Source organism: Snodgrassella alvi, assembly GCF_040741455.2.
Classification (GTDB): domain Bacteria; phylum Pseudomonadota; class Gammaproteobacteria; order Burkholderiales; family Neisseriaceae; genus Snodgrassella; species Snodgrassella alvi_E.
In genome coordinates this window covers 1557133-1787818 of sequence record NZ_CP160328.2, presented here as the reverse complement: position 1 = coordinate 1787818, position 230686 = coordinate 1557133, and the positions used below count along the sequence as shown (strand labels likewise).

Below are 230686 nucleotides of genomic sequence, written 5' to 3'. Positions count from 1 at the left end.
TTCTTTATCGGCGTCAGCAAAAGTCTGTGTCATCAGACGGCCATACCAAGATTCTTGTTGTGCTTCCAGCAGTTTCTGCTGATAAGTACGAGTATTGAATTTCATCCGGCCGACACGAGATAGGTCATAACTGTCTTCGTTGAAGAACAAACGATTAAATAATGCTTCAACGGCATCTTCGGTTGGTGGCTCACCAGGCCGCATCATGCGGTAAATGGCAATGCGTGCAGCCTGCTGCCCATCGGTTTCATCGGTGCGCAGAGTATTGGATACATAGCCACCCTGATCCAGATCATTGATATAGAGAGTAGAAATTTCTTTAACTCCCTGAATATCAAACTGAGCCAGTAATTCTTCAGTGATTTCATCGTTGGTTTTGGCTAGCACTTCTCCAGTATCCGGCACGATGACATCTGTAGCCAGCACCTTACCTATCAGGCTTTCTGGTTCAACTTCTAACCATTTAATATCAGCGGCAACAATATCACGAATATTTTTAGCATTGATGCGTTTGCCTTTCTGCACCAACACTTTGCCATCTTTGTCGACTAAATCAAATTTAGCAGTTTCACCTTTTAGACGAGATGGAATCAGATTAGTATGCACGCCATCTTTAGACAAATGGTAGCTTTCACGATCATAGAACATGTTTAGAATCTGTTCTGGCGTGAAACCCAATGCTTTAAGCAAAATCGTTACCGGCATCTTGCGACGACGGTCGATACGGAAATACAGCAGGTCTTTTGGATCGAATTCAAAATCTAACCATGAACCACGGTAAGGAATAATTCGAGCTGAAAACAGCAACTTACCAGACGAATGTGATTTACCACGATCGTGCTCAAAGAATACCCCAGGCGAACGGTGCAACTGTGACACAATCACACGCTCAGTACCATTGATGATGAACGAACCACTCGGTGTCATCAATGGTATTTCACCCATGTAAACTTCATTTTCACGTACTTCTTTTACGACATTCGGTTTAGATGACTCTTTGTCCAAGATAACTAGACGGATACGAGCTCGTAATGGAGCAGCATAGGTAATACCGCGTAATTGACATTCAGGAATATCAAATAATGGCTCGCCTAAAACATAATGCGTGAATTCAAGACGTGCGTAACCGTTATGACTGATAATCGGAAAAATAGACTGGAATGCCGCCTGAAGACCCATGTCGGCGCGTTGGTCAAAAGGCGTTTCCATCTGCAAAAACTGTGTATAAGAATCCAACTGCGTAGCCAATAAAAACGGCACTTCCAATACATTGGCGCGTTTGGCAAAGCTTTTACGGATGCGTTTTTTTTCAGTAAAAGAGTAGGACATGAACAGTCTCCAGTAGGGAGGTTTGGCAAGTAAGGTTTTATAAATACTCAGGCAATTAGCCAAACTAACAAGGTAAAATTAAGTAAATAATGGCTATTTATGTAAATATTTATAAAATTTCACTTTAGGTAGACAAGCGAAAGCAGGCTGGTAGCCTAAGCTACCAGCCTGTAAAGCACAACTGAAATTACTTAATTTCGACAGAAGCGCCGGCTTCTTCCAGTTGTTTTTTGATATCGTCAGCTTCAGCCTGAGATACACCTTCTTTAAGGGTTTTAGGTGCGCCATCTACCAAGTCTTTAGCTTCCTTCAGACCCAAGCCAGTGATGGCACGAACCACTTTAATCACGCCAACTTTTTGTGCACCAGCAGAAGTCAATACTACATCAAATTCAGTTTTTTCTTCAGCGGCAGCAGCACCACCGGCAGCACCGCCACCAGCAACAGCCAAAGCAGCTGCAGATACACCAAATTTTTCTTCAAAAGCTTTAACCAGGTCGTTCAATTCCATTACGGTCAGGTTACCAACTGCTTCCAGGATGTCTTCTTTAGTAATAGCCATGCTATTAAACTCCAATAATTGAGAATGTAAATTTAAATATATAGAGGATGAAAATTATGCAGCTTCTTCGCCGGCTTTTTTCTCGGCCAAAGCAGCCAGTGCACGGGCAAAGCCAGAAACAGGTGCTTGCATAATACCCAGCAATTTGGCCAGCAATTCGTCGCGGCTCGGTATAGAAGCAAGCTCTGCTACCTGAGCAACGTCCAGCAAGTCACCATTATATGAACCTGCTTTCAATACGATTTTTTCATCTTTTTTTGAGAACTGGTGCAGTACTTTTGCAGCAGCTACCGGGTCTTCAGAAACCGCATAAACCAACGGACCAACCATCTGGTCAGCTAATCCGGCAAATGAAGTACCTTCAACAGCGCGACGAGCCAATGTATTTTTCAATACATGCAGATATACACCTGCTTTACGGGCATTGGCACGCAGTTCGGTCATGCTGGCAACACTGATACCACGATACTCGGCAATAACCATAGTTTGAGCGTTAGCAATGGCTGCTACGATTTCGGCTACGGCTGCTTGCTTGGTTTCAATATTGAGACTCAAGGTCTACCTCCCACTGTTTTTAAACAGAGTAATACACGTATTACTCCACCCAGCGCGGCAACCCAAAAAGACATCCGTAAGCACACTTACTTAAGATTATCTGGGACTACCGTCTGCGTAGGGTACATTTTTAAAATCTATACAATTTGCACAGATTCCCTACGGTCTTGGACATCTACTTATTTCTAAGTAGCCCGACATATAAATGCATACCATTTATATGAATTTAGATGGCAGCCTAAAATTGATTCAGACTGCCAATAATATATATTTACTGCTTAATTAGTTACAGAAGCACTGTCAACACGCAGGCCAGCACCCATAGTGCTAGAAACTGCAATTTTACGCAGATATTGACCTTTAGCTGCTGCTGGTTTAGCTTTTACAATAGCATCTAGCAATGCATTAAAGTTTTCACGCAAATCAGCAGCTTCGAAAGAAGCACGTCCAATAGTAGCATGCACAATACCTGCTTTGTCGGTACGATACTGCACCTGACCAGCTTTAGCATTTTTCACTGCTTCGGCCACATTCGGGGTAACAGTACCTACTTTAGGATTCGGCATCAGGCCACGCGGACCTAGAATGGTACCCAGCTGACCAACTACACGCATGGCATCTGGTGAAGCAATTACCACATCAAAATTCAGATTACCCGCTTTAACTTCAGCAGCCAGATCATCAAAGCCTACTACGTCAGCACCAGCTGCCTTAGCTGCTTCAGCATTAGCACCTTGAGTAAACACCGCAACACGCACGGTTTTACCGGTACCTTTAGGTAATACCACTGAACCACGGATTACCTGATCAGATTTACGTGCATCCACGCCCAGATTAAAGGATACATCAATAGATTCATCAAATTTAGCAGTAGCATTGGCTTTTACCAGATTCAATGCCTCATCAATGGCGTACAATTTGTTTGTTTCTACAGCAGCGCGGATAGCTTGCATACGTTTAGAAAGTTTAGCCATTTACACACCCTCCACATCTAAACCCATTGAACGGGCGCTACCGGCGATGGTGCGTACCGCTGCGTCCAAATCAGCAGCAGTTAAATCAGGCTCTTTAGCCTTAGCAATTTCTTCCAGCTGAGCACGAGTTACCTTACCCACTTTTTGTGTTAGTGGGTTAGAGCTGCCTTTTTGCAATCCAGCTGCTTTTTTCAGCAAAATAGATGCTGGAGGAGTTTTCATCACGAAGGTAAATGATTTATCTGCAAAAGCAGTAATCACTACCGGAACCGGCAAGCCAGGTTCTACATTCTGCGTAGCTGCATTGAATGCTTTACAGAATTCCATGATATTCAGGCCGCGCTGACCCAAAGCCGGGCCAACCGGAGGAGATGGATTGGCTTTACCTGCAGGAATCTGCAGTTTGATGTAGCCTACAATTTTTTTTGCCACTTGTTTAAACTCCAAATAAACGGGTATGACGCAGTTAATACTGCTCCCCAAAAGCAAGACCCGTGATTATAAAGAAAATTTCTTTCCCTTACAAGCACAGGTTTATTCGTGTTGTATTTTTTACAGTTAAATTTTTTCTACTTGAGAAAATTCCAATTCTACTGGTGTTTCACGACCGAATATCTGTACAGCAACGCGCAATTTATTGCGTTCGTAATTAACTTCTTCGACGACACCATTAAAGTCTTTAAATGGACCTTCATTGACGCGTACCTGCTGACCCACATCAAATAAAACTTTAGGCTTCGGTTTTTCTACACCACTTTGTACCTGATGGAGAATAGCATCAACTTCGCGAGCAGATATAGGCAAAGGTTTATTAGCGGTACCACCAATAAATCCAGTAACGCGCGGGGTATTTTTAACCAGATGCCACGAAGCATCAGTCATGTCCATTTCGACCAGAACGTAACCAGGGAAAAATTTACGCTCAGTAATACTGCGGCGCCCATTTTTTATATCTACTACCTCTTCAACCGGCACCAGTATCTGACCAAAATAATCACCCATTCCTTCACGTTCTATCCGTTCTTTCAGGGTTTTCTGAACATTTTTTTCAAAACCGGAATAAGCGTGTACTACATACCACTGTTTTGCCATGTTTAACTCCTCTTCATAAAGATGTCGAACAACAACCATGAAATCAGGCTGTCAACACCCCAAATAAATAAAGACAAGACAGCTACAAATATCAGTACAAACAGGGTCATGCGCAATGCTTCATTGCGCTCAGGCCATACTACTTTTCTGGCTTCTGACACACAATCGCGCACATAGGCAGTCAGTTCACGACCGCCCGTACTCCAGAAAAATACGATTACAATGGCCGCTACTACGCCGATTAAAGGAAACAAATAACGAATGTAAAGCGGTAATTGCGCATCCAAAGTATAGAATGCCAGAATACCTGCAGCAATCAGTATGGCTGAAAAGGTGTATTTAAGAAAATCAAAACGTTTATTACGCTTGATTTCCAGTTGCTGTTGTTGCTTAGCTTCAGCTTTTAATTGTGCTTTGGTTTTGGCTCCCACATCTTTCGATGTTTTGTTGTCCATACAACCACCTTTTTATTAATACAAAAAAGACTAACCGACCTATGGCCGATTAGTCTGTTTTTTGGCAGGCCAGGAGGGTCTCGAACCCCCAACCCTCGGTTTTGGAGACCGATACTCTACCAATTGAGCTACTGGCCTACAAAACTTTAAGCGATAACTTTAGCAACCACACCGGCACCAACTGTTCGGCCACCTTCACGAATCGCAAAGCGCAAGCCTTCTTCCATTGCGATTGGGTGAATCAACTCTACGTCGATGGTCACATTTTCACCCGGCATTACCATTTCTACACCTTCTGCCAGACTTACTGCGCCTGTTACGTCAGTGGTACGGAAGTAGAATTGCGGACGGTAGTTTGCGAAGAATGGGGTATGACGTCCACCTTCTTCTTTGCTCAATACGTATACTTCAGCTTTAAATTTGGTGTGCGGGGTGATGCTGCCCGGTTTTGCCAATACCTGACCACGTTCTACTTCTTCACGTTTGGTACCACGCAACAATACACCTACGTTATCACCAGCCTGACCTTGATCCAGCAATTTGCGGAACATTTCCACACCGGTACAAGTAGTTTTCTGGGTGTCTTTCAGACCCACGATTTCAATTTCATCGCCTACGTTGATTACACCGCGTTCAACACGACCGGTAACCACAGTACCACGACCTGAAATTGAGAATACGTCTTCAATCGGCAACAGGAATGGTTTGTCTACAGCACGTTCCGGTGTCGGAATGTAGCTGTCTAATGCATCAGCCAAAGCCATAATAGAAGCTTCACCAATATCAGACTGGTCACCTTCCAGTGCTTTCAGTGCAGAACCTTTAATCAACGGAACATCGTCGCCTGGGAATTCGTAGCTAGACAGCAGATCACGGATTTCCATTTCTACCAGTTCCAGCAATTCTTCGTCGTCTACCATGTCACATTTGTTCATGTAAACGATGATGTATGGTACACCTACCTGACGAGCCAGCAGAATGTGCTCACGGGTTTGCGGCATTGGGCCGTCAGCAGCTGAAACCACCAGAATGGCGCCGTCCATCTGTGCAGCACCGGTAATCATGTTTTTCACATAGTCAGCGTGTCCCGGGCAATCTACGTGTGCATAGTGACGCTCTGCGGTTTCGTATTCTACGTGTGATGTATTAATAGTAATACCACGGGCTTTTTCTTCTGGGGCATTGTCAATCTGATCGTATGCTTTCGCTGCACCACCAAATTTTTTGGACAGAATGGTACAGATTGCAGCGGTCAATGTGGTTTTACCATGGTCAACGTGACCGATGGTGCCAACGTTTACGTGCGGTTTACTCCGCTCGAATTTTTCTTTAGCCATGGCTACTTCCTATCTAAAGATGATTAGGTTTATCAATTTAGGTGGTGCCCATGGACAGAATTGAACTGTCGGCCTCTCCCTTACCAAGGGAGTGCTCTACCCCTGAGCTACATGGGCATTACGGTAGGTATTTACTTAATATGGAGCGGGTGAAGGGAATCGAACCCTCACCGTAAGCTTGGAAGGCTTCTGCTCTACCATTGAGCTACACCCGCATACTTACTTAAAAAACTACTCCAAGTAAGACTGGAATTTGGTGGAGGGAGAAGGATTCGAACCTTCGAAGCTTTCGCAACAGATTTACAGTCTGCCCCCTTTGGCCGCTCGGGAATCCCTCCAAAAGAGAACGGCATGATAATGTTGATTTGTATCTTCGTCAAGCTTCTTAAGCAATTTTTTTTACTTAAAAGAGTAATTAACTGTTTCAAATACACTTCAGCCTGTGTCGTTTTATTCTTTTTCTGCCATCAGCCGTTGATATTTAGCTTCCAGCTCTTCTTCGCTTTCCGGGTGTTCTTCATCAATGATGATGCAATCTACCGGACAAACCTGCTGACATTGTGGTTCATCATAATGGCCTACACATTGTGTGCACCGTTCCGGGGTGATCTCATAAATTTCATCGCCCTGATAAATAGCGCTGTTGGGGCACTCAGGCTCGCATACGTCGCAATTAATGCACTCATCTGTTATCAAGAGTGACATGTTCTTCCTTTATCGTTAAATTTTACTCAAAACCGTTGGGCGCGGATTATACCATTATTTTGTGTGTATCCTATTGAGTGTCTGTTAATCAGGGTGCTTCTGGTTTACAGTAAGTTAATAATTCAAAACGACTTATTCCTGATTTACCCTCTCGCAGTATCTGCCACCCATTTGGCAGCGTTGGTAATGTATTACTTTCAAGATAGATATGTGCTTGAGGTCTCAGATGCGGGACAAGGGCCTGCATAAGGTCTGGCCACTGCTGCCATTGGTAAGGCGGATCGAGAAATATTATGTCAAACTGCCGGCTGTTGGTTGCGAGAAAATTCTGTGCATCTGTATAAATAAGTTCTACCTGATTGAAATTCAATTGTTGAAGGTTATTTTTTATTGCCTGTGCCACCAGACGATTTTTTTCTATAAGCGTAACGGTTTTAGCCCTTCTTGAAGCTGCTTCCAATCCCATTACGCCACTACCGGCAAATAGATCCAGTACTGCCATACCTGTTAAGTCTTGCCCCAGCCAATTAAACAGACGTTCGCGCACGCTATCTGCCGTCGGACGCAGACCTTCGGCGGTCGGAAATGTTATTTTACGGCCTCGATGGGTACCGCCAATAATGCGTACCTGATTGCGATGCTGCTGAAGTATTCTGGCCATGTCAGTTTTTTCCGGTAAAAAAAGACTTTCAGGCATGCTGAAAGTCTTAAGTTTTTTTATTTATTTTGAGCAGCCTGCTCTATTCTTTGGGTGCGGGAGGTTCTATCTGTTCGGTATAGCCACACTCTTTTTGAGGACAAACTTTTTCGGTTCCGCGCCGTTTGGTGGTTTTGATGGTCAGAACCGGCCAACCGCATTGCGGACAGGGTTCGTTAATGGGCGGATTCCACACGGCATAGTCACAATCGGGATAAGTATTGCAACTGTAAAACAGTTTGCCATAGCGGCTCTTGCGTTCGATCAGGCTGCCTTGATGACACTTCGGACATTCAATTCCGGTATCTTTAGGTTTTTCCAAAGGTTCGATATATTTACATTTGGGATAATTGGCGCAACCAATGAATTTACCATAACGGCCACGCTTGTATACCAGTTGTCCTTCACATTTGGGACAGCTGCGCCCTTCAACGATGGTAGGCTCTTCTGCAGCTTTGGCAGCCTCTTCAGCAGTTTCATTCACGTTGCGGGTGTAATCGCAATCTGGATAACCGCTACAGGCAATAAAGCGCCCACGTTTGCCAAATTTAATCTGTAGCTGGTGAGCTCCACATTTCGGGCAGATTTCATCCAGATTTTCTGCTGTCAGCTCTGCGCGTGGGATGTCTTCCTTGGCTTTAACCTCTTTGTCAAAACCTTTCCAGAACTGTTGCATTACCGGCTTCCATTCTCGTTTGCCGCCGGCAATATCATCCAGCTGATTTTCCAGTCTGGCAGTGAAGTTGTAATCTACATATTGACCGAAATGCTCGGTAAGAAATTTATTGACGACTTCACCGGTATCGGTGGGCAGAAACCGTTTTTGTTCTAGTGTGACGTACTCACGTTCTTTAAGTGTGGAAATAATGCTGGCATAGGTTGAAGGACGGCCAATGCCATACTCTTCCAGTGCTTTTACCAAACTGGCTTCAGAATAACGGGGTGGTGGCTGAGTAAAATGCTGTTCGCCAAATATTTTATCTACCGGTAAATCATCTCCTTCCTGCAATGGAGGCAATTTTTTGGCATTTTCATCATCTTCGCTATCGTCGACACCTTCTTCGTAAACGCTTAAAAAACCAGCAAATGTCTGTACCTGTCCAGTTACTCGAAAAACACCTTTTCCTACAACAATATCGACACTGGTGGTATCGAAACGAGCTGGTGCCATCTGGCAGGCCACCGCACGTTGCCAAATCATCTGATACAGGCGAAACTGATCAGCAGTCAGAAAGGGTTTCACTTCTTCTGGTGTACGGTAAACCGAAGTAGGCCGAATAGCTTCATGTGCTTCCTGAGCATTTTTCGATTTGGTTTTGTAGACCTTTGCTGTAGATGGTAGGTAGTCGCTGCCAATTTTGTTATCAATATAATGGCGTATTTCAACAACGGCATCATCTGACAAGCTGACGGAGTCGGTACGCATATAGGTAATCAGCCCCACTGCACCTTGCCCTACGTCTACACCTTCATATAATTGCTGGGCTGTGCGCATGGTACGGTCGGTAGTCATACCAAGTTTACGCACTGCTTCCTGCTGCATAGTGGAGGTGGTAAATGGCGCAGCTGGATTACGGCTGCGCTTTTTCTTTTCTACCTTGGAAACATGTGCCGGCTGACCCTGCAGGGCGCTGACTATTTCCTGCTGTTGAGTTTCATCTGGTATATCAAATTGCTCGAGTTTCTGTCCTTGCCAGTGTGTGAGTTTGGCGGTGAATTTGGTACGCGCTTTGTGGCTGTCCAAATGAACTGTCCAATATTCCTGTGCCGTGAAATCACGGATTTCTTGTTCGCGTTCGCAAATCATGCGTAATGCTGGGCTTTGTACGCGGCCAGCAGATAGACCTCGGCGAATTTTTTTCCATAATAAAGGTGACAGATTAAAACCAACCAGATAATCCAGAGCTCGCCGTGTCTGCTGTGCATCCACCAATGTTTGTGACAACTCACGCGGATGAGCAACCGCATCCAATACGGCTTTTTTGGTTACTTCATGGAATACTACCCGCTTTGGGTGTAGGTTTTTGAGGCCACGCTTAGATTTGAGTATTTCCTGTAAATGCCAGGAAATAGCTTCACCCTCTCTATCCGGGTCGGTTGCCAAATAAAGTGCATCAGCTTCTTTTGCTGCTGACACAATCGCATCCAAATGTTTGGCATTACGGCTGACCAGCTGGTATTTCATGGCAAAGTCATTTTCCGGATCGACGGCACCACTTTTAGGTACCAGATCGCGCACGTGTCCATAGGAAGCGAGAATTTCAAAGTCGCTGCCAAGATATTTTTTCAGCGTTTTCGCTTTTGATGGAGATTCAACAATCAACAGGTTTTTTGCCATTCGCTCAGGCTCACATTCGTAATTTAAATATTTGTGATATGTTGGTAGTTTGTTTTATTCTAATAAATACAATCGGACAAAGCAAAAAGCTTTCAGACGTTCTGACTGAAAGCTTTAATGCCGTTTCGCTGTCAGTAATTTACTGCATCATGGCTTCACCATTAAGCGCAGCCATTAATTCATCACCAATGAGTACTGGCAATTCTGACCGATGTGCCCACAAGACCAGTAAGGCCAGTACTTTAGCATGATCTACAGTAATGTCGTCATACGGCAAATTCATTAAAGCATTGAGTACGAATTCACGTTGTTCAGGATTGAGTGCACCATTCTGTTCCAGAAAATGTATTAGACCACGAACATCCAACGGGAGTGCATCCAGCTCTTCTTCATTAAAAATTCGGAATCCGGTACTGCTGCGCAAGGTTTCGGCCGGAATCAGGGGTTCGAAACGCAGCTCGTCGAGACAAGTTAAGGCATCCCCTATCTCATCATCATTAAAACCCACCTCTTCCAAAAGCGCTCCTAGATCTTTACGTGGAGGAAAAGCATCAACGTCTTGAAAGTGCTCAATCAAAAACGCTATTACATCAATCATTTGCAATCCTTTCAAGATTTAATGCGTTGATAACAACCACCCGGCAGTGCGGTAATCCAGCCACCTAGCTCCAGTGCCATAAGATTAGCATACACATCTGTAGCAGGGATGCCAAGTGTTGAGACCAGTGTATCTGGATGTACGATACCATGACCTAATCCATCCAAAATTTGTTTCTCCGGCGATGTGAGTGCTGATACAGCTGTTTTGTCTAATAAGAGATCTTCAGTCTCTTCAACAAGCAGTACAGGTGTATCTGATTGAATAAATTGTGAAGATTGATGGCTATATGAATGCACTTGCGTTTTTTGCAAGAGGAAAGGGCACTCATGAAGTATATCATCTAGATTTTCAACCAGTTTGGCACCCTGTTTTATCAATGCATGACAACCTTTGCTTAATGGGTTATCAATCGAACCAGGTATTGCCATAACTTCACGACCCATTTCACCGGCCAATCGCGCAGTAATCAGGGAGCCAGATTCGGTTGCAGCCTCTATCACTAGGGTACCTTGGCTGAGTGCTGCAATCAGGCGATTGCGACGGGGAAAGTTACCGGCCAAAGAACGAGTGCCTAGTGGAAATTCTGAAATTATACAGCCATGTTCGGCAATTTCAGCAGCCAATGATTTGTTGCGTGCCGGATACACGCGATCAATTCCTGTGCCCCAGACGGCAACAGTAGTACCTTTGCCAAGTAAAGCACCTTGATGGGCTGCGGTATCTATACCATCAGCCATGCCCGATATCACAGCAATTTCTTTTTGTGCTAATGCCTTGGCAAAATCACGGGCAATACGCATTGCTTGTGGCGTTGCATGTCGGCTGCCAACAATAGCCAATGAGGGCTGTTGCAGATAATGGATGTTACCACGTATAAATAATAATGGAGGCGGTGTCAAACCTTCAGAAAGCAATGGTGGATAATCATTTTCAGCCAGCAATAATAAGCGTGCATTTTCATGCTTTTGCTCCCATTGCAGGGCGGCTTCAGCTGCTTTTCTTGCTTCCTCACTGCGCCAGTATTGACCGGCCCGAGAACGAATCAGGAAAGGTTTAATTTCAGCCACATCTGCGGCCAAAGCGATTTGTGCCGAACCAAAATGTTTTAAGATACGTAAAAATGTTTCACTGCCAATATAGGGGGTTAATGCCAGCTCAATCCAAGCATAGCGCTCGAGCTCATTCATTCACATTTTCTTTACAGTTTGTAATTTATCAATTATGACAAAGGATAATTTATATTACAATTGATTATTCAATGGCATTATTCGAATAATATTCATATAAAATAATATTGTTAAAATAAAACTTATAACATTTTAATTTTGTGTTTTATTTTATTATCCAATATTCTTGTCTGGTTTTTTAAAAACATAATTTTGTAAATTTTTAGCAAATTATTATTAATTTATATTTATTTTTGTAAATTATTACTGTATATTTAATTTTGCGAATATCACTGTAGGTTGAGACTGATTAACTTTTTGGATCGAAAGTCTTGGATAATTATATGCCTATATCACTTAAATTTAAGGATTTTCTACATCCGCGTCCAGCACCTTCAGGAATCGATGTTAACTGTAAATTAAAACATTTTGCCATTATTACTTATGCAGTTGATGCACATAGATTTGCAGGATTATTTCCCCCTCGTTTCAAACTGGATACTATTTTTATTGATGGTCAGGAAAAAGGTTTGCTTTCAGTTGTGCCATTTATGGACGAGGATTTTACATCAGCAGTTTATCCGTTTCCTGTATTCAGCATGGGACAGACCAATTACCGAATTTATATAATTGATACGACAACCGGCGAACGTTGTGTCTGGTTTTTGGGTACGATATTGGATTCGTGGACCATTATGGTACCTCGTCATATATGGAAACTACCTTGGCATCCGGGCAAAATGCGTTTTATTTGTGACTTTGACCAGCAATCAGGCTGCTATCGACATTATGAAATGCATACAAAGGCAAAGTGGGCGCCGGCTAGAGTACAATTAAAGCAGCAACCTGAACAACAATTTCATTTTCAAGGTTTTGCTGACAACGAAACGGTACTAGTCTATCTGACCCATCCATTGGCTGGTTTTTACTATCGACGTAATGGTAAATTGGGAACTTATCGGGTTTGGCATGATCGATTGGCTGTGAAACCAGCTACACTTGAATCAGCACAATTTGCTTTATTGAGCCGGATGAAACTGGTTCAAGAAGATGAACAACAACAGCCCTACAGTGTATTGCTTCAACCTATTAATGAATTTACCATTTATTTGCCACCCACTGCTTTATAAAATAATTGCAAATAGATAATAAAGATAGTTGGGCAACGATTTGGAATTTGGCAGTAGATTTAGATTATCAGCTGCTAAATTGTTTATGAATAAATCTGATTGTTTTAATTTAACGAAAACGACCGGATTTAATGGTTAATCCCTGTTGAATTTTCGAAGCCAGACTATAATTGCGTAAGGCATGGGTTAATGCTACTGCTAGGGCATCTGCAGCATCTGCCTGAGGTGTTCCAGACAGAGACAACATTTGTACCACCATATGCTGCACCTGCTCCTTAGCCGCTTTACCCTGCCCGACGACAGCCTGCTTTACCTGCAGGGCTGTGTATTCGAATACCGGTAGCTCACCTAATGTCAGTGCAGCTATGGCCGCTCCACGTGCCTGACCCAATACCAGTGTGGCCGCAGGATTAACGTTGACAAACACCTGTTCGACTGCGGTCTGGGTGGGCTGATATGTGGCGATCACTTCGCGTAAATTCTGTACTATAACTCGGATGCGCTCTGCAAGTGTTGAGCCTACAACGGTTTTTATGCAACCAGAGGCAACATAGATGTGCTGGCGACCGATTACGTCAATTACGCCAAAGCCGGTTACACGGCTGCCGGGGTCGACACCAAGAATACGGATAGTGGATTGTTCAGACTGCTGTATTTGCATGTTTATACTGCTAAATCAAAGTAAATATGCTAAAAATAAGTGACAGACAATATAGCCTGTCAATTAATTTTATCTATTTGAATGAGAATAATGTTACCGTATATAGTCATTGTTTGTGGTTCATTTGCCGTGTCTGGTTTCGAACCATTGATTGGCCTGCTGTAATCTTTCAATTGTTCCTACATCCAGCCAGAAGCCATTGTAATATTCCCCACTAACCAGATCATTTTGCATGGCTTTACGCAATAAAGGAGCCAGTTTTGCTCTGTTATGAGCCTGAATACCCTTAAACAAGGCAGGATGATATACACCTACTCCGCTAAAAGTTAATGCTGAAGTATTCGTCTGACGTTCGGTTATTTTTCCTGATGACAACAGATGGAAATCTCCTTCTGGATGATGAGATGGATTATCTACTAGCCATAAGTGAGCCAGATTACCAGACTGTTCTAATTCGTTACTGATTTCTAACGCCCCGACAAAATCAATATCAGTTAGTACATCTCCGTTTATCACCAAAAACGGTGTATTGCCGAGCATAGGTAAAGCAGTAACAATTCCACCTGCTGTCTCTAGCCCTCCTTCTTTTTCAGCAGAATAAGAAATTTCCAGACCATAAGCTTGCCCGTTTCCCAAAGAATTTTCAATTTGTTCTCCCAACCAAGCATGATTAATCACAATTTCTCGAAAACCTGCCTTCTGTAGGCGGCGCAAATGATGTTCGATTAATGGTATTCCACCTACTTTTAGTAATGGTTTTGGACAGGTATCTGTCAGTGGACGCATGCGTTCACCGCGTCCTGCGGCAAGAATCATGGCTTTCATGATGATTAAATTCCTCGATATTTTTGCAGCCTATAATACAACAGGCAAAGCGATCAGCTTTGCCTGAAAATTAGGGATAATAATTGATTAATGGAAACAGACAATCTAAATCAGATTGAGCTCAGTACCACTATTAAAGATTGCCGTTCCTTTTTCACCTTGCTCATATAAATTAATCCGCAGGCGCAAATCATTTGGTGAGTCTGATTGGCGTAAAGCTTCTTCAAAATCAATAACGCCATCAACATAAAGCTGAAACAAACACTGATCAAACGTTTGCATACCATCATTACCTGCTTTGGCCATCAGCTCTTTTATCTGCATTAGTTCGCCTTTGTAGATATAGTCCTGAACAGTGGCGGTGTTAATTAACAGGTCAATAACAGCCCGACGGCCTTTACCATCTTTTTTCACAGCCAGCCGCTGGCCGATGATGCAAACGAGATTCAGTGCCAAGTCCATCAGCACTTGCTTATGCTGTTCTTCAGGATAGAAATTCAGAATACGCTCAATTGCCTGATTAGCACTACTGGCGTGCAAAGTAAAGAAACACAAGTGACCGGTCTGCGCTAGTTTCAGTGCATAGGCCATGCTCTCATCACTGCGTACCTCCCCTACGCAAACAACATCTGGTGCTTCACGCAATGCACTTTGCATTGCATTGTCCCAGCTCAGAGTGTCCACTCCGACTTCACGGTGGGTAATAATACTTTTCTTGGGTTTATGCACGTATTCTATCGGGTCTTCAATGGTGAGAATATGGCCGGCGGAATTGGCATTACGATAATCCAGCATAGCGGCCATGGTAGTGGATTTACCGCTACCAGTAGGACCAGCAAGAATAATCAGCCCGCGTTTTTTCATCACCAGCTCATCCAGCACTGGTGGTAAAAACAGACTCTGGGTGGTGGGGATATCGGTAGTAATCCGACGCAGCACCATACCCACCCTACCTTGTTCATGATAGGCATTAACCCTGAAACGCACACCATTTTTGGCAATAATGGAATAGTTTAAATCCAGTTCTTGCATAAACCGCTGCCGCTGAACGGTTGTCATGGTAGACATGGCAATCTTAGCAGTTTCTTCTCCGGTTAAAGGTTTGGTTGGTGCGGGGGTGATTTTGCCATCGATTTTCCATGATGGTGGAAAACTAGGACTGATAAAAATATCAGCGGCATTCAGACGTACGGCTTCAACAGCCATTTTTTCCAGCACTGGATGAATATGAACTACTTCCCGTTCCAGTGTGACTGGAGCTGGGGTGCTGACGGCTGTAGCTGGAGCCGGCACTGCGGTAGAAGAATCTGTCATTGTTTTATTGTGTATAGTTGTCTGGCGTGACTCGACAGTAGATGAAACCGATGAGACCGGAATCTGTTCGTTTGCAGGTACAGATTTGGTTTCTATTGCAGCAACAGGTGTTGCCTGCATCATTGCTGTGCTTGTTTCTTTATCTGCCGACCTCGAATCTGGTGTATTTTGTATCGGTATAGCCGCTACATTTGCATCTGTTTTTACAGTATTTGCTGACGGTGCTTCTGCCACAATGGGAGAAGGTGTAGCTGTTGCTGATGCAGCGGTGGGATGTTGATAGTGGTTAACCATATCTGATAATAAATCAGACAAGCTGGACTCTTTTGAGGCGTCTTTCAGCATATCCATGGCAACACGCTTTCCTGAATATAAAACTATAAATTACTATCCTGCCAGCTGATCAGGACTGACCGCTTTAGATCGTGCTACATCTAAACTGATACGATTTTCACGCAGCAATTGTTGTAAACACTGGTCTAACGTTTGCATACCAAATTTCTGCCCCGTCTGCAAAGTAGAGTTAATCTGAGCAATTTTGTTCTCACGAATCAGGTTGCGCACTGCCGGAGTACTGATCATGATTTCATGAGCTGCAACACGGCCATTGCCATCCTTAGTTTTCAGTAAAGTCTGAGAAATTACTGCCTGAAGACTTTCAGACAACATAGAACGCACCATTTCTTTTTCACCAGCAGGAAATACGTCCACAATACGGTCTACCGTTTTTGCTGCACCAGTAGTATGCAAAGTACCGAACACAAGGTGACCGGTTTCAGCAGCTGTCAGTGCCAGACCTATTGTTTCAGGGTCTCGCATTTCCCCTACCAGAATCACGTCAGGGTCTTCGCGCAAAGCTGAACGCAGTGCATTAGCAAAGCTGAGTGTATGCTGATGAAGTTCACGCTGGTTTACCAACGATTTTTTACTCTGATGCACAAACTCAATCGGATCTTCAATGGTTAGAATATGGCCGGCATCGTGATTATTGATGTAATCAATCATTGCAGCCAAAGTGGTTGATTTACCGGAGCCGGTAGGTCCTGTTACCAGCACTAGTCCACGTGGCATTTCAGCAATTTTTTGAAAAATTGCTGGCGCTTTGAGCTCTTCCAGCGTCAGTACCTTACTGGGAATGGTACGCATAACTGCAGCTGGGCCGCGCTCGGTGTTAAAGGCATTGACACGAAACCGAGAGACATTGGGAAGTTCGAACGAAAAGTCAGTTTCCAGATTTTGCTGATAATCTTTACGTTGATAGTCGTTCATAATGGAAGCTATCATTTTACCTACTTCTTCTGCGCTCTGTTCGGGCAGATTAATACGGCGGATATCACCATTAACGCGTATCATAGGAGGAAGACCAGCACTCAGATGCAAGTCGGAAGCTTTGTTTTTAACGCCGAAGGCCAATAAATCGGTTAGCTGCATATTTACTCCGTTATGCTTGCCTGCGATGTGCAGGGACAAATTTCTGCTCTTATTTTAATCAAGTTGTCGAAGCTTTAAAATGAAAATGTTTGTGATGCTGGAAAAATTTTTTCAAAGACAGCCGAATTGAATTCAAAAAACTGAAAAAAACTATGTGATATGAAAAATTCAGATTCTCTGATTACACACTGGCGTGAGGTATTGGCTGAAATAGCCAGCATCCGCCAGCAAACTGAAGCGCCACAAAACGTTCAACTGATTGCGGTGAGCAAAACCTTTCCTGTCAGTGATATAGCCACACTGTATCAAGCTGGTCAGCGTGATTTTGGTGAAAATTACATTCAAGAGTTTAGTGATAAAACCAGCATGCTGTCCGAATACGATATTGTCTGGCATATGATCGGACACATTCAATCAAATAAAAGCCGGATTGTGGCAGAACGGGCACAATGGGTGCATACGATTGACCGTGAAAAAATTGCTCGCCGTTTAAATGAACAGCGGCCAGAGCACTTACCACCCTTGAATGTTTGTATTGAAATAAACATTGCTGCTGAAACAAATAAACATGGTATTAGAGCAAATATAACAGAATTATTGAAATTAGCTAGTTTCATCAGCACTTTACCACGTCTACAATTTCGCGGGCTGATGTGCGTGGCCAAAGCAGATAGTACTGAAACCGAATTGCGGCAGCAATTCGGTATGATGCAGACTTTATTCCAGCATCTGCATCATTCAGGATTCGCGGTTGATGTATTGTCTATGGGAATGAGTGCCGACATGCATACGGCTATTGCCAGTGGAGCTACTCATGTTCGGATAGGCAGTGCTATTTTTGGTCAACGTCACTATACACAGACAAAATATGATTAGTTAGCATTAACATTGATTACAAGACGGCCGGTAAGCTCTGCTCACCGGCCGTTTTTCTACTAAATTATTGTCAGTTGAATCAAGTACTGCTTCAAGCTATTTTTTCTGCCTTAAACCACTGTGACGGATGGGCAATTTCATCCTGAGCGGCTACAATTTGCAATTCATACTGCCGGCGTTTTAAAGTTTCCTGCATAACCGCATAGACAGCTGAAGTTGTATGTTCAAATGCTTCAAGCAAAGATTTACCGGAAAGAAAATCTGCCAGAAAAATTCCACTTGTCATATCACCCACGCCTACAGGTTGACGTTCGCCAAAATCCACCAGAGGCCGGTGAATATGCCATGCTGAATCCGGCGTAACCAACAGCATTTCAAAGCGGTCGGTTTGATACCCAGCACGACTTAAATGTTTCACTAGCACAGCACGCGGACCTTTTGTACAAAGAGCCCGAGAGGCAGCAACCGCTTCTTCCACATTATGAATGCATTGCCTGTTGTTCAACTCTTCAAGTTCAAACAGATTAGGCGCAATCATATCGCTCTGTGGCAAGGCTACATCACATAAGAATTCGGCCACACCTCCGGCAACAATACAGCCTTTTTCTGGATGGCCCATAACTGGGTCACAGAAATAAATGGCCTGCGGATTGGCCTGCTTCACTTTGCGGACAATATCAATAATGGCACTGCCTTGCTCGGCAGAACCCATATATCCACTTAATACAGCATCACAGTTTTTCAGTTCATCAATGGCCGCAATACCATCAACCACATCCAGTAAATGCTGAGCCGGCATCACTGTACCCTGCCACTGCCTGTACTGTGTGTGATTAGAAAATTGGACTGTATTTAATGGCCAAACATTAACGCCTAATCGGCGGATAGGAAATACCGTTGCGCTGTTACCCGCATGACCAAATACCACATGAGACTGAATTGAAAGTATATTTTTCATAATATTGCCATTTTACAATCTGATAATCTAAGAATTATCAAATGTGCTAAAAATCTGCTATGTAAGCAGACATATATAAATTTATGCCGATTATACGCAGATTATGCAGGCAGGAATAAATACTTACCTACCACAACACCTTAAATCACAATTTTTCTTTCTAACAACAATACATACCAATTGCCAACATAAAAATTATATTGGTTGCTTAGACCACCTTAATTTAAAGATTTAATCAGGTTTTCTGATAAATGTGCACTAGCATACATCAGCAGAAAAATACCTACTTTGCCGATTAAACATTAATTATTTAATTAAATTGTAATCGTAATTCCTGCATACTAAAATTTTTTCCTCCGCCATAGGCAGCGCATTTTGCTTTCATTACCTAATTTGTTATATGCAGCATGTATTCTTATGCCTGTGAAATGGTTTTTCTTTTTTTAAAACTAAACCAGATACAATGAAAACAAAAAACCAGCCTTTATAGCTGGTTTTTAAGCTTCAAAAAGAGATTATTCGTTGAAATCGAATTCACAAACATTGAAAAAGCTGCAAAATAGTTCCATCGATTACTAGTGTATGACAAAAATCGTTTGCTTTATTTTTCGTTATCCACTTCATTACTATTTACTTGTTTCAAGAACAGCAGCTTTTCTGACCAAGCGGACAAACTCATTGCGATAGCCTTGAGGATCGTTACCCTTGGCATTATCTGCCCAGTTAGCAATCTGCTGGTAAGAAGTCTCTGCAAGTTCTGGGTTATGGCGCAGTTTCTGTCCGAATGCTGCCACAGCCGCTAAGAAACGAGTTTCAACCCCTGCCTGCTCAAAAGAACTTCCTAACGCTTTCTTCTCTATTGGGAAAGAAACCATTTCACTTTTTTTACTGCCAGGCTCTTTCCAACGTAATTTGAGAAAAGCAATTTCTCCATTCTGAGCACCGGCAGAATCCGTTTTTTTGCGTTGATAACGCAAAGGATCAATACTTGGTTTGGCTCCGGCAAGAGTAAGCTCATACAGCACTGTAACCTTTTTACCTGCACCTATATCACCAGCATCCACCTTATCATTATTAAAATCTTCTTGTTTCAACTGCCGTTTTTCATAACCAATTTGACGGTACTCCAGTACTTGGCGAGGATTGAATTCAATCTGTGCTTTTGCATCTTTAGCCACAGTAACTAAAGTTGCACTCATTTCTTCCTGTAATACCTTTTGGGCTTCCTGCAAACTATCAATATAGCTATAGTTTCCATTTCCTGCATCCGCAATCTGCACCATCATTGCATCATTGAAATTATCATCTCCAAAACCCAGTGTTGATAAGGTTATCCCTTTATCTTTTTCAGTGCTCACGAGTGCCTTTAATTCTTCATCATTGTTTATACCAACATTAAAATCGCCATCAGTAGCCAGTAATATGCGATTTATCCCACCCTTTACCTTGGCTTGTTCAGCTATTTTATAAGCCAGCTTCAGTCCTTCACCGCCAGCTGTACTGCCACCAGCCTCAAACTTATCAATTGCAGCCAGTATTTTGGCTTTATTGCTTCCTGATGTTGGTTCCAGCGCCACCCCTGCACTACCTGCATAAGTAACAATAGAGACTCTATCCTGCGGGCGTAATCTGCTCACTAATAATTTTAATGATTTTTTTAATAAATCTAACCTATCCGGCCCTTCCATCGAGCCAGAGGTGTCAACCAAGAATACCAGATTTGATGGCGGTAACTCTTTAAATTGGACGTTTTCAGCCTTGATATTTACCCTCAGCAATACCTTGTTTGGATTCCATGGACTGGGTGTCAGTTCATAAGTTGCAGCAAACGGGGAGCCTAGGAGAGGTTTCAATACTTCATTCGAAACATCCGGAAAATAATTAATAAATTCCTCAACCCGTACAGCATCAGGATGCGGCATTCTTCCATTAGCTATAAACCGCCGACTATTTGCATAGCTGGCCGTATCCATATCCAGACTGAATGTACTTACCGGCTCTGTAATCACTTGTTTTATAGGATTATCTGAATAATTTTTATACCTTGCTGTATCTGACTGATTATGTTCGTACACAGTCTGCATAAATATGCGTGAAGTTTCAGCCCCTTTAAAGCCAATTCTGGATTCATAATTTCCTATCTTAGGCGCTGCATTGACCGCTACCGAAACATCCTGCTTCACCCTACCTTTAGCATCATTTACTGTATGGACTGAACCACAAGCGCTCAATAACCCTACAACCCATGCCACGAGTAGACAACGTCCGGTTTTACTTAGCTGTGAATTTATTATCAACATAAATACCTTTATTTATCATTATTTATCAGATTAGATAATATATTTAACATATAGCTTAAATAAATTCCAACTTATGTAGTAATTTTAAATAGTATTTAGCTTTGAAATTATCAAATAAAATTATATTGTTGGCAAAACTACGCACAACTTTAAGACTGATTATTCAGTCCACAACTCTCTTTAATCATTTACCGGTATCAAGAAATCTTGAATATAATATTGAATTACATATTCAATATTCATTCGCTTCAAGCCTGGAATATTGTTGAATTCAAATTGTTAATATTTATAAATAAAAAGAGGAAATGAAATGAGTATTTATTTTCTGGGTGGCGGTAATATGGCAACAGCCATCGTTGCAGGAATGAGCAAACAAGGCGGCTATGATATCGAAGTGATTGACCGTAATCTGGAAAAACGCCAACATTTGAGCAGCTGTTATCAGGTTAGGTGTAGTGAAAAATTACCTAGCCTGAATGCTGATGACGTACTTGTACTGGCAGTTAAACCACAGGATATGCAGCAGTCAACTGCCGGTATTGAGTTAAACGGTGCTTTAGTGCTGAGTATCGCTGCCGGATTAACCATCAACACATTGAGCCAGTTTCTTCAAAATCACCACCGCATCATCCGCATTATGCCTAATACACCCTGTCAGATTGGCCTAGGTATTTCCGGTTTGTACGCACCATCTAATATTGATACAGCAGATAAAAATCTGGCCGAAAACATTATGCATACCACTGGAGAAGTGGTTTGGCTGGACGAAGAAAGCGCCATTAACCGTATTGCTGGCATAAGTGGCAGTGGCCCAGCATATGTATTCTATTTTCTTAATGCTTTACAACAGGCTGCCATACAACAAGGATTCAGCACAAAAGAAGCTCATCAATTAAGTCTGGGCACATTCAAAGGTGCAGTTTCACTGGCAGAACAGTCTGGTACTGAATTTGTGCAGTTACAGAAAAATGTCACCTCCAAAGGGGGAACCACTTTTGCCGCCACATCAGTATTCGACCAGCATCAGCTATCAAAAGTTGTGGCTGATGGCGTGGCAGCCAGTGTTGCCCGTGCAGAAGAAATGCAACAACAACTAGCTCCTTAAGGTAACTTGTGATCAGTAAAACTATTTTTCTGTTAGCCAGTGCCCTAGCCATCATGTGCTGGGCACGGCTTTTGCTACAGTGGGGAAATTTGCCTTTTTTACATCCGCTGGCGCAATTCAGTGTACGAACAACCAATTGGCTAATACGTCCTTTACGCAGAATCGTGCCACCTCTAGGGAGATGGGATATCGCCTGCGTTGTGGCTACCCTAATTATTTATTTTCTGGCTTCCGTTATTAATCTCATTACCACTTTCGGCTGGACACAGCCAGATATGCGTAGCATAGCAGCCAGTTTATTTTCCAGTGTTCTGTTTTCACTCAGAGCCATGTGTTACGCGTTGTTCATCGGTCTGGTATTACGAATGTTTTTAAGCCTGTGCAAGCCATATTCAGTGCTTTTATTGACCCTACAGCGCATTTTCACCCCTCTTACCCGCCCTTTTGCTGTACTGCGCTTAGGTAAATATGATTTTTCTGCGACAGTGATTCTAATTGTATTATGGCTATGTCTAGATTGGTGGTTACCGCTGGCAGCAAATAAAATTTCATACTGGCTGATTAGTGGATAGTGTTGTCTAATGCAAATTTACGAATAGATTATAAAAACATGCTATCATGCCCGAACTTTTTTAACAGCCTGACAACTGGATTATGTCGTTCAAAAACAGAGCTAGTTGTCAATTCCTGAGCTAATTGCTTAAATGAGCTACGCAAAAGAAAGACTGTATAATGGCTAAACTCACTGAACAAGACATCCAAGCCTGGAACGGCCCTGAAGAAGAGTACATGAATGAAGAACATCAAGCCTTCTTCCGTGATTTGCTGCTGAAACTTCAGGATGAGCTGATTCACAATGCCAATAATACTGCCGGTCATTTGCAGGAACAATCTACCACTCCAGATCCGGCAGACCGTGCGACACTGGAAGAAGAATATGCTCTGGAGCTGCGTACCCGTGACCGCGAACGCAAACTACTTAGCAAAATTCAAGCCTCTTTACGTCAACTGGATGAAGGGGATTATGGCTTCTGTCAAGATACCGGTGAACCTATCGGCCTGAAACGCTTACTGGCTCGACCGACTGCAACTCTGTCTGTCGAAGCACAGGAAAGGCGTGAGCGAATTAAAAAACAGTTTGTGGACTGATACTGAATTGATTAGCACCAAAAAACGTTTTCTGAAATAGAAAGCGTTTTTTTATTTGCCGCCAGAAATATTGTTTCAACTATTCCGCTTATCAAGCTTGCAATTATAGGCAGTGTCTCAGACTTTTTTTGCCACCAGTAATTCCCATATCACCAGACAAAATCAAACCTAAAAAAATTAGATTTCTACAAAGCATTTACCCTGTAGCAGTAAAGCTTTTACAGGTGCAAAATCCTGACGATGCTGGGGTAATACCCCAAATTGCCGGAGAGCAGCCAAATGTGCGGCCGTACCATAGCCCTTGTGCCGGTCAAAACCATATTGAGGGTATTGCTGGTGCAACGCATACATTTCTGCATCCCGTGCCGTTTTAGCCAGAATCGAAGCTGCCGACACAGCAGCTATTTTCAAATCCCCTTTTACTACAGCTTCTGCCGGCAAGGTTAAATCAGTAGGTATGCGATTGCCATCTATCCAGACTTTGCTAGGAACAGTATGCAAATTCATCACCGCACGAGCCATCGCGCGCATAGTGGCAAACAGAATATTATACTGATGAATTTCACTGACATCGGCTGCGGCTACAGACCATGCAGTTGCCTGTTGTTTAATCTGTATCGCCAGCTCATCACGTTTTTTTTCAGATAATTTTTTGGAATCAGTGAGACCGGGTAAATCATAATTTGCCGGCAGAATCACGGCTGCGGCATAAACACTGCCCACTAAAGGGCCACGTCCAGCTTCGTCCACACCGGCATGAGCGGGTAATATACCTAAATCGAAGCTCATACCTGCCCCATAGCGTGCTGGAGCACAGCCTGTGCAGCTAGTTCGTCAGTGTTCAAACGCAACTGCTGATGCAGTGCCAAAAAATCTGTTCGCAAGCTTTCAATTTCCTTTGGCGATTCATACCAATGGATCACCGCCTGAGCCAGCTTCTGCGGAGTAGCATTTCCCTGTAAGAGCTCCGGCACCACGCCTCTGTCTAACAAAATATTAGGCAACCCAACATAAGGCACTTTAATTTTATGTTTTACATAAGCATAGGTTAATGGCGATATCTTATAACTGATTACCATTGGACACTGACACAAGGCTACTTCTAGCGTAGCCGTACCACTGGTTACCAGAGTCACATCAGCAGCCTGACATGCCATTTCCGCATGTGCAGACATCAAACGTACTGGCAGTTTTTGCCATGCCGGCTGCGCCAGCAAAGTTTGCATCCGCTGCCGCGTTGCCGCAGTAGCCAATGGCATTAAAAACTCAGCCTGCGGATAGCGCTGGCGGATGATTTCGGCTGCCTGTAAAAACAATGGCGCCATAAAATCAATTTCACTCACCCGACTACCCGGCATTAATACAAATACCGGAGCCTGCTCAGGTAGTTTCAATTGCTGGCGTCTGGCCTGACGATCAACCTGCAACGGCAATGTCTGCGCCAATGGATGACCTACAAAACGCGCTCGCCCGCCTGCTTGTCGATATAATTCCGGTTCCATCGGAAACAAACACAGCACTTCATCAACTTGTCTGACGATTTTTTTTACACGCTTGCGCCGCCAGGCCCACACAGACGGGCTAACATAATGCACAGTGGCAATACCGGCATGTTTTAAACTTTCTGCCACACCCAGATTAAAATCCGGTGCATCTATTCCTACAAACACCTGCGGTCGAATCGTTTTCAGTGCATGAATTAGGCCTCGGCGAATGGCCAGAATTTCCGGAAGTTTTTTTACAACTTCTACAAAACCACGTACCGCCAGCTTTTCCTGATCATATAAACTGCGAATACCTGCAGCAAGCATACGCGGCCCACCGATACCCACAAACTGCACATTTGGATAACGGGCACGTATGGCATTCATCAGATGGGCGCCAAGCAAGTCACCGGACGCCTCCCCAGCACACAAGGCTATGGTTAACGAGGGCAGTTCAGTTGCAGTTTTATTCATAGCGGGATAGCATAGTGATAAACAGCTCTCAGAGTCAGGCTTTAAAGATTACCAGTTTAACAGGCGATATCTACCTGTAAAAGGATAAGGCTATAAAAGCTAAAAGCCCAAGCAAAGGGCTTGGGCTTTTAATCTGGGGTGGCTGATGGGGCTCGAACCCACGACAACTGGAATCACAATCCAGGGCTCTACCAACTGAGCTACAGCCACCATTAAAACTTTTCAAACTTGGTGCGCCCGACAGGAATCGAACCTGTAACCCCCGGCTTAGAAGGCCGGTGCTCTATCCGGTTGAGCTACGGGCGCGTACTCTCAAATCTATCCGGATAAGGATTCAGTCGATGTGGTCGGGGTGGTGGGATTCGAACTCACGACCCTCTGCTCCCAAAGCAGATGCGCTAACCAGGCTGCGCTACACCCCGACGAGAGAGGCGAACTATACAGCTCTGAAAAACCATCGTCAAGAGGTAAACCTAATTTTTTTGCCATATTTTTGAAATATTGCCGATTTATGGTTGCACACAATCAATAAAAGCAGATGAAAGCAAGGCTAAAAAATGCGACAATGCCATTTTTCTGAGTTTCAGCTGCTGGTTGCCCGCCAACAGCCTCTTTATTCATCTTTCTGTCTGGAATTAGCTAATGACCGCTCAACTCATTGATGGCAAAAAAATTTCCGAACAAATTCTGCAAAAACTCGCGGGTCGTGTGCAGCAGCGGCTGGATAATCAGTTACGCCGTCCTTGCCTAGCGGTCGTACTGGTAGGCGAGGATCCAGCCAGTGCTGTATATGTGCGCAATAAAAAACGTGCCTGCGAAACCATCGGCTTTGAATCACGCAGTTATGAACTACCTACTCAGACCAGTGAATCAGAATTGCTGGCACTCATTGATGAAATGAATGCCGACAAGGGCGTAGATGGTATTCTGGTACAGCTACCTTTACCAAAACATATAAATGGTCAGCTTGTACTGGAGCGGATTGTGCCGCATAAAGATGTCGACGGATTCCATCCGTATAATGTAGGCCGTCTGGCAGTAAAGATGCCGCTAATGCGTCCGTGCACACCGAAAGGTGTAATGTCCTTACTGGAAGCTTATCAAATTGATGTAGCCGGTAAAAAAGCTGTAGTAGTAGGTGCATCAAATATCGTTGGCAGACCGCAGGCTTTAGAGCTTCTGCTGGCTCGAGCCACGGTTACAGTTTGTCACAGCGCGACGCAGAATCTGGCACAGGAAGTCGCGGCAGCCGATATTGTTGTAGTGGGTGTAGGCCAGCCGAATTTTGTCAAAGGTGAATGGATTAAACCTGGCGCAATCGTCATAGATGTAGGAATAAACCGGTTGGAAAACGGCCAGTTATGCGGTGATGTAGCATTCGCCAACGCTAGAGAGCGTGCAGCAATGATAACTCCAGTGCCAGGTGGCGTCGGCCCCATGACAATCGCCTCTTTGATGGAAAATACGCTGCAAGCTGCTGAACTACACGATACTCAACTAAACTGAATTTCCTTCAGGTCTGATTCGGAAATCAAATGAGCAGCAAACCTGTACAGACAGCAATCAATTTTGCAAAACTGATCTGAAAACTCAGGTTAGCATTAACATTTTACCAATCAGTCCATTAGCCAACATATCTTCGTATAAACAACAGAATAAAACCAAACGGCGTAAAAAACGCCATCATAACCGGAAAACTCTGCCAAATAGCATGCGAATCCAGACAATGCTGGCACGATTAATGAAATGGCTGTTATGGTTTATTCAACAACATAAAGTGATATTGATTCAATGTATCAGTTTTTCATCGACACTTGGGCTGCACTGCGTATGCAGTTTTACCCTAAAACGCATTATCGTTATTCGCCGTTTATCTTTATTGCCGTACTCTTGGCATTAGGCCTAATGAGTATTGCGAACATGTCACCCTTTCTCGGACATCAACCGGGTATCAGTGCTTTTATTATGGTATTAACTGTATTGCGCTGGGCGGTTCTGAGTTTTTCCATGCAATCTATTCTTAGCTACTACAACCGGCAGCCCGGACAATGGTATGGTTACATACTGGTCACGGAAGCACTAACTCTGCCCATGGTAGCTATACTGTACTTTCCACACGCATTAGCCATGCCCGGAATGGCGTGGATGATCTGGACCATAGTGGTTCAAGTAGGTGGTTTTGTCCGCATTAGCCAGCAGAATGTATTTAAAGTAGCCTTGGCTTATATTGTCTATTGTTTCATCACTTGTCTAGCCGGCAGTGTAATTCTATTAATTTTCAGCGGCATGGGTTGGTTAGATTTAAACACTATGGCACAGTCTTTCCAGCAAATGGTCACACTGCCTGCTGCCGAAAACGGCTTACGCTGAACAGATGAGGAATTAAGCTGGTTCCGCTATAATAATACATGGTGTTTTTAATGCGAATCAGATAATTGAATTAACCAATTTTGCATTCCAAACTTGAAATTTACCTAATCAGTTTTGTTGATTTGAAAAGGAATAAGCATGACGTTAAAAGTTGCCATTAATGGTTATGGCCGCATCGGCCGCCAGATATTGCGTGCCATCTATGACTATAACCTGCGCAACCAGTTTGAAATTGTCGCGATAAATGCCAGTGGCACATTGGAAACCAGTGCCCATCTGACAAAATTCGATACCGTTCATGGCCGTTTCACCGCAGATGTTTCATTTGATGATGATGCTTTAATTATCAACGGCGACCGCATCCGCTTTTTCGCTACTCGCAATCCGGCAGAACTGCCCTGGGGTGAATTAGGTATTGATCTGGTACTGGAATGTACTGGTGCATTTACCAGCAAAGAAAAAGCTAGCGTCCATATACAGAGCGGTGCTAAGAAAGTTTTGATATCCGCTCCCGGTGGTTCTGATGTAGATGCCACTGTAGTATACGGCGTGAATCATCAGGTACTCACACCAGAAATGACTGTAGTATCCAATGGTTCCTGCACAACCAACTGTCTGGCTCCGGTAGCCAAAGCTATTAATGACGGACTGGGCATGGTGAAAGGTTTGATGACAACCATTCATGCATTTACCAACGATCAGGTTCTGACCGATGTACGGCATAAAGATTTACGTCGTGCCCGTAGTGCAGTGGAAAACCTGATTCCAACCAAAACCGGTGCCGCCAAAGCTTTAGGACTGGTACTGCCGGAATTACAGGGCAAATTCGACGGCTTCTCTGTGCGTGTACCAACTATTAATGTTTCACTGGTAGATTTAACTTTTGAGGCAGCTCGCGACACCAGCATTGAAGAAGTGAATGCCATCGTTAAAGCGGCCAGTGAAGGCAGTATGCAGCATATTCTGGGCTATAATAGCCTACCATTGGTTTCAAGTGATTTCAATCACTTACCTCAGGCATCTGTATTTGACAGTACCCTCACCAAAGTTACCAACGGCAATATGGTAAAAGTACTGGCATGGTACGATAATGAATGGGGCTTTAGCTGCCAGATGCTGAATACAGCCCGCGCTATGTTCAACATGGAAGTGACACCGTTCGCCTGAGCTACGCTCAGCATAATGGCAGGCTGTCTGAAACCATGTAGTTTTCAGGCAGCCTGAATACATTTATGTATGTCCTAACGCATAAACAAAATCACAAATCTTAGCGTATCACTATCCACGTAATATTAAGATCTGGTCGCTAAACCTGACACTTTTATTAATTTAAATTCCAAGCAAACAAATCGCTGATTCTCCATTTTGCTTCCTTGAGGCACAGATTATGCTTAACTATCATTTGCAACCCCACTCACTGACCCAGCATTTGTGGCATGTTCGTCTCAGTTTCACTCAGCTCGATAATCAGAATTTCACCTTAAGCCTACCCAACTGGTTGCCCGGTAGCTATATGATTCGTGACTTTGCCCGCCATATCGTTACTTTAACGGCCAGTTGCAACAACTCCCCCGCAACAGCAGAGCAGATAAACAAAAATACATGGTCTTGTAAAGGACTGGCAGGTAAATGGGAAATCAGCTATCTGGTTTATGCTTTTGACAGTTCTGTACGTGGATCATTTTTAAATACCGAGCGTGGCTTCTTCGATGGTGCATGCCTGTTTTTACGCCACAATCAACGCCAGCAGGAAGCTTGCCAGTTAATTATCAGCGGTCTGCCGGAAAACTGGGATATTGCTACCACTATGCCCGCGGCTTCATTGCCACGGGTTTATCAGACTGGCAACTATCGTGCATTGATAGACTATCCGGTTGAAATGGGCTATCTGTTGCGTCTGCCCTTCACTGCGCAAGGCATCGAACATGAGATTGTCATTAGCGGACATTTTTCTCAGTTTGACCAGCAACGTCTCGTCCAAGATGTTGCTAGAATATGCGCCTGTGAAATAGCTATGTTTGACGCACCGCCACCTTTTGAGCGTTACAGCTTTCTATTGCACGTCGGCAATGGCATTTACGGCGGGTTAGAACATAGATCATCATCTGCACTGATGGCCGCCCGGCATGATCTGCCGCAGACAAATGGCAAAAACAGCGAAGCTTACATTACTTTATTGGGATTATTCAGCCACGAATATTTCCATGCATGGAATGTAAAATCCATCATTCCAGCTGCATTTGCCAATAATGAATTGAACACCGAAGCCTATACCCATCTCTTATGGGCTTTCGAGGGCATCACTTCCTACTACGATGATTTGTTTCTGGTGCGCAGCGGCGTCATTACACCAGCTCAATATCTGCATTTACTAGCCAAAACTATTACACGAGTGCAGCAGGGAGCGGGACGACTTAAGCAAACTCTGGCTGAATCCAGCCTTACCGCGTGGACCAAATACTACAAACAGAATGAGAACAGCGCCAATGCCATTGTCAGCTATTACCAGAAAGGGGCTTTGGCTGCCATGTGCCTGGATCACCATATTCGCCAGCACACCAACCAGCAGAAAAATCTAGACGACGTGATGCGCGCACTGTATCAAGACTGGCGGCAGCGAGGATTAGGTCTGGCTGAAAATGAGTGGCTCAAAATCGCGCGCGACACAACCGGTATTGATTTAACACAAGTTTATCAGCAGTACATTATGACCACATCTGATTTACCTATGGCTGAAAAATTACATCAGACTGGTGTATCACTGCATTGGGCTGCTCTGCCACTCCAGCATGGGGGCGCTTACATAGAGGAGCCTACAGCCAGCGAACAGACTTGTGCCGATTTAGGTGCACGGTTTAAGCCTGCAACACTCGGAATCACCCTGCAACAAGTATTCAATCAGGGTAGTGCAGAAAATGCTGGCCTGAGTGCCGGTGATCAGCTCATCGCACTCAATGATGAAATCATTACGGACTTTAGCACGCAGTGGGCACGTATCCATATCGGCGAAACGGTACGGATTCACTTTATCCGAGATGGCCTGCTGCGACAATCCAGCTTATTGGCTCAACCGGCAATAAACGATACAGCCCTGCTGAGTATTGACAATACTCAGCTGTTACAACAATGGTTGCAGCCACAACGCCGAAAATAACCGCCAGACTGAAACAATAATTTTATTTTTACAAATATCCTAGATTTAATGCAAGCTGATTTACATCTGACTCTTGTCCTGCCCGGTTTACTGTGGCCGCATCAGGATATTATCGTGCCGGTAGTACCATTACCGGCATTGGATAAGTTACGCCGTTGGGGTCAATTTTCCGCAAAAACCTCTAGTAGAAGCCAGCTTTTCCGTCAGTACCTGTGGCAAGGTTCATGGGTACAACAGGTATGTGGGCAGTATAACCTTGATTCGAGTGGTGACAGCCTAATTGCCACACCCATCAGCCAGATAGCCGGAATGCATCAACTGCAATATATTGATGGAAAATCTCTTTCTTTATCCATAGAAGATGCAAGCGCTTTCTGTAGTGTATTGAATAAATGGTTACAGGCAGAAAATTGGCAGTTTCATCCGGTAAAAGCCAATTTGTGGCTGTTGACCTCCTCACAAAGAATGGCATTTAGCGTGCCATCGATACTGGATCTCGGTGGCAGCATTAACTCAGAAGTAAAACCAACTGGTACCGATGCACCCTTAATTTTACAACGACAGACCGAACTGCAAATGCTGCTGTATCAGCACCCGATCAATCAGCAACGCAGTGCCCGCGGCCTGCCTACCATCAACAGCTTATGGTTTGAGCCAGACAGCGCAGGCACAGCAGACAACAAAATTCCGTTGTATACCAATAGCTCTTGGGCAGTTAATACACATGAGCTACCCGCTAATTATGCTGCATTAGCAGATACCGTGTTTGGCAAAGATAAAAATAAAATTGTGTTGTTTAATGATGTATTATGCACAGCCGTCAATCAGGGCGATGTATACCTTTATACCCAGATACTGCAACAATGGGAGCAGGACTGGTGGCAACCCTTGTTAAACGCACTGCAAAACAAGCAACTTCGGCAGCTAAATATTCATTGCGAAAACGGCCTGCTTCAAATACGTAAACCCTGGCTAAACTTTTTCCGGCATAAAGCCAAACCATTTAACGGATTAAGTCTATGAAGCCCGCCTGCATTGTTACCCGTCCGGTAGATACCCATGCCGAACAAACCCTACTAGCACAGGGCGTTGAACCCTTACTGGCAAGATTGTATGCCACACGCGCCATTAAAAATAAACTTGAAACGGAATCCAGCCTGTCTGCCCTGCTGCCATTTCATAATCTAAAGAATATTCATGCTGCCAGTGAACGCTTGGCACAAGCAATCACACGACAAGAAAAAATTCTGATTGTGGCTGATTATGATGCCGATGGCGCTACTGCCTGTGCTCTGGCTATGCGAGGCTTACAGGCCATGGGCGCCATAACTGACTTTTTCGTACCAAATCGTTTTGAGCATGGATACGGACTGACAGCAGAAATTGCTGAGCTTGCTGCTCAGGCCGGCGCCGATTTGCTGCTAACAGTGGACAATGGTATAGCCAGTGTAGATGGTGTACAGCGTGCACACCAACTGGGTATGGATGTATTGATTACCGACCATCACTTACCCGCCGAGCAATTGCCTGAATGCATTATTGTTAATCCTAACCAGCCCGGTGATGAATTTCCCAGCAAAGCACTGGCCGGTGTCGGCGTGATGTTTTACGTACTGATGGCCTTGCGTCACCATTTGCGTCAGCACAACCAGTTCAGCCAAGTTCCCGAACCAAATCTGGCACAATGGCTTGATCTAGTTGCATTAGGTACCGTTGCCGATGTCGTCCCCCTTGATCAGAATAACCGTATTCTGGTCGCACAGGGGCTCAAGCGCATGCGTGCCGATAAAATGCAACCCGGTATACGCGCCCTATTTCAGGTAGCCAAACGTAAAATACATCAGGCTCAGGCATTCGATCTGGGCTTTGCCATTGGTCCGCGGCTAAATGCTGCCGGCCGGCTGGATGATATGAGTTTAGGCATAGCCTGCCTTTTATCAGATGATATACACAACGCAGCAAACTTAGCGGAACAACTGAACGATTTAAACCAGGAGCGCCGGCAAATACAACGCAGCATGCAAGATGAGGCCAATTTGCAGCTAGCAGACATTAATACCGAAAGTAGTTTCAGTATTGTCGCCTATCACAACAGCTGGCATCAGGGCGTCACCGGCATTGTTGCCGGCCGTTTGCGCGAAACCTTTCATCGACCGAGCATTGTGTTTGCACAAGCTGAAAACGGCATACTGCGCGGATCTGGTCGCTCCATCTCTGGTCTGCATTTGCGTGATGCTTTAGATATGGTCAGCAAAAGACAACCGGAAATCATCCAGAAATTCGGCGGCCATGCCATGGCTGCTGGATTAAGCATTGCCGAAACACAATTACCCGCTTTCCGGCGTGAATTTGAAACAGTATGCCGGCAACTTATCCAGCCAGCCGATCTGAATCAAACATACCAGACCGATGGTTCATTAGAACCCCAGCATCTGAATTTAGCCACAGCCCAGCAACTGGCAGCGTTGGTGTGGGGGCAAAGCTTTCCCCCACCCTCTTTCTGCGACGAATTCAACGTTGTCAGCCAGCAAATCGTTGGCACTGGTCACGTAAAGGCAGTGTTACGCAAGAGCAACTGCGAATGTGAAGCCATGTTTTTTCGGTGCAACGTCACTTTGCCTGAACGTATTCGCGTGGTTTATCGGCTTATTGCCAATGAATGGCGCCAGCAACTTGAATTACAGCTATATGCAGATTACTGGGAAAATTGTACCTGAAGAGATATTCAGGCTGTTTAAATACATAAATTCACTTATAATTAGCACAATCAAACATTAACATGGCTTTTTTTCCGCTGCTGTATCTGTAATTGGCCATTACGCCACAAACAGATAGGCTAAAAGGAGGGGCAGCCAGATGAATGCACCATTAACTAAGTGTAAACTTAAAAAGAGATAAAGACAGGAATTAACTGGTATGAGTGTAGGATTGATTCGAGTTTTATATAAGCACCAGATTATCGATGCAGAAAAAGCTGAAAAACTGCGTCAGGAGCTTGAGCAGAAACGTCCAGTTATACCGATGCTGTTGCAGTCTGGTGTCATCGATGCTGACAAACTGGCCAGCTTCCTGTCCAAGGTATTCAGTATTCCTTACCTCAATCTGGAACTATATAACCAAAGCCTTGTACCGCAGGACTTAATCAATCTGAAAATCATGCAGCAATATATCTGCGTGCCCATTTTCAAACGTGGAAATCGTCTGTTTCTGGCTGTATCTGACCCCACTTCCATTCAGCATTATCAGAAAATTGCCACAGATGCCGGCTGCATCCTGAATTTGGTTATTGTACGCGATGATCAGTTGCGTCAGATACTAGAAAATCTCGGACAGGAATCCACCAGCCTACTAGAAGGAATGGATACAGTTGGTGATGCTGAAGCAACAGGCAATAATGCCATGTCTGCCGATGATGAGGAGGGCGAAAACGGCCCTGTGGCCAGATTTGTATTCAAAGTTTTAAATGATGCACTCAACAGCGGCGCCTCAGATATTCACTTTGAATTTTACGAAGAAATGGCACGAGTACGTTTTCGTATTGACGGGCAGCTACGGGAAGTAGTGCGTATGCCACTGAATATTAGAAACCAGATTGCCTCCCGTATTAAAGTGATGGCTAAACTGGACATTTCAGAAAAACGTATACCTCAGGATGGCCGAATTCAGATTCAATTCCGCAAAGGCGCCAAACCGATTGATTTTCGTGTCAGCACCCTTCCGACCCTGTTTGGTGAAAAAATTGTGATGCGTATTCTGAATTCGGATGCCGCTACCCTGAATATCGAACAGCTCGGCTTCGAACCATTTCAGAAAGAATTACTGCTGGAAGCCATTCACCGGCCGTATGGTATGGTACTGGTTACCGGTCCAACCGGTTCCGGTAAAACTGTATCCCTTTACACCTGCCTGAATATTCTGAATACCGACAGTGTGAACATTTCTACTGCAGAAGATCCTGCGGAAATTAATTTACCCGGTATCAATCAGGTCAATGTAAATGATAAACAGGGACTGACATTTGCCGCAGCTCTAAAATCTTTCCTACGTCAGGATCCAGACATCATCATGGTGGGGGAAATCCGGGATTTAGAAACGGCCGATATTGCCATCAAAGCAGCACAAACCGGTCATATGGTATTTTCTACCCTGCACACCAATAATGCGCCTGCCACCTTATCACGTATGCTGAATATGGGGGTTGCTCCATTCAACATAGCAAGTTCAGTGAATCTGATTATGGCACAGCGTTTGGTTCGACGTTTATGTACCTGCAAAGCGCCAGCCGAACGGCCACCAGAATTCGCACTCAAAAAAGCCGGTTTCTCTGATGAAGATCTAGCTAAAGAATGGACATTTTATCGGCCGGTAGGTTGTGAGCGCTGTAAAGGCAAAGGTTACAAGGGGCGCGCTGGTGTTTATGAAGTAATGCCTATTAGTGATGAAATGCAGCGAATCATCATGAACAATGGTAATGAAGTCGATATCAGTCAGCAGGCGCATAAAGAAGGACTGGTCGATTTGCGTCATGCTGGTCTGCTTAAAGTTATGGAAGGCATCACTTCGCTTGACGAAATTCTTGCCACCACCAACGATTAAATCCATCGCCCATTTATCCAATTAATACAATACTGTGAGAAAAACCATGAACAAACCAGTAGCAGTATCCAAAGCTAAATCTACCGGCATCAGCTACAGCTTTGAAGGAAAAAACATCAAAACTGAGCAGATTGTACGCGGCGAAGTAGTAGCAAAAGATGAGGCAGAAGCCCGTGCCAAACTTAACCGAAGACAGATTCGTGTCATTCAGATTAACAAAGTCAAAAAACAGCGTCAGAAAAAAATCAGTCCGGCGGATATAACAGTCTTTACTCGACAATTATCAACCATGATGAAATCCGGTTTACCGATGATGCAGGCTTTTGATATCGCAGCCAAAGGCCACTCAAACCCTGCTATGACCCAAATGCTGATGCAAATCCGTTCTGATGTTGAGCAGGGTACATCATTAGCTGATTCTTTTGCCAAATATCCAAAGTATTTTGATCGATTTTATTGCAATCTGGTACGTGCAGGCGAAACAGGCGGTGTATTGGAAGCCATATTAGATAAACTGGCCGTATACAAAGAAAAAACTCAAGGAATTAAGAAAAAGGTTAAAAGTGCTTTGACCTATCCGGTAGTAGTGGTAGTTGTCGCAATTGCTCTGGTAATCGTCATGATGATGTTCGTTTTACCATCATTCGGTAAAGTTTACGAAGGCATGGGCGTTCCTCTGCCAGGGCTTACACAATTCATGATGAATATTTCTAATTTCTTTGTCCACTTTGGTGTATTTATTATCATTGCACTCATTGCAGGTGTAATTGGACTAATAAAATGGTATCAGAACTCAGATGATTTGAAAAAACGTTTTGATTATATGTTATTGAAGATGCCCATTTTTGGACAGATCGTACGTAAAGCCACAATTGCCCGCTGGGCGCGCACAACAGCAACCTTGTTTGCTGCCGGCGTACCCTTAGTAGAAGTACTTGACTCAGTTGCCGGAGCAGCGGGCAATATCAAATATGAAGAAGCGACACAGGAAATTCGGGCCAAGGTTAATCAGGGTATCTCCCTCACCTCTGCCATGCAGGCTACTGAATTATTTCCCAATATGGTGATGCAAATGGCCTCTATTGGCGAAGAATCCGGATCACTTGATGATATGTTAAATAAATCAGCCGAATTTTATGAAGAAGACGTAGATACTGCTGTTTCACAGCTATCCTCTTTGATGGAACCCATTATCATGGTAGTACTCGGTTTGATCGTCGGTGTTATTCTGGTTGCTATGTATTTACCACTCTTCAACATCGGTAATGCAGTAGGTTAAGATCAGATGTTATCAGATACACTGTTTTTCTCCATCATCGCATTAATAACAGGTTTAGCTGTAGGCAGCTTTCTAAACGTAGTCATCTACCGTCTGCCGATCATGATGGAACGCAGCTGGCAGGCTGAAGCACGAATGGCATTGCAATTACCGGCAGAAAACTTTGCCCGTTTCAATCTTTGCGTACCCCCGTCAGCCTGCCCTCATTGCCAGCATAAAATTCGCTGGTGGCAAAATATACCATTGATAAGCTATCTTATCTTACATGGTCGTTGTGCTGCTTGTGCAAAACCGATTAGCCCTCGCTATTTCTGTGTTGAACTGCTTACCGGACTAGCGTTTGCCGCAGTAGTATGGCGCTATGATGTAACACCAGTTGCCGCCGGTGGTCTGGTTTTGACAGCTGCGTTGATAACATTAACATTTATCGATGCTGATACTCAGCTCTTGCCAGATCAGATTACTTTACCATTACTGTGGCTGGGATTACTGTTTAATTGGTATAGTGAATTTGTATCCTTATCTGCAGCTATATGGGGAGCAGTAGCAGGCTATATGAGCTTGTGGTCACTGTTTTGGCTATTCAAGCTCATAACCGGAAAAGATGGCATGGGTTATGGTGATTTTAAACTGCTGGCTGCTCTAGGCGCATGGATGGGTGCTGCTGCATTGCCATTAATTGTATTTATAGCTGCTATTGTTGGCATCATTGCCTCTTTGATACTCAAAGTTGCCCGCAGTCAGCCAATGGCTTTTGGCCCGGCTCTAGCCATCTCCGGCTGGATTGTTTGGATGGCCAACAGCCAAATTAGCCAGCTCATTCACTGGTGGTTGCAACTTTCTGGATTCGATGCATGACAATCTGGGTTGGACTAAGCGGTGGAATTGGTAGCGGTAAAACCACTGTAGCCAGTTGTTTTGCTAGCTTAGGTATACCAGTAATAAATGCCGATGAAATAGCCCATCAGCTTACTGCACCACATGGTTTGGCATTACCTGAAATCAAAAAACAATGTGGCAGCCAGCTATTTCTGGCAGACGGCAGTCTGGATCGGAACCAACTGCGTAACTGGGTATTTGCTGATTCAACTCATCGCCAACGACTGGAAAACATTCTTCATCCGCTCATCTGGCAAGGGTTGCAACAGGCCAAACAGCAAATTTCTCCAGACAAACAATATGGCATTATTGAAATACCACTACTGGCGGAAAAACCCGAATTTCAAAAACTGGTGCAGCGTATACTTATCATCGAAGCTCCTGTTAATCTTTGTATACAAAGAGTTCAGCTACGCAGTGGTCTAGACGAATCCGCAATACGTGCTATTATGGCGCAACAGGCTGACAGCAAGAGCAGAAAAGTTATTGCTGATGACACAATTACTAATGATGGCAACCGGCCACAACTTGAGCAGGAAGTCCTGAAGCTCCATCACTTCTATCAGGCTTTACCACCATCCACGTTATGACAGATATAATCCATTTCGAACATCCCTTGTCCGAGCGCGTGCGGAATTTTTTACGTATCGCCTACTTGTTCAGGCACTTTCATGAAGTCGTAGTACGCAAGGAAGTCTGGGCACATCACTGTGCATTGTTTTCACTGTTTGAAATCATGGAAGCTGCCGCGCGTGCCGAGCTCAAATTGGATATTCTACAGGAGCTGGAACGTCAAAAAGGTCTGGCACGACAACGGGGTGAAGATGGTAAGGATGCACTGGAAACCATTCAGACGGCAATATCTAATCTACAGAATGTTCAACAGAAATTTGGACAACATCTGCGCGAAAATGAATGGCTGATGGCCATCAAACAAAGAATATTTGTACCTGGCGGTACCAGCCCATATGATTTACCCTCATATTATTACTGGCAGCAGAAAAATCCAGAAGAACGCGAAAGCCAGCTACGACAATGGATTCAAAGCCTGCTCCCAACTTATGAAGCCATCAGCCTACTACTGGAAATCCTGCGTCACAATAGTCTGTCGGTAGAGTGTGTAGCAAATGCAGGCAGCTATCAGCACAACAGTTTGGGGCAGAATATCCACTTGCTTGGTATTAATGTTGCCCAGCATGAAACAGCTTTGCCAGAAGTTTCTGCTAATAAATATTTCACCCATATTCGCTTTTTACAAGCATCACAACAACAGGCACGCGGATTAGTACTGACCACCGACATTCCGTTCACGCTCGTAATGTGTAGCTTCGATGCAGTAATCAAATAATGACTGAAAAAATCATCACCGTTACTTGTCCTACTTGTGGCCAAAACGTCGCCTGGATTACAGCAAACCGTTTCCGGCCGTTCTGTTGCGAACGCTGTAAAATGATTGATTTGGGAGCATGGGCCAGTGAAGGCTATAACTTGCCGGCAGATGAAGATCAACCTCTGAGCGAAGAACTCAAACCATCAAAGCATTAACCTATATTGATTACATTATCCCAAACACTTACAAATATTCATTCAACCTATGACATCCCCCGCTCTTAGCATTCATCAGGCAGTCAAAACCTACTCCAACGGTTTTACCGCCCTGAAAGGCGTCAGTTTCAGCGTTCAATCAGGTGAGTTTTTTGGCCTTCTTGGCCCTAATGGTGCCGGCAAAACCACCCTTATCTCTGCAATGGCAGGACTCAGCCGTCTGACTTCCGGTCACATCAGCATTTGCGGCCACGATGTACAACGTGAACCCAATACCACCCGTAAACTTCTTGGTGTTGTACCTCAGGAGCTGGTTTTTGATCCATTTTTCAGCGTGCGCGAAGCATTACTGTTTCAATCCGGTTATTTCGGCTTACATAAAAATGATGAATGGATTGATGAAATCATTACCAATCTTGGCTTGGCAGATAAAGCCAACACCAATACCCGTAACCTTTCCGGTGGCATGAAACGCCGTGTTATGGTGGCACTGGCTCTGGTACACCGCCCACCCGTTATTGTACTGGATGAACCCACCGCTGGCGTCGACGTAGAATTACGCCAAAACCTGTGGCAATTCATTACCAGACTAAACAAAGCCGGCCATACCATCATTCTAACCACACATTATCTTGAAGAAGCACAATCATTGTGTAATCGGATCGCCATGCTGAAACATGGTGAAATTGTGGCATTAGATAGTACCCAGAATCTGCTGCACGCAGAAACCGATAAACAACTGGCCTTAACACTTGATCAAAAATTACCAGAAAATCTGCGTCAGCAAATCATCAAAGAAGATGGCTACAACTACCTTCTGAAACTAGCAGACTACAGCCAATTGGCCACTATGCTACAAAGCCTGCAAAACCAAAATATAAATGTCAGAAACCTACAAATCCTGGAGAATGATCTTGAAAATGTTTTCCTGCGCCTCACCAGCGACCACATGAAAGATGAAAAATGAATATCACTGGTTGCTACACATTATTAAAAAAAGAAGTCTTGCGCTTCTGGAAAGTAGGGTTTCAAACCCTATCTGCACCTATTTTGACCGCTTTACTTTATCAGCTGATATTTGCACAAGTCATGAAAGGACGCCCAGATATCCTGCCTGGAGTTAGCTATACGGCCTTTCTGATACCGGGTTTGGCTATGATGTCCATGCTACAGAATGCCTTCGCCAACTCCTCCTCCAGCCTAATTCAGTCACGTATTACCGGTAATCTTATATTTATCCTATTACCACCTCTGGGTACAGCAGCATTCTTCTGCGCTTATGTTGGCGCCTCAATTTTGCGCGGATTAATGGTTGGCATCGGAGTAATTGCTGTCACTGCCTTTTTCGGTTTACCCATTCCACACCATCTTGGTTGGATAATCATCTTCGCCTTATTGGGCTGCGCCATCATGGGCATGTTTGGTCTGTTAGCAGGCATAGTCGCAGAAAAATTTGACCAATTAGCTGCTTTCCAAAACTTCCTGATTATGCCTTTAACATTCCTTTCAGGTGTATTTTATTCCATTAATAGCCTACCCTCATTCTGGCGAACCCTCAGCCATTTCAATCCGGTTTTTTACATGATTGATGGCTTCAGATATGGCTTTTTTGGCCAGAGTGACTCCTCACCATGGCTAGCACTTACCGTAGTGAGCAGCTTTGCCATTATTCTGTGTATTCTTGTCTGTGCCATCCTAAAATCTGGCTGGAAATTACGCAATTAGACAAACTAAAACGCTATAATAGCCGCCATTTATCACTAGCTTTTCTGGAGCCCGTCATGTTAACACCTGAAGAGGTAAAAGCCATGATTGCCAATCTGTTACCGTGCGAATATCTCGAAGTAGAAGGAGATGGACACCATTTCTTTGCTCGGATTGTGTCTGGTGCCTTTACCGGAAAAAACCGTCTGGCCCGTCATCGCATGATAAAAGATGGTCTCGCACAACAAATTGCCAGTAATGAATTACATGCACTTTCCATCACCACAGCTGCAACACCGTCTGAATGGGCAGAAAAACAGCAATAAACAATATAGAAAAACCTATTTCTGCCAAATCTAGAGAATTAATATGGAAAAATTAAAAATCCGCGCTAATGGCGCATTAAACGGCGAAATCTTTATCTCCGGCGCCAAAAATGCAGCACTTCCCCTGCTGTGCGCGTCTTTACTGACAAGCGAAACACTGCATCTGACCAATGTACCAATGTTGCGCGATGTTAAAACTACCCAAAAGCTATTACAAGGTATGGGGGCACGTGTACTGACCGACAATATAGAGGAATTTGAAATCAACTGTAGCGGTATAAATAATACCTGTGCACCCTACGAATTGGTCAAAACCATGCGCGCCTCCATTTTGGTGCTTGGACCAACACTGGCACACTTTGGTGAAGCTCAAGTCAGCTTGCCGGGCGGATGCGCCATTGGTTCAAGACCAGTAGATCAGCATTTAAAAGGGCTCGAAGCCATGGGTGCCGAAATTACTATTGAACACGGATACGTCAAAGCACGTGCCCAGAGATTAAAAGGTGCTCATATCGTCATGGATATGGTGACCGTCACTGGTACTGAAAACCTGCTGATGGCAGCCACCCTTGCAGAGGGTACTACCATTCTAGAAAATGCAGCTATGGAGCCTGAAGTCACCGACCTTGCCGATTGTCTCGTAAAAATGGGCGCCAACATTCAAGGCATCGGTACACCTACTCTGACCATTACCGGAGTGGAAAAACTGCATGGTTGCACACACCGCGTTGTGCCTGACCGCATTGAAGCCGGAACATTTTTATGTGCCGTAGCCATGACCGGCGGTAAAGTCGTACTACGAAACGCTGCCCCTAAAACCATGCAGGCGATTCTGGAAAAACTGGGTGAAGCTGGAGCCATTATTGAAGCCGGTGATGATTGGATCAGCATTGATATGCAACAGCCCCCCCGCGCCGTTGATATCCGTACCCTTCCTTATCCCGCATTTCCCACCGATATGCAGGCACAGTTTATGGTTATGAATACCATAGCCAACGGTAACAGCAAAGTGGTGGAAACCATTTTTGAAAACCGATTCATGCACGTACCCGAACTCAATCGCATGGGTGCCAGAATATCCGCTGAAGGCAACACAGCCATTGTAGAAGGTGTTGAGCAGCTATCCGGCACCACCGTTATGGCTACCGACCTGCGCGCATCAGCCAGTCTGGTATTGGCCGGACTGGTGGCCAGTGGTGAAACCATTGTAGAGCGTATTTACCATCTGGATCGCGGTTATGAAAATATCGAACAAAAACTGGGTGGAGTAGGCGCGATTATTGAGCGCGTCAGCGATTAAAAATTCACGAATATTAAAAGGGTGTACGGAAATTTTCGCACACCCTTTTTGTTTTTATTTGAATCGTTCAATAGCTCAATTACACCACATTAATATTAATACTCTATAAAAATTTATAGAGTAAGCTTTTCTTCAGATATTACAGAATCTAATTATCTGTACTCATAGCATGTTAAGAGAATTATAAAATATTCAGTTTGAGACTTCTAATCAATGCTAAATAAGAAATAAATCATACTGATACAGAAAAATATCTTATTAGCATAAAATTTCCAGCAGTGATACACTCAATACTTGTCTTAAATCAAATAAGTAAAATGAACACGATTTATCAGCCAACACAATAAAATTAGGAATGGAGGAAATCATATTTTAATCACTGCACATTTGAATCAACGGTTATAAGTTTTATCCCGCTACCTGTGCAGGATACTTCTGGTTATATCATGGTTGATTTGAGTGTCGTGCAAGCTTTAAATCATAAAATCCACCATTTCTGGCAGCCTAAACATGGTCAAGCGTAGCGGTTTAAACCAGACTATCTGTTCTGGTTGCAAATTCAGTGTACGGAATTCAGCCGGAGAAAGCCACACTTGAACTCGCTGTTTATTATTATAACGGCACAGCCATAATCTTATTTGTGCACCAATAATATGTATTTCTTCCACTATAGCTGAATCTATGACATTACTTTGGTTTTCCGTTAATATTTGTAGTTCTTGCGGACGCACATAGACAGTTACATTTTGGCGTGTCCGCTCACCAGTGGTGACAGGTTCACGATAGTGCCCTAGACACAATTGCCCCTGTTCAATACAAGCATCTTCAAATACATTTACTTCACCTAAAAACTCCGTCACAAAAACATTTTCAGGATGATCATACAAAGAAGCTGCTGCACCGCTTTGCTCGATTTTGCCCTGATTCATCACCACAATCTGATCAGCCATTTCCAGAGCCTCTTCCTGATCATGAGTGACCAGCACACTGGTAATACCCAATTGATGATGTATTTCTACCAGCCACTGGCGCAATTCCTTACGTACCTTAGCATCCAGTGCACCAAAAGGTTCATCTAGCAACAGCAATTTTGGTTTGGTAGCCAGAGCACGTGCCAGTGCAATACGTTGACGTTGGCCGCCGGATAATTGCTGCGGGTACACTTTGGCTAACCATTCCAGCTGTACCAGCTTTAATAACTCTTCCACTCGTGCTGCTATTTCATCTTTATCGGGGCGTATACGTCGGGGTATTACTTTCAATCCGAAAGCAACATTTTCAAACACGGTCATATGGCGAAACAGCGCATAGTGCTGAAACATAAAGCCCACCCGCCGTTCTCGTATATGCAGATTGCTGACCTCCTCATCTCCAAAAAAAAGTTCACCGGAATCTGCATATTCCAACCCCGCAATGATACGCAGCAACGTGGTTTTGCCACAACCTGAAGGTCCCAGTAAAGCGGTTAATGAACCATTAGGCACCTGTAGATTGATATCCTGCAAGGCAGGATATTCGCCATAAGATTTATTCAAATGCTGGATACGGATACTCATAATCGCTACTCAATGCTATGTACCTGACTGTTTAATTGGTTACTGCTATACGTGCACGTTGTGCATCCCTATACATACGTGTCTGGCGCCAGTCGAGATACTTTTGCAACAGTAGTGTACATAAGGCCAGTAAGGCCAAAAGGCTGGATACAGCAAACGCACCTACCATGTTGTATTCGTTGTACATCATCTCTACCAGCAACGGCATAGTATTGGTTTCGCCACGAATATGTCCGGAAACCATACTTACTGCGCCAAACTCTCCCATTGCACGAGCATTTGTCAGGATAATGCCGTATACCAGCGCCCATTTCAGATTCGGTAAGGTAACACGCCAAAACATCTGCCAACCACTGGCACCGAGTATCAGTGCCGCCTGCTCTTCACTACTACCCTGAGCCTGCATTAATGGAATTAATTCCCGCGCCACAAAGGGAAAAGTAACGAACAAAGTAGCCAATATCATGCCGGGAATAGCAAAGATAACTTGCACACCATGCGCTTCCATCCAGCTTCCAAGCCAGCTATTGCTGCCAAACAACAATACAAACATCAGACCAGCCACAACTGGAGAAACAGCGAATGGTAGATCCAGTAATGTTGTCCACAACTGCTTACCCCGAAATGTAAAATGGGTTAACAGCCATGCCATAGCCACACCCAATACCACATTAATCGGTACCACAATCAGGGTAATCAACAGTGACAGACGCATGGCAGCCAGAGCTTCATCATCCAGCAAAGCAGCCATATATAGTTCCCAGCCCTTTGCCAGCGCATAACTAAATACGGATAATAAGGGTAGAAGCAGCAATACACTCAGACACAATAAAGTTATGCCAATAAGTAAATAACGCAACCATTTTGGCTCAGTGAGCAATGCATTGGTCTTCACGATACTCATCAGTAGCGCCCCTGTGTACGACTGCTTAAGCGCCATTGCCATAAATTCAGTGTTAATAAAATAACAAAAGATATTATCAACATAAATAGCGCCACAGCCGCTGCAGCCGGTAAATCAAAAAGCTCAAATTTACTAACTATTATGAGCGGCAGAATTTCTGATTTAAAAGGTACATTACCTGCAATAAAAATGACAGAACCATATTCCCCCGTTGCCCTTGCAAATGCCATTCCTGCCCCCATCACCAGTGCTGGCAATACTTCCGGCAATAATACCCGAAACACTATAGTGAATCTGGATGCGCCTAGAATTGCTGCGGCCTCTTCATATTCGCCCGATAATTCAGCCAGCACAGGTTGTACTGCTCGTACCACAAACGGCAAGCTAACCAGCAATAAAGCCAGCCAAATACCTGTGGGGGTAAAAGCTACCTGTAAGCCCATATTGGTAAATATTCTGCCTATCCAGCCTGTAGGAGCATATAAAGTAGCCAGCGCCACCCCCGTTACTGCTGTTGGTAAAGCAAAAGGCAAATCGACTAATGCATTAACCATATCCTTGCCCCAGAACTGATAGCGTACCAGTACCCAAGCAACTAAAGTTCCTAGCAGCACACTGGCTAGCATAGCCAGTAATGACATTTTCAGAGTGAGCCACACAGCTGCAAGTGTGCGTGGCTCAGAAATCACTCGTATAAAGCCAGACCAGCCCAAATCAGTCACAGTCCACACCAGCATGGCAAAAGGCAATAACACCAGTAATGACAGCGATAGTACACTTACACCCAGACTAAGAGAGAATCCGGGCAATACAGATGGCTGTTTCATTAACAGCATAATTTTTCTCCCATATGCCCGACTGCTATAAACATTACCGGCAACATTAAAGAAAAATATACCGGTAAATTGAAATCAGTCCTATTTAGGCTAAATACCTACAATAACGTGGCTAAAAATGACAAACAGAACAAAACAACAAAGACTACCGCATTCTGCTCTGCAATAGGCAGCCAACAATATAAAAGGCCGTACAGACAAATGAGAAAGAATATATTTTTGTAACTTAATAAGTCACAGTTATAACCCATTATCAGAAAAGCAGTATTGCTGACACCTGCACCACGTAATATCATGCAGACAGTTATTCAACATAAACATATCAATCTACAATAGCGAGAACACAATGCCAGCTTCTCTTCTGGATGAACAAAAAGATGCACCCTTGTCGGCTGACATCAGCTTTCTGATCCAAGCATTATTGAATATGCTGGCTCACGAAACCACCGTAGCCGTACAAACAGTATTAAGCCAGCTTATCGATGGCAAAGAACCGCAGATAACCATCCAGCAAGCTCTGCCATCGCTTGACTTACGGCAGCAGCAAGATCTCATCCGCGCATGTAGTCTGTTTGCACAGGTATTGAATATTGCAGAAGATGTACATCATGAACGGCGGCGTCAAACATATGAACAAAACAGTCAACATTCCGGACGTACCAGCTTTAATCATGTTGTACAGCAGATTCGCCAGCAACAAATACCTACCACAGAATTGGAAACATCCTTACAACAGACCAGCATCAGTGCTGTACTAACTGCCCACCCTACCGAAGTACAACGACAATGTATTTTGTGCTTTCACCGCCATATCCGCAGCATTCTCAATGAACGCAACCATCAGCAACATCCCAACAGCGAACAACTGCAACAGCAGGCTGAAGCCATTATGCTGGCTCTTTGGCAAACCGACGAAACCCGTCATTTTCAGATCAGCGTAAGCGATGAAATTTACAACAGTATCAACTATTTTCCATTAAGTTTTTTTAAAGCCGTACCCGCACTTTACCGTAAACTACAATGCCAGCTTACCAGTATCTATCCGGATGTCAGCCTTCCTAATGTAATCACCATTGGTGGCTGGGTAGGAGGTGATCGCGATGGCAATCCATATGTCAATGCAGATACATTACAGGAAGCATTTTCCTTTCAGGCCAAAGCTTTATTTCAACATTACCACCAGTGTCTGGATGAACTCCATCAGCTATTGCCACTATCTTCCCGCCGTGTTCAGGTAAATAGCAGCGTACTACACATGGCAGAACTGTCACCAGATACCGCAACCGCCCACAAGGAAGAGCCGTATCGTCGCGCCATCGCTTACATACAGACTCGCCTTAGTGCTACCGGGCAACAACTTGGTTTACAACCGTACAATCAGCATTACTGCTTACCATTCTATCGACAGTCAGAGGAATTTCTGCAAGAGCTTAATCATCTCGCCAGATCCTTACAGGAAAATGGCAGTGCCCTGCTCAGTGAGGGCAAACTGGCAGATCTGATTCGTTCAGTTTCTTTATTTGGCTTTCATTTGATGTCTGTAGACCTGCGTCAGCATGCGGCCAAACACACAGAGGTAGTGACTGAATTATTTGCTCATGCTGATTTGGAAGATTTTAAAACACTGAGTGAAGCAGCCAAACAACGAGTATTACTACGCGAACTGAGCACTCAACGCCCGCTGTACAGTCCTTACATTCAGTACAGCAACGATGCCATGCGTGAACTGACTGTTTTTCAAACGGCTGCCCGCATCAAAAATGATTACGGTGAAACGGCCATTAATCAATGCATCATTTCGAATGCGGAAAGTGTCAGCGACATACTCGTAGTTGCCTTACTGCTGAAAGAAACTGGTCTGCTGAGCATCAACAATGAAAAACCCAGCAGCCGCATCAACATCGTTCCCTTATTTGAAACCATTGATGCCTTGCAGAAAAGCGTAGATATTATGGACAAACTGTTTAGCCTGCCCTGGTATCGCGCATTTCTACACAGCCGCAACAATTTGCAGGAAATCATGCTCGGATATTCCGACAGCAACAAAGATGGCGGTTACGTGACCAGTCAGTGGTCCCTGTATCTGGCGGAGTCCCAGCTAGTCAAACTGTTTGCTCACCATCATATCCGCCTACGTCTATTTCATGGTCGCGGTGGCAGCGTAGGTCGTGGCGGCGGCCCTTCTTTCGACGCCATCATGGCTCAGCCTGCAGGCAGCGTAGCCGGACAAATACGCATTACCGAGCAAGGAGAGGTGATTACCGCCAAATATGCTGATCCCACCAATGCCGAACGCAATCTGGAAGCGCTGGTTGCCGCCACACTTGAAGCCACCCTACTGCCCCCTCAGAACAGCGAGCCGGATAACCAAATCATGGATACCTTATCGGCCAGTGCATTCAGACACTATCGCAAACTAATTACCTGCCCCGGTTTCATAGAATATTTTTTACAAACAAGCCCAATACAAGAAATTGCCAGCCTCAATATCGGCAGCCGTCCTGCCAGCCGTAAAACACTGGCAAGAATTCAGGATTTACGCGCCATTCCATGGGTATTCTCATGGACACAGAATCGCCTCATGCTACCAGCATGGTATGGATTCGGCAGCGCGGTCACCGAACTAATTAATCAGGACAGCGCCAATCTGCAACGATTGCAACAGCAAGCACAACACAGCCCTTTTTTCCAGACCATGCTTTCCAACATGGATCAAGTAATGGCCAAAGCCGACCTCACCATTGCCCGGGCTTATGTTAATCTGGCTAGCAATCAAGAAGCTGCCCACACTATTTACAGCATGCTGGCTGATGAATTTGAGCGTAGCAAACAAGCACTACTTAGCATTCTGCAACGCCAGCGTTACTTAAGTGACAACCGAACACTCGCACGCTCACTTGCCTTGCGTATCCCCTACCTAAACGCCCTAAATTGGCTTCAGATACATCTGTTGCAACAACTACGTCATCAACCAGATAACAGCGAGCTACTCCAGCTCATCCACCTAACCATTAACGGCATTGCTCAGGGATTACGGAATACAGGCTGAAGCAAAAACCAGCGCAAACAATACACCTTTGTCTTAATTACTGTTCAGCTTTATAAATATTCATCATCAGTATTTCCTTAGTTTGCATTTCTGAGCTTAATAAGGTATTTAAATAAAAAACTGAAAAAACAAAAGGCAATATAGATTACAAAACAGCAATATAGCCAACTCAGAGCAAAATCCGTCATAAACTAGTACTACTGGCTTGAAATAGCAGTATCACGACCCAATTTAATTAAATAATTCACCTTTTTGCAGAGGAAAAAAATATGCAACCGGAAAACAACACCGAAAACGAAACTCAGGTAAACGAGCCCGAAAACACCGAACCAATTATTGCGCCAGAGGCCACCATTGAAGATTTGCAAGAACGCATCAACGAGCTAGAAGGCCAGCTTAAAGATGAACAACTGCGTTCATTGGCCACTGAGCAGAATCTGCGCCGGCGCCATCAGGAAGAATTGGAAAGTGCCCATAAATTTGCCGGTCAGAAATTTGCCACTGCAATGCTGCCTGTTAAAGACTATCTGGAAATGGCTCTGCAAGATCAAAGCGGCAACTTTGATGCTCTTAAAATGGGTGTACAAATGACCCTTACCGAACTGCAAAAAGCTTTTGATCAATCCAATGTCAAAGAAATCGATCCCAAAGCTGGCGATAAACTTGACCCGCATCGTCATCAGGCTTTACAAAGCGTTGAAAGTGAACAGGAACCCAATACTGTAGTTTCTGTAATGAAAAAAGGATATACCCTATCTGACCGCGTATTGCGTCCAGCTATGGTAACAGTAGCCAAAGCCGCCGACTCAGAATAAATCACCCGAATAAAAACCGTCTGACAGAAATTAATCAGACGGTTTTTTATTGAAAAAATATCTGATATTATCTAGTTTTTTCTTATCATCTCCCTTTATTCTTTTCTCACTAATAAAAATTAAATAGATTCATTCATTATTGCTACAATTTGATTTTGCCAAATAAGCTATGAATATAATATAAACAAATCCTCTTAAATATATTCATTATTTTAGAAAGAGGAAAAACATGCGTTTAAAATGTTTTACAAGTCTGGTCATTCTAGCCATCACCAAAACTGCTCTAGCTCAAGAAATTCAATTACCGCTTACTTTCATCAAAGATATTAATATTCCCGAAGTTGTATTAAAAATCAACGGCAAAGCAGAAAAATTTATTCTTGATACAGGCTCTCAGACGGCACTGCATTTACCACTCAACACTTTAAAACAGCTTCCAGAAACAATCCAAATACCAACTACAAACAAAAGCTTGGATTTAAGCGGAAAAATTAAAGAATCAGATCAATTTCTGATCAAACATCTGAATATTAACGGACTCGAATTCCAAAACATTGAAGCGATGGAATTAAAGCCTTGGGGTTGGAATTATTCCAGCAATCCAGAACAGAAAAAACCGCCTGTGCCAGATGAAAGCATACCTGTAGTCGGGTTAACACTTTTTCAAGATCACATCCTGACACTGGATATAGCTCACAGAAAAATAATTATTGATGATAGAAACAACCCAAACCGATTAAGCCACCAATGGACATTTTTTCCTTATAAAATACATCCGAAAGAAGGCATGGTTATCAAATTTACCGACCAGAAAAAGACATATAACCTGATTCTTGATACCGGAGCATCAATGTCTTTTCTTAAAGGCACATCAAGGTCGGAAAAACTCAGTAATAGCAAAAAAATAACCACTGACAATACGGAAAAAACAACTCTGCGTTTGAATAAACGTGGTTATCCCATGACAGTTAAAATCTACCCGGACAACCCAACCATCCGAAAAATTCCTGTTCGTGCCGCCATTATGGATGGCATGCCGGCAGAATTCGAATCCGACGGCTTGCTCGGCGTAGATTTTCTGCAAAAATACAGTGTCCGAATAGATCAAAAAAATCATCAGTTATGGATCAAACCTGCTTTTTGATTTTATGCATGAAAACAAATAATCAAGCAGATAATTTAAACTAAAGAGATGTTAGATACACTCGCAAAAATTTAACACCTCTCATACACACCAGATTTAACGCGTAATTATTTCAACATCGAGCTTAAAAACGCCTGTGTCCTTGCATGTTGGGGATTAGCGAAAAAACTGCTGGCTTCACCAGACTCTACAATTACACCTTTGTCCATAAACAGCACTTGGTTAGCTACTTCACGCGCAAAACCCATTTCATGGGTGACCACCACCATAGTCATTTTGTCTTCAGCCAGCTGCTGCATGGTTTTTAAAACTTCACCGGTTAATTCAGGATCAAGCGCAGAGGTTGGCTCATCAAACAGCATAATTTGTGGCTGCATCGCCAGTGCACGGGCAATGGCCACACGCTGTTTTTGCCCACCCGATAACTGTGACGGATAACAATCCTGTTTGTTTTCTAAACCTACTTTACGTAACAGTTCTTGTGCCAATGGCACAATTTCGTCACGTTTCAATTTTTTCACCGTAACCGGTGCTTCAATCACGTTCTGTAACACCGTCATGTGTGGAAAAAGATTAAACTGCTGAAACACCATTCCCATACGGGCACAGATATTTTTTATTGTACGTTCAGGCGCATAATGAGCACGGTTGTGAATATTATTCTGTACCAGAAAATCATTTTCAATAGCAATGCTACCAGCATCTATTTTTTCCAGATAATTCAGACATCTAAGCAAAGTAGATTTACCCGAACCAGAAGAACCGATGATAGCCACCACTTCTGAACGTGCCACCTGTATATCCACACCTTTAAGCACTTCTACATTTCCAAAGGCTTTATAGATGCCTCGCGCGTCTATCATCAAATCAGTCATCGTAGCGTGCATAGCGTTTCTCCGCTTTCTGGAATCCCCAGGTCAGAATCAGGGTCATAATCAGATAGAATGCAGCCGCTACAAAAAACGGCATCAGATTAAATTCACGCTGTACCAGCTGATAAGTAACCCGCATTACATCCTGTAATGCCAACACATACACCAGCGAAGTATCCTTAACCAACGTAATGGTTTCATTACTCAGTGGCGGTAAGATTTTTTTCCACATCTGAGGCAACACAATGCGGCGCATGGTCTGGCCATAACTCATACCCAATGTTTTTGCCGCCTCATACTGCCCTTTACCTACACCCTGAATACCGGCACGGAAAATCTCGGCAAAATAGGCTGCATAGTTCAGCACAAATGCAACAATCGCAGTGGTGTAGGCAGGCAGTAAAATATTGACAGCCGGCAGAGCAAAATAAATAAAGAAGATTTGCAACATCAACGGCGTGCCACGCATCACCCAGATGTAAAAATTAACAAGGTAATCCAGCACCTTGACACCGGATAAGCGCAATAGCGCCAATACCAGCCCCAATGGAATAGACAGCAACAGGGTAATAGCAAACAGACTCAGGGTAATTTTTGCCCCAGTCCATAATTCAGGCAACATATTGAACACATAGTTCATGTGTATTCCTTAAAACAACAATAACGCTGCCTGAACAAACTCTATTCAGGCAGCGTTGATTCCAAGGCAAAGACAACATTTATTTGACGATGTCTTTACCGAACCATTTAGTTGCAATTTTAGCAGATGTACCATCGACTTTCATACTATCCAAGGCACTCTGAATTTTCTGTTCCAATGCCTGATCATTTTTTCGGAAAGCCACTGCGTATTGCTCTGTGCCAAAGTTATCACTCAGCACTTTGTATTCATTAGGCTTTTTGGATACATAATAACGGCCAACCACTTCATCCACCACCAAAGCATCTACTCTTTTGGCTGAAACATCCATTAAAGCTGTCACATTATCCGCATATTTTTTCAATTCTTTGAATGATTTGGCCACATTCGGTTCTGCTTCCACAGCGTCAACCGCACTGCTGCCGTCCTGTACGCCAACAATTTTGCCGGCCAGATCAGCTTTGGTATTAATACCACCATCAGGACGAACCACAATAATCTGATGATTATCCATATACGGCTTAGACAATAATAACTGCTGCTGCCGCTGTGGAGTAATAGTCAACCCATTCCATAACATATCTACACGCTTACTATTGAGCTCAGATTCTTTGGCACTCCAGTCAATCGGTTTCAGCTCTACAGTCAGACCGGCACGTTTGGCTGCTTCACGTGCCATATCAATGTCAAAACCCACCAGCTCATTTTTTTCGTTACGAAAACCCATAGGCGGAAAGCTATCATCCAGTCCCATAACCACTGTTTTACCATTGTGCTCAGTTGAGTCAGAAGCTGTACCGGAAGCGGATTCTCCGCCACAGGCAGCAAGCGCCACCGCAACCACAGAGCCCAGTAAAAATTTACGCATGGCGTTGTGCATATAATATTCCTGATTCAATATAAATAGATATTCGTGTCATACACTATACCGGAATTTCTTTACACTTTCATCAGTACGTGATAAATGTATTATCTACGGCAAAACCACCTTAGGTTAATACACCAACCTTAAAAATTAATCAAATGAATAATATATATAATTTTTTAAATTATAGCTATTTCAAAACTCTTTTAATCCAAATCAAATAAATTTTTTCACTCAAAAGATTCAAGCAGTTAGACAAACAGCATTTATATTTAATATGCTTTTTTAGAAAATCATTTCAAAATCATATTGATTGTATTCATCCTAGCTGAAGCTGTTCATAACCTTCTATGGATTTTTCCATATCAATATCTATCCCTTTTCTTAAACAGAAGTTATAAAACACATCTTTTTTAATGATATGAAATAAGCGTAAGCTTTGCCTGGAAAAAATTTATCAAACATATGATTTAAAAAATTTTTTCCAAACCAAAAGCAACCTTTATGTAATCAAGCAGTTCAGAGCATGATTTAATTTTCTGTTTCTAAAAGAGTAAAAATAAGATTTATTGTTCTCAGGCAGCGGCTGATTGCACCGGATGATGTGCCATACGGAAAAACATTTTCCCTTCTTCTTCGATGCGGCGGATAGGCCATTGATACACCTCACTGAGTATATCGGACTGCATCACATTTTCAGGTGTACCTGAAACCACTATCTGGCCTTCATTCATCAGCACAATATAGTCTGAATGATTTGCAGCCATCGTCAGATCGTGCAACACCATTACCACCGAAAAATCGGCATGATGCTCGCGCAGATAATGCATTAAACGGTGCTGATGACGAATATCCAGATGATTACACGGTTCATCTAGTAATAATACAGGTGCATTTTGTAGTAATGCTCGTACCACATTGGCACGCTGCTGTTCACCGCCAGACAAGCTGCCAATCCGTTGCTGTGCCAGTGCCCGCAAATCGAATACCTCTAGCAAATGATGTAATTTTTCAACCGGTGCCTGAGCTTTTTTAAACCAGCCACTGTGTGGATAACAACCAAGCTGAACATATTCTGTAACCGTCAGCGGTAAACTATATTGTCCATGCTGACCTACCCATGCAATCTGGCCACGTTTTAAATAACTGCTTACGGATTCACCGTGTACAGTTACTCCTGCTCCATGCAAACCTAACAATGCGCGCAGCAATGTAGATTTACCTGCACCATTTGGCCCAATAATGCTGGTATGTCGATTTGCCGGAATATCCAGATGTGGCACTGATAAAATGCAGCGGCCGCGTGGCTGCACCTGCACATTACGCACAGTAAACAAATTTTCCATATTTTGTTCCTAACGCCGTAACGGCTGTAAAAACAGCCACAGGAAAAACGGTCCGCCCAGTAAAGCAATCACAATACCTACTGGTAAATCCACCGGATAACTTAGCCATCGAGCGACACTGTCTACCAATAATAAAAATATGGCACCCAACCAGGCTGACAACACCATAATCCGACGCCTACTGCCACCGCGGCTGCGGGCCACTACATTTGGCACCATCATACCCAGAAAACCAATAATACCAGCCAGTGAGACTGCGGCACCTGTTAGTAGTGCAGCGCCGACCACAGTCCACATACGGGTACTGCCTACCGCCACACCCATACTAATAGCAGTTTCTTCGCCCAGCATTAAAATATCCAGCCGGCGCCCGACCACCACCAGTAAGCCCAAACCCAGCACCATCACTGCCAGCGCATACCAAGGTGAAGTAAATCCTGATTCAGCCAAACTGCCGGCCAGCCAGTTAGTAGCACTACGTAGCACCATATCATCCGACATAAACAAAATTAGGCTCACCAGTGCGCCACAAAAAGCACTGATTACAAAACCCATTACCAGCAAACCCAGCATACCGCCACCTAGCAGACGATGTACCGTCAGTATCAGCAAGCATACCAAAAGTGCACCGATAAAAGCCGCTAAAGGTACCGTTACCGCACCCCAACCAAAAGCCAACACGGCTATTACCCCGAGTGCGGCACCGCCTGAAGTACCAATCAGACTTGGATCTGCCAGCGGATTATCAAATAAGGCCTGTAATGCTGCGCCGGAAGCAGACAATGCGGCACCTACAATCAGCGCCACCAGAACCCGCGGCAGCCGGATACCAAGGGTGGTTTCATCCAGAGACTGTGGCCATTGCCAGCCGCCCATGCCTAGCCCGAGGCAAAACCAGCTCAGTAGCAGGCTGAATGTCACAGCAGTGATAAACCAAACTAATTTAGGCCAGAACACATCCCTGACAATCATTGATTCAGGTGTGCTGGCCGTTTGCTGCACTTGCATCATAATTATTGTGCCAGTTGATAAAGTTTAGGAATCACTTGCGGCGTATTCAGACCGTAACGAAAAAGATCATTAGAGGGCAGGAAAAAGATTTTCTGCTTTTTAGCTGCGGGAGAAGCTGCAATTTCCGGCCGTTTGGTCAATCCCTGTACTCCACCAACCAGTTTCTGATTACGGTCTGCAATCAAAATAATATCCGGTTTTGCTGCTAGCCAAGCCTCTCTCGACATCGGCTTCATACCTTCAATCGCCGCTGCTGCATTCACTCCGCCAGCTCTTTTAATCAGCTCATCTGCTGCGGTATTACGTCCGGATACAAAGCGTCCGTCGTAGCTTATCAGATAGCGTTTACCGGTTTTTGGCATCTGCTTTACCTGACTCAGCCAGCGGTCAGCCAAAGCGTTAGCTTCTTTGTTTTTTCCAATCAGTTGGCCAATCTGCCGAATACCAGCAGCATAGCCGTTTAAATCATCTTTGGGCGCAACATTGATTGCTTTAACCCCTACTCGATTTAAATTGGCATAAATACTGGCGGGCTGTGCCATCCATGAACCCAGAACGAGTGTAGGTTTTTTAGCCGCAATTGGCTCCACGCTCAACCCGTGAAACAAACCGATACTAGGTACATTTTTTAAGACCGGATTAGTTGAGGCCATTTCTCTGCCAACTATTTCCTTAGCTCCGCCCAATTCAACCACAACATCGGCTACGTCCGGGGTCAATGTCACTATACGGGCAGCAAATGCAAACGGAAAAGCAGCGCACATTGCCGCTGCCAACAGTAATTTTTTCATGATTTACCCTTCTGATTACAAGCAGTACATGGGCAGGTAAACTTATTTCTGTATATGGATTGATTCATACTCATATTTAATGTCTGCCTGCCCGAGCAATTTATTAGCCAGCTAGCAAACTATCCATAAGCTGATGCCAAGATTGCATTTCATCATTACCCTCTTCGCGGCGGCCGAAAATCTGTACCACTGTCTGACGATTTTTATCGAAACCTTCAATGCAGGTTACATAACCTTCACTAATCGGGCGACGCACTACCCATGTTTCCACAATATCTGTATCACGCAGATGTAAATCAAAACCTTCTTCCGGTACTTTAGCATCCAGTACATTCAGATACCCATGTGAACGCACCACATTATGCAATTTACCGGTCTGAATTTGTACCAGTCCACGGTTACCAACAAAAATCATAATTTCCTGTTTACTGGCCTGCACATGATTCAGAACCTGTTCCCAGACACTGCGATCAACCAGTTTAGTACATCCGGCTGGCGCATGACGATAAGACTGTTGCCGGTCTATTTTGAATGTTTCCAGTAAACCGCCAAAATGATGGACATCTTTCAGTTCATTCCAGCGCTCCTGAAAAGCCTGCTCCCGTTCTGGAGATAACGGTTCAGGTACGGTAACATTCACTTCTGGTGCAGGTAAAAATTCGGGCTTACCACTGGTTTTAAATTCATCAATCAAAGCCTGCCATGCGGCCAATCTAGTATCATCCCGCATAAATACCTTTTCGATATTCATGCCATATTCATCATAAAACTGAATAGAGCGCATGGTTTTGTCACCGATAGTCACAGTAGTGGCTAGGGCATGATGCCAGTTGTGCAGGAAAAAACGCAAATCCAGACCACCCACATTCAAAGCCAGCCCGCTACGCGCCGTGAGCGTAACATGCTCATATACGCCGATTTTTTCATGTACAGCAGCATCGTTACGCACCACGCTCAATACTTCGCCTAAAGTTTCCAGCTTCAGTACCAGTTCACGAATCTGGTTACCCAGATAAATTGAATCAGGCGCATCCGCCATTAAAGCACCTTCACTTACACCCAAATCAGCAGCAGCCTGACGCGGGAAATACATGCCTCCCTCGATGGTTGCTTTCTTATCCTGATATTGTTGCCATAAGCTCATGTTCGTTCCTTTACAAAGTTTTTATTGGTAGTAATGATTTAAAACGTGTAGCGCAATCCAACATTAAATGTCCGTCCTGGAGCTGAATAGAAATCTGCATTATCTTTGGTCAATTTGCTGGCATTACCATCACTCTGACCGGAAGTACCAGACTGGCTGTTGACATTTGGCATCATGTAGGCGATATCTGCCCAGTTCCAGTATTTCTTATTAAAGACATTGTTTATACCGGCATGGAAACTCAAGTGCTTAGTAGGTTTCCAGAAGCCGCCCAGATCAACCAATGCATAATTTCTGGATGGGTTGTAATAGCTTGTTCCTTTGGGTACGTCTTGTATATCGCTATTGTCTTTTTTGGCTACATAAGTGAAATCCACATTAGCACCCCAGATTTCCTTATCATAGGCCAGACCCAGCTTCAGCTTAACCGGCATTACCGAATTCAGTGGTTGATCCACACCTTCCTGCCGGATAGACCCACGCGAATACGCCAATGATCCATTTACCTTCCAGTCTGGAGCAAATTTCCAACGTGCATAAGCCTCACCACCATAAATATGCGCTTTACTAAAGTTCTGCGCCTGCAATACTAGCATCTGCGTACTGCCAGGGCGGCTCCATACTGCATCAGCTGGGATTTTTACCTGTCCAGAGATATTCACGTAATCAATGAAGTTTTTATAGTGATTATCAAATCCCGCAATGCCATATTCAAACACATCATTTTTACCGCGCAACCCCAGCTCAAAATTATTAGCGGTTTCAGCCTTTAGATTCGGATTACCCCATGAGCTATAGCTGCCTGGGTTCCATGAAGAAGCCAGTTGCTGTGAAGAAGGAGCGTTAAAGCCACGAGCATACTGGAAATAGGGTACCAATAGTGGATCAAAGCGGTAAGCAATGCCCAGACGCGGAGTCAGCGCACTTTGATGTTTTTTTCGTAATTCACCAATTTCATTGTTGATACCGGTAACAAATCCCTTTGAATCGGGTTTCATATGATAGTAAGACGCAGATAATCCCGGGCTAACAATCAGGTTACCCCATTGCAGATCTCCGTCTACATAAATACTGGCTCGTATGGTTTTGTTATCTGCATTAGGTTTTGAACGAGCATAATAGCCTTGCCAGTCGCTGGTCAGTTCATGATGAGCCACATTCAAACCATAGCGCCAGTCCTGCATCAGCTGAGCGCCATCAAAATGTGATGACCAGTCACTTGTCAGCCCCCATACTTTATCTTTATTGGTAAAGTCGAATACACAGCGATTATTCTGGTCAGGAATCATGCTGGTACAGCCTTTAACATAATCTCGATGCGTAGTGGAGTCGGTTTTAGTCTGCTGCCAGTAAATCTGCGTTTTACCTGAATGAATCAGCCCGTTATCACTGTGATATTCATGCCCGAGTGAAAATCGAGTTTTCTTATTATCATCTACGCCCCGTACATCTGTATAGGAGCTATTCGCCTGTGATAAAGAATCAGTCCACTGATTGCGGTTTAGGTACTCTGCCGTAAAACTCAAGGTGTTTTTATCATTGATATCAAATTCATGCTTAGTCAAGAAATAGCGGCTATTGTGATCAACTGGGTCAGATTTGGTACGTAATGCGCCACGGCCACCGACATTACCACGGTTATCCACCTCATCACCTTTGCGATAAGTGCCCAACACCATGCCGCGCCAGTTGCCACTTCTCAGCGCACCGGCTCCTGTCACTGCCGTAGATTTATCGACACTGTTATACTGAGTATCAATATAGCCGCCCTTATCCTCACCCTGTAAAATTTCGCCCGGTGTCAGAGTATGCATGGCTACAGCACCTCCTAAACCAAATCCGCGGGCATTTTTACTGATATCCACACTACTGAGTGCAGAAACATCCATAAAATTACCCCGCCCGAAAATAGCATATTGTCCTGTATGCTTCATTTCATTCGCTTCAGGCAAATCAATACCGTCAATCGTCATACTGATCCGGTTGCCACTTAGCCCGCGAATATTCACACTGTCATTTCCTTGCCGCGTACCCTGCGTATCTAGTACCTCCACTCCGGGTATGTCTTTCAGTGCCGTTTTTAAATCTACCGCTCCATGTTTTTCAATGGTTTCAGCCTTAACGGTCGTATCCTTAAACACACTGGGAGTAGCCCGTTTAGCCTCAACATTAATCGTGGGCAAATGAGCCTCGCCCTCCGCATAAACAGCTGCAGGGAAGCCGATACAGGTTACAGCTAGCGCAATTATCTTGGGTGAGCGACACATATAAAGTTAACCCCTTTTGACAAAAATTAATGCAAAGATGGCGCATTGTAATCAATAATGATTCTTTTATACAAGTGGAAATGGGAATTATTCTTATTAATTTACAGTCATATTAAGTAAGCTACTATCAACTCACAGATCAAAACCATTATCAAATAGCCAAAAGCCAACTACAATATTATTTATTTATCATTATTTAAGCAGGTAAATCGTTTAATTTTCGGTTCATTCAGACCAGACCGATACAAACCATGCCTAGCTGATTTATGCTTATCTTTATTACGCTGAACGAATTAGTTAAAACATTTGAACACTACTATTTTATTGGCGACATTTTTTATTTTTATTCATTAACTATTCTCAAAAAGCATTACGCAGGCCAGCATTAATTATATGTGTGACCAGTAGTCTATTAAAAAACCACGTTATTGCAGGTTAAACGCGTCACTCTGCCTCCATTTTGAGTTGAAAAAGGTGCGCCTGACTATTCTCATCTGGTACCATATAAGCCATATCAGTTCAATTCCAGCATTTCTGATTAAACAGGTTATTTACATCCACACACAAATTTAACCGTTTACTCTGTATCCAGTGCACGCCCAAACCAATCAGTGCATTACATCTCGATAGATTGTAAAATTGGAAGAACATGCTAAAGATTGATTTTTCACCATTAGGTAACAATCTAATTTCTTGACAATCCAAAACCACCTTTTTCCGATTTACAAAGTGTAGTAATTTTTTAACTATGCAAAATACTAATTGTAGTGTGCCTGTATTTTTTTATTCATATTACGGACAAGATCACGATGAATTCAAGCCCCACACAATGGGAAATGATTCCAGCCTTTTTTAACATGTTTAGGGTTTAATTACCTCTTTCAAGCCCACATGGGTATAAAACCAATTTACAAAGAAAATTGAATGAATAAAATAACAGCAACTCAGCAACACTACTTGATTTTGGCATTACCAAATTAAGGGACAACGCCGCCTATCTTACTATTGTTCATGAAAGCGGTCTGAACAATCAAAAAGGGCAATATGCTCAGTTCTGAGAAAATCAGCAGCATAATCAATAACTGTGAATTCACCCGCAATACTATCAACCGGCTTTCGACAACCCTAAGCCAATTGCTGCTAGCGCCAGCAACTGGTTAACCACAATGAAATGCTTAGATATGCCGGCCTGATGCAGCATCTTATCAGTAGTCTAAATCAATGTATTGACCGTATTCACACCCAGAGTTTGAGTATTCAGCAAGCCCGCTGATAATACTGTTTAACAATCCGCGCGCTTAGGTATTTCGATACGCTAAGCGTTCTGATTGTAGATGAAAATTACTATTAAATTAAGCTATTACATTTTATTATGAATAATTTCAAATAAATTGGAGTTAATATACTTGCTGAATCTCTTTCTTCACAAGAAAATTGAGTAAACTAACTTCTTTGTTCCAGTTTACAAACCAATAACACTTACTAACTTCATCTAGAATTTTGTCTATATTTTTTGTACCAAAACTAATTTTCTCTAGTAATTTTTTGATTATACTTTTTCGAACTTGCTTCGAAATATGAGGACAGCTGACAGTATCCAACAGTAAATGAATTTTTTCACTGCTTGATTTTAAATCGTTTAAATCAGCCAATTTTATTTCAATAATTTTAACTAGTTCATCTTTTAAACTAAGATACTCACCTTTATCTTTGATATAAAATAACAAGGAAATTATAGAAAAATAATTTGTTTTCTCTGACTGAAAAAATAATTCTTTTATCAAATATTCTGGCAACTTATATTGGTCCTCTAGCACTGATACGGCTATCATAATATTGATTAGCTCTAAATTAACTACTTCATTTTGTGCCAGTTCTTGTTTTTGCGATTTTGCTGTAAATAGCTGGCAAGTAAGATTGAATAACTGATTGGCTATTTCCTCTTTAAATGAAGGCATATTTTTTACTACAAAATTATTTATGCGAATAATAATTGAACTTAATTTATACGAGGAATTTACTGTAGGAGCTACGCTGTATAAAAAAAACGCAATTTCAATAATAATATTGAAAATTTTATAACAGCGAATTTCAATTTCTTCTTGATTAATTTGTTCTGTATTTTGACTATTATTAGAACCTGAATTATTGTTTAGTTCTTGCATATTCTTTTGTAATTTGACAAGATCTTTCACCCACCGTGCCTGTACTGAAATAATATATGAAGCTATATCATCATATTTCATTTCATATTGAGCACAAAGATTTTTTATTGAATCAATGAAAGCTCTTTTAAATTTAGCTACAGAATTTATTTTGGCTAAAATTAAATTATCACCTTTTGTTTTTGTAACCATTTTATTAAAATAACTATTAACAACCTCACTGGCTTGATGAATTAATCGTGTTTTTTTACTCACAAAAGGCCGATGGCTTATTATAGTTTTGGCCGTATTTGCATGTAAATTGAAATTCCATAATACATTTACATATTCATTATATATTTTTTTAACATCATCTTCCGTAGATGCAAAAATAAACACGTCATCCACATATCGCCGGATAGCATAATTTTGGTCGAAGTAAAATCCTTTTTTATTAAGAGTGTCAATGACCGTTTTATCAACTTTCTGGAAAATGATTTCTGCAAAAATTCTGCTTACTTCCGGACCAATAACTATTCCATTTGTCTCATTATCATTACCAGAACGTAATACAGTATCAAATTTATCACCAAAAGATGAATTTGACAGATGATTTTTGGCAAATTCTTTATTTTTGGTAGCCCAACCAATGGAGTGGGTATAAATGCTATCAAAACATTTTGATACATCGAGTGTCATTTGCACAGCAAATTTCTTTTCAAGTAAAAGATAATCTTCTGAAACGAAAAATTTATATAATCGAATATAACCGTTATAAGCAAAATAAGAAAGCATATGTTTAATATTAATATCTTGGTCAGCTAAGGTTATATTCTGTCCTTGCTCTTCAAATTTATCTTTCTGTGAATTATCTAAATAAAAGCTCCCAGCAACAGATTTAGGGCTTCTTATTGAAGCAGGACTTTGGTTACAGAAATAAACAATTAAACTATCGTATTTTTGATAAAACTCTTTAATCTCAATTTGGCTATTAGGGTGTAGCAGTGCCAAACGTCTATATTCAAGCTCGTTTTTTTTTATTTTGAAAAAAAAAGGTTTGGTTTTTGTCGCTTTTTCATTCAAAATTAATTTTTCTAATAATTCTTTTTTAAACCCATCGCCTTTATTTTTTATTTGCATATATAAACCCGCATTCGAAAAAATAATAGGGGTTTCGTAAGGCAATGTTTCAGTTAGTATTACTCTATCGTAATCGGTTTTTTTAATAAAGTTTTTATTTTTTGACATTTTAATTCAGTTTTCCCAACATTTTTTTATGAAAGTAATACGTAATTTAGGTATGATAATAATTTTATTTTTATAGCCTCGAACAAATGAGTATTTAAGAAGTTTTTTCTTATTTTCCCCCTTTTCACTTTGATTTAAAATAGGATATATCAACTGTGTGAATCTATCATTTTCAAATTTTTTAAGTAGTAAAGCCCTTAACAGCTTATCCAATTTTTTCAGATTACCGTTTAAAAATTTATCTTCAGTAATCTCAGTATAATTATAATAGATTCCGCTAAATTTTTTTCTGCTTCCTAATTTTTCAATTTCGAAATTAGATGTCAGAAATTTTATTCTTTCTTCCAATAAAGTCCAATCTTTATTTTTTTTGAAATCATAAAATGTTCTAAATAGTTTAAATTTATATTTTTTATACTTGTTATCGGCTAGATCAATTGAAATTTTTCTAAATTGTTTGTTTTTGTTAACCAGATTATCTATTATAAATTTATATCCTAGAAAATCAAATGATTTTGATTCATCTTTATTACCTTGCGAATCATTTGAAAGTGTTATTGTTTGAAATTTTTTTTTATTAAACTCCAAACCAGATGGTAGAAATTTTGCTAGTTCTTTTAGGAATTCTTGATTATTTTTTTCTTCATTTTCTGCTTCGGATATTGTTGTAATAATTATAATATCATCAACGTAGCGTGCATAAAAAAAACAATTCGGTTGATTTTTAATATTAATGTCAAAATTTTTCATTAATATCTCTGCTATTACTGAACTAATAGCTAATCCTCGAGGACATCCTTCACCGTCTTGAAATTTATGAATATCCAATAAAATTCTTAAAATTTTTTTTGTTTGCGGACTTAAATTAATATTATTAAAAATTGTGTTCTCTATATCCTTTTGCTGAAAAGATTCAAAAAAATTTTTAACATCTAGTCGATATACTTTATAGGGAACTGTTTCACAAAGTATAAGTTTTAATTTTTGCACAATTGAATTTCTGCTATCAGTATGTATATTAAATACTTGTCTAAGGTTAAGAACAATTTTTCGTTCAATTATTTTAGATTTTTCATCCTGTAAACAAAATACTTGAATATTTTTTTTATTAAAAGAGCACATTGATAGTTCTTCAAATTCTGAACGTTCAATCATTTGCAAAGCTGATTGGACTATAGTGCTGGCATCAGACTCATTTAATTGTATATTTTTTTTAATACGATAGTGTTTCAGAATTTGATTTAAAGACTTTTCAGTGAAAGCTTGACGCTCCATACAATTCTCGCTTAATTAATAATATATATCTATTTTTAAATAAATTTTAGCATATAAATTTTCTTAACTTAATGCAAAGCAAGAAATTAAATATAATATTAAATCATTACATTAAGCATAAATATAATAAACGTTAAACCTGTCAAATAAACGAAATGACTTAAATTAGACTTTTCCGATGACTCAATTACATATTATTAATTTTACTATTATAGAGATTTATCGATATGTCAAATACTGCCATTTTCAGATGTTTTTATCCAGACCCATTTGCCAAAAATCAGCCTCTAAGCGAGTTGCATTTCTGAAAATTATCGCTAACTGCTCAAATCGTTGTGGCTCAACATGAAAAAGATGTTGATTAATCCACTCTATCTCTTTTTGCACAGCTAATTGAAATTCATCACTTGTGTACATGTCTAACCAACTTTGATAAGGATTATTTTCAGACTGATACCAAGGTTGGGTCTCAATCCAACAAGCTATTCTGCCATAGCCAATCATACAAGGTGCCAGTGCAATATGAATATCCAATAAATCACCCTGCTGGCCGGCATCAAGCATATAGCGTGTATAAGCTATGTTGGCTTTCGCTTCCTGCAAGCTATTCAGTTCTTTTTCACTGATTCCCCACTTCTTGCAATACTCAACATGCAGATCAAGTTCAATCTCAACAATAGCCTTAAGACTAGCTAAAGCCTGCCTTATTTCAAAAATATCGTGGCTTTTATAAACCGCAAGTCCCCAAGCACGGGAAAACTGAATCAGAAATAAATAATCCTGTTTTAAATAGTGCTGAAAACATGATTTGTCTAAAATTCCTTTACCCAATTGCTGCACAAACTCATGTTGTGTATATTGTTTCCAGTCATCCTGACAGAACTCGATAAGCGATTGAAATGATGGCATAAAACCTCCTTTAATAATCAATATTAAGGAGTATCAAAACAGCCTTTTCAATTATAAAGCCTGTTTTAAACTCCCTTCGTCGGTATTAACCGAATCAGGTTCAACGGGTGTAATCTCAGCCAAAGGCACCCCGGATAAATTAATTTTTAAATGTTTAAGGCAAATTTAGTCTAACCGTATTTTAATATAAAATAAAATTTATATTTTGTTTTGCAACTTTTTTCGCACTGAGTTTACTTTCTATTAATATATTAGTATAAAAAAGTATTATCAATCAAATTTCCCAATGCAAATATGACTTTTAATTAATTCACCAATTTTAATTTTGTGCTTTACTATTTTATTTTTGATGATTGTATTGTTCTCTCTGCTTCTCTGTGCTTTAAAAAATTATATAAAACACTGCTTTATTAACTAACAAATAAAGACAAAATAAATTAAATATGGTAAAGTTATCATTGTAGGCTAAGGAGGTGAGTCTGCCATTTCTTTGGCACATTCTTATCATATTGCTTCTTAAATTTTCTAGAAATAGTTCTAGCTTTATTTTAATGAAGGGTTTATTCCTACACACAAAATTCATCTCCTTATTCCTACAACAATGATTTTTCATCAAATATTGTTACTTTATCACTTTTAAACCCACACGATTTAATTCAATATTATTTATTAAAATAATCAAACCAAATTAGTTAGTAATCAATTTAATAATGTGGCGGAATTTCATTGGCCGGATTGAATGGTTCGTTATTGCTGTCCGCTTTATCCGGTAAACGCTGATACAACAGGCGTAGTTGTGCCTGTTGTAAGTCAAGGGTTTGTTGCAGTCGTGCTATGGTATCGCTCAAGCTTTGAATGGTTTCTTCTTGTAGGGCGCTTTGTATTTCCAGTTCTTCGATGCGGCGCTGCCATTGCATTTGGTTGTCAGTAATGTTGTCCATAGTGCGGCTTTTTGTAGGTAATGGGTTCAGGCTTTGATTTCTTTAAATATGAAAAAAACCTGAGCAATTGGGCTGCTCAGGTTTTTCAAACCAGTATGAAACTATTATTTCAGTTTGGTTTCTTTGTACAGTACATGTTTACGCACTACTGGATCAAATTTTTTGATCTCGAATTTTCCAGACATGGTGCGTTTGTTTTTGGTAGTGGTGTAAAAATGGCCAGTACCAGCAGAGGATTCCAGTTTGATTTTGTCGCGCATTGCTCTTTCCTTAAATCACTATATGATTAAGCTTCACCGCGAGCGCGCAGGTCGGCCAATACTACATCAATACCTACCTTGTCGATGGTGCGCAAGGCAGCGTTAGAAACGCGCAGGCGTACCCAACGGTTTTCACTTTCAACCCAGAAACGACGTGATTGCAGGTTAGGCAAGAAACGGCGTTTGGTTTTGTTGTTGGCGTGTGACACGTTGTTGCCACTCATCGGGCGCTTACCGGTCACTTTACATACACGTGCCATGGTTAACTCCAAACTTCTAATAATTTTGTAAAACGCGATTTATACCATGAAAAGCAGAATCTATTCAAGGGTTAAATCATTCTGTATAGCATGTACAGGTGAAATTGTTGCGCCTGAAGCAAGGACTGGTAGCCTGAGCCTTGCCTCGAAAACAGCTGGCTGAATGCTTAAGTTACAGCCAATGGTTATATTTTCAGCATATTTCCTGTACAGCTACAGGATGGCTGAGGTAATGCAGCCATCCTGACTAAAACACCATTAATGCACGGTGGTTGTGCTTGTGGTGGTCGTAGTGGTTACGGTGGTACTGGCAGCAGGTTCTGCTATTTGTTGGTTCAGGCCACCACCCAGAGCTTTATAGATATCTGCACGGTTTTCCAGTAGGGTTTGCTGGGTACTGAGCAATGCCTGCTGTGCTGCATAGCTGTCACGCTCAGCATCCAGCTGCTCAAGCGAGCTGGCAATACCGTGTTTATAACGCAGCTGGGTTAGTTTGTAACGGTTGGTCTGAGCTTGCTCGCCACGACGTTTCGCCTCGTACTGTTTTTTCAGCGAATCACGTGCCACCAATGCATCAGCCACATCGCGGAAAGCTGCTTGTACAGTCTGCTCATATTGAGCTACGGCAATATTTTTACGAGCAGTGGCTAAATCCAGATTACCTTTGTTTTGTCCCCAGGTGAAGATGGGCAGTGTAATCTGCGGAGTAAAGCTCCATGTACGGTTCGGACCGTTGAATAGGTGGCCGATATCGTTACTACCGGAACCAATACTACCAATCAGACTAATACGCGGGAAAAAGGCTGCTCGAGCTGCGCCTATGTTGGCATTGGCTGATTTAAGAGCAAACTCTGCCGCACGCACATCAGGCCGCTGGTACAGGATGGTTGACGGCAAACCAACTGGTAATTCAGCATTCACAAACTGCTGGCTTAATGGAGCCGCGGCAGGCAGGTCATCTGGAAGAGGTTTACCAACCAGCAGGGTTAAGGCATTGTGTGCCTGATCCCGTGCCTGTTTGGCAGCTGCATAATCTGCACGCGCGGTTTCGATTTGTGCTTCAGCTACATCTACGTCTACCTGTGAAATCACGCCGGATTTGAATTGCAAATCAGTAAGACGCTTGCTTTCTTCACGTGATGTCAATACGCGGCTGGATAAGTCCATTTGAGCTTGGGCGATGCGTTCATCAAAATAAGCTTTAGCCACACTGGCGATTAGACTTATCTGGGTAGAATCGCGCACCTGCTTTTGCTGGAAGTATTGATTCAGTGCAGCATCAGAAAGGCTTTTCACTCGCCCAAACAGATCCAGCTCGAAAGCGGTTACGCCTAAACCCACGTTGTATGATTCAGCGATATAGCTGGTTTGGCGGCCACTTGCATCACGCATAGCACTTAAATCCTGTGCTACACGTGAGCGGCCGCCATTACCGGTGGCACTTAGAGCCGGCAAACGATCTGCCCGTTGGATCACGTATTGTGCGCGCACAGCTTCGACATTCAATGCAGCAACGCGTAAATCACGGTTATTGGCTAAAGCCAGACTGATTATCTGTTTCAGGCGTTCATCAGCAAAGTAATCCTGCCAACCCAGATTGGCAGCCGCTACTTCACCGGCCCGCTGATTGTTGGCTGCTGCACCAGGGAAGGTTTCTGCCATTTCAACTTTTGGCTGGTGATAGCGAGGCGCCATCGAACAGGCAGACATAACCCCGGCAGTTAATACAGCCAACAGGGTAGGTTTTACTAAGTGTTTCATGCTTTATCCTCTTTGTCTGTCTGGTTGCCGGACTGTATGCTGGCACTGCCATCACTGTTTACTGCAATTGGCAGGTTTTTGCTATTGTCAGGCGTGTTGCCATTTTGGTCGTTCTTTTTTCTGCTGAACAGACTACGTACAGTTGAATAGAACACAGGCACAAAGAATAAGGCCAGACAGGTGCCAACTAACATGCCCCACAATACACTGGTACCGATTGCACGCTGACTGGCAGAAGAAGCGCCATTGGCAAAATACAACGGTACTACACCCATGATGAAGGCAATAGAGGTCATCAGAATTGGACGGAAACGCAGATGAGCGGCAGCTAGTGCTGCTTCGAGCGGTGTTTTACCCTGCTCTTGCAGGTCTTTGGCAAATTCCACAATCAGAATGGCGTTTTTGGCACTCAGACCAATTACGGTAATTAGCCCCACTTGAAAATAAACGTCGTTTTCCATACCGCGTAGCCATGTACCCAATACAACGCCAAGCAGCCCCAGTGGTACCACTAACATTACTGATAATGGAATAGTCCAACTTTCATACAATGCAGCCAGACACAAGAAAACTGCCAGTAGTGAGAACATATAGAGGATAGTAGACTGGTTACCTGCATCTTTTTCCTCTTTAGACAATCCTGTCCACTCATAACCAAAACCATCAGGCAGTTTGCTGGCAATTTTTTCCATTTCAGCCATAGCGTCACCGGTACTGTACCCAGGTGCAGCATTACCCGTAATAGACATCGCGGTGTAACCGTTATAACGGATGGTCTGAGCCGGACCAGTAATCCAGCGGGTTTTGATAATGCCGGCCAATGGTACGAGCTGACCTTGCGCATTGTTAACGGTTAGTTTGTTCAGGTCTTCCGGAGTCATACGTGAAGCAACATCAGCCTGCACAATCACCCGCTGCATACGACCTTTATTCGGGAAATCATTTACGTAGTTGGAACCCAGTGCCGTGCTTAGTACAGTGGCAATATCGCCAAATGATACGCCTTGTGCATTGGCTGCATCACGGTCGATATCAATTTGCAATTGCGGTTCATCTTCCATGCCATCTGGCCGTACCTGAGTCAATACCTTGCTTTCACGCGCCATTCCCAGTAGCTGATTACGCGCAGCCAACAATGCTTCATGGCCTTTACCGCCACGATCCTGCAGACGGAAGCTAAAGCCAGTACTGGTACCCAGCTCAGGAATGGATGGTGGCACCAGCGCGAAGATGTAACCATCACGTACGGATGCCATCATGGCTCCGGTAATGCGGTTGGCCAGTGCATTGGCACTGTGTTGTGCCCCACTGCGTTCTGACCAGTCTTTCAACACGAGGAAGCTCAAACCTACGTTCTGTCCCTGGCCGGTCATACTGAAACCAAGTACAGATACCATGTTTTTCACTTCAGGCTGCCGGAGGGTGAAGTCCTCCATCTTTTTGAAGGTATCCAGCGTACGGTGCTGAGTAGCGCCCGGTGGCAATTGAACCAGAGCAATGGAATAGCCCTGATCTTCTTCCGGCAGGAATGAAGTAGGCAGACGCAGCATGACAAACAGTGCACAGCCGGCAATAACCACATAGATGATAAACATGCGTACGCTGCGATGCAGTACATAGGCTACTTTGGATTCATATTTTTTGGTACCGCTGGTAAATTTGCGGTTAAACCAACCAAAGAAACCTTTTTTCTCTTCTTCTTGCTCGGTAATCGGTTTGAGCAGTGTGGCACATAAAGCCGGTGTCAGCGACAAAGCAAGAAATGCGGAGAAGAAGATGGCTACAGACATCACCACAGAGAACTGCCGATAAATATTACCGGTAGACCCAGAAAAGAACGCCATCGGGATAAATACGGTAATGAGTACGACAGTAATACCCACCACAGCACCTGAAATCTGTCCCATAGCTTTTTCGGTAGCTGGCTTTGGTGGTAAATGTTCGTCTGCCATGATACGTTCGACGTTTTCTACCACCACAATGGCATCATCAACCACGATACCAATTACCAACACCATCGCAAACATGGTAAGTACGTTAATCGACAGGCCGGCAAAATACATGATGGTAAATGCACCCAGCAATGCAATCGGCACCACGATGGTCGGTATCAGGGTATAGCGAATGTTTTGCAGGAACAGCAGCATTACCAAAAATACCAGTACGATGGCTTCTACCAGAGTATGTACTACTTTTTCAATAGAAATGCTGACGAAAGTAGAACTATCATACGGTGCAGACCAGCTCATGCCTGCCGGGAAATATTTCTGTAATTCTGCCAGCTTGGCTTTAACTGCATTGGCAGTGGCCAGTGCATTACCTTTGGTAGTCAGCTGAATACCAGCACCGACTACGTCTTTACCATTCAAACGAGCTCCAGTTGAGTAATCCTGTTTACCCAGCTCTACGCGGGCAACGTCTTTCAGGCGTACCAGTGAGCCATCAGTATTGGCTTTAACAATGATATTTTCAAACTGTTCAACTGTTTTTAGCTGACCAGGAACAACAATAGTTGCAGTGGTCTGAATATTATCTGGAGAGGGTAAGGCACCTAGGCTACCGGCAGAAATCTGCTGATTCTGTGCTGCCACAGCAGCATTAACTGCAGCCGGTGTCAGATTCACACTGCGCAGTTTGTCTGAATCCAGCCAAATACGTATGGCACGTTCGGAACCGAACACCATCACGTTACCCACCCCATCAATACGTTGCAGCTCTGGCTGAATATTACGTGCCACATAGTCCGCCATATCTGCCGGTGTCAGATTGGGATTATCGCTGGTATACATGGTTACCATCAGGAAGTTACTGCGTGATTTGGCAATCTGTACACCGGTTTGTTTTACCATAGCCGGCAGACGCGGCTCAGCACGCGACAAAGCGTTTTGCACATTCATCTGCGCAATATCGTCATCGGTGCCTGGATAGAAGGTTAAGGTTAAGGTACCGGTACCATTGGACAAAGATTTAGCTTCCATGTAGTCCAAATTTTCCAGACCGTTCATCTCACGTTCGATACGTGACAACACCGTATCTTCAATAGTCTGGGCATCAGCACCTGGATAGGAAATGGTAAGGGTAATAGAAGGAGGGGCTACCGTCGGATACTGTGCAACAGGGAGCTTGGTAATACACACTATACCGGCAATGATGATGAACAAAGCCACCACCCATGCAAAAATCGGTCGGTTAATAAAAAATCGTGACATATTACTTAATCCTTACTTGGCTTGTGAGGCAGATGCCGCAGAAGCCTTAGGTGCGGAAGCGGTTGTGGCTGATGGCGCACTTGGTGCACTGGCTGCGGTCGCTTTCCATGGCTGAGTTTGTACTTTCTTGGCTCCGGTTAACTGCACCAGTGCTAGGCCATCCATTGCAACTTTATCCCCTGCGCGGAGACCACCACTGATTACCCAGTTGGTGCCTTTCTGCTGTACAACAGTTACCGGACGAACAGCCAAACTACCATCGGCATTAACTACTGTAACCGTATCACCACTGGCACCACGGGTTACTGCCTGCTGCGGCAACACGATAGCGTTCTGAATTTCAGCTTGCGGAATTTCTACCCGTACAAATTGCCCAGGCAGTAACATATCATCATCATTTGGAATTTCCGCACGCACTTTCACTTCGCCCGTGCCTTCGTCTACTGTCATATCAGTAAACAGCAGACGCCCTTTTTGAGGATATTCACTGCCATCATCCAGTTTGATAGCTACTTCCACTGCACCATTGATAGTTTTCATTTTGCCAGAAGCAATATCCTGACGGATTTTCATAGCCTGAGCTGCAGTCTGGGTCAGATCCACATATAAAGTATGTGTTTGCTGAATCAGCGCCAGCTGCGTTACATCGCCCTGTCCGACCAAAGCGCCTTCAGTCACCAAAGCTTTGCCGATACGGCCAGAAATTGGTGCGCGTACATAAGCATAACCTACATTTATCTGCGCAGTTTTTATCGCAGCCTGTGCACTTTCAATCTGTGCATGTGCCAGACGCTGCTGAGCTATGGCCTGATCAAATTCCTGTTTACTGATGGCATTGGCGGCTACCAGCGGACGATAGCGAACCACGTCTGCATCAGCTTTTACTGCATTGGCTTGTGCTGTGGCCAAACTTGCACGGGCAGACTGTAATGAAGCTAGGTAAGGTGCATTGTCAATCTGGAACAGTGGCTGCCCTTCCTTAACATAAGCGCCTTCTGTAAATAAGCGTTTCAGCAGAATACCGGCCACACGAGCACGCACTTCTGATTCGCGAATCGGCTTTAAACGGCCGGTCAACTCAGTGTCTACTGTAACCGTCTGTGGTTGTACCGTCAGCACGCTGACCATTGGCGCCTGTGGTGCTGGTCCGTTGTCTTTTTTGCCACATGCAGCTAAAGCCAGCACACTGGCCAGCACTATCGCACTGATGCGCCATTTATCTGCTCTTCGATTCGTTCCCATACTCACCTCAATATGTGCATATATAATTAAAAATTAAATGAATTTTTACTCTGCTGCGCTATAAATATGACACAAATAGCGCTGGTGACGCCATTGCGGGCTGTCAGATAAAAATATCCGACAACCTGCTTATGCGACAACAGACGATTTAATCAGGAATAACTTTACGCTGCGCATTATACATGCAACAATGTATGTATACCAGATGCAATAAATTTATAACTTAGTTATTTTAATCAAAAATACATGTGTCAATCTGGATTAAATACAGATTTGCCTAATTTAATGTACAGATAAACGGAAATTTATTATGCGCAAGACCAAAGAGGAAGCTTTGCAAACCAGAGATGACCTCATGGCCGCTGCTTTGGATATTTTTTACCGGCGCGGCGTCAGCCGTGCATCTTTACAGGAAATCGCCAGCGCGGCCGGTGTCACACGTGGTGCGCTCTATTGGCATTTTAAAAATAAGGAAGACTTGTTTGACGCGTTATTCCAACAGGTTTTCAGTAAACTGAGTGAGCAGCTGCGCCATGATATTGACACCAGCTCGCCGGATGCACTACACAACCTTATGCGGGCACTGAATCAGATGTTCCAACGTATGGCCAATGATGAGCGTTATCGAAAATTCTGCTATATCCTGCATTTAAATTGTGAGCATACTGAAGACAACCGCGCAATTGTGGCGTTGTTGCAAAAATACCAAAATCTATGGTGGCAGAATTTATGTGCTGTGTTTCAGGTATGTTGCCAACAACATATTCTGCCAGAAAACATTAATATACGGCAGGCAGCCTTGTATTTTCAGGCACTATTTATCGGATTGACCAACCTGTGGCTAACAGACCCGCACAATATCGATATCACCAGCATTGCACCAAACTTTATCAATATTGCACTCGAATCACTGCACCATAATCCAAACCTGCGCCAATAGCGGATAGTGTTTTGCCAGTATGATTAAAACATAAAATTATTGTCACCAGCTCGTTTCAGAATGGGAAACACTAGCTTGTCAGTTTTAATCATCTTCCCGTACCCGTAACAGCATCACCGGAATATCAGATTGCCGCAATACCCCTTCTGCTACCGAACCCATTAGAATATGCATGAAGCCACTGAATCCATGGGTACCCATCACTAGTAAATCAACATTATGCTCCGTGGCTTCCTGAATCAACATATCAGCCACCTTATCACCTGCACTCTCAATCACCTCAACCTCGTATTGCAGACCGGATTCCTGAAGCATTTTTTCTGCTTGCTCCAGTCCTTTCTTACCGGCGGCATTGACTGCTTTACGCACTTCTTCAGATGGCAAAGCACCAACACCTCCCCAGCTAAACTGTGCTAGATCCACCACATTGACTACTCGTAAAACAGCATTTTGGCACAATCTGGCCAGCATGATGGCTTCCTGTAAGGCTCGTTTCGCAGCCGCACTTTCATCTACCGGTACCATAATTTTGTGATACATCGTTATTCTCCCTGCTCAACAAACCATAACCTGATTTGAATTAAACTGAAAAACATCAATATAACCAGAAAACTACTGGCAAAGCTTAGCACAAATTTGCCTGAAGTAAACGCCAGTCCATCAACGTTTCTTTTAAAACCTGCTACCATCTAGCTTGCATTCATAAAGGATAACCCATGAGTCGCATTCAAATTGAAACGCCAGAAAAATGGTTGTTTCACACGCGCATCAAAGTACAGATAGGCGATATTAATTACGGCAACCATCTTTCAAACGATGCCATACTACGCCTTTGTCATGAAGCGCGTATGCGTCTACTTTCAAGTTACGGATTCAACGAAATAGATATTGGCGGTACCGGCCTGATTATGCTGGATGCCGCTCTGCAATTTCAGGGACAGGGATTTTATGGCGATGAACTGGATTTTGACTTAGGAATTACCAACCTAAGCAATACAGGTTTTACCCTGATATACAAATTGCATCGCACCCGTGATGGTGCCGCCATTGCAATGGTAAAAACCGGCATGGCTTTCTTTAATTACGAGCGCCAGCGCATTAGCCGCACACCTGAAATTTTTCGCAGCGCCATCGCTTGGGTAATTGAATGAAGCAAGCTTCTACCTCTTACTGGACATTATGGAATGAGTTTTTCCAGCATTTACAACAGCGCGGATTATCTCCCTTAACCAGCACTGCCTACGAACGTGATTTAATTCAGCTGAGTCAGCTTTTACCGGAAAATCTTAGCCCATTGAATATCACTCGTCTGCATCTGGTAGGCGCTCTAAAAAAACTCAGTGGTCTGGGAGATAAGCCTGCCTCACTGGCACGCAAACTCAGTACATGGCGGACTTACTTTAATTTTCTGCAACAACAGGGATACATTACCGCCAACCCTACCAGCAACATCAAAGCACCCAAAGCCGGTGCCCGCTTGCCTAAAGCAGTACCGGCCGAAAAACTCAATCAGGCTTTTGACCATGCTTGTGCCAGCGACCCGCTGTCCCTACGGGATCAGGCTATTTTCGAATTATTGTATGGCAGCGGATTACGTCTGAGCGAATTGGTGCAACTAGACTTACACCATCTAATGCTGAAAGAAAATTGGGTACATGTGCGAGGTAAAGGCAATAAGCAACGTCAGGTCCCTTTAGGACAAAAAAGTATCGAAGCTTTACAGAATTATCTACCGCACCGCTACGCAGTTTCTGGAGAAAATGCAGTATTTACTAGCCGGCGTGGCACCCGCCTGAGCGCACGTCAAATTCAGAATCGTCTGAATATCTGGTCCATTACTCACGGTAGCGACCGCCATTTATCCCCGCATATGCTGCGGCACAGTTTTGCCAGCCATGTATTACAAAGCGCCCACGACATCCGCGCGGTACAGGAGCTGCTCGGACACAAATCCATCAGCACAACTCAGCAATATACCAAACTCGATTTCAACCATTTGGCACAGATTTACGACAATACACATCCACGTGCCAAACGCCGTAACAAATAGCCGTTTTTATCTGAATCTGTATTATGCTTAGTCAAACCCAATCCATGATTGTCAGCATCGTGCTACTTAACCTGCTCGGCCAGCTGTCCCCTGGGCCGGATATGCTGATAATCAGCAAAACAGCTCTAAACCACTCACGACGGGCAGCATTCTTCGTTGCGCTGGGCATCACCACCGGAGTGGCTTTCTGGCTGACTTTGACCATTGAAGGCTATAGTGCCATACTGCACCAGCTACCATGGCTGCAAAACACTCTTATGCTGGCCGGCGGCTCCTACCTCATTTATTGCGGCTGGCAAATGTTACAAACCGTTATTCCTAAAAATAACGTTACTGTTCAACCCCTACAAGAAAAACATTTTTTTTGGAAAGGCCTGATTACCAACCTATCCAATCCCAAAATCGTTCTTTATCTTGGCAGCGTTATGTCTATGGCCATGGCAGATGTTCATAAGCCAACTTTAAAATATGAAATTATGATTATTTTGCTGGTACAAGTACTTCTTACCTTGTGCTTGATGTTGTGGCTGTTTTCTTTACCCGTGGTCAAACGCAACTACTTGAACTGGTGCCTGATTATCGACCGTATCGGCGGCTTTGCGTTTATTGGCTTTGGCGGCTGGCTATATTTACAGGTCTTTAGCAGCTGGCTCCACCACTAATACTAAGCAACAAGACAGATTCAAAAATCTGTCTTTTCCCCCATCTCAAAGTATTCTTCTCACACCGCACACAGCAACTCTACCGCCTGCTCCAACGTTTCCTGCCGCTTAGCAAAACATACCCGTATACATTGCTGGCTAAAACCATCATGATAAAACGCAGCCAAAGGTATTGTCGCCACTTTATATTTAGCCACTAGCTCACGCACAAACTCAGTTTCAGATGCAGTACTAATAGCACTATAATCCAAAAGCATAAAATACGTACCCTGCGGCACATAGACTTTAAAACGTGAATTGCTTAAACCCGCCAGCAGAAAATCGCGTTTTTGCTGAAAAAAGTGTCCCAGATTCTCGTAGTGTGACGCATCGGCCAGATAATCAGCAATCGCATATTGCGTAGGAGTATGCACACTAAATACATTAAACTGATGCACCTTACGAAACTCAGCCATCAAGGCCGGCGCAGCCACACAGTAGCCCACTTTCCAGCCTGTAGCATGCAACAATTTGCCAAACGAGCCCACAACAAAAGTTCTCTCCCGTAACAGCGGCTGTGTCAGCAAAGTTTGTGGTCGGGCATCATCAAACACCAGATGCTCATATACTTCATCACTTAACACAAAAATATCATTATTCAGCACTATCTCAGCCAAAGCCGTCACATCAGCTTTATTGAATACCCGACAGGCCGGATTGTTTGGATTATTCACAATAATCAACCGTGTACGCGCCGTAACCAACGATCGGACGAAATCCCAGTCTATTGAAAAATTTGGTGCAGCCAGCTGTACCGGAACCACTTTACCCCCAAACAATGAAACCGCAGGTGCATAGCAATCATAAGCTGGCTCAAAAATAATTACTTCATCATCCGGACGAATCAGCGCTGCAATAGTGGTAAAAATCGCCTGCGTTCCGCCTGCCGTAACCGTAATTTCCTGTTCCGCATCCACACTCAGCCCATGCACCCGCTGAAACTTTTCCTGGATACGCAGTCGCAAACCCACCACACCAGCCATAGGCGCATATTGATTATTTCCCGCACGCAGATAATGCTCTATCAGTTCGATTAATTGCTTATCTACCGTATAGTCAGGAAAACCCTGAGACAAATTTAGCGCATCATACTTTGCGGACAAAGCCGACATGACACTGAAAATCGTTGTTCCTACATTGGGCAGCTTAGATTGCAGATTCAGCATAATTTTCACCTACGAAAAAATCATCATATAACCATCCAACCAAATTTAACAATTAGTTTTTATTAACCAACACAAGTATTCACATCACCAACAAAGAAGACTAAACTATTCGCATAATTTACAAAAGGAAACTAAATCATGAAAAAAAGCATTTTAGGATTATGTCTCACCCTTGGACTCGCTGGCTCTGCCATGGCTCAGACTCACTGGGGTTATCAAGGTGACTATGCACCGGAAAATTGGGGAAAAATGTCGGACGCGCAAACCTGCTCCACAGGTAAAACCCAATCCCCGATAGACATCTTTGATAGCAAAACCAACCATAAACTTCCACCTCTGAAATTCGACTATCGGCATGCCGATATTAAACAGATAGTCGACAACGGCCATTCCCTTCAGTTCAATTTCGACTCAAACAGCAACCTGACCTACAACAATAAAACTTACACACTGGTTCAATTCCATGCCCACGAACCAGCCGAACACACTATCAACGGCATACGCTATCCTCTTGAGCTGCATTTTGTACATCAGGCCGCTGACCACAGCAATTTAGTTGTAGCAGTATTTGTACAAGAAGGTCAGCAAAACTCCTATTTTGAAAAATTGTCTGTATTCAAAAAACTGGCTAAAAATGGTAGCGAAAACACTGATATCTTATTTAATCCCGAACACATCTACCCGCACAATCATAGCTATTACCGCTATACCGGCTCTTTGACCACTCCACCATGCAGCGAACCCGTAACATGGATATTATTCCGCCAACCGATTACGTTATCCAAAGCAGAAATTGCAGAAATCGCACAATACCTACCTAAAAATAACAACCGCCCCGTGCAACCGCTAAACAACCGCATAATAGAAAACAACTGAGCCCATCCTCTTATGCAAGCAGTCAGGCCACAAATAGCCTGACTGTAAATTTTTTCAGTACCCCACAATCAAAAGCGCACAAACATAACGAATCCATTGCTTAGAATTTCATCTAAAGTGCCATGGCGTAATTTATCAGAAGAATCAAGTTCCATTTGTTCAAGTCTGTCAATAATTTCGCTACCCACAAATTTTAGTTGTAACAATAGTTGTGGCTCTGTTTCTGAAAAAGCCATATCATTCCTAATTGATTACATTGATATTAATTTTAAGTTACGTTTAAACTAGTTCACTTAACTTTTTCCACTTTCTGATTTTGGTTCGAAATGATTTAAACGGTGCCACAGAATTGATATGAATAAAGCGCGCTACCGTCCAAGATTCAGGGAAAGGTTTAGTCCAATTACGTGTGTCTTTAATAAATAACGTATCATCATCCAAAGATTCAATCCAATTATTCCAGATAACAAGTTTCTCGTTAAATAATGTAATCAATTCTTGTAATGAATAATCCTGATAAATCTTATAAAAGTGTTGATATAATGTACCTAACTGATTCCATTTGTAGCCTTCTGCAGGTAATGTTGGGATTTTTCCTGCAAGTTCATCATCATCCCAAGACTTAACAAGATCCAACCATCCTAACTGATAAGCAATCATTTGCGCAGGAGTACGATCTACACCATGAATTAACTCATCTTTTTGAGATTCTGTTAACGTATCAAATTCTTTAATAAACAATTTAGCGGTTTTGTTTATTTCATTCAATAACTGTTGTTTACTGGTATAAGCCATAGGGCAAACTATCCTTATTTTCTTTATTTTTAAACTGCTTTAATTCTTCATCAATAAAATAACGAACCAAATATGCATATAAGTCTTTAATAATATCGCCATTTAGTCCTAACTCATTGGCCCAAAGCTTCCGTTGTTCAAGCATAGTGTCAAAACGGGCCTTGGCTTGTACAGCACTAGCACTTTTTTAAATTCACTAGCAGCATTAACATATTCAAAGCGAGCCCAATAGCTTAATAACAGTGTGATCAATCTGATCTATCTCTAAACGAATATCTTCCATATTACAACTCCATTCCAAAATATTTTTCAATTAACAAAAAGCTTCATATTTAGCACAAAAACCAGCATTAAAACCATAATCTGAGTTTAAAATTAAAATAAATATACACCCATAACAAATTAAATTAAAATACTAGTAAGAATGATTATAATTTTAATTTATCTTAACCTTTACCAGTCAGGCTCTCATGCACCCGCCTGTCATACCCGTTTTCTCTCTACAGTTTGTACTGTTTACGCCAGCTTATTTATTATGCAGCCGGTTCTGGCCGAGGATCAAAGTAAACACAACAACATTAACAGCTACGCCCTGCCCACCATTAGTCATCGCCAGCAAACCCAACAAAGATTTAGTTAACACCAGCATCCTCAGACAGCCACAGTTAGACACCATTCAGTCCAACAATATTGCCTCATTACTCGAGTATCTGCCCGGCACCAGCATGGTAGGTTCACCTCGACCAGGTGGACAAAAAATCAATATTTGGGGATTAAGCGACCCCGAAGACGTACCTGTAACCGTAGACGGTTCCCTCAAAACTTTTGATAAATACCGGCAAGGTTTCGTCTTCATCGAACCCGAACTCATCAAAAATTACCGTCAGCAAAGGTCCGCATAACCCCACCGTCAGTAACGGAGGCTTCGGCGGTTCCATCAAACTGGATACCAAAGATGCCAGCGACTTTTTGCGCGAAGGTGAAAATATAGGCGCACTAATCAAGTATGCCCATGCCAGCAACAATATCCAGAACAATTGGTCAGGTGCCTTATTCGCCCAAAGTGATAACCGTATGTTCGATATATTGGCCTATTACACCAATCGAGATGCTCATAACATCAAACGGCCAGATGGCAGCAAATTTTTTTATTCAGCCTATCAACAGCAGAGTGGTTTAATCAAAGGCAACATCCGTCCGAATAGCGACCATAAAATAAGTTGGTCAATAATGAACAGCAATCACAGCGGCTGGGAACCATTTGCCGCCATGCGAGACGAAATGCCCTACCCCAGTGAGGCTGAAATCAAAAAATACGGACTAGATGGCGCATGGAAACGCAAACTGGTGTACCGCATAAAACGACAAAAGCGCCAATCGCACCTATGAATACACGTCCGATAGCCCACTCATTAACCTAAGTAAGTGCTTAAATTACTTAAAACCCACCAGCATGATACCCGTCCCGAAAACGCCTCCAATTTTGCCTCCAGCAATATGGGCAATGAAAGCTGGAAGGTTCTATATTTTGCAACGTTAGCTCTAACTACTTCCCAGTATGTGCGCCTAACAGCAAATATTGGCTGTCCATTCTATGCTTATTTTTTTTGCAAAAATATTTTTATCCTGATTAAAAAATTTTTTTCTGATTTATCTGTTTTACTAAAACCTGCGTTAAATAATTATTATGCATATTAACCGGCAGAGACTATGCTACAAAATTCTAAAAAATTTTTTACTTTTTATCTGATTAAAAATTTTTCAGAAAACTCAGAGAATTCTGCTATTCTGTTAGTACAACAAATTGCTTATTATGCCCAGCAACTTAATATATCTCTGCCACAGATGACAAAGGAAAATCAGATGCAAATTACCATTTTGCTTTACCCAGACTTTGAAACACTAGATGTATTCGGGCCAGTAGAAATATTTGGCAAAGTACCGGACTGGCACATACAGTATTATTCACAAAACGGTGGTCTTATCTGCAATCAGGATAACATCAGTATCTCAACTGAAAACTTTGCATCCATTCCCCAGAATATAGATACCCTTTTTATACCCGGTGGGCCCGGCACACGTATCCTGATACAGCAAACTGATTTTATCCAGCAACTAAAATCACTAGCACAAAAAAGCAAGTATGTGCTCACCGTTTGTACCGGCAGCGCCCTGCTGGCCAAAACTGAATTACTCGATGGACGTCAGGCTACATCCAACAAACGCGTCTTTGACTGGGTAAAAACCTCATCAGCAAAAACCAAATGGATAGAAAAAGCCCGCTGGATTACAGACGGCAAATACTACACCTCTTCCGGTATCAGTGCCGGAATGGACATGGCATTAGCATTTGTGCAAAACAGAACGGATAAAAATACCGCTGAAAAAATTGCCACCAGAATCGAATACCACTGGCAGCAGGACAGCCAGCAAGATGCATTTTGTTCGAACAATCAACCAAATTAGAAACAGCCTAATAATAGCTAAATCATTACACAATCAAGCACATAAAAGGTATTGCGAATTTGTGTGCAAAGTAACCTCATACTGTTTACACAGAATAACACCAGCAGGCAGTATGATATTCAGCGCAAAGTCACCCCATAAGCCCTATCAGAATCGGATTAAAAATCAACCATGCTGTTAAACGAACAACAAAAAATCGGCCTGTTTTTCGTCGTATTGTATTCAATATTTTTTATCATATTTATGCAAATACACCTGATGTCTGGCGTGATTTCCGGCCTCCTTACCTATACTCTTACCCAGAAATTGGAAGATTATCTGGCCACCAGAATGCAGCGCTGGGGTAGCAAAGCCAAAATTTTTTCAGTACTTTTGCTGTCACTGCTCATCATGATCTTACTCATAGGCGGTTTCAGCTATCTTATCAGCTGGGTAATCAGCGTAGCCAAAGACCCCCAGCAGACTCTTACTCACATACAGAATCTCTTTAACAGCATCGCCAGTGCCTTGCCAAAAGAATTAAGTAATTACCTTCCGGATGATCTCGTAGAATTACGCGCCAATGCTCTTAACTTCATTAAAGAGCATGTACTTTACTTGCAATCAGTCATTAAACAACTTTTTCACTCCCTACTTATCATTATAATTGGCATGATAATCGGTTTAATCGCCGGCTATCAGCAGAACAAGCGCAGTATCAACGAAACCTCAACCTCTCCCACCATCTACATGCAGGCACTCAAAGATGGCCTCGACCGTCTGGTGCTGGTTTTCCAATACGTTGCTTTCTCTCAGGTAGTCATTGCATTATTCAATGCTATCATGACAGCCATCTTCCTATTAATTGTTCTACCCATCTTCGGCATACACCTGCCCTTCAGTAAAAGCCTAATACTTGCCACTTTCGTACTCGGCCTCATACCCATCATCGGCAACTTAATTGTCAATACCATTATGTGTCTGGTTGGCTTCACAGTTTCCTTCTGGATAGCAGTAATTGTACTCATCTATTTAATTATCATTCACAAAGTCGAATATGTACTCAACGCCAAAATTGTCGGCAGCAAAATACATGCAGGCATCTGCGAATTATTGATTGCCATGGTATTTTCTGAAACTTTGTTTGGTGTAATTGGGCTTGTATTTGCCCCCATTTTTTACGCCTTTCTAAAACTGTCTCTCAAGCAGCTAAAAATCATTTGACTCAGTTCATCAGCAGACAACAAAAAAGGCCATCAACCATGGCCTTTAATCATTTCAGCGTTTATAGTGCTCCACATCCGGTAACAAAACCGTCAGCATGCCCAGCAACGGCAAAAAAGAGCAGAACTTAAAAATAAGCTGCAAACTGGTTTTATCGGCCACATAACCCAACACCGCAGCCGCAATACCACTCATACCGAACATCAGACCAAAAAACAGTCCAGCAATCAAACCTACCCGTCCCGGTATCAACTCCTGTGCATACACAACAATAGCCGCAAAAGCTGAAGAAATAATCAGACCAATCAAACAACTCAGCACCGCCGTACCCCAAAGATTGGCATACGGCAAAGCCAGCGTAAATGGCGCAGCCCCAAGAATAGAAAACCAGATAACATACTTGCGTCCGACACGATCACCAATCGGTCCGCCGGCAAACGTACCAATCGCCACACAGGCTAAAAACAAAAACAGAAACAGCACCGCCGTTTGCTTTGGCAAAGCAAATTTTTCTATTAAATAAAAACTATAATAATTACTCATACTGGCCATATAAAAATACTTGGAAAAAATCAGCACAGCCAGAATAAATAATGCTAAAACTGTTTTATTACGGTCATAAGGTAAAACTCTATTTACTGCCTTCTTGTGTTTGCTAGCTGCCAAATGATGAGCACTCCATGCACTTATCCGACTGAGCAAAGCAATAGCCAAAACACCAATACATACAAACCACAGAATATTAGCTTGGCGGTTATATTTCAGCACCACAAAACTCACCAGCAACGGCCCCAGTGACGAACCTAAATTACCTCCTACCTGAAACGCCGATTGTGCCAGACCATAGCGGCCAGCCGAAGCATTACGCGCCACACGCGAAGCTTCCGGATGGAAAGTAGACGAACCAACACCTAGAAAAGCGGCTGCTACCAGCAACAAATAAAATTGATTTGCCAAACCCAGCAGACACAAACCAAATGTCGTCGAAACCATTCCCAAAGGGAGCAAGTAAGGTTTCGGATGTTTATCCGTATAAAAACCAATCACTGGCTGCAAAATCGAAGCCGTAAACTGATAAACCAGACTAATACAGCCCACCTGTGCAAAAGTTAAGCGGTACTTTTCTTCCAGTAAAGGATAAGTGGCCGTGAGCATTGACTGAATCAAGTCATTACACAAATGCGCACCGGACACCATCAAAATGACTGAAAGAAATAACTGATTAAAAGATAACTGTTTATCCTGATGATTCATAACATTCAATTCACGGCGATTATTAAAATAATAACAACTAATTTATCTACAAACAGAAGTTTGCAGATAATCACTAATCTTCTTCGTTTCCCGTCCGATTTCCTCCAGACAGAAACTCAAACCACCGATTAGCGTATTCAGATTGCCTGTAAAACGTAGCATTTCTGCCGCATCGACCATAGCCATACTGCTCAGACCATCACGTTCAGCCGGCAGCTTACTCAGCGTCCGCAACATATTAGTAAAATTTAACTGCTCCGATTCACAACAATACAATAAACAAGTCAAATTTTCATGACTGAGCAAATTTGCTTTTTTAACCAGCGGCACAGAATCATCCTCTTTTACCGTAACAAATTTTGTATTCAGTAATAACACACCCGTTCGCTTTTGGCCGCGAAACCACCGGACTCTCCCAGGAGTTCGCACAGGCCAGAGCAGATCACTGCCTGCGTATCCCTCAGACTTCCCATATCCGCTCATTGAATCTATCCAACGCAGCAGCCATCGTAGTGTACGAAGCTCTACGGCAGCAGGGGTTCGCTGGTTTGTCTTAACCCGTCGCATTTTTCGCTCAGCTACAAAGCAAAGAACCCAGTAGACTATCTACTGGGTTCTTCTTAATGGGTGTCTGGCGGTGTCCTACTTTCACATGGGCATCCATACTATCATCGGCGCTAGGTCGTTTCACGGTCCTGTTCGGGATGGGAAGGCGTGGGACCAACCCGCTATGGCCGCCAGACTTTAAACTGTCAAATCAGAAAGCCTTAATCTTGGTGATGCTTGTATTCTCATCAGTAAGCTTTATCATTTACCTTGCACATCTTCTGCGTGCGAAGTCCTTCAAATGATAGAGTCAAGCCTCACGAGCAATTAGTATCGGTTAGCTCCAAGTGTTACCACTCTTCCACACCCGACCTATCAACGTCCTGGTCTCGAACGTCTCTTTAGAGGGATTAAATCCCTAGGGAAGTCTCATCTTCAGGCGAGTTTCACGCTTAGATGCTTTCAGCGTTTATCTCTTCCGAACTTAGCTACCCGGCGATGCGACTGGCGTCACAACCGGTACACCAGAGGTTCGTCCACTCCGGTCCTCTCGTACTAGGAGCAGCCCCCGTCAAACTTCCAACGCCCACTGCAGATAGGGACCAAACTGTCTCACGACGTTTTAAACCCAGCTCACGTACCACTTTAAATGGCGAACAGCCATACCCTTGGGACCGACTACAGCCCCAGGATGTGATGAGCCGACATCGAGGTGCCAAACTCCGCCGTCGATATGAACTCTTGGGCGGAATCAGCCTGTTATCCCCGGAGTACCTTTTATCCGTTGAGCGATGGCCCTTCCATTCAGAACCACCGGATCACTATGTCCTGCTTTCGCACCTGCTCGACTTGTCGGTCTCGCAGTTAAGCTACCTTGTGCCATTGTACTATCAGTCCGATTTCCGACCGGACCTAGGTAACCTTCGAACTCCTCCGTTACTCTTTGGGAGGAGACCGCCCCAGTCAAACTGCCTACCATGCACGGTCCCCGATCCAGATAATGGATCCGGGTTAGAACCTCAAAGTCACCAGGGTGGTATTTCAAGGACGGCTCCACAGAAACTAGCGTTCCTGCTTCTTAGCCTCCCACCTATCCTACACAAGTGACTTCAAAGTCCAATGCAAAGCTACAGTAAAGGTTCACGGGGTCTTTCCGTCTAGCAGCGGGGAGATTGCATCTTCACAACCATTTCAACTTCGCTGAGTCTCAGGAGGAGACAGTGTGGCCATCGTTACGCCATTCGTGCGGGTCGGAACTTACCCGACAAGGAATTTCGCTACCTTAGGACCGTTATAGTTACGGCCGCCGTTTACTGGGGCTTCGATCCGATGCTTGCACATCTTCAATTAACCTTCCAGCACCGGGCAGGCGTCACACCCTATACGTCCACTTTCGTGTTTGCAGAGTGCTGTGTTTTTATTAAACAGTCGCAGCCACCTATTCTCTGCGACCTCTAATAGCTTACAGAGTAAATCTTTCACCATCAGAGGCATACCTTCTCCCGAAGTTACGGTATCAATTTGCCGAGTTCCTTCTCCTGAGTTCTCTCAAGCGCCTTAGAATTCTCATCCTACCCACCTGTGTCGGTTTGCGGTACGGTTTCATTCAAACTGAAGCTTAGTGGCTTTTCCTGGAAGCGTGGTATCAGTCACTTCGTGTCCTTAGACACTCGTCATCACTTCTCGGCGTTAAGCACCCGGATTTGCCTAAGTGCTCCACCTACCGGCTTAAACGATCTATTCCAACAGATCGATGACCTAACCTTCTCCGTCCCCACATCGCATTTGAATCAAGTACAGGAATATTAACCTGTTTCCCATCGACTACGCATCTCTGCCTTGCCTTAGGGGCCGACTCACCCTACGCCGATGAACGTTGCGTAGGAAACCTTGGGTTTTCGGCGACAGGGCTTTTCACCCTGTTTATCGCTACTCATGTCAACATTCGCACTTCTGATACCTCCAGCATGCTTCTCAACACACCTTCTTCGGCCTACAGAACGCTCCCCTACCATGTCAGTTGCCTGACATCCGCAGCTTCGGTTACAGATTTGAGCCCCGTTACATCTTCCGCGCAGGACGACTCGACCAGTGAGCTATTACGCTTTCTTTAAATGATGGCTGCTTCTAAGCCAACATCCTGGCTGTCTCGGCCTTCCCACTTCGTTTACCACTTAATCTGTCATTTGGGACCTTAGCTGGCGGTCTGGGTTGTTTCCCTCTTGACACCGGACGTTAGCACCCGATGTCTGTCTCCCGAGGAACCACTTGATGGTATTCTTAGTTTGCCATGGGTTGGTAAGTCGCAATGACCCCCTAGCCATAACAGTGCTTTACCCCCATCAGTGTCTTGCTCGAGGCACTACCTAAATAGTTTTCGGGGAGAACCAGCTATCTCCGAGTTTGTTTAGCCTTTCACCCCTATCCACAGCTCATCCCCGCATTTTGCAACATGCGTGGGTTCGGTCCTCCAGTACCTGTTACGGCACCTTCAACCTGGCCATGGATAGATCACTCGGTTTCGGGTCTACACCCAGCAACTCGTCGCCCTATTAAGACTCGGTTTCCCTGCGCCTCCCCTAATCGGTTAAGCTCGCTACTGAATGTAAGTCGTTGACCCATTATACAAAAGGTACGCAGTCACGGATTACTCCGCTCCCACTGTTTGTATGCATCAGGTTTCAGGTTCTGTTTCACTCCCCTCCCGGGGTTCTTTTCGCCTTTCCCTCACGGTACTGGTTCACTATCGGTCGATGATGAGTATTTAGCCTTGGAGGATGGTCCCCCCATATTCAGACAGGATTTCTCGTGTCCCGCCCTACTTCTCGTATACTTAGTACCATCTCTGAAATTTCAAATACGGGGCTATCACCCTCTGTGGCCAAGCTTCCCAGCTTGTTCTTCTATCTCAGTGACTATCATATACAGGCTCTTACGCGTTCGCTCGCCACTACTTGCGCAATCTCGGTTGATTTCTTTTCCTCTGGGTACTTAGATGGTTCAGTTCTCCAGGTTCGCTTCTCTAAACCTATGTATTCAGTTTAGGATACCATGCTTTTACATGGTGGGTTTCCCCATTCGGATATCGCGGGATCACAGCTCTATTGCCAGCTCCCCCACGCTTTTCGCAGGCTTACACGTCCTTCTTCGCCTATCATCGCCAAGGCATCCACCTGATGCACTTATTCACTTGACTCTATCATTTCAAGAACCTCTTGACTTCATCACAACTACCGTTGACCTGTAATCATGACTTAAGCTCCCTACTCTCATAAAGCTTACTTCTTGGTTGTCTGAACAACGCCTTTTGTCTTCGTTGCTCAGCGATACAATCATCACCCAATTCTTTCAGCACTTCCACTTCATCCGTCTCCAGACTCTGCTTCCATGCCTCAATCTTTGTTTGTTGATTTCGGCTTTCCAATTTGTTAAAGATCGATGCGTTACTTCGCAAATTAAATTCAGCTTCCGCTTCATCTGCTTCCAGATAAACTCAATTTAATTTCCAAAGTAAAGTGTGGTGGAGGCAAACGGGATCGAACCGATGACCCCCTGCTTGCAAAGCAGGTGCTCTACCAACTGAGCTATGCCCCCTCTCTTCTTAAATAAGTGGTGGGTCTGGGAGGACTTGAACCTCCGACCCCACGCTTATCAAGCGTGTGCTCTAACCAGCTGAGCTACAAACCCAGTTTATTCAGTCTCTTCTCGCATCTTTTCAGTTTACCGATAAGTGTGAATGCGAATAACCCTCTTCTTTTCTCTAGAAAGGAGGTGATCCAGCCGCAGGTTCCCCTACGGCTACCTTGTTACGACTTCACCCCAGTCATGAAGCATACCGTGTTAAGCGACCCCCTTGCGGTTAGTCTACCCAATTCTGGTATCCCCCACTCCCATGGTGTGACGGGCGGTGTGTACAAGACCCGGGAACGTATTCACCGCAGTATGCTGACCTGCGATTACTAGCGATTCCGACTTCATGCACTCGAGTTGCAGAGTGCAATCCGGACTACGATCGGCTTTCTGAGATTGGCTTCACCTCGCGGCTTCGCTACCCTCTGTACCGACCATTGTATGACGTGTGAAGCCCTGGTCATAAGGGCCATGAGGACTTGACGTCATCCCCACCTTCCTCCGGTTTGTCACCGGCAGTCTCATTAGAGTGCCCAACTTAATGATGGCAACTAATGACAAGGGTTGCGCTCGTTGCGGGACTTAACCCAACATCTCACGACACGAGCTGACGACAGCCATGCAGCACCTGTGTTACGGTTCCCGAAGGCACTCTCCTATCTCTAAGAGATTCCGTACATGTCAAGACCAGGTAAGGTTCTTCGCGTTGCATCGAATTAATCCACATCATCCACCGCTTGTGCGGGTCCCCGTCAATTCCTTTGAGTTTTAATCTTGCGACCGTACTCCCCAGGCGGACAATTTCTCGCGTTAGCTTCGCTACTAAGACATCTAGTGCCCCAACAGCTAATTGTCATCGTTTAGGGCGTGGACTACCAGGGTATCTAATCCTGTTTGCTACCCACGCTTTCGAGCATGAACGTCAGTGTTATCCCAGGAGGCTGCCTTCGCCATCGGTATTCCTCCACATCTCTACGCATTTCACTGCTACACGTGGAATTCTACCTCCCTCTGACACACTCTAGTTAGACAGTTTCAAATGCACGTCCCAAGTTGAGCTCGGGGATTTCACATCTGACTTATCTAACCGTCTGCGCTCGCTTTACGCCCAGTAATTCCGATTAACGCTCGCACCCTACGTATTACCGCGGCTGCTGGCACGTAGTTAGCCGGTGCTTATTCTTTAGGTACCGTCAGCACCAGGTGGTATTAGCACCCGGCTTTTCTTCCCTAACAAAAGTCCTTTACAACCCGAAGGCCTTCTTCAGACACGCGGCATGGCTGGATCAGGGTTCCCCCCATTGTCCAAAATTCCCCACTGCTGCCTCCCGTAGGAGTTTGGGCCGTGTCTCAGTCCCAATGTGGCGGATCATCCTCTCAGACCCGCTATGGATCGTCGCCTTGGTAGGCCTTTACCCCACCAACTAGCTAATCCAACATCGGCCGCTCAAATAACGCGAGGTCCTAAGATCCCCCGCTTTCCCCCTCAGGGCGTATGCGGTATTAGCCATCCTTTCGGACAGTTATCCCCCATTACTCGGTACGTTCCGATGCATTACTCACCCGTTCGCCACTCGCCACCAGAGAGCAAGCTCTCCGTGCTGCCGTTCGACTTGCATGTGTAAAGCATGCCGCCAGCGTTCAATCTGAGCCAGGATCAAACTCTTATGTTTAATCTTAGCTTGTTGTAATCCTGAAGTTCCCTTCAGTATCACTGGTCTGCTTCAAAGTTATTGACAAGATTTATTACTATCCTGTCCCTCTGAATCAGTGTGAGGCTTATCCGCACTCACACTTATCGGTAATCTGTTCTGTTAAAGAGCGTTGCTTTCGACTGCGTTCTACTTTAAACTGTTTCGTTCGTTTCGGCTCGCGTCTCAGCGAAGAAGGCGAACTATACGCCCCTACATCCACCCTGTCAACTACTTCCTCCTCTTATTTTTATACAATCTACCAAACCGCTGTTCTAATAAGATTTATTTTTTCGCCATCACCCTTGGTTTGATCCTAATTTAGTTCTTCGTCTCTATTTCACCCTTTTGATGACTTTTTACTGCATTAATTTTGTTATTTAACTGAGATATCGTCTGTGTTACCCATATAAGCTTTCTTTAACTTTATCCAAATCTGTGCTGCAATTGGTTCAGTAAATGGGTCAAATTTTTTGCAATTTTAAGTAACTCTTTTGACGATAAGAAGGCTTTACTGCTTTTGTTGCACTTGCTGAGTTAGGTAATTATTGGGGGGGGGGGGCTCTTTCTTTTTTATTATTTTAATTTATTGATGATGTTTCCTTTATTACCACTTATTTTATGATTCAGATTTAATGCTTTTAAGTTTAAGGAAAAAGTGTAAATAGATCCAATAGTGCGGGATATGCATGTTTGAAAGGTATAGTTTATTTTGTTGTTTGATGTTTTTGTTATTTTTCAAGCAAAGTACCCTGAATGTGCTATTCATGAGTCATAGATTAATTATTTTTATTTGTTGTAATTTATTTTTTAATATTTTGCTATTTAGCTCTGATGAGTTCTTATTATTGTGTTTGATTCTTGTTATTGTGTGCTGGTCGATATTTGTGCTTATGATTTAAGCTTATAATTTGTTATTGTTGCTGGCGCTATTCTTTATTTATAGTGATTTTACGATTATGCCTCGTTTTTATGTTCCTGCAGAATTGTGTGAAGTAAATGCTTTTTCTTTACCTGATGCGACTGCTCGCCATGTACAAGTTTTACGCTGTCAGCCGGGAGAGCTGATTGAGTTGTTTAATGGTCAAGGTCTGGTATATGAGGCTGAGATTATGTCTATGGGCAAGAAAAATGTGGATGTAATGATTCATGACTGTAAAACCGTTAAGGTTGAGTCTACTTTGACAACCACATTGCTGCAATCAGTGTCGAGCAGTGAGCGGATGGATATGACGATTCAGAAAAGCGTAGAACTTGGGGTGTCTGTGATTCAGCCGGTATTGTCTGAACGAAGCAGTCAGCGCTTAGGTGGTGAACGGGCAACGAAAAAGCGGGAACGTTGGCAGGATATTGCCATTGCAGCATGTGAGCAATGCGGGCGAACTGTTGTGCCGGAAATTAGGCCTATTATGGATTTAGCCAGTGCATTGCAAGATGTGGCTGATGCTGATTTGAAGCTGCTAATGAGTTTGCGTAGGCCGCTGGCTTTGAATGAATTTTCTCAGCCCCATGCGGTGACGTTGTTGATTGGTCCTGAAGGTGGGTTGAGCACATCTGAGGAAGAACAAGCGACTCGGTATGGGTTTTCGGCATTCAGCTTAGGACCGCGAGTATTACGTACGGAAACGGCTTCTCTGGCGGCACTGGCTGCTATGCAGGCATTATGGGGGGATTTCCGTGGGTAAAGGGAATTAGCTTTGTGAACATGAAAAATTCAGCCAGTCTGTTTTAGCAACTGGCTGATATTATATTTAGTATTTTTCAGGTATGTAACGATAAGGATAGTTGGGTTCTTGGTAATCGCCTTTATCCTGTCGTTTAGGTAATTCGACTTTTTTGCGCGGTGTTTTTTTATACGGAATTTCGCTAAGGACGTGTTCAATGATGTTGAGCCGAGCCTTTTTTTTGTCGTTGGAGTCTACGATATACCACGGGGCCCATGAGGTATCAGTGGTCATGATCATTTCGTCGCGTGCTCGGGAATAATCGTACCAACGGCTGTAGGATTTGATGTCCATGGGTGACAATTTCCAGATTTTACGCGGATCGTTTATGCGACCAAGCATGCGTTTTTCTTGTTCTTTCATGTTTACTTCAAGCCAATATTTGAGCAGGATGATGCCGGAATTGATGATGGCTTTTTCCATAAACGGAATGATTTCTAGAAACTCTTTACTTTCCTGTTCGGTGCAGAATCCCATTACGCGCTCTACACCGGCACGGTTGTACCAGCTTCGGTCGAAAATAACGACTTCTCCGGCAGCGGGTAAATGTGGAATATAGCGCTGCATGTACATCTGGCTTTTCTGGCGCTCACTGGGCGCAGGAAGAGCTACTACCTGAAATATGCGCGGGCTGACTCTTTCGGTAAGTGCTTTGATGGCACCTCCTTTACCTGCTCCATCACGACCTTCAAAAATGATGCATACTTTTTGGCCGGATTCTTTTACCCATTCTTGTAGGGCAACCATCTCTCCCTGTAATTTTTCCAGTTCTTTGTAGTATTTCTTTTTGGTAAGTTTTTTTTGTTTGTGCTTTTTGTCAATTGGGTTGTCATTTTGAGGTTGAAGCTGATTTATATTGGGTGCATCAGTTAGTGGTTGTTGTTTGTCTATCATGATTACCCCTTTGATGTTTGTTAATGATTAAATAAATTTAACTGTTATACACAGAATATTAATATTAACAATTGTTTGCAACTTTAGTTACGCATTTTTACATTAACATCTTAATACGTTTGTTTATCTGCTTATTCTTCGTATCAAGCTTTATTAGGATCTACTTAATATCAGTTGCCATTATCATTTTTAATCGTTATGCGCTGTTCATCTCGTACGGTAATCCACCACACAATCAAGCCAATGATCGCCAGCATGACGCCAACCCATGCTGTACTGGTCCAACCCCAGCCAGCAGCTATGGTCAGTCCTCCAAGATAAGGACCTAATGCATTGGCAGCGTTAAAGGCACTGTGATTTAATGCTGCGGCCAATGTTTGGGCATCTTTGGCTACATCCATAAGGCGGATTTGCAGCAAGGTACCAACGGCACCGCTCATACCTATCAGGATAACCTGTATACATACCCAGTAGGGATAATGCACGGCAAAAGGATACAAGGCTAACATGGCTGCAGACCAAACGAGTAACCATGCAAGACCAGTCATGACGTGGCGGCCTACCAGCCGCGGTACGATGATATTGCCAATGGTCATGCCTACGCCATAGAGACACATAACTAATGGTACGTTTCGGGGTGACATGCCTGTGATGTTTTCGAGAGTTGAGGCCATATAGGCGTAGATGCCGAACATGCCGCCAAATCCTATGGCGCCTATGGCAAGAGTCAGCCATATCTGCCGGTTAGTCAGTGCACCTAGTTCGCGAACAGCACTGCTGTCTCCACCTTGCATACAGTGAGGTGGTAGGAAAACGGCTACAAGGATAACGGTGATGGCTGCCAGTATAGCTACAATTAAAAAAACGACACGCCAACCTAAGGCCTGTGCCAGCCAGCTGCTTAAGGGTACGCCAACAGTAGTGGCTATGGTTAAGCCAATCATCATTAATCCGACTGCTTGTGTACGCTTATCCGGCTGCACCATGGCTGCGGCAACCAACGCACCTACGCCAAAGTAGGCGCCATGCGGCAAGCCACTTAAAAAGCGAAACAGCATCATGCTTTTGTAATCAGGAGCAAGCATGGTACCCAGATGAGCCAGAGAGAAAAAAGCCATGAGCACCAGTAGTAGGCTTCGCCTGCTGAACCGAGCGCCAAATATGGCTATTACGGGTGCGCCTACAACGACACCAAGTGCATAGATACTGATTAGGTGACCGGCCGTGGGTTCGCTGATGTTCAGTCCGCTGGCAATGTAAGGTAATACACTCATGGTAGCAAATTCAGTGGTACCGATGGCAAAGCCGCCAACGGCAAGGGCAAACAGGAGCCAGCGGGGATGTAGAATGCGGTTGAGTTCTGTATTCATAGGTATGTGGTTCAGTATTGATCTTGCTGAATTTGTTGTATGGTTGATTTGTTTTAGTCTAACTGATTGAGAATCATAAGTAAAAATACGGATTTCTTCTGAAATTTCTTGGCATTTTTTGAATGGGTTGGTGTAATGGTTATGAGGCAGAAAATGCGATGATGTTTTTGAGTAATTTTTATGCTGTTGCAGCCATTTTGTACGCTGTTTTGTGGTGTTGGAAATATTTATTTTAATGCAAAGATAATTTAATTTGCGATTGTTATTGTTTTTTTAGGGTTAGGAGGCCATTGTTTCTTACAGTTACGTTGCTATAGCAGGATATAATAAGTTTAATCGTGTACTTTTTATATACTGTTTAATTTTATTTGATTGGAATGAATGATGAGTAAGCCCAGTGCTCAAACCCTTGAAAATCGTCTGGATGATGCGCAGTTGCTGGCTGATGAGGCTAAGTATTGCTCTTTCGGTGATACAGTTCATTATGTTAATCCACCGAAAATTTTTGATGGCTGTGAAGGCAGCTACATGTACGATAAGGATGGTAAGCCGTATTTGGATTTACAGATGTGGTATTCGGCCTGCAATTTCGGTTATGCCAATGAGCGATTAAATAAGGTACTGAAACAACAGGTAGACAGTTTGCCGCAGTGTGCTAGTCAGTATCTGCATCCTACCAAGATTGAGCTGGCTAAAACCATTGCTCTGGATATGAAACGCAAGTTTGGACATGATGGACGGGTACATTTTAACGTTGGTGGTTCTCAGTGTATTGAAGATTCACTGAAAATCATTCGTAATGCTTGTGAGGGCCGTTCGCTGATGTTTGCGTTTGAAGGTGGCTATCACGGCCGTACGCTGGGTGCATCTTCGATTACCTCCAGCTTCCGTTATCGCCGCCGCTACGGACACTTTGGTGATCGCGCGATGTTTATTCCGTTTCCCTATCCGTTTCGCCGTCCTAAAGGAATGACGGCTGAGGAATATGGTGAACATCTAGTGGCTGATTTTGCTCGCTTGTTTGAAACGGAATACCATGGTGTATGGGATCCGAAAGCAGGCCAGGCTGAATATGCGGCTTTTTATGTGGAGCCGCTGCAAGGTACGGGCGGTTATATTGTGCCACCACGAAATTATTTTAAAGGTCTGAAAAAAGTTTTGGACCAGTATGGAATTTTGCTGGTGGTGGATGAAATTCAGATGGGCTTTTACCGTACTGGTAAGTTGTGGTCAATCGAGCACTTTGATGTTAAGCCTGATATGCTGGTATTTGCTAAGGCACTCACAAATGGTATGAATCCGCTGGGTGGTTTGTGGGCGCGGGAAGAATTGATTAATCCGCAAGTATTTCCGGCTGGTTCTACACATTCAACTTTTGCCTCTAATCCTTTGGGTACGGCTGTTGGCCTTGAGGTATTCAAGATGATGGCGGAGGTTGATTATGAAAAAATGGTGATGGAAAGTGGAGCTTACTTCCTTGAAGGCCTGAAAACGCTGGAACAACGCCATAAAGAAATCGGTGAAGTAGATGGTCTGGGTTTGGCTCTACGGGCAGAAATCTGTACTGAAGATGGCTTCACCCCGAATAAGGCTTTGGTAGATAAGATGGTCGACATCGGTATGTCTGGTGATCTGGACTGGCACGGTCAGAAAATGGGTCTGGTACTGGACATCGGTGGTTATTATAAGAATGTAATTACTTTTGCACCGTCATTACATATTACCAGAGCGGAAATTGATCAGGGCATTGAGTTGCTGGATCAATTGATTACGCGGGCTAAAAAAGAGCTGAACGCTTAAGCTACGGTATACGGCAGTTCAGCAATCGGTTTAGCTGGCTGCCCTCTGAGATTATATGAAATATCTAAGTCAACTGGAACCGGACGAGCTGATGGAAACATTTCTGGCCTGTCCACCACTCAATTTCAGCGCGTGGCAACTATCAAATGGCGTGCCTGCTTTTGCGACACGCTTTGATTTGCTCACGACTGCTGATACCGATTTTCAACAGAAGATACGGCATTGGCCTTTTTTTGATTGGTGGCAGCGTTTTCTACACCCTTTTACCTGTTTTATCGGGACAACAGTATCTGAGTATGCTCTGTTTTCACCACAACAACCGGCTCATCAACTGGCAACAGAAATATTACAAAGTTATGGCAAAAAATATCCGCTGCTGATTGTGAAAGATATTCCTCAACAATCACCATTATTAAATAAAGAAGCAAATGAGTATGCAAACGAGCTGATTCTGACTTTGAAGCAACGAGGTTTTATCGAAGTGGAAGGTCAGGCGCTAGCTTGGGTGCCGATTGATTTTCAGGATATTAATGAATATCTAGGGCGCTTATCCTATCAACGACGTAAAAATTTTCGCCGTAAGCTGAAAACTCAAACTCTAGTTGAAATAAGCTGCTTGCATAGTGGAGATGTTTGCTTTCAAGATGAAGTAGTTTTAGAGCAGTATTATCAGCTGTATTTAAATGTTTACAATCAAAGTGATGTACATTTTGATTTGCTAACGCGGGATTTTTTCCGTAGGTTGCTTCAGGACGGTAATAATCAGGCCAGAATTTTCACTTATCATTATCAGCAGCAAATGGTCGGCTACAATATTTGCTTTGTGCTCAATAATATGCTGGTGGATAAATATATTGGTTTTGCTTATCCGTTGGCACGCGAACTGAATCTGTATTATCTAAGCTGGTTTTACAATCTGGAGTATGCGAGACAGCAAGGTTTGAAGTTTTATATAGCCGGCTGGACAGATCCGCAGGTTAAGGCTTCTTTAGGCGCTCAGTTTACTTTTACCAAACACATGGTGTATGTCCGCAACCCCGTTTTGCGTGCTTTGCTTAGTAAACTCAGTAGTCGTTTTGAGCAAGATAAAAACTGGCAGGAAGCGCATAAGCAGGATAATCAGGACGGCAGATAGTATGAATAAAACGGTTATTCTGGATTTTGACAACAGCACTGGCACTATACCCGATGCTGTCAGAATTGAGCTAGGGCAATGGCAGGAGGCTATTCGTTTTGGATGTTCGCACGCTCGCTTCAGCCAGCTGAAGCAAGAACTCGAGCAAAAGTTACCGGAACACTATGGCACAGTTTTGATGGGCAGCGGTGATTATCATCATGTTTCGCTGTTGCTTATAAAACGTTTACAACAATATTTTACTGCTACAAAACCGATAGAAGTGGTTATTTTTGATAACCATCCAGACAACATGCGCTATCTGTTCGGGATTCATTGTGGTTCCTGGGTGAGCTATGTGACGCAATTGCCTTTTGTCAGCCATGTGCATGTGCTAGGTATTACTTCCAAAGATATTGGCTTTGCTCATAGCTGGGAAAACCGGCTAGCTCCATTATTTCAGGGCAAACTTACCTACTGGAATATGGATGTAAAAATTGGCTGGGCCCAAAAAATCGGTTTGAGCCATGCTTTTCATAGTTTTGCATCCCCGGAAGAGCTGGTTAGTGCTTTTATTCAAGCACAGCAACGAAATAACAGACCAGTATATGTTTCTATTGATAAGGATGTGCTAGCTAAGGATGTGGTGCAGACTAACTGGGATCAGGGACGTATGCAGCTTAATCATTTATTGTCCGTAATAAATTCGCTAAATCAACGCATTATTGGTAGTGATATTACTGGCGAAGTTTCACAATGGGAATATACAAGCTGGCTTAAACGTATGCTCAGTGCTATGGACAAACAGGAACCAATTCCGGAAGCCACGCTATCTGCATGGCAGCAACAGCACCATGCTGTCAATCAGCAGTTACTCTCAGCCTTAGTTCACCACCCGCAAACCACACGCTGAATAACTGCACAAATTTGCTCAAATTGCGCATCTGTCAGCCAAGGGCTATTGGTAATGGTTAACATACGAGCCGCAAAATCTTCAGCATTGGGTGTGGATTCCTTTGGTACAATCGGCTTTAGGTAATCGTACTGCGCCAGTGTATGGATAAATAAGCGGGTTACGCCCAAGGGGCTAGTCCATAACTCTTTTAAAATAGCATCACGCTGTTGATTAGTCGGCACTAACACCATTAAAAATGGCCACACTCCCTGACCATACTGATCAACAATAACTTGTATAGCGCTGATTTTCTGTAACTGTTGAATCCGCTGTTGCGCTTGTAGTTGTAATGTTTGCAAAAATGCCGGTAATCGCTGGAAGGCATTGGTGGCAACATGCTGCCGTATATGGCCTACCCGATGCATAGGAATGTCGAAATCAAAATCATCGCCTACTGCTGCAATCCATTGCTGCTGACGCAAAGCTTTGCGCCGGCCGCGGCCATAGACAAAATGCAGACCGGCAGGATGATATAAGGCTGTATAGCCGAATAGTTGTAGTGTACGCAGAAATTCCCATTTAAAACGGTGTGGTAACAGTTTATTGGCAGTTTTCTGTAAGCTCCTGCGCAATTGAATTTCGGGAGCGGTAACTAATCCGCCCTCATACATGGTCAAACCTTTACCGGCAGCCAAACTGAAGAGAACCACATCACCGTATTGACCGACTTCTGCGCCCAGAGCCTGCGCAGCATCTTCGATTACCGCTATCTGTTGAAATTGGGCTAACTTTTTAACACTAGCTACATCAGAGACCCGACCGCCCAGATGAGTTGGAATGACCGCCAGCACTTTTTCATTCAATAAATTATTTAAATGTGCGGTTTCCAAATCAATACTGTTGGGTTTTAAATCGCAAAGCTGTATCTGCAAACCACAATGATGGATAGCTAATGCTACCAGCGGACAAGTATAAGCAGGTACGATTACGGTTTTACGCTCAGGCTGTTGATGCGCTAGCGTAGTTAACGCTATCACCAGCGCTGCCGTACCTGAACAGGTTAGTTGTAATGGTGGCAAGTTAAAGCGTGCGCTTACTTTGTCGGCCAACGATGATTTTACCGGCAGCCAGTCCCGCCATTGTAGCGGTAAGCCGGCTGTAGGCGGATTTTCATAATAGTTAAACATAAACGGCACTAAAATTTAGACCTGAAATAGTCAACAGGTTTCATCATCGTGACGATTTTCATTCTGGACAATTTCTTTTTCTGCCAACGCCAGAAAGATGATACCACCCACAATAAATACTGCACCAATAATGCGTATGACCGTAATATGTTCATGAAATAGAAAGGCCGAAACCAGCATGACTGTTACCACTTCCAGATGCGAAGCGGCAAAAGCTGGGCCGACCGGCGCCTTTTTCAGTAAGGCCATCCAAGTAAAAAAAGCACCGATATAGCCAGCAATAGCAATATAGACCCAAGGCTGGGTAAAGACCCTTAATATCCAACCCAGATTGGCTTCAAGTGGCTGTGCATGAATAGCTGTGAGTTTAAAACTGCTCTGTCCCAGAGTGTCAAATAATAATAAAAGTGCAAAGCCGATTAAATAAAATTTACGCATTATGAAGCTCCTACCAGCACTACACCAATGGTGATACAGAACATGCCAAGAAGCCGGAAACGGGTGAGCTTTTCCTGAAACAGAAGACGTCCTACCAGCATCAGCACAATAATATTAATTGAGCCAAGCAATATGCCCTGTGATAATGGTACCTGACTTAAAAACGCCAGCCATAATAAAAATTCGGCCACATAGGAACCAATACCAATCCACAGCCAATAATTACAAAATAAATCAATCCAGTAATACCAGCCATCGCGATTATTAGGTGCGATGGCTGCATATTTAAATGCTGTTTGACCAAGGGTATCAAAACAGATATTGGCAAACCACAGCACAAAAACAATCAGGGACATACAATCATTCTTTCTGCAACAGGAAAAACTTTCTAAGCTGATTGAACAATATTTTCAAAGAAAGCTACTGATTGATTAATTACTTCCCGCCGCTGCCTGTCTATAGTAATTAAATGATAGCTGTCATCAAGCACCACAAATCGCGTGGGACCACTTACATGTTTTTCCACTAGTCGCGCATTGGTGTTGATATTGGCAATATCATCATGACCTGAATGCATAATCAAACAGGGTGCTTTTACCTGTGAAAGCTGCTGACGCATCAGTTTGGCCAACGCTTGCATTTCTGCCAGAGCAGGAAACGGATTACCTGCCAAACCGGCACTAGCACTGTCACCACTGAACATGCTGGCAGCGACCGTGGCACGGATACGCTCATCCTTCAGACCGTACGGTGGCTTTTCGATAAAAGAAGTTTTTTGGAATAAATGCAGTTTTTTTAAAACAGGCAGCAGAACAAAAAGCTGTTTTGCCCATAACGGAATAGACCAGCCATCATAGCTGAACGTCACCCCATAGACGCCTACTCCTTTTACTAGCTCGGGTTGATCAGCTGCCAGCTTCAAAGCCAGCAATGCACCCATGGATAATCCCGCAACAAACAGGTTATCAACACGCTCCCGTAAAAACTGAGCGGCTTCCTGCACACTAGCATACCAGTCACGCCAGCTAGTCTGACATAAATCAGCTTCATCACCACAATGTCCCGCTAGCTGCATAGCATAGACAGTAAAACCGGCCTGATGCAATCCTTTAGCCAGAATACGCATTTCATTCGGCGTGCCGGTCAAACCATGGATGAGTAGCACACCATTGTGATTACCGGGTAAAAAATAGGAGGAATCTTGAATCATAATAACAAATCGGCGGATGATACTTTAGGCTGGAGACAGGCAATAATTTTCTACCGGCTCTTCAATCAAATTAGGCAGAATGGCTGCAACATCACCAAAATCCTGAATCGGATAGTACTGGATACCCCGCTGCTGACAGAAATCAATCAGTTTATCCTTGGCAAAAACCAAATCGACTTTATCGACCACACAAAAATCCGAAGTACCATCGCCGACATAAAAAACTTTCTGAAAACCGAACAATTTCTGACGATGTTGACATTTACAATTTCCACTGGCTTTGAGGCAGTGCTCATTAGCATAAGGAAATTCCAGCTGCCAACCCCGCTGTTGATTATGTAATAATCGGTTGGCATAAACAGGAAGAAAATCATAGCCGTAGCGATTCAGAATTGACCGAATAGCATAATCCAACCCATCACTGACGATATGCACATTCAAATGCATGTTACGAGCTAAATGAATAAACTTGCTGAAAGCCGGATCAATGCGGATTGTTGTGAGTACATTGTCCAGCTCGGACAGACTGGCGTCCATATTAGCAATCTGCTGACGCATGCATTCTCGCGAACCAATCATGCCTTCCTGCCATTGCTTCTCCAATTGGATACATGTATCGTTACCAAAATTTTCAAGCAATGTATCAGTAACATCTTTCTCACTGATGGTACCGTCAAAATCACACAATACAGCATACTGATACAAATCAGTTGCCTGAAATAAAGATTTCAGACCAGTCTTATTTTCAACAATGGGTGTAAAACAACTCATATCATTCCGTGTATAAATTACAAACGAAAACAGGCTAGTATTGTAAAAGGGATAAAGGGTGGGTTATTTAAATTGATTAAATACAATCGTGCAAAAAGCATAACCAGCACGTCCGGTTTAACATAGTCACGCTACTGCTATTTATGCAAGCAGCAACAATCCTGATTTACCAACCTGAGATTAAGGCAACTAAAATCAAAATCGACTGATTTACTTAATATTTATTTCAAATAAAGCTTCACAGCAACATTCCATTGCCCACAGAAATAATTGCAGAAATATGCTATAACTCTGACAGTAGATTGTATTTATCCACTATACATTCAGCCCAATTCCCGCACTTATCAGACACACTTCTATTCAGATTACTGAAATATTTGAGAAATATTTGGCAAATAAACTGGGTATTCTAAAACATTTCATCTAGAAATCAAACCTACGTAATTAATGTATCTATAAAATTATCATTGAAAATTGTGACTCGAAATAATATCAATTGTTATTTTTGCAATATCAAAGAACAAATAATTGATTAAATTATATTATTTTTACAAAATAAGCTATTAATGCATTGGTCAGCATAAAATCATTTTATTGAAGCGAATTGCAATATCATTTCCCATATAGGGAATTGGATTAGTATTAAAGGTCAAACAGATTTTAGAAAAATAAATAGATTTCTTGCTAATTGGCTTGTTTCACGAAATAATTCAAACAGAAAAATTTTTAAAATGTGAAAAAAAATTTGAACGGTTTGATCGACAAAGACAAATTGGCAAATAACTGATAAATTTATATTTCGTAGTATGAGAATGATTTATCAGCACGAAAAATCTATCTATCTGATTTACATATTTATTCATCTATCCGCATAAAGCAGAAAAAGTGCGAAATGGATATTCCGCACTTTTCTTTATGATCATATTTGATTATATGCAATCTTCTGAAGAATCTGCATTATATAGGTCTTTAATCGTCAGTCATTTTAGGTTCAGCATTTTGCAAACCGAATACATGTGCTGACTCAGGACGGACATCATCCATATCATGTCCAGGATTCATTACCAGATCACCTATTTGAACTGCATTAGATGCACTGATAATCAATGCAGAAGATAAATTATCACTCACACGGTAAACCATTGCCAGACCAACCTCCTCAGCAGGAATACTTAAATATTTAAATACGTTGCGTGATGATTTTGAATCTGTCGAAAATCCTGCTTTAAACTGACGACTTTTAGTATACAAACTCAATACAGTGCCTTTATCTATACCGTCATTTTTACCCAAATTAATAGTAATTGTCTGATAAGGGCCAGCTTCCTGTATGCCATCCATTACAGACACAATTTTGCCTTTAACCTGAGTATTAGGTGCATGAGGCATCATTTGAAACGGATCATGCTCATCTGTAATTTTTAACAGATAATCGCCCTTATTGATTTCAGATGCAATATTAGTCACAACCATTGGCTGTGCAGTACGTGTTGGTAATTTAATCAATGGATTCACACGTGTATAATACTCATCTTTGGGTAAGTTGGCAGCTTCATCTGGGCTTCGCTCGTTCAGGGCACTGTTTTGTCCCGCTAAAGTAGCAACTTCACCGCTAAAGCGTACTAGCTGACCAAGATATTTATGCGTATCTGGGTCGGTAACATTCTGTTCAATGCGATAAACCAGATAACGGCCTGGTTCAAGTTGGCGATCTGCATAAACTCTATCCCCTTTAGAAAACAGTATTCTGTTTTCCGGTCCCGCAGCTAATCGTGGTGCATTTCTGGTCTCCTCCTTATCAATGACCTGCGGATGCTGCATAAACATTCTGAAAAAATCAACATCTATAGTACTGATTCCATAACCAGAAGACAGATTACGAATTTTCGGCTCCAACTTAATCGTTGGAATTCCTGCACTGTTATCAAAGCCAAGACGGGGCTGACCATCTACATAGCGCAAAGACAATACCTGCCCTGGATAAATCCTTTGCGGATTATGGATTTGACTACGATTGGAGCCCCAGAGCTTGGGCCATTGCCATGGGCTATAAAGATACTTACCGGATATGCTCCACAGTGTATCGCCGTTTTTGACTACATATTGCGCTGGTGCATCTGGACGAATATTCAGTTTTGCCATCACAGGTGCGGATATGGCCATACTCAGTGTACACAGCAGAGTTATAATATGTTTATGCATGTAAAGTATCCTTAGGGAAATTACTGTTTTAAATAGTTGTTATATGACATAGTATGGATATAAGTGCCAGTTTACCTGAATCTATATCAACAATCTTTAAAAATCCAGTTTTGCCATCATGTAAACAGGTCAGATTGAACAAGGAATTAAACACATAATGGCTCTATTAAACATTTTACAATATCCTGATGAGCGTTTACATACTGTTGCGCAGTCTGTGACTCAATTTGATGACAGAATCCGCACACTAGTGCAGGATATGGCCGAGACCATGTATCAGGCCAGAGGAATCGGGTTGGCTGCCACTCAGGTAAATGTTCATGAACGTGTAGTAGTGATGGATCTCTCCGAAGAACGTAATGAACTCAGAGTCTTCATTAATCCGGTAATAACTGCCCGTGAGGGTGATACCGAATATGAAGAAGGCTGTCTTTCTGTACCCGGTATTTATGAAATGGTACACCGCTCTGAACGTATCTCGGTTGAAGCATATAATGAGCACGGTGAAAAGTTTACTCTGGAAGCAGACGGCTTGCTGGCCATCTGTATCCAGCATGAGCTTGATCACCTTGCTGGTAAAGTATTTGTCGAATATCTGTCGCCATTAAAACAGAATCGCATAAAAACCAAACTGAAAAAACGCGCCCGCGAAAAAATGTAATTTGACCTTTTGTCTGACCTGTTAACTGTATCGCCAGTAATAAATACTTGCGGTGATGTATTGTGGATTTGTTGTATGAAGCCTTCTGTAATATTTGCTGGTACTCCTGATTTTGCCGCAGCCGCACTTAATGCCATCGTTGCTGCCGGTTTTGAAGTGCCATTGGTTTTAACCCAGCCAGATCGTCCCAGTGGCCGCGGATTGAAACTACAACCAAGCGCGGTAAAAAAAGCTGCCTTGACACATGGACTTAACGTTCTTCAGCCTGCAACACTTAAGACGGCGGAAGCACAGACCATATTACAGGAACAGAATGCAGATGTGATGGTTGTAGCAGCTTACGGATTAATACTGCCGCAGGCTGTATTGGAAATACCTAAGTACGGTTGTCTAAATATTCATGCTTCTCTTTTACCACGATGGCGCGGTGCGGCGCCCATCCAGCGCGCCATCGAAGCTGGCGATAAAGAAACCGGCGTCTGTATCATGCAAATGGATGCTGGTCTGGATACCGGTGCGATAATCAGCCGCCATACTTACACTATAGGTGCTGATGATACGGCAGCTAACGTACACGATGCTTTAATGCATTTAGGTGCCACTGCGATTGTTGCTGATTTACGACAGATTGAGCGTTTACAAGCTATTCCTCAGAGTGAGACGGGTGTTACCTATGCCCAGAAATTAACCAAAGCAGAGGCACAAATCGATTGGTGTCAACCGGCTACTGAAATTGTCCGCAAAATTCGTGCCTTTAACCCCGTACCCGGAGCTTGGACTATCTGGCAAGATAAACCACTAAAAATCTGGCAGGCAAACATCACCGCACATTCTGGTGCGGCAGGTACTGTCTTGCATAGCAACGAACATGAACTGATTATTGCCTGTGGCACAGGCGCCATCAGCATTCAGGAAATTCAGAAGGCAGGCAGTAAAGCCATGTCTGTAGCTTCATTTCAGAGTGGACATACCTTACCAGAGGGTAGCAGATTGGACTCAGCGGAGATCAGTGCATGAGCATGGCACGAGCTCAACAGTTGGCAGCCTACTCCTTAGGAGAAGTATTAAGCGGTCGTAATTTAAGTGAAGTACTGACTCAGCTTATACAGCAGCATAGTGAACTGTCTCCAGCAGACAAAGGTGCATTGCAAGATTTAAGTCACGGCAGCTTGCGGTATTTAGGTTTACTGCAGCAGCTAGTACGAAAAATGACAAAATCATTTCCGCCTAATGAGATCAATCATCTGCTTATCATTGCCTTGTATCAGCTAAATTTCAGCCGTAACGCTACTCATGCCGTGGTCAATGAAGCAGTGAATAATGCACGTCAAATCTACGGTGGTCGCTATCAGAAGCTGGTTAATGCCTTACTCCGGCGTTTTCTGCGCGAGCGTGAAACGCTTATAGCCACCACCAACAAGCAGGAAGAAGCACGCTACAACCTGCCAGCATGGTGGTTAAATTACCTGAAAAAGCACTATCCTCAACATTGGCATAATATAGCTACGGCCATGCAGCAACACCCACCCATGACTCTGCGCGTAAACCGTCGTGTTACCGATGCTGAACAATATTTGAACGAACTGGTTAAAGCCGACATACCGGCAAAAATTCTGGATACGCATAGCATCATGTTGCAACAGCCTATAACTGTGCAAAAACTACCAGGCTTTGCAGATGGTCAGGTTTCCGTACAGGATTATGGAGCACAGCAGGCTATTCCATTGCTGAACCCACAGAATGGCGAACGCATTTTGGATGCCTGTGCCGCGCCGGGGGGTAAAACCGGACATATACTTGAATGGGCAGAATGTGAAGTCACAGCACTAGATATTGATTCTCAGCGTTTGCAGCGAGTAAAGGATAATCTGCAACGTCTTCAGCAACAGGCACAGCTGCATTGTGCCGACGCAAAAGAGCTGCACTCATGGTATGATAACAACACTTTTGATGCCATTTTGGCCGATGTACCCTGTACCGCTTCCGGTGTAGTAAAACGTCATCCGGATATCAAATGGCTGCGTCAGCCACAAGATGGCCAAAAAACAGCCTTACAGCAGCAGGCTTTACTGGATAATTTGTGGCTGACATTAAAATCTGGCGGACGCATGCTATTGGCCACTTGTTCGATTTTTGTCGAGGAAAATCAGCAGCAACTGGCCCGTTTTTTAACCCGACATTCCGACGCCCGAGAGCGTCTGTCACGTGTATTGTTACCGAACAGCAGACAAGATGGCTTTTTTTACGCGCTTATCGATAAAATTTAGTCTATTTTTTGCCTGTCTGCTCTGCCTGAGCATCACTCTGGCACAGGCAGAAGGCATAAGCACCACGCGTGCTCAGGCCTATATTACCCCCAATGGCCAGCTTTCCATCAATACCCGTTTTAACACCCAACTGCCCGATCAGCTCAAACAGGCATTGACGCAAGGCGTTCCCTTAAACTTCGACCTCAACTACCAGCTCACCGCTCCTACTCTTGCCTCCTACCGCAACCGGATTAACAACCTGATTGCAGGTGATAATCTTATCCAGTACAAGCTCGCATATCATCCTTTGACCAATCGCTATCGAGTCAGCATGGGGTCAACGTTCTCTACCGAATATAATAGCTTGGAAACAGCACTTAAAGCCATTGGTGCAGCAGCAAACTGGCGTGTTCTTAGTAGTGGCACACTCAGTGGCGTATCAGCCGGAGAAGTACGAGCTGATGTCCGCCTTAGTTTGAGTATCAGTCAATTACCCAAACCTTTTCAAATCAATGCCCTAACCTCTCATAACTGGCAACTAGATTCCGGCTGGCATCGTCTGGTTATCAACGCGGATTAATTAACATGAGACGGCTACTTCTGGTCATGGCAGTACTCTGTGTAGTGACTCTGTATGTTCTGGCTGTCGCCACCGGAAATACTGGTTTCCTATCACAGTATTTCTGGTTCGCATTCGGATTTGCTTCCTTACTTGTACTGACACTGGCCGTGATGGCTGCTTCTTACTGGTGGAAACTTTTACAAAGTCGGCACCGGCAGGAGTTTGGCTCCAAAATTGCTATGCGTCTGGCATTAATGTTTACATTGGTGGCTGTTCTACCTGGCCTGTTTCTGTTTGGCGTTTCTGCACAATTCATCTCTCACAGCATACATTCATGGTTTGGTAACGATACCGAAGAAGCCCTTAACCGCAGTATTAGTTTGAGTAAATCGGCTCTGGATTATGAATTAGATAACAGCGTGCGACGCGCCGTCAATATCCAAATTGCATTAATAGCAGCCAATGGATTGCAAAGCCCAGTTTTACCGATTTTACAAACTTATGGTCAGAATAAACAGTTTAGCCAACTCAATATTCGCAATCTGCATAACGGCCAACTAGTTGCCGAATACAACCCCAAGCACCTGCCCACACCAGAACTCAATCCAAATCTTTTGTCCCATCTGCATAGCACGGGTTCAATCCGCGAAATTGAAAGCATCAACAATATACTTTATGCACAGGGCTGGCTGATTTTGCCGGGGCATAACAACGATAAAGCCCTGTTTTTCCGCCAACCTATTCCAGCCAAAGTAGCGCGGGATGCTACCTTAATCGAAGCCGCACACGCCAAATACGGAGAACTGAGTTTTACCAAAAAAAGCTTGCAAACCTTTTTTCTGGCCACTCTGCTGATGGCTACCCTGCTGGCAATCGTTTTGGCTTTACTAGTAGCTTTATATTTTGCCCGTCAGTTTGTTGCTCCGATTCTTTCTCTTGCAGATGGCGCCAGAGCCGTAGCCAAAGGTGATCTGAATGTACAGCAAACCATTTACCGCAATGATGAACTAGGCAAGCTTACCGGACTCTTTAATCACATGACCGTACAGCTTCGACACTCACGTGAACAGCAAGAAGCTGCACGCCATTATTTGGAATATATTCTCAACAGTCTGACCACTGGCGTAGTCACGCTTGACGCTGATAACCATCCGATTACCTACAACCAAATGGCAGAAAATATCCTCGGACAAAATCTAGATGCCATTCTAGGCCAAAATATAGATCAACTGTCTGAGCTAAACCCGCAATCAGCTATGCTGGCCGATGTATTTCGGCAGATTTTGTCCACAAAACATCAAAACAAACCTGTACAAATCACTTATAATCACAAAGATGAAACCTTGATACTGCTGGGTAAGGCTACGCCACTGCCGGAAGACAGCGGTGGCGGCACTATTTTGGTATTTGATGATGTTACTGCACTGGTAAGCGCCCAAAAAGAAGCTGCATGGGGCGAAGTAGCACAACGGCTGGCACATGAAATTCGTAATCCACTTACGCCTATTCAGCTCTCAGCCGAGCGGCTGGCTTGGAAACTCAGTGATAAACTTAATGAATCGGATGCACAGATACTCAACCGTGCCACCAATACTATTATTAGACAAGTAGCCGCCATGAAAGACATGGTTGAAGCATTCCGCAATTATGCACATGCCCCGGCATTAAAATTCACAAACCTTGATTTAAATGAACTAATTCGCGAGGTTTTGGTACTTTATGAAGGTAGTAATTGTACATTTACGGTTAATTTGAGTAAGATAGTAATGTATGTTAACGCCGATAGCGGCGCTTTACGTCAGGTTATTCACAACCTGCTCAAAAACGCCGTAGAGGCTGCCAGCGCTGATGCTTTACCCCATATCAGCGTAACAACCGAAATAAATAACGAACATATCCTTTTCTATGTGAGCAACAATGGTAAAACATTCAGTCAGGAGATGTTATTACATGCATTCGATCCATATGTAACGGACAAACCCGGTGGTACCGGACTGGGATTGCCAGTAGTCAAAAAAATCATTGAAGAACACGGCGGACGAATCCAGATCAGTAATCAGAAAAATGGACTGGCTTGTGTCAAAATAACCTTACCATTACAGGTGAATAGAAATGCGAAGCAGTGATATTTTAATTGTTGACGATGAAATAGGTATCCGCGATTTACTATCGGAAATCCTGCAAGATGAAGGTTATACCGTCACTACGGCCGAAAACGCCGATACTGCCCGCCAATTACGCCAGCAAACCCGTCCCGCTATGGTGTTACTGGATATCTGGATGCCAGACTGTGATGGAATTACTTTACTAAAAGAATGGGCAAAATCGGGACAGCTTACCATGCCAGTAGTGATGATGAGCGGCCATGCCAGTATCGATACTGCTATAGAGGCTACCAAAATCGGTGCACTTGATTTTCTGGAAAAACCTATTTCCCTGCAAAAACTGCTTAGCTCCGTAGACCGCGCTTTAAAATACGGACAAATGCAAGCCGCTTCCAACCTATCTCTGGACAAGCTGGGACATAGCCCTGCGATTAAAGAATTAAACCAGCAACTGGAACGCATCGCAAAATTCAGCACCCCAGTGTTACTGACTGGTGAGTTGGGTTCTCCATTTGAGCTTGTTGCCCGCTCTTTTCATAAAAATGCCACGCCTTGGGTAGAACCATCCAAAGTAGAACAAATTGTTGACGCCCCGATAGAATTATTACAAAAAGCCACCGGTGGCATTCTTTATCTGGGCGATATTGCCCAGTACGGCAAAAGCACTCAGCAAAGTATCGGCTTTATCCTGACAAAAGCTGATCGCTACAATGCCCGAATCGTATGCGTGTGTAGCCGCCCCATCAAAGAAATGATTACCGATCCGTTACAGGACAACAAACTGCTCAATACCCTTTCATCTTTAATAGTGCCAATTCCACCTTTACGCCAACAGTTGGATGATATGGTATTTCTAGTTGAACAAATTACCAACGAGCTGGCGGAAAGCCAGAAAATTCCACCGGTAAAATTCACCACAGCAGCTCTGAATGAATTACGCCAGTACGACTGGCCGGGCAATTTAGAACAACTGCGCAGTGTCGTCAAAAGTCTGATGATGACCGCAGAAAATAATGAAATCGATGTAAATGCCATCAGTACCATACTGAACCAATTTAAGCATAATCACCCGCAGGAAAACATGACGGGCTTTAATTTCGATATGCCACTGCGTGAATTGCGCGAAGATCTGGAACGACGTTACTTCGAATACCATATTGCTCAGGAAGGACATAACATGAGCAAAGTTGCTCAGAAAGTCGGATTAGAGCGTACGCACCTGTATCGCAAATTGAAACAGCTCGGTATTCAGTTTTCACGGCGCCAAACAGAAAAATAAAACGGTTGAGTAACCACTTATATAACCATTACCAATAGATTATGAATTATATTCATAATAAGCATCGAATTTTTCAAAGAAAATATGTACATAAAGCATTGATTGGCCTTGCCTGAAACGTTATGGTTAGATATCTACCTATAACAACTGGAGAGGCTGTTCAATCATGAGTTTTACACCGCTGAGTTTTGAATTTTTTCCGCCGCGTACCGAAGAGGGGCGGCGGAAACTGAGTATTACCCGCAAACAACTCAGCCAATATCAACCTGAATATTTTTCATGCACTTATGGAGCTGGTGGCACCACTCGTGCCGGTACACTTCAGACCATTACCGATATCATGAACGATGGCGTGGCTGCAGCTCCGCATCTTGCCTGTATCGGAGCCAGTCGCGAAGAAATGACCAGTCTGCTTCAGACCTATAAAGATATGGGTATCCGCCATATTGTGGCTTTGCGTGGCGATGTTCCATCCGGAGTCGGATTTGGACATCAGGGGCTACGATATGCAAATGAATTGGTAGGACTTATCCGGCAAGAATTTGGCGACTGGTTTCACATAGAAATAGCAGCCTATCCAGAATTTCATCCACAATCGCGCAGTGCCGAAGACGATATCAATCATTTCGTAAAAAAATGTCAAGCTGGTGCCGATTCGGCCATCACCCAATATTTCTTTAATGCAGACAGTTATTTTTGGTTCGTAGATGAAGTTCAAAGCCGTGGGGTCAATATTCCAATTATTCCCGGCATCATGCCGATTGCCAGCTTCTCAAAACTAGCCCGTTTTTCTGAAACCTGTGGTGCCGAAATTCCTCGCTGGCTACGGTTAAAACTGCAATCCTACGCCGACGATACCGCATCAATTAAAGCCCTTGGTTTGGATGTGGTTACCGAAATGTGCGACCATTTACTACAGCAGGGTGCACCTAGTTTACATTTCTATACTTTAAATCAGGCTGGTTTAGTCTCAACAATCTGTCAGCGTTTAGGATATTAATCCTAAACCAAAGCAGAAATTAAAAACATAAACTACTTTTCCCTTCAAAAACTCTTAATATTTCAACTTTACAGTTTCAAAAAATGATGCCCCTTATCATCTTTATGAAAAGGGGCATCATAATTTTGCATTCTCAACTTTTTAGCAGCTAAAAACCATCAACAAGCAGCCAGAAAATAAATTATGCTAATGCGTTAACAACTGATTCAAAAATTGTTGCGCACGCTCATGCTGCGGATGTAGGAAAAACTCTTCAGGAGCAGCCTCCTCAACAATTTCACCATGATCAATAAATACCACTCTGTCGGCCACTTCACGGGCAAAACCCATCTCATGGGTGACTACCATCATGGTCATACCACTAAGTGCCAAATCTTTCATTACTTTAAGTACTTCACCAATCATTTCTGGATCAAGAGCAGAGGTAGGTTCATCAAATAACATCACCCTTGGCTCCATAGCCAGACCGCGTGCAATCGCTACGCGCTGCTGCTGTCCGCCGGATAACTGCTGCGGATAAGCTTCACACTTATGTGCCAGACCCACCTTAGCCAATAACTCTTGAGCTTTCGCTTCAGCCTGAGCACGGCTTTGTTTTTTCACCTTCATCGGTGACAAAATAATATTTTCTAGTACCGTCAGATGTGGATATAGATTGAAATGTTGGAATACGAATCCAACTTCTGTACGTACTCGGTTTAAATCAGCCTTAGGGTCAGCCACGTTAATTCCATCAACCCAGATTTCACCTTGCTGGATTTTTTCTAACTGATTCACAGTACGGATCAAGGTGGATTTTCCGCTTCCAGACGGACCGCAAACCACCACTACTTCACCCTGGCTGACATTAAGATTCACACCATTAATAACATGTAAGTCCTTAAACCACTTATGGACGTTTTTAAATTCAATCATGTATTCCCCACATCATGGAACAGACGGTATCAGTTATTCAAATACACGCGCCATTGTCCAACAAAATATTACTCAAAGCCACATAAAGCTCGGGTTTAATCCGCTCTGGTCGCCAACCTGGATCAATGCCTACATCTATTAATCTGGCATCATCCACCCACTCCTTCAGATTATTATGAATGGTCTTACGTCGTTGCTGGAAAGCCTGTTTGACCAAAGCCGAAAAATGCTGAAAATCCTGCGCAATTCCGATACGTCCGCGCTGTGGAATCATTCTCACTACCGCTGAATCAACTTTTGGAGCAGGGTTAAATGCCTGAGGGGGCACATCCAGTAAATTTTCCATTTCAAAAAAATACTGCAACATCACACTTAAACGCCCGTAATCATTACTACCGGCCTCCGCCACCATGCGCTCGACTACTTCCTTTTGCAGCATAAAATGCATGTCTACAATCTCATCAACATACTCACCAAAGCGAAATAACAACGGTGTTGAAATATTATAAGGTAAATTGCCTACTATTTTTTTTCGCCCAGGCACACTCGCAAAATCAAACTGCAGTACATCACCCTCATGGATTTCCAGCTTCGAAGCAAAAGGCAATGTACGTAAACGCGCTACAATATCTCGGTCAATCTCAATTACATGCAGTTTATCCACCGCTATAGCCAATGGTTCTGTAATAGCGGCCAGTCCGGGACCGATCTCAACAACTGTATCTGCCGGCTGAGGCCGTACTGCACGCACAATATCCTGAATAATACTTTTATCTTGCAGAAAATTCTGTCCGAACCGCTTACGGGCACGATGTTCTTTCATAATGCTTCCTTAATCTTTGCCCTATTATAGATTAAAATCCATTTGATCAACTTCGTGCTTAGGCCTATAAAAACACTTCTGCGCAAGCACACCAGCTAGCCGTATTGATTTATTCCGGTAAATATCGCATAGGATTCACAGCCTGACTGTTTACCCGTATTTCAAAATGCAGTTTTACACCGCTCGTTCCACTGTCACCCATCGTGGCAATGGTCTGACCTGCCTGCACTCTTTGTCCATTACGGACATTCAGAGAGTCATTATATGCATAAGCCGTCATGGTAGTATTGCTGTGTTTAATCAGTATCAGCCTGCCATACCCACGCAGCTCATCACCAGCATACTGTACAGTACCTGCAGCCGCAGCCTTAACCGGTGTTCCACGGTTACCAGCAATATCAATCCCCTTTTGCGTCTGACCGTTAAACATACTAATCACCCTCCCGCGCACCGGCCATTGCAGGCTGATATCAGGAGCGGCATTACTAACAGCAACTGGTGCTGGCTGACGCACCACATTTCCTGACGACTGTTTTTTTACTGAGTTCTTACGCGAACCCCCTACCGGTTTACGCACACGTATCAGCTGCCCTACCTCAATTGCATTTGCATTTGCCAAATTATTCCAACGCACCAGCGTATTAACATTCTGATTAAAGCGTAACCCAATTCTGTATAAGGTATCGCCACGCTGTACACGATAATAACCATTTTGAGCGCTGGCACTCATCACTGGGGCATTTACCGAACCACTACTTTTGCAACCACTCAGCGCTATCGCTAGACAATAAATCAGATATAAACCAAACCTTCTAATCATTACAGACCCTATTTCTATCTGCTTCATTACTCCATCCCAGCCGCAACATACATCCGTATAGCATAACGGTTAAAGCTAATTTGAGGTTGATATTAACATAGCTTTGCCCTCACATCGTCCAGCAAGGGTCTGCATGCCAACAATAAACAAACAGTTTTAAGATGTCCATATTGAATTCCTCCAACCCGCAACCATCTGTAAAAACTGTTATTGCTTAATTAAGGGAAACTTACATGCGATATTTGAGCTGGGCTATACTGATACTGGCAGCATTGGAAGTAATTTCCATTATTCTGGTCAGCAATCTGATTGGTGCAGGCTGGACTTTGCTGATTATCATTCTATCGATAGCATGCGGCATTTTTATGCTGCGCAATATCGGTGTATCTGGACTATTTCTTGCCATAGCAACCATCCGTACCGGCAGCAATGTTTCACTTTACCAGTTACTATGGCCGCTGCGTTATGTGCTCGCTGCCATCATGCTTATCAGCCCAGGCTTCGTATCAGACATTATCGCTATATTATTGCTCTTACCCATCAGTGGTAAGCCATTAAACAGCACAAACAACAATCCTTTTACCGGCCAGTCTCAACCAGAGCGTGGTGACATTATTGAAGGAGAATTCACCGTTGAAACAGGCAATGTAAAGCACCCACACAACAATCAGCAACTGCCCCATGAATAACCTGTAAAAAAAACAAAAGCCGCACAGCATTCAGCCGGCGGCTTTTTTCTTCCAGATTATTTACGCCAAGCGCATTTGCGGAAACAGGATTACATCCCTGATTGTCTGCGCATCAGTCAAAAGCATAATCAAACGATCCATGCCAATGCCACAACCACCCGTAGGAGGCAAACCATATTCCATCGCACGAATATAATCTGCATCAAAATGCATGGCCTCATCGTCTCCAGCATCCAACTGTGCTACCTGCTCACGGAAACGTGCTGCCTGATCTTCTGGGTCATTTAATTCTGAATATCCATTTGCCAATTCACGTCCAACCACAAACAGCTCAAAACGTTCGGTCAAACCTGGTTTGGTATCAGACGCGCGTGCCAGCGGTGACACTTCTACCGGATAATCTACAATAAATGTCGGCTGCCATAGCTGCGCTTCAGCACACTCCTCAAACAAGGCCAGCTGTAAACTGCCTACAGCCTGAGAAACCGGTAAGGCTCCACCCAGCTTTTTGATTTCAGTTTTTAGCCATTCAGCATCAGCCAGTTGCGCATCTAGATATTGCGGATTGAAATGTTTAATTGCTTCAACAATAGTCATTCGTGCAAACGGCTGGCTTAAATCCACATTCTTTCCGTTATAACTTACAACAGCGCTACCAGTAGCCTCAATAGCAGCAGCACGAATGACCTTTTCCGTCATATCCATCATGCGCTGATAATCACCATATGCTTCATAAAATTCCATCATGGTAAATTCAGGATTATGGCGCGTACTCATACCTTCATTGCGGAAATTGCGGTTGATTTCAAACACCCTCTCCAGACCACCTACAACCAGCCGTTTCAAATACAACTCAGGAGCTACCCGCAAAAACAGATCCATATCTAGGGCATTGTGGTGCGTTACAAACGGCTTCGCCGTAGCTCCACCCGGAATCGGATGCATCATCGGCGTTTCCACTTCCAAATAACGCTCACTTACCATTACATTCCGCACAGCCTGAATAATCCGGCTGCGTTTAACAAACGTATCCCGCGTCTGTTCATTCGTAATCAGATCCACATAACGCTGCCGATATTTCTGCTCTTGATCAGCCAGTCCATGGAATTTATCAGGCAATGGGCGCAATGATTTAGTCAGTAAGCGTAGGCCAGAAACTCGAACAGTCAGTTCGCCATGATTGGTTTTCATCAGCTCACCTTCAGCACCGACAATATCACCCAAATCCCAGTGCTTAAACGCATCGTGCAGTTCTTCACCAACACCCTGATTATTAATATACAGCTGAATACGCCCAGTCATATCCTGAATTGTGGCAAAACTAGCCTTACCCATATGACGTTTCAGCATAATTCGCCCAGCTACCTTTACCGGAATAGCTTTGTTCGCCAGCTCATCCTTATCAAACTGCTCAAATTGCTGGTGTAAATCACCAGCAAAAGCATCACGTTTGAAATCATTCGGAAAAGCAATCCCCTCAGCACGAATTGCCGCCAGCTTCTCACGGCGATGGGCCATAATCTGGTTTTCATCCAGTTGTTCTTCATGCGCGGCCGCCGCCGGCGCATTCTGCTGTTCGCTCATATGCATCCTCATACCATACGCAGTAATTCTTAATAAACTACTGCCCTACCTGAAACATCAAACAAGTTATAAAATTCAGGCAATAACAAATAAAAATTAACCGCCTATTCTAAGACAAAACAGCGAGTTTGACACGTAAAACCCCCTCCGAACTAACAATCAAACAAATTAATTACAAAAAAACTTTCGGTAACAGCGATAACTTAACACCATCAGCCTAAGCTTTCCGTAGCCTTAACCCCATTCACATTAAAATTTTTATTAGTCTTAAAAATATTTATGACAATATCTTGATAATCCGACAGTTGCCGTAATCAATCTCAACTCACTACAAAATCAGATATTTTAATAAATATCCATACCGTTGTTTATCACAAACAATATTGCCCTTTAACAATAATTATCCGCAAACACAACTTATTAACCAATTGAAAGTAAATAATATTTATTTGATAAAAGAAAAAGAAATTTGTAATAAAACCGAATGCATATCCATTATTATCGGAGGCAAGCATGTATCAGTTACATCTTTTTGACACCCCTACTGCAATGAATACAGCATTGGCCACAGCCATTACTGCGAACCTGCAAAATGCAATTAATCTGCGCAGTAAAGCCTCACTGGCAGTATCCGGAGGCCCGACACCTGTTGAACTCTTTCAGATTCTCAGTCAGGCACAGATAGCGTGGAATCAAGTTTACATAACCCTTGTTGATGAACGTTGGGTAGACAAACATCACGAAGACAGTAATGAGCGTCTAATTCATACCCATTTATTACAAAATAAAGCAAAAGACGCGCATTTCATTAGCCTCAAAACTATTGCTGAAAATCCCTATGATGGCGTGGATGAAATTCAGACACGTCTTCAGCAATCACTACCCTTACCTATTGATGCATTGGTTTTGGGAATGGGCGATGACGGTCATACTGCATCATTGTTTCCGCACGCAGAAAATCTGTATAAAGGAATAGACATGCAATCTGACAGACTGGTAATCGATATGAAACCTCTTACCGCCCCTCATGATCGTATTTCACTGACCTTACCGGTTATCCTAAACAGCCGCCATTTATATCTGCAATTAAACGGGAAAAAACAGCAGCAGGTATTAGAACAAGCACTTGCCGGCAAAAATATTAACGATATGCCCATACGTGCAGTTCTACACCAGCAGAAGCTACCTTTACAAATATATCTGGCTCAATAAAAAATGCGCCGGAAAACCGGCGCATTAACAAAAATATAATGGCTTACCACGAATAACGATAATTCAGATTGATACCAAATTTCTGCTCTGTATGCTGACCATTGGCGTAATCCAGTTTTAAATCTGCATGATTACTCGCATTAAAGTCCATACCCAGACCAGCTTCATACAAACCACTATTACCTGCGCCGGCAATACGCATATTACTGTCATCTACAAAAGCATGTCCCAAACTGTTCTTATCATGCAACCAGTAAGCACCTGCATATGGATGGAGCGTTATTTTATTCAGAGCTACTGAAGTTCTAACTGCCGCCCCAAGCTGGCTACGGTAAAAAGTGGTACTACTGTTGTATGCATCTCCAGACAAACGTCCGAATGTCATACCAGCTTTAGGCGTAACTACCCACTTATCTGCCAAGGAAAAATCTTTACCAAGATCTGCACTTAAACTATTACTATGCCATGTTGTGTTATCCATCTTGCTGGCACTGGCTTTCAAATGGCTGTAACGATAGGCAGCATCAGCAAACCAGCCGCTGGTATGGTTCCAGCCAGCATAAATTCCTGCTGTCAGCGCTTTCAGGTTACCATTTTTATAGTTGCCATAAAAATCCACACTGGAATGGCCTTGTCCTACCAAACCCCCTAGATATATCTGATTGTTTTCATTTCCCAGCGGCAGCAGATGATCATAACCTAATTGCAGACTATAAGATTTTTGTTTAAAGCCTGAAGTAGCCAATCCATCATTAGTACCCACACTATCGAAATGGTTATTGGCATAATTACTGTCCAGCCACAGATTATTAGCAACAGACTGATCTTTACGGCGCATAAAACGTGTATTTAACGGTTCTTGCATCTGATAAATATACTGGTTCGCTGCCTGGCGCATACTGATCAATGAATTAGCAAAATCACTGATTTCATACTGCGGTCCATAATGGCTACCACCAGATGAAGCAGCACCATTATCATTACTCAGAATCCAATTATTGCCATTCTGATGGAAGAAATAACGATACTTACCCGCATCAACATAGGGCTGCACCATAGAAAAGGAACCATCACCACCCTCAGACTCCACCAGCGTCACTTGTCCATTCGGTGTTTTGGGGCGTTTGCGACTATCAGACACACTGATTCTATGCTGGCCATGTACCTGACCGTGAATTTCTATTTTATCTGATTTGCCATCAGCCAGACTGGTATTCATATTAAACTGGCTATTATTACCAGTTAAATCGCCATTAATCTTTAGTGTTTTGAATTTCCCATCGTTGCTGAAAGAAACAGACGAATCATGAATATTCAGTTCATCCAGTACACTATTACCGTCAATCAGCCATGATGTACCATTATTTAGATTAAATGTAATCTTAGGTGCCAGAGATGGATCTTGATCGATATAAACTCGTCCTGCTAACGTTGAATTATCTGCAGTTAAGGTAAAGGGCTGAAGCGCAGCCACATCAGCATCACCTATAGCATCATCCTCCGTCGCATCTGCGGGATAATATCGGTGGTCATTGACACCAAGTAGTGCATTTTGGCCAGTCAGGCTACTATTTTTTATATTGAATATATTTTCAGAAGCGTAATCCTGAGTAGATTGTAAGGCTATACCTATTCCAGCCTGTACTTTACTATTTGCAACATCAATGATTCCCCCATTATTGAAAAAGAAAGCTTCGCTGAAGGGATTGGTAAGATTTATTTTCGTATTAGTAACATTGGCTCTAATATTCTTATTACCAATTCCTGCCAATGCAATACCACCATTTCCATAACCAGCCCCATCTATTTCTAAATTATTTATATTAGTTACCGCTTCTTTATTATCATATTCACCACCTAAATAAATTGCTGTGGAAAAATCACTATTTTTGCCAAGATTAATTACAGAATTAGAAATGTCTGCTGTACCCCATCCAATATCATAAGCATTAGAATTTGGCGCAGTAATAGAAAAATCCGCATTTGAATTTAAATAACCGCCATCTAGACTCACGCCAGTAATACCAAACTCTAATTCTTTTGGCTGACCCTGCAAACTAAAATGAACGCCCTTCGGTATCACAAATTTTGTAGTACCTTTTTCTGAATTGAAACGAACCCCTGTATATTCAATATCCTGTCTAAATGGTCCATATTCAGCATTATTCAAAAACGATGAATCAATGATAATTTCAGTGTTTGGCGAAAATTCCACCTGCTGTCCTAAAGTAGTTGATTCTGGTATATAGCCAATATTAAGCACAGTCAAATTTCGAAGATATGTATCCCCAGGAACATCATCTTCATTAAATAATTTTTTAAATTCCTCTACAGTAGGTATGCCATTCCGGTATTGACCCGCAGCAATAACTATTTTATTACTATTATTTTCAGAAGGATTAAACTCGCAGCCATCTATAGCAGGGCATATCGTTACTGCAGCCATACTATAAACTGATAAAGAACTTAGCACTCCCAGCATTAAAGCTTTAAGTTTCGATGGCGGATGAATAGATTTCATAATAAATTAACCTTTATAAACATAAGTATAATATTAACACATAATATACATATAGGGTTAATATATTTTGACATTTACATTTTAGTTAATGTTAACCTGTATACATCACATCCATCTCTCATAATTTCTAATATTTATTTAATATATAGTGAAGAAATTTGAATGCCATATATTGGAACCAACAAACCAAATACCTTAGTTACAGAATAACTCCACTTTTATTCAGCCTGATTGCGCATTCTTTTCAGAAAATACACATATAAAAAAACTGAATCCTGTTATTCACAGGATTCAGTCCTTGCAGACAAGTAAGCTTTGATACTACTTCACTTGTTCAAGACAGTTTATCAATCCAAAATATACTTATAGTTATTATTCTCAGTATATTGAATCTAAATTACAGACCTTTAGATTTCAAACGTGCAGCATGATCCAAATAAATGCTGACTGGATCTGGTGTAGTCGGATGAGCACCTGCAATTTGATTGATTGCATCTAAGTGATCCATCTGATAGTCAGAACGGATAACTTTACCCAAATGAGTACAATAACGGCCAACCAAACCATCATTCTGGTTGCGTTCTTTAGTAAATAAAGCACTTAAGGCAACCAAAATAGCATGTGATGGATCCAGAGTATTTACACCTTCATTGACCACATTTGATTTGATAATACCACTCCAAGAGTAATAGTAAACACCATTGGTTTCCAGTTCTTTACCCTGTCCACCCCAAGTTTTTGGAAGACCTTGTGGATACTTTTTATTGAACTCATTTGTACCTGCAGTAGACAAACTTTTCAGTGAACCTTCAAAATCCTGTGGCAGCAAAGGTTTGGTACTGAATAAACTGATAAATTTCATGAATGATTCAACAATCAGATCAGCAGTTTCACCTACAATCTTCCCAGCAAGAATATCCAGCATCAAATCTGCAATTTCGGAACCAAAATTCACACCATTTACAGAAGTTACAGATGCCACCAGCTCCGGATGAAGAGCAGCCACATAACGGCTGGTAGGCGCACCCTGGCTATGTCCAATCAGATTAACCTTTTTAGCACAGGTTTTTGCCAGTATCTGCTTCACTTCTGTCAGCAACTGTTCACCACGGGTTTCGGTAGTATTGGTTGCAGAAACAGCAGCAGTATAAACTTCACAACCCAGTTTTCTTAAAGATTCAGCAATATTAAAGAAATAGGGATAACCCATAATCCGATCGAAGCCAAACAAACCATGTACAAGTACAATGGGATATTTTGTTTTAACGACTTTACAAGGTTTAGTTATATTTATCATTTAATTTTCCTCACTTTATTTTCTGTTAAATTATTATGATTTAATAATTAACGATGAGATAAAGATATTTATAAAATAAATTCTTTAGTATTATCATCCTCTTCGGGAAGATTCACACCCATCTCAACCGCGAAAGAATAATATCAAAAATAATCAATTAATGCAAATTAAATTGTTATTTAAACTAATTTAAAATAAAAAATTAAAGCGTTATTTATAAAAATATGCAAAAATAATAACTAAAATTATGCATTAGATGTAAAAATCGAATACTATAACAATTATTAATATTTATACTTAGCAATATATGCAATTTAATTTAAATATTTTTTTTGATTAATAACAGCTTTCTTAATTTGAAAATAACAATGAAATATATATTATGTTAATGTTTGAGTTTCTATTAATGCCAGCCGGTAGTGCGTAACCTTCTGCATCAGTATAGACGTATACGCAGTGCCGTTCACCCGACACCGCTTCCTGAATAATTTTTAATTCATCCCATAAAAAAGGTGAGATTTTGAATTTTAACTACCGTATCTATTGGCTATTTTCGTCGGGCTAAAACATGTTATACCTATCCATATCGTACAGAATGATTCTGTTTTCGATACGAACTTCGATTAGGCAGTGTTCGGCATCGTAGTGGCAATACTCTGGGTACCACTGGCGATCTGTCTGCTGTGGGTACGTCCGTGTGCGTCGTAGGTATATTGAAGGCTGCGGGCGTATGGTGGTAATTTGTTTACTTAGTTAATTGTAGTGATGGCTGCGTGTGCCTTATGCGTTGGTTTCGCTTAGAAGCATATTCTTAGAACTGTAGCTGAAATGATGTGTTGGCTTCGGCTACGGTCAATGTAATGGTAATTTGGGAAAGGTGATAAATTAAAAGCAGATTAGCTCTTCAAAATTTATCTTGGCAACCTCGTTCTTTTCCTATTTAGTAGACTATAGTTATAACTTGTTCCATCCAAACCTTAATAAAGTTTTTGCATTCAAGTTTTTATACTAGTGCAAATAATCTTCTTTGGTTAAAGGTTTTTGGGTAGGTGCTGGCGATGTTACATCAGGGGAAAAAAAACCTTTGAGATTCATTCCAATTAATGCCATTTTCATAGAATTTTAGTAGGCGATTTTGAATTTCTTTAGAATCTCCATGCATTCCTGCATACTCTTTTGTATGAATAATTTCTAAGTGGTCTTTTACGGTTAACTGAGGAATCAAAACTTTATTATCTACGGTATCATATCTGTCATCCATTTCCACCAGACCTATTTTTTCAGCTAATGGACCTGTATAAGTGATAATTTTGGACTCCTGTGGGCGTACATTTTTTCGTACATGTTCATCTTGTATAGAAACTAATAACTCTTTAAGTCTGTGTGCAGCTACTGAATAGGTAAACAAAATATTAACCTTATTCAGGTCTACCCCATCCCATTCATCTTTATCACCAAATATATTAAAAAACTCCATCCAATGGTTTTTTCTGGATTGCGCTAATGAATACAATCCCTCTTTTATATAGACGCCGAATACTGTATTTTCTTGACTACGTTGTTTTTTTGTTAACATTTCTTTCCACCTGCTTTGGATTTGGTATTATTTTTTAAATGTTCATCCGCCACAGCTAAGTATTCTTGCCGACGTGGATTATTTAGATAAAGCGTACGAAGTTTTGGTTTTCGGTGCGGCAGTCTTGGTTGCGTCTTTTGTCGAGTAGGTCAGCTGCAGTATCAAAGACAAAATTGTATCAACTTTATTTTTTATGTTTGTAAATTTTTCTGGGATAGTCCAAAATCAACATACCCTTCTGAACTTATAACTAGACACCACTTATTTGATGAATCAAAAAAATAATGATGTTGAGGAATATTTTCAACAGCAAACGCAAGAAAATTATCAAATTGTTTATAAGTTAATTGCACTGCAAAATTTAAAGACGAATCATTTATATAATAAATTACTTTACTTTTTTTTATTTCAGCACATATCTCATTATCATATATGAATTTTTTTATTACCAATACCCAATTAGAATAGTTTCCAAAAAGTTGACTACTTTTATAGTTAATAGTTTTTTTCCAGTCAATCTTTGATCCTTTCCAATTAAAAGAATCAGATAATTTATCTGCAATATCTTCCCAATTATCTATTAGTTTTGGTGGGTCAGATAATTGAGAGATTTTTATTTTGATTTCATCATCAAATGTCATAAATTTCTCCGTGGTTTAGAGGGATGATTAAATAGATTTTGAAGTTTGGTTACTGTGGATTCAGTAGCATTAAATAAGAAATGCTCACCTTTATCTTTTCCGCTAAACACATTTATATGAGCTCCATTTCTTCCATCGTACTCTACTCTAAATCCCGTCTTTCCATCTGCAGTCATCATTCCTACAGGCCTTCCTTTTGTTGAGCCAAATTTTCCTATATTAACTTTTTCCGCTTTAAAACCTTTTTTTTCTAACCATGCTAAAGCTTTATTTTTTGCTTGTTCGTATGATTTTCTAGTTGATCCACATTTCAACCCCCAAGGATCAACCCACATCAATCCATTAGACGCATACTGATACAAATTAAACCCACCCAGCAACCCAATCGGGTCCGGCTGCGTGAATCTGCCTATATCCGGGTCATAGTACCTGAAAGTATTGTAATGTAAGCCCGTTTCTCTGTCTAAATACTGTCCCTGATACCTTAAGTTCTGTTGTATCTGGCTGTGTTCGATTTCCTGTATCGGTTTGCCCCACAGCTGATAGCTGCACGCCCATACAATATGACCAGCTTCATCTAGAAGCATATTTTTAAAACCATCGCTGAAATGAGGATGTCGGGCAGGATGGTGTTGTGGCCACGCCGGGTCTGTTTGTGTTGCAGGCGGCTGTTGCGGTCGTATCTGAATTCGGTGTTCAGTTGTCCCTGACTACGCAGGACTTCGCGATGTAGGCGGTCGCGTTCGATGTCGGTGATGGTGGTGCCGTCCAGGTTGATTTGGTGCAGATGGCCGGAACCGTAATAGAGGTTGTTGAGGGTACGACCATCGGGCAAGGTGGTGGCGATGCGGTTGCCCAGTTGGTCGTACTGACAGCATAACGTCAGAAATGGTGAGTAATTTCGGTTATGCTGCCTGCTGTAAAGTCGGCAGCGTAAACATTTTCAACGGATTAAACGTTATTTTTTCATTTGAATTCTTTAGTTTAATAAAAATGGTTGGTTGGATTAATAATAATATTTTAAGAAAAATTAAAGAGCATATTTTTCCCATTTATTATCAAATTTATCAAATACTTCTTTTTTATCAATTCGCCATTCTTTATTTTTATAAACTAATGTATAACGAAATTGATTTTTAAACTCCGTATGCTGTTTTGTAAGTATAAGTAATTTATTTTTACTTAATTCTTCAATTTTTAAAATTTCTTCATCAGGTGAGTATTCTGGAGGATATCCACAATCTAATGAAACCTGTCTACCGTATTTTCTTTTTTTATCAGTACAATATTGATTAAATATATCATTTAATTCAGATCTCATTTTATTTTGTAAAGGTTCTTCATCTTCACCGTTTTCTATTAACTCAGTAAGAGGTTCACAATAACCTTCCCATTTGTTCATAGCTAAAATAAAATTTTTTAATATTGATACTGCTTCCTCTATATTATTTTTCATTAAACCCTCTCAATTAGCAAAAACATGTTTAAATTGCAACTCACCATTTTGAATTACTTTATAGACAATACCAGTAGGCCTTGTACCACCTCCTTTATATTTAAATTCCCATTCTAAATCTACTGTTCCATTTTCTTTGATATGTTGCCTAACTCTTTTTTCAAAAGCTCGATATCTACCACGATTCACACCTTTTAGTTGAGGAAAAACATTATCTATGCCACCTGAACCTCCTAATATTTTAGCTAAGATATGTCCTGCGTCATCATCCGCATTACCTAATCTTCTAGCCCAAGCTCTTGAAGAAGGATTTGTTGCTGTCCCTGTACCTATATCAGCTTTAGATACTGTTGCTTTTGCTGAAAGAGGCTGACCATGCGATCCTCGGTCAACTTTTACCTTACAAATCCAACCCCACGGATCAATCCACATCAACCCATTAGGCGCATACTGATACAAATTAAACCCACCCAGCAACCCAATCGGGTCCGGCTGCGTGAATCTGCCTATATCCGGGTCATAGTACCTGAAAGTATTGTAATGTAAGCCCGTTTCTCTGTCTAAATACTGCCCCTGATACCTCAGGTTCTGTTGTATCTGGCTGTGTTCGATTTCCTGTATCGGTTTGCCCCACAGCTGATAACTGCATGCCCATACAATGTGACCGTCTTCATCAGTAAGTTCTTCCGGGGCACCGTTGACATCGGTGTGGTAGTACAGCACTTTCTGTTCCGTACCGGTGGTGGTCTCTACTCTGGCTAAGGGTTCATAGCCGCTTTCATCAGTGTAGATATAGACGCTTTTGCTTCTGTCAGTACGGGTTTCCTGAATCATTCTCAGCCCGTCCCACAGGAAACGGGTACGGTTGCAGGCTTTGCCCGCCCGGTCTATCTGGTGTTTTTCGATACGTCGGCCTAAGGCATCGTAGACATAGCCGTAACGTTCGGTACAGTTTAATTTTTCGATACGCACTTCGGTCAGGCGGTGTTCGGCATCGTAGTGGTAATACTGAGTACCGCTGGCGGTCTGTTTGCTGTGGGTACGGCCGTGTGCGTCGTAGGTGTATTGCAGGCCACGAAAGTGGAGTAGCTGGTTAAAGCGTATCAGGTTCTGGTTGTCGGTACTGCTGTCTTCGTTGCGTCTTTTATCCAGCAGGTTGGCAGCGGCATCGTATTGCAGGGTTTCCCAGTAGGCCTGGTTGCGGCAGCTTTCGATACGGCCGGTGCGGTCATAGTGGTAATCGGTCTGTCCTTGCCGGGTATGTTTTTTACTCACCAGCCGGTCGAGGTTGTCGTACTGGTAGCGGCGGTCGGTAAGGATGTCGGGCAGGATGGTGTTGTGGCCACGCCGGGTCTGTTTGTGTTGCAGGCGGCTGTTGCGGTCGTATCTGAATTCGGTGTTCAGTTGTCCCTGGCTACGCAGGACTTCGCGATGTAGGCGGTCGCGTTCGATGTCGGTGATGGTGGTGCCGTCGAGGTTGATTTGGTGCAGATGGCCGGAACCGTAATAGAGGTTGTTGAGGGTACGGCCATCGGGCAAGGTGGTGGCGATGCGGTTGCCCAGTTGGTCGTACTGATGGCTGAGGGTGCCTTGTGCGGTGGTTTCGCTCAGCAGGTTGCCGATGATGTCGTAGCGAAAGGTGATGATGTCTGCTTCGGCCTCGGTCGGTAAGCCGGCTTTTTTGTAGCCGACTTTGATGAGGTTGTCGGCGGGGTCGTACTGGTAGGCGGTGTTGCCATCGGGGGTGTGTTTGCCAATCAGTCGGCCGATGGCATCGCGTGTGAAGCGGTGGGTGATTTCGGCGGGGCTGCCGGCAGCAAAGTGAACGGCACTGACGTTATCCAGCTGATCGTAAGTCAGCTTTTGTTTACGTCCGCCCAGATCGGTCTGTTCGGTTAGGCGGTCGCCGGCGTCGTAGGTGAATTGGTAATGCTCGCCGTTTTCGTTGGTTAATGTAGTCAGCCGGCTATAGGTATCATAGTGAAAGCGGATGCTGCGTCCGGCGCTATCGGTGCGTCGGTGCACCAGTCCGCGCGGGTCCCGATGGTAATGGGTGGTGTGGCCGGCGGGGTCGGTATAGGTCAGTAATTGTCCTGCTGCATTGACGCTGAAGTGTTCTTGGCGGCCATCGGGCAAGGTGGCGCTGATAAGGTCGCCGGCGGCGTTGTACTGGTAGCGGCTGCTGTTGCCGATGGCGTTGGTGATGTCGGTCAGGTTGCCATGGCGGTCGTAGCCAAGCTGGGTCAGGGAGCCGGAGCAGTCGGTATGTTGGATAAGCTGGCCGTTCGGGTTCCAGCGCAGGTATTTGTGCCCACCTCTGGCATCGGTGATTCTGGTTATTTGGCCGTGCTGGTCGTATTGGTAGCGGGTGCGTTGTTTTAAGGGGTCGATGACGGTCAGCAGGTTGCCGCGTTCATCATAGTAGTAGCGCCAGGTGCTGCCGTCGGGGTCGACGCTGATGGTGGGTAAGGCCCAGTGGGGTAACCACTGGGTCTGGGTGGTGCGTCCCAGTGGGTCGGTTTCGGCGGTTTCGCGTCCTTGTTCGTCATAGCTGTAGCGCCATTGTCCACCTTGGGCGTCGGTGACGCTGATGAGTTGTTGGTTGTCGTTCCATTCAAATGCGGTGGTGTGACCAAGGGGGTCGATGTAGCGGGTGATTTGGTAGACTTCGTTCCAGTAATGCTGGCTGATGCGTCCCAGGCTGTCTTTGACGGTGGTGAGGCGTTGCTCAATATCGTAGTGAAAGTGATAGTCTTCTTGTCGCTGGCCATCTGCTTCGGTCCAGTGATGGGTGACGCGCCAGGCGGTTTCGGCGGCATCGGCAAAGTAATCCCACTGGTAGTGGCAGTGCAGGCCGGTGGGCAGGCGGTGGTAGATGAGGCGTCGGCCGGTGTCGTAGGCAAAGGTGCGGGTGTGCCGCTGTTCGGCATCGATGACGTGTTGGAGGTCGCCCTGTGCGGTGTACTGGTATTGTGCCAGTACCCGGCTGTGGCCATTGGCCAGTTGCTGTTTGATGGTGGTGACGCGTTGTGGGTGCTGGGGATGCTGATAGTGCAGGGAGAGGCGGGTGCTGCGGTCGTTGTCGGTGATTTCGATGATGCGGCTGTGGCTGTCGCGGTAAAGAAGGAGGCGGTTGTCGTTGCGATCTTGAAGTGCGGTGAGGTAGAGGCGGTGGGGTTGGTTGGGGTCGGGCTCGAAGAGGCGGTAAAGGCCGTCGTCGTCTTCGATGACCCAGCGGTTGTGCTGGCCACGGCGGATGGTGAGGTTTTCGTTGATGCCGCGCATGCCTTCGCCGGGTTGTAAGGGGTCGATTTCGAGGCGGCGGCCTTGTTCGTTGATATAGACGGCGGCACAGGAGCCATCGGGCTGGGGGGAGATTTCGATTTCGACTTCGAAGCTGACGCTCCATCCGGCGCCGAACATGTTGTGGGTACGGGTGTCGACGCTGCTGTAGAAGCGTTGCCATTGGAGGGGCAGATGGGCGGGGAGGGTGAAGTCGAGCTCTTCGGTGTCGAAGAGGAGTTTGGCACCGGTGGGGAGGTGGACGGGGTGGCCGCGGGTTATCGCTTGTACTATTTTGGTAGTAACAATACTGATACTTGCATCACCAGCCAAGCGTAGAACAAAACAGGATATACAGGAAAAGATTTTGCGGGCATGTCTTAAGGCAGAAATCACACCAATAAGCTGGGCAACGGGATGTTTGCCGCTTTTGATTTCACGCACGACGATGGGCTCACCACCGATGCGTACGTTCTTAGATACTTTCTCACCATTTTCACAATTCTCTGTGACTTTGGCTTCGCAGGTACTGCGGTCGTTACTGCGTACGGCCGGCTGGCTGTTGATGTAGACTTTACTGGAACCTTCGGCCAGATATTCGGTAAAGCTAATAGTGGCTTTGGTATCACCCATCATGGGATCAAAAGCTGCCAAACCTGGGCAGAGCTTATCTGTTTCGCTAGGTGGTTGGTTGAGTTTTTTATTTATATCAGCAAATGAAGATGGGTGTTTAAAGCAACGAATTCCATCTTCTTTTGCAGGAGCCGCCCTTGGATCTGGTGAAGCTACAGTTGGCCTAACCATTTCTTGGACGATATCCCATAATCCACCCAAGAAGTCAGCCGCAACGTCTACAAAACTTTTAGGTTGTTTTGGTTCAGCATTGTCACCCACAAGTTCTTGGTCTTGGTCAATGGTACCAGCAGCCCGAGCAGCTAATCGGTTATTAATCTGGGTATTGGGTGATCCGGTTTCGATTTCTCCATCTTCAGATGGTGGAAATAAACCGCTAACCCAATCTGCTAACTCTGAAATTTTATTGTTACCTCCAGATACTTCCATTACGACACCAAGCATAACACCTAGAGCAAAGCCAGCAAGCCCAGCAGTTGCAAATGTCCCAAAAACTGCAACACTAGCTGCTATTGTGATGGCAGTATAACAAGCCAACTCCACGGCTGCGCCTACTATATCTGCCAGTAATGAGGTATGCAGAAGTTTATCTCCCTTTCGGGCAGCCCAATATGCCTGTCCCATGGTTGCTCCTCTCTCAAATCATTATTTTTTAAATTCAAAATTTTGTTTAATTAATTCCCAATGGGCTAATTCCGCTTCGCCCAAATTGGTATTTTTTACATAACTCATCGCAAACATGGTTCGAGTACCGGGAATAAGACACACCAGCTGATATTGGTAAACTTTTTCTGCACCCTTAATAAACTGGTTACTTAACTCAAATGCCTCAATATTCTGATTTTTTCCGAAACTGATTTTGTTTTTCTGATGAAATTTCAATCCTTTTACAGAGCTTTCAAGTCGTTTTAACTGGTCATCCAGGCTGGATTCAAGCGTTTCCTCTTCTCCAAGTTCGCTGCGACTCAAAACTAATGATGTACCTAAGTTTTTGAATTTTATTATATTTAATGAAACATCTTTAATGTCAGGGTCTGGAATCTGAAATTCGGTATCATTTGTTTGGTATTGCATTAAGTTGCCCTTTATGTTTTTTTATTTTATGCTGGTGGTGAAAATATCTGATTTACTGCACTATCAATATTGCCTTTATCTCCATCAGAACCAGGTTGAGCCGCAGCACTTCCCCCGTCCATATTCAAATCCAGTAGGTTACCAAGTGTATTAATCTGGCCACTTTGTGCTGCCGTGATATTGAAATTTTCACAGGTAATATTAAATTGCCCATCGGCATGGAGCTCCAGTACAGTTTTTCCGCATGACAAGCGTATGGTTGTCCCTGCAGCAATTACAAAATCATTACTGACACTAGTCGATTTATTTTCTCCAATCAAAACCGTGTCATTGGCTTTAACAGCACGAAGACAATCATTACTGATCAAAGTTGTACGGTCGTTGCCTACACTAATGACCTCATCATTGCCAATTGATTTTGTACGATTATTTCCAACAGAATGGCTTTCATCATTATTGACTTCGATACGTTGGTCTTTTTCAGCATGCAGCCAGAGCTCCTCTTGCCCCGGTTTATCTTCAAATCGCAAAGCATTGGCATTATCAGGCCCGCCTCCGATCGAATGGCTGAACATTCCGCTTTGAGTTTTGTTGTCAGGTAAACCCCATGCTGGCATGGTATCAGCGTTGTACACTCGGCCAGTGATAATTGGTAAATCCGGATCACCATTTTTAAAATCAACAATGACTTCCTGGCCTATTCGCGGTATCTGCATACCACCGAATCCCTTACCTGCCCACGGCTGTGTAACACGTACCCAACACGAGCTGTTTTCATCCCACTGGCCGTAACGATCCCAGAGAAATTGCACTTTCACTCGGCCATATTTGTCTGTCCAGATTTCCTCTCCTGCCGGACCTGTCACAATGGCACTTTGCGGGCCATGGGTATGTGGTTTTTTTATAGTACGCTGCGGACGGAAAACTTCACTGGTTGGTAATAGTTCAAAACTTGTGTTGTATCCGAAATGTTGTCCCTGACCACTGTATTCCCCCATATCCTCAATCACAAGCGCACTTTCAACAACCAGATATTCTTGATTTGCTTCAACTGTAGGGCAGTTTTCTAAATTGAAAGTACAGCCTGTCACTAGGGTACGTATATTGCCACTGCCATATACTCGGCTGCCTAAAGATTTCTGCGCTTCCATACGTACTTTAGTCAGGAATTCGCCTTCATCTTTTTCAAAATAATCACCAGGCCATTCATAATGCTCATAATCAGGATGCCCAGTCTCACGTGGTTTAGCTACTGTACTTGTAAGTTTGGCTTTTGGTTTCTGAAAATCGAAATCATCTAATACCCATTTACCGGTACGTAGGGATTCTTTCGCTGCAATAGTATGGATAAACTCTTCATCCAGCTTTAAACCCTGCTGATGAAAACTTACAGATGCAGCTCCGGGACAAGGTTGATGAGAACCAATAGCATCGACTAACACCAGTTTATGACTACCAGCACTATGTTCAAAGAAATAATATATACCGAATTCTTGCATCAAACGTTGCAGGAAATCATAATCGGTTTCACCATACTGAACCTGAAAATTGCGCTTCGGATAAGTTTCAGTAAGTCGTTTTTCCATCTCAAATGGATATTCACTTAAAACTTCATCGATAATTTCTACTACACTTTTATTCTGAAATATCTTGTAATCACTGGTACGGGTAGCCAGCTCTAGCCATGGCTCAAGACGCAGCTCATAAACCACACCCCGTCCCTGATGCCCCACAACGCGAGCAGCCGTAACCAACCCGCTGATATAGCGTTTACTACCGTTTTCAAGCTCTATATCAACAGTCAGATCCTTGCCTACCATTGATTTTAATGGCAAATTAGAACTAGGCGCGAAGTAGCCAATATTTAGCTTATCAGGAGTCTTAAGTTGAATGGTGTAGCTAAATAACTCACTTAAAGTTTCTTGTCCGTTCATACTGGCAAAAGTAAGCATACCAGCAGGGACGGCAGCACCACTGACATTCACTGTCCGTGTACCGCCACTGCTTCCACCAGTTACAGCATCCACAATATCCTGTGCACTAACTGGTACCGAACTACCTGCTACTGCTGCCTGTGCTGCTTTCATCAGTGGAGATGCTGTCCCTATGCTCCCTATAGCCTCCATTGCGTCTGTAGCTGTATCTATGGCTTTTTTAGTTTGAGCGATAGTCGAATTAGCTTTTTCTGCCAATTTGTCCGCCACCTGTTCAACACCATTTTGCACCAGCTCTCCAATATCTGGAGATACTGTTTGGTTGCTTACAAACCCAGGTGTACGGGTAAGTGAATTCACCGGCAGAAGCTGTTCATCTGACTCTGGTTTTATACTCATGGTTTTTCCCCATCATTATTGCGCCATAGATTTAATTACATGCAATATAGGCGCATGTTTCAGTATTGATTGCTTATTCAGCGGACGGCCTTTTTTCCAACGTGATATGCAAACCCATTCTAAAGGTTTAAATTAAATAATTATTTAGAAAATGACTTTCTGAACCAGATTATTTCTTCCAGCAAGTGCCATTACTGACGTATCTTAAATAGCAAAACAAACCGGTGCATGGAAGACCACAATATTTTTATCTGAAAGTGTCTACCTTTACTTATGTACTATCTCCATCTCTCTAAATATTGACTGATTAACCCGCCTGAATACAATTAACATTAGGCTATAATTTTGGCTATTTCATATTGCAAATAAGTTTGTACTACTCTATTCAATATTCACACCGCACTTTAATCTCCCAACAATAAAACCTTTATTGAAGAAAAAAAGATGCAAAAAATGTTTAATCATTCAGCATTAATTTAGCATAAATCTTTGAAACACCTTTTAACCAAATAAAACTTTATTATATATAATATTTACACAATATAAGACATTATTTTTGAAATAAAGCGAATTTATAGATTTCTAAATTAATCTTTTACAACAACTTAACTATCTGCAAATCTGGTTGATTTAGAAAATGATAAGCACAGGCATCTATGATTTAATTTAGTTTTCAATTTACAGCAAACATAATAATAGTATTTTGACATAATTATTAATATCTAATCATAATGACAAATTCAAAATTCTGTATTTTTTACTAGTGGCAATAGCTATCAATCATATATCTTTGAATGCCAGTATATGAGGTATTCTCCAGACTTATTTTTTGGGCGACAGTTTTAATACATCATATTTTCACTTTATAGGAAAATTATCCGATTCATTACAAAACAAATTTTTATTTTGAGTATAATGGTTATTAATGTAATGCGTAATATTTTGAATTAATTATAATTATTTCTTCATAGTGCCCTGAGAGCAAACGATTACATGTCCCGCTGTAACCAACCGATAAATATTAGATATAATACAATTTTCTAAACTATTGTCATTTTAATAAAATTACTCGACCTTTTTTGGTTCTCAAAAGCGCTTTTTGCAGAACATAATAATTGCAAATTTAAAAATCATGATTAATGTATTTATTTTCTTTTAATTATATTTGTTTTTTCTGGCACTAGAATCTAACCATAATTCCACATTACCATGATTATCTTTGAATATACGAAATTCTCTTGCCCATGTTTTTTGCGTCATATTCTTTGATTCATCGTTTCCTCTAATATTTGATTCAAAATTGATTGAATAGACAATATTATTCTGGAAATGATAGTCAAAGCGTATACACTCTCCACTCACAACATAATATTTTTTTGGTAAACCAAAATTTAGCGGATCAAAATAATCTTTCATCCATAATTGCCCGACACCTTCTTGAAATACCTCTGTTGTTATTATGTCAAACTGTTTTTTACGATCAAAATTTATCAGTAGTGCCGGTATACTAATGCATGGCTGTCCATTATTTTTTAAAACAATATCGGGTTTAGAAACCATCGGGCGATGAAAATAACACCCAGTTATGTACAATAATATGAAACTAACCAACAGGTACTTATTCAATCTTAGTTTCATTTGAATAACACTTTTCTATCTATTGGATATTCCAAAGGAGCTAGACTAAATTAAAGATGCAGATAAAATAAAACTATCTGTAAAACTCTTCAATTGCAGATAAATTTTCTATTAGATATTTGATTTATATAATTTTTTTACAAGAAAAGCAAAAATTCAAAACATACTATTTGTAGATTATTTTTATTTAATTATTTTCTCTAGCTTCAAGATCTAATAAAAGTTTTGCCGAGCCATCAGTATTAGTTGTAATTCGCAAATCTCTAGCCCATATTTTTTGGTCGCCATTTTCAAACTCCTTGCTTCCACTGGCTGCAGATATAAAACCAATAGAATAAACGATATTTTTTTGAAAATGGTATTCAAAACCTATGCACTTACCTGCTTGAATTTTATAAAGTTTTGATGAGTCATAATATTTTTTTTCCCAAAGCGTGCCAACACCTACTTGAAATACGTCTGCTGTTATTAAATCAAACTGCTTGTTTTTATTTAAAAAATTAACTTCGTGCAAGGGTATACTGATACATGGCTGACCATCTTTTTTTAGAGTAATATCAGGCGTATACATCATTTTTCGATGACAACTAAATCCTGTGACTAAAGGTAATATGCTCACTACCAATATCCAGTTTTTCAATTTGCTTTTCACTCGAATAACGCCTTTTGATCTTTCGGATTTTTTAGAAATAGTGACAGCGTGTTGCTATATATTTTCATCCAAAAATCTTTTCCATATTGTTTATTTTTAAAACGGTCACCTTTATGCTTTTGTCTTGTTCGGTCATACCAAGAATCAAACCCAAATCGATCCAAAATATAATAATCAGACAAAATGCATGCCTGTTGTTCCATTCTATATCCAGACAATAAATTTCCTTTTTCTAAATCATAATTGTACTCTATCGCAAAACTAAACAAACCGCGAATTTTAACTGACATTCCCATTTGATATTGCCAAACATGTGTCATTTCATGCATAAACCAGTGAATATAATCAACTGTTTCAATTGAATAATCCTCTCTAAAATGTGTTTGTGGCCAATATAATTCTCCATTGGGTGTCATAGCTGTATTTTCGTCCTGAAATCGTAAATATTTATCGTTATGAATTCTGACAGCGCTTGTCGTGATTGCCGTTTTAAATAACGATGTCACCATAGATATTTCTCCTGTTGTCAATAACCGGGACGCCCCTTTTTTAGTTGGCATTTTTATTCCTTCCAAACACTATTGCCTAGGCTTCTTGCATCTAGAAATCCGCCCCTTCCATCTTGCTGCCAGAACCACCCTTCTGCGGACAATGACTCCCAAACCACGTGCGGCCAATTAGCCCAAGGCAAATAATGTACACCGCAAAATTCGGTATCTTCCTCTTTTATCTTACCTGTCAGTTCGCGACAGGCCGTCTGATTTCCTACTTGTGCTCTGGCAAACCAGCCACCCCATTTTGGACTATGAATTTCCCACAATTTATCTAATTGACTAGCAAGATCTTTTGTATTTTTTTGGGTTGGTTTCACATATCCTGCTACTAACTGTGCCAGCCAATATAGCCAGCCCAATGGTGTGTTCAGATATCGTTGCAGCCATGACTGATTGACTGTCTGATAAATCACCAAAGGATAAGAACGACCAATGCTGTCTGCAGAAGGACTCATCACCCCGATTACCCAGGATCGTCCTGAAAATGGCAATATTCCGGGTGCTAATACAAAACTCCATGGTAAAGCATGCAGTACGGGACTTTCCTGCCCAAAATCGGGCGTCAGGTACAGCCAATCATGTTTATCCTTAATATTATCTTTTTGAGGCTGCAGCCATTCCTGCTTATTTAACCATATCCGCCATTCATCAATTTCCTGTCCTTGTGCTCTATAGCGAACATAATCGCCCCTGTCGGGTAATTTTCCCCAAATAGCAGGTGACGAGATGCGCGGTATACCAATCATGGCGTACTACCTCCTACTGGGCAGGTAAATCCACGTAATGGGTTGTTTGCACTTTGTAGGTTAAAATCTACACTGGAAGATATTTCGAGCACTACACGGCGACCATCAAATTTAAACTCAACCAAATGGCGGCTGTCACTCATACTGCTGATGATTCGGCCTTTGTTCAGCAGCCGGAAAAGCGCCCATGGCCCGCTGGTAATAATTGTTGAACTATCCTGACGTATGCGCGGATTGGCCGTTATTTCAGCCATGGAACCGTTTCTCGGACCTGGCCAGGTAATGTGTAGTGGACGCACCGGTCCATGCATATAACGTTGTGATTGTCCGTCAATATCTATAATCAAGTCTGTAATTGTGGGATCCAGTTCAACAACTTTAATATCCATACTCCAAGACATTTTCCGAGCTCCCTGCTCCTGAAAAAATGCTTCCCGAATGCGTTTTGCCTGCTGGAACGGTGCCAAACTTGGTCCCGGTAAAGGTGTGTTGCTTCCTTCAGATTGTTTGTAACGCCATGGATTAGATGTTATGTCTACTTGTGATGCGAGCTGTTTATTGAAAAAATCGTCAAGCAGTCCGCCACTGGCAAATATACGGTTAAAATCGTCCGCACTTACTTCCTGATTACTGGCCGCAAAGGGATAACGGCCATCAATTACATTGCGACAATTTCCGCCTATCATGGCCTCCATTTGCCGGCTAAGTACCTCTCCTGATGCCAGATTCAGTTTACGGGCCCCTTGATTGGTTAGATCGAGCAAGATATTTTGTAAAGGTGCTGGCATTTTGACTGCTTCAAGCCGTAATTTTTCTGCAGCATCAATTTTGGGAGGTAAAGTGTTAGCAGCTAAAGCATTATCTGCTATCATTAATTGATTGTAATATTCATTGAGCAGACTCAGTACGTTGTCTAATTTCTGCGGCCTGCTGCCTGCATTACTGTTTTGCATATCGGCAGCGCCGGTGACAACTTCGCGTAATGCAGCAAATCGATTATCGACTAGTGTTTTTTCTAACTGCTCTTCAGGACGTACGTTTTTCAACAATTTGGCTGTCTGTACGGCTTCACGGGTATTGCCTGATAATCTTTGTTCGGCTCGTTCAGCCAGAATTTTTTGGCTGGTATTTTTGTCCATAGGTGGTACCAGCGTTGTTTGTTCTACAACTGCTTTGGAAAGCCGCATCAGTGGCGAATCGGGAGCAGCAAATGTACGCAATGTCTGTAAGTCAAAAGCCAGACTGGGACTATTGTCAGCACCGGTACTATTCACGCTGTGAATATCTTCAAGAAAAGCCTGCCAGCGCGAAGTGTATTCTGTTAAATAAAGCCGCCGCACCTCTTTGATTAAAGGGTCATCATCTCCGTTAACCTTCTGAACCAGCTGCTGGGCACGTTCAGCAGTTTTTTTTTGAGAAGCAGCAGTCTCCCTGCCCATAACCCATTCGTCATCTGCATAAGCGGCAGCAACAAATTCAGAGATGCGTTTATCAAATAAATCTCTATAACCCTGTACAGTAAAAAGACCCGGAATACCGCGATCAAGCGGTTCGCCACTGGCACGAACAAAGACCATACCGGCATCAGCGCCTACTGCACGTACAATCGTAAAGTCTTCTGGTGCCTCATCACTCATGGCAACTTTGGCTCGGTCGTAGATTCGCTCGGTACTGGTACTACCTTCCAACAACTCCCTTGCACTACGAATCAAGGCATCATTTTTGGCAAATGGAGAATGTATGACACGGCTACCATCAAAAAGTGCACCCAGATGCTCATAAATACTGGCACTTCCACCAAAAGCTGCAGCGGTATCGTTTTGTTGCCAGTCTTTCAATATCCATGCCTGAATTTCAGCAGCGTTAAACTTATCCTGATGATCTGCATCCAGATTAAGTAGCAGATAGACACGTAAGGCATCATAGGTTGCTTTGGTATCTTTCTGTGCAATAGCATTGGAAAGGGTACTTTCAACACCACGAACCACAGGTGGCAGTAGCAGCTGATCCAGTAGCTGGTCATAAGTGGAGGCGGCACTACTGATTACATGCGGTACGCTATACAAACCATATCGGAAACTGGTTGGTGGTTTATCCGGATCTAGTCCGGGGTATGCAGCCAGCTCACGGGCTGAATTCAGAATATCTGGTACAGCTGTTGTAGTAGGTTTACGTGAATAAACGCGCACTTTTTCAGCAAGCGCAGCTGCTTTAACATTAACTGCTGCAAGATAATTACTATTTTTACCATAACTGGTATACATACCCTGTACTAGCCAAAGGAATATAATCAGTACCAATAAATGACCGGTAAATCGCATTACGCGATAACGCATTTCCCATTGTAGATTGGGTTGAACTAGGTTTGGCTCTTGAAAAATAAGTTTGGTCAGCAAATCATGTAGAAAATAGCTGCGATTGCCTGTAGGCGGTACTGTATTTGCATAAAGACTGTTTTTTTCAGTATATGCTGGGTCACGCTTGATAGCCCGCCATAAACGTTGCATTAGGGATAGGCGATCAGCTGTAGCTTGAGCTGGCGCTTGAGCTGCACTAGTAAAATACACACCTCTGAGCGTATTGTGCAATTGGGTTGCATCAAATTTAGAATCAAGAAATACGCGTTCTATAATATCTAGTAATGGTTCAGCAAGCGCAGCAAATTCCTGTGGCAGAGCATAAAGATTACATCTGCGCTGTACATCGTATTCTTCCTGTAAACGATTATCTACACCCTGATCTAGTCTTTGCGTTAGTAGCTTTAGCTCACTTTCACAATTTGAACGCAGCTTATCATAATTATTTTTTTGCTGTTTCTGATCATACGGTAAAGTGAAACCCCATATTTGTGCACGCCCCTCAGTAGTTAGGGAGTTAAAGTAATCGGTGAAACCAGGCAGAAGATCCATTTTGGTTACCACCAAATATACCGGAAACTGAATACCTAATTCGGTTCGGAGCTCTCCCAGACGCGCTCTTAATGCTGCCGCAGCAGTGATACGCTCAGCTTCAGATTTACCGGCCAGATCAGCTACATTGACTGTTAAAAGTACACCATTAATTGGTGCGCGCGGACGATATTTGCGCAGAAGACCGAGAAAACCACGCCATTCCTCAGCATTGCGGGAAGTAGTATCAGCAGAACCGCCATCATCATGGCGAACATAACGTCCAGCAGTATCAATTAACACGGCTTCATTGGTAAACCACCAGTCACAATGTACTGTGCCGCCTTTGCCGGGCACAGCAAAGGCTTCCGCTGATTGTCCCATTTGCTCTGCCAGTGGAAATTGCAGGCCAGCATTCATTAAAGCTGTTGTTTTACCATCACCGGGCGCACCAATAATCATGTACCACGGCAGCTCATATAAATAGCGTTTACCTTCAAAAATACGGCGTATACCAAGTCCCGGCTTACCAATACGCAATTGCTTAAGCTGCTCAACGGCACGTGAGACAATATTGGTAACCGCACGCTGATCTTCACGAGCTTCAGAAACAACAGGTTTATCGCCACGCGGACGCAGGATTTTTTGCAATAACTGCTCATCTACACGTAAAGCCAACCATAGTCGGTACAAACCATACAGCGCATAACAAAACAAAACGATGCCAATCAACATGGCTCGAGTCCATGCTGGTGCAAATGGTTTGGTCTGACCATATGCAAGCAGAGGTGCTGCTTTCCATATCAGTACACATAAAGCTGCAACCCAGATAGCCGATAACGACCAGTTCTTAAACCATAGAAACAGAAATGCGAACAGAATCAGAATGGTGACAATGCGCGTAGATATAGATGCAAAAGGATGCAATCCACCAAACGTCAGCAAAGGTCCTACAAACCAGACTATCAGTGCTAATAAAATAATACCGATAATTACCAGCATGCGGCGGGAAAAAAGAAAATCTAAAATTTTTTGCATGTTATTTGCTTTAGCTATCTATCTAGGTGGGTTGATAATAAATTTTTACTGAGGTATATGACCTCTGCACAAATATAGTTGATACCACCTATGGGTTTATGCCCTACAACCTTTTTAAATTAATACTATTTTTTAACCTGAAGTTTCCGAGTTCTTATCTTCATACTTCGAAAATTTATCAATAATTGCTTGTGCGCGACGGCTTCCGGCGTTTTCAGTAAATAAAATCTGCAATTTACTTCCTATCCTGACTTCAGAAAATGGAACCAGAATTTTGCTGTGCTTAAAAAAACGGGTTTTGCCCAGTGATTTTATAGCTTGTGCAGCGGCTGTTTCGTCTGAATAGCTGAGTTCTAAAAATCCCAATTGTATAGGTGCAGGTGCATTATCTGATGAAATGCTTTGTAAATTAATGCCATAGACATTATGCAGTGATGTTCCAAGCCTGCTATCAAGATTATGACGAATAATATCTTTTACCTGAGCATCCGAAATTCTTGCTGCATTTACTGGTTCAGCCAACTGCTGCCTGATTTGTTCAACGATAATTGGTTCATCATTATCCAAAACAGATGCAAAAGATATAACACTAAATAAGCCTAACCAAATACTTAAAGAAAGCTTGACAATATTATTCAGTAACCGCATTTTCATACCTTTTTTAACGGCGAATGTAATTAATACAAAATTTGGTTCACTCAGTTACCAAAATATCTACACGACGATTTTTTGCACGGCCTTCTGCTGTATTGTTATCCTCTACTGGTGCACTATCACCCAAACCGACAATTTTCAATCGTGATTCCGCTATCCCTTTGTTTACTAACAAAGCGGCCACTTCTGCTGCTCTTTTTTCAGATAAAACCTGATTAGAAGGAAATTCAGCAGTATGAATAGGTTGATTGTCAGTATGTCCAGTTACAGTTACAGTACCTGATACTTTGTTTATTTCGCTGGCTACTTTATCCAGTACTGGCATTATTTTGGGATTTACTGTTTTCTTGCCCGGCACAAACATGAAATCACCAAGAAATGTTACCTGACTTTGCTGAGCATTTTCATTAACGCTGACTACACCACGTTCAATTTCATCTTTAAGTAAAGCTTTCAGCCGCAATACACCAGTCGTTGCTGGTGGTGGCACCGCTTTACCTATAGCAGCAATTCGTTGTTGTAATCTTGTATCAGTATCCACAATCTGAAATTTAAACCAGACAAAAATGGCCAATAACAGACAGCAAAAAAACACAGTACTGATCCATACAGGCAACGAACGCAGTCGACGAAACTTACCAGATGCATCTGCATACCAGTGTGGAGACAAATCACGGGCAACCGGATCTCGGCCACTGCTGATGATGGATAGCAATTGCTGACGAATCAAATCAAGCTGTTTACGCCCATCCGGACGAACACTATACCGCCCTTCAAACCCCAAACTTAAAATTCGGTAGATGACTTCTAATACGTCTCCGTATTCAATTGGATTTGGAGAAAGACGGCCAATTAATAGAAATATTTTTTCACCACCATAGCTTTCGTTATGAAAAACAATGAGCAGGCTTTTTCTAGCCCATGCTCCTCCACCTCCCCATGATGTTTTATTGGCAGCCTCATCCAGAGCTGTGCAAACACAATAACGTACCGCCAGTACGTGTTCACGCCTCAAATTTGCCCGATCACATAAAGTTTGATAAATGTGCACTTCGCGTATGAGCAGTTCACGCAGACTTTCAATGCCATTATCGTATGAATCAAGTTGAGCCGGCATATTGGCCAGTGCGAGCAACAAGGGCTGTGCTGCTTCCAGCAGAGGATTATCAGCCGCTTCAATTGCTGCTAGACGTAATTTACTGTCCGGTCCTGCATCAATATTGTCTGCCAATTTGGCTGATTGTTGTTCTCCGAACCAGGATGTATCCGCAAGACGCTCAAACTCATAACCATGCTGCGATTGTGATAAAGACTCCGTAGCTGAAGCCTCAGGTATTTGCTCTTTCTTAGCGCCTGTACCATTGAGAATGGTATCGAACTCATTCATTGATCACGCACTCCCCAAAGTTCAATTAGTAAGCCAGGAAATTCACCGGCAATGTGCATGGCCAATCCACCGTAATGAGCAATATGTTCCCATAACGGACCATCACGTAATAGCTCAAAATAAACATAGCCGGCATTAAAAGGAATCTGACGCGGAGGTACAGGTAATGCCTGCAATGCCATCCCCGGCAGATGAGAACGAATCAGCTCCGGCAAACGATCTGAAGGACCTATTTTGGTCTGTGCAGCAAATTGATGTACCAAAATATCTGGAGGGATCTGAGCCTTAACAGCCAATACCAGAGCATTAAAGCCACGGAGTTCTGTGGGTTCAACCACTGCATTCTTGACTCCGTAAGCCGCATCCTCTAGTCGAATATGCTGCGCACTACGAATCAATACTGCATTTAACAAATGCTGAACATCATCGACAACTGGTTTCAGGCAATAATAAGGTGCATCATGACGATATGGTAAATGCTCTATTGGGCGCCGAGTATGTGGTCTAACGAAGGTCGAGAGCTCACCTGCCATGCAAATCAACTGCCGATAGATAAATTCCGGTGATGTGCCGCCTACTTTCTGCACATGGTGTAGTAAAGGTTCATAACGGTTTAGAATTTGCAAAAGCAAATAGTCGGATACCTCAGCCGCCTCTGAGCCTTTACCTTGTCTGCCTGTAAGTCTATCAGCAAGTGAATCGGCTCGCAGATGTGTCAAATCATGGATCTGTGAAAGCCAGGTCTGCAGCAAGGTACTGGCGGTATAATGAGTAACAGGTGGTATGACAGTGCTGTCTATCTCAACCCCACCGTCTGCCCGTAAAGTACTGATACGGGCAATTGGCAATCCTATCCAGGCATCTGTCAGCGCTTTCTGCGGCATCAGCCTTAATCGCAAATGGCTGAGCTGAACTGTTTTTGCGCCAAGTCCGATAGAGTTTGCATCTCGCACATCGCTTTCAAATACAGCAAAACGAGCAAGCGACTCCGAATTATCTTCAAAACTGGTCTCTTCAGCATTTGGTGTGCGGATAGGCAAAGCAAGATAAATTAGTTGTTCAAGATGCTCTGGCTGAATGGTCAACGGCGGAGGCAGCAATGTGTGCCCAGGCGCTTCAAAAGGCGTACCGTCGGGAAATACACCAGCCACATCTTTTAATACCAGTTTACCTAAATTCAACGCTTCGTGATCTATATCGTAGCGACTGAAACCCCAGAAAAAAGGCGATAACGGCACACTGCGACTATGTGCAAAATGCTCCAGATAGCGTTCTTGTTGCTGGAAAATCTGTGGCAGCAGAAATTGCCCTTCACTCCAGACTACACGGTTATACCAACTCATTTAGAGAAATTCCTCTGCTTTAATCCACTTCAGTGACCACTATGGCCCTCTGTCCGATATTTATATCCAGCTTTGCTTTTTTCAGTGGCCACCATTCCCGATACCAAGTTGCATACGGAGCATCGGCCAGTCTGTAGGTTTCACGCCACTGAGAACGCGTAAGACTGCGGTAGCCAGCCAATACGCCAATAACTGTCGTTTCAGGATTGGTTCTGCGCCGGATAGTTTTGATTTCTCCCGGCCGCAGTATAAATTCATCGCTTACGAGCAGATCATTACCTAATACTGATTTATCATTATCCTGTAGTGTGTAAAAATCTGCAGATGTGAATGCGTTGTCATTTTTTAATTCGTATATGCGTACTTGAATAGGCGCAGCACGACCTTTTTCATCAGGATTAACATTTTCAGCAGCTTCAATATGCAATTCCAGACGTGTTTGTTCTTTTACATCCTGCACAGACCGGCAACCAACTACACTCAAAAACAAAATGCAGATTAAGATAAAGCGGCCAGTTCGATATAGTTCCCGATAACACTGATATATTTTATTCAAATTCCATCACCATTTATGGTAATGCCAGATAGCTATTTTCCGACCAAATTAGTCAATATCATCAGAGAATTTTTAGGCTCTCTGATGATCCTTATTGCATTGAAAAACACTTTGCCTTCAAACACATGACAGATGAGGCATTACTCAATCTTAGGCTTCTTTATTGGCCTTGATGTCGTATTGAGCAGTTACAGTACCGCCACTGCCGCCCTGCTGATTCTGTACAACATATTCCTGCTTCACTTTAGAGAAAGATAAACGCACCATTTCGCGCGGATTCTGCTCATCAGTGCTGCTACCGGAAGGCATTACACTTGATACAATCAGGTCATTCATTGTGATTTTCAGGTATTCTAAAGGTGTTCCACCTGCTTTACGCATCACTAATTTTGCTTCTGGAATATGCTTACCAGTTAAACAGTATTTCATTAGATTAGGACTGGAACGATCAATGTAATGTTCAAATTGCAGGTCATGAACCGTCGCCCGACCGGTACCCAAACCACTACCAGACTGCATAGAAGATTCCTGAGTGATTCCCCAGTTCCAGTTTAATACCTGAATTTCATTTTTATGTTGTGCATCCGGAGATTCTCCGTCAATGCCATCAATTTTCAAGAAAATGTCGTGTGCCATATTGGCTCCTTTGTTGTTTACTATTAAAGAAGTACTACATCATCCGCTTAGCGTCATACACGACTATCGCGGAAAAATTATTTATTGAAAAACTGAATTACTGACATTTTAGTTTTGCAAGTAATCCGCCCTGAGAATCTTTAGAATAAACTGCCCAGCAAACTTTCATAGTTGAATCAATGCTTCTAGTCAGTTGCACCTGATTATGGTTATATGAGCAGCTTAGCCAAGAATCTGCATCATCTAAATCAAGCTTACTGTCTACTTCCCAAGCCGGATAATGCTTTTTACCCTTTACGACAATAGGTTGTGGTTTTAACTGAGCTAAATCAACAGGTTTTCCACATTAGACTCCTGCACCATCCAGTCTTAATAATGTGTCTTTGTATTTAGATACCACCCAATTAAGAGGCACTGACTCCAACTCCGGAATACCAGCTTTTACCTTAACAGACTCTGGACAAACCAGTTCGTAAGCAGACGCTGTTTGCACAATACCAAAACCGAATACAAACAACATATTGTTCAAGATTTTGCTTTTCATTTTCATTATTACTTTTCAATAATGCTGAAAATCTTCACGACTTTGCTGGCATCCGGATATCTGGAATCAACCTGAACTCATTTAATGTGGGCTCAGAAATAAATAGCTTTTATCTTATCTGGGTATTGATCAAAATCATGCTATTCAGTCGCTGTCTGTTTCACAGATGGCAACTTAGCAACCAGACGTAAAGAACCGGTTAAGCCTTCTAGCTGAAAGTGAGGCCGCAGGAAAAATTTAGCATCGTAATAACCAGGATTTCCTTCCACTTCTTCTACCACCACTTCAGCAGCAGCCAGCGGACGACGCGCTTTGGTTTCCTGTGAAGAATTTACCGGATCGGCATCAACATAATTCATAATCCATTCATTCAGCCAGCGCTGCATATCCTCACGCTCTTTAAATGAGCCGATTTTGTCACGTACAATACATTTCAAAAAATGCGCAAAGCGTGAGCAGGCAAATAGATAGGGTAAGCGTGCGGATAGATTGGCGTTGGCTGTTGCATCAGGATCGTAGTATTCCTGAGGTTTTTGCAAAGACTGAGCACCGATGAAAGCAGCATAATCTGTGTTTTTACGGTGAATCAGAGGAATAAAACCATTTTTAGATAATTCAGCTTCACGACGGTCTGAGATAGCAATTTCAGTCGGACATTTCATATCTACGCCACCGTCATCAGTCGGAAATGTATGACAAGGCAGATTTTCCACAGCACCACCAGACTCTACGCCGCGAATCATGGTACACCAACCGAAATTTTTAAATGACCGGTTGATATTGACACCCATTGCGTAAGCTGCATTGCTCCACACATATTTACGGTGATCAGACCCGTCTGTATCTTCTTCAAAATCGAATTCATCGACTGGATTGGTGTTAATACCGTATGGTAAGCGAGCAAGAAAGCGCGGCATCGCCAGACCAAGATAACGTGAATCTTCACTGGCACGTAAAGAATTCCACGGAGCATATTCCAAATTCTGGGTAACAATTTTAGTTAAATCACGTGGATTAGCTAGTTCCTGCCATGAATCCATTTGCAGCACAGAAGGTGAAGCACCTGCAATAAACGGCATATGTGAAGCAGAAGCCACTTTGGCTACCGAACCCAATAAATCAACATCCGGTGGGGTATGATCGAAATAATAGTCTGCAATCATGCAACCATAGGGTTCCCCACCCAATTGTCCATATTCTTCTTCATAAATCTGTTTGAATAACGGACTTTGATCCCAAGCAATACCTTTAAACCGTTTCATGCTGCGCCGTAAATCATTTTTAGACAAATTCATGAAACGTATTTTCAGATGTTCATCCACTTCGGTATTAGAAACCAGATGAAACAAGCCACGCCAAGATGATTCCAGTTTCTGGAAAGCTTCATGATGCAGGATGAGATTAATTTGTTCGGAAAGCTTATGGTCGATTTCAGCGATAATAGCCTCGATACTTTTGTAGGCGTCATCACTGATGGTAACTGAGTGTGACAAAGCCTGTTCGGCTAATGTTTTAACTGCCTGTTCAACTGCTTTAGCTGCCTGATCAGTTTTTGGTTTGAATTCTTTGGTCAGTAAATTACTAAATTCGGATTGTGCAACTGGGCGCTCTGCCAGTGCAACATCTGATTGTTGTTGGGACTGCGTAGCCATGAATGCTCCTCAATCAATACGTACAAATAGACTTTGAACTTGGGTTATTATTCGGTATCAGCAGATGCTGAAGCTTGGTTATCTCCTGCTGCAGGCTGGGGTTTAGGTGCTTTGGCTAATGCCTGTAGAAGACCAGGATTCTGTAACAGCTGGTTAACCAGATTCTCTGCTCCGGATTTACCATCCATATAAGTCTGTAGGTTTGCCAGCTGAGTACGTGCATCCAGTAATTGTTTGAGTGCATCAACTTTCTGAGCCACTCTTGCCGGAGAAAAATCTTCCATACTTTCGAAAGTGATATCTACCATCAGCTGCCCTTCACCAGATAGGGTATTCGGTACAGCAAAAGCGACACGTGGTTGAATGGCTTTCATTCGCTCATCAAAATTATCAATATCAATGGTTAGGAATTTACGCTCCCCAACCGGCGGCAAGTCTTCTGCTGGTTTACCGGATAAATCAGCAAGCACTGCCATTACAAATGGCAATTCAATTTTTTTCTCAGAACCATAAATCTCTACGTCATATTCTATTTGTACCCTTGGTGCACGATTACGCTGAATAAATTTCTGGGCACTGTTGTTAAATACCGCCATTTCTGCTTCCTTTTCTTTTATCAATCACTACCGGTCTGCACCGGTCATTAAGGTTACTGCTTTACGATGTTTGACTAGACAGGTACAACCGAAAAAATAATTGGATTTTCAGTATGGCTAGGGTCAATACTTATATTGATAGATTCCACAGCTTTTTTTTCTGTTAAAGCCTGAAGCCAGTAGCGTGAAAGAGCTGGCAAAATATGCTGTTCGATATATCCGATGAGTAATCTAGCACCTGTTTCATGCATAGGGCAGTGCTGTACAATATGCTCTACCAATGCCTCGTCATAATTTAATGCAATACCGTGCTGTTCACGCATTCTTAGTACGATACGGTTGAGGTGCAGGCGAGCAATACTGCTCAGTGCTTCATCTGCTAATGGCAAATAAGGAATAATGGTTAGCCGACCAATAAATGCTGCCGGAAAATGTTTACGTAACTCCGGCATCAGCACTTCTTTCAGCGTTGACCAATCCGGGGCGAGTGCTGGGTCAGCATATAATTGAGAAACCAGATCAGAGCCTACGTTACTGGTCATCAGAATGACGGTGTTTTTAAAGTCAATATTTAAGCCCTCGCCATCCTCCATCATGCCTTTATCAAAGACTTGATAAAAAATTTCATGTACATCGCGATGGGCTTTTTCTATCTCATCCAGCAATACCACACTATATGGCCGTCGACGTACCGCTTCGGTAAGGACGCCACCTTCACCATAGCCAACATAGCCTGGAGGTGCACCTTTAAGAGTAGAGACAGTGTGTGCTTCCTGAAACTCACTCATATTGATGGTGATCAGGTTTTGCTCACCACCGTACATGGCTTCAGAGAGTGCCAGCGCCGTTTCGGTTTTACCAACACCAGAAGGGCCTACCAGCAAAAAGACGCCAACCGGCTTATTAGGATCTGTTAAACCACAGCGTGCGGTCTGGATACGTTCTCCGATCTGGTCAAGCGCATCATCCTGCCCCACTACACGCTGCGCCAGATTAACAGAAAGATTCAATACGGCTCCTATCTCATCCTTGACCATCCTACCAACAGGAATACCAGTCCAGTCAGAGACAATTGCAGCTACAACACTTTCACTAACTTCTGGAAAAACTACTGGGACATCACCTTGTAACGCTCGTAAAGCTGTTTCAATTTCTGACAGTTGCTCCAAAAGAGCCTTATCATCATTGTTCTGACAGCATGCACGTGCAGCTATTAATTTATCTACAGTTTGCAGCTCCTGTTGCCAACGTGCTTCTTCGGTTTCCAGCTCAACTGAAAGTGCTTCTATACGCAGTTCTACTTCAGTCAACTCTCCTGTAAACAAACCAATACGTTGTTGTTTACTTAATAGTTCCAGTTCAGTTTGTGCAGCATTTAGCTGCTGACGCAGGTATTGCACAGTACTGGGTGGCGTGTGCAACGACAGGCCAACCCTTGCACACGCTGTATCCAGAAGGCTAATGGCTTTGTCTGGCAATTGGCGTGATGGAATATAACGATGGGATAATTTAACTGCAGCTCTCACTGCCTCATCCATCACAATTACGCCATGATGGTTTTCAAATGTTGAAACCAGACCGCGGACCATATTAATGGCCGCAGCTTCTTCCGGTTCGGCTACTTGTAAAACCTGAAACCGGCGCGTTAGAGCTGGATCCTTTTCAATATGCCGTTTATATTCACTCCATGTAGTAGCACCAATGGTACGTAAAGTACCCCTTGCCAGAGCAGGTTTTAGCAGATTTGCTGCATCACCGGTACCAGAAGCTCCTCCTGCTCCCACCAGAGTGTGGACTTCGTCAACAAATATTATGATTGGGTTTGCTGAATGGCTAGCCTCTTCCAATACTGATTTTAAACGTGATTCAAATTCACCCTTCATACTGGCACCAGCCAGTAATGCACCCACATCTAAGGACAATAATCTTACTTCTGAAAGACTCGGTGGCACTTCCCCATAGGCAATAGCCAAAGCAAATCCTTCTACTACAGCGGTTTTGCCTACACCTGCTTCTCCCGTTAATAAAGGATTATTCTGACGACGGCGCAACAAAATATCTATCATGGTGCGTATTTCATGCTCACGACCGATAACTGGATCTATCCGACCCTGTTTTGCTTCTTCTGTCAGGTCTGTACAATATCTTGCCAGAGCAGATTTACTATCTTGACTATTATCCATTAACGACTGACTGGCCTCACCAGGAATGGCAGCTGCATAGCCAGCATCATCGTAAGGACGATCCTGAGATTCAGGGGACTGTTTAATTATTTCAGGTAATGATTCTGCTAATTCTTCCTGAGGAATTTTGGTAAATTCGCCAGAAACTCCTGTCAATACACGACGCAATTCAGGCGTCAGTACCAAAGCGGCAAATAACCAAGCTCCTCGAATTTTATAATCCTTAAACGTGAGAGTAGCGTAAACCCACGCCCGCTCAATTGCTAAATCTATATGGTGGGAAAAATCACTGATTGAACTTGCTCCAGATGGCAGCAAAAGCAGGTTACGTGAAATATCCTGCTCAATTTTGGCGATATCCGCTTCATAATGCCGCAATATTCGAATAACATCGCCATCATTTTCCTGCATGAGCTGGTGTACCCAATGCACGAGCTCAACATAAGGATTTCCACGTAATTTACAAAATGTTGTAGCCGATTCAATAGAGCGGAACAGTGTTGTATTAAGTTTACCAAATAGAGCTTGGCGGGAAATGTCCATATTTGTTTACCAGTATCCTTTATTTTGTTTTTAAAAGGAGAAAACAAACAACATACCTAAAATTTCATTAAAATTATAACATTTCTTAAACATTATGAAGTTAATTTAAAATTTAACATGTAAAACTTAAGGATGCAAGAATAATTCTTGATTTTGTTTTTATAAACAAGGATAATTCATGCATACATCCCGAATTACTGTAATATTGCTTAACACATTTATACAGAAATACAATATTATTAATAAATATTAGTGCAGAGATTACCAATAGCTTTTGTAGAAAGTTAACTCATGGTCTCAGGTCTAGCAGAGAACAAACAATTACTACCTGAAAGACGTTATGGAAAATTCACTTCTATTAAGTCTTGATTACTGCCGTGGAATTAAAGTTGGTCAGGTTTATGAAATAAAAAAATATGCATTTTTTTCCGAAACCTCGATTTATAGTCTTCAAACAGAATCACCTGCAACAGAAAATCTAGCATTAAGTATTCGTCAGTCAGCAAGCGGCTGGCAACTACTTAACCTTTCTCAAAATGTTCACTGCGCAGTAAATGGAATGCCGATTGCATCAAATAATTGGTGTCTTTTGCATGATGGCGATATTTTTGAATGGGGATTATCAATCTGGCAAATTAATCCCGCTCAACAGTTTACTTCAGAGATCGAAACTGAAACACTCAACAAAAACAATGCCGATTACAAAATTATGCCATTAGATTTAAAATGGTTTGACTCACATTTGCTTTCTCAGCAGAAAGATGAAAATCCATTCAGTCTGGTGATGCCAAGCCTGCCTTATGAACTATTGGAAAGTACTGAATATCAGACAAAAGATTCGACATTAGAAGAATCTCCTGCTGAGGCCATTTTTCTGGATTTATTACACGAATATCGTCAGGCACTTGACACACCACAGCTATCAGTAAATGAGCATTTCTGGCAGGAAAGATTACTAAAAAATGATGTCAGTAGTTCTGCATCCACTGTTAATCTAACCGATCTCTCAGGCAATTTGGACCCGTTAATGACCTTACAGGACATTGTTTCTGGGCCACTAAACATTGATGATGTCTTTAACGGCCTTGACAGCCTCAGAGAAGCTGAGCTGTTCAAAACAGAAGAAATACCCGAAATTTTGCATTTATTCGCTCCGGGCTGGCAACAGCAGAATAGTCATGCACATATGCCACCCACATTAACCAGAAAAGAGCATCATGCCGTTAGCGTAGACAGTCATTATCGCATGTCACAATTTGCTGACAGTCACCAAAAGGATTTTAAGGATGAGCAAGACACACCGAAATGATGAACATTTTTCTACGCTGCAAGCATGGATAGCCAACCGATCTCTGACTGATGTCATACAGGAAACTGAACAACAAATCAAAACTAAACCTACAGACCATGTTCAGCGTTGGTTGTTATTTCAATTACTTTGTCTGAAGGGAGACTGGCAGCGGGCGCTGAAGCAATTACAAGCATGTGCTCAGATGCAATCTGATTTTGAACAACAGGCCCAAGCTTTCCGAGGATTAATTGCATGTGAAATATATCGCAAGGAGTGTTTTTCTGGTCAAAAACGTCCGGGATTCATCCAGCAACAACCCGAATGGGTAGATTTGTTACTTGATGCAATTGCTTTAAATCAGACTGACAATGAGACAAAAGCGGATGAAATGAGAGAAGCAGCATTGGGTTCAGCTAAAGATGTTTCCGGTACTATCGACCCAGGTGGTAAATTCTCATGGATTGCAGATAGTGATACATGGCTTGGTCCAACCATTGAGCTCGTAATCGGTAGTATCTATACATGGCTTCCATTCGAACAGATCAGCTCTGTTTCTTCCACACGTCCCCACTCTATTCTGGATTTAATTTGGAAACCCGCCTTAATAACACTTACAGATGGTTCAGAACATCACGCGTTTCTGCTTGGTCGCTGCTGTGGTTCGGAATCAGAAAGTGAATCGCTGATGTTATGCCGTGAAACTATCTGGAAGGAGCATGGGGAAACCTCTGTAAGGGCTTTAGGGCAAAAAACATGGCAAACAGATCACGGAGATATCGGCATTCTTGACATCACTTCATGTGAATTTGTGACTGATAAAGGGTAATAAATGGCTGAACAATTCCCCCCTTTACGCCCGAAGGCTCATCTCTTACCTACATTGTTTGATCGCCTACGGGATGATGCACCCACTCGTAAGACTGAAACATCTGAGAATTATACAGTTTCTTCTGAACGGTTACGGGCAATAGTTCAGCGAGATCTGATGTATCTACTCAATACCACTAATCTGGAAGATGAGATTGATTTACGTTTGTATCCACAGGTAGCTGCTTCTGTAGTCAACTATGGCGTGCCTCCTATTGCTGGTCAATATATGCATGAGCACAAATGGATTGATATTGAGAAAGCTATTCGGCGTGCAATTCTGCGTTTTGAACCAAGATTGGAGGCTTCTTCATTAGGTGTTGCTCCATTAATGAAAGATGAATCCAAATTAAATTACAATGTCTTATTATTTGAAATACGCGGACGCATTCTCACTGAACCATACCCTACTTCATTTGTTGTCCAAAGTGCATTTGATCTTGAAACCAACAGAATAAGTATTATCTGATAGAAAAATCATGGATCCGTTATTACTAGACTATTACAACAAAGAACTCACTTTCATGCGTGAAATGGCCGCTGAGTTTTCGCGGCAACACCCCAAAATTGCAAAACGTCTGGGTATGCAGGGTATTGAAATAGCGGATCCCTATGTAGAAAGGATGATAGAGGCTTTCTGTTTTCTCACAGCACGCACACAATTAAAAATTGACGCTGAATTTCCGCGATTTACCCAACGTCTGCTGGAAGTCATTTATCCGAATTATGTCACACCCACCCCATCAATGGCGGTAGCACAGCTTCATCCCAGCCATTCGGAAGGTGATTTCCACCAAGGATTTAAGGTACCCAGACATTCTACTTTTCGTGCCGGTATTCCAGTAGGAGAAAACACAGTTTGTGAATTTCGCAATAGTCAGGAAGTTACATTATGGCCAATCCAGATCATTGAAGCCAGATTAACCGGGGCACCGCCTGACATGCCGATGCTCAACCGTTATCTGCCGGCTCACACTAAAGTAACCGGTGCCTTACGTCTGACCTTACGCACATTTGGTGAAATCAACTTTAATCAGATTAAAGGTTTGGATCGCTTACCTATTTATCTGTGTGGTGAAGACAGAATTGCATCTCATCTGTTTGAATTATTGCATACCAGTGCCGTTGCAACGGTAGCCGGTTATCCAGGAAGTTTCACGGGAGCATTAGACATTAATGTAAAAAATGCGGTCGTGCATGAAGGGTTGGAACCGGGAGAAGGGTTACTACCGCTTACATGGGATGTTTTCCATGGACATAATTTGTTGCATGAATATTTTAGCTGTCCAGAACGGTTTTATTTTTTTACACCGACAGGTCTATCCAATGGTCTGAGCAAAATCAATGCTAATGTAGCTGAAATTATCATTCTGCTGGATCGCATTCCGGATAGCTGGCTAATTAATCAAACCAGTACAGAACAATTTGCTTTGTTTTGTACACCACTAATTAATCTTTTCCGTAAACGTACAGACAGGATAGAACTGGATACAGCCCGCACTGAGTTACATCTGGTTGCGGACAGATCTCGGCCACTTGATTATGAAATTTATACAATTGAAACTGTCCACGGACTGAAACCACAGACTACAGAAGAACTAAATTTTCGCCCGCTTTATAACTCTCTTAATAACGACGAAGGTAATTACGGCCGATATTTCTCCCTGCGTCGTGAACAACGCAAACTATCCGACAATGCCCGAAAATATGGTACCCGTACTAGTTATATTGGGACAGAAATTTTTCTGTCTTTGGTAGACCAGAATGAAGCACCTTATCCTGAATATCTGCGTTATCTTTCGGCTACCGCATGGTTAACCAATCGTGATCTGGCAACATTGGTTCCACGCAATGGTATTGATGATCTTTCCATTGATGATTCCGTACCAGTTGAAAGTATCGGACTCATCCGTGCACCACGCCCACCGCTGGCGCCATTTGCAGAACGGGAGCTGGCATGGCGTCTTATAAGGCAACTGTCTTTCAATTATTTACCATTGTCTGATATGGCTCATCGCCCAGGGGGTCAGGCATTACGGGATATGCTAAGACTGTTTGTACCAACACATGACAGCCCACAACTGCGCCAAATACAAAGTTTGATAGGAGTCAAAACTGAACCAGTAACCCGACGTTTACCTGGTGCAGGTCCTTTGGTATACGGAAGAGGTGTCAAATGCGAGCTGACAATTGACGAAGACGGATTTTCCGGCATTAGTCCTTATCTGTTTGGATTAGTAATGGAGCACTACTTATCGCGTCATGTTGCCATCAATACGTTCACACAAACTGCTTTGCATAGTATCCAGCGTGGTCAGATTGCGCTTTGGCCAGTACGGATGGGCGGTAGGGGTGCAATCTAATGAAAGAGATGGACAGTTCGCCCAATACAGATAAAAAAAAATGGCAAGACATTCTGCATAAGGCTAGCGAGAAGCCATGGCGTTATGGGTATTTAAGTCTGATGCGTTTTTTTGGTGCTCAATATCCGCTTCAGCTACCAATAGGTGATGCTGTACGACCACAGCAAGAACCGTTTCGGCTGGGACAATCACCATCACTGATTTTTGCTCCACGCGAAATTGCTTCAACTTCTTTAACATCAGAAGGAAAATTTCGTATTCAATTATTCGGATTGGGATTGTGGGGAGCCAATGGTCCTTTGCCGATGCATTATACTGAAATTGCCCTGAGCCGACGCGACAGTAACCGTGACAGCACATTAGTAGATTTTGCTGATCTATTTCACCATCGCTACCTGACCCAATTCTATAGTGCGTGGCAAAGCGCTCAGTCTGCTGGCGGTGGACTGGATAGACAGGACGCTGAAGAATTTTCTTTTTTTATAGCCAGCCTTAGTGGTCAGAGTCTGGAAGAATTTGCTGAAAGCCCCTTGCCATCTCATCCCAGATTAGCGGCAGGAGCACATTTAGTGCGCGAAGCCCGTAATCCAGATGGAATGACATCAACACTGTCTCATTATTTTGGCGTACCCTTTACCCTTGAAGAATACGTATTACACTGGATTGCCGTTGCGCCCGAAGAACGTACCCGTCTGGGTATACCCGGACCCGCATCAGTGATAGGAGAAGGCGCATTAGTAGGACAGATGGTACCAGATCGACAGCATAAATTCCGCTTAACTATTGGCCCATTGAATTTGGATGATTACTTACATTTTTTACCTAACGGACGCGACTTACCACGCTTAATCGAATGGGTTAGGGCGTTTATCGGATATGAATATGAGTGGGAAATACAACTACAACTGAATCCGCGTTCAGCCCCTCCAGCGCAAATGAGTTCTGACCAGCGTTTAGGATGGACTACCTGGCTGGGTCAGTCTATGAATGATCTTCCAGTGGCGGGTATGACGTATGAACCAGAACAATATTCCAGCATCAGACAGTTGTGAGAAAAAGATGAGCAATAAAAATATAAAACAGAAACACCAATATGCAGACTTGCTTGCTCCCGTTTCTGCAGAACAGCCATGTGGCAGTAATCTCGAATATGACCCAGAATTTCTGCTGTTACTTTCTAAATCTACCGAACAACCTGAAGCTCAATATGGTGATTTCGTTAACAAACCGGAAGGAATTAACTGGAATGAAGTTGAACGCGATGCACTAAGATTGTTGCTACGGACTAAAGACATCCGAATTTATATTATCTTTCTGCGCAGCAGAATCCAGTTAAACGGAGCCAAAGGTCTTCTTGAAGGATTAAGTTTACTTGAAGAGGCCTGCACCACTTATTCACAGGAAATATATCCACAGATTGAATCAGATGAAAATGGTGATGAAGAGGATGCGGCACTGGTTCGCAGTAATGCGCTTGCCGGTCTGACAGACCCGCAAGGTGTTATGGCAGATATTCGCGGGATTGTCCTGTCTAGTAATGCGGCATTGCGATTACAAATTCGGGATGTAGAGCGCTCTTTATCAATTCCCCGTCCGGCTGATGCTCTGGCTCCAGACTCCGTACGGCGGCAATTGCTTGATTTGCGTCTGCGAAATACACCGGCGCTGATAGCACTAGATGAAGTGCTACCAATTGTAGAAAAATTGCAAACATGGGTCGATGAGAATTTAAAACTCAATGCACCGGATTTTAGTTCGCTAAAAAAAATATTGAGCTATTTTCAGGATAATGAGAACCGATCTGCCCCCAAAAGAGAAACACCCGAAGAAAATAACCTACCAGAACAAAACAACACCCATATTTCTAACGCACCTGAAATTATACAAGAAGATGTAGATTCTTCTCTTAATCACGAATCCCTTACAAATGATGTTTTACAAGAACTGATGCCTGTAGCTATTGCCGACCGTTATGACGCCCTTCAGCGCATTGAGGATATACGTCACTGGTTTGAAGCCAACGAGCCCAGCAGCCCTACTATCCCCCTCCTGCGTCAAGCAGAACGCATGGTGGGTAAACGCTTTTCCGAAGTAATCAATGCAATACCACTCGAGTTATTGCAAAAATGGGATGAAGAAGAAACGTAAATTTTATAATTTCTTTATCGATTGACGTTTAAAACTTCAGACTTAATTTTAATTGAACTTTATCGTATAAATCCATTAGTAACAGGATTCATACCTTCGATAATGCCGTATAGGTGTTAAAAAATTATTATCAACCTGAAATTACCAGAAATTTTGTTTAACAGTAGTATTATTCAAGCCTATATTGTTATGATACTTTATTAATTAAATTATCAAAACATCATAGAATAGAAAAAGGACTGAATCAATCTACGATTCAGTCCTACTCACTTCATATACTTAAATCAATGATCGTTACCAGTTTACCCTCAGTCCCACTGAACCATTAACCGGTGACTTCACATGTGCATCATTCCCATTAGACCAGGTATGGCCGATTTCGCCATATGCTTTTACTTTATCAGTAATTTCATAGCTTCCACCGATGGCCATTTCAGTATTTGCATGAGAAGCACCAGTACGCAATGTTGTAGAGGCAGCTTTAGTTGCAAAACTGCTGGTATCTGCACCATTAGGAGAATAGAAGAAATTTAAACGCGCATAAGGTCGCAGTACACCTTTATTCACCGGATAGTTTCCTTCCAAACGTCCACCCAAACGGAATAACCATGCATTGTCATGATCCTGCCTAACTTTGGTATTACCACTGATATCAATATCATTCAGATCTAGCCATTGATGCATAATTTGTGCCTGAGGTTCGAACTTCCAGCTACGGCTGCCAAGTGCAAATGGCTGGCCTACTTCTACAGAAGCCGTGATACCGTGGCCTTTCTGTTTACTGTTTGATGCATTATCCGGCTTGATATCAGCATTGTGGCGTGCGCCCTGTAACACTACATCCAGATAGGTTCCACTATCTCGGGTATAGTTACCATATGCGCCTAGGAAATAGGACTTGGTGCTGTTTTTACCAACTTTGCCATCTACTCCACTGGCAAAACCATCTACATCCAGATTACCGTGCAAATAGCCCAGATAGCCACCAACTCTCAGACCATTACTGGTCCAAACATCACTGCCTAGTTGTAAACCGGCGTAATTACCCTTGCTGCGAACATCAGCTACACCGCTCTGACGAATATCGCTGCGATTCGCAATCACTCGGCCCCATGCCTTGCGTTCATCTGGAGCAGGTGTCGCACCAATCCGCTTATGCATATCCGCTAGCATCAGACTATCAGCCTGACGCAGTTGAGCCCCTACAGCACTTAATAATGGTACTTCCCTACGATATGCAGTTTTGGGTTTTGTTTTGTTTCCAGTATCAGGAATTTTTTCAGATAACAAATTCCATTTATTATCTTCACTTTTTTTCAGTCGGTATTCATAAGCACCCGCATCAACATGATCACGAAGCAAGGTAAACACTTCACCATCAGCTTTGCCATCTGCTGAAACGATTTCAACCCCTTTTGTACCGGCAGTATTGGCTCCCAGCCCACTTACATCAGTGAAATCAATCGCAGTCCTACCCGTGGCATCTCCCGTAATATGTAATTTATCAGCCTGATTCTGTTTTGGCGTCACTTCCATAAGCAGCTTACTGCCTTTATTACCGTGATAGTTACCCTGAATAGTGAGGCGGTCACCCCCATTACCGTTCACCATATTAATGCTACCAGAATTTTTAACATTACCTTTTACGGCCACTTCGTGCGCTGAATCTTCCGTAGCACTATTTGAAACATTATCAAGCTTTAATTCGGATCCAGAACCAATATTGAGGTTTTGGGTATTCAGATTGCCTGTTAATGTCAGTTTAGCTGATTCTCCCAGATTAATATCTTCCCAGTTAATAATGCCTACCTCTCCATTTCGAGAAGTTTCTGAAGAACCACGCAGACTGGTATTGAGATACAGTTTATCAGTACTGCTATCTGGCCCGGTATCATTATCGTTGCCACCATCCAGTACAGTCACTCCAGAAATATCTGAGCCATTATTGATAGTGAGCGTATCGTTGCCTTTACCAAGATTAATTTGGCCAGCTACTTTAGAACCACCATTTAAAATAACATTAGCATCATTATCACCATCTATAATCGCTACCCCTGACACGGCAGAAACATCTGCACCACGGTTCAGAGTAATATTACTAATCCCTGCAGTTTTTTCGGTTGTATAAGAAACAATACCATTTGGAATATTAGTAGCAATACCTGCACCACTACCCCCCGTCACCTTACCGGCAACACCAACTGTAATATTGCCACCAGTTGCATTAACAGCAATGATACCGTCTGTACCACCAGTAATATTTCCGGCAGTTTGATCTACTTTGATATCTGTCTTAGCACCCGTGTCACTCCAGTTTATATTGTTTGCTTGAATACCAGCGCCTTTGGTTCCTGTTACATTTGCTGCAGTTGTAATTACTGTTGAACCTTTGCCTGTATTGGTTGCCAATATTCCGCTCTGGTCACCCTTAATTTCACCTGTGCTCTGGGTAATAGTGATGGCATTGGCCGTTTCACCATTGAAAGCAGAAATACCACTTCCATATTCTCCCGGTCCAGTAGCTATCACTGTTCCTATTGTAGTGATGGTGGTTGAACCTTTGCCAAAATTATTTGCACTGATGCCGCCTGCTGTGCCCAGAATTTTACTGCTTTCCGCCAACTGACTTATATTTAGGTCAGTGGTATTTTCTCCATCATTTAATGCATTAATACCTATACCAGTACCATATTCAGTTTCTGGTTTGTCAGCTTCCTGAAATTGAGTGCCTGTTGCACTCACATTGCCACTCACCTGAATATTAACCGCACCCGATTCGTAGTTGTTGGCATCTATACCACTAGCAACACCTTTGATTTCACCACTTTGCTGAACAATATTGATACCGCCTAAATATGCTTGTCCATTTTCATCACCGGCTTTTGTTGCGACTTTTTTATTTAAAGCAAATGCTGAACTTGTATCTTCACCGCTTTCATCAATATCTGAAACTGGTGCTGTACCTGATACAACCTGAATTCCGGCTCCAGTTTTACCTTCTACTTTACCGGCTGTAGTCACTGAAACTTTTCCACCAGTTTCATTAACAGCAGTAATACCATCTGTACCACCAATAATGCTTCCGGCAGTTTGATTAATAATGATATCGGTCTTCGATTTGGTTTCTGCTCTTGTTTCAGTATCAGGATAATCAAAGTTCATATTAGTAACATCGATGCCGGCGTCTTTATTACCAGTAACATTTCCTGCAGTAGTGATTTCGGTATTGCCTTGGCCGAAATTACTTGCAGATATGCCTTTTTCTTTACCTTTAATATTTCCTGAAGTCTGGTTTATATGGATTGCTTTGGCTGTTTGAGTATTGGAAGCGGCAATACCAATACCATTTTCTGCTATGCCATCAGCAATTACCGTGCCAGCAGTAGTAATCGTGGTAGAACCAACACCTGAATTGGATGCCGTAATTCCTGTTGCTCCACCTTGAATTAAACTGGCGGCTGAAGACTGAGTTATATTCAGGTCCGTAGCGTTTTTATTATTTATGGCAATAATACCACTACCAGAATTATATCGTTCACTGTCTGGATTTTCAGGATCTTCCGGAATGGTTGCATTACCAGTTGAGCTTACATTACCGGCTATATCAATATTTGTTGCTCCCTTACCCTGATTATTTACTACAATTCCGTTAACTGAACCTTCAATTTTACTGGGAGCTGACTGCGTGATAGTCACATCTTGAGTTTTTTCACCACTATCTGCGTAGACGGCTGTTGTTGCTGCTATTGTTCCTGCAATATTAATTTTGGTAGAACCAGTACCATTATTAGATGCCATAATACCGGTGTTTTTAGCTTTAATGATGCTGCTTTCTTCCTGATTGACTGTAAGATTAGTTGCTTGTTCAGAGTTAGTCATGCTAACCGCATCATCAAATAGAAAATTTTCATCTGTTGATTCAGCAGGATCCTCGGAAGAAGGAAAAAATAAATTTCCTGAAGAAATAACATCTCCTTTTATATTAACAGTGGTTTCTCCAGTTCCGTTATTCAACCCCCAAATACTACCCAAATCCCCTTTTCTCTCAAGTTCTACTCTAATATTCTGGCCATCTTTCAAATTAAAGACTTCAAAAGGGAGGGCTGGAGAGCCTATACCATTATCCGAATCAATATTGCCAATAAACACAATATCTTTTCCGTTGGCTTTATCTTTATCTGAAATTACCAAGTCTTCTGCTGCGGAAGCAACATTTGCACTTAATGCGAGTGCACCTAGCAAGGTAAGTACTTTAACTCCTACAACTTTTCCACTTTTGCGAGCCAATTCTGAAGTCACCACATAAGCATGTTCTCTGGCATTCCAGATAAGTTTATATATTTTATTCATAAATCAATCTATCTATAATTGTAAGTTGGTCTTTGTTAACACTATATAAATATAATGCAATTTATATTAACATTTAATTACATTATAAATCAAACCTATATTTTGGCTTAAAAAATACATCTATTGATACATATCAATTAAATTTTAATTGATATTTAAGTTTATTTTTAAAGTATAAGTTATTTATTAGAATTTATATTTGTGATAATTAGAGGAAAACGTTTTAATTACAACTTAGTTTAATAGATAAAAAAGATGAATTAATCCCATAAACACGATTCAATTACGCATTTAATTGAGATGATTTAGCTAGTATTTACCAACCACTCTAAATTAATAAGATATTTGAATAATAAACTACGAGAAAAGTTTATATTTAAAATAGTCTAATCTGGGTAGTAAACATCTTTATTCGTTTATATGAATAAAACTGAATTTTTTTAAATTAATCAAAGCTCAATCTATTACTGACATTTATAAATAAAAATAAAACATAAGCATATTAGTATCTAAATTTTGCATTCATTACAGACCTTAAAAATTTTTAAAAGATATACACAAGCAAGCTCGAAACGCTAGACCAGTTTTAACCTACATAAATAGCATGTAGCATATAAAAATAGTCAAACTTCAACTAATTATGTTGAATGATATCGTTTTGTTTTATACCCAAGCACTGATTCTTGCTGCTGAAGAAAGACGAGTAATTATGTAGGAATAATATTAAAAATCTTCAGGTCTTAATGGATGTCAATTATCTTTATAAATTCACTAACTGCTTCCAGAATATAACCACCTACTCTGATGCCTTGTTTTCTACACACTTTCCAGACTAGATGAAAACTTCAAATTATGCATTAATAAAATCATTAAACAACAGTATAGTCATAACTCCAAGCTTTATATCTGGCCTAATGCGCATCACTGATTAATGAATTTTATTCATAGGTGTAATAAATCCAAGTATCTAGTTTTACTCTTTATAATTCAGTATATTACAAATTATCCAGCCATCAATGCTCATCAACAAATATATGATGAGAATAGCTGAATATTAATATTATATTTGTATATTATTTTATACCTAAAAATCACGTTTTTAAAACTTAAGAACGATAAATTGGAATCTTAAAAACAAAGGATGGTTACGAATCAACCTGCATATTAAAACCCATACTTTTAAAGAGTTATTTACAACAATTAGTCACATCTTTAAATCTTAACCGGAGAAATAAATATGAATTATTCCTTTGATAATAAAGTTGCTTTAGTGACCGGTGCTGCTTCAGGTATAGGCCTCGCTACTGCTCGTGCTTTTGCAGAATCAGGTGCAACTCTCGTCCTTGCCGACATCAATGCAGAGGCAGTAAACAAAGCTGCTCAGGATCTTGTTGCGAATGGATTTCAAGCAGAGGCAGTTATCTGCAATGTAGCCAATTTGGATGATATAGAAGCAATGGTAAAGCATATTGTTTCTACCTATGGCCATCTCGATATTGCGTTTAATAATGCTGGTATACAAAATGTTTTAGCAGAAACTGCCGATGCCACAGCAGAGGATTTTGATCGTGTAATGAGTGTAAATCTGCGCGGAGTATGGGGATGTATGAAATATGAACTGATACAAATGCGCCAGCAGGGCAATGGTGTGATTGTAAATTGCTCATCCTTAGGCGGAATTCTCGGTGGGGCTGAACGTGCTAATTATCATGCTGCTAAACACGGTGTATTAGGATTAACCAAAAGTGCGGCATTAGAATACGCTACACGCAATATTCGCATCAATACTGTCTGTCCCGGATTAATTCGCACGCCTATGTCCGAAAAAATGGCAGCATCTGGACAAAAGGAAGCCTTAGATGCGATGGTTAAAACTGTACCGATGCAACGCCAAGGTCGGCCCGAAGAAATTGCCGATGCCGTGCTATGGCTAGCTAGTGACTGTTCCTCTTTTGTTACCGGACAATCCATCTCAGTCGATGGTGGCTTAACCATGCGCTAATACGATTAACAATAAAATGGCCGAATAGGAGTAGCAAGTATGTCAAAATATAATCTGATTTTTGTGTTCGGTTAACAGTCAGTACAGTTACATTATTATTTTTCTGCGAACTAGGGTACAGAAATTAGCAACTGACATAGATTCCTGTATCAATTTAAAAAAAATTGGTATTTGTTTCTGATATTAAATATGCATTCAGAGTGAATAAGATATTTTTTTATATTTTTTATAACTTTAAACAACATTGAGGAGTATCTACTAACAATCCAATACTCTATCCGTCTAATTCTCCTACCTTACCGTGATAACCTAACCAGCATGCATCATCTTCCAATATAGCATCCTTATTGCAACGACTTATATATTTTGCGATGAAAATATTAGGTATTAGATTACAAGTAATATAACACTCAATTTCTGTTCAAATTTCAGCTTAATCGAAAATCCAGAACATAACTGCAATTCTTTTATTGGTACAAAACAAAACTCTGTATTTTATAGTCAGTATGCATACCCTACAAAAAACATTTATACAAAATAATGTCTAACTCCTGCTTAGAAAGACTACTAATAATGGGTATAAAGCTTAAATTACATATATTTTATTCAGAAAAACATGCAGTTTATTCCTTAGTTAAACACTCAAAAACTAAAAAACATGTTTGTTAGCAACTAAACAACGCATGTTGGTAAATTAATATTACATTAACATACAGACTAAATCACGATTACAAACAAAAATGAAAACAGTGCCTGCAACCAAAAGGCTATTAAAATAACAGAAAAGAAAATGAAGATGTGATCGAGGATAACACTTTAATTGTGTAAAAATATAAACAACAATACAGAATCGAAACAACCCTATTAGTGCAATAACAATTTGTAATTTAACTACGTAATGACAAAATATAGACACACAGGCCAAGTTAGAAGAAAAATGGCAATAGCCATTTAAGAAATATTATAGAGAATATAGAAGAAAGATGGTGGGTCGTGAGCGATTCGAACGCTCGACCAACGGATTAAAAGTCCGCTGCTCTACCGACTGAGCTAACGACCCGAGAGCGCGCATTTTAGGCAGGAGTGTCGCTGCTGTCAAGTCCTTTGCTGATTTCCATCTGTGGCAGAACAGCACTAAACGTACTGCCTTTTCCCACCACACTTTCAATTTCCAATTTACCGCCATGTTCTGCCAAAGCATGTTTAGCAATTGCCAGCCCCAGACCAGTGCCACCACTCTGGCGGGAACGGCCAGAATCGACCCGATAAAAACGCTCGGTTAGATGAGGAATGTGTTCCGCGGCAATACCACCTCCAGTATCGCTCACCTGAAAAATGGCCTGTTTAGCATCTGGTGCAACATCCTGACTCCATAGCCGGATGCTGATGGTTCCTTGAGGCGGCGTATAACGTACAGCATTAAACAGCAGATTACTGAAAGCATTATACAAATCCTGCTGAATACCATTCACCCATATATCCGACGCCAACTCAGAGATAAAAGAATGCTTCTCTGCCGATAAAAGCATTGCTTCATGCACCACTTGCTCAGCCAAAGCCGTCAGGCAGACAGGCTGTCTACGCGAAGAAATATCGGTCTGGCTTTCTAGACGTGATAAGGTTAATAAATCAGCCAGTAGGTTGCGCATACGCGCACCCTCTTTACTCATCAGTTCGATAAATGACTGCCGCTGCTCCTGTGGTAATTCGGGCATATCCGTCAGTGTTTCCAGAAAACCATTAATAACTGTCAAAGGAGTGCGCAGTTCATGTGAAACATTGGCCACAAAAGCGGTACGTGTCGCATTTAGCTGCTCTGCCGCTGTAATGTCCTGCGTGATAATCAGAGTTGCCTGCTCGTCAAATGGTGTACGGATAATATTCAGTATTCTTGGTAAGCCACTGCCATTTGCGTCAAAAGTAAGCTTGATATTTGCAAACTCAGTATCCTGCTCATGGAGAAACTGTTGAAAATCAGCTTTAGCGATTAATTCAGCCAAATTGCCATCAATATCCCGCTCGGTATCAAGATTTAAATGAATGGCTGCCATATGATTCAGCCACTGAATACGGCCATCCAACCCCAGTATAAGCACCCCTTCGGGTATGGTTTCAGCAATACGATTAAACCGTAGTAAAGCCACTCCCAGCTTCTGCTTGCGTTTTTTACGGCTTTTGGCCTGTAGCATTAAAGTATTGAAAATAGTATTCCAAATACCAATACCTTGTGGCACATTACGAAGCTTTGGCCGTTCCAGCCAGCGTACGAGTTTAATTAGATGATACCAGTACCCCACTAGCCACAAGAAAAAAAGAATACACAGACTGATCACTACAGACTGCACACCACCAGTTAGCAGTGACAGCATAACAACCACAATCAGTGTAATCAGTATTAAATAAAGGTGACGACGCAGTTCTGGCATAAATAAATTCCATCCTGCCTGAAGAAAGATTCAGTATGAATGACTACAAGGAAAACCGATAGCCACTGCCACGTACTGTCTGTATCAGGTGCTCATAGCCTACGGTCTCGAGTCCACGCCTTAAGCGACGGATGTGCACATCTACCGTACGTTCCTCAACAAAAACATGGTCTCCCCATACTTGATCTAAAAGCTGGCTACGGGTATAGATTCTGTCTGGATGAGTCATAAAAAAATGCAATAATTTAAATTCGCTGGGACCAAAAGCAACTGCCTGACCATTAACCCGCACCCGCTGCTGTACCGGATCCAGCTCCAGCCCTTGTATCGACAATGGGGTACTGGTTTTTTGTGGAGCCCGGCGGCGTAACAATGCATTGATACGCGCTATCAGCTCCCGCGGTGAAAAAGGTTTGGTAATATAATCATCTGCGCCCAGATTCAGCCCCTGCTCCTTATCCGTTTCTTCACCGCGTGCAGTAAGCAAAATAATCGGTAAATCACGGCTTCTGGAATCGCGGCGCAGCTGGCGGATAAAATCGATACCGGAAATACCCGGCAGCATCCAATCCAGCAGCAGCACATCTGGTAGTCTGGATTGTAAAAATGGCTGTGCTTCTTCCACACTAGGTACACATTGCACGGCAAATCCGGCCTGCTCCAGCGTAAATTGAATCAGAGTGGCAATGGCTGCCTCATCTTCTACTACTAGAACCATTACATCTGCCATATATTTTCCTGAGCGGATAAATTGTTACCGTGTCAGATTAGCAAATTAATCAGAAAATACAACCTATCAGCAAGAAAAAACCTGTGCCAGAAAAGATTCTGCTGCACAGGTTAATAATTGGAGTAACCTTTTTCATGCTAACACAATATCAGCGGATATTGCAGCAAAAATGCATAATTAAAATGACAATCCACGCAAATGATTGCCGTCAAGTGGATAAATTACATTTTAATATTTAATTATCAATCAGTTGATAGATTTGCCAGAATGTTGTGAAACTGTCAGATAAATGCATTGCAGGCTGCCACTTAAGATTGAAAAACTTAGAAACCTTTAGATGAAAGCAATAATATTTCAATTTTTTAGCTTAGTCAGAAAAATATTTTAAGACGTAAAAAGCCAGTATGGCGGATTTATACTATCCCATGGCAGAGTAGAGAGATTAGTTCCTGATAAATTATCCAAAGCTGAAAAATTTTTATTTCAATAGCCTGTATCACAAATAACTAACCTATGCTTTAAGCTCCCAATAAATTAATACCCGTAATCATCTCCTCGTCACTAAAAATTAAAATATGCTCAATAAAATCCATCGTTCACACTAATATAATTAGCCATAATAAGCCAAATCGATGATTTATTAGCCATAATTTATTCAAATTAAATGATAAAAAAGAAGCTAAGTGAAACTAATTTGCAACAGGTCTAAAATAAATAGATATTCAAAATTTGCTTATTTTGTATATATTTAGACATTCTTTACCTAATCAAACCAGAAATATTTTATTTTATTATTTCAGCATAAATAAAATACACATCTAAAAATCAGATACGCATATATTAAATTATTTAGCTAATTTCTTTTTCACCGGCATGTAGCATTTTCCAGTCACCCTACAGCTTCTGACCTATCAAAATTATCTCTAACACTATTTTTTACATCGTATAACAATACTTATATTAATCATAAAGTTAATTTTTTGACTTAGGTAATATTTTATAGTCGAATGAAATCCGAACTATATCTTATTCATTTTAAAGCCAGTTCTTAAGATATATGTCGTTAATACGAAATTATTATTAACCTGATTAAAGTTAATCAAAATGAATAAAATCTACAAGCTTATCTGGAGTGCGCAAGTACAGGCATATATAGTTACCTCAGAATTAGCCCACAAAGGAGGCAAAACAGCTACAGTCAAACTACTAAGCATCTTAGGTATTACTTTGGCCGCACCCACTATAGCTCATGCTCAGTGCCTTATTACTTCTCCTGACCACAAAGCATGTACGATTTCACAGCAAAGCCTTTCGCATAACACCGCCTTTGCGGACACAACTATTACCAATAATCTGATTGAAAATCGCGATCCAGCCAGCCAAACCATCAATACTTCTAATGATGAACTGAACCAAACCCTAACCATACGCAATCAGACCGGCGCCGGTGATTTAACCGTCAATGCAAATAATAAAAATATCACTAATATCGATGCCAGAAACGATAGCACAGGTGCCGCCTTCACCCTGACAACCACACAGGACATGTCCGGTTCCGATGTAAGAGGCATTTATATAGAACATAACGGTACCGATGTACATCTTTCCACAGCATCCATCCATAGCCGGCAATTGAAAGGCATTAGTATTAACAACAGAGGCACTGGTGCAACTATCATCAACTCCGGCAATACCATAACCTCTGATAACGATGATGCCATCTACGCAGTCAATGATCCGACCGCCACCGATGTGCAAATTACTGCCGGAGCCGTAACTGGACATGGCAAAGGAATTTACGTAGCAAATAATGGTACAGGTTCAACAACCATTACCGTTAGTCAGGGTGTTGTGTCTGAAACAACAGATGGCATCTATGCACACAATTCAGCCACAGCAAAAAATCTGACAACATACACAAATTCTACTGTTCATGGATACAGCAACGGTATCTATGCTGAAAACAACGGCAACGGCATTACATCAATAACCACTATTGGAGACGTAGAATCCCAAAATGGTGATGGTGTACATATCAACCACAACGGCCAGAAATTAACCCTCAACAGTAAAAATGTACAGGGCACCAGCAACGGCATCTATGCCATCAATTCTGGAAACGATTCCACCGAAATTACGTCCAGTGCAACCGTCAAATCCACTTCCGGTAATGGTATCTTTGTTAATAATGGCAGTAACACACGAGACCTAACCATCAGCACCAATGTCGTTTCTGGCTCTGACAACGGCATTTATGCAAGCAACAATGGTAGCGGTTCAACAGTTATCAAGAACAGTGCAACCATCACAGCAACCGATAATACCGGCATCCGGATTGAAAACAACAATCAAACCACTGGATTACGCATCGAATCTCAACTTATTCATGCCGGAAATAACGGTATTTACGCCATAAACAATGGTAGCAATGCCACAGATATTATTTCACAGGGAGAAGTGACCGCTACGAAAGGCTACGGTATCTGGGCTGAGAATGGCAATAAAACCACCGATATCAATATTATACAGTCAGGTGGCAAAATCACCGGAGGTATCAGTGGCATCGAAGCGCGCAATTCTGGTACCGGCAATACCTTAATCACCTTGGCAAACCAGATAACCGGTGGCTCCGGCGCAGGTATTATCAGCCATGACAAAGCCGGTAGTACCACTACTATCACGCTTAATACTGGTAGCCGCGTTTCCGCTACATCTGGGCTAGCAATCAGCGATGAGGAAGGTAATGCCATTGTGACACTAAAAAGTGGTTCTACTGTCAGTGGCCGAATCGAATTGGGTAATGGCAGTGATATCCTCAACGTAAACCGTGGCACCAACATCAGTGAAATAACGGTTATGGATGGTGGCGATGATACCAGCAGCAATGATGGCATGATTGATACATTAAATATTAATCAGACATTAACCGGTTCAACAACAGGCACCAATAATGGTGTAGCCGGGAATATTGCCATTCGAAACTGGGAGAAAATCAATCTGGCACAGAATAGTACACTCAATCTAAGTGGTGATTTGAACACAAATCAGCTCAATATCGGTGACGGCACAACCATCAGACTCATTCCTGACCTTAAACAAGCACGCATTGAAGGTGATGTATTAAATTCAGGCTACATCAACCTGAACAGCACCTACACCGGAGACAATCTCACTATTGGCGGAAACTATCAGGGTAATAACGGCAAACTTATTCTCGATCTAAAACTTAATTCTGCCCAAAGAGATAGCAATACTCCAGACAATACTGCCGACAAACTCATCATTCAGGGCAATGCCTCAGGTAACACCACCATCAGATTTGACAAAGTCGAAGGATTGGGTGGAGATACCGGCAACACCAATGGTATTGAAGTTGTCGAAGTAAAAGGAAACAGCACACAAGACGCTTTTGCACTGAACGGTAATCGCCTGAGTGCAGGAGCTTATGAATACCATTTATTCAAAGGCGATTTACAACAAAACGGAAACAACTGGTATTTGCGTTCGCAAAAACAAACCAATCCTCCAGATGGTGGCGGCACTGGTGGTGGCGGTACTGGCGGTGGCGGTACTGGCGGTGGTGGCACTGGAGATGGCGGTACTGGCGGTGGTGGTACTGGTGGTGGCGGTACTGGTGGTGGCGGTACTGGTGGTGGCGGTACTGGTGGTGGCGATACTGGTGGTGGCGATACTGGTGGTGGCGGTACTGGTGGTGGCGGTACTGGTGGTGGCGATACTGGTGGTGGCACTGGTAACGGCACAACCGTTAAACCATCTAAACTCAAACCACTGTATCGCAAAGAAGTGCCATTACTGGCTACAGTTGCTACACAGTTACGACAAGCAGATAACCTAATGCTGGCTAATATGCATCAGCGTATTGGTGCCACACCCATACCTGAAGAACGCATGAGCTGGGGTAGAGTTCTTGCAAACCGTACTGACATTCAGCAAAACGGTCCGGCCGAAGGCCGCAGTACCGGCAATTATGCTGGTTTACAACTTGGCAGTGATGTCTGGACAGGCAATGGCTGGCGTATCGGTGGCTATATAGGCTATCTACATGGCAATCTGGATATAGATGGCTTTGCCAGCGGCGTAGATGACAAAGTAGGCAAAAACACCACCAAATCCTATTTTATCGGTGCTTATAGCAACTATACCCGTACCGACGGAGCTTACGCTGATTTTGTATTACAGGCAGCACGTCATCGTGCAGACATCAAACCGGATTACAATCCTATTAGTAAACAGAAAGGACACGGAATCACCGCTTCAATAGAAATAGGCAAACCATTTACACTGGCCAACAGCAACTGGAAAATTGAGCCGCAAGCACAGATTATTCATCAGTGGCTGGATCTAAATGATAGCAATATCAGTGGTCACACTTCAGTAAGTCAGGAGCATAATAATGCGTGGTTATTCCGTCTTGGTGGACGTTTAGCAGCAACATATCAGCTCAATAAAGGCTTAATACATCCATATGCACGGGTTAATTTCTACTACTCACCTGATGGCTCAGACAAGACCAGCTACCGAACCATATCCACAACAACCACACTTAATGCCGGTGCCTCACATCGGAGTACAGAGCTCGCCTTGGGTGGCACGTATGACATCAACAATACTGTAAAAATTTATGGAGAAATCGGCCATACTTGGTCAAATGGAGGTAATGCCAAAGTAAAAGTACCCGTCAATGCTTCAGCCGGCTTAAAAATTGACTGGTAACCCCAACGCTCCAGCAGTACTTTTAGCATTATATAAACAACCACCTTAGTCAATGATTAAGGTGGTTTCTATTAAATTTAAAATAATTTTTCAATAAAAATTATCTGATAAATAAATCCTTTTATTTTTTATTCTTCTTGTGAAGAATCCTCCACAGACAAAATCATCCAATTCATATAACAAATATTCTTTACATTCATTGATAAAGTGTTGTTTTTAGGTAATATTAGTTTGTTTTAAACTTTTATTATATATTTTTGTTAATTCAATGAATTACAATAGATTACTTTTTATTTGGGAACCAGAGCAATGAAAAGTAAACACCATCCCATCTGGAATAATCAGATCCCCTCCTCAACAATAACAACATATCTAAAATCCGCACTTGGACAAAAAACCATCGCTGAATTAACTATTCTATCCTTTTTACTGATCTGTCCCGAAATCAGTTACGCTGCCTGTCAGATTCAAAAATTAGAAACAATGACATGCGCAACAAAAACCATTGCAAACCAATTACCTTTTACATTTCGTCTTCAGAATACAGATACCAACGTTTCTGAATCTGATAGCAATGATAATCAAAAGAAAACAATCAATAAAACCTTCAGTGGAATCGTAAGCAGCGCAACTTACGCAGAAAACAATCAGGCAAAACGCACGGAACGAATTGTCATCAACAACCGCTTTAACTCGTTAATTATTGACGAATCCAGAGATATGGATATCGGTCAGTATGACAGCGGCCCTGCTGTACAAGCAAACAATTACGACACAGCAACTAACATAGATATCAAAACCCAAAATATTACCAATCAAGGTGATGGCTTAATCGTCAATAATGAAGGTAATGGTTTCACACATATCAAAACAGGAAACATTAACGCAACTGGCACCGCTATTGCCGTCACAACAGGCGAATTAGCACAGGACATATCCATTGATACACAGAATATTCAGTCCAGTGAAAGTAGTAATGTCGTCACAGTACAAAACAGAGGTAAAAATAGCTCCATCAGTATCAAAAGTGGCAACATATATTCTAGTGACCAAAGCAGCATCGGTATAACCGCTGAAAATCAGGAAAATACAAAAAATATTCTCATTCAAGCCAAAGACATTAATACCGGCGTAGGTATAAATGCATTTAATAACGGAACAGGTTTTACCACCATCAATACAGGAAACATCACAGCTGAGCAAAATGGCATCAACGCCACAAACGGCGACAACACACAGCAATTAACAATCAATACCAAAAATATAAGCGCAAGTACTGCCATCAGTGCTATGAATAGTGGCAAAAATTCAATTTTTATCAATACAAACGGCAATGTAACCGGTAATCAGATGGATGGCATTAACGCCATCAACATCGGTACTGCAAAAAATATTAATATTAATCATTCAGGCGGTACCCTCACCGGAGCAAACAATGGCATCAATACCGTCAATATCGGTACCGGAGACATTAATATTGAAATTGCTGGCAATGTTAAAGGCGGCAACGACGCCATCATAGCTCAAAACAGCGGCAGCGCTAAAGACATCAATATCGATCAGATTAATGGCAACATATCTGGTGACCTGAATGGTATCAACATCATCAATAATGGACTTGGAAACATCCGAATAAAAGCAAATGGCCAAATTCAAGGTGATATAGGATCCGCAATCAATATCAGCGGAAAACCCAGTACAACAACTAACATCTTTTTAGATAAAAATGCCGTAATAAAGTCAAATTCAGGTATTGCCATACAAGACGATAACACCAATACAAATATTATCCTGAATAATGGAGCCAAAGTCAGCGGACAAATACTACTTGGCGACGGCAATGACACCTTCACCATAAATCAGGGCGACACCAGCACTATTACAGTTCTCGATGCGGGTAACAAAGATACCAATGGGCTAAACGGTAATGGAGTGAAAGATATAGATACACTGAATATCAACGGATGGCTTACTGGTTCCTCAAGCAGCGAAGGAAAAGAAAACGATACAGCCCTTCGTAACTGGAGCATCATCAACATCGGAGGGAAATCCCAGTCACAAACAGACAGCACACTAAATCTTACTGGCGACCTAACAACCAATCAGCTGAATATCAATCGCAGCGGAAAACTAACATTTAACGGATTTTCCGCAGAAGCATCCTCAGACCATAGCCTGTCTGAACCTCATTCCATCATCATCAACGGCAATGTTACCAATGCTGGCATCATCAGCCTAGGTAACAAGCATACTGGAGATAATCTTACAATCACTGGTGACTATAACGGCGCCAAAGGCACACTCATCCTCGACACCGAGCTGAATGATGATAAAAGTATTACCGATAAACTAGCCATCAGCGGCAATGCCTCAGGCACAACCACTATACGGATTAACAATATCAAAGGCCTCGGCGCCGACACAGGTAACAGCAAAGGTATTGAAATTATCAGTGTAGCCGGCACCAACATTACGGATGCAGAAAATGAGCCCGTATTCACACTGACTGGCAGCCATGTCGATGCCGGTGCCTATGAATACCGATTATTTAGTGGCGATCAGACCAGAGAAGATAGCAACTGGTATCTGCGCTCACGCATTAAAGACACACCTAAGCAAGACGACAAAACCACCATAGTAAGTAATCACCCTGATAACAAACCAGTCATCACCAAACCAGCCTACCGCAAAGAAACACCGCTTAACTCTTCAACCGCTGCACAACTGCTTCAAGCTGACAGCCTTATGTTAGCAAACCTGCATCGCCGTACAGGCACCACACCAACAGCAGAACAACGCAGAAGCTGGGGACGAGTAATAACAAGCCGTACTAATATTCGACAGAATGGAACCACCAGTCCACATACCAGCGGTCACTATAATGGTTTACAAATGGGCAGCGATATTTGGAACAATCCTCACTGGCATACAGGGGGATACCTCGGGTATCTGAACGGTCATCTGAATGTAGCCGGTTTTGCCAGCGGTATAAATGGGAATGTAGGTAAAAACGATATTCAATCTTATTTCCTGGGCGCCTACAGCACCTACACCAGCAATACTGGCAGCTATCTAGACATCGTTTTACAGGGCGCACAGCATCAGGCAGATATCAGGCCTACTGGTAATCAGGCCAGCAAACAAAAAGGACATGGCATCACAGCATCAGTTGAAATAGGTAAACCTTTTACAATCGGCCACAGCGCATGGAAACTGGAGCCCCAGACACAGATTATACGCCAGTGGTTGCACCTGAATGACAGCCAGATAAGCGGAAACACAACCGTCAGCCAGAACGGCAATAATGTTTGGCTGTTTCGTATCGGTGGCCGCATGCATGGTGATTTTCAGTTTAATAAAGGCATATTCCATCCCTATGCACGAATCAATTTTATCTATTCACCGGATGGCGACGATTACACCACTTACACTACTCATACAGCATCAACCACATTGAATACCAGTCTGGCGCATAGCAGTACTGAAATGGCGATTGGAGGCAGCTACGAAATTTCCAATAAAATGAGACTTTACGGAGAATTTGGCCATACAAAATCTAACGGCGGAGATGCACAGATAAAAGCCCCTTTTAACGGGTCTTTAGGATTCAAAGCTGAATGGTAATATTTATAATGATATTATCATAAATAATGAATAATCTGTTTGAATAGTCATTCAGCATAATAAGTCTAAGGAATCCAAAATAAAAATTAAATTCCATCTGAAAAACAGACATTAATGGACGATAATATTGCAAATAATCAATATTATATTAATCAATCGAAATAAATAAAACACAACACCTCTAATCAAATATTTCGATATAAAACTTTAGAGCTTAATACTTACAACATTGATACAAACCGGAGAAATCACCATGAATACACAACCGAAATCCACTTTGCGCCCATTGATATCACAAATAAGCCTATCCGCTTTATTATGCCTATCAAATAATATTTTTGCTGCAATCGGAGATACAGCAGCTGCAATAGATGCTTGTGAAAACAATGTCACCCCTGCCAAAAACCATACTATACCAACAGAAGTAGGCAACATTGCAATAGGATGCGCAAGTTTAGCGGCAAACGGCTCAGATAAAGAATCTAAATTAGTGAAGGGGTGGGCCATGGCAGAGAGAAACAATCCTTACAACAAAATCAGTGGCAAAGATTATGGAAGCAGTGCAGCAATAGGATTTGGCGCATCCGCCTATTCTCCTTTTACATTAGCACTGGGAAGTCACGCCAAAGCGTCTGCAAGCTCTGCAACAGCCATAGGTCCAGAAGCATTATCATCAGGTAATACATCGCTGGCTATCGGTCGTCAAGCCGCAGCCATTGCAGACTTTGCGCAGGCTATTGGAAATGTAGCCGCAGCCACAAATAAAGGAACATTGGCTATCGGACATTCCGCAACAGCAACCGGCTTTCGCTCCATAGCCATCGGTTCAGCCAATATCAAAAATGTTTCGACAATTGATCAAGATGTAAAGTTTCAGTCCGAAGACAACACCCTATCTTCAGGTGAGGACGCCATTGCTATGGGTAGCGGAGCACAAGCCGCAAAAGATTACACCTTGGCACTGGGTGCATTTTCTAAAGCCTTAGCATTGGATTCAATGGCAATAGGAAAAAATGCTCAGGCAATAGCAGATAATGCCATAGCCATCGGCAATGGTGCCTCTGCAACCAAAACAGGTGGCACTGCGCTAGGCATGAACGCCAGAGTCTTAACAGAAAACAGCATCGCCTTAGGTATAAATTCCGTTACCAGTGGTGCATCAGGCGATGCATATCTAACCAAACAACCCCTTTCATCAGTCAGGGGAGTAGTCTCCATTGGCACACCAGAACAACTACGCCGCATCCAAAACGTAGCCGATGGCGCTCAAGACAGCGATGCAGCCACCGTTGCTCAGCTTAAAGCAGCAACTAGCTCCGTCATAAACACAGGACAATTTGATCACATATTGTCTTTAGCAAAAGATTATACTGATCATAAAATTAGTCAGGTCACAACTGTATCCAATCAAAATCCAGCTAACATCAGCAATGATATCAACAAACTGAATAATGGCAGCGCGGGTATGTTTCAGGTAAACCAAAACGAGACAACTACCGCACCACAACCATCTGCTCCTGGTTCTGTAGCTGGTGGCTCAGGAGCCGTAGCCTCTGGCAACCACAGCACAGCAATCGGCAATCATGCACAGGCCAGAGCAGAAAATTCTGTGGCACTGGGCGAAAGTTCAGTGGCCACCCGCAGTAACAGTGTCTCTATTGGCAGCATCGGCCACGAGAGACAAATCAGCAATGTTGCAGCCGGCGTAGCAGACACAGATGCCGTTAATGTAAGTCAGATGAATCATGCACTCGATAAAATCGGCCACAATATCAGTCACCTGAATCGTAAAATCAATGATATTGAAGATAACTCAAATGCAGCTATTGCTTCTGCCATCGCTATGGCTAATCTGCCGCAGCCGATGAATGCCGGTGATGGTGGTCTCACAATGGGCTTCGGCACACATCGTGGTGAATCTGGCTATGCTGTCGGTTATTCTGTGGCCAGCAATAAAGGAAGCTGGGTTTTTAAAGCAGCGGCTACAGGCAACACTCAAGGCAAATTTGGAGCAGGTGCAGGCGTATTTATAAAGCTGCACTGATGAATAAAAATTATCGTGCAGACGGCACTTTATACTCAAGGTGCCGTTTTTTTTATTAATTAAATCCATCGCAGCATGAAAACGCCTCAAAACAAAGTAGGAAATGGCTGAATATTATTAAGTTATACTAAAAATAAAAACAAAGAGTAAACAGGGTAAACAACGCATAGACGTAAATCACTTCAGTAATGATTTATTTTAAATACTGATAACATTATGTTTCATAACAGTATTTTGTGATTAGCAACTAAATATCATCGGTATTTGAATATAAAATCTCATCACCCCAAAATACTTAAATATTACTGCTTGCTTGAGCGAACCATTTCATATAGACAGCAACAACTATTCTCTTCAACTGCGTCTTAACACCATATTATCGCGATGAATCAATTCTTCTTCCGCCACATAGCCTAATATTTCCTCAATTGCTTGTGACGGCTGCCGCAACAACCGACTGATTTCATGATCGCTATAATTTACTAATCCTCGAGCAATTTCTTGGCCTGTTTGATTACAAACAGCCACCAAAGCTCCGCGTTCAAAATGGCCATTTACCGCCATACAGCCGATGGGTAACAAACTAGAATGCTGTACTGTCAACGCCTTGACTGCGCCATCATCTACCACAACACTTCCTGCTAGCTGCACCTGCCCCAACAGCCATTGCTGACGTGCACTTAGACGATTTGCAGCTGGCGTAAACAAAGTACCTATCTGTTCTCCATCCACTACCCGCACTAATACATTGTCCGCATGTCCATTTGCTATCAGGGTGGCCGCACCACTCAGAGCAGCACGTCTGGCTGCCACTACCTTGGTAAACATGCCGCCGGTTCCCACACTGCTGCCAGCACCACCGGCCATACTTTCCAGCTCAGGATGGTCAGCAGCAATTTGATGGATAAAATTGGCATCGGTATGCTGGCGTGGGTCGCGGTCATACAAACCATTCTGATCAGTCAGAATAATCAGTATGTCTGCTTCAATCAGATTGGTCACCAGCGCCCCGAGCGTATCATTATCCCCGAGCTTAATTTCATCTATGGTGACAGAATCGTTTTCATTAATAATTGGTACCACCCCTTGCTCCAGTAGGGTACGGATGGTACTGCGGGCATTCAGATAGCGAGTACGGTGACTCATATCATCATGCGTCAACAATATCTGAGCGGTCTGAATCTGCAGTGACACAAATGCCTCTTCATAGGCTTGAGCCAGTCCCATCTGCCCCACTGCAGCCGCAGCCTGTAGTTCGTTGAGTGCTTTAGGTCGTACTGTCCAGCCCAGACGCTTCATACCTTCAGCAATGGCCCCACTGGAAACCAGCACTACCTGCATGCCACGCGCACGCAAGTGCGCAATTTGCTGTGCCCAGTTATTCAACATCGTCTGGTCTACACCCTGTCCACCGTTAGTTACCAGACTGGAGCCTACTTTTACCACCACACATTGTGTCTGGCGAATATCAAAACCTGAAAGATTCATACTGACCATGCCATTATTATTTTCATATTTGAATGAACCATTTTACCTGCTCTTATCTACTTTAATAAATGCTCATCCAACAGCAAAAACAGCAGCCATAAAGGCTGCTGTCAAATAGATAAAAGACCTTAGCTATGCATCAAAGCCTGTACACACCATGCCATCACGCCATCCGGCACTACACCCCATAGCAACAAAAGCAAACCGTTGATGGATAACACCACTTTACCCAGCAGGGACATATTAAATACAGGTGCAGCCACAGAATCCGCAGTATCGAAATACATGGTTTTCACCACACGCAGATAGTAGAACGCGCCAATTAATGACATCACCACTGCATACACAGAAACCCACACATAGCCACTAGAAAGCAATGCTTTGATGACTGCCAGTTTGGCATAGAAGCCCATTAAGGGTGGAATACCAGCCATAGAGAACATAGCCAGCAACATTAGGAATGCATACCAAGCATTTTTCTGATTCAGACCGGCAAGATCACTGATATTCTGGCATTCAATATCTTTGTTAGATAACAACATCAAAATGGCAAAGGCCACAGAAGCCATTAAAGCGTAGGTGATGGCATAGTAAATGGCGGCAGTACAGCCAACTTCACCAGCCAACAGCGCCAGCAGGATAAAACCCATATGTGCAACGGTTGAGAAACCGAGCATACGCTTGATACTGGTTTGCATAATGGCAGCAAGATTACCAATAAACAAAGAAGCAATCCCCAATAACAGCAACAAATCGCGCCAGCTTTCCCATTGCGTCAGCAGACCATACACCAGAATACGGAAAGCAAACACCGTGGCAGCGATTTTTGGCGCCGTACCAACCAGAGCAGTTACAGCAGTTGGTGCGCCCTGATACACATCGGGTACCCACATATGGAAAGGCACAGCACCCAGCTTAAATACGATACCGGCTACAATAAATACTACACCTAGTTTCAGCAACCATGGATTGGTGCCTTCCTGACTGGCAGCCAGTACTTGCTGCAACTGCAGAGTACCTGTTGCACCATATACCAGAGAAATGCCATACAACAGCAAACCGGAAGCCAGAGCACCGAGCACAAAATATTTCAGCGCTGCTTCAGCTGCACGGCCACTATCGCGCTGCAGAGCAATCAACGCATACAATGCCAGTGACAGTAATTCCAACCCAACATATAAGGTTAAGAAATGGCATGCAGAAACCATGATGTTCATGCCCAACAGAGCAAACAAAGTCAAAGTGTAAAATTCACCCTGATAAATGTTTCTGGCACGAAGATAAGCCTGACTGTAGATAAAAACGGCTATCACCAATCCATACATACATAATTTGGCCAGTTGTGCCATGCCATCAAGCACAAACATGTCGTGAAAGGCATATTGAGGTTGCTGTTTCCACACCAGACACTGCACAGCAGCGGTCAAAATCAGGCCGATAACAGATAAGGTACAGGTTATCCAGCGTTGCCGGTCATTCAGCCATAAATCCACCAGCAATACGGCAAACAGTACGCCAGTTAGCACCAGTTCCGGTACAGCGGGAAATATTGTTAAATCTGTCCAGTTCATTCACATTTCCTTACAGTTTGCTTTGTGCCGCTTGGACAATTAAATCATTAGCTGCCTGATGCACAACGGCGATAAAGGGTTCGGGATACAAACCAAAACCAAGTACCGCTACGGCCAAAATCACCAGAATAAGCAGTTCGCGTTTATTCACATCTTTTAATTGCGCCACTTCGGGGTTTTTAATAGCACCAAAAATCACCCGTTTAAACATCCACAGAGTATAGGCAGCACCATAAATCAGAGTCAGTGCCGCTAGCGCGCCAATCCAGAAATTGGTTTTTACCGCACCGACAATCACCATGAATTCACCCACAAAACCGGAAGTACCGGGTAGACCAGCATTTGCCATGGCAAACAGCAGCATGAATGAGGCAAATATCGGCATACTGTTAACCACGCCACCGTAAGCTGAGATCTCACGAGTATGCATGCGGTCATACATCACGCCAATGCTCATAAACATGGCTGCTGAAACAAACCCATGCGACAGCATCTGCATGATGGCACCTTTAAACGCCCAGTCATTCAGGTAACCGCCAGTAAACAGGAAAAAGCCTAAGGTCACAAACCCCATGTGGCTAATGGAAGAATATGCCACCAGTTTTTTCATATCGGTTTGTACCAGTGCCACCATACCGATATAAATCACGGCAACCAAACTCAGCACAATAATCGCTGGAGCAAAATAGCGTGCCGCATCCGGCAGAATCGGCAGCATAAAACGCAGAAAACCATATCCACCAATTTTCAGGGTAATAGCCGCCAGTACCATGGAACCACCAGTTGGTGCTTCCACGTGGGCATCAGGCAACCATGTATGTACCGGCCACATAGGTACTTTTACTGCAAAAGACAGGAAAAAACCGATAAACAGCAGCACCTGTGCAGTCATGGCCAAATGTTTAATGTTGTGCCATGTTTCGATAGCAAAGCCGCCAGTCTGATTAGACAGGTAAACAAAACCCACCAGCATCAGCAATGAACCCATCAGGGTATAGAGGAAGAATTTGATGGAGGCGTAGACACGTCGCGGACCTCCCCAGATACCGATAATCAGATACATCGGTATCAGCATGCCTTCGAAGAACACATAAAACAGAATGGCATCCATGGCTGCAAAAGCACCATTGATCAAACCAGACATAATTAAAAACGCGGCCATATACTGTGCCGGTCGTTTCTGAATCACCTGCCAGCCAGCGAGCACCACCAGTAAGGTAGTGAAGCTATTCAGAATCACAAACAGCACAGACAGACCATCCACGCCCAAGGCATAGTTGATGTTGAGGCTGTCTATCCAGACATGAAATTCTGTAAATTGAAAGCCACCATTCAAGCGATCAAATTTGCAAAACAGCGGTATGGTGATGAGAAAGGATAGCAGCGCACCTATTAAGGCCAGCACTCTGGCTATCCCAGCGTGCTTGTCTGAGCCGGTGGCCAGCACAACGATACCGGCCAACACGGGCAGCCAAATCGCCAAACTGAGTAAGTAATCGTACATATTTATAGCCTAAAAATACTAAATTGAATGCCTTGAATTAACCGCCGAACATGGTTTTCAGCAACGGCCAGAATGTCCATGCCACCAGCACAAACACGCCCAGCACCATAGCAGTTGCATAAGTATAGAGGTAGCCGGTTTGAATCCGTCGCACCAGTGCAGCCACTGTGGCCACAACGCGCGCAGCACCGTTAACAATTAATTTATCAATGATGAGCACATCACCTACTTTCCAGAACAGCGTTCCCAGCAGTCGGCTGCCTTTGGCAAAAACGTTGTAGTAAAGTGCATCCAGATAGTATTTGTTGTCCAGCAAGGTATATATCGGACGGATGGAAGACACAATCCGCGCCGGAATCTGTGGTTTTTTCATGTAGAAAAACCATGCCAGAACTACGCCGGCAATGACCAGCCATAACACTGGTGTAGTCAGACTGTGCAGAGCCATGGCAAAAATACCGTGATATTCTTCTGCAACGGTGGCCAATGCAGGGTGGGCGGCGCTGTTGATGAAAATTACATTATGATAAAAATCGCTGAAGAGCATGGGTTTGATTGCCCACATACCGACAAACACTGATGGAATAGCCAGTAAAATCAGCGGAATAGTCACCACCAGCGGGCTTTCATGTGGATTATCCTGCGGACGCAGACCATGGTGTTCCTCGCCATGATGATGTTCGCCCTGCCCGCTCTGGCGCCATTTTTCTTCACCGTGGAACACCAGAAAATACAGGCGGAAGGAATAGAAAGCAGTTACAAATACACTGGCTACCAGTGCCACATAAGCGAAGCTGCTGAAAGGCAGTGTTGAAGCTTTAACAGCATCGATGATGGAATCTTTGGAATAGAAACCGGAGAAGAATGGTGTACCAATCAGAGACAAAGAACCAATCAACATGCAAATCCACGTTACTGGCATGTATTTACGCAGTCCACCCATGTGGCGCATATCTTGATCATGATGCATACCCATAATCACACTACCGGCTGCCAGAAATAACAGTGCTTTAAAGAAAGCATGTGTCATCACATGGAAGACAGCAATATTGTAGGCAGAGGCACCCAGTGCTACGGTCATATAGCCTAACTGCGACAGGGTGGAATAAGCAATCACACGCTTGATGTCGTGTTGAATCATGCCTAAAAAGCCCATAAACAGTGCGGTTATAGTACCGGAAACCATGATGACACCAAGTGCTGTATCAGACAATTCATACAATGGTGACATGCGCGACACCATGAAAATACCAGCAGTCACCATAGTAGCGGCATGAATCAAAGCAGATATCGGTGTCGGGCCTTCCATTGAGTCCGGCAACCAAACATGCAATGGAAACTGTGCTGATTTACCCATGGCGCCGACAAACAGCAGAATACAGGTTACGGTAATCAGAGACCACGGATGGCCGGGAATCAGTTCAATGGTGGCGTTTTTGACTTGATCGATGTGCTGGAATACGTCGGCATAGCGCAAACTGCCGCCAAAATATGCCAGAATCAGGCCAATACCCAGCACAAAACCAAAGTCACCAACACGGTTGACCAGAAAGGCTTTCAAATTGGCAAAGATGGCACTATCGCGTTTGTAGTAAAAACCAATCAGCAGATAAGACACCAGACCTACGGCTTCCCAGCCAAAAAACAACTGGATGAAATTATTACTCATCACCAGCATCAGCATGGAAAAAGTAAACAGGGAAATATAGCTGAAGAAACGCTGGTAACCATTGTCGTCACTCATGTAGCCGATGGTATAAATATGCACCATCAAGGAGACACTGGTTACGATGACCAGCATGGTAGCGGTGAGGGTATCAATCAGAAAACCCACCGAGAAATCCAGCCCGCCCATGGTCAGCCATGTATAGACGTTTTCATCAAATGGCTGACGGCCGCCTGTCATAAACCCGTATAGTACCCACGCCGATAATACGGCGGATAAGGCAACGCCGGCTATGGTGACACTGTGCGCCCCTTTTCGGCCTATCAGCTTACCGCACAATCCAGCCAGCAGGGAACCGATGAGCGGAGCCAAAGCAATAATCAGATAAACACTCATAATTTTCTCTCGTTCCTCTCAACCATCAGCCTTTCAGGCTGTCCAGATCCTGTACGTTAATGCTCTGGCGGTTGCGAAAAATCAGCACCATAATCGCCAGCCCGATAGCGGATTCAGCCGCAGCAACAGTCAGAATAAAAAACACGAAAATCTGTCCGGCGCTATCACCGAGATAACGGGAAAATGCGACAAAGTTAAAATTCACCGCTAGCAGCATCAGTTCGATGGACATCAGAAGAACCAACACATTTTTGCGGTTCATGAAAATGCCCATGGCCGAGATGGCAAATAAGATGGCGCTGAGTACCAAATAATGAGTTAAGGTAATCATGCTTTCTGCTCCCCTTCTGATGCTTCTTCTTTGTTATCGTCAGCTGATGCAGCAACTTCAGGCTGCATTTTCACCATACGGAAGCGGTCTTTGGCCTGTACCTTAACCTGCTCGGCCGGATTGGTACGACGTGGGTTGTGGGTTTGCCGGTGCACCAAAGCAATAGCAGCCACCATACCCAATACCAGCAATATGGCTGCTAGTTCAAACGGCAGCAGATAAGTGGTGTAAATCTGCATACCCAGATCGCGTACATTACTGTAGTCAGCAGGCAGTGGATTGTCGCTACCGAGATGTGCCAGATCAAGTTGTGGATTCACCAAAATCACAATGAGTAAGGCGGCGGTCAGTATTCCAACTAGCGCAGCAATCGGTGCATGGCGCCAGAAGCCAGCGCGCATCTGTTCGATATCGATGTTGAGCATCATGATGACAAACAGGAACAGCACCATCACTGCACCAACATACACCACCACCAGCACGATGCCGAGGAACTCAGCCTGCATCAGAATCCACATCATGGCACTGGCACAGAAAGTCAGCACCAGAAACAGCACTGCATGTACTGGATTTTTAGCAATTACAGTATTAATAGCACCCAGCAGTATAACCGCTGCAAAGACATAAAACAGAATTAAGGGTAAATTCATGATCACCTCTTAACGATAGGGTGCATCAGCAGCTTTGCATTTGGCGATGTCTTCTTCATAGCGATCGCCAATGGCCAGCAACATGGGTTTAGTGAAATATAAGTCACCGCGTTTTTCGCCGTGATATTCGAAAATACGGGTTTCGACAATGGCGTCTACCGGACAGGCTTCCTCACAGAAACCGCAGAAGATGCATTTAGTCAGATCGATATCGTAGCGGGTGGTACGGCGTGTACCATCCTCACGTTTTTCTGACTCGATATTAATTGCCATAGCCGGACACACTGCTTCGCAGAGTTTGCAGGCAATGCAGCGTTCTTCGCCGTTGGGATAGCGTCGCTGTGCATGCAGCCCACGAAAACGGACTGATTGCGGAGTTTTTTCTTCCGGAAAATAAATGGTTTCTTTACGTGCAAAAAAGTTTTTTAACGTCACTTTCATGCCCGCAAGCAACTCGGTCATCAGAAAAGTTTTAATTATATTTGCCATATTCAGTGCCTCTCCCTGTTTAACGCCATAAAGACAGGGGTGAAATCATCCACAATCCTAAAACAATCACGGCGACAATGGTGACCGGAATCAATACTTTCCAGCCCAGACGCATAATCTGGTCATAGCGGTAACGCGGAAACGTTGCCCGTATCCACAGATAGAAATACAGCACCAGTGCCATTTTCAGGAACATCCACAATACACTCGGAGTACCAATGAAGCCCCAACTTTGCGGAAAGGGTGATAACCAGCCGCCAAAGAACAACAAAGCTGTTAACGCGGCCACCAGAATCATAAAAATATATTCCGCCAGAAAGAATAAGGCGAAAGCAAAACCGGAATATTCAACATGGAAACCGGCAACAATTTCTGATTCACCTTCGGCCACGTCAAACGGGGCGCGGTTGGTTTCGGCCACGGCCGAAATCAGATACACCACAAATAACGGAAATAGTGGCAGCCAGTTCCACGAGAAAATGGAACCACCAGCTATACCTTTGGCTTGCGCCATGACGATATCGTGAAAATCCATACTGCCGGATACCATAATCACCCCAATCAGGGCAAATCCCATGGCTATTTCATAGGAAATGGTCTGAGCAGAAGCACGCATGGCGCCAAGAAAGGCATATTTGGAGTTGGATGCCCAGCCCGCAATGATGACACCATATACCGACAATGACGTAATCATCAGAATATAGAGCAGACCGGCATTGATGCGGGTCAGAAACCAAGTTTCACTAAACGGAATCACTGCCCAAGCGGCAAAAGCCGGCATCAGCGACATCATCGGGCCGATATAAAACAAAGCTTTATTGGCCTGTGACGGGCGGGTCACTTCTTTAAATAAGAGTTTTAATACATCGGCAAAAGGCTGGATTAAACCATAAGGTCCGGTCACATTCGGACCGACGCGCAACTGCATGTAACCGATGACTTTACGTTCAAAATAAGTCAGGTAGGCAACGGTGATAATCAGCGGCAACATGATGATGACAATCTTGACGATTACAGACACCAGTAAACCGAAGTCGTTGCCTAATAATTGTTGAAACCACGCTTGCATGATTATCCTTTACTCAATTCCACAGTGGTCAATAAAGCACCCAGCTGCCAGTTACTCTGATGCAATGGCAGCAGCAGTACGTTTTCAGGCAGGGTATCGTCCGCGGCTACGCTGACCGCTACCGCATCATTGTTCTGTTTCGCCCATGCCGTATCGCCATTTGTCAGCCCCAGTGCACTAAGCGTATGGCTGTGTGCTCGCGCAGCAGGAACGGCAGCATGTACTGTGTTCTGCAAAGGAGCTGAACGGCGCACGATGCCATCGGTGGCATACAGGCTGACACCACCTACTCGTACCAGACTGATAGCAGGATTGCTAGTGGCAACCGGCTGAATCTGATTATTCAGCAAAGCAGATAACTGGTCTTTGTCCAGTGCATCAGCCAGAATCTGCTGCGTGTTTTCATACTCAAAACCCTGCAGTTCAAGGACGTTGCCAAGTACCCGCAGTACTTTCCATAATGGTCTGGCTTCTCCATACGCCTGTACCACACCATGGAACGATTGCAGCCGGCCTTCCATATTGATAAAGCTGCCAGAAGTTTCGGTAAATGGGGTGATCGGCAGCATCACATCGGCCACTTCGCGCAATACGGCACTATCATATGCGGTGAATGCCATGACTGTCTGTGCTTGCTTCAGCGCAGCAATAGCGGCAGCACCATTGGCCACATCCATATCGGGTTCCACATTCAGCAGCATCACGGCCTGTTTCGGCTGAGTAATTTGCGCGGCAATACTTTGTTCGGCCGTTTTAGCCGCCACGCCCACTATTTCAGCACCAATACTGTTCGCTGCTTGCGGCAAAACACCAAGAATACTGCCAGTTGCTTCTGCCAGATCCTGTGCTGCAGCATAAACGGCAGCGGCATCTGAATGATTAAGGACATCAGCGCCCAGAATAATGCTGGTTTTCTCCGCTTTTAATAACGCCTGCCCTACTTCACTGTTTAGTGCATTGCTTAACCAGTCTATCCACTGATAAGGATGCAGGCTGACTTGAGCCAGTAAAGGCATGAATAGTTCTTCCTGGGCTGCAGCCAGTACTGCCACCTGTGTGCCGTTTTTGGTGGCTTGCCGGATGCGAGCGGTGAGCAATGGCTGCTCCTGACGCAATCGGGCACCAACAATCAGAATTACTTCATTGGCCGCGAGCTGCTCAATGTTCTGTCCCAGCCACTGCGCCCCTTTTGCAGCTGCGCCCAGTCGCCCATCCAGCGCTCGTAGACGACTGTCAACAGCGTTGATGCCCAGTCCTTGAGCCAGTTTGCCGGCCAAATGCATTTCTTCCACAGTATTGGCAGGATTGACCCACATGCCAATTGCTTCGCTGCCAAAATCGTGGCTGACACCATGTAAGCCCTTGGCCACATAATCGAGTGCAGTTTGCCAGTCGACGGTATGCCACTGGTTATCCTGTTTGATTTGCGGTTGGGTTAAGCGTTCCTGATACAGTCCTGCATAAGCAAAGCGGTCGCGGTCACTGAGCCAGCATTCATTAATGGCTTCGTTTTCCAGTGGCAATACACGGCGCACTGTATGGTCTTTGGTCTGCACAATCAGATTACTGCCCAGCGCATCATGGGCAGAAATGGATTTCCGTCGGCTCAGCTCCCATGAACGGCTGTCAAAACGGAATGGTTTGCTGGTTAAAGCACCAACTGGACATAAGTCAATGACGTTGCCAGACAGTTCGGTTTCCAGTGTTTTGCCATTAAAGGGAGCAATTTCAGAATGTTCACCACGATTTTTCATCGCCAGCTCCTGTTTACCGGCGATTTCTTCAGTAAAACGAATGCAGCGGGTACAATGAATGCAGCGGCTCATTTCGGCAGCCGACACCAACGGCCCCATCTCTTTACCGGCAACAGCATGTTTGGCTTCGCTGTAACGACTGGCGCCTTTGCCATAGCCCATGGATAAATCCTGCAGCAAGCACTCACCACCCTGATCACAAATCGGGCAATCCAGCGGGTGATTAATCAGCAGAAACTCCATTACCCCTTTTTGGGCATCTTTCGTCAATTTAGAATCGGTTTTCACCACCATACCATCGGTTACCGGTGTGGCACAGGCAGGCAACGGTTTGCGTGACTTTTCCACCTCAACCAGACACATTCGGCAGTTGGCGGCGATGGACAATTTTTTGTGATAGCAAAAGTGCGGAATGAACGTACCGGCCTGACGGGCGGCTTCTATCACCGTACTACCCTGCTCGACAGAAAGTTGTTTACCGTCAATTTGAATTTGTAACATAGGTTCGCAATCCTAACTAAGCAGATAGTGCCTTAGCACCAGCGATGTTCTTTCATGGGTTTGCCGTGTTCGATGTAGTGCTCAAACTCGGGGCGGAAATGCTTCATAAAGCCCTGAATCGGCATCACCGCCGCATCCGCCAACGCGCAGATTGTACGCCCCGAAATATTATTACCGAGTGATTCCAGCAAATCTAAATCCTCCGGCCGTCCTTTACCCGAGGTAATACGGTGGATAATGCGATACAGCCATCCTGTACCTTCACGACATGGGGTACACTGGCCGCATGATTCTTCAAAATAGAAGTAACTTAGCCGCTCCAATGCTTTAACCATACAGACATCTTCATCCATGACAATCACTGCACCGGATCCAAGCATAGAACCAGCTTTGGCAATGGCGTCATAATCCATCGTAATTTCCATCATGACATCAGCCGGCAGGACCGGTGCGGAGGAGCCACCTGGAATCACTGCTTTCAGCTTTTTGCCATTGCGCATGCCACCGCACATATCGAGTAAGTCTCTAAACGGTGTGCCCAGCGGTATTTCGTAGTTACCGGGGCGTTCTACATGGCCGGAAACTGAAAATAGCTTGGTTCCGCCATTATTTGGAATACCCTTATCCGCAAATTGCTGGCCACCATCGCGAATAATAAACGGCACCGAAGAGAACGTTTCTGTGTTATTGACAGTAGTGGGCTTGCCATATAGACCATAGGAAGCCGGAAATGGTGGTTTGAAGCGCGGCTGACCTTTTTTGCCTTCCAGTGACTCCAGCAGAGCGGTTTCTTCGCCGCAAATATAAGCACCATAGCCATGATGGGCATGTAACTCAAAGCTGAAATCACTGCCCAGAATATTTTGCCCGAGGAAACCAGCATCCCGTGCCTGCTGTAAAGCAGTTTCAAAGCGCAGATAGCTTTCGAAGATTTCGCCGTGAATATAGTTATAGCCGGTAGCCGCACCCATCGCATAACCACCAATAATCATGCCTTCAATCAGGGCATGAGGATTGTAATCAATGATATCCCGGTCTTTAAATGTACCGGGCTCACCTTCATCGGTATTGCAGACGATGTATTTGGTACCTGGAAACGAACGCGGCATGAAGCTCCATTTCAGTCCAGTCGGAAAGCCGGCGCCGCCACGTCCACGCAGGCCGGATGTTTTCAGCTCGGCTATCACATCGTCCTGCGGTATTTTGTCATGAATGATTTTTTTCAGTGCTTGATAGCCGCCGCGGGCTAAATAGGCTTCCAGCGTCCAGCATTCCGGATCAGTTGTATCAACCTGATTGAAAATTACGCCATTTTGGTACATTGCCATCAGTTCAACTCCGCCAGTTTCGCTTCGATGGCTTCTTCGCTCATAAAGCTACACATTTTATGATTGTTCACTAACAGCACCGGCGCATCACCACAGGCACCCATGCATTCGCCTTCTAAAAGTGTGTATTTGCCGTCAGCAGTGGTTTCGCCATAGCGAATACCAAGGCGCTTTTGCAGATATTCACCGGCATTGACACCACCACGCAACGCACAGGGAAGATTGGTACATACGGTGAGTTTATATTTACCTACCGGCTGGAGGTTATACATATTGTAAAAAGTAGCCACTTCCAATGCTTGTGCCGGTGGGATACCTATGTAGTCTGCTACTTCCTCGATGGTTTCTGGCTGTAACCAGCCCTTTTCTGTCTGTGCGATGCGCAGGGCTGACATAATGGCACTGCGACGCTGGTCGGCCGGATATTTGGCCAGTTCTGTATCAATCTGTTTTAAACTCTCAGCGGACAACATTATCTATCCACCTCCCCAAATACAATATCCTGAGTACCAATAATGGCGACCACGTCTGCAAGCATATGGCCGCGTGCCATTTCATCCATACCTTGTAAATGGGCAAAGCCCGGTGCACGGATTTTCATGCGATAAGGTTTGTTGGCACCATCTGAAATCAGATACACACCAAACTCCCCTTTCGGATGCTCAGTGGGCACATAAACTTCACCCTCCGGCACATGCATCCCTTCGGTAAACAGCTTGAAGTGGTGAATCAATTCTTCCATCCCGTCTTTCATAGCGGTACGATGTGGCGGCGCCACGGTATGATCATCCGTAATCACCGGCCCAGGATTGGTTCTGAGCCAGTCAACACACTGGCGGATAATGCGGTTAGCTTGCCGCATTTCATGAATGCGACACAGATAGCGGTCGTAGCAGTCACCATTGATGCCGACCGGAATATCGAAATCCATGGCGGCATAGGCATCATAAGGCTGTTTCTTACGAATATCCCACTCTATACCGGAGCCACGGAGCATCACGCCGGTAAAACCTTTCTGCATGGCTCGCTCTGGTGAAACCACACCAATCCCGACAGTACGCTGTTTCCAGATACGATTATCTGTAAGGAGATTTTCATATTCATCCACGCAGGCAGGGAACCGATTAGTAAAGTCTTCAATGAAGTCTAGCAAGGTGCCTTCACGGCTAGCGTTGAGTTTTTGCAATACCTTGGCATTACGGTATTTGCTGGATTCGTACTTAGGCATGAAATCCGGCAGATCACGGTAAACGCCGCCTGGACGGAAATAAGCAGCATGCATACGTGCACCGGATACCGCCTCGTAAATATCCATCAGGTCTTCACGTTCGCGGAATGCATACAGAAACACAGTCATGGCCCCGATATCCAGTGCATGCGAACCGATACCCATGAGATGGTTGAGGATTCGAGTAATTTCGGCAAACATCACGCGAATATATTGAGCGCGAATGGGTACATCAATATTCAGCAGACGTTCAACAGACAAGCAGTAGGCCTGTTCATTACACATCATGGATACATAATCCAGACGATCCATGTACGGCAATGCCTGAAGATAGGTACGTGATTCAGCTAATTTTTCCGTACCACGGTGTAATAGCCCGATATGTGGATCGGCACGAACGATATTTTCACCATCCATTTCCAGAATCAGGCGCAACACGCCATGTGCAGCCGGATGCTGCGGCCCGAAATTAATGGTGTAATTGCGTAATTTAGACACCGTACTGCTCCTCTCTCACCACGCGCGGCGTGACTTCACGCGGTTCAATCGTTACCGGCTGATAAATCACGCGGCCTTCGGCCTCGTCATAGCGCATTTCCACATAGCCGGAAACCGGAAAATCTTTACGAAATGGGTGACCGACAAAGCCATAGTCAGTCAAAATTCGGCGTAAGTCGGGATGATTGTTAAACAGGATGCCGAACATATCAAACGCTTCGCGTTCATACCAGTTGGCACCGTTATAAATGTCCACAACAGAATCAACCGTAGGAAAATCTTCCGCCTCTACCCATACACGCACGCGAACGCGCCAGTTATTGTTGATTGACAGTAAATGGCTCACAACGGCAAAACGTTTGCCTTCCCATGGTTCATTTTTGTAGCTCTGATAATCCACACCACATAAATCAATCAGAGTTTCGAATTTAAGTTCTTGGTGGTCTCGCAGGGTTTGCATCAGTTGGTGATAATCTGCGGCGGCGCAATCCAGCGTCAGCTCACCGCGATCCAGACAGTAACGTACTTTATCGCCGAAAGTGGTTTCACACACGGCCTTCAGTATTGCTATATCTGCCATATTTTCCTCACTTTCAGACCCGCGCTATGGTGGCGGTACGCTTTATTTTCAGCTGCAATTGCAACAGACCATAAACCAGTGCTTCTGCTGTAGGCGGGCAGCCAGGTACATACACATCGACCGGCACAATACGGTCGCAGCCGCGCACTACCGAATAGGAATAATGGTAATAACCGCCACCATTGGCGCAGGAACCCATTGACAATACCCAGCGTGGCTCTGCCATCTGGTCATAAACTCGGCGCAAGGCAGGCGCCATTTTGTTACATAAGGTACCGGCCACAATCATAAGGTCAGACTGGCGCGGCGACGGACGGAAAATAATGCCGAAGCGGTCTAGGTCATAACGGGCAGCACCGGCCTGCATCATCTCTACAGCACAACAGGCCAGCCCAAAAGTAGCCGGCCACAATGAACCGGTACGCACGTAGTTAAGTACGGTATCGGCAGTAGTTGTGACAAAACCTTTTTTTAAAACGCCTTCTATTCCCATTCCAGAGCGCCTTTTTTCCATTCATAAACAAAGCCGATAACCAAAATCAGCAAAAACAACATCATCGACCAGAAGCCATAGGCACCAAGCTCTTTAAACACCACGGCCCACGGCACCATAAAGGCCACTTCCAGATCAAAGAGGATGAATAAAATGGCCACCAGATAGTAGCGCACATCAAATTTCATACGTGCGTTTTCAAACGCTTCGAAACCGCACTCAAACGGTTCCTGCTTCATTTTATACGGGCGATTTGGTCCCAGTAACAGACCCAGAGAAATAAAAAGAACTCCGGCAGCAAAGCCAACCAGAACAAATATTAAGATGGGGAAATAATTCGCCAACATAATTGCGCCGACCTTATGCAAATATTGGTAAAATTGATGTATTGTAACTAATTTCGAACGTTATTAAAAGTACGTATTACATTAAACAGAAATAAAAAAATAATGTTTTCAATAATATAATGATAATTGTTATCATTAATATCTTCGAACAATTACTTGTTAATTTTCTATATTTTTTTCTGCTAGAGAAAACTGAATATCAATTATAAAATTTTTTATTAATCCCTGTTAGTTACAATTTTGCGCTATAAATATCACTTTTAGATAATTCTAATAACATAATTAAGAGGGTTGAGAGTACGCCCCGCTGTTTAACTTGAATTAAATTCTTTTAGTCGATATTTTTCATTTGTTAAGCTTAACGTTTTTAACTATATATAACATCTTTACTAGCCTAAAATATAATTTCTTGATAAATAAATAACTTACAAATATGCCATATACTCCACACCGTCTGCCAGATGATTGCAGCAATATGAATGAAATCCGTAGCGAAATTGATAACATTGATTATGCGATCATTCAGTTATTGTCCATCCGTTTCGGTTATGTCAAAGCAGCCAGTAAATTTAAAAAAAATACTGCCGATGTTCAAGCCAGTGAACGTTTTAAAAGCATGCTTGAAAAACGCCAGCACTGGGCAGAAGAGCAAGGTCTAAACGGAGAGGTAATCAAAACTCTGTACTCTGATTTGGTTAAATATTTTATTGCCGAAGAATTGAAAGAATTTGAACGCAAGTAATACGCTTACTTTACTCATCAAGAAAGCTAAAATACTGAGCTATTTATTCTGCTTCGGCACGCCGGAAATCACGTATCCGGAAACCCAATGCGAAAAGAGCACCGAAGTACAAGACAATTCCGGCCGCTATCAAGCCACTTAGCTGACCTACTTTTATCAGTCCGCTACTATGCCAATTAAATGGCAAATAATGCTGCAAGAGCCACAGACCGCTTCCCATAATGATCAATGCCATTACCAGCCGCAGCAGAAAACGCATCCATCCTGCTGTGGGTGTATACAGTTTCTGTCGTCGTAAAAGGATATACAACAGCCCAGCATTGATACAGGCACCTAAGCTGATGGCCAGAGCCAGACCAACATGATGCAGTTTCCACACAAACAGAAGATTCATTAACTGCGTCATGCATAAGGTGAAAATCGCGATTTTGACTGGCGTTTTTATGTTTTGACGCGCATAAAAACCTGGTGCCAATACCTTTATCAAAATCAGGCCAATTAGACCAACAGAATAGGCCACCAATGCGCCTTGTGTCATCAGTGCATCATATTCATTGAACTCTCGGTACATAAACAGCGTCGCTACCAATGGAAAGGACAAAACCGCCATACCCACAGCTGCCGGCAAAGTGAGCAGCATACATAGACGCAACCCCCAGTCGAGTAAAGCGGAAAAACTGGCAATGTCATTAGTGGCAGAATGCTTAGACAGCGTGGGCAGTAGAATTGTTCCCAGTGCTACGCCCAGTACACCCGTCGGCAACTCCATTAGGCGATCGGCGTAATACATCCACGATACTGAACCCGATTGCAGATAGGAAGCAAAGATGGTGTTAATCACTAAAGATATCTGCGCCACTGATACACCAAGAATGGCCGGTGCCATTTGCTTTAAAACACGGTTTACGGCCTTGTCCCTAAGTTTTAGCTTAGGCATGGCCAGAAAACCCAGCCTAAATAAATATGGCAATTGATACAACAGCTGCAACAATCCTCCCACAAATACTGCCCATGCCAGAGCCAGTACCGGCGGATGAAAATATGGTGCCAACCATAAAGCAAATACAATAAAGGAGATATTCAAAAATGTGGGGGTAAAAGCCGGCACACTGAACTGATGATAGGTATTGAGTACGCTGCCAACCAGTGAAGACAACGAAATCAAAAATATATATGGGAATGTGATCCGCAATAGCTGGACAGAAAGTGCAAACTTATCGGCATCTTGTTGAAAACCAGGCGCAGAAATATAAATTACCACCGGCGCAGCCAGAATCCCGATGGCTGTCACGATTATTAGCACAAACGACAGCAATCCGGCCACATGCTGCACAAAAGCCCGCGTTGCTTCTGGTGAACGCGTCTCGCGGTACTCAGCCAGTATCGGCACAAAGGCCTGTGAAAATGCGCCTTCGGCAAAAATACGGCGCAACAGATTGGGGAGTTTAAACGCCACAAAAAATGCATCTGTTGCCATGCCCGCACCAAAGCTGCGGGCTATTATGGTGTCGCGGATGAAACCTAGCACACGTGACAACATGGTCATGCTGCTGACTTTGGCCAGAGTACGCAGTAAATTCATCGATTGCACCAACTAAAAACAAAGGCGAAAGTGTACACCGGAATGGCTACCGATTCTATACGGCCAGAATTGAGCTCAAACGGATGGCACCAATCTGCCAAAACGTGCTATTCAGCATCAAATACAATTCAAACAAAAATTAACAGTTTACAAATAGTCACGAATATGGTTATAAGAGTGAACGACTTCTGGTAACAGAGATTTTGATTCATTTAAAGTGACTTAAGGAGCACCCGGTGAAAGTAGGTTTTGTTGGCTGGCGCGGCATGGTGGGTTCGGTATTGATGCAGCGCATGCAGGAAGAAAATGATTTTCAGAACATTGCTGATGCGTATTTTTTCACGACGTCGGCTGCAGGTGCGGCAGCGCCGGATTTTGGTCAGACAGCTAAAACTTTGCTGGACGCGCATAATCTGGAAGCACTGGCACAAATGGATATTATTGTTACCTGTCAAGGTGGTGATTATACAAAAGCTGTGCATCAGCCATTGCGTGAACAAGGCTGGCAGGGTTTCTGGATTGATGCTGCCTCTACCCTGCGTATGAGTGATAAAGCCGTTATCGTACTTGACCCGGTCAACCGTGCTGTAATTGATACTGCATTATCTAGTGGAATCAAAGATTTTGTAGGTGGTAATTGTACGGTATCACTGATGTTGATGGCTCTTGGCGGTCTGTTTGAGCAAGATTTAGTAGAATGGGCTACCAGCATGACCTATCAGGCAGCTTCCGGAGCTGGTGCTCAAAATATGCGCGAGCTGATCAGTGCCATGGGTGCAATTGAATCACAGGTTAGTACCGAGCTGGCCGATCCGGCCAGTGCTATTCTGTCCATCGACCGCAAAGTAGCCGATTTTCTGCGCAGCGATGCTTATCCGCAGACACAATTTGGCGTACCGTTGGCCGGAAGCCTGATTCCTTGGATTGATGCTGATCTGGGTAATGGCCAGTCAAAGGAAGAGTGGAAAGGTGCCGTAGAAACCAATAAGATTTTAGGTCGTAGTACCCAACCACTGGTGATTGATGGATTGTGTGTACGTGTGGGTGCCATGCGTTGCCACAGTCAGGCGCTAACTATAAAACTGAAACAGGATTTACCGGTCTCTGAAATTGAACGTATTTTGGCGTCAGCTAATGACTGGGTAAAAGTCGTGCCGAATGAAAAAAATGCCTCCATGCACGAGCTGACACCTGCGGCTGTTACCGGCACATTAACTGTACCTGTCGGACGTATTCGCAAAATGGGTATGGGCGGTGATTACATTAGTGCATTTACCGTTGGTGACCAGCTTTTATGGGGTGCCGCAGAACCCATCCGGCGCATGTTGCAAATTGTTCTACACAGCAGATAAATATACAGTAGCAAGTTGGATAATATTTACTTGTCCTGTATTCATAACAGGGTGGTTTATATTTAATTACCCTGTTTTTTTCTGAGTGCATTCATAATCGCAATCTGTTCAGATCATTGCGAGAGCATCAATATAAATTCAGCCAGTCCGTATTAAAAGACTGGCTGAAATTCAAAGTAGTTTTAGTTCACTCAAAACGATTATGGTGTAAGCTCATCATGTTCGCTACTATTTAGTATGGCTTGATCCGTTTGGTGTAGCCACTGGCTGGTTAAAGTACCGGCGGTCATGGCGCCACTAACATTCAATGCCGTGCGACCCATATCAATTAAAGGTTCCACCGAAATTAGTAACGCAACTAATGTAATCGGCAAGCCCATTGCCGGTAATACAATCAAAGCAGCAAAAGTCGCACCACCCCCCACCCCTGCTACCCCAACTGAGCTGATGGTTACTATTCCAACTAGGGAGGCTATCCACCAAGGGTCAAGCGGATTAATTCCTACTGTTGGTGCAACCATAGTAGCCAGCATGGCCGGATACAAGCCAGCACAGCCATTCTGCCCGATGGTTGCACCAAAAGAAGCAGCGAAACCAGCAATCGACTTTGGCACACCTAGGCGTTGTGTCTGTGCCTCGACATTTAGTGGAATAGAAGCAGCACTGGAGCGGCTAGTAAAGGCAAATGTCAGCACCGGCCAAACCTTCTGTAGATATTTTATTGGATTGATACCAGAAACCCCTAGCAACAAACCATGTACCATAAACATTAATGCCAATCCCAAATAAGACACCAGTACAAAAGCCCCAAGCTTGATGATATCTTGTAAATTGGAAGCGGCCACTACTTTTGTCATTAACGCCAGCACGCCACAGGGAGTTAATAACATGACGATCCGAACCAGCTTCATAATCCAACTTTGCAACGTATCTATAGCCAGCAATACCCTTTCACCTTTAGCGGCATCATCTTTCAAAAGTTTCAATGCCGCTATACCTAAAAATGCAGCAAAAATCACAACACTGATAATAGAAGTTGGATTTGCTCCAGTTAAATCAGCAAAGGGATTTTTCGGAATAAATGAAAGAAGCAGTTGTGGTACGGTTAAATCGGCTACCTTTCCAACATAATTTGTTTGAATTGCAATATAACGTGCAGTTTCAGCCTCACCCTGAATCAAGCCGTTTGCAGTCAATCCAAACAAGCTGGTAAGAAGAGTTCCTATCAGGGCCGCAATAGCCGTAGTCAGCAACAATACACCTATCGTCATCAGGCTGATTTTGCCCAGCTGTGTGGCATTATGTAAACGCGCTACCGCACTCAGAATAGAAGCAAATACTAGCGGCATCACTACCATCTGTAAAAGCTGAACATAACCATTACCAATTACATTAATCCACTGCAATGATGCATCAACAGCTGGACTGGCTGTGCCGTATACAAGCTGTAGCCCCAGTCCGAATAAAATACCCAGAATCATACCCAGCAATACTTTTCTGGAAAGACTCCATTTGATAAACTGCGTTCGACCAAGCACCCATAATAACAATGCGAACACTATCGTGTTCGCAAGCACGGATAAATTCATTTTATACTCCTGAACTGGCAAACCTTCAGCCAGCGTTTAATACATAGTGCTTATCAAGGATACGTAAATCTTCTCAGCTTGTGAAATAGCCCTTATGCATTCATTTATTCCTTTTTATTATATGTTAAAAGCATAATAACCGCTGTATTAGTCCTGTTTTGCTGACTGAATACAAGTTTTTTTTGTTATCATGCACACGTTTTGCTGAAATCAATTCTATTTTCTGTTTCAGCTTTTAATAATGTCTATATCCTGTTTGATTGGTGATATCTATGTCTGTTTATACCAGTGTCAGCGATGATGAAATGCGCACTTTTCTGCGCGATTATCACTTGGGTCGATTTATTGGTTTGCAAGGTATCGCTCAAGGGGTAACCAACAGTAATTACTTCGTTACCACCACACGGGGACGTTATGTATTAACAGTATTTGAAGCCATGACCCAAGCTGAACTGCCTTTTTTTCTGGATCTTACCCAGCATCTCAGTGCTCATGATGTAGCTTGTCCTACCCCCATTGCCCGAATAGACGGCCGGTTGGATAGTACGCTTGCAAGCAAGCCAGCCTGTTTAGTTACTTGCTTGTCTGGCAAAGACACCAGCAGCCCTTCTGAGCAGCAATGCTTCCATACAGGAGCCATGCTGGCGAAAATGCATTTGGCCGGAACTGAATTTCCTCAAACAATGCCTAATCCACGCTACATAAGCTGGTGGCACGAAGCCAGCAATCGGCTGTTACCTTTTCTAAATGCAGAAGATAAGCATCTATTGCTAGAAGAAATTGCTTTTTTTGATACTCATAATCGTGCGGATTTACCAGAAGGTATTATCCATGCCGATCTGTTCCGTGATAATGTTTTGTTGGACGGGGAGCAGGTAGCCGGATTTATTGATTTCTATTATGCATGTAATGGCAACTTCATGTACGACCTTGCTATTGCAGTAAACGATTGGGCTCGACGAGCAGACAATCATCTTGATCAGAATCTCCAGCAAGCTTTTTTCCGTGGATATGAAAGCATACGAACACTAACCACTGATGAAAAAGATTATTTCCCGATTGCACAACGGGCAGCATGTATCCGTTTCTGGGTTTCACGCTTGCTTGATTATCATTTTCCGCAAGTTGGCGAAATCACCTTCATCAAGGATCCAAATGTATTCCGTGATTTATTGCTAAGCTTGCGCCAGTAATATATTTATATGCCATCAGCAATAGAAAATATATTAATTTCAAACTTTTCAATAAAAAGCAAAGAATATACGGAAGAATTTTTTATCTTAAGAAAAGTTCATTTATTAAATAATTTATCAATCTAATAATTTACAGCTTATTTAAAAAATAATTAATAGTGAATTAAGCCAACCAGATAGCTTCAGCATTAACCAACCATTTTTATCAAAAACTTTGAATTTTTGAAATAATTATATTAACAAAACTACATCTATTCGTATCGAAACTGTGCGATGACATCAGATAAAAACAAAATCAAGAATGTTCACATAAGAAAATATTATTGTTGCGCCCTAGAGATAATTAATACTACTGAAAGAATCTGTTCTGAATCATTATCAACCAGATTTTTGAAAAAAGAATTAACTTTTATACACCATCGTCAATAATATAATTTATTATCAATAAATCTGCTAAATTAGCTTTTGAATCGCTAAGACAATAATTTTTAGATGAATAGTATATAAAATCTTGAATATTAATTATTTAATATTCATATAGATAGTCATTTGCATAATTATTATTGCTGACTATAATGACTTTTATTAACCATAAGAATTTTATTAAAACAACATACAGAGGCATAATGAACACACATAAATCAAAGCGTTTCGTCGCCAAAATCATCACATCGATCATATTATGGCTAGCTACTCTTTATCTGCTTATAGGAGGAATTTGGTTAATTAGTCTGGGCGGTTCCGCTTATTATGCAATCCTAGCAATCGCACTTGGTTTGTTCACCGTTCTATATCAGCGTAATTGCAGCAATAGCCTGTGGTGGTTCGCGATAATCCTCATTGCCACACTTGATTGGGGATTATCGGAATCCGGTACAGACTTTTGGGCATTGGCACCACGTTTTGACATTCTGTTTATACTAGGTCTGTGGCTACTGTTACCATGGCCAACACGCCAATTAACTACAAAACGCAGTGGCCAAGCCGCCATTGCCATTGGATTGATAGTTATTCTGGGTATCATGCTTTACAGCATTAATCATGACCCACAGGAAATCAACGGAACCATTTCGCGCGCCCAGCCAGCACCTGCAGTAGACCCAAATGGCGTAGCAGCAGAAGACTGGCCCGCCTATGGCCGTACACAAGGCGGTACACGCTATTCCCCTTTAACTCAAATCAATACCAATAACGTTAATCAGCTTAAAGTAGCCTGGACCTATCACACCGGTGATTTCAAAACTAATAACGACTCAGCGGAAACAACTAATGAGCTGACACCAATTAAAATCGGTAACAAACTATTCATTTGTACACCACATCAGTTTCTGGATGCCCTCGATGCCACAACAGGTAAAAGGCTTTGGCGTTTTGATCCAAAGTTACGCAGCAATAAAACCTTTCAACATCTAACTTGCCGTGGTGTCAGCTATTACGACGCGACCAAAGCTAAGCAAAATGAAACCACTCCTTCTACTTTATGTCTACGAAAAGTCCTTTTGCCGGTTAATGATGGACGTTTAATTGCAGTTAATGCCGACAATGGACAAAAATGTCAGGACTTTGGCAATAACGGCGAAATCAACCTTCAAGCTAAAATGCCTTACGCATATTTAGGTGGCTACAATCCTACTTCACCGCCGGTAGTGACACCCAGCACTATTATCATTGGTGGGTCTGTTACTGATAATCTCTCCACAAAAGAGCCCTCTGGTGTCATCCGTGGTTATGATGCCAACAATGGCCATCTGAAATGGATATTTGATACTGGTGCACAAAATCCGAATGCCATGCCGGGTGAAAATACTACTTTTGTGCATAATTCTCCCAATGCTTGGGCACCTCTAGCCTATGACCAGCAAAGGAATATTGTTTATGTACCTACTGGGGTAGGTACACCAGATATCTGGGGAGGCAATCGAGATAAACTCAAAGAACGATATGCTAATTCCATCGTGGCACTAAATGCCTCCACCGGAAAACTTATTTGGCATTTTCAGACCACTCATCACGATTTATGGGATATGGATGTGCCAGCTCAACCATCATTAATGGATGTAACACTACCTTCAGGAAAACGAGTACCAGCCATTTATATTTTGACTAAAACTGGTAATATTTTTGTGCTTAATCGTGAAACTGGACAACCCATTGTTCCTATTACAGAAAAATCAGTACCGCAAACCTTAAAACGTGGCAATCCAACTAAAGGCGAGCACTATGCAGCAACTCAGCCATTCTCAACACTAAGCCTGACACCACAGGGCAAACTCACAGATAAGGATATGTGGGGTGCAACCATGTTCGATCAGCTTGTCTGCCGAATTCAATTTAAACGTCTAAATTATGATGGCATTTATACGCCACCTTCTGAAAATGGCACTCTTGTATTTCCCGGAAATCTAGGTGTGTTTGAATGGGGTGGTATATCTGTGAATCAAGATCGTCAGATTGCACTAATGAATCCGATTGGACTACCTTTCATTTCTCGCCTGATACCAACCAATCCAAACAGAGCACAGCAAGAACAAGGTGCAGGCACAGAAAACGGTATGCAACCCATGTATGGGGTACCTTATGGAGTAGAAATCAATCCTTTCCTATCTCCGATTGGCTTACCCTGCAAACAACCAGCCTGGGGATTTGTTAGCGGCGTAGATTTACAAACTAATAAAGTAGTCTGGAAAAAACGTATCGGAACAATACGCGATAGCCTACCGAAACTGTTTGAACTGCCTCCGATGAAAATCGGTGTACCAGGGCTTGGCGGTTCAATATCTACTGCAGGTAATGTAATGTTTGTCAGTGCCACACAAGATGATTATCTACGTGCCTTCGACACTAGTAATGGTCAATTATTATGGCAGGCACGCTTACCAGCAGGTGGTCAAGCAACACCTATGACCTATGCTGTTAATGGCAAACAATACGTTGTACAAATGGCCGGAGGTCATGGTTCATTTGGTACAAAAATGGGTGATACATTAATTGCCTACACCCTGCCATAAGTTTTAAAGAACACGGATAATCTGATTACTGACTGTTCATACTCAAATCAGACAAATATAAACAAAAAAGACATGTTAAAACATGTCTTTTTTTTAGCCCTTGCAAAATTCAGACGACGATATTAACCAAACGTTTTGGCACAACAATTACTTTTTTCGGCGTTCTTCCTTCAACAAAACGCTGTACAGATGGCTCAGCCAATGCCGCGGCCTGTGCTGCATCATTACTGATATCAGCTGCAACGGTAATCTGTCCACGCAGCTTACCATTTACCTGCACCATTAAGGTTATTTCGTCTTGTACCAGTGCAGCTTCATCCACACGCGGCCATGCTGCTTCCCACAGCGTTTTCTGCGTAGACACCTCATTCCACAATATTTCACATACATGAGGCACAATCGGCCACAGCAGGCGCAACACGGATTCCAACACCTCTTGAGCTACTGTACGTCCTAGCTCTGAACTGCAATCGGTACGATCATATTGATTAAGCAGTTCCATCACTGCAGCAATAGCAGTATTGAACTGCTGGCGACGGCCATAGTCATCGGTTACCTTGGCTATCGTGGTGTGTAATTTTAGACGCAATGCTTTCAGTTCAGCGGACAACCCATCCTGACTACCTGAAAATGCCTTTACACTGGTACCTTGCTGCAAGTACTCATACACCGTACGCCATAAACGCCGTAGGAAGCGGTGTGCACCATCTACACCAGCATCAGACCATTCCAGCGATTGTTCTGGTGGTGCAGCAAACATCATAAACAAACGCGCTGTATCTGCTCCATAACGGTCGATCAGCTCTTGGGGATCGACACCGTTATTTTTAGATTTAGACATTTTCTCAATGCCGCCAATACAAACAGGTTTGCCATCTGCTTTTAAAGTTGCCTCCAGTGGTCTACCCTTATCATCACGCTTTAAGTCCACATCTTGTGGTGCAATCCATTCTTTACTACCATTCGCACCCTCACGGTAATAGGTTTCACAAACTACCATACCCTGAGTAAGCAGACGTTCAAATGGTTCATCTACATTTAACAACCCTTCATCACGCATTAATTTAGTAAAGAAGCGCGCATATAACAAGTGCAAAATTGCATGTTCAATCCCACCAATATACTGGTCAGCATTCAACCAGTAATTAGCAGCCTCTTTATCCACCATAGCCGTATCACATTGCGGCGAAGCATAGCGTATCGCATACCAGCTGGATTCAACAAACGTATCCATTGTATCGGTCTCGCGGCGAGCAGGCTTTCCACAGCACGGACAATTGGTTTCATAAAATTCCGGCATTCTGGTCAAAGGTGATCCAGCACCATCAGGGACAACATTTTCTGGTAATACTACAGGCAGCTGATCTTCCGGCACCGTAACATCACCACAATCATCACAATGAATAACCGGAATCGGACAGCCCCAGTAACGCTGGCGAGAAATACCCCAGTCGCGCAGACGGTATTGCGTTTTCGGTGCACCAGCATTTTTCGCCTGCAAAATTTCACCTATACGTTCAAACGCTGCCTGAAAATCTAAGCCGTCCAATTCACCACTGTTAATACATTGCGTCTGCTCCTTACTGCCATACCATTCCTGCCAAGCTTGCGTATTGAATTCATCATCAGCCTGAGTAGAAGCAATTACCTGCTTAATCGGCAAGCGATACTTAGTGGCAAATTCAAAATCACGCTCATCATGAGCCGGAACTGCCATCACAGCACCATCACCGTAACCCCATAGCACATAATTAGCTACCCACACCGGCAGTACATCACCGTTCAGAGGATTAACAGCAAACCGACCTGTCGGCATACCTTTCTTTTCCATCGTAGCCATATCAGCTTCTGCAACTGAACCAGCCTTACACTCAGCAATAAACTGCTGTAAATCTGGATTATCAATAGCTGCTGCAGTGGCTAGAGGATGTTCTGCTGCTACCGCAATGTAAGTTGCACCCATCAGCGTATCTGGACGTGTAGTGTAGACCTGCACATAGTCAGCATAATCACCGCTCAAACCGGCCTTACTGTCATCAGCTAGCGCAAACCGAACCTGCATACCACGCGACTTTCCAATCCAATTGCGCTGCATGGTTTTAACCTGCTCAGGCCAATGCTCCAGTGTATCCAGCCCATTGAGCAGCTCTTCAGCATAATCCGTAATTTTAAAGTAATACATCGGGATTTCGCGTTTTTCCACAATCGCACCAGAACGCCAACCACGCCCATCTACTACTTGTTCATTAGCCAATACAGTCTGATCTACCGGATCCCAGTTAACCGTACCATTTTTCTTATAAATAATGCCTTTTTGAAACAAACGCACAAACAGCCATTGTTCCCAGCGATAATACTCTGGCGTACATGTCGCAATTTCTCGACCCCAGTCAATCGCAAAGCCCAGACTTTGCAACTGTTTTTTCATATAAGCAATATTGTCATACGTCCATTGTGCGGGCGCCACTTGATGCTTCATTGCTGCATTTTCAGCCGGCAAGCCAAATGCATCCCACCCCATCGGCTGCATAACATTAAAACCATTAAGCAGACGATAACGGCTCAATACATCACCAATTGTGTAGTTACGCACATGTCCCATATGTAACTTACCAGAAGGATAAGGGAACATCGACAGACAATAATATTTGGGTTTTGGACTAAAATCTTCAGCGTTAAATAAGCGGTATTCCTGCCAGCGTGCCTGCGCTGCGGGTTCAATTTTCTCAGGACAGTATTGTTCTTGCATCATGAATCATCAATTTATTGTATAAAAATAGACCGCTATTATAACAGCTTACTCCAGACACCAACTTGCAATTAATTACTTTAGTAAGATAGTAGATTCCTTCAACTCTTCGATATTGAAAACATACTATGTAATCAATCAATTTAAATAATATATTCACATTGCATATATTTATCTAAAAAAACCACCGATACCAAGGGAGAGAATATCGGTGGACAATTTGCGGGAAAACACTACTTACTCAATACTGACTGTCAGGCAACAACAATATTGATAAAATAATTATATTAATCCGAGCATTAAACGCAGTTAATCTATGCTAAGTCAAACAAAAGAATTTGTTTTATTCCACAGAATCAGCCAATTCATGTGAAGAATTAAATTTTTTAAGCAATTTTAATGCCTTATCAGGATCATCATTGCGCAGAATTTTCTGCACCTCATTTTCTAGCATTAACAAATCACTTTGAATAATCTGATTTTTTACTGCTAGAATGTTATTCGCATTCATCGAAAAACGACGTAACCCCATCGCCATAAGCAGACGCGTATACTGGGCATCTCCAGCCATTTCTCCGCAAATCGACACTGGTTTATTTAACCGCACAGCAGTACGAATAACATGTAATAGCAGCTTAAGCACTGCAGGATGACCAGGCTGATATAAATAACTAACGCTTTCATCATTACGATCAGCAGCCAATGTATACTGAATCAAATCATTGGTACCCACAGACACAAAATCAATCAGTTTCAGAATAGAATTCACAGTTAAAGCAGCTGATGGTATTTCTATCATCGCGCCGACCTGAATTTTTTCATCAAACTTTTGAAAACGGTCATTTAACTGCTGTTTAGCAGTATTCAGATGAGTTAGGCATTGTTGAATTTCAGTGACTGACGAAATCATTGGCCACATCATGCGTACAGGACCGAGAACAGCAGCTCTCATAATAGCCCTCATCTGAGTACGAAACATCACAGGTTCTGCCAAACATAATCGAATTCCAGTCAGACCTAGGGCTGGATTCATCGTATGACTGGGTCCAAACCAACGCGGATTTTTATCAACACCCAAATCAATAGTGCGTATAGTTAATGGTTTACCTTTCAGCCTTTTTACCACATCAGCATATTCTGTATATAGCTCTTCTTCTGTCGGTAATGCATCCCGATTTAGGTAAAAAAATTCACTGCGGTACAGCCCGATACCATCTACACCCAGATTATTTAATGATTTAATATCATTAACACTTTCAATATTGCCTAAAAGCTCTATATTGATGCCATCTAGGGTTGTTGCCGCCGTATTTTTTAGTTTATTTAATTGCCGTTTTAGACTACGAAATTCGCGTAAACGCCGACGATATTCTTTTAAAATAACATCATCAGGCGCAATAATGACTACGCCCATAGAACCGTCAACTATTATCAATTCATCTTCATTAATTAACTCACGGGCATATCCAAGCGCAATTACTGATGGAATATCTAGACTACGCCCCAAAATAGCTGTGTGACTAGTTGGACCACCAGCATCTGTAACAAAAGCAGCAATACGGCTGTCTTTAAAAAAGACGGTATCTGCCGGTGATAAATCATGTGCAACCAGAATCGTATCTTCTTCAAAGTCCTCGGCTTCAGTTACAACTTCTGTAGATAGTCCAATCAGATTTTTAAAAATACGCTCAACCACCTGCAACATATCTTGTTTACGCGCGCGCAGATAATTATCTTCAATTGCATCAAACTGTTCAGCTAACTTATCTGTTTGTAACTTTAAAGCCCATTCAGCATTAATACACTTTTCTTTAATAATATCAACAGGCTCTCGAGACAGACTGACATCTCCAAGCAGCATCAGATGCAAAGAAATAAACGCGCCTAGTTCCGAAGGTGCATTTTGAGGAATATCGGTGCGTAGCTGTTCTAACTGACGGCGTGTCGTTTTAATAGCCTGCTCATAGCGGGCAATTTCTGCTGGAATTTCTTCTATGGATAAATCGCGATGAGGGACATCGTCCATCCCACGTACGACTAAATGAGCCCGTCCAATAGCTACTCCGGTTCCTACTGCCACACCATGCAGCACTATACACATTATTCGTCTTCACCAAAATAATTGTTAATCAGTTCAACTAATGCCTGCATCGCCTGATTTTCATCTACTCCATCTGTTTCCAGTTCAATAACACTACCCTGCGCGGCAGCTAGCATCATCAGACCCATAATACTTTTACCATTCACTCGCCGGCTTTTCCGTGTTACCCACACTTCACACTGAAAACTACTGGCCACCTGAGTAAATCTATTCGAAGCTCGTGCATGCAAACCTAGCTTATTAACAATTTCAATTTCCTTTTTTATCATGTTAGGGCTCATCCTGATTAGATATAGTCATAATACCGGCGATAGCAGCTGCTTTAACATCATCAGCAAATTTATGCACATCTTCTGCTTTAGTAAAATTTTGCAGTGCTTTGATTAACATAGGAGCATTCAAACCAGTAAGTAAAATAACATCTTCTCGCTGAATCAGCCGGCGTACCAAATTGCACGGCGTAGCTCCAAATATATCTGTCAAAATCAGTACACCATGGCCATAATCCAAAGCGGCCAGTTTCTCTACCACCTCTTTATGTATATTTTCTATTAAATCGCTGCTACGTACCCCGATTAATGAAACTTTTTCAGGTACAGATCCAAAAATATGCTGAATTAACTGCATATTTGCCTGTCCCACAGTCTCATGGGTTACAATCATCAAACCTATCATCGTATAACCTATTACAATTACAGCTCCAAGTGTACCGAATATTTCTCACAAACGAAAAATAATTGCACCTGCTATCGCTGCCCAGTAAAAATAAGCTAAAACTCAACTGAATATCATTTTTTCGAAAACTTATCATACTTGTCTTATAGCAGAAAGAGAAATATTGAAAGAAAAAGATTCAGGTTTTAAGCTTTATCCACAAGATGGGTATTTTAGTCAAAATTCTTAATATACAACCGATATCAATTTTCAATGAAAAATTCTTAAGTTCTTGAAATGCTCAGTTTTTAATAATTTATTATTTAATAAATCTTTTGGTCAAAATTATTGTTAAGATATTTTGTATCATACTTAGTTTCAGATATTTATGATTTCAAATCAAATTATCTAACCGAGACGTACGGCACGCGCAACTACACAGAATTTGACTACAGCAACAGCAGGCAAGCAATCTATTTCCTCTTCGGCCGCGAAACGACCGGCCTGCCGCAGGAGTTCGCACAGGCCAGAGCAGATCACTGCCTGCGTATCCCTCAGACTTCCCATATCCGCTCATTGAATCTATCCAACGCAGCGGCCATCGTAGTGTACGAAGCCCTACGGCAGCAGGGGTTCGCTGGTTTGTCTTAACCAGTTTCTCATTCAGCACAAAGCAAAAAACCCAGTAGACTATCTACTGGGTTCTTTTTAATGGGTGTCTGGCGGTGTCCTACTTTCACATGGGCATCCATACTATCATCGGCGCTAGGTCGTTTCACGGTCCTGTTCGGGATGGGAAGGCGTGGGACCAACCCGCTATGGCCGCCAGACTTTAAACTGTCAAATCAGAAAGCCTTAATCTTGGTGATGCTTGTATTCTCATCAGTAAGCTTTATCATTTACCTTGCACATCTTCTGCGTGCGAAGTCCTTCAAATGATAGAGTCAAGCCTCACGAGCAATTAGTATCGGTTAGCTCCAAGTGTTACCACTCTTCCACACCCGACCTATCAACGTCCTGGTCTCGAACGTCTCTTTAGAGGGATTAAATCCCTAGGGAAGTCTCATCTTCAGGCGAGTTTCACGCTTAGATGCTTTCAGCGTTTATCTCTTCCGAACTTAGCTACCCGGCGATGCGACTGGCGTCACAACCGGTACACCAGAGGTTCGTCCACTCCGGTCCTCTCGTACTAGGAGCAGCCCCCGTCAAACTTCCAACGCCCACTGCAGATAGGGACCAAACTGTCTCACGACGTTTTAAACCCAGCTCACGTACCACTTTAAATGGCGAACAGCCATACCCTTGGGACCGACTACAGCCCCAGGATGTGATGAGCCGACATCGAGGTGCCAAACTCCGCCGTCGATATGAACTCTTGGGCGGAATCAGCCTGTTATCCCCGGAGTACCTTTTATCCGTTGAGCGATGGCCCTTCCATTCAGAACCACCGGATCACTATGTCCTGCTTTCGCACCTGCTCGACTTGTCGGTCTCGCAGTTAAGCTACCTTGTGCCATTGTACTATCAGTCCGATTTCCGACCGGACCTAGGTAACCTTCGAACTCCTCCGTTACTCTTTGGGAGGAGACCGCCCCAGTCAAACTGCCTACCATGCACGGTCCCCGATCCAGATAATGGATCCGGGTTAGAACCTCAAAGTCACCAGGGTGGTATTTCAAGGACGGCTCCACAGAAACTAGCGTTCCTGCTTCTTAGCCTCCCACCTATCCTACACAAGTGACTTCAAAGTCCAATGCAAAGCTACAGTAAAGGTTCACGGGGTCTTTCCGTCTAGCAGCGGGGAGATTGCATCTTCACAACCATTTCAACTTCGCTGAGTCTCAGGAGGAGACAGTGTGGCCATCGTTACGCCATTCGTGCGGGTCGGAACTTACCCGACAAGGAATTTCGCTACCTTAGGACCGTTATAGTTACGGCCGCCGTTTACTGGGGCTTCGATCCGATGCTTGCACATCTTCAATTAACCTTCCAGCACCGGGCAGGCGTCACACCCTATACGTCCACTTTCGTGTTTGCAGAGTGCTGTGTTTTTATTAAACAGTCGCAGCCACCTATTCTCTGCGACCTCTAATAGCTTACAGAGTAAATCTTTCACCATCAGAGGCATACCTTCTCCCGAAGTTACGGTATCAATTTGCCGAGTTCCTTCTCCTGAGTTCTCTCAAGCGCCTTAGAATTCTCATCCTACCCACCTGTGTCGGTTTGCGGTACGGTTTCATTCAAACTGAAGCTTAGTGGCTTTTCCTGGAAGCGTGGTATCAGTCACTTCGTGTCCTTAGACACTCGTCATCACTTCTCGGCGTTAAGCACCCGGATTTGCCTAAGTGCTCCACCTACCGGCTTAAACGATCTATTCCAACAGATCGATGACCTAACCTTCTCCGTCCCCACATCGCATTTGAATCAAGTACAGGAATATTAACCTGTTTCCCATCGACTACGCATCTCTGCCTTGCCTTAGGGGCCGACTCACCCTACGCCGATGAACGTTGCGTAGGAAACCTTGGGTTTTCGGCGACAGGGCTTTTCACCCTGTTTATCGCTACTCATGTCAACATTCGCACTTCTGATACCTCCAGCATGCTTCTCAACACACCTTCTTCGGCCTACAGAACGCTCCCCTACCATGTCAGTTGCCTGACATCCGCAGCTTCGGTTACAGATTTGAGCCCCGTTACATCTTCCGCGCAGGACGACTCGACCAGTGAGCTATTACGCTTTCTTTAAATGATGGCTGCTTCTAAGCCAACATCCTGGCTGTCTCGGCCTTCCCACTTCGTTTACCACTTAATCTGTCATTTGGGACCTTAGCTGGCGGTCTGGGTTGTTTCCCTCTTGACACCGGACGTTAGCACCCGATGTCTGTCTCCCGAGGAACCACTTGATGGTATTCTTAGTTTGCCATGGGTTGGTAAGTCGCAATGACCCCCTAGCCATAACAGTGCTTTACCCCCATCAGTGTCTTGCTCGAGGCACTACCTAAATAGTTTTCGGGGAGAACCAGCTATCTCCGAGTTTGTTTAGCCTTTCACCCCTATCCACAGCTCATCCCCGCATTTTGCAACATGCGTGGGTTCGGTCCTCCAGTACCTGTTACGGCACCTTCAACCTGGCCATGGATAGATCACTCGGTTTCGGGTCTACACCCAGCAACTCGTCGCCCTATTAAGACTCGGTTTCCCTGCGCCTCCCCTAATCGGTTAAGCTCGCTACTGAATGTAAGTCGTTGACCCATTATACAAAAGGTACGCAGTCACGGATTACTCCGCTCCCACTGTTTGTATGCATCAGGTTTCAGGTTCTGTTTCACTCCCCTCCCGGGGTTCTTTTCGCCTTTCCCTCACGGTACTGGTTCACTATCGGTCGATGATGAGTATTTAGCCTTGGAGGATGGTCCCCCCATATTCAGACAGGATTTCTCGTGTCCCGCCCTACTTCTCGTATACTTAGTACCATCTCTGAAATTTCAAATACGGGGCTATCACCCTCTGTGGCCAAGCTTCCCAGCTTGTTCTTCTATCTCAGTGACTATCATATACAGGCTCTTACGCGTTCGCTCGCCACTACTTGCGCAATCTCGGTTGATTTCTTTTCCTCTGGGTACTTAGATGGTTCAGTTCTCCAGGTTCGCTTCTCTAAACCTATGTATTCAGTTTAGGATACCATGCTTTTACATGGTGGGTTTCCCCATTCGGATATCGCGGGATCACAGCTCTATTGCCAGCTCCCCCACGCTTTTCGCAGGCTTACACGTCCTTCTTCGCCTATCATCGCCAAGGCATCCACCTGATGCACTTATTCACTTGACTCTATCATTTCAAGAACCTCTTGACTTCATCACAACTACCGTTGACCTGTAATCATGACTTAAGCTCCCTACTCTCATAAAGCTTACTTCTTGGTTGTCTGAACAACGCCTTTTGTCTTCGTTGCTCAGCGATACAATCATCACCCAATTCTTTCAGCACTTCCACTTCATCCGTCTCCAGACTCTGCTTCCATGCCTCAATCTTTGTTTGTTGATTTCGGCTTTCCAATTTGTTAAAGATCGATGCGTTACTTCGCAAATTAAATTCAGCTTCCGCTTCATCTGCTTCCAGATAAACTCAATTTAATTTCCAAAGTAAAGTGTGGTGGAGGCAAACGGGATCGAACCGATGACCCCCTGCTTGCAAAGCAGGTGCTCTACCAACTGAGCTATGCCCCCTCTCTTCTTAAATAAGTGGTGGGTCTGGGAGGACTTGAACCTCCGACCCCACGCTTATCAAGCGTGTGCTCTAACCAGCTGAGCTACAAACCCAGTTTATTCAGTCTCTTCTCGCATCTTTTCAGTTTACCGATAAGTGTGAATGCGAATAACCCTCTTCTTTTCTCTAGAAAGGAGGTGATCCAGCCGCAGGTTCCCCTACGGCTACCTTGTTACGACTTCACCCCAGTCATGAAGCATACCGTGTTAAGCGACCCCCTTGCGGTTAGTCTACCCAATTCTGGTATCCCCCACTCCCATGGTGTGACGGGCGGTGTGTACAAGACCCGGGAACGTATTCACCGCAGTATGCTGACCTGCGATTACTAGCGATTCCGACTTCATGCACTCGAGTTGCAGAGTGCAATCCGGACTACGATCGGCTTTCTGAGATTGGCTTCACCTCGCGGCTTCGCTACCCTCTGTACCGACCATTGTATGACGTGTGAAGCCCTGGTCATAAGGGCCATGAGGACTTGACGTCATCCCCACCTTCCTCCGGTTTGTCACCGGCAGTCTCATTAGAGTGCCCAACTTAATGATGGCAACTAATGACAAGGGTTGCGCTCGTTGCGGGACTTAACCCAACATCTCACGACACGAGCTGACGACAGCCATGCAGCACCTGTGTTACGGTTCCCGAAGGCACTCTCCTATCTCTAAGAGATTCCGTACATGTCAAGACCAGGTAAGGTTCTTCGCGTTGCATCGAATTAATCCACATCATCCACCGCTTGTGCGGGTCCCCGTCAATTCCTTTGAGTTTTAATCTTGCGACCGTACTCCCCAGGCGGACAATTTCTCGCGTTAGCTTCGCTACTAAGACATCTAGTGCCCCAACAGCTAATTGTCATCGTTTAGGGCGTGGACTACCAGGGTATCTAATCCTGTTTGCTACCCACGCTTTCGAGCATGAACGTCAGTGTTATCCCAGGAGGCTGCCTTCGCCATCGGTATTCCTCCACATCTCTACGCATTTCACTGCTACACGTGGAATTCTACCTCCCTCTGACACACTCTAGTTAGACAGTTTCAAATGCACGTCCCAAGTTGAGCTCGGGGATTTCACATCTGACTTATCTAACCGTCTGCGCTCGCTTTACGCCCAGTAATTCCGATTAACGCTCGCACCCTACGTATTACCGCGGCTGCTGGCACGTAGTTAGCCGGTGCTTATTCTTTAGGTACCGTCAGCACCAGGTGGTATTAGCACCCGGCTTTTCTTCCCTAACAAAAGTCCTTTACAACCCGAAGGCCTTCTTCAGACACGCGGCATGGCTGGATCAGGGTTCCCCCCATTGTCCAAAATTCCCCACTGCTGCCTCCCGTAGGAGTTTGGGCCGTGTCTCAGTCCCAATGTGGCGGATCATCCTCTCAGACCCGCTATGGATCGTCGCCTTGGTAGGCCTTTACCCCACCAACTAGCTAATCCAACATCGGCCGCTCAAATAACGCGAGGTCCTAAGATCCCCCGCTTTCCCCCTCAGGGCGTATGCGGTATTAGCCATCCTTTCGGACAGTTATCCCCCATTACTCGGTACGTTCCGATGCATTACTCACCCGTTCGCCACTCGCCACCAGAGAGCAAGCTCTCCGTGCTGCCGTTCGACTTGCATGTGTAAAGCATGCCGCCAGCGTTCAATCTGAGCCAGGATCAAACTCTTATGTTTAATCTTAGCTTGTTGTAATCCTGAAGTTCCCTTCAGTATCACTGGTCTGCTTCAAAGTTATTGACAAGATTTATTACTATCCTGTCCCTCTGAATCAGTGTGAGGCTTATCCGCACTCACACTTATCGGTAATCTGTTCTGTTAAAGAGCGTTGCTTTCGACTGCGTTCTACTTTAAACTGTTTCGTTCGTTTCGGCTCGCGTCTCAGCGAAGAAGGCGAACTATACGCCCCTACATCCACCCTGTCAACTACTTCCTCCTCTTATTTTTATACAATCTACCAAACCGCTGTTCTAATAAGATTTATTTTTTGTCTTTATGACTGCATTGAAGTTTGCTTTAGCTTGCCAAGAATATGGCCATAAGTTGATTTTTGTTTGAGTGACACGATTCCTTTCACATAATACGGGAATCTTTTGGTTAAATGTTTTATATAAGTAGTATTTTATTAAAGATAAAAGCACGCCGACAGCGTGCTTTTATCTTATGTTTTATAAATTATTTATATCCACCTTTAACTAAGGTTCCACTTTCGTCATGCTGCCAAGTGATCGCCCCAGGACATGCAGCTGAGCCTCTGGACAATGTAGAAATAGAACCTTTAATGGTGTTGTTGTTGGCGGTTGGTGGCAAAAATTTAACCTCATAGTAAGGCCAACCTTTTTTATCACACGTCAAATGAAAGGAGGGATTATTCATTTTATAGTTTTCGATCCATGAGATTTGTTTACTGGCCAAATTACCCGCAGATGGACTTACTTCCCACTGTCCTATGACATCTCGGCGTCCTGTAGTTAGATTTGTTACAGTTCCCATCAGCAAATTTCCATTTTTCTGTACTCGGAACGCAAAGGTATCTCCTAACTCTCCTGGTATATACATACGACAAGTGGCACCACTTCTAGCGCCATCAGCCCCACCCTTACAATTTGCATGTCTGGCAATGGTGTCTTTACGAAAACTACTAAACAACACCATAAACTGACGAGAACCATCTTTTGCGTTTTTAGTTGGTTGAATACCAGTATACCCAATCCCGCCACCACCTGTGAAACCGAACTGATTTGAAAAATAAAACTCATCAACGGGAGCAGCCTGATTAATGGTAATACCAAAGGTTATATTTTCTATTACTTTATTAGTAGGAATATTCCAGTTTAGTGTAGGGGTAGCGGCTAAAGCATAACCAGTAGTAAATGCCATTGCCATTGCCGTAATTCGTCTTTTCATAACTTTCTCCTTAAAATATTTATTAATTATCTGAGTTTGAGCAATCTTATGCGTTTTATGCTTGCGCATATTGTCTCTTTAATATTTTATCAAAAAATAGTAATTATTCAAATGCTTAAAATCTTCATTAGATATATGTAGGTGTTGAGATTAGAATCTTAAAATATTTGTCTTAATTAAGAAGATTTTTTGCTTGGTAATGGAGCTTAATATTTAGCTAGCTTGGCTCTAATCATCGTAAATTTCTTAGTTTGCACTATCAGAATAGGCATGTGTTTTAGTGTTAAGTCATGTTGCAAATAGGAATGGTTTCTATTATCATAATCAAAATATGGAAAACCAACGTAAAGCCAATTTTTTGATTGTTGTTTTTGTTCTCAGCATGCATGTGCTTTTATTCTGGGCAATTGCTATTCATTCTCAAAAAATTGATATTGACACAAAAATACAATCCCTTAGTTTTGTCGATTTAGGTATGAGTGGACATCAGGCTATTCCAGATGTTGCACCTAGTTCACCAACTAAACAACCTGTCGTACAGAAACAAATCATGAAGGTTTCGGCAACTAAGAAAGTGATATCGGATAAATCGATAATTAAACCTGTGGCTTCGATTAAAAGACAAAGTGAATTTAATGTTAATCCTACTAAAGAAGATAAGCCTAAACTAATACCCACAACGGCGAAACCCAGTCTTATCAAGCCGACTTCTGAAAATAATTCATCTGCCTCTATTTCTTCTAATAATGAAGGTAAATCTGACTCAACATCTACAAGTAATAAAAATAACGCTGACCAAGCTGGCGGTAGTTTAGTGGTACCCAAAGACTATCAGGGCGGCTATCTAGCTGCCTTACGGCCTGTTTATCCACCTGAATCGATGAATAACGGTGAAGAAGGAGTTGTTGGAATCACTGTATCAGTATCTGCAGATGGTAAACCCCTAGATGTAGCAATCAGCAAAAGTAGTGGATTTAGCCGCTTGGATCGTTCAGCCAAACAGGCTGTACTGAAATATCGATTTAAACCGGCTACTCGTGGCGGTATACCTATTCCGTATAAATATCATTTTAATGTTGCTTTTAGAATGCCTAATTAAGAGTGGCTAGCGGTAATTTAGTTTTTATATCTATTTAGATGATTTAATTAAATCATTATTAACTTTGAAGGTAATTATTCTTATGGACGGTAATATTGCTTCAATTTATGCTCAGAGTGGCTGGATTTTGCTGACTGTTTTAGCCATTCTTGTCCTGATGAGCATTATGACCTGGATTATTGCATTGATGCGTTGCTGGAGCTTATGGTGTGCCAGACGGGATAATCGCACTGCTTTAAATTGTTTTGCTTCAGCAGAAAATCTGACTCAGTTACAACATGAATTGGCTGATAATCAGTCTCCGGTTGCAAGTCTTACCCGGGATGCTCTGCGTGCGAGCAAGCTGTATCATGATCAGGCTAATCATTCTTTAGCTGCGGCAATGCCTTTTAATCGCTATCTTACCAGCCAGATTCGCAATAGTATGGAGCAGATTTTACGGCGCTATGAAAGCGGATTAACCGTTCTGGCTTCTATTAGTTCGAGTGCGCCTTTTATCGGGCTCTTTGGTACGGTATGGGGTATTTATCATGCTTTAATTAATATCGGGCATAGTGGGCAAATGAGTATTGCTGCTGTTGCTGGTCCCATAGGGGAGGCGCTGATTTCTACCGCCATTGGTTTGTTTGCTGCTATTCCGGCTTTGTTGTTTTATAACGGTTTGGTTCGCAGCAAGAAAAATTTAAGTCGTGATCTGGATGGTTTTGCTCATGACCTGCATGCGCAGCTATTAAATAATGGGGAATAAGTGATGGCATTTGGTCATTTTAGCGATGATGAGGTTCATGAGTCAGCAGATATCAATGTAACGCCGCTGGTTGATGTGATGCTGGTACTGTTAATTGTGTTTATGATTACCATGCCGGTACTGACTCACTCTATACCATTAACCTTGCCTACTACAGCAAATTCGCAGCAAAAGGCTGAGCCCAAAGCACCATTGCGATTATCGATTGGGGCTGATGGAGAATATAAGCTAGGTGACAAGTCTCTTACATTGACACAGCTACAAAATAATTTACATTCAGAAGTGCAGGCTAATCCTGATGTGGTATTGGCAATAGCTGCTGATAAACATGTTGCTTATGATCATGTTGCTCAGGTCTTGGCTGCAGCACGGGATGCAGGTTTGGTGAAGGTTGGCTTTGTTACAGAAGACAAGTAGAGGTTTAATTTGGATTTGTAATACAGACTAATTTTACTGGAAGATTGATGCACTTTCTTATAAAAGAAAGTCCTTTTTTGTTCAGCTTCATATTTTTAATGAAATTGGTTATCAATTTAAGCCATTTATTTGCTCATGAATATAAAAATTCCTTAGTGATTTTAACTATTCTGCACACTTTTGTTGGCAAAGCTAAATATGTATTTACTATAAACAGGGTTAAATTTTTTTATTAAAATTTTGTGTAATTGCTATGAAATTATAGAAGCAGGTATCCAATCAGAACTTTTATATGAAAGATAAAATTATTTATTATGCTGGATAATAAAATTGTCGGCTGGACTGGATAAAATTTATATTAAACAATAATAAATCTGCGTTGAAATGTGATAATAACTTTATACAGGCAAAGCTGGATTTAATAAATAAAACTGGTAGATTTTATAATCTACCAGTTTTATTTATGCTGTTTTAGCGAATGACGCCACGGGTTGAATGAGTAAAGAATTCTTTAAAGATATGTAATTCCGCTGCTGTATCTGCTTCTGTAATAATTCTGGACTTAGCCTCGGTATAACTTAATCCTTGCCGGTAAAGAATTTTGTAGATGCGTTTGATGTTGGCAATTTGGTCTGCTGTGAATTTATGTCGCCTCAAGCCTTCGGTATTGAGTCCTGCTGGCTCAGCACGATATCCGGCTGCCATGACATATGGTGGCACATCTTTATGTACACCAGCTGCGAAAGCTGTCATGGCATAATCGCCGATATGACAAAATTGATGTACAAGTGAAAACCCGCCCAGTATTACATAGTCACCTATCACTACGTGACCAGCTAGTGACGCATTGTTGGCAAAGACTGTGTGACTGCCAACGACGCAATCATGCGCAAGATGGACATAGGCCATTATCCAGTTGTCGTCACCAATGCGGGTTTCTCCAATACCGGTAACAGTACCGGTATTGAATGTAGTGAATTCACGAATAGTGTTATGGTTACCGATAATCAGTCGTGTGGGCTCCCCACGGTATTTTTTATCCTGTGGTATTGCTCCGAGCGAAGCAAACTGAAAAATACGGTTCCCTTCTCCAATAGTGGTATGCCCGTCTATGACAACATGCGGTCCAATATCGGTATCAGCACCAATCTGCACATTGGCACCAATTACGGTATAAGCACCCACAGATACGCTACTATCGAGTTCGGCTTTGGGATCAATAATGGCTGTGGGGTGAATCTGCGTCATGTATATTTCCTACATTCGTGATTTACGACCAGTTTAATCATAAGTGATTAATGATACTATTATAAATTTTATAAAAGTCATGAATATTTGTGGCTGTTGGATAACTTTTATTTATCAACTTTTCGTTTAGCACACATGATATCTGCCTCTGCGGCTATCTGATTATCCACCCAAGCTACTGCCTTGAATTTTCCGATATCCCGTTTGTTAGCCACAAGATTAACTTCAAACCTAAGCTGATCTCCTGGTATGACCTGGCGTTTGAAACGGGCATTATCTATGCCAACAAAAAAATAAATTTCATCATCTTCCCGTCCACCGTGATTCAGGATAGCCAGTGTACCGCAGGCCTGAGCCATGGCTTCGATGATGAGTACACCAGGCATAACTGGGAAATCAGGGAAATGACCTAGAAAAAAGGGTTCGTTAGCGGTAACATTTTTGATTGCACTTAAGGTCATGGCTTCACTGTCGTAAGCTGTGACACGATCAATCAGTAGAAATGGATAGCGGTGAGGCAATAATTTCTGAAGTGTTCGAACGTCTAAAGGTAGAGACCAATCCATTGCGTTAATCCTGTTGGTTTGATGAATTGCCGTTTAGCTCGGCTAACTGGTGTTCCAAAGCTTTTATTTTCTGGTTCATTTCGTGTAAATGCCGAATGTGTGCGGCATTTTTCACCCAGTCATTGTGTTTTTGTAATGGGAAAATAGAGGCGTAGTAACCGCTTTCTTTAATGCTGTGGCTGACAGCAGTAGCTGCGCCTATAGTTGTTTTGGGCGGTATATTCAAATGACCACCTATCATCGCTGCACCACCGATTACGGAAAAATCACCGACTTCTGTGCTGCCAGCTATGCCGGTACAGGCAACAATAGCAACATGAGCACCAATTTTACCGTTATGGCCTATCATTACCTGATTGTCGATTTTGGCATCTTTTTCAACAATGGTGTTTTCGATGGCACCGCGATCAATGGTGGTATTAGCACCGATATCGACATCATCCCCCAAAATCACGCAACCGGTCTGAACGATTTTAAACCATTCATTTTTTTGTTTATCCCAGGCAAAACCAAATCCATCGGCACCGATGACACAACCGGAATGCAGTTCAACACGGTTGCCTAGCTGACAACCATGATAAATGGTAACGTTGGCGTGAATGACGCAATCATTACCTATGATGCAGTCTTCTTCGATGACCGTACCTGCCAGAACGCGTGTGTGTTCACCGATAACGCAACGTTCTCCTATAACAACGTTAGCTCCGATTTCACAACTGTCGGCAATTTGTGCTGATGGTGCGATGATGGCGCTCGGATGAATTCCCGACCTAGCTTGTTGGAATGGATGAAACAGACGCGCTACACGAGCAAAATAGAGATAAGGATCATCAGTAATGATCAGTGTACGTCCCACTAGTGCTGCCGCTGATTTTTCGGTAACAATTAAGACGCCTGCACGGCTGGCTACTGCATCTTCCCGCAAACGGGGGTTGCTCAGGAAGCTGATATCATGCTCCTGTGCCTGTTGCAATGAAGTAATGCGGGTGAGAATGACATCATCGCCACGCAGTTCCCCACCCAGTTGTTTAACCAAAGCTGAGGCAGTTAGGTGATTTTCAGCCATTTTTTACCTTACTGTTTCTGCGCATTAAGTGCTTTGATGACGGCATCAGTGATGTCAAATTTGCTATTAACAAATATGGCATCTTGTATGATTAGATCATAACCTTCTTTTCTTGCCATATCGATGATAACTTTGTTGGCATTTTGCTGAAGTGAAGCAAACTCTTCGTTGCGGCGCAAATTGTAATCTTCTGCTAGTTCTGCTGCTGCTGTTTTATATTGCTCATCCATTTGCAGCATTTGCTTAATTTTGTTTTCTCGTTCAGCGACAGGAATTTTTCCAGATTCAATCGCTTCTTTTAATTTCAGACCTTCAGTCTGCATGGCTTGCAATTTTTTCTGCCTCGGAGCAAATTCTTTATCCAAGTCTTTCTGAATAGATTGAGCCTGAATTGATTGCTGATAGACTCGACCAGTATCAATAAAGCCAAGTTTCTGTATGCTTTCTGCCCATACCAAATTGTATGAAAACAGAGTAACTACGAATGTTAAAAAAATTTTTTTAAGCATGTGTTAGTCCTTATCTGACTGCGATTAGAACGTGGTTCCTAACTGAAACTGGAAGCGCTGTAACTGGTCTTCCGGTTTTTTGTGTATCGGATAAGCATAACTGAATTTTAATGGCCCCATGGGTGATAACCATGTTACAGCCAGACCAGCTGAATAACGTACTTCGTTGCCAAAGCTGGATTTATGGGTTTTGGAACCACCATAAGGGTTTTTTTCGTCAAAATAGTTATAAGTTTTGTTGTCCCATACGCTACCGGCATCAGCAAACATACTCAAGCGGACTGTATGCTGATCTTTAATACCAGGAAACGGGAATAACAGTTCAGCAGTAGCTGTGGCGATATAATTACCACCATAACTGCTGGAATCACTGCTATAGGAACCATCACTGTAACGATTGAAATATTTCGGACCTAATGTGCCGGACTCATAACCGCGCACAGAACCCAAACCACCGCCATTGAAGGCATACATAAATGGCAGATCTTTGGTTTTACCATAGCCATCGGCATAACCAAGCTGTCCGTACAGCATGACGGTAAAGTTTTTGCTAACTGGGAAATACCAGCGCTGGTCATGGCTTAGGCTGTAATATTGTAAATCACCACCTGGTAAACCGCTGTCAATATTAGCATTCATTATGTAGCCGCGCGTGGGCCATAATGCGCTGTCTGTGGTATTACGTCCCCAGCCTACGGTACCTTTAAATATCCAGTTATCTTTTCCGTATTTCTGAACAAATTCAGCATAACGTTGAGGGGCATAGTCGCCATACAGGTTAACAGCGAGATGTTCTGCACCCAAGCTGAAGTTTACGCGGTCATATTCAGTAATGGGTACACCCATGGTCATAGCTGCACCAATTGTGGTGGTTTTATAATCCATGGAATTACTGTCAGATTTGCTAGGGTTGTAACCACGATAATAGACGTTGTAACCTAGACTGACGCCGTCGGGGGTGAAGTACGGATCGGTAAAGGACAAGGCAGCAACCTGATTTACCTTGGAACGTGATAATTGCAGACTGGCTGATTTACCGGTGCCAAAAAGATTGTCCTGAGAAATACCGGCCGACAGGAGCAGGCCGTCATCTTGAGCCCAGCCCGCGCCAACATTGATGGAGCCGGTAGAGCGTTCTTTCACGCTCATATCCAGGTCAACCTGATCGGGTGTACCGGCCACTGGTTTGACATCTACTTGCGCATTATCAAAATAGCCCAGTTGCTGTATGCGTTCTTTGGAACGATTGATTTTGGATACGTCATAGGGTGCGCGTTCCATCTGTCTTAACTCACGCCGCAAAACTTCATCACGGGTTTTGTTGTTACCGGTAATGTTGATTTGATTGACATATACTTTACGGTCTGGCACGACGTTGAGTACGAAATCTACAACGTGTGTTTGTTCATTCGGGATGGGTCGAACATCTACCTGACAGAAAGCATAGCCAGAACTACCCATTTTTTCCTGAATGGCTTTAATGATATCAATCATTTTGGAACGGTTGTACCATTTGCCTTGTTTGATTTTAACCAGCTTCTGCAATGAATCTATGGGTACTTCGCGTGTGTCTCCGCTTATGGTTACCTTGCCCCAACGATAGCGAGAACCTTCGTTTACGCTGATATTAATCATTTGCGCCGTTTTGTCTTCACTGCTATTAACTTTGACATCGGCAATGCGGAAATTCAGATAGCCATGATCTTGATAGAAGTTATTGATTTTATCCAGATCCTGCTGTAGCTGACTGTCAGAGTAGCGGTCATCACGGGTCAACCAGCTGGTCCAGCTTTTCTGGCTTAAAGACATCTGATTGCGCAAGGTATGGGCGGAAAACTGTTGGTTGCCGCTGAAGTTAATAGACTTGATGGTAGTAGTAGGACCTTCATCAATTTTTAGTTCGAGTGCTACACGGTTACGTTCAAGCCGAGTCACTTTGGGAGTGATTTTAACCGCATTCTTACCTCGTTGATGATATGCATCCTGCAGGCCATGCAGGGCTTGCTCTAGTGTGGCTGGATTAAAGACACGTGACTGACCCAGACCAAAATTACTAAGATTTTTCTTGATATCGTTATTGTTGATTGATTTACCGCCGGTAACATCAAAGCTACTGATAATCGGGCGTTCAACAACTGTCAGGAGAACCTGATTCCCCATTGTTTCCACTCGAACATCATCAAAAAAACCGGTAGCGTATAATTTTTTAATGATTTCTGCACCTTCGGCATCATTGAATGTATCACCGATTTTAACTGGCAGGTAACTGAAAACGGTTGTCGGTGCGGTACGCTGTAAACCTTCTACCCGAATGTCTTTTATGGTAAACGGTTCGACTGCCAAAGCCAGTGAAGACAGGCCTAAGGCCATTAAACTGACAGTTATCTGTTTTAATTTCATCATTCATCCAAACAAGCGGGTAATATCATTGAAGAAAGCCACCAGCATCAACATTAACATGGCAGCAATACCAAAACGCAGCCCCATTTCCTGAATGCGTAAACTGAGGGGCTTGCCGCGAATCCATTCGATCGCATAATACAATAAATGCCCGCCGTCTAACACGGGAACGGGTAATAAATTCAGTACACCCAGACTGACACTGACCAAAGCCAAAAATTCAGTATAGCTCTGCCAGCCCATGGCTGCAGTTTTTCCAGCCACATCAGCTATGGTCAGGGGACCGGATAAATAATGTAAGGATGCCTGACCAGTGAGTAATTTGGCAAACATGGAAAGAGTGAGTGTAATGTAATCCCATGTGCGCTGCATAGCCAGCTGCACTGATTGAAAAAAACTGGGCTGATAATGTTGGCGTATCTGGCGATCCCATGCTTTATCACGCATGGCTCCAACACCAACCTGGCCGATGATGGTGCCGTTGTCGAGTACAGACTCAGGGCGCAGACTGGTATGTTGAATTTGTCCATTGCGTTGATAACTAATATCTAGTCGCGCTCCGGCACTGGCTCGGATATTATCCACCCATTCCTGCCAGTTACTAATTTTGCGGCCATTTATGGTTAACAATATGTCCCCGGCTTGCAGACCTGCTTTGGCAGCTACGCTGTCAGGTACGACCATGCCTATCTGGTTGATTACTTTAAACGGCACGATACCAAGATATCCTGTTTTAGCTACATTAGCCGCTGCTTCGGTACCAGCAATGTTGAACAGACGCTTTCCAGGTTGTCCTGCGGCGCTGATGACATCTACCAAAACTTTGCCAGCATCCAGATCAAGCATGATTTTGGCTTGAGCATCTGACCAATCGGTAACTGGCTGTCCATTCACACTTAAAATACGGTCACCAGACCGAAAACCGGCATCTGCTGCTACACTTGCTGGCTCTACCATCCCAACCCATGGCCGCATCTGAGTAATACCGCCGATGCTGAAACTGGCCGCATACAAAATTATCGCTAGAATCAAGTTGGTTAATGGACCGGCAATGACGATAGCAATTCGTTTCAGAGGATGCTGACGGTCAAAGGCAAAAGGTAAATCAGCCTCACTGACCTCCCCTTCCCGTGTGTCTACCATTTTGACATAACCGCCTAACGGAATGGGAGCCAGACACCATTCAATGTTGGCACGTTTGATAGAATAGAAGGGTTTACCAAAACCGATGCTAAATCGCAGCACTTTTACACCACACCAGCGCGCTACCAGCAGATGGCCTAATTCATGCAAACTGACCAGAAGTAAAATGGCTACGATAAAAGCAACTATGGTTAGTAACATGGTTTATCCTGTATTCAGCTGGCAGCCCTACCGGCCACCCATGTTTTAGCAGCACTGCGCACCTGCTCATCCAGAAACAGAAATTCTTCGATGGATGCTGCTGTAGAGCCGCTGAATTGCTGCAGGCAGCTTTCAACGACCTGTGCCAATTCAGTAAACCGAATCTGCTCATCCAGAAAAGCGGCCACGGCAATTTCATTAGCTGCATTCAGGACACAAGAGCTGGCGTCATTGCTGCTGTTCAGTACATCATATGCCAATTTCAGGCAGGGAAAGCGTACAAAATCCGGTGCAAAAAAGTTTAAGCCACTTAAACGCGTAAAATCCAGTTGTTTGACGCCTGAAACAATTCTATCTGGCAAACCCAGACAGTGCGCAATCGGTATGCGCATGTCCGGCTTGCCCATTTGTGCCAGTACAGAACCATCAATATAGCGTACCATACTGTGTATCACACTTTGTGGATGGATAACTACTTCCAGCTGTTTAGCTGTTACATTGAATAGCCAGCGAGCTTCTATCAGTTCAAGCCCTTTGTTCATCATGCTGGCAGAATCCACTGAAATTTTACGTCCCATTTTCCAGTTAGGATGGTTTATAGCAGCTTCTGGGGTAATTGTGGCAAATTCATCTAACGGTGTATGCAGAAAGGGGCCACCTGAAGCCGTTAAAATCAGCGATTCCACGCCAGCCAGTTGAGGATTACCCTGATAATCAGCAGGCAAAGACTGAAAGATGGCATTATGTTCGCTATCAACCGGTAATAGACGCGCACCGTACTGCTGTACAGTTTGCATGAATAAGGCACCAGCCACTACTAAAGTCTCTTTATTGGCCAGATATATGATTTTACCGGCTTTTGCTGCAGCAAGAGTCGGTTTAAGTCCGGCCGCGCCAACAATAGCAGCCATTACAGCATCTGTTTCACTGGCCTGTGCCACTTCACACAGCGCCTGCTCACCATACAATACTTCGGTTTTCAGTGCCGCTGTCTGTAATTGCGCCTGCAATACGCAGGCCTGCTGGGCGGTGGCTACCACTGCGTACATCGGTTGGAAACGAAAACACAATTCGGCCAAACGATCAATTTGCTGGTGCGCTGTCAAAGCAAAGACAACAAAGCGTTCGGGATGGCGGCCTATAACATCTAGCGTATTCAGGCCTATGCTGCCGGTAGCACCCAGAATGGTAATTGATATCGGTTTACAACCATTCATCAGTAAATCACTTTATATTAAAACAAACCACTAAAGCGGCATAAACGCTGAGTACGGCTATCAGGGAATCTACCCGATCGAATACACCGCCATGTCCAGGCAGAAGCTTGCTACTGTCTTTTACACCACCTGCACGTTTGAGCCAGCTTTCAAGCAAATCGCCACAGATACTGACAGCGGTCAGAATAGCTGCCAGAATCATGGTTTGCCACGCCGGCAGATTAACAGGTAGCCATCCGCGCTGCTGCAATATTAATGTATATATTGCAACGCAGAATACGGCACCTATTGCCCCTTCCCAACTTTTATTCGGGCTGATGGTCGGTGCTAGTTTACGTTTACCGAATGTCCGGCCAACAAAATAGGCGGCAATATCAGCAATCCATACTAAAGCCATGATCGACAGTAGTGCAGTGGCTGATCTGGCATCTGGACGCAGAGAAATTAAAGCTTGCCAGAAAGGCAACATTAATATCCAACCTGTCAATACACCAAGCAAGTTTGCTTTAACTTTCCATTTAAATTTTAACCAGAAGGGGACGATTATCAGCCAAAACAGCAATACAACTATCTGTAACCATACAGGTGTGTAAGTCTGTTGATGATAAAGATACAGGCAGAAACCACCTGCTGCACTCAGCAGCAAATAGAGTAGGTTTTGTACATGGGTGAAATGGACAATACGGGCATATTCCCATAAAGCCAGCAATGCAATGAGGCCACTGAAAGCAGCCCATAAGCTGTTATTGGCCCCAAACAACATACCTATCATTAAGGGCAACAGGATTAGTGCAGTGAGAATACGTTGTTTGAGCATATGTCAGGGACGCTGTTGAGTAAGAGGCAGCTGCTCCGAAGTTCTACCAAAGCGCCGCTCCCGCACCTGATAGGAGCGGATGGCAGTAGCCAGATGGTCTTCGTCAAAATCTGGCCACAGCACCGGTGTAAAATATAATTCGGTGTAGGCTAGTTGCCATAAGAGAAAATTACTGATACGTGTTTCACCACCGGTGCGGATGAACAGGTCTGGTTCTGGTGCATCGCCAAGTGAAAGATAGGGCAAAATGCTGCTTTCAGTTAGCTCGGTAGCTCCTGCCTGAATGGCCTGATTGGCTGCATGCAGAATATCCCAGCGACCACCGTAATCTGCAGCAATGGTCAGAGTAAGGCCGGTATTGGCTGCAGTTAATGCTTCAGCATCTTCAATACCTTGTACAATTTCTGCAGCAAACCGGCTACGATCACCGATAACTCGCAGGCGCAGGTTGTTTTTATGCAATTTCTGTACACGTTTCTGTAAGGATTGCAGAAACAGATTCATCAGGAAGTTAACTTCATCTACCGGCCGCCGCCAGTTTTCGGTTGAAAAAGCAAAAACAGTCAGATACTCGACACCCATACGGGCACAGTTTGCTGTCATGTCTTCCAGCATTTCCAGACCTTTTTTATGCCCCATGATACGGGGCATCAACCGTTTTTTGGCCCAGCGCCCGTTTCCATCCATGATAACGGCAATGTGACGAGGTATGTCTGTGTGTTCTGGCACGGTTTGGGTACTACTGGTAGTCAAGATACATCCTTTACGGGGATTTACAAGCTTAAATGGCCATCAGGTCGGCTTCTTTGGTTGCCAGCATTTTATCAATTTCAGCTATGTATTTATCAGTCAGCTTCTGAATGCCTTCTTCACCGCGGCGGGCTTCATCTTCGCTGATTTCTTTGTCTTTGAGTAGACGTTTGAGGTCATTATTGGCATCACGACGAACATTACGTACCACAACGCGACCATCTTCTACTTCGCCACGTACTACTTTTATTAGATCCTTTCGGCGCTCTTCAGTAAGCATTGGCATCGGCACGCGTATCAAATCACCCATGGCAGCTGGATTCAGTCCGAGATTGGAATTGCGGATGGCTTTTTCGATAACGGCGGCCATTTTACTTTCAAAGGGTTTAACACCGATAGTACGGGCATCCAGCAGAGTTATGCTGGCTACCTGACTTACAGAAACCATGCTGCCGTAGTATTCTACTTCTACCTGATCCAGCAGACCGGTATGTGCACGGCCGGTACGAACTTTTGCCAGATTATCGCGCAATACATCCAAGGATTTCTGCATTTTTGTTTCAGCGGTGTGTTGAATTTCGTTAATCATGAACATTCCTGTCTGAACTGATTGCATTTATTTCAATTTGTTGAAATTTCGGCAACCAGAAAATGGCAAACGCGCATACTAACGCAGTTATACGCGTCAACTCAAGTTAAGTTAATCTGTCTGGCGATTTTTAAACATGCACCAGTGTACCTTCATCTTCACCCATGATGACTTTTTTTAATGCACCCGGTTTGAAGATGCCGAACACCACAATATTCAATTTCTGCTCACGACATAAGGCAAAGGCTGTGGCATCCATCACTTTTAAATTCTGGCTGATTGCTTCATCAAAGGTGATTTGCTGATAACGTCTAGCCTCTGGATTGGTTTTGGGGTCGGCCGTATATACACCGTCTACATTGGTTGCTTTTAACATAATATCACAATTCATTTCCACACCACGTAGGCTGGCTGCAGTATCGGTGGTAAAAAATGGATTGCCGGTGCCGGCAGCAAAAATGACCACTTTACCTTCTTCTAAATATTGGATGGCTTTGGGACGCGCATAAGTTTCGGCAACCTGCTGCATACTCAGGGCAGACTGGACACGCGCCTTTATCTGCTGGGTTTCGAAGGCTTCTTTTAAGGCAAGGGCGTTCATTACTGTGGCCATCATGCCCATGTAATCGGCGGTGGCGCGCTCCATGCCTTTGGCAGACTGAGCCATACCACGAAAGATGTTACCACCACCTATGACGATAGCCACTTCTACCCCCATTTCGACCACTTCTTTAACCTGTGCGGTGATTTGCATGATGGTATCGCGGTTGATACCGAAAGCATCTGGCCCCATCAGGGATTCACCGGATAGCTTCAATAATACACGCTTGTATTTTGCTGGTTTGGTCATGATCATTCTTTCTATCTGATTGCCATTAGATTTTTAACAGCTATTACTATAATTTTCAAAATATATTGGGAACTTTTATTTCAGCTATCTCAATGCGATGAAAGAGATAACTCAAAAAAAAGCACCCTGATTCAGAAATCTGAATCCAGAGTGCCCTTGGCATTTACTGCCCTATACTTTAGAAGCAGCGGCTACTTCAGCAGCGTAATCTACTTCTTTTTTCTCAATACCTTCACCTACGTGGAAAGCTACAAAACGGCTGATTTCGGCATTCTGTTCTTTAAGAAATTTTTCCACGGTTTGGTCAGGGTTGATGACAAACTGCTGACCTAGAAGAGTTACTTCTGCCAGAAACTTCTGTACACGGCCTTCCACCATTTTTTCAATGATGTTTGCCGGCTTGCCGGAAGCAGCAGCTTGTTCTTCATAAATGTGGCGTTCTTTAGCCACAATTTCCGGATTTACTTCAGCAGCAGAGACACACTGTGGCTTGGAAGCTGCGATGTGCATGGCCACCTGGCGAATAGCCTGAGTATCACCACCTTTGTGCTCAACCAATACGCCGATTTTGGTACCGTGCATATAGGTAACCAGACTATTGTCGGTTTCAATGCGTTCAAAGCGGCGCACGGTGATGTTTTCACCCAGTTTGGCAATCACAGCTTTGCGGGCTTCTTCAATAGTTACACCGTCGTCGGTTTTAGCTTCAGCCAAGGCTTCCAGACTAGCTGGATTATGTACGGCAACGGCTTTGGCCACAGCCTGAGCAAACGCCATGAAGCTGGTATCTTTGGCAACAAAGTCCGTTTCACAGTTGATTTCGGCTACGGCACCTACTTTACCATCTACATATTCGGCAACCACGCCTTCTGCAGCTGTACGTCCAGCCAATTTACCAGCTTTGGCACCGGATTTAATGCGCAAAATTTCTTCGGCTTTTTCCATGTTACCTTCGGCTTCCACCAGTGCTTTTTTGCATTCCATCATGCCCAGACCAGTAGCAGCACGCAAATCACCAACCATTTTTGCAGTAATTGCAGCCATGTTTTACTCCTTAAACTTGATTATACTCAGCCTGATGGATATCAGACTGAAAAAATACTTTAAAAAAAGGGGCACTAATGTCCCCCTTCTTTTACGAAAAATACGAAAGAGCTAATTATTCGGCAGTTGCTGCAGCCTGTTTTTCCTCAGCAGCCTGAGCAGCCTGAACCACTTCCTGCAATGATTGGGCTTTGCCTTCCAGAATAGCATCAGCAATACCGCGACAATACAGACGGATGGCTTTAGCTGAGTCATCATTACCGGGAATTACATATTTAACGTCGTCAGGGCTATTGTTGGTGTCGACCACAGCGATAACTGGAATACCCAGTTTAGCGGCTTCTACCAGTGTACCTTTTTGATAGCCGGTATCGATAACGAAAATAGCATCCGGAAGACCTTTCATGTCTTTGATACCGCCCAAAGAACGTTCCAGTTTGGCTACTTCACGCTGCATTTCCAGCACTTCTTTTTTGCCATAGCCAGCTTCTGTAGCATTTTCCAGCGCAGCGGTTTTTTCTTCCAGACGTTTGATAGACTGTTTAACGGTTTTGTAGTTGGTGAGCATACCACCCAACCAGCGATGATCTACGTAAGGTGCACCAGCACGGGTTGCTTCTTCCTTAACAATATCACGAGCCTGACGTTTAGTACCAACAAATAATACGGTGCCTTTGTTGGCAGCCAGACGGCGCACAACATCCTGTGCTTCAATAAACAGCGGCAGGGTTTTTTCCAGATTGATGATATGAATTTTGTTACGCGCACCGAAAATGTATTCAGCCATTTTCGGGTTCCAGTAGCGGGTTTGGTGGCCAAAATGTACGCCTGCTTCCAGCATCTGGCGCATAGTAATTTGTGACATAATATCTATCCTTAAAGGGTTAAAGCCTGACACCGCCACGCATAGAACTCTATAAATTAAAGAGCACCCTTTCGCGTACGGTGCGAGCGTTATTTATTTTTACCGAGGTAAAACGTTCGGATGATACAGAAAAAAAGCTGTTT

At 43.2% G+C, this 230686-nt stretch carries 188 protein-coding genes, 12 tRNA genes, 6 rRNA genes and 1 riboswitch (1 of these 207 cut by a window edge); of the genes, 65 read left to right on the top strand and 141 right to left on the bottom strand.

What is annotated here, in order from left to right; all coding sequences use genetic code 11:
• The 17 genes from rpoB to dprA form a co-directional block, all read right to left on the bottom strand.
• Nucleotides 1-1329, bottom strand: partial view of a DNA-directed RNA polymerase subunit beta gene (rpoB, locus tag ABU615_RS08020; RefSeq protein ID WP_100140808.1) — the start only. 2853 nt of this gene lie to the left of the window's left edge; 1329 of the gene's 4182 nt are visible here — the first part of the coding sequence; its start codon is at nucleotides 1327-1329; its stop codon lies beyond the left edge, outside the window.
• A 187-nt stretch (nucleotides 1330-1516) separates the two neighbouring features.
• Nucleotides 1517-1891: a 50S ribosomal protein L7/L12 gene (rplL, locus tag ABU615_RS08015; RefSeq protein WP_100140809.1), complete on the bottom strand. Its 375-nt coding sequence runs from the start codon at nucleotides 1889-1891 to the stop codon at nucleotides 1517-1519.
• Between the two features lie 54 nt (nucleotides 1892-1945).
• Nucleotides 1946-2446: a 50S ribosomal protein L10 gene (gene rplJ, locus ABU615_RS08010; protein WP_100140810.1), complete on the bottom strand. Its 501-nt coding sequence runs from the start codon at nucleotides 2444-2446 to the stop codon at nucleotides 1946-1948.
• 278 nt (nucleotides 2447-2724) lie between these two features.
• Nucleotides 2725-3420, bottom strand: coding sequence for a 50S ribosomal protein L1 (gene rplA / locus ABU615_RS08005; protein WP_100140811.1), 696 nt, complete (start codon nucleotides 3418-3420; stop codon nucleotides 2725-2727).
• Nucleotides 3421-3852 carry a 50S ribosomal protein L11 gene (gene rplK / locus ABU615_RS08000; protein ID WP_037406890.1) on the bottom strand — a complete coding sequence of 144 codons (432 nt, stop codon included), beginning with the start codon at nucleotides 3850-3852 and terminating at the stop codon, nucleotides 3421-3423.
• A gap of 126 nt (nucleotides 3853-3978) precedes the next feature.
• Nucleotides 3979-4512 (bottom strand): transcription termination/antitermination protein NusG, encoded by a 534-nt coding sequence (nusG, locus tag ABU615_RS07995; RefSeq protein WP_100140812.1) that lies wholly within the window; start codon nucleotides 4510-4512, stop codon nucleotides 3979-3981.
• A gap of 2 nt (nucleotides 4513-4514) precedes the next feature.
• Complete coding sequence (gene secE / locus ABU615_RS07990; RefSeq protein ID WP_100140813.1) at nucleotides 4515-4967, bottom strand: preprotein translocase subunit SecE; 453 nt, start codon at nucleotides 4965-4967, stop codon at nucleotides 4515-4517.
• Between the two features lie 62 nt (nucleotides 4968-5029).
• Nucleotides 5030-5105 (bottom strand) — tRNA-Trp (locus ABU615_RS07985).
• An 8-nt stretch (nucleotides 5106-5113) separates the two neighbouring features.
• Entirely contained in the window at nucleotides 5114-6304 is a 1191-nt protein-coding gene (gene tuf / locus ABU615_RS07980; protein ID WP_100140805.1) for an elongation factor Tu, read from the bottom strand.
• A 42-nt stretch (nucleotides 6305-6346) separates the two neighbouring features.
• Nucleotides 6347-6421 (bottom strand) — tRNA-Thr (locus ABU615_RS07975).
• 24 nt (nucleotides 6422-6445) lie between these two features.
• Nucleotides 6446-6519 (bottom strand) — tRNA-Gly (locus tag ABU615_RS07970).
• Between the two features lie 39 nt (nucleotides 6520-6558).
• A tRNA-Tyr gene (locus ABU615_RS07965) sits at nucleotides 6559-6642 on the bottom strand.
• A 112-nt stretch (nucleotides 6643-6754) separates the two neighbouring features.
• Nucleotides 6755-7009 carry a YfhL family 4Fe-4S dicluster ferredoxin gene (locus ABU615_RS07960; RefSeq protein ID WP_267409014.1) on the bottom strand — a complete coding sequence of 85 codons (255 nt, stop codon included), beginning with the start codon at nucleotides 7007-7009 and terminating at the stop codon, nucleotides 6755-6757.
• Nucleotides 7010-7097: 88 nt separating this feature from the next.
• The gene (rsmD, locus tag ABU615_RS07955) at nucleotides 7098-7670 is read right to left on the bottom strand and encodes a 16S rRNA (guanine(966)-N(2))-methyltransferase RsmD (protein ID WP_367577657.1); all 573 of its coding nucleotides are present in this window, start codon (nucleotides 7668-7670) and stop codon (nucleotides 7098-7100) included.
• Between the two features lie 79 nt (nucleotides 7671-7749).
• Nucleotides 7750-10044: a type I DNA topoisomerase gene (gene topA / locus ABU615_RS07950; RefSeq protein ID WP_367489752.1), complete on the bottom strand. Its 2295-nt coding sequence runs from the start codon at nucleotides 10042-10044 to the stop codon at nucleotides 7750-7752.
• 139 nt (nucleotides 10045-10183) lie between these two features.
• Nucleotides 10184-10642 (bottom strand): DUF494 family protein, encoded by a 459-nt coding sequence (locus ABU615_RS07945; RefSeq protein ID WP_370388799.1) that lies wholly within the window; start codon nucleotides 10640-10642, stop codon nucleotides 10184-10186.
• Nucleotides 10643-10653: 11 nt separating this feature from the next.
• Nucleotides 10654-11832 (bottom strand): DNA-processing protein DprA, encoded by a 1179-nt coding sequence (gene dprA, locus ABU615_RS07940; protein ID WP_370388798.1) that lies wholly within the window; start codon nucleotides 11830-11832, stop codon nucleotides 10654-10656.
• 323 nt (nucleotides 11833-12155) lie between these two features.
• Here dprA and ABU615_RS07935 point away from each other — a divergent pair, with 323 nt between their 5' ends.
• Nucleotides 12156-12941, top strand: a complete 786-nt coding sequence (locus ABU615_RS07935) for a DUF2071 domain-containing protein (RefSeq protein ID WP_370388797.1) — start codon at nucleotides 12156-12158, stop codon at nucleotides 12939-12941.
• Nucleotides 12942-13050: 109 nt separating this feature from the next.
• Here the strand turns inward: ABU615_RS07935 and ruvC are convergent, their stop codons facing one another.
• The 4 genes from ruvC to ABU615_RS07915 form a co-directional block, all read right to left on the bottom strand.
• Nucleotides 13051-13602 carry a crossover junction endodeoxyribonuclease RuvC gene (gene ruvC, locus ABU615_RS07930; RefSeq protein WP_267392024.1) on the bottom strand — a complete coding sequence of 184 codons (552 nt, stop codon included), beginning with the start codon at nucleotides 13600-13602 and terminating at the stop codon, nucleotides 13051-13053.
• A gap of 120 nt (nucleotides 13603-13722) precedes the next feature.
• Complete coding sequence (murU, locus tag ABU615_RS07925; protein WP_370388796.1) at nucleotides 13723-14427, bottom strand: N-acetylmuramate alpha-1-phosphate uridylyltransferase MurU; 705 nt, start codon at nucleotides 14425-14427, stop codon at nucleotides 13723-13725.
• Between the two features lie 105 nt (nucleotides 14428-14532).
• Nucleotides 14533-15741 (bottom strand): PilT/PilU family type 4a pilus ATPase, encoded by a 1209-nt coding sequence (locus ABU615_RS07920; protein WP_370387142.1) that lies wholly within the window; start codon nucleotides 15739-15741, stop codon nucleotides 14533-14535.
• A gap of 387 nt (nucleotides 15742-16128) precedes the next feature.
• Nucleotides 16129-17172, bottom strand: coding sequence for a type IV pilus twitching motility protein PilT (locus tag ABU615_RS07915; RefSeq protein WP_267392020.1), 1044 nt, complete (start codon nucleotides 17170-17172; stop codon nucleotides 16129-16131).
• 159 nt (nucleotides 17173-17331) lie between these two features.
• Here ABU615_RS07915 and ABU615_RS07910 point away from each other — a divergent pair, with 159 nt between their 5' ends.
• Nucleotides 17332-18048 (top strand): YggS family pyridoxal phosphate-dependent enzyme, encoded by a 717-nt coding sequence (locus tag ABU615_RS07910; RefSeq protein ID WP_267409006.1) that lies wholly within the window; start codon nucleotides 17332-17334, stop codon nucleotides 18046-18048.
• A gap of 91 nt (nucleotides 18049-18139) precedes the next feature.
• On the opposite strand, the gene pdxY is transcribed toward ABU615_RS07910, so the two are convergent.
• Nucleotides 18140-19006: a pyridoxal kinase PdxY gene (pdxY, locus tag ABU615_RS07905; protein WP_370388795.1), complete on the bottom strand. Its 867-nt coding sequence runs from the start codon at nucleotides 19004-19006 to the stop codon at nucleotides 18140-18142.
• Between the two features lie 626 nt (nucleotides 19007-19632).
• Nucleotides 19633-21306 (bottom strand): von Willebrand factor type A domain-containing protein, encoded by a 1674-nt coding sequence (locus ABU615_RS07900; RefSeq protein WP_370388794.1) that lies wholly within the window; start codon nucleotides 21304-21306, stop codon nucleotides 19633-19635.
• Nucleotides 21307-21616: 310 nt separating this feature from the next.
• Between ABU615_RS07900 and proC the strand changes: the two genes are divergently transcribed.
• The 3 genes from proC to dksA all read left to right on the top strand — a co-directional run bounded on the left by proC (nucleotide 21617) and on the right by dksA (nucleotide 23560).
• Entirely contained in the window at nucleotides 21617-22411 is a 795-nt protein-coding gene (gene proC, locus ABU615_RS07895) for a pyrroline-5-carboxylate reductase (RefSeq protein ID WP_367489773.1), read from the top strand.
• Nucleotides 22412-22419: 8 nt separating this feature from the next.
• Nucleotides 22420-22983, top strand: a complete 564-nt coding sequence (locus ABU615_RS07890; protein ID WP_367421133.1) for a YggT family protein — start codon at nucleotides 22420-22422, stop codon at nucleotides 22981-22983.
• Between the two features lie 160 nt (nucleotides 22984-23143).
• Nucleotides 23144-23560, top strand: coding sequence for an RNA polymerase-binding protein DksA (gene dksA / locus ABU615_RS07885; RefSeq protein ID WP_100140828.1), 417 nt, complete (start codon nucleotides 23144-23146; stop codon nucleotides 23558-23560).
• Between the two features lie 177 nt (nucleotides 23561-23737).
• Here the strand turns inward: dksA and rnhB are convergent, their stop codons facing one another.
• The 5 genes from rnhB to ABU615_RS07860 form a co-directional block, all read right to left on the bottom strand.
• On the bottom strand, nucleotides 23738-24349 hold the full coding sequence (gene rnhB / locus ABU615_RS07880; RefSeq protein WP_370388793.1) for a ribonuclease HII: 612 nt from the start codon (nucleotides 24347-24349) through the stop codon (nucleotides 23738-23740).
• Nucleotides 24346-25518 (bottom strand): lipid-A-disaccharide synthase, encoded by a 1173-nt coding sequence (gene lpxB, locus ABU615_RS07875; RefSeq protein WP_370388792.1) that lies wholly within the window; start codon nucleotides 25516-25518, stop codon nucleotides 24346-24348. Before lpxB ends, rnhB begins: the two co-directional genes overlap by 4 nt.
• 134 nt (nucleotides 25519-25652) lie before the next feature.
• Nucleotides 25653-25728: transfer RNA gene (locus ABU615_RS07870), tRNA-His, on the bottom strand.
• 19 nt (nucleotides 25729-25747) lie between these two features.
• Nucleotides 25748-25824: transfer RNA gene (locus tag ABU615_RS07865), tRNA-Arg, on the bottom strand.
• A gap of 38 nt (nucleotides 25825-25862) precedes the next feature.
• Nucleotides 25863-25940 (bottom strand) — tRNA-Pro (locus ABU615_RS07860).
• A gap of 220 nt (nucleotides 25941-26160) precedes the next feature.
• On the opposite strand from ABU615_RS07860, the gene folD reads away from it, so the two are divergent.
• The 16 genes from folD to murA all read left to right on the top strand — a co-directional run bounded on the left by folD (nucleotide 26161) and on the right by murA (nucleotide 42671).
• On the top strand, nucleotides 26161-27024 hold the full coding sequence (folD, locus tag ABU615_RS07855) for a bifunctional methylenetetrahydrofolate dehydrogenase/methenyltetrahydrofolate cyclohydrolase FolD (protein WP_367489775.1): 864 nt from the start codon (nucleotides 26161-26163) through the stop codon (nucleotides 27022-27024).
• Nucleotides 27025-27309: 285 nt separating this feature from the next.
• A complete protein-coding gene (locus tag ABU615_RS07850; RefSeq protein ID WP_267409001.1) occupies nucleotides 27310-27888 on the top strand; it encodes a hypothetical protein in 579 nt (192 codons plus the stop codon).
• Nucleotides 27889-28026: 138 nt separating this feature from the next.
• The gene (gap, locus tag ABU615_RS07845; protein ID WP_100151384.1) at nucleotides 28027-29055 is read left to right on the top strand and encodes a type I glyceraldehyde-3-phosphate dehydrogenase; all 1029 of its coding nucleotides are present in this window, start codon (nucleotides 28027-28029) and stop codon (nucleotides 29053-29055) included.
• Nucleotides 29056-29275: 220 nt separating this feature from the next.
• Nucleotides 29276-31042 carry a M61 family metallopeptidase gene (locus ABU615_RS07840; RefSeq protein ID WP_370388791.1) on the top strand — a complete coding sequence of 589 codons (1767 nt, stop codon included), beginning with the start codon at nucleotides 29276-29278 and terminating at the stop codon, nucleotides 31040-31042.
• 48 nt (nucleotides 31043-31090) lie between these two features.
• Nucleotides 31091-32065, top strand: coding sequence for a hypothetical protein (locus ABU615_RS07835; RefSeq protein ID WP_370388790.1), 975 nt, complete (start codon nucleotides 31091-31093; stop codon nucleotides 32063-32065).
• Nucleotides 32062-33759 (top strand): single-stranded-DNA-specific exonuclease RecJ, encoded by a 1698-nt coding sequence (recJ, locus tag ABU615_RS07830; RefSeq protein WP_370386594.1) that lies wholly within the window; start codon nucleotides 32062-32064, stop codon nucleotides 33757-33759. The genes ABU615_RS07835 and recJ overlap by 4 nt, the downstream gene beginning before the upstream one ends.
• Nucleotides 33760-33958: 199 nt before the next feature.
• The gene (gene pilB, locus ABU615_RS07825; protein ID WP_267408994.1) at nucleotides 33959-35638 is read left to right on the top strand and encodes a type IV-A pilus assembly ATPase PilB; all 1680 of its coding nucleotides are present in this window, start codon (nucleotides 33959-33961) and stop codon (nucleotides 35636-35638) included.
• 46 nt (nucleotides 35639-35684) lie between these two features.
• Complete coding sequence (locus ABU615_RS07820) at nucleotides 35685-36917, top strand: type II secretion system F family protein (protein WP_100156468.1); 1233 nt, start codon at nucleotides 35685-35687, stop codon at nucleotides 36915-36917.
• A 6-nt stretch (nucleotides 36918-36923) separates the two neighbouring features.
• Nucleotides 36924-37775, top strand: coding sequence for an A24 family peptidase (locus ABU615_RS07815; RefSeq protein WP_367417839.1), 852 nt, complete (start codon nucleotides 36924-36926; stop codon nucleotides 37773-37775).
• Entirely contained in the window at nucleotides 37772-38386 is a 615-nt protein-coding gene (coaE, locus tag ABU615_RS07810) for a dephospho-CoA kinase (protein ID WP_267392006.1), read from the top strand. Before ABU615_RS07815 ends, coaE begins: the two co-directional genes overlap by 4 nt.
• Nucleotides 38387-38391: 5 nt before the next feature.
• A complete protein-coding gene (gene zapD, locus ABU615_RS07805) occupies nucleotides 38392-39144 on the top strand; it encodes a cell division protein ZapD (RefSeq protein WP_100140881.1) in 753 nt (250 codons plus the stop codon).
• Nucleotides 39144-39341, top strand: a complete 198-nt coding sequence (yacG, locus tag ABU615_RS07800) for a DNA gyrase inhibitor YacG (protein WP_267392005.1) — start codon at nucleotides 39144-39146, stop codon at nucleotides 39339-39341. Before zapD ends, yacG begins: the two co-directional genes overlap by 1 nt.
• 49 nt (nucleotides 39342-39390) lie before the next feature.
• Entirely contained in the window at nucleotides 39391-40308 is a 918-nt protein-coding gene (locus ABU615_RS07795; protein WP_100140842.1) for an ABC transporter ATP-binding protein, read from the top strand.
• Between the two features lie 2 nt (nucleotides 40309-40310).
• Nucleotides 40311-41066, top strand: coding sequence for an ABC transporter permease (locus ABU615_RS07790; RefSeq protein ID WP_100140882.1), 756 nt, complete (start codon nucleotides 40311-40313; stop codon nucleotides 41064-41066).
• Nucleotides 41067-41122: 56 nt separating this feature from the next.
• Nucleotides 41123-41371 carry a BolA family protein gene (locus ABU615_RS07785; RefSeq protein WP_367489788.1) on the top strand — a complete coding sequence of 83 codons (249 nt, stop codon included), beginning with the start codon at nucleotides 41123-41125 and terminating at the stop codon, nucleotides 41369-41371.
• A gap of 43 nt (nucleotides 41372-41414) precedes the next feature.
• Nucleotides 41415-42671, top strand: a complete 1257-nt coding sequence (murA, locus tag ABU615_RS07780) for a UDP-N-acetylglucosamine 1-carboxyvinyltransferase (RefSeq protein ID WP_370388789.1) — start codon at nucleotides 41415-41417, stop codon at nucleotides 42669-42671.
• 473 nt (nucleotides 42672-43144) lie between these two features.
• Here the strand turns inward: murA and ABU615_RS07775 are convergent, their stop codons facing one another.
• Genes ABU615_RS07775 through cysT form a run of 3 tightly spaced genes read right to left on the bottom strand, consistent with a single transcriptional unit; the run spans nucleotide 43145 to nucleotide 45967 of the window.
• Complete coding sequence (locus tag ABU615_RS07775) at nucleotides 43145-44227, bottom strand: sulfate/molybdate ABC transporter ATP-binding protein (protein ID WP_367489791.1); 1083 nt, start codon at nucleotides 44225-44227, stop codon at nucleotides 43145-43147.
• A 31-nt stretch (nucleotides 44228-44258) separates the two neighbouring features.
• A complete protein-coding gene (cysW, locus tag ABU615_RS07770; RefSeq protein WP_369608782.1) occupies nucleotides 44259-45131 on the bottom strand; it encodes a sulfate ABC transporter permease subunit CysW in 873 nt (290 codons plus the stop codon).
• On the bottom strand, nucleotides 45131-45967 hold the full coding sequence (cysT, locus tag ABU615_RS07765) for a sulfate ABC transporter permease subunit CysT (protein WP_267392000.1): 837 nt from the start codon (nucleotides 45965-45967) through the stop codon (nucleotides 45131-45133). Before cysT ends, cysW begins: the two co-directional genes overlap by 1 nt.
• 346 nt (nucleotides 45968-46313) lie before the next feature.
• Between cysT and ppc the strand changes: the two genes are divergently transcribed.
• From ppc to ABU615_RS07750, 3 genes are all read left to right on the top strand, one after another.
• A complete protein-coding gene (ppc, locus tag ABU615_RS07760; RefSeq protein ID WP_370388788.1) occupies nucleotides 46314-49016 on the top strand; it encodes a phosphoenolpyruvate carboxylase in 2703 nt (900 codons plus the stop codon).
• A gap of 269 nt (nucleotides 49017-49285) precedes the next feature.
• Nucleotides 49286-49831 carry a nucleotide exchange factor GrpE gene (grpE, locus tag ABU615_RS07755; protein WP_367489795.1) on the top strand — a complete coding sequence of 182 codons (546 nt, stop codon included), beginning with the start codon at nucleotides 49286-49288 and terminating at the stop codon, nucleotides 49829-49831.
• Nucleotides 49832-50060: 229 nt separating this feature from the next.
• Nucleotides 50061-50975 (top strand): hypothetical protein, encoded by a 915-nt coding sequence (locus ABU615_RS07750; protein WP_367489798.1) that lies wholly within the window; start codon nucleotides 50061-50063, stop codon nucleotides 50973-50975.
• Between the two features lie 107 nt (nucleotides 50976-51082).
• Here the strand turns inward: ABU615_RS07750 and ABU615_RS07745 are convergent, their stop codons facing one another.
• The 17 genes from ABU615_RS07745 to ABU615_RS07665 form a co-directional block, all read right to left on the bottom strand.
• Nucleotides 51083-51838 (bottom strand): amino acid ABC transporter ATP-binding protein, encoded by a 756-nt coding sequence (locus ABU615_RS07745; protein WP_100151409.1) that lies wholly within the window; start codon nucleotides 51836-51838, stop codon nucleotides 51083-51085.
• A 4-nt stretch (nucleotides 51839-51842) separates the two neighbouring features.
• Nucleotides 51843-52487: an amino acid ABC transporter permease gene (locus ABU615_RS07740; RefSeq protein WP_100140851.1), complete on the bottom strand. Its 645-nt coding sequence runs from the start codon at nucleotides 52485-52487 to the stop codon at nucleotides 51843-51845.
• A gap of 79 nt (nucleotides 52488-52566) precedes the next feature.
• Nucleotides 52567-53367 carry an amino acid ABC transporter substrate-binding protein gene (locus ABU615_RS07735; RefSeq protein ID WP_370388787.1) on the bottom strand — a complete coding sequence of 267 codons (801 nt, stop codon included), beginning with the start codon at nucleotides 53365-53367 and terminating at the stop codon, nucleotides 52567-52569.
• 560 nt (nucleotides 53368-53927) lie between these two features.
• On the bottom strand, nucleotides 53928-54698 hold the full coding sequence (locus ABU615_RS07730; RefSeq protein ID WP_370388786.1) for an ABC transporter ATP-binding protein: 771 nt from the start codon (nucleotides 54696-54698) through the stop codon (nucleotides 53928-53930).
• Between the two features lie 9 nt (nucleotides 54699-54707).
• Complete coding sequence (locus tag ABU615_RS07725) at nucleotides 54708-55574, bottom strand: FecCD family ABC transporter permease (RefSeq protein ID WP_370389356.1); 867 nt, start codon at nucleotides 55572-55574, stop codon at nucleotides 54708-54710.
• A 137-nt stretch (nucleotides 55575-55711) separates the two neighbouring features.
• Entirely contained in the window at nucleotides 55712-56500 is a 789-nt protein-coding gene (locus ABU615_RS07720; RefSeq protein ID WP_370388785.1) for a hemin ABC transporter substrate-binding protein, read from the bottom strand.
• 103 nt (nucleotides 56501-56603) lie between these two features.
• Nucleotides 56604-57644: a ChuX/HutX family heme-like substrate-binding protein gene (locus ABU615_RS07715; RefSeq protein ID WP_100140854.1), complete on the bottom strand. Its 1041-nt coding sequence runs from the start codon at nucleotides 57642-57644 to the stop codon at nucleotides 56604-56606.
• Between the two features lie 38 nt (nucleotides 57645-57682).
• On the bottom strand, nucleotides 57683-59911 hold the full coding sequence (locus ABU615_RS07710; protein WP_370388784.1) for a TonB-dependent hemoglobin/transferrin/lactoferrin family receptor: 2229 nt from the start codon (nucleotides 59909-59911) through the stop codon (nucleotides 57683-57685).
• A gap of 1397 nt (nucleotides 59912-61308) precedes the next feature.
• Nucleotides 61309-63303 (bottom strand): antiviral reverse transcriptase Drt3b, encoded by a 1995-nt coding sequence (drt3b, locus tag ABU615_RS07705; RefSeq protein WP_370388783.1) that lies wholly within the window; start codon nucleotides 63301-63303, stop codon nucleotides 61309-61311.
• A 6-nt stretch (nucleotides 63304-63309) separates the two neighbouring features.
• Nucleotides 63310-64578, bottom strand: a complete 1269-nt coding sequence (drt3a, locus tag ABU615_RS07700) for an antiviral reverse transcriptase Drt3a (protein WP_370388782.1) — start codon at nucleotides 64576-64578, stop codon at nucleotides 63310-63312.
• A 246-nt stretch (nucleotides 64579-64824) separates the two neighbouring features.
• Nucleotides 64825-65487, bottom strand: a complete 663-nt coding sequence (tenA, locus tag ABU615_RS07695) for a thiaminase II (protein WP_367489841.1) — start codon at nucleotides 65485-65487, stop codon at nucleotides 64825-64827.
• Nucleotides 65488-65541: 54 nt separating this feature from the next.
• A riboswitch (TPP riboswitch) is annotated at nucleotides 65542-65630 on the bottom strand.
• Nucleotides 65631-66191: 561 nt separating this feature from the next.
• Nucleotides 66192-66428, bottom strand: coding sequence for a SlyX family protein (locus ABU615_RS07690; protein ID WP_367489844.1), 237 nt, complete (start codon nucleotides 66426-66428; stop codon nucleotides 66192-66194).
• A gap of 104 nt (nucleotides 66429-66532) precedes the next feature.
• Complete coding sequence (rpmG, locus tag ABU615_RS07685) at nucleotides 66533-66688, bottom strand: 50S ribosomal protein L33 (protein WP_025329834.1); 156 nt, start codon at nucleotides 66686-66688, stop codon at nucleotides 66533-66535.
• Nucleotides 66689-66714: 26 nt separating this feature from the next.
• A complete protein-coding gene (gene rpmB / locus ABU615_RS07680) occupies nucleotides 66715-66948 on the bottom strand; it encodes a 50S ribosomal protein L28 (RefSeq protein WP_002216391.1) in 234 nt (77 codons plus the stop codon).
• Nucleotides 66949-67206: 258 nt separating this feature from the next.
• Complete coding sequence (locus ABU615_RS07675) at nucleotides 67207-68709, bottom strand: efflux transporter outer membrane subunit (protein WP_370388781.1); 1503 nt, start codon at nucleotides 68707-68709, stop codon at nucleotides 67207-67209.
• Nucleotides 68706-71918 carry an efflux RND transporter permease subunit gene (locus tag ABU615_RS07670; RefSeq protein WP_370388780.1) on the bottom strand — a complete coding sequence of 1071 codons (3213 nt, stop codon included), beginning with the start codon at nucleotides 71916-71918 and terminating at the stop codon, nucleotides 68706-68708. The genes ABU615_RS07675 and ABU615_RS07670 overlap by 4 nt, the downstream gene beginning before the upstream one ends.
• Nucleotides 71919-71930: 12 nt before the next feature.
• A complete protein-coding gene (locus ABU615_RS07665; RefSeq protein ID WP_370388779.1) occupies nucleotides 71931-73160 on the bottom strand; it encodes an efflux RND transporter periplasmic adaptor subunit in 1230 nt (409 codons plus the stop codon).
• Nucleotides 73161-73470: 310 nt separating this feature from the next.
• Here ABU615_RS07665 and ABU615_RS07660 point away from each other — a divergent pair, with 310 nt between their 5' ends.
• Entirely contained in the window at nucleotides 73471-74100 is a 630-nt protein-coding gene (locus tag ABU615_RS07660) for a TetR family transcriptional regulator (RefSeq protein WP_267391876.1), read from the top strand.
• Nucleotides 74101-74184: 84 nt separating this feature from the next.
• On the opposite strand, the gene ABU615_RS07655 is transcribed toward ABU615_RS07660, so the two are convergent.
• A complete protein-coding gene (locus ABU615_RS07655; protein ID WP_100140865.1) occupies nucleotides 74185-74640 on the bottom strand; it encodes a universal stress protein in 456 nt (151 codons plus the stop codon).
• Nucleotides 74641-74816: 176 nt separating this feature from the next.
• Here ABU615_RS07655 and ABU615_RS07650 point away from each other — a divergent pair, with 176 nt between their 5' ends.
• Genes ABU615_RS07650 through ABU615_RS07640 form a run of 3 tightly spaced genes read left to right on the top strand, consistent with a single transcriptional unit; the run spans nucleotide 74817 to nucleotide 76812 of the window.
• Nucleotides 74817-75251: an acyl-CoA thioesterase gene (locus tag ABU615_RS07650; protein WP_367489851.1), complete on the top strand. Its 435-nt coding sequence runs from the start codon at nucleotides 74817-74819 to the stop codon at nucleotides 75249-75251.
• Nucleotides 75248-76150 carry a tyrosine-type recombinase/integrase gene (locus tag ABU615_RS07645; RefSeq protein WP_370388778.1) on the top strand — a complete coding sequence of 301 codons (903 nt, stop codon included), beginning with the start codon at nucleotides 75248-75250 and terminating at the stop codon, nucleotides 76148-76150. The genes ABU615_RS07650 and ABU615_RS07645 overlap by 4 nt, the downstream gene beginning before the upstream one ends.
• Nucleotides 76151-76173: 23 nt before the next feature.
• Nucleotides 76174-76812, top strand: coding sequence for a LysE family transporter (locus ABU615_RS07640; RefSeq protein ID WP_267391879.1), 639 nt, complete (start codon nucleotides 76174-76176; stop codon nucleotides 76810-76812).
• A gap of 59 nt (nucleotides 76813-76871) precedes the next feature.
• Here the strand turns inward: ABU615_RS07640 and ABU615_RS07635 are convergent, their stop codons facing one another.
• On the bottom strand, nucleotides 76872-78017 hold the full coding sequence (locus ABU615_RS07635; RefSeq protein WP_370388777.1) for a methionine aminotransferase: 1146 nt from the start codon (nucleotides 78015-78017) through the stop codon (nucleotides 76872-76874).
• A gap of 138 nt (nucleotides 78018-78155) precedes the next feature.
• Between ABU615_RS07635 and ABU615_RS07630 the strand changes: the two genes are divergently transcribed.
• Complete coding sequence (locus tag ABU615_RS07630) at nucleotides 78156-78893, top strand: carbonic anhydrase (RefSeq protein WP_370388776.1); 738 nt, start codon at nucleotides 78156-78158, stop codon at nucleotides 78891-78893.
• A 68-nt stretch (nucleotides 78894-78961) separates the two neighbouring features.
• Here ABU615_RS07630 and ABU615_RS07625 read toward each other — a convergent pair whose 3' ends face one another.
• Together ABU615_RS07625 and ABU615_RS07620 are read right to left on the bottom strand one after the other, a co-directional pair.
• On the bottom strand, nucleotides 78962-79129 hold the full coding sequence (locus ABU615_RS07625) for a hypothetical protein (protein WP_367489859.1): 168 nt from the start codon (nucleotides 79127-79129) through the stop codon (nucleotides 78962-78964).
• 43 nt (nucleotides 79130-79172) lie between these two features.
• On the bottom strand, nucleotides 79173-79688 hold the full coding sequence (locus tag ABU615_RS07620) for a ClbS/DfsB family four-helix bundle protein (RefSeq protein WP_370388775.1): 516 nt from the start codon (nucleotides 79686-79688) through the stop codon (nucleotides 79173-79175).
• 470 nt (nucleotides 79689-80158) lie between these two features.
• Between ABU615_RS07620 and ABU615_RS07615 the strand changes: the two genes are divergently transcribed.
• The 4 genes from ABU615_RS07615 (at nucleotide 80159) to ABU615_RS07600 (ending at nucleotide 83357) form a co-directional block, all read left to right on the top strand.
• On the top strand, nucleotides 80159-80590 hold the full coding sequence (locus ABU615_RS07615) for a Plug domain-containing protein (protein ID WP_367489871.1): 432 nt from the start codon (nucleotides 80159-80161) through the stop codon (nucleotides 80588-80590).
• Complete coding sequence (locus tag ABU615_RS07610) at nucleotides 80514-81077, top strand: hypothetical protein (protein ID WP_370388774.1); 564 nt, start codon at nucleotides 80514-80516, stop codon at nucleotides 81075-81077. The genes ABU615_RS07615 and ABU615_RS07610 overlap by 77 nt, the downstream gene beginning before the upstream one ends.
• A gap of 474 nt (nucleotides 81078-81551) precedes the next feature.
• On the top strand, nucleotides 81552-82154 hold the full coding sequence (locus ABU615_RS07605) for a DJ-1/PfpI family protein (protein WP_267391887.1): 603 nt from the start codon (nucleotides 81552-81554) through the stop codon (nucleotides 82152-82154).
• Nucleotides 82155-82325: 171 nt separating this feature from the next.
• Nucleotides 82326-83357, top strand: coding sequence for an AI-2E family transporter (locus tag ABU615_RS07600; protein WP_100140875.1), 1032 nt, complete (start codon nucleotides 82326-82328; stop codon nucleotides 83355-83357).
• 54 nt (nucleotides 83358-83411) lie between these two features.
• Here the strand turns inward: ABU615_RS07600 and ABU615_RS07595 are convergent, their stop codons facing one another.
• Together ABU615_RS07595 and ABU615_RS07590 are read right to left on the bottom strand one after the other, a co-directional pair.
• Nucleotides 83412-84611, bottom strand: a complete 1200-nt coding sequence (locus ABU615_RS07595; RefSeq protein WP_370388773.1) for an MFS transporter — start codon at nucleotides 84609-84611, stop codon at nucleotides 83412-83414.
• A 42-nt stretch (nucleotides 84612-84653) separates the two neighbouring features.
• Nucleotides 84654-84848, bottom strand: coding sequence for a hypothetical protein (locus ABU615_RS07590; RefSeq protein ID WP_367489883.1), 195 nt, complete (start codon nucleotides 84846-84848; stop codon nucleotides 84654-84656).
• Between the two features lie 122 nt (nucleotides 84849-84970).
• Here ABU615_RS07590 and ABU615_RS07585 point away from each other — a divergent pair, with 122 nt between their 5' ends.
• On the top strand, nucleotides 84971-85168 hold the full coding sequence (locus ABU615_RS07585; RefSeq protein ID WP_367489886.1) for a tRNA (cytidine(34)-2'-O)-methyltransferase: 198 nt from the start codon (nucleotides 84971-84973) through the stop codon (nucleotides 85166-85168).
• Between the two features lie 72 nt (nucleotides 85169-85240).
• On the opposite strand, the gene rrf (ABU615_RS07580) is transcribed toward ABU615_RS07585, so the two are convergent.
• From rrf (ABU615_RS07580) to ABU615_RS07560, 5 genes are all read right to left on the bottom strand, one after another.
• A 5S ribosomal RNA gene (gene rrf, locus ABU615_RS07580) occupies nucleotides 85241-85353 on the bottom strand.
• Between the two features lie 110 nt (nucleotides 85354-85463).
• Nucleotides 85464-88353, bottom strand: a 23S ribosomal RNA gene (locus ABU615_RS07575).
• 322 nt (nucleotides 88354-88675) lie between these two features.
• A tRNA-Ala gene (locus tag ABU615_RS07570) sits at nucleotides 88676-88751 on the bottom strand.
• 16 nt (nucleotides 88752-88767) lie between these two features.
• Nucleotides 88768-88844, bottom strand: a tRNA-Ile gene (locus ABU615_RS07565).
• A 77-nt stretch (nucleotides 88845-88921) separates the two neighbouring features.
• Nucleotides 88922-90460, bottom strand: a 16S ribosomal RNA gene (locus ABU615_RS07560).
• Together the 16S, 23S and 5S rRNA genes with 2 tRNA genes alongside form the textbook arrangement of a ribosomal RNA operon.
• Nucleotides 90461-91437: 977 nt before the next feature.
• On the opposite strand from ABU615_RS07560, the gene ABU615_RS07555 reads away from it, so the two are divergent.
• Entirely contained in the window at nucleotides 91438-92163 is a 726-nt protein-coding gene (locus ABU615_RS07555) for a 16S rRNA (uracil(1498)-N(3))-methyltransferase (RefSeq protein ID WP_369608766.1), read from the top strand.
• Nucleotides 92164-92229: 66 nt separating this feature from the next.
• On the opposite strand, the gene ppk2 is transcribed toward ABU615_RS07555, so the two are convergent.
• Nucleotides 92230-93096, bottom strand: coding sequence for a polyphosphate kinase 2 (gene ppk2, locus ABU615_RS07550; protein ID WP_370386615.1), 867 nt, complete (start codon nucleotides 93094-93096; stop codon nucleotides 92230-92232).
• A 170-nt stretch (nucleotides 93097-93266) separates the two neighbouring features.
• On the bottom strand, nucleotides 93267-94466 hold the full coding sequence (locus tag ABU615_RS07545; RefSeq protein WP_367577609.1) for an MFS transporter: 1200 nt from the start codon (nucleotides 94464-94466) through the stop codon (nucleotides 93267-93269).
• A gap of 384 nt (nucleotides 94467-94850) precedes the next feature.
• Here ABU615_RS07545 and ABU615_RS07540 point away from each other — a divergent pair, with 384 nt between their 5' ends.
• The 3 genes from ABU615_RS07540 to ABU615_RS07530 are packed head-to-tail and all read left to right on the top strand — an operon-like array spanning nucleotide 94851 to nucleotide 98293.
• Nucleotides 94851-96266 carry an aspartate aminotransferase family protein gene (locus ABU615_RS07540; RefSeq protein ID WP_370387707.1) on the top strand — a complete coding sequence of 472 codons (1416 nt, stop codon included), beginning with the start codon at nucleotides 94851-94853 and terminating at the stop codon, nucleotides 96264-96266.
• Nucleotides 96267-96321: 55 nt separating this feature from the next.
• On the top strand, nucleotides 96322-97401 hold the full coding sequence (locus ABU615_RS07535) for a GNAT family N-acetyltransferase (RefSeq protein ID WP_370388772.1): 1080 nt from the start codon (nucleotides 96322-96324) through the stop codon (nucleotides 97399-97401).
• 1 nt (nucleotide 97402) lies between these two features.
• Entirely contained in the window at nucleotides 97403-98293 is an 891-nt protein-coding gene (locus tag ABU615_RS07530) for an arginase family protein (RefSeq protein WP_370388771.1), read from the top strand.
• Here the strand turns inward: ABU615_RS07530 and ABU615_RS07525 are convergent.
• The 6 genes from ABU615_RS07525 to ABU615_RS07500 all read right to left on the bottom strand — a co-directional run bounded on the left by ABU615_RS07525 (nucleotide 98269) and on the right by ABU615_RS07500 (nucleotide 104083).
• Nucleotides 98269-99462, bottom strand: a complete 1194-nt coding sequence (locus ABU615_RS07525; protein ID WP_367489907.1) for a DegT/DnrJ/EryC1/StrS family aminotransferase — start codon at nucleotides 99460-99462, stop codon at nucleotides 98269-98271. The two genes, ABU615_RS07530 and ABU615_RS07525, sit on opposite strands and share 25 nt — an antisense overlap.
• A 30-nt stretch (nucleotides 99463-99492) precedes the next feature.
• Nucleotides 99493-99900 (bottom strand): DMT family transporter, encoded by a 408-nt coding sequence (locus ABU615_RS07520; protein WP_367431449.1) that lies wholly within the window; start codon nucleotides 99898-99900, stop codon nucleotides 99493-99495.
• Nucleotides 99900-100256, bottom strand: a complete 357-nt coding sequence (locus ABU615_RS07515) for an EamA family transporter (protein WP_100141386.1) — start codon at nucleotides 100254-100256, stop codon at nucleotides 99900-99902. Before ABU615_RS07515 ends, ABU615_RS07520 begins: the two co-directional genes overlap by 1 nt.
• 32 nt (nucleotides 100257-100288) lie before the next feature.
• On the bottom strand, nucleotides 100289-101110 hold the full coding sequence (locus tag ABU615_RS07510; RefSeq protein WP_370388770.1) for an alpha/beta hydrolase: 822 nt from the start codon (nucleotides 101108-101110) through the stop codon (nucleotides 100289-100291).
• A gap of 24 nt (nucleotides 101111-101134) precedes the next feature.
• Nucleotides 101135-101881, bottom strand: coding sequence for an MtnX-like HAD-IB family phosphatase (locus tag ABU615_RS07505; RefSeq protein WP_367489920.1), 747 nt, complete (start codon nucleotides 101879-101881; stop codon nucleotides 101135-101137).
• A 969-nt stretch (nucleotides 101882-102850) separates the two neighbouring features.
• The gene (locus tag ABU615_RS07500) at nucleotides 102851-104083 is read right to left on the bottom strand and encodes a LysM peptidoglycan-binding domain-containing protein (protein WP_370388769.1); all 1233 of its coding nucleotides are present in this window, start codon (nucleotides 104081-104083) and stop codon (nucleotides 102851-102853) included.
• 157 nt (nucleotides 104084-104240) lie between these two features.
• Here ABU615_RS07500 and def point away from each other — a divergent pair, with 157 nt between their 5' ends.
• The 7 genes from def (at nucleotide 104241) to metF (ending at nucleotide 111939) form a co-directional block, all read left to right on the top strand.
• A complete protein-coding gene (gene def / locus ABU615_RS07495) occupies nucleotides 104241-104744 on the top strand; it encodes a peptide deformylase (RefSeq protein ID WP_100141390.1) in 504 nt (167 codons plus the stop codon).
• 75 nt (nucleotides 104745-104819) lie between these two features.
• Nucleotides 104820-105761: a methionyl-tRNA formyltransferase gene (fmt, locus tag ABU615_RS07490; RefSeq protein ID WP_267391900.1), complete on the top strand. Its 942-nt coding sequence runs from the start codon at nucleotides 104820-104822 to the stop codon at nucleotides 105759-105761.
• Entirely contained in the window at nucleotides 105758-107011 is a 1254-nt protein-coding gene (rsmB, locus tag ABU615_RS07485) for a 16S rRNA (cytosine(967)-C(5))-methyltransferase RsmB (RefSeq protein WP_370388768.1), read from the top strand. The genes fmt and rsmB overlap by 4 nt, the downstream gene beginning before the upstream one ends.
• Nucleotides 106977-107573, top strand: coding sequence for a DUF4390 domain-containing protein (locus tag ABU615_RS07480; RefSeq protein ID WP_100141460.1), 597 nt, complete (start codon nucleotides 106977-106979; stop codon nucleotides 107571-107573). The genes rsmB and ABU615_RS07480 overlap by 35 nt, the downstream gene beginning before the upstream one ends.
• A 5-nt stretch (nucleotides 107574-107578) precedes the next feature.
• On the top strand, nucleotides 107579-109681 hold the full coding sequence (locus ABU615_RS07475; RefSeq protein ID WP_370388767.1) for an ATP-binding protein: 2103 nt from the start codon (nucleotides 107579-107581) through the stop codon (nucleotides 109679-109681).
• On the top strand, nucleotides 109668-110939 hold the full coding sequence (locus ABU615_RS07470; protein ID WP_100141394.1) for a sigma-54 dependent transcriptional regulator: 1272 nt from the start codon (nucleotides 109668-109670) through the stop codon (nucleotides 110937-110939). Before ABU615_RS07475 ends, ABU615_RS07470 begins: the two co-directional genes overlap by 14 nt.
• Before the next feature lie 166 nt (nucleotides 110940-111105).
• Nucleotides 111106-111939 carry a methylenetetrahydrofolate reductase [NAD(P)H] gene (metF, locus tag ABU615_RS07465; protein ID WP_100141395.1) on the top strand — a complete coding sequence of 278 codons (834 nt, stop codon included), beginning with the start codon at nucleotides 111106-111108 and terminating at the stop codon, nucleotides 111937-111939.
• 186 nt (nucleotides 111940-112125) lie between these two features.
• Here metF and ABU615_RS07460 read toward each other — a convergent pair whose 3' ends face one another.
• From ABU615_RS07460 to ABU615_RS07450, 3 genes are all read right to left on the bottom strand, one after another.
• The gene (locus ABU615_RS07460) at nucleotides 112126-112854 is read right to left on the bottom strand and encodes an amino acid ABC transporter ATP-binding protein (RefSeq protein WP_100141396.1); all 729 of its coding nucleotides are present in this window, start codon (nucleotides 112852-112854) and stop codon (nucleotides 112126-112128) included.
• Between the two features lie 37 nt (nucleotides 112855-112891).
• Complete coding sequence (rsmA, locus tag ABU615_RS07455; RefSeq protein ID WP_370388766.1) at nucleotides 112892-113677, bottom strand: 16S rRNA (adenine(1518)-N(6)/adenine(1519)-N(6))-dimethyltransferase RsmA; 786 nt, start codon at nucleotides 113675-113677, stop codon at nucleotides 112892-112894.
• 109 nt (nucleotides 113678-113786) lie between these two features.
• On the bottom strand, nucleotides 113787-114524 hold the full coding sequence (locus ABU615_RS07450; protein ID WP_367421005.1) for a peptidoglycan DD-metalloendopeptidase family protein: 738 nt from the start codon (nucleotides 114522-114524) through the stop codon (nucleotides 113787-113789).
• 206 nt (nucleotides 114525-114730) lie between these two features.
• Between ABU615_RS07450 and ABU615_RS07445 the strand changes: the two genes are divergently transcribed.
• A complete protein-coding gene (locus ABU615_RS07445; RefSeq protein WP_367489930.1) occupies nucleotides 114731-115186 on the top strand; it encodes an FxsA family protein in 456 nt (151 codons plus the stop codon).
• Between the two features lie 60 nt (nucleotides 115187-115246).
• Here ABU615_RS07445 and lysS read toward each other — a convergent pair whose 3' ends face one another.
• Nucleotides 115247-116770, bottom strand: a complete 1524-nt coding sequence (gene lysS / locus ABU615_RS07440) for a lysine--tRNA ligase (protein ID WP_100156202.1) — start codon at nucleotides 116768-116770, stop codon at nucleotides 115247-115249.
• A gap of 513 nt (nucleotides 116771-117283) precedes the next feature.
• Here lysS and pgl point away from each other — a divergent pair.
• Nucleotides 117284-117982, top strand: a complete 699-nt coding sequence (gene pgl / locus ABU615_RS07435; RefSeq protein ID WP_367412661.1) for a 6-phosphogluconolactonase — start codon at nucleotides 117284-117286, stop codon at nucleotides 117980-117982.
• 43 nt (nucleotides 117983-118025) lie between these two features.
• Here the strand turns inward: pgl and ABU615_RS07430 are convergent, their stop codons facing one another.
• From ABU615_RS07430 to tssH, 25 genes are all read right to left on the bottom strand, one after another.
• Nucleotides 118026-120503, bottom strand: coding sequence for an autotransporter outer membrane beta-barrel domain-containing protein (locus ABU615_RS07430; protein WP_370388765.1), 2478 nt, complete (start codon nucleotides 120501-120503; stop codon nucleotides 118026-118028).
• A 397-nt stretch (nucleotides 120504-120900) separates the two neighbouring features.
• Nucleotides 120901-121800, bottom strand: coding sequence for a triacylglycerol lipase (locus ABU615_RS07425; protein ID WP_100141403.1), 900 nt, complete (start codon nucleotides 121798-121800; stop codon nucleotides 120901-120903).
• A gap of 1066 nt (nucleotides 121801-122866) precedes the next feature.
• Entirely contained in the window at nucleotides 122867-123376 is a 510-nt protein-coding gene (locus ABU615_RS07420; protein WP_370388764.1) for a hypothetical protein, read from the bottom strand.
• 191 nt (nucleotides 123377-123567) lie between these two features.
• The gene (locus tag ABU615_RS07415; protein WP_367489948.1) at nucleotides 123568-124017 is read right to left on the bottom strand and encodes a hypothetical protein; all 450 of its coding nucleotides are present in this window, start codon (nucleotides 124015-124017) and stop codon (nucleotides 123568-123570) included.
• Nucleotides 124014-124604 (bottom strand): RHS repeat domain-containing protein, encoded by a 591-nt coding sequence (locus ABU615_RS07410; protein ID WP_370388763.1) that lies wholly within the window; start codon nucleotides 124602-124604, stop codon nucleotides 124014-124016. The genes ABU615_RS07415 and ABU615_RS07410 overlap by 4 nt, the downstream gene beginning before the upstream one ends.
• Nucleotides 124595-124852 carry a hypothetical protein gene (locus ABU615_RS07405; protein WP_367489954.1) on the bottom strand — a complete coding sequence of 86 codons (258 nt, stop codon included), beginning with the start codon at nucleotides 124850-124852 and terminating at the stop codon, nucleotides 124595-124597. Before ABU615_RS07405 ends, ABU615_RS07410 begins: the two co-directional genes overlap by 10 nt.
• 195 nt (nucleotides 124853-125047) lie before the next feature.
• Nucleotides 125048-125473 carry an NTF2 fold immunity protein gene (locus ABU615_RS07400; protein ID WP_267409085.1) on the bottom strand — a complete coding sequence of 142 codons (426 nt, stop codon included), beginning with the start codon at nucleotides 125471-125473 and terminating at the stop codon, nucleotides 125048-125050.
• Nucleotides 125474-125482: 9 nt separating this feature from the next.
• A complete protein-coding gene (locus ABU615_RS07395) occupies nucleotides 125483-130012 on the bottom strand; it encodes an RHS repeat-associated core domain-containing protein (RefSeq protein WP_370388762.1) in 4530 nt (1509 codons plus the stop codon).
• Nucleotides 130013-130033: 21 nt separating this feature from the next.
• The gene (locus ABU615_RS07390) at nucleotides 130034-130462 is read right to left on the bottom strand and encodes a DcrB-related protein (protein WP_370388761.1); all 429 of its coding nucleotides are present in this window, start codon (nucleotides 130460-130462) and stop codon (nucleotides 130034-130036) included.
• Between the two features lie 26 nt (nucleotides 130463-130488).
• Nucleotides 130489-132795, bottom strand: coding sequence for a type VI secretion system Vgr family protein (locus tag ABU615_RS07385; RefSeq protein WP_370388760.1), 2307 nt, complete (start codon nucleotides 132793-132795; stop codon nucleotides 130489-130491).
• A 1155-nt stretch (nucleotides 132796-133950) separates the two neighbouring features.
• Nucleotides 133951-134355: a hypothetical protein gene (locus ABU615_RS07380; RefSeq protein WP_370387695.1), complete on the bottom strand. Its 405-nt coding sequence runs from the start codon at nucleotides 134353-134355 to the stop codon at nucleotides 133951-133953.
• A gap of 265 nt (nucleotides 134356-134620) precedes the next feature.
• Nucleotides 134621-135052: a hypothetical protein gene (locus tag ABU615_RS07375; RefSeq protein WP_370388759.1), complete on the bottom strand. Its 432-nt coding sequence runs from the start codon at nucleotides 135050-135052 to the stop codon at nucleotides 134621-134623.
• Between the two features lie 29 nt (nucleotides 135053-135081).
• Nucleotides 135082-135645, bottom strand: coding sequence for a hypothetical protein (locus ABU615_RS07370; protein ID WP_370387694.1), 564 nt, complete (start codon nucleotides 135643-135645; stop codon nucleotides 135082-135084).
• A gap of 2 nt (nucleotides 135646-135647) precedes the next feature.
• Entirely contained in the window at nucleotides 135648-136385 is a 738-nt protein-coding gene (gene tagF, locus ABU615_RS07365; RefSeq protein ID WP_370387693.1) for a type VI secretion system-associated protein TagF, read from the bottom strand.
• Nucleotides 136382-140311: a type VI secretion system membrane subunit TssM gene (tssM, locus tag ABU615_RS07360; protein WP_370387692.1), complete on the bottom strand. Its 3930-nt coding sequence runs from the start codon at nucleotides 140309-140311 to the stop codon at nucleotides 136382-136384. Before tssM ends, tagF begins: the two co-directional genes overlap by 4 nt.
• 132 nt (nucleotides 140312-140443) lie before the next feature.
• Nucleotides 140444-140959: a hypothetical protein gene (locus ABU615_RS07355; protein WP_370387691.1), complete on the bottom strand. Its 516-nt coding sequence runs from the start codon at nucleotides 140957-140959 to the stop codon at nucleotides 140444-140446.
• Nucleotides 140960-141005: 46 nt separating this feature from the next.
• Nucleotides 141006-142352, bottom strand: coding sequence for a type VI secretion system protein TssL, long form (gene tssL / locus ABU615_RS07350; protein ID WP_367417760.1), 1347 nt, complete (start codon nucleotides 142350-142352; stop codon nucleotides 141006-141008).
• Nucleotides 142349-143695, bottom strand: a complete 1347-nt coding sequence (gene tssK, locus ABU615_RS07345; protein WP_267408935.1) for a type VI secretion system baseplate subunit TssK — start codon at nucleotides 143693-143695, stop codon at nucleotides 142349-142351. Before tssK ends, tssL begins: the two co-directional genes overlap by 4 nt.
• Nucleotides 143696-143714: 19 nt before the next feature.
• Nucleotides 143715-144251 (bottom strand): type VI secretion system lipoprotein TssJ, encoded by a 537-nt coding sequence (tssJ, locus tag ABU615_RS07340; protein ID WP_367645321.1) that lies wholly within the window; start codon nucleotides 144249-144251, stop codon nucleotides 143715-143717.
• A gap of 150 nt (nucleotides 144252-144401) precedes the next feature.
• Nucleotides 144402-144887 (bottom strand): type VI secretion system tube protein Hcp, encoded by a 486-nt coding sequence (locus ABU615_RS07335; protein WP_100141419.1) that lies wholly within the window; start codon nucleotides 144885-144887, stop codon nucleotides 144402-144404.
• A 97-nt stretch (nucleotides 144888-144984) separates the two neighbouring features.
• Nucleotides 144985-145191, bottom strand: coding sequence for an STY0301 family protein (locus tag ABU615_RS07330; protein ID WP_367490661.1), 207 nt, complete (start codon nucleotides 145189-145191; stop codon nucleotides 144985-144987).
• A gap of 42 nt (nucleotides 145192-145233) precedes the next feature.
• Nucleotides 145234-145431 carry a hypothetical protein gene (locus ABU615_RS07325; protein ID WP_267392064.1) on the bottom strand — a complete coding sequence of 66 codons (198 nt, stop codon included), beginning with the start codon at nucleotides 145429-145431 and terminating at the stop codon, nucleotides 145234-145236.
• 140 nt (nucleotides 145432-145571) lie between these two features.
• Nucleotides 145572-147083 (bottom strand): type VI secretion system contractile sheath large subunit, encoded by a 1512-nt coding sequence (gene tssC / locus ABU615_RS07320; RefSeq protein ID WP_100141421.1) that lies wholly within the window; start codon nucleotides 147081-147083, stop codon nucleotides 145572-145574.
• A gap of 47 nt (nucleotides 147084-147130) precedes the next feature.
• On the bottom strand, nucleotides 147131-147679 hold the full coding sequence (gene tssB / locus ABU615_RS07315) for a type VI secretion system contractile sheath small subunit (RefSeq protein ID WP_267408938.1): 549 nt from the start codon (nucleotides 147677-147679) through the stop codon (nucleotides 147131-147133).
• Between the two features lie 74 nt (nucleotides 147680-147753).
• Nucleotides 147754-150405: a type VI secretion system ATPase TssH gene (tssH, locus tag ABU615_RS07310; RefSeq protein ID WP_370387690.1), complete on the bottom strand. Its 2652-nt coding sequence runs from the start codon at nucleotides 150403-150405 to the stop codon at nucleotides 147754-147756.
• 340 nt (nucleotides 150406-150745) lie between these two features.
• Here tssH and tagK point away from each other — a divergent pair, with 340 nt between their 5' ends.
• Genes tagK through ABU615_RS07280 form a run of 6 tightly spaced genes read left to right on the top strand, consistent with a single transcriptional unit; the run spans nucleotide 150746 to nucleotide 157074 of the window.
• Nucleotides 150746-151714: a type VI secretion system-associated protein TagK gene (gene tagK, locus ABU615_RS07305; protein WP_370387689.1), complete on the top strand. Its 969-nt coding sequence runs from the start codon at nucleotides 150746-150748 to the stop codon at nucleotides 151712-151714.
• The gene (locus ABU615_RS07300) at nucleotides 151692-152522 is read left to right on the top strand and encodes a type VI secretion system accessory protein TagJ (protein ID WP_267404432.1); all 831 of its coding nucleotides are present in this window, start codon (nucleotides 151692-151694) and stop codon (nucleotides 152520-152522) included. The genes tagK and ABU615_RS07300 overlap by 23 nt, the downstream gene beginning before the upstream one ends.
• Nucleotides 152523-152525: 3 nt before the next feature.
• The gene (gene tssE / locus ABU615_RS07295) at nucleotides 152526-153032 is read left to right on the top strand and encodes a type VI secretion system baseplate subunit TssE (RefSeq protein WP_367442074.1); all 507 of its coding nucleotides are present in this window, start codon (nucleotides 152526-152528) and stop codon (nucleotides 153030-153032) included.
• A gap of 10 nt (nucleotides 153033-153042) precedes the next feature.
• Complete coding sequence (tssF, locus tag ABU615_RS07290; protein WP_267404438.1) at nucleotides 153043-154926, top strand: type VI secretion system baseplate subunit TssF; 1884 nt, start codon at nucleotides 153043-153045, stop codon at nucleotides 154924-154926.
• Complete coding sequence (gene tssG / locus ABU615_RS07285; protein WP_367417745.1) at nucleotides 154926-155978, top strand: type VI secretion system baseplate subunit TssG; 1053 nt, start codon at nucleotides 154926-154928, stop codon at nucleotides 155976-155978. Before tssF ends, tssG begins: the two co-directional genes overlap by 1 nt.
• Entirely contained in the window at nucleotides 155941-157074 is a 1134-nt protein-coding gene (locus ABU615_RS07280; protein WP_370387688.1) for an ImpA family type VI secretion system protein, read from the top strand. Before tssG ends, ABU615_RS07280 begins: the two co-directional genes overlap by 38 nt.
• A 294-nt stretch (nucleotides 157075-157368) precedes the next feature.
• Here ABU615_RS07280 and ABU615_RS07275 read toward each other — a convergent pair whose 3' ends face one another.
• Nucleotides 157369-161424 carry an autotransporter outer membrane beta-barrel domain-containing protein gene (locus tag ABU615_RS07275; RefSeq protein ID WP_370388758.1) on the bottom strand — a complete coding sequence of 1352 codons (4056 nt, stop codon included), beginning with the start codon at nucleotides 161422-161424 and terminating at the stop codon, nucleotides 157369-157371.
• A gap of 1237 nt (nucleotides 161425-162661) precedes the next feature.
• Between ABU615_RS07275 and ABU615_RS07270 the strand changes: the two genes are divergently transcribed.
• Nucleotides 162662-163426 carry an SDR family NAD(P)-dependent oxidoreductase gene (locus tag ABU615_RS07270; RefSeq protein WP_370388757.1) on the top strand — a complete coding sequence of 255 codons (765 nt, stop codon included), beginning with the start codon at nucleotides 162662-162664 and terminating at the stop codon, nucleotides 163424-163426.
• 984 nt (nucleotides 163427-164410) lie between these two features.
• On the opposite strand, the gene ABU615_RS07265 is transcribed toward ABU615_RS07270, so the two are convergent.
• The 3 genes from ABU615_RS07265 to phoB all read right to left on the bottom strand — a co-directional run bounded on the left by ABU615_RS07265 (nucleotide 164411) and on the right by phoB (nucleotide 166582).
• A tRNA-Lys gene (locus tag ABU615_RS07265) sits at nucleotides 164411-164486 on the bottom strand.
• A gap of 13 nt (nucleotides 164487-164499) precedes the next feature.
• Complete coding sequence (gene phoR / locus ABU615_RS07260; RefSeq protein ID WP_367490058.1) at nucleotides 164500-165852, bottom strand: phosphate regulon sensor histidine kinase PhoR; 1353 nt, start codon at nucleotides 165850-165852, stop codon at nucleotides 164500-164502.
• 43 nt (nucleotides 165853-165895) lie between these two features.
• Nucleotides 165896-166582, bottom strand: coding sequence for a phosphate regulon transcriptional regulator PhoB (phoB, locus tag ABU615_RS07255; protein WP_100141432.1), 687 nt, complete (start codon nucleotides 166580-166582; stop codon nucleotides 165896-165898).
• A gap of 1104 nt (nucleotides 166583-167686) precedes the next feature.
• Here phoB and ABU615_RS07250 point away from each other — a divergent pair.
• Entirely contained in the window at nucleotides 167687-171316 is a 3630-nt protein-coding gene (locus ABU615_RS07250; protein ID WP_370388756.1) for an autotransporter outer membrane beta-barrel domain-containing protein, read from the top strand.
• A gap of 309 nt (nucleotides 171317-171625) precedes the next feature.
• Complete coding sequence (locus ABU615_RS07245; protein WP_370388755.1) at nucleotides 171626-174940, top strand: autotransporter outer membrane beta-barrel domain-containing protein; 3315 nt, start codon at nucleotides 171626-171628, stop codon at nucleotides 174938-174940.
• A gap of 207 nt (nucleotides 174941-175147) precedes the next feature.
• Here the strand turns inward: ABU615_RS07245 and ABU615_RS07240 are convergent, their stop codons facing one another.
• Nucleotides 175148-175447, bottom strand: coding sequence for a hypothetical protein (locus ABU615_RS07240; protein WP_370388754.1), 300 nt, complete (start codon nucleotides 175445-175447; stop codon nucleotides 175148-175150).
• Between ABU615_RS07240 and ABU615_RS07235 the strand changes: the two genes are divergently transcribed.
• The gene (locus ABU615_RS07235) at nucleotides 175446-176984 is read left to right on the top strand and encodes a YadA-like family protein (RefSeq protein WP_370388753.1); all 1539 of its coding nucleotides are present in this window, start codon (nucleotides 175446-175448) and stop codon (nucleotides 176982-176984) included. The genes ABU615_RS07240 and ABU615_RS07235 overlap by 2 nt on opposite strands.
• Nucleotides 176985-177338: 354 nt before the next feature.
• Here the strand turns inward: ABU615_RS07235 and proB are convergent, their stop codons facing one another.
• The 15 genes from proB to ABU615_RS07160 all read right to left on the bottom strand — a co-directional run bounded on the left by proB (nucleotide 177339) and on the right by ABU615_RS07160 (nucleotide 192877).
• Nucleotides 177339-178472: a glutamate 5-kinase gene (gene proB / locus ABU615_RS07230; RefSeq protein WP_370388752.1), complete on the bottom strand. Its 1134-nt coding sequence runs from the start codon at nucleotides 178470-178472 to the stop codon at nucleotides 177339-177341.
• Between the two features lie 128 nt (nucleotides 178473-178600).
• The gene (gene nuoN / locus ABU615_RS07225) at nucleotides 178601-180043 is read right to left on the bottom strand and encodes an NADH-quinone oxidoreductase subunit NuoN (RefSeq protein WP_267404465.1); all 1443 of its coding nucleotides are present in this window, start codon (nucleotides 180041-180043) and stop codon (nucleotides 178601-178603) included.
• Nucleotides 180044-180053: 10 nt separating this feature from the next.
• The gene (locus tag ABU615_RS07220; RefSeq protein ID WP_100156496.1) at nucleotides 180054-181547 is read right to left on the bottom strand and encodes an NADH-quinone oxidoreductase subunit M; all 1494 of its coding nucleotides are present in this window, start codon (nucleotides 181545-181547) and stop codon (nucleotides 180054-180056) included.
• Nucleotides 181548-181584: 37 nt separating this feature from the next.
• Complete coding sequence (nuoL, locus tag ABU615_RS07215) at nucleotides 181585-183609, bottom strand: NADH-quinone oxidoreductase subunit L (protein WP_370388751.1); 2025 nt, start codon at nucleotides 183607-183609, stop codon at nucleotides 181585-181587.
• A 25-nt stretch (nucleotides 183610-183634) separates the two neighbouring features.
• Complete coding sequence (gene nuoK / locus ABU615_RS07210) at nucleotides 183635-183940, bottom strand: NADH-quinone oxidoreductase subunit NuoK (protein ID WP_100141439.1); 306 nt, start codon at nucleotides 183938-183940, stop codon at nucleotides 183635-183637.
• The gene (locus ABU615_RS07205; protein WP_267404468.1) at nucleotides 183937-184590 is read right to left on the bottom strand and encodes an NADH-quinone oxidoreductase subunit J; all 654 of its coding nucleotides are present in this window, start codon (nucleotides 184588-184590) and stop codon (nucleotides 183937-183939) included. The genes nuoK and ABU615_RS07205 overlap by 4 nt, the downstream gene beginning before the upstream one ends.
• Before the next feature lie 9 nt (nucleotides 184591-184599).
• Nucleotides 184600-185079 carry an NADH-quinone oxidoreductase subunit NuoI gene (gene nuoI, locus ABU615_RS07200; RefSeq protein ID WP_100141441.1) on the bottom strand — a complete coding sequence of 160 codons (480 nt, stop codon included), beginning with the start codon at nucleotides 185077-185079 and terminating at the stop codon, nucleotides 184600-184602.
• Between the two features lie 19 nt (nucleotides 185080-185098).
• Nucleotides 185099-186148 carry an NADH-quinone oxidoreductase subunit NuoH gene (gene nuoH / locus ABU615_RS07195; protein WP_100151423.1) on the bottom strand — a complete coding sequence of 350 codons (1050 nt, stop codon included), beginning with the start codon at nucleotides 186146-186148 and terminating at the stop codon, nucleotides 185099-185101.
• A gap of 2 nt (nucleotides 186149-186150) precedes the next feature.
• A complete protein-coding gene (gene nuoG / locus ABU615_RS07190) occupies nucleotides 186151-188403 on the bottom strand; it encodes an NADH-quinone oxidoreductase subunit NuoG (RefSeq protein ID WP_370388750.1) in 2253 nt (750 codons plus the stop codon).
• Between the two features lie 32 nt (nucleotides 188404-188435).
• Nucleotides 188436-189731, bottom strand: coding sequence for an NADH-quinone oxidoreductase subunit NuoF (gene nuoF, locus ABU615_RS07185; RefSeq protein ID WP_267392088.1), 1296 nt, complete (start codon nucleotides 189729-189731; stop codon nucleotides 188436-188438).
• Complete coding sequence (nuoE, locus tag ABU615_RS07180; protein ID WP_100141445.1) at nucleotides 189731-190204, bottom strand: NADH-quinone oxidoreductase subunit NuoE; 474 nt, start codon at nucleotides 190202-190204, stop codon at nucleotides 189731-189733. The genes nuoF and nuoE overlap by 1 nt, the downstream gene beginning before the upstream one ends.
• On the bottom strand, nucleotides 190204-191457 hold the full coding sequence (locus tag ABU615_RS07175; protein WP_100151420.1) for an NADH-quinone oxidoreductase subunit D: 1254 nt from the start codon (nucleotides 191455-191457) through the stop codon (nucleotides 190204-190206). Before ABU615_RS07175 ends, nuoE begins: the two co-directional genes overlap by 1 nt.
• Nucleotides 191450-192037 carry an NADH-quinone oxidoreductase subunit C gene (locus ABU615_RS07170; protein WP_367490080.1) on the bottom strand — a complete coding sequence of 196 codons (588 nt, stop codon included), beginning with the start codon at nucleotides 192035-192037 and terminating at the stop codon, nucleotides 191450-191452. The genes ABU615_RS07175 and ABU615_RS07170 overlap by 8 nt, the downstream gene beginning before the upstream one ends.
• Before the next feature lie 13 nt (nucleotides 192038-192050).
• Nucleotides 192051-192530: an NADH-quinone oxidoreductase subunit B family protein gene (locus tag ABU615_RS07165; protein WP_037407271.1), complete on the bottom strand. Its 480-nt coding sequence runs from the start codon at nucleotides 192528-192530 to the stop codon at nucleotides 192051-192053.
• Nucleotides 192521-192877, bottom strand: coding sequence for an NADH-quinone oxidoreductase subunit A (locus ABU615_RS07160; protein ID WP_367490082.1), 357 nt, complete (start codon nucleotides 192875-192877; stop codon nucleotides 192521-192523). Before ABU615_RS07160 ends, ABU615_RS07165 begins: the two co-directional genes overlap by 10 nt.
• 475 nt (nucleotides 192878-193352) lie before the next feature.
• Between ABU615_RS07160 and ABU615_RS07155 the strand changes: the two genes are divergently transcribed.
• Nucleotides 193353-193619 (top strand): chorismate mutase, encoded by a 267-nt coding sequence (locus ABU615_RS07155; protein WP_218965379.1) that lies wholly within the window; start codon nucleotides 193353-193355, stop codon nucleotides 193617-193619.
• 43 nt (nucleotides 193620-193662) lie between these two features.
• On the opposite strand, the gene murJ is transcribed toward ABU615_RS07155, so the two are convergent.
• Nucleotides 193663-195201 (bottom strand): murein biosynthesis integral membrane protein MurJ, encoded by a 1539-nt coding sequence (gene murJ / locus ABU615_RS07150; RefSeq protein WP_370388749.1) that lies wholly within the window; start codon nucleotides 195199-195201, stop codon nucleotides 193663-193665.
• A 236-nt stretch (nucleotides 195202-195437) separates the two neighbouring features.
• Between murJ and asd the strand changes: the two genes are divergently transcribed.
• Entirely contained in the window at nucleotides 195438-196553 is a 1116-nt protein-coding gene (gene asd / locus ABU615_RS07145; protein WP_370388748.1) for an aspartate-semialdehyde dehydrogenase, read from the top strand.
• Nucleotides 196554-196753: 200 nt separating this feature from the next.
• On the opposite strand, the gene ABU615_RS07140 is transcribed toward asd, so the two are convergent.
• Nucleotides 196754-198142 (bottom strand): L-cystine transporter, encoded by a 1389-nt coding sequence (locus ABU615_RS07140; RefSeq protein WP_370388747.1) that lies wholly within the window; start codon nucleotides 198140-198142, stop codon nucleotides 196754-196756.
• 272 nt (nucleotides 198143-198414) lie between these two features.
• On the opposite strand from ABU615_RS07140, the gene thrB reads away from it, so the two are divergent.
• Together thrB and ABU615_RS07130 are read left to right on the top strand one after the other, a co-directional pair.
• On the top strand, nucleotides 198415-199335 hold the full coding sequence (gene thrB / locus ABU615_RS07135) for a homoserine kinase (protein ID WP_370388746.1): 921 nt from the start codon (nucleotides 198415-198417) through the stop codon (nucleotides 199333-199335).
• 626 nt (nucleotides 199336-199961) lie between these two features.
• On the top strand, nucleotides 199962-202343 hold the full coding sequence (locus ABU615_RS07130) for a glucose/quinate/shikimate family membrane-bound PQQ-dependent dehydrogenase (protein WP_370388745.1): 2382 nt from the start codon (nucleotides 199962-199964) through the stop codon (nucleotides 202341-202343).
• A 109-nt stretch (nucleotides 202344-202452) separates the two neighbouring features.
• On the opposite strand, the gene leuS is transcribed toward ABU615_RS07130, so the two are convergent.
• The 4 genes from leuS to ABU615_RS07110 all read right to left on the bottom strand — a co-directional run bounded on the left by leuS (nucleotide 202453) and on the right by ABU615_RS07110 (nucleotide 207856).
• Nucleotides 202453-205092, bottom strand: coding sequence for a leucine--tRNA ligase (gene leuS, locus ABU615_RS07125; protein ID WP_370388744.1), 2640 nt, complete (start codon nucleotides 205090-205092; stop codon nucleotides 202453-202455).
• 343 nt (nucleotides 205093-205435) lie between these two features.
• Nucleotides 205436-207193, bottom strand: a complete 1758-nt coding sequence (gene ptsP / locus ABU615_RS07120) for a phosphoenolpyruvate--protein phosphotransferase (protein WP_100141454.1) — start codon at nucleotides 207191-207193, stop codon at nucleotides 205436-205438.
• A complete protein-coding gene (locus ABU615_RS07115; protein ID WP_100141455.1) occupies nucleotides 207193-207462 on the bottom strand; it encodes an HPr family phosphocarrier protein in 270 nt (89 codons plus the stop codon). The genes ptsP and ABU615_RS07115 overlap by 1 nt, the downstream gene beginning before the upstream one ends.
• A gap of 1 nt (nucleotide 207463) precedes the next feature.
• Nucleotides 207464-207856 carry a PTS sugar transporter subunit IIA gene (locus ABU615_RS07110; RefSeq protein ID WP_180296789.1) on the bottom strand — a complete coding sequence of 131 codons (393 nt, stop codon included), beginning with the start codon at nucleotides 207854-207856 and terminating at the stop codon, nucleotides 207464-207466.
• Between the two features lie 339 nt (nucleotides 207857-208195).
• Here ABU615_RS07110 and ABU615_RS07105 point away from each other — a divergent pair, with 339 nt between their 5' ends.
• Nucleotides 208196-208498, top strand: coding sequence for a tRNA (cytidine(34)-2'-O)-methyltransferase (locus tag ABU615_RS07105; protein WP_367490120.1), 303 nt, complete (start codon nucleotides 208196-208198; stop codon nucleotides 208496-208498).
• Nucleotides 208499-208564: 66 nt separating this feature from the next.
• Here the strand turns inward: ABU615_RS07105 and rrf (ABU615_RS07100) are convergent.
• The 6 genes from rrf (ABU615_RS07100) to ABU615_RS07075 all read right to left on the bottom strand — a co-directional run bounded on the left by rrf (ABU615_RS07100) (nucleotide 208565) and on the right by ABU615_RS07075 (nucleotide 215083).
• Nucleotides 208565-208677 (bottom strand): 5S ribosomal RNA (gene rrf / locus ABU615_RS07100).
• Between the two features lie 110 nt (nucleotides 208678-208787).
• Nucleotides 208788-211677: ribosomal RNA gene (locus ABU615_RS07095) — 23S ribosomal RNA — on the bottom strand.
• Between the two features lie 322 nt (nucleotides 211678-211999).
• A tRNA-Ala gene (locus ABU615_RS07090) sits at nucleotides 212000-212075 on the bottom strand.
• A gap of 16 nt (nucleotides 212076-212091) precedes the next feature.
• A tRNA-Ile gene (locus ABU615_RS07085) sits at nucleotides 212092-212168 on the bottom strand.
• 77 nt (nucleotides 212169-212245) lie between these two features.
• Nucleotides 212246-213784, bottom strand: a 16S ribosomal RNA gene (locus ABU615_RS07080).
• A 498-nt stretch (nucleotides 213785-214282) separates the two neighbouring features.
• Entirely contained in the window at nucleotides 214283-215083 is an 801-nt protein-coding gene (locus ABU615_RS07075) for a hypothetical protein (RefSeq protein WP_370388743.1), read from the bottom strand.
• A gap of 211 nt (nucleotides 215084-215294) precedes the next feature.
• Between ABU615_RS07075 and ABU615_RS07070 the strand changes: the two genes are divergently transcribed.
• The 3 genes from ABU615_RS07070 (at nucleotide 215295) to ABU615_RS07060 (ending at nucleotide 217278) form a co-directional block, all read left to right on the top strand.
• Nucleotides 215295-216113, top strand: coding sequence for an energy transducer TonB (locus ABU615_RS07070; RefSeq protein WP_367490126.1), 819 nt, complete (start codon nucleotides 215295-215297; stop codon nucleotides 216111-216113).
• 82 nt (nucleotides 216114-216195) lie between these two features.
• Nucleotides 216196-216861: a MotA/TolQ/ExbB proton channel family protein gene (locus tag ABU615_RS07065; RefSeq protein ID WP_100140989.1), complete on the top strand. Its 666-nt coding sequence runs from the start codon at nucleotides 216196-216198 to the stop codon at nucleotides 216859-216861.
• 3 nt (nucleotides 216862-216864) lie between these two features.
• On the top strand, nucleotides 216865-217278 hold the full coding sequence (locus ABU615_RS07060; RefSeq protein ID WP_100156581.1) for a biopolymer transporter ExbD: 414 nt from the start codon (nucleotides 216865-216867) through the stop codon (nucleotides 217276-217278).
• Nucleotides 217279-217749: 471 nt separating this feature from the next.
• On the opposite strand, the gene lpxA is transcribed toward ABU615_RS07060, so the two are convergent.
• The 13 genes from lpxA to rpsB all read right to left on the bottom strand — a co-directional run bounded on the left by lpxA (nucleotide 217750) and on the right by rpsB (nucleotide 230543).
• Nucleotides 217750-218526 (bottom strand): acyl-ACP--UDP-N-acetylglucosamine O-acyltransferase, encoded by a 777-nt coding sequence (gene lpxA / locus ABU615_RS07055; protein WP_100151456.1) that lies wholly within the window; start codon nucleotides 218524-218526, stop codon nucleotides 217750-217752.
• 107 nt (nucleotides 218527-218633) lie between these two features.
• Nucleotides 218634-219092, bottom strand: a complete 459-nt coding sequence (gene fabZ / locus ABU615_RS07050) for a 3-hydroxyacyl-ACP dehydratase FabZ (protein ID WP_267391021.1) — start codon at nucleotides 219090-219092, stop codon at nucleotides 218634-218636.
• A 4-nt stretch (nucleotides 219093-219096) separates the two neighbouring features.
• Nucleotides 219097-220158 carry a UDP-3-O-(3-hydroxymyristoyl)glucosamine N-acyltransferase gene (gene lpxD, locus ABU615_RS07045; protein WP_267391020.1) on the bottom strand — a complete coding sequence of 354 codons (1062 nt, stop codon included), beginning with the start codon at nucleotides 220156-220158 and terminating at the stop codon, nucleotides 219097-219099.
• An 8-nt stretch (nucleotides 220159-220166) separates the two neighbouring features.
• Nucleotides 220167-220667 carry an OmpH family outer membrane protein gene (locus ABU615_RS07040; protein WP_367420833.1) on the bottom strand — a complete coding sequence of 167 codons (501 nt, stop codon included), beginning with the start codon at nucleotides 220665-220667 and terminating at the stop codon, nucleotides 220167-220169.
• A 24-nt stretch (nucleotides 220668-220691) separates the two neighbouring features.
• A complete protein-coding gene (gene bamA, locus ABU615_RS07035) occupies nucleotides 220692-223067 on the bottom strand; it encodes an outer membrane protein assembly factor BamA (protein ID WP_100156584.1) in 2376 nt (791 codons plus the stop codon).
• Between the two features lie 3 nt (nucleotides 223068-223070).
• Nucleotides 223071-224411: an RIP metalloprotease RseP gene (rseP, locus tag ABU615_RS07030; protein WP_370388742.1), complete on the bottom strand. Its 1341-nt coding sequence runs from the start codon at nucleotides 224409-224411 to the stop codon at nucleotides 223071-223073.
• 14 nt (nucleotides 224412-224425) lie between these two features.
• Entirely contained in the window at nucleotides 224426-225628 is a 1203-nt protein-coding gene (ispC, locus tag ABU615_RS07025; protein ID WP_370388741.1) for a 1-deoxy-D-xylulose-5-phosphate reductoisomerase, read from the bottom strand.
• Between the two features lie 7 nt (nucleotides 225629-225635).
• A complete protein-coding gene (locus tag ABU615_RS07020) occupies nucleotides 225636-226445 on the bottom strand; it encodes a phosphatidate cytidylyltransferase (protein WP_367490129.1) in 810 nt (269 codons plus the stop codon).
• A 3-nt stretch (nucleotides 226446-226448) separates the two neighbouring features.
• The gene (locus ABU615_RS07015) at nucleotides 226449-227198 is read right to left on the bottom strand and encodes an isoprenyl transferase (RefSeq protein WP_100151462.1); all 750 of its coding nucleotides are present in this window, start codon (nucleotides 227196-227198) and stop codon (nucleotides 226449-226451) included.
• Between the two features lie 28 nt (nucleotides 227199-227226).
• Complete coding sequence (gene frr, locus ABU615_RS07010) at nucleotides 227227-227784, bottom strand: ribosome recycling factor (protein WP_100141001.1); 558 nt, start codon at nucleotides 227782-227784, stop codon at nucleotides 227227-227229.
• A 130-nt stretch (nucleotides 227785-227914) separates the two neighbouring features.
• A complete protein-coding gene (gene pyrH, locus ABU615_RS07005; RefSeq protein ID WP_100141002.1) occupies nucleotides 227915-228634 on the bottom strand; it encodes a UMP kinase in 720 nt (239 codons plus the stop codon).
• Nucleotides 228635-228805: 171 nt separating this feature from the next.
• A complete protein-coding gene (gene tsf, locus ABU615_RS07000; RefSeq protein WP_367490131.1) occupies nucleotides 228806-229678 on the bottom strand; it encodes a translation elongation factor Ts in 873 nt (290 codons plus the stop codon).
• Between the two features lie 115 nt (nucleotides 229679-229793).
• Entirely contained in the window at nucleotides 229794-230543 is a 750-nt protein-coding gene (gene rpsB, locus ABU615_RS06995; RefSeq protein WP_100141004.1) for a 30S ribosomal protein S2, read from the bottom strand.
• Nucleotides 230544-230686 lie beyond the last annotated feature (143 nt).

Bases quoted from the DNA above. Each gene is read 5' to 3' on its own strand.
- proB (WP_370388752.1), bottom strand. From the start codon at position 178,472: ATGAATCTTTCAGGTTTTGATATTCGCCAGACACAATGTGTGGTGGTA.
- ABU615_RS07370 (WP_370387694.1), bottom strand. From the start codon at position 135,645: ATGCCAACTAAAAAAGGGGCGTCCCGGTTATTGACAACAGGAGAAATA.
- ABU615_RS07480 (WP_100141460.1), top strand. From the start codon at position 106,977: ATGGCTTTTTTTACGCGCTTATCGATAAAATTTAGTCTATTTTTTGCC.
- ABU615_RS07075 (WP_370388743.1), bottom strand. From the start codon at position 215,083: ATGCGCAAGCATAAAACGCATAAGATTGCTCAAACTCAGATAATTAAT.
- ABU615_RS07130 (WP_370388745.1), top strand. From the start codon at position 199,962: ATGAACACACATAAATCAAAGCGTTTCGTCGCCAAAATCATCACATCG.
- tagK (WP_370387689.1), top strand. From the start codon at position 150,746: ATGGAAAATTCACTTCTATTAAGTCTTGATTACTGCCGTGGAATTAAA.
- ABU615_RS07675 (WP_370388781.1), bottom strand. From the start codon at position 68,709: ATGAAACACTTAGTAAAACCTACCCTGTTGGCTGTATTAACTGCCGGG.
- ABU615_RS07850 (WP_267409001.1), top strand. From the start codon at position 27,310: ATGTATCAGTTTTTCATCGACACTTGGGCTGCACTGCGTATGCAGTTT.
- tenA (WP_367489841.1), bottom strand. From the start codon at position 65,487: ATGCCATCATTTCAATCGCTTATCGAGTTCTGTCAGGATGACTGGAAA.
- ABU615_RS07500 (WP_370388769.1), bottom strand. From the start codon at position 104,083: ATGCATAAACATATTATAACTCTGCTGTGTACACTGAGTATGGCCATA.
- ABU615_RS07545 (WP_367577609.1), bottom strand. From the start codon at position 94,466: ATGAATACAGAACTCAACCGCATTCTACATCCCCGCTGGCTCCTGTTT.
- drt3b (WP_370388783.1), bottom strand. From the start codon at position 63,303: ATGTCAAAAAATAAAAACTTTATTAAAAAAACCGATTACGATAGAGTA.
- ABU615_RS07900 (WP_370388794.1), bottom strand. From the start codon at position 21,306: ATGTTGATAATAAATTCACAGCTAAGTAAAACCGGACGTTGTCTACTC.
- cysT (WP_267392000.1), bottom strand. From the start codon at position 45,967: ATGCTGTTAATGAAACAGCCATCTGTATTGCCCGGATTCTCTCTTAGT.
- tssH (WP_370387690.1), bottom strand. From the start codon at position 150,405: ATGGACATTTCCCGCCAAGCTCTATTTGGTAAACTTAATACAACACTG.
- folD (WP_367489775.1), top strand. From the start codon at position 26,161: ATGACCGCTCAACTCATTGATGGCAAAAAAATTTCCGAACAAATTCTG.
- secE (WP_100140813.1), bottom strand. From the start codon at position 4,967: ATGGACAACAAAACATCGAAAGATGTGGGAGCCAAAACCAAAGCACAA.
- ABU615_RS07300 (WP_267404432.1), top strand. From the start codon at position 151,692: ATGAGCAAGACACACCGAAATGATGAACATTTTTCTACGCTGCAAGCA.
- ABU615_RS07595 (WP_370388773.1), bottom strand. From the start codon at position 84,611: ATGAATCATCAGGATAAACAGTTATCTTTTAATCAGTTATTTCTTTCA.
- tssF (WP_267404438.1), top strand. From the start codon at position 153,043: ATGGATCCGTTATTACTAGACTATTACAACAAAGAACTCACTTTCATG.
- bamA (WP_100156584.1), bottom strand. From the start codon at position 223,067: ATGAAATTAAAACAGATAACTGTCAGTTTAATGGCCTTAGGCCTGTCT.
- ABU615_RS07470 (WP_100141394.1), top strand. From the start codon at position 109,668: ATGCGAAGCAGTGATATTTTAATTGTTGACGATGAAATAGGTATCCGC.
- ABU615_RS07505 (WP_367489920.1), bottom strand. From the start codon at position 101,881: ATGAGTTGTTTTACACCCATTGTTGAAAATAAGACTGGTCTGAAATCT.
- ABU615_RS07065 (WP_100140989.1), top strand. From the start codon at position 216,196: ATGGACGGTAATATTGCTTCAATTTATGCTCAGAGTGGCTGGATTTTG.
- ABU615_RS07640 (WP_267391879.1), top strand. From the start codon at position 76,174: ATGCTTAGTCAAACCCAATCCATGATTGTCAGCATCGTGCTACTTAAC.
- ABU615_RS07655 (WP_100140865.1), bottom strand. From the start codon at position 74,640: ATGTATCACAAAATTATGGTACCGGTAGATGAAAGTGCGGCTGCGAAA.
- ABU615_RS07795 (WP_100140842.1), top strand. From the start codon at position 39,391: ATGACATCCCCCGCTCTTAGCATTCATCAGGCAGTCAAAACCTACTCC.
- gap (WP_100151384.1), top strand. From the start codon at position 28,027: ATGACGTTAAAAGTTGCCATTAATGGTTATGGCCGCATCGGCCGCCAG.
- tagF (WP_370387693.1), bottom strand. From the start codon at position 136,385: ATGATTGGTATACCGCGCATCTCGTCACCTGCTATTTGGGGAAAATTA.
- ABU615_RS07510 (WP_370388770.1), bottom strand. From the start codon at position 101,110: ATGATTCAAGATTCCTCCTATTTTTTACCCGGTAATCACAATGGTGTG.
- nuoI (WP_100141441.1), bottom strand. From the start codon at position 185,079: ATGGCAAATATAATTAAAACTTTTCTGATGACCGAGTTGCTTGCGGGC.
- ABU615_RS07235 (WP_370388753.1), top strand. From the start codon at position 175,446: ATGGCAGAGAGAAACAATCCTTACAACAAAATCAGTGGCAAAGATTAT.
- ABU615_RS07660 (WP_267391876.1), top strand. From the start codon at position 73,471: ATGCGCAAGACCAAAGAGGAAGCTTTGCAAACCAGAGATGACCTCATG.
- ABU615_RS07155 (WP_218965379.1), top strand. From the start codon at position 193,353: ATGAATGAAATCCGTAGCGAAATTGATAACATTGATTATGCGATCATT.
- ABU615_RS07165 (WP_037407271.1), bottom strand. From the start codon at position 192,530: ATGGGAATAGAAGGCGTTTTAAAAAAAGGTTTTGTCACAACTACTGCC.
- phoR (WP_367490058.1), bottom strand. From the start codon at position 165,852: ATGCCAGAACTGCGTCGTCACCTTTATTTAATACTGATTACACTGATT.
- ABU615_RS07920 (WP_370387142.1), bottom strand. From the start codon at position 15,741: ATGACAGATTCTTCTACCGCAGTGCCGGCTCCAGCTACAGCCGTCAGC.
- nuoG (WP_370388750.1), bottom strand. From the start codon at position 188,403: ATGTTACAAATTCAAATTGACGGTAAACAACTTTCTGTCGAGCAGGGT.
- rsmD (WP_367577657.1), bottom strand. From the start codon at position 7,670: ATGGCCAGAATACTTCAGCAGCATCGCAATCAGGTACGCATTATTGGC.
- nuoK (WP_100141439.1), bottom strand. From the start codon at position 183,940: ATGATTACCTTAACTCATTATTTGGTACTCAGCGCCATCTTATTTGCC.
- nuoL (WP_370388751.1), bottom strand. From the start codon at position 183,609: ATGAGTGTTTATCTGATTATTGCTTTGGCTCCGCTCATCGGTTCCCTG.
- ruvC (WP_267392024.1), bottom strand. From the start codon at position 13,602: ATGCAAATACAGCAGTCTGAACAATCCACTATCCGTATTCTTGGTGTC.
- lpxA (WP_100151456.1), bottom strand. From the start codon at position 218,526: ATGACGCAGATTCACCCCACAGCCATTATTGATCCCAAAGCCGAACTC.
- grpE (WP_367489795.1), top strand. From the start codon at position 49,286: ATGCAACCGGAAAACAACACCGAAAACGAAACTCAGGTAAACGAGCCC.
- ABU615_RS07270 (WP_370388757.1), top strand. From the start codon at position 162,662: ATGAATTATTCCTTTGATAATAAAGTTGCTTTAGTGACCGGTGCTGCT.
- ABU615_RS07835 (WP_370388790.1), top strand. From the start codon at position 31,091: ATGCAAGCTGATTTACATCTGACTCTTGTCCTGCCCGGTTTACTGTGG.
- cysW (WP_369608782.1), bottom strand. From the start codon at position 45,131: ATGAGTATCGTGAAGACCAATGCATTGCTCACTGAGCCAAAATGGTTG.
- metF (WP_100141395.1), top strand. From the start codon at position 111,106: ATGAGTTTTACACCGCTGAGTTTTGAATTTTTTCCGCCGCGTACCGAA.
- ABU615_RS07410 (WP_370388763.1), bottom strand. From the start codon at position 124,604: ATGCTTCTAGATGAAGCTGGTCATATTGTATGGGCGTGCAGCTATCAG.
- ABU615_RS07520 (WP_367431449.1), bottom strand. From the start codon at position 99,900: ATGCGTAAATTTTATTTAATCGGCTTTGCACTTTTATTATTATTTGAC.
- ABU615_RS07590 (WP_367489883.1), bottom strand. From the start codon at position 84,848: ATGTTGCGGACGCTGAGTAAGCTGCCGGCTGAACGTGATGGTCTGAGC.
- ABU615_RS07170 (WP_367490080.1), bottom strand. From the start codon at position 192,037: ATGGCAGATATAGCAATACTGAAGGCCGTGTGTGAAACCACTTTCGGC.
- ABU615_RS07555 (WP_369608766.1), top strand. From the start codon at position 91,438: ATGCCTCGTTTTTATGTTCCTGCAGAATTGTGTGAAGTAAATGCTTTT.
- topA (WP_367489752.1), bottom strand. From the start codon at position 10,044: ATGGCAAAAAACCTGTTGATTGTTGAATCTCCATCAAAAGCGAAAACG.
- ABU615_RS07720 (WP_370388785.1), bottom strand. From the start codon at position 56,500: ATGAAAAAATTACTGTTGGCAGCGGCAATGTGCGCTGCTTTTCCGTTT.
- ABU615_RS07540 (WP_370387707.1), top strand. From the start codon at position 94,851: ATGAGTAAGCCCAGTGCTCAAACCCTTGAAAATCGTCTGGATGATGCG.
- ABU615_RS07725 (WP_370389356.1), bottom strand. From the start codon at position 55,574: ATGGGCGGCTGGCAATGGCCACAGTCTCTGGATGAAACCACCCTTGGT.
- ABU615_RS07445 (WP_367489930.1), top strand. From the start codon at position 114,731: ATGCGATATTTGAGCTGGGCTATACTGATACTGGCAGCATTGGAAGTA.
- ABU615_RS07750 (WP_367489798.1), top strand. From the start codon at position 50,061: ATGCGTTTAAAATGTTTTACAAGTCTGGTCATTCTAGCCATCACCAAA.
- dprA (WP_370388798.1), bottom strand. From the start codon at position 11,832: ATGAATGAGCTCGAGCGCTATGCTTGGATTGAGCTGGCATTAACCCCC.
- coaE (WP_267392006.1), top strand. From the start codon at position 37,772: ATGACAATCTGGGTTGGACTAAGCGGTGGAATTGGTAGCGGTAAAACC.
- lpxD (WP_267391020.1), bottom strand. From the start codon at position 220,158: ATGGCTGAAAATCACCTAACTGCCTCAGCTTTGGTTAAACAACTGGGT.
- ABU615_RS07665 (WP_370388779.1), bottom strand. From the start codon at position 73,160: ATGGGAACGAATCGAAGAGCAGATAAATGGCGCATCAGTGCGATAGTG.
- rplL (WP_100140809.1), bottom strand. From the start codon at position 1,891: ATGGCTATTACTAAAGAAGACATCCTGGAAGCAGTTGGTAACCTGACC.
- ABU615_RS07645 (WP_370388778.1), top strand. From the start codon at position 75,248: ATGAAGCAAGCTTCTACCTCTTACTGGACATTATGGAATGAGTTTTTC.
- ABU615_RS07935 (WP_370388797.1), top strand. From the start codon at position 12,156: ATGCCTATATCACTTAAATTTAAGGATTTTCTACATCCGCGTCCAGCA.
- ABU615_RS07840 (WP_370388791.1), top strand. From the start codon at position 29,276: ATGCTTAACTATCATTTGCAACCCCACTCACTGACCCAGCATTTGTGG.
- ABU615_RS07115 (WP_100141455.1), bottom strand. From the start codon at position 207,462: ATGATAAAAAAGGAAATTGAAATTGTTAATAAGCTAGGTTTGCATGCA.
- leuS (WP_370388744.1), bottom strand. From the start codon at position 205,092: ATGCAAGAACAATACTGTCCTGAGAAAATTGAACCCGCAGCGCAGGCA.
- ABU615_RS07530 (WP_370388771.1), top strand. From the start codon at position 97,403: ATGAATAAAACGGTTATTCTGGATTTTGACAACAGCACTGGCACTATA.
- tssL (WP_367417760.1), bottom strand. From the start codon at position 142,352: ATGAATGAGTTCGATACCATTCTCAATGGTACAGGCGCTAAGAAAGAG.
- ABU615_RS07820 (WP_100156468.1), top strand. From the start codon at position 35,685: ATGAACAAACCAGTAGCAGTATCCAAAGCTAAATCTACCGGCATCAGC.
- ABU615_RS07325 (WP_267392064.1), bottom strand. From the start codon at position 145,431: ATGAAAAGCAAAATCTTGAACAATATGTTGTTTGTATTCGGTTTTGGT.
- rpsB (WP_100141004.1), bottom strand. From the start codon at position 230,543: ATGTCACAAATTACTATGCGCCAGATGCTGGAAGCAGGCGTACATTTT.
- ABU615_RS07690 (WP_367489844.1), bottom strand. From the start codon at position 66,428: ATGGACAACATTACTGACAACCAAATGCAATGGCAGCGCCGCATCGAA.
- ABU615_RS07620 (WP_370388775.1), bottom strand. From the start codon at position 79,688: ATGGCTTATACCAGTAAACAACAGTTATTGAATGAAATAAACAAAACC.
- recJ (WP_370386594.1), top strand. From the start codon at position 32,062: ATGAAGCCCGCCTGCATTGTTACCCGTCCGGTAGATACCCATGCCGAA.
- rseP (WP_370388742.1), bottom strand. From the start codon at position 224,411: ATGTTACTAACCATAGTTGCTTTTATCGTAGCCATTTTACTTCTGGTC.
- rpmG (WP_025329834.1), bottom strand. From the start codon at position 66,688: ATGCGCGACAAAATCAAACTGGAATCCTCTGCTGGTACTGGCCATTTT.
- ABU615_RS07910 (WP_267409006.1), top strand. From the start codon at position 17,332: ATGAAAAATTCAGATTCTCTGATTACACACTGGCGTGAGGTATTGGCT.
- rnhB (WP_370388793.1), bottom strand. From the start codon at position 24,349: ATGAGCTTCGATTTAGGTATATTACCCGCTCATGCCGGTGTGGACGAA.
- ABU615_RS07245 (WP_370388755.1), top strand. From the start codon at position 171,626: ATGAAAAGTAAACACCATCCCATCTGGAATAATCAGATCCCCTCCTCA.
- ABU615_RS07635 (WP_370388777.1), bottom strand. From the start codon at position 78,017: ATGCTGAATCTGCAATCTAAGCTGCCCAATGTAGGAACAACGATTTTC.
- ABU615_RS07220 (WP_100156496.1), bottom strand. From the start codon at position 181,547: ATGTACGATTACTTACTCAGTTTGGCGATTTGGCTGCCCGTGTTGGCC.
- murA (WP_370388789.1), top strand. From the start codon at position 41,415: ATGGAAAAATTAAAAATCCGCGCTAATGGCGCATTAAACGGCGAAATC.
- ABU615_RS07735 (WP_370388787.1), bottom strand. From the start codon at position 53,367: ATGCACAACGCCATGCGTAAATTTTTACTGGGCTCTGTGGTTGCGGTG.
- tssK (WP_267408935.1), bottom strand. From the start codon at position 143,695: ATGAGTTGGTATAACCGTGTAGTCTGGAGTGAAGGGCAATTTCTGCTG.
- ABU615_RS07625 (WP_367489859.1), bottom strand. From the start codon at position 79,129: ATGGCTTTTTCAGAAACAGAGCCACAACTATTGTTACAACTAAAATTT.
- ABU615_RS07475 (WP_370388767.1), top strand. From the start codon at position 107,579: ATGAGACGGCTACTTCTGGTCATGGCAGTACTCTGTGTAGTGACTCTG.
- ABU615_RS07525 (WP_367489907.1), bottom strand. From the start codon at position 99,462: ATGTTTAACTATTATGAAAATCCGCCTACAGCCGGCTTACCGCTACAA.
- ABU615_RS07960 (WP_267409014.1), bottom strand. From the start codon at position 7,009: ATGTCACTCTTGATAACAGATGAGTGCATTAATTGCGACGTATGCGAG.
- ABU615_RS07275 (WP_370388758.1), bottom strand. From the start codon at position 161,424: ATGAATAAAATATATAAACTTATCTGGAATGCCAGAGAACATGCTTAT.
- ABU615_RS07945 (WP_370388799.1), bottom strand. From the start codon at position 10,642: ATGATTGATGTAATAGCGTTTTTGATTGAGCACTTTCAAGACGTTGAT.
- ABU615_RS07615 (WP_367489871.1), top strand. From the start codon at position 80,159: ATGCACCCGCCTGTCATACCCGTTTTCTCTCTACAGTTTGTACTGTTT.
- ABU615_RS07020 (WP_367490129.1), bottom strand. From the start codon at position 226,445: ATGCTCAAACAACGTATTCTCACTGCACTAATCCTGTTGCCCTTAATG.
- pyrH (WP_100141002.1), bottom strand. From the start codon at position 228,634: ATGACCAAACCAGCAAAATACAAGCGTGTATTATTGAAGCTATCCGGT.
- ABU615_RS07785 (WP_367489788.1), top strand. From the start codon at position 41,123: ATGTTAACACCTGAAGAGGTAAAAGCCATGATTGCCAATCTGTTACCG.
- ABU615_RS07630 (WP_370388776.1), top strand. From the start codon at position 78,156: ATGAAAAAAAGCATTTTAGGATTATGTCTCACCCTTGGACTCGCTGGC.
- thrB (WP_370388746.1), top strand. From the start codon at position 198,415: ATGTCTGTTTATACCAGTGTCAGCGATGATGAAATGCGCACTTTTCTG.
- rsmB (WP_370388768.1), top strand. From the start codon at position 105,758: ATGAGCATGGCACGAGCTCAACAGTTGGCAGCCTACTCCTTAGGAGAA.
- ABU615_RS07740 (WP_100140851.1), bottom strand. From the start codon at position 52,487: ATGAACTATGTGTTCAATATGTTGCCTGAATTATGGACTGGGGCAAAA.
- tsf (WP_367490131.1), bottom strand. From the start codon at position 229,678: ATGGCTGCAATTACTGCAAAAATGGTTGGTGATTTGCGTGCTGCTACT.
- nuoN (WP_267404465.1), bottom strand. From the start codon at position 180,043: ATGAACTGGACAGATTTAACAATATTTCCCGCTGTACCGGAACTGGTG.
- ABU615_RS07605 (WP_267391887.1), top strand. From the start codon at position 81,552: ATGCAAATTACCATTTTGCTTTACCCAGACTTTGAAACACTAGATGTA.
- drt3a (WP_370388782.1), bottom strand. From the start codon at position 64,578: ATGGAGCGTCAAGCTTTCACTGAAAAGTCTTTAAATCAAATTCTGAAA.
- ptsP (WP_100141454.1), bottom strand. From the start codon at position 207,193: ATGTGTATAGTGCTGCATGGTGTGGCAGTAGGAACCGGAGTAGCTATT.
- ABU615_RS07425 (WP_100141403.1), bottom strand. From the start codon at position 121,800: ATGATAAATATAACTAAACCTTGTAAAGTCGTTAAAACAAAATATCCC.
- murJ (WP_370388749.1), bottom strand. From the start codon at position 195,201: ATGAATTTACTGCGTACTCTGGCCAAAGTCAGCAGCATGACCATGTTG.
- ABU615_RS07060 (WP_100156581.1), top strand. From the start codon at position 216,865: ATGGCATTTGGTCATTTTAGCGATGATGAGGTTCATGAGTCAGCAGAT.
- yacG (WP_267392005.1), top strand. From the start codon at position 39,144: ATGACTGAAAAAATCATCACCGTTACTTGTCCTACTTGTGGCCAAAAC.
- nusG (WP_100140812.1), bottom strand. From the start codon at position 4,512: ATGGCAAAACAGTGGTATGTAGTACACGCTTATTCCGGTTTTGAAAAA.
- ppc (WP_370388788.1), top strand. From the start codon at position 46,314: ATGCCAGCTTCTCTTCTGGATGAACAAAAAGATGCACCCTTGTCGGCT.
- ABU615_RS07420 (WP_370388764.1), bottom strand. From the start codon at position 123,376: ATGTTAACAAAAAAACAACGTAGTCAAGAAAATACAGTATTCGGCGTC.
- pdxY (WP_370388795.1), bottom strand. From the start codon at position 19,006: ATGAAAAATATACTTTCAATTCAGTCTCATGTGGTATTTGGTCATGCG.
- ABU615_RS07160 (WP_367490082.1), bottom strand. From the start codon at position 192,877: ATGTTGGCGAATTATTTCCCCATCTTAATATTTGTTCTGGTTGGCTTT.
- ABU615_RS07535 (WP_370388772.1), top strand. From the start codon at position 96,322: ATGAAATATCTAAGTCAACTGGAACCGGACGAGCTGATGGAAACATTT.
- nuoF (WP_267392088.1), bottom strand. From the start codon at position 189,731: ATGGCAATGTACCAAAATGGCGTAATTTTCAATCAGGTTGATACAACT.
- proC (WP_367489773.1), top strand. From the start codon at position 21,617: ATGAGTATTTATTTTCTGGGTGGCGGTAATATGGCAACAGCCATCGTT.
- tuf (WP_100140805.1), bottom strand. From the start codon at position 6,304: ATGGCTAAAGAAAAATTCGAGCGGAGTAAACCGCACGTAAACGTTGGC.
- tssG (WP_367417745.1), top strand. From the start codon at position 154,926: ATGAAAGAGATGGACAGTTCGCCCAATACAGATAAAAAAAAATGGCAA.
- ABU615_RS07710 (WP_370388784.1), bottom strand. From the start codon at position 59,911: ATGTGTCGCTCACCCAAGATAATTGCGCTAGCTGTAACCTGTATCGGC.
- ABU615_RS07395 (WP_370388762.1), bottom strand. From the start codon at position 130,012: ATGGGACAGGCATATTGGGCTGCCCGAAAGGGAGATAAACTTCTGCAT.
- tssE (WP_367442074.1), top strand. From the start codon at position 152,526: ATGGCTGAACAATTCCCCCCTTTACGCCCGAAGGCTCATCTCTTACCT.
- ABU615_RS07715 (WP_100140854.1), bottom strand. From the start codon at position 57,644: ATGAGCTTATGGCAACAATATCAGGATAAGAAAGCAACCATCGAGGGA.
- ABU615_RS07430 (WP_370388765.1), bottom strand. From the start codon at position 120,503: ATGAAATCTATTCATCCGCCATCGAAACTTAAAGCTTTAATGCTGGGA.
- ABU615_RS07110 (WP_180296789.1), bottom strand. From the start codon at position 207,856: ATGATTGTAACCCATGAGACTGTGGGACAGGCAAATATGCAGTTAATT.
- lysS (WP_100156202.1), bottom strand. From the start codon at position 116,770: ATGAGCGAACAGCAGAATGCGCCGGCGGCGGCCGCGCATGAAGAACAA.
- def (WP_100141390.1), top strand. From the start codon at position 104,241: ATGGCTCTATTAAACATTTTACAATATCCTGATGAGCGTTTACATACT.
- ABU615_RS07450 (WP_367421005.1), bottom strand. From the start codon at position 114,524: ATGAAGCAGATAGAAATAGGGTCTGTAATGATTAGAAGGTTTGGTTTA.
- ABU615_RS07380 (WP_370387695.1), bottom strand. From the start codon at position 134,355: ATGGTTTCTAAACCCGATATTGTTTTAAAAAATAATGGACAGCCATGC.
- dksA (WP_100140828.1), top strand. From the start codon at position 23,144: ATGGCTAAACTCACTGAACAAGACATCCAAGCCTGGAACGGCCCTGAA.
- ABU615_RS07390 (WP_370388761.1), bottom strand. From the start codon at position 130,462: ATGCAATACCAAACAAATGATACCGAATTTCAGATTCCAGACCCTGAC.
- rplA (WP_100140811.1), bottom strand. From the start codon at position 3,420: ATGGCTAAACTTTCTAAACGTATGCAAGCTATCCGCGCTGCTGTAGAA.
- murU (WP_370388796.1), bottom strand. From the start codon at position 14,427: ATGAAAGCCATGATTCTTGCCGCAGGACGCGGTGAACGCATGCGTCCA.
- ABU615_RS07515 (WP_100141386.1), bottom strand. From the start codon at position 100,256: ATGTCCCTGATTGTTTTTGTGCTGTGGTTTGCCAATATCTGTTTTGAT.
- fabZ (WP_267391021.1), bottom strand. From the start codon at position 219,092: ATGGATTGGTCTCTACCTTTAGACGTTCGAACACTTCAGAAATTATTG.
- lpxB (WP_370388792.1), bottom strand. From the start codon at position 25,518: ATGAATAAAACTGCAACTGAACTGCCCTCGTTAACCATAGCCTTGTGT.
- nuoE (WP_100141445.1), bottom strand. From the start codon at position 190,204: ATGTTGTCCGCTGAGAGTTTAAAACAGATTGATACAGAACTGGCCAAA.
- ABU615_RS07650 (WP_367489851.1), top strand. From the start codon at position 74,817: ATGAGTCGCATTCAAATTGAAACGCCAGAAAAATGGTTGTTTCACACG.
- ABU615_RS07280 (WP_370387688.1), top strand. From the start codon at position 155,941: ATGAACCAGAACAATATTCCAGCATCAGACAGTTGTGAGAAAAAGATG.
- ABU615_RS07745 (WP_100151409.1), bottom strand. From the start codon at position 51,838: ATGATAGACGCGCGAGGCATCTATAAAGCCTTTGGAAATGTAGAAGTG.
- ABU615_RS07600 (WP_100140875.1), top strand. From the start codon at position 82,326: ATGCTGTTAAACGAACAACAAAAAATCGGCCTGTTTTTCGTCGTATTG.
- nuoH (WP_100151423.1), bottom strand. From the start codon at position 186,148: ATGCAAGCGTGGTTTCAACAATTATTAGGCAACGACTTCGGTTTACTG.
- ABU615_RS07250 (WP_370388756.1), top strand. From the start codon at position 167,687: ATGAATAAAATCTACAAGCTTATCTGGAGTGCGCAAGTACAGGCATAT.
- ppk2 (WP_370386615.1), bottom strand. From the start codon at position 93,096: ATGATAGACAAACAACAACCACTAACTGATGCACCCAATATAAATCAG.
- ABU615_RS07815 (WP_367417839.1), top strand. From the start codon at position 36,924: ATGTTATCAGATACACTGTTTTTCTCCATCATCGCATTAATAACAGGT.
- ABU615_RS07775 (WP_367489791.1), bottom strand. From the start codon at position 44,227: ATGAGTATCCGTATCCAGCATTTGAATAAATCTTATGGCGAATATCCT.
- ABU615_RS07385 (WP_370388760.1), bottom strand. From the start codon at position 132,795: ATGAGTATAAAACCAGAGTCAGATGAACAGCTTCTGCCGGTGAATTCA.
- ispC (WP_370388741.1), bottom strand. From the start codon at position 225,628: ATGAATGGTTGTAAACCGATATCAATTACCATTCTGGGTGCTACCGGC.
- pilB (WP_267408994.1), top strand. From the start codon at position 33,959: ATGAGTGTAGGATTGATTCGAGTTTTATATAAGCACCAGATTATCGAT.
- tssC (WP_100141421.1), bottom strand. From the start codon at position 147,083: ATGGCTACGCAGTCCCAACAACAATCAGATGTTGCACTGGCAGAGCGC.
- ABU615_RS07240 (WP_370388754.1), bottom strand. From the start codon at position 175,447: ATGGCCCACCCCTTCACTAATTTAGATTCTTTATCTGAGCCGTTTGCC.
- phoB (WP_100141432.1), bottom strand. From the start codon at position 166,582: ATGGCAGATGTAATGGTTCTAGTAGTAGAAGATGAGGCAGCCATTGCC.
- ABU615_RS07400 (WP_267409085.1), bottom strand. From the start codon at position 125,473: ATGAAAAATAATATAGAGGAAGCAGTATCAATATTAAAAAATTTTATT.
- fmt (WP_267391900.1), top strand. From the start codon at position 104,820: ATGAAGCCTTCTGTAATATTTGCTGGTACTCCTGATTTTGCCGCAGCC.
- tssB (WP_267408938.1), bottom strand. From the start codon at position 147,679: ATGGCGGTATTTAACAACAGTGCCCAGAAATTTATTCAGCGTAATCGT.
- ABU615_RS07460 (WP_100141396.1), bottom strand. From the start codon at position 112,854: ATGATTGAATTTAAAAACGTCCATAAGTGGTTTAAGGACTTACATGTT.
- pgl (WP_367412661.1), top strand. From the start codon at position 117,284: ATGTATCAGTTACATCTTTTTGACACCCCTACTGCAATGAATACAGCA.
- rsmA (WP_370388766.1), bottom strand. From the start codon at position 113,677: ATGAAAGAACATCGTGCCCGTAAGCGGTTCGGACAGAATTTTCTGCAA.
- tssM (WP_370387692.1), bottom strand. From the start codon at position 140,311: ATGCAAAAAATTTTAGATTTTCTTTTTTCCCGCCGCATGCTGGTAATT.
- ABU615_RS07355 (WP_370387691.1), bottom strand. From the start codon at position 140,959: ATGCGGTTACTGAATAATATTGTCAAGCTTTCTTTAAGTATTTGGTTA.
- ABU615_RS07205 (WP_267404468.1), bottom strand. From the start codon at position 184,590: ATGAATTTACCCTTAATTCTGTTTTATGTCTTTGCAGCGGTTATACTG.
- rpmB (WP_002216391.1), bottom strand. From the start codon at position 66,948: ATGGCACGTGTATGTAAAGTGACCGGTAAGCGCCCGATGAGTGGCAAC.
- ABU615_RS07140 (WP_370388747.1), bottom strand. From the start codon at position 198,142: ATGAATTTATCCGTGCTTGCGAACACGATAGTGTTCGCATTGTTATTA.
- ABU615_RS07335 (WP_100141419.1), bottom strand. From the start codon at position 144,887: ATGGCACACGACATTTTCTTGAAAATTGATGGCATTGACGGAGAATCT.
- ABU615_RS07040 (WP_367420833.1), bottom strand. From the start codon at position 220,667: ATGCTTAAAAAAATTTTTTTAACATTCGTAGTTACTCTGTTTTCATAC.
- ABU615_RS07730 (WP_370388786.1), bottom strand. From the start codon at position 54,698: ATGGAAAATTTGTTTACTGTGCGTAATGTGCAGGTGCAGCCACGCGGC.
- ABU615_RS07915 (WP_267392020.1), bottom strand. From the start codon at position 17,172: ATGCAGCTAACCGATTTATTGGCCTTCGGCGTTAAAAACAAAGCTTCC.
- frr (WP_100141001.1), bottom strand. From the start codon at position 227,784: ATGATTAACGAAATTCAACACACCGCTGAAACAAAAATGCAGAAATCC.
- ABU615_RS07415 (WP_367489948.1), bottom strand. From the start codon at position 124,017: ATGACATTTGATGATGAAATCAAAATAAAAATCTCTCAATTATCTGAC.
- ABU615_RS07670 (WP_370388780.1), bottom strand. From the start codon at position 71,918: ATGTCACGATTTTTTATTAACCGACCGATTTTTGCATGGGTGGTGGCT.